This is a genomic window from Bradyrhizobium sp. AZCC 1577 (assembly GCF_036924575.1).
GTDB lineage: Bacteria > Pseudomonadota > Alphaproteobacteria > Rhizobiales > Xanthobacteraceae > Bradyrhizobium.
Genome location: NZ_JAZHRQ010000001.1, coordinates 2,399,065 through 2,626,075, shown reverse-complemented (window position 1 = coordinate 2,626,075; position 227,011 = coordinate 2,399,065). Strand labels below are relative to the sequence as shown.

General features: G+C 61.9%; 218 protein-coding genes, 1 tRNA gene and 4 pseudogenes (2 of these 223 running past the window's edge). 108 read left to right on the top strand and 115 right to left on the bottom strand.

Annotated elements, in window-relative coordinates; all coding sequences use genetic code 11:
• Both V1278_RS12280 and V1278_RS12275 read left to right on the top strand, forming a co-directional pair.
• Positions 1-120: the 3' portion of a hypothetical protein gene (locus V1278_RS12280; RefSeq protein ID WP_334380884.1), read on the top strand. Its footprint begins 45 nt before the window's first position; only the last 120 of its 165 coding nucleotides appear in the window; its start codon lies off the left edge, out of view; its stop codon occupies positions 118-120.
• Positions 121-607: 487 nt separating this feature from the next.
• Complete coding sequence (locus V1278_RS12275; protein WP_334380883.1) at positions 608-793, top strand: hypothetical protein; 186 nt, start codon at positions 608-610, stop codon at positions 791-793.
• Between the two features lie 9 nt (positions 794-802).
• On the opposite strand, the gene V1278_RS12270 is transcribed toward V1278_RS12275, so the two are convergent.
• The gene (locus V1278_RS12270; RefSeq protein ID WP_334380882.1) at positions 803-988 is read right to left on the bottom strand and encodes a hypothetical protein; all 186 of its coding nucleotides are present in this window, start codon (positions 986-988) and stop codon (positions 803-805) included.
• Positions 989-1,189: 201 nt separating this feature from the next.
• Here V1278_RS12270 and V1278_RS12265 point away from each other — a divergent pair, with 201 nt between their 5' ends.
• Entirely contained in the window at positions 1,190-1,603 is a 414-nt protein-coding gene (locus V1278_RS12265; RefSeq protein WP_334380881.1) for a hypothetical protein, read from the top strand.
• A 199-nt stretch (positions 1,604-1,802) separates the two neighbouring features.
• On the opposite strand, the gene V1278_RS12260 is transcribed toward V1278_RS12265, so the two are convergent.
• Positions 1,803-2,555, bottom strand: coding sequence for a hypothetical protein (locus V1278_RS12260; RefSeq protein WP_334380880.1), 753 nt, complete (start codon positions 2,553-2,555; stop codon positions 1,803-1,805).
• A 600-nt stretch (positions 2,556-3,155) separates the two neighbouring features.
• Here V1278_RS12260 and V1278_RS12255 point away from each other — a divergent pair.
• Positions 3,156-3,392, top strand: a complete 237-nt coding sequence (locus V1278_RS12255; RefSeq protein ID WP_334380879.1) for a PilZ domain-containing protein — start codon at positions 3,156-3,158, stop codon at positions 3,390-3,392.
• 220 nt (positions 3,393-3,612) lie between these two features.
• Positions 3,613-5,397 (top strand): PHA/PHB synthase family protein, encoded by a 1,785-nt coding sequence (locus V1278_RS12250; RefSeq protein ID WP_334380878.1) that lies wholly within the window; start codon positions 3,613-3,615, stop codon positions 5,395-5,397.
• A gap of 957 nt (positions 5,398-6,354) precedes the next feature.
• Here V1278_RS12250 and V1278_RS12245 read toward each other — a convergent pair.
• The 6 genes from V1278_RS12245 to V1278_RS12220 form a co-directional block, all read right to left on the bottom strand.
• Positions 6,355-7,821: an exopolysaccharide biosynthesis polyprenyl glycosylphosphotransferase gene (locus V1278_RS12245; RefSeq protein ID WP_334380876.1), complete on the bottom strand. Its 1,467-nt coding sequence runs from the start codon at positions 7,819-7,821 to the stop codon at positions 6,355-6,357.
• Positions 7,822-7,907: 86 nt separating this feature from the next.
• On the bottom strand, positions 7,908-8,903 hold the full coding sequence (locus V1278_RS12240) for an NAD-dependent epimerase/dehydratase family protein (RefSeq protein ID WP_334366963.1): 996 nt from the start codon (positions 8,901-8,903) through the stop codon (positions 7,908-7,910).
• Positions 8,904-9,215: 312 nt separating this feature from the next.
• Positions 9,216-10,700 (bottom strand): right-handed parallel beta-helix repeat-containing protein, encoded by a 1,485-nt coding sequence (locus V1278_RS12235; protein ID WP_334380875.1) that lies wholly within the window; start codon positions 10,698-10,700, stop codon positions 9,216-9,218.
• A gap of 146 nt (positions 10,701-10,846) precedes the next feature.
• Positions 10,847-11,881 (bottom strand): glycosyltransferase, encoded by a 1,035-nt coding sequence (locus V1278_RS12230; RefSeq protein ID WP_334366961.1) that lies wholly within the window; start codon positions 11,879-11,881, stop codon positions 10,847-10,849.
• Between the two features lie 297 nt (positions 11,882-12,178).
• Positions 12,179-13,561 carry an O-antigen ligase family protein gene (locus V1278_RS12225; RefSeq protein ID WP_334380874.1) on the bottom strand — a complete coding sequence of 461 codons (1,383 nt, stop codon included), beginning with the start codon at positions 13,559-13,561 and terminating at the stop codon, positions 12,179-12,181.
• Between the two features lie 68 nt (positions 13,562-13,629).
• On the bottom strand, positions 13,630-14,892 hold the full coding sequence (locus tag V1278_RS12220) for a polysaccharide biosynthesis/export family protein (RefSeq protein ID WP_334384160.1): 1,263 nt from the start codon (positions 14,890-14,892) through the stop codon (positions 13,630-13,632).
• 423 nt (positions 14,893-15,315) lie between these two features.
• Here V1278_RS12220 and V1278_RS12215 point away from each other — a divergent pair, with 423 nt between their 5' ends.
• The 7 genes from V1278_RS12215 (at position 15,316) to V1278_RS12185 (ending at position 24,450) form a co-directional block, all read left to right on the top strand.
• Positions 15,316-16,296, top strand: coding sequence for a UDP-glucuronic acid decarboxylase family protein (locus tag V1278_RS12215; RefSeq protein ID WP_334366958.1), 981 nt, complete (start codon positions 15,316-15,318; stop codon positions 16,294-16,296).
• A complete protein-coding gene (locus V1278_RS12210) occupies positions 16,278-17,108 on the top strand; it encodes a WecB/TagA/CpsF family glycosyltransferase (RefSeq protein ID WP_334380873.1) in 831 nt (276 codons plus the stop codon). Before V1278_RS12215 ends, V1278_RS12210 begins: the two co-directional genes overlap by 19 nt.
• Before the next feature lie 40 nt (positions 17,109-17,148).
• On the top strand, positions 17,149-19,578 hold the full coding sequence (locus V1278_RS12205) for a polysaccharide biosynthesis C-terminal domain-containing protein (RefSeq protein WP_334380872.1): 2,430 nt from the start codon (positions 17,149-17,151) through the stop codon (positions 19,576-19,578).
• Positions 19,520-20,962 carry a hypothetical protein gene (locus tag V1278_RS12200; protein WP_334380871.1) on the top strand — a complete coding sequence of 481 codons (1,443 nt, stop codon included), beginning with the start codon at positions 19,520-19,522 and terminating at the stop codon, positions 20,960-20,962. Before V1278_RS12205 ends, V1278_RS12200 begins: the two co-directional genes overlap by 59 nt.
• 19 nt (positions 20,963-20,981) lie before the next feature.
• Positions 20,982-21,767, top strand: coding sequence for a polysaccharide deacetylase family protein (locus tag V1278_RS12195; protein ID WP_334380870.1), 786 nt, complete (start codon positions 20,982-20,984; stop codon positions 21,765-21,767).
• 91 nt (positions 21,768-21,858) lie between these two features.
• Positions 21,859-23,034, top strand: coding sequence for a glycosyltransferase (locus V1278_RS12190; RefSeq protein WP_334380869.1), 1,176 nt, complete (start codon positions 21,859-21,861; stop codon positions 23,032-23,034).
• A gap of 456 nt (positions 23,035-23,490) precedes the next feature.
• The gene (locus tag V1278_RS12185; protein WP_334380867.1) at positions 23,491-24,450 is read left to right on the top strand and encodes a Wzz/FepE/Etk N-terminal domain-containing protein; all 960 of its coding nucleotides are present in this window, start codon (positions 23,491-23,493) and stop codon (positions 24,448-24,450) included.
• 198 nt (positions 24,451-24,648) lie between these two features.
• Here the strand turns inward: V1278_RS12185 and galE are convergent.
• From galE to V1278_RS12165, 4 genes and pseudogenes are all read right to left on the bottom strand, one after another.
• Positions 24,649-25,647 (bottom strand): annotated as a pseudogene (gene galE / locus V1278_RS12180) (UDP-glucose 4-epimerase GalE).
• Between the two features lie 481 nt (positions 25,648-26,128).
• Positions 26,129-27,271: a hypothetical protein gene (locus V1278_RS12175; RefSeq protein ID WP_334380866.1), complete on the bottom strand. Its 1,143-nt coding sequence runs from the start codon at positions 27,269-27,271 to the stop codon at positions 26,129-26,131.
• Positions 27,272-27,735: 464 nt separating this feature from the next.
• Positions 27,736-28,077 carry a hypothetical protein gene (locus V1278_RS12170; protein ID WP_334366949.1) on the bottom strand — a complete coding sequence of 114 codons (342 nt, stop codon included), beginning with the start codon at positions 28,075-28,077 and terminating at the stop codon, positions 27,736-27,738.
• A 582-nt stretch (positions 28,078-28,659) separates the two neighbouring features.
• Entirely contained in the window at positions 28,660-29,331 is a 672-nt protein-coding gene (locus V1278_RS12165) for a response regulator transcription factor (RefSeq protein WP_334380865.1), read from the bottom strand.
• 478 nt (positions 29,332-29,809) lie between these two features.
• Here V1278_RS12165 and V1278_RS12160 point away from each other — a divergent pair, with 478 nt between their 5' ends.
• Both V1278_RS12160 and V1278_RS12155 read left to right on the top strand, forming a co-directional pair.
• Positions 29,810-30,592 (top strand): response regulator transcription factor, encoded by a 783-nt coding sequence (locus tag V1278_RS12160; protein WP_334380864.1) that lies wholly within the window; start codon positions 29,810-29,812, stop codon positions 30,590-30,592.
• A gap of 431 nt (positions 30,593-31,023) precedes the next feature.
• Positions 31,024-31,197 (top strand): hypothetical protein, encoded by a 174-nt coding sequence (locus V1278_RS12155; RefSeq protein ID WP_334366946.1) that lies wholly within the window; start codon positions 31,024-31,026, stop codon positions 31,195-31,197.
• A gap of 270 nt (positions 31,198-31,467) precedes the next feature.
• Here the strand turns inward: V1278_RS12155 and V1278_RS12150 are convergent, their stop codons facing one another.
• Positions 31,468-31,761, bottom strand: coding sequence for a hypothetical protein (locus tag V1278_RS12150; protein WP_334380863.1), 294 nt, complete (start codon positions 31,759-31,761; stop codon positions 31,468-31,470).
• A gap of 770 nt (positions 31,762-32,531) precedes the next feature.
• On the opposite strand from V1278_RS12150, the gene V1278_RS12145 reads away from it, so the two are divergent.
• The 6 genes from V1278_RS12145 (at position 32,532) to V1278_RS12120 (ending at position 39,259) form a co-directional block, all read left to right on the top strand.
• Complete coding sequence (locus V1278_RS12145; RefSeq protein WP_334380862.1) at positions 32,532-33,497, top strand: hypothetical protein; 966 nt, start codon at positions 32,532-32,534, stop codon at positions 33,495-33,497.
• A 117-nt stretch (positions 33,498-33,614) separates the two neighbouring features.
• The gene (locus tag V1278_RS12140) at positions 33,615-33,956 is read left to right on the top strand and encodes a hypothetical protein (protein WP_334380861.1); all 342 of its coding nucleotides are present in this window, start codon (positions 33,615-33,617) and stop codon (positions 33,954-33,956) included.
• A gap of 17 nt (positions 33,957-33,973) precedes the next feature.
• Complete coding sequence (locus V1278_RS12135; protein ID WP_334380860.1) at positions 33,974-34,645, top strand: hypothetical protein; 672 nt, start codon at positions 33,974-33,976, stop codon at positions 34,643-34,645.
• Positions 34,646-35,156: 511 nt separating this feature from the next.
• Positions 35,157-35,573, top strand: a complete 417-nt coding sequence (locus V1278_RS12130) for a hypothetical protein (RefSeq protein WP_334380859.1) — start codon at positions 35,157-35,159, stop codon at positions 35,571-35,573.
• 181 nt (positions 35,574-35,754) lie between these two features.
• Positions 35,755-38,754 carry a galactose oxidase-like domain-containing protein gene (locus tag V1278_RS12125; protein ID WP_334380857.1) on the top strand — a complete coding sequence of 1,000 codons (3,000 nt, stop codon included), beginning with the start codon at positions 35,755-35,757 and terminating at the stop codon, positions 38,752-38,754.
• Between the two features lie 25 nt (positions 38,755-38,779).
• Positions 38,780-39,259: a kelch repeat-containing protein gene (locus tag V1278_RS12120; protein WP_334380856.1), complete on the top strand. Its 480-nt coding sequence runs from the start codon at positions 38,780-38,782 to the stop codon at positions 39,257-39,259.
• Positions 39,260-39,670: 411 nt separating this feature from the next.
• On the opposite strand, the gene V1278_RS12115 is transcribed toward V1278_RS12120, so the two are convergent.
• The 3 genes from V1278_RS12115 to V1278_RS12105 form a co-directional block, all read right to left on the bottom strand.
• The gene (locus V1278_RS12115; RefSeq protein WP_334380855.1) at positions 39,671-40,093 is read right to left on the bottom strand and encodes a hypothetical protein; all 423 of its coding nucleotides are present in this window, start codon (positions 40,091-40,093) and stop codon (positions 39,671-39,673) included.
• Between the two features lie 198 nt (positions 40,094-40,291).
• Positions 40,292-41,746: a hypothetical protein gene (locus V1278_RS12110; protein WP_334380854.1), complete on the bottom strand. Its 1,455-nt coding sequence runs from the start codon at positions 41,744-41,746 to the stop codon at positions 40,292-40,294.
• A gap of 309 nt (positions 41,747-42,055) precedes the next feature.
• A complete protein-coding gene (locus tag V1278_RS12105) occupies positions 42,056-42,181 on the bottom strand; it encodes a hypothetical protein (protein ID WP_334380853.1) in 126 nt (41 codons plus the stop codon).
• A 1,090-nt stretch (positions 42,182-43,271) separates the two neighbouring features.
• Here V1278_RS12105 and V1278_RS12100 point away from each other — a divergent pair.
• The 3 genes from V1278_RS12100 to V1278_RS12090 all read left to right on the top strand — a co-directional run bounded on the left by V1278_RS12100 (position 43,272) and on the right by V1278_RS12090 (position 45,153).
• Positions 43,272-43,898: a hypothetical protein gene (locus V1278_RS12100; RefSeq protein ID WP_334380852.1), complete on the top strand. Its 627-nt coding sequence runs from the start codon at positions 43,272-43,274 to the stop codon at positions 43,896-43,898.
• A 76-nt stretch (positions 43,899-43,974) separates the two neighbouring features.
• A complete protein-coding gene (locus V1278_RS12095) occupies positions 43,975-44,976 on the top strand; it encodes a hypothetical protein (RefSeq protein ID WP_334380851.1) in 1,002 nt (333 codons plus the stop codon).
• Between the two features lie 15 nt (positions 44,977-44,991).
• On the top strand, positions 44,992-45,153 hold the full coding sequence (locus V1278_RS12090) for a formylglycine-generating enzyme family protein (protein WP_334384159.1): 162 nt from the start codon (positions 44,992-44,994) through the stop codon (positions 45,151-45,153).
• 258 nt (positions 45,154-45,411) lie between these two features.
• Here the strand turns inward: V1278_RS12090 and V1278_RS12085 are convergent, their stop codons facing one another.
• Both V1278_RS12085 and V1278_RS12080 read right to left on the bottom strand, forming a co-directional pair.
• Entirely contained in the window at positions 45,412-49,089 is a 3,678-nt protein-coding gene (locus V1278_RS12085; protein WP_334380850.1) for a DEAD/DEAH box helicase, read from the bottom strand.
• 352 nt (positions 49,090-49,441) lie between these two features.
• On the bottom strand, positions 49,442-52,855 hold the full coding sequence (locus V1278_RS12080; RefSeq protein ID WP_334380849.1) for a TM0106 family RecB-like putative nuclease: 3,414 nt from the start codon (positions 52,853-52,855) through the stop codon (positions 49,442-49,444).
• Between the two features lie 200 nt (positions 52,856-53,055).
• Between V1278_RS12080 and V1278_RS12075 the strand changes: the two genes are divergently transcribed.
• Together V1278_RS12075 and V1278_RS12070 are read left to right on the top strand one after the other, a co-directional pair.
• Positions 53,056-53,328: a hypothetical protein gene (locus tag V1278_RS12075; protein WP_334380848.1), complete on the top strand. Its 273-nt coding sequence runs from the start codon at positions 53,056-53,058 to the stop codon at positions 53,326-53,328.
• A gap of 815 nt (positions 53,329-54,143) precedes the next feature.
• Complete coding sequence (locus V1278_RS12070) at positions 54,144-55,418, top strand: hypothetical protein (protein ID WP_334380847.1); 1,275 nt, start codon at positions 54,144-54,146, stop codon at positions 55,416-55,418.
• A 680-nt stretch (positions 55,419-56,098) separates the two neighbouring features.
• On the opposite strand, the gene V1278_RS12065 is transcribed toward V1278_RS12070, so the two are convergent.
• Positions 56,099-56,175, bottom strand: a tRNA-Pro gene (locus tag V1278_RS12065).
• Between the two features lie 69 nt (positions 56,176-56,244).
• Here V1278_RS12065 and V1278_RS12060 point away from each other — a divergent pair.
• From V1278_RS12060 to V1278_RS12045, 4 genes are read left to right on the top strand one after another with little or no spacing between them, the layout of a single operon-like run.
• Complete coding sequence (locus V1278_RS12060; RefSeq protein WP_334380846.1) at positions 56,245-57,237, top strand: L-threonylcarbamoyladenylate synthase; 993 nt, start codon at positions 56,245-56,247, stop codon at positions 57,235-57,237.
• Between the two features lie 11 nt (positions 57,238-57,248).
• Complete coding sequence (locus tag V1278_RS12055) at positions 57,249-58,676, top strand: FAD-binding oxidoreductase (protein ID WP_334380845.1); 1,428 nt, start codon at positions 57,249-57,251, stop codon at positions 58,674-58,676.
• Positions 58,677-58,696: 20 nt separating this feature from the next.
• Entirely contained in the window at positions 58,697-59,134 is a 438-nt protein-coding gene (locus V1278_RS12050; RefSeq protein ID WP_334384158.1) for a GNAT family acetyltransferase, read from the top strand.
• A 14-nt stretch (positions 59,135-59,148) separates the two neighbouring features.
• Positions 59,149-59,730, top strand: a complete 582-nt coding sequence (locus tag V1278_RS12045) for an NUDIX domain-containing protein (RefSeq protein ID WP_334380844.1) — start codon at positions 59,149-59,151, stop codon at positions 59,728-59,730.
• Between the two features lie 152 nt (positions 59,731-59,882).
• Here V1278_RS12045 and V1278_RS12040 read toward each other — a convergent pair whose 3' ends face one another.
• Entirely contained in the window at positions 59,883-60,650 is a 768-nt protein-coding gene (locus tag V1278_RS12040; RefSeq protein ID WP_334380843.1) for an SOS response-associated peptidase, read from the bottom strand.
• A 62-nt stretch (positions 60,651-60,712) separates the two neighbouring features.
• Between V1278_RS12040 and V1278_RS12035 the strand changes: the two genes are divergently transcribed.
• The 5 genes from V1278_RS12035 to V1278_RS12015 all read left to right on the top strand — a co-directional run bounded on the left by V1278_RS12035 (position 60,713) and on the right by V1278_RS12015 (position 63,238).
• A complete protein-coding gene (locus tag V1278_RS12035) occupies positions 60,713-61,225 on the top strand; it encodes a hypothetical protein (RefSeq protein WP_442893665.1) in 513 nt (170 codons plus the stop codon).
• A gap of 92 nt (positions 61,226-61,317) precedes the next feature.
• Positions 61,318-61,737, top strand: a complete 420-nt coding sequence (locus V1278_RS12030) for an NUDIX hydrolase (protein WP_334380841.1) — start codon at positions 61,318-61,320, stop codon at positions 61,735-61,737.
• 62 nt (positions 61,738-61,799) lie between these two features.
• The gene (locus tag V1278_RS12025) at positions 61,800-62,177 is read left to right on the top strand and encodes a TIGR02301 family protein (protein ID WP_028346913.1); all 378 of its coding nucleotides are present in this window, start codon (positions 61,800-61,802) and stop codon (positions 62,175-62,177) included.
• Between the two features lie 4 nt (positions 62,178-62,181).
• Positions 62,182-62,817 carry an HAD family hydrolase gene (locus tag V1278_RS12020; RefSeq protein WP_334368992.1) on the top strand — a complete coding sequence of 212 codons (636 nt, stop codon included), beginning with the start codon at positions 62,182-62,184 and terminating at the stop codon, positions 62,815-62,817.
• A gap of 154 nt (positions 62,818-62,971) precedes the next feature.
• Positions 62,972-63,238: a hypothetical protein gene (locus V1278_RS12015; protein WP_334364416.1), complete on the top strand. Its 267-nt coding sequence runs from the start codon at positions 62,972-62,974 to the stop codon at positions 63,236-63,238.
• Between the two features lie 108 nt (positions 63,239-63,346).
• On the opposite strand, the gene V1278_RS12010 is transcribed toward V1278_RS12015, so the two are convergent.
• Complete coding sequence (locus V1278_RS12010; protein WP_334364417.1) at positions 63,347-64,681, bottom strand: dihydroorotase; 1,335 nt, start codon at positions 64,679-64,681, stop codon at positions 63,347-63,349.
• 149 nt (positions 64,682-64,830) lie between these two features.
• On the opposite strand from V1278_RS12010, the gene ygfZ reads away from it, so the two are divergent.
• The 6 genes from ygfZ (at position 64,831) to V1278_RS11980 (ending at position 71,626) form a co-directional block, all read left to right on the top strand.
• A complete protein-coding gene (gene ygfZ, locus V1278_RS12005) occupies positions 64,831-65,712 on the top strand; it encodes a CAF17-like 4Fe-4S cluster assembly/insertion protein YgfZ (RefSeq protein WP_334364418.1) in 882 nt (293 codons plus the stop codon).
• Positions 65,709-66,335, top strand: coding sequence for a DNA-3-methyladenine glycosylase I (locus V1278_RS12000; RefSeq protein ID WP_334380840.1), 627 nt, complete (start codon positions 65,709-65,711; stop codon positions 66,333-66,335). Before ygfZ ends, V1278_RS12000 begins: the two co-directional genes overlap by 4 nt.
• Positions 66,332-66,943 carry an HD family hydrolase gene (locus V1278_RS11995; RefSeq protein WP_334364419.1) on the top strand — a complete coding sequence of 204 codons (612 nt, stop codon included), beginning with the start codon at positions 66,332-66,334 and terminating at the stop codon, positions 66,941-66,943. Before V1278_RS12000 ends, V1278_RS11995 begins: the two co-directional genes overlap by 4 nt.
• Before the next feature lie 132 nt (positions 66,944-67,075).
• Positions 67,076-67,582, top strand: a complete 507-nt coding sequence (locus V1278_RS11990; protein WP_334380839.1) for a tyrosine phosphatase family protein — start codon at positions 67,076-67,078, stop codon at positions 67,580-67,582.
• 133 nt (positions 67,583-67,715) lie between these two features.
• The gene (locus V1278_RS11985) at positions 67,716-70,418 is read left to right on the top strand and encodes a DUF2339 domain-containing protein (RefSeq protein ID WP_334380837.1); all 2,703 of its coding nucleotides are present in this window, start codon (positions 67,716-67,718) and stop codon (positions 70,416-70,418) included.
• A gap of 89 nt (positions 70,419-70,507) precedes the next feature.
• Positions 70,508-71,626 (top strand): IS630 family transposase, encoded by a 1,119-nt coding sequence (locus V1278_RS11980; RefSeq protein ID WP_334380836.1) that lies wholly within the window; start codon positions 70,508-70,510, stop codon positions 71,624-71,626.
• Positions 71,627-71,637: 11 nt separating this feature from the next.
• On the opposite strand, the gene V1278_RS11975 is transcribed toward V1278_RS11980, so the two are convergent.
• The 7 genes from V1278_RS11975 to V1278_RS11945 all read right to left on the bottom strand — a co-directional run bounded on the left by V1278_RS11975 (position 71,638) and on the right by V1278_RS11945 (position 80,341).
• The gene (locus tag V1278_RS11975) at positions 71,638-71,871 is read right to left on the bottom strand and encodes a DUF6894 family protein (RefSeq protein WP_334364422.1); all 234 of its coding nucleotides are present in this window, start codon (positions 71,869-71,871) and stop codon (positions 71,638-71,640) included.
• A gap of 156 nt (positions 71,872-72,027) precedes the next feature.
• Positions 72,028-72,645 carry a hypothetical protein gene (locus tag V1278_RS11970; RefSeq protein ID WP_334364423.1) on the bottom strand — a complete coding sequence of 206 codons (618 nt, stop codon included), beginning with the start codon at positions 72,643-72,645 and terminating at the stop codon, positions 72,028-72,030.
• Positions 72,646-72,755: 110 nt separating this feature from the next.
• Complete coding sequence (acuI, locus tag V1278_RS11965) at positions 72,756-73,742, bottom strand: acrylyl-CoA reductase (NADPH) (RefSeq protein WP_334364424.1); 987 nt, start codon at positions 73,740-73,742, stop codon at positions 72,756-72,758.
• Positions 73,743-73,785: 43 nt separating this feature from the next.
• Complete coding sequence (locus V1278_RS11960) at positions 73,786-75,036, bottom strand: MFS transporter (RefSeq protein ID WP_334364425.1); 1,251 nt, start codon at positions 75,034-75,036, stop codon at positions 73,786-73,788.
• A gap of 356 nt (positions 75,037-75,392) precedes the next feature.
• Positions 75,393-76,820 carry a cell wall hydrolase gene (locus V1278_RS11955; RefSeq protein ID WP_334364426.1) on the bottom strand — a complete coding sequence of 476 codons (1,428 nt, stop codon included), beginning with the start codon at positions 76,818-76,820 and terminating at the stop codon, positions 75,393-75,395.
• Between the two features lie 402 nt (positions 76,821-77,222).
• Positions 77,223-80,093 (bottom strand): pyruvate, phosphate dikinase, encoded by a 2,871-nt coding sequence (gene ppdK / locus V1278_RS11950; protein ID WP_334380835.1) that lies wholly within the window; start codon positions 80,091-80,093, stop codon positions 77,223-77,225.
• A gap of 92 nt (positions 80,094-80,185) precedes the next feature.
• Positions 80,186-80,341: a DUF3096 domain-containing protein gene (locus V1278_RS11945; protein ID WP_082637306.1), complete on the bottom strand. Its 156-nt coding sequence runs from the start codon at positions 80,339-80,341 to the stop codon at positions 80,186-80,188.
• 239 nt (positions 80,342-80,580) lie between these two features.
• On the opposite strand from V1278_RS11945, the gene V1278_RS11940 reads away from it, so the two are divergent.
• Positions 80,581-80,940, top strand: a complete 360-nt coding sequence (locus tag V1278_RS11940; RefSeq protein WP_334364428.1) for a DUF1236 domain-containing protein — start codon at positions 80,581-80,583, stop codon at positions 80,938-80,940.
• A gap of 261 nt (positions 80,941-81,201) precedes the next feature.
• Here the strand turns inward: V1278_RS11940 and V1278_RS11935 are convergent, their stop codons facing one another.
• The 7 genes and pseudogenes from V1278_RS11935 to V1278_RS11905 all read right to left on the bottom strand — a co-directional run bounded on the left by V1278_RS11935 (position 81,202) and on the right by V1278_RS11905 (position 87,498).
• Positions 81,202-81,804: a class I SAM-dependent methyltransferase gene (locus V1278_RS11935; protein ID WP_334380834.1), complete on the bottom strand. Its 603-nt coding sequence runs from the start codon at positions 81,802-81,804 to the stop codon at positions 81,202-81,204.
• Positions 81,805-81,807: 3 nt separating this feature from the next.
• Positions 81,808-83,907, bottom strand: coding sequence for a glycine--tRNA ligase subunit beta (gene glyS, locus V1278_RS11930; protein ID WP_334380833.1), 2,100 nt, complete (start codon positions 83,905-83,907; stop codon positions 81,808-81,810).
• A complete protein-coding gene (locus V1278_RS11925; RefSeq protein WP_334380832.1) occupies positions 83,907-84,842 on the bottom strand; it encodes a glycine--tRNA ligase subunit alpha in 936 nt (311 codons plus the stop codon). Before V1278_RS11925 ends, glyS begins: the two co-directional genes overlap by 1 nt.
• A gap of 217 nt (positions 84,843-85,059) precedes the next feature.
• A complete protein-coding gene (locus V1278_RS11920) occupies positions 85,060-85,251 on the bottom strand; it encodes a hypothetical protein (protein ID WP_028346932.1) in 192 nt (63 codons plus the stop codon).
• Positions 85,252-85,361: 110 nt separating this feature from the next.
• A pseudogene (locus V1278_RS11915) lies at positions 85,362-86,268 on the bottom strand (S49 family peptidase).
• A gap of 248 nt (positions 86,269-86,516) precedes the next feature.
• Complete coding sequence (locus V1278_RS11910) at positions 86,517-87,278, bottom strand: tRNA1(Val) (adenine(37)-N6)-methyltransferase (RefSeq protein ID WP_334380831.1); 762 nt, start codon at positions 87,276-87,278, stop codon at positions 86,517-86,519.
• The gene (locus V1278_RS11905) at positions 87,271-87,498 is read right to left on the bottom strand and encodes a putative signal transducing protein (protein WP_028346935.1); all 228 of its coding nucleotides are present in this window, start codon (positions 87,496-87,498) and stop codon (positions 87,271-87,273) included. The genes V1278_RS11910 and V1278_RS11905 overlap by 8 nt, the downstream gene beginning before the upstream one ends.
• A 132-nt stretch (positions 87,499-87,630) precedes the next feature.
• Here V1278_RS11905 and V1278_RS11900 point away from each other — a divergent pair, with 132 nt between their 5' ends.
• Positions 87,631-88,641: a polyprenyl synthetase family protein gene (locus tag V1278_RS11900; protein WP_334364434.1), complete on the top strand. Its 1,011-nt coding sequence runs from the start codon at positions 87,631-87,633 to the stop codon at positions 88,639-88,641.
• 149 nt (positions 88,642-88,790) lie between these two features.
• Positions 88,791-89,420 (top strand): LysE family translocator, encoded by a 630-nt coding sequence (locus V1278_RS11895; protein ID WP_334380830.1) that lies wholly within the window; start codon positions 88,791-88,793, stop codon positions 89,418-89,420.
• Here the strand turns inward: V1278_RS11895 and V1278_RS11890 are convergent.
• The 3 genes from V1278_RS11890 to V1278_RS11880 all read right to left on the bottom strand — a co-directional run bounded on the left by V1278_RS11890 (position 89,417) and on the right by V1278_RS11880 (position 94,034).
• Positions 89,417-90,301: a 4-(cytidine 5'-diphospho)-2-C-methyl-D-erythritol kinase gene (locus V1278_RS11890; RefSeq protein ID WP_334380829.1), complete on the bottom strand. Its 885-nt coding sequence runs from the start codon at positions 90,299-90,301 to the stop codon at positions 89,417-89,419. The genes V1278_RS11895 and V1278_RS11890 overlap by 4 nt on opposite strands.
• A gap of 27 nt (positions 90,302-90,328) precedes the next feature.
• Positions 90,329-92,110, bottom strand: coding sequence for a tetratricopeptide repeat protein (locus V1278_RS11885; RefSeq protein ID WP_334364437.1), 1,782 nt, complete (start codon positions 92,108-92,110; stop codon positions 90,329-90,331).
• Between the two features lie 265 nt (positions 92,111-92,375).
• Positions 92,376-94,034: an electron transfer flavoprotein-ubiquinone oxidoreductase gene (locus tag V1278_RS11880; RefSeq protein WP_334380828.1), complete on the bottom strand. Its 1,659-nt coding sequence runs from the start codon at positions 94,032-94,034 to the stop codon at positions 92,376-92,378.
• 133 nt (positions 94,035-94,167) lie between these two features.
• Here V1278_RS11880 and V1278_RS11875 point away from each other — a divergent pair, with 133 nt between their 5' ends.
• The gene (locus V1278_RS11875; RefSeq protein ID WP_334384157.1) at positions 94,168-94,992 is read left to right on the top strand and encodes a uracil-DNA glycosylase; all 825 of its coding nucleotides are present in this window, start codon (positions 94,168-94,170) and stop codon (positions 94,990-94,992) included.
• 28 nt (positions 94,993-95,020) lie between these two features.
• On the opposite strand, the gene V1278_RS11870 is transcribed toward V1278_RS11875, so the two are convergent.
• The 5 genes from V1278_RS11870 to V1278_RS11850 form a co-directional block, all read right to left on the bottom strand.
• Complete coding sequence (locus V1278_RS11870; protein WP_334380827.1) at positions 95,021-96,526, bottom strand: glycosyltransferase family 39 protein; 1,506 nt, start codon at positions 96,524-96,526, stop codon at positions 95,021-95,023.
• 132 nt (positions 96,527-96,658) lie between these two features.
• Positions 96,659-97,450 carry a ribonuclease HII gene (locus V1278_RS11865; protein ID WP_334380826.1) on the bottom strand — a complete coding sequence of 264 codons (792 nt, stop codon included), beginning with the start codon at positions 97,448-97,450 and terminating at the stop codon, positions 96,659-96,661.
• A 60-nt stretch (positions 97,451-97,510) separates the two neighbouring features.
• A complete protein-coding gene (locus V1278_RS11860; RefSeq protein ID WP_334380824.1) occupies positions 97,511-98,086 on the bottom strand; it encodes a GNAT family N-acetyltransferase in 576 nt (191 codons plus the stop codon).
• 60 nt (positions 98,087-98,146) lie between these two features.
• Positions 98,147-98,596: a VOC family protein gene (locus tag V1278_RS11855; protein WP_334380823.1), complete on the bottom strand. Its 450-nt coding sequence runs from the start codon at positions 98,594-98,596 to the stop codon at positions 98,147-98,149.
• A gap of 174 nt (positions 98,597-98,770) precedes the next feature.
• Complete coding sequence (locus V1278_RS11850; protein ID WP_334380822.1) at positions 98,771-99,931, bottom strand: PA0069 family radical SAM protein; 1,161 nt, start codon at positions 99,929-99,931, stop codon at positions 98,771-98,773.
• A 190-nt stretch (positions 99,932-100,121) separates the two neighbouring features.
• On the opposite strand from V1278_RS11850, the gene V1278_RS11845 reads away from it, so the two are divergent.
• Complete coding sequence (locus V1278_RS11845; protein WP_334380821.1) at positions 100,122-100,694, top strand: glycosyl transferase; 573 nt, start codon at positions 100,122-100,124, stop codon at positions 100,692-100,694.
• Between the two features lie 153 nt (positions 100,695-100,847).
• On the top strand, positions 100,848-101,768 hold the full coding sequence (locus V1278_RS11840) for a bifunctional helix-turn-helix transcriptional regulator/GNAT family N-acetyltransferase (RefSeq protein WP_334364445.1): 921 nt from the start codon (positions 100,848-100,850) through the stop codon (positions 101,766-101,768).
• A 126-nt stretch (positions 101,769-101,894) separates the two neighbouring features.
• Here the strand turns inward: V1278_RS11840 and moaB are convergent, their stop codons facing one another.
• Together moaB and ypfJ are read right to left on the bottom strand one after the other, a co-directional pair.
• Positions 101,895-102,458 (bottom strand): molybdenum cofactor biosynthesis protein B, encoded by a 564-nt coding sequence (gene moaB / locus V1278_RS11835; protein ID WP_334364446.1) that lies wholly within the window; start codon positions 102,456-102,458, stop codon positions 101,895-101,897.
• Between the two features lie 165 nt (positions 102,459-102,623).
• A complete protein-coding gene (gene ypfJ / locus V1278_RS11830; RefSeq protein ID WP_334364447.1) occupies positions 102,624-103,559 on the bottom strand; it encodes a KPN_02809 family neutral zinc metallopeptidase in 936 nt (311 codons plus the stop codon).
• Between the two features lie 278 nt (positions 103,560-103,837).
• On the opposite strand from ypfJ, the gene V1278_RS11825 reads away from it, so the two are divergent.
• The 3 genes from V1278_RS11825 (at position 103,838) to V1278_RS11815 (ending at position 106,362) form a co-directional block, all read left to right on the top strand.
• The gene (locus tag V1278_RS11825; protein WP_334364448.1) at positions 103,838-104,971 is read left to right on the top strand and encodes a site-specific DNA-methyltransferase; all 1,134 of its coding nucleotides are present in this window, start codon (positions 103,838-103,840) and stop codon (positions 104,969-104,971) included.
• Positions 104,972-105,211: 240 nt separating this feature from the next.
• On the top strand, positions 105,212-105,538 hold the full coding sequence (locus tag V1278_RS11820; RefSeq protein WP_334364449.1) for a hypothetical protein: 327 nt from the start codon (positions 105,212-105,214) through the stop codon (positions 105,536-105,538).
• A gap of 137 nt (positions 105,539-105,675) precedes the next feature.
• Positions 105,676-106,362 carry a glutathione S-transferase family protein gene (locus tag V1278_RS11815; RefSeq protein WP_334364450.1) on the top strand — a complete coding sequence of 229 codons (687 nt, stop codon included), beginning with the start codon at positions 105,676-105,678 and terminating at the stop codon, positions 106,360-106,362.
• A 55-nt stretch (positions 106,363-106,417) separates the two neighbouring features.
• Here the strand turns inward: V1278_RS11815 and V1278_RS11810 are convergent, their stop codons facing one another.
• Positions 106,418-106,549, bottom strand: a complete 132-nt coding sequence (locus V1278_RS11810) for a DUF1127 domain-containing protein (protein WP_334380820.1) — start codon at positions 106,547-106,549, stop codon at positions 106,418-106,420.
• Between the two features lie 91 nt (positions 106,550-106,640).
• The gene (locus V1278_RS11805; RefSeq protein WP_334380819.1) at positions 106,641-107,075 is read right to left on the bottom strand and encodes a nuclear transport factor 2 family protein; all 435 of its coding nucleotides are present in this window, start codon (positions 107,073-107,075) and stop codon (positions 106,641-106,643) included.
• A gap of 89 nt (positions 107,076-107,164) precedes the next feature.
• Here V1278_RS11805 and V1278_RS11800 point away from each other — a divergent pair, with 89 nt between their 5' ends.
• Positions 107,165-108,088, top strand: coding sequence for a LysR family transcriptional regulator (locus V1278_RS11800; RefSeq protein WP_334384156.1), 924 nt, complete (start codon positions 107,165-107,167; stop codon positions 108,086-108,088).
• A 137-nt stretch (positions 108,089-108,225) separates the two neighbouring features.
• Here V1278_RS11800 and V1278_RS11795 read toward each other — a convergent pair whose 3' ends face one another.
• The 3 genes from V1278_RS11795 to V1278_RS11785 all read right to left on the bottom strand — a co-directional run bounded on the left by V1278_RS11795 (position 108,226) and on the right by V1278_RS11785 (position 110,243).
• Complete coding sequence (locus tag V1278_RS11795) at positions 108,226-108,843, bottom strand: glutathione S-transferase family protein (protein WP_334380818.1); 618 nt, start codon at positions 108,841-108,843, stop codon at positions 108,226-108,228.
• An 82-nt stretch (positions 108,844-108,925) separates the two neighbouring features.
• The gene (locus V1278_RS11790) at positions 108,926-109,402 is read right to left on the bottom strand and encodes a nuclear transport factor 2 family protein (RefSeq protein ID WP_334380816.1); all 477 of its coding nucleotides are present in this window, start codon (positions 109,400-109,402) and stop codon (positions 108,926-108,928) included.
• Positions 109,383-110,243, bottom strand: a complete 861-nt coding sequence (locus tag V1278_RS11785; protein WP_334380815.1) for a helix-turn-helix domain-containing protein — start codon at positions 110,241-110,243, stop codon at positions 109,383-109,385. The genes V1278_RS11790 and V1278_RS11785 overlap by 20 nt, the downstream gene beginning before the upstream one ends.
• Positions 110,244-110,358: 115 nt before the next feature.
• On the opposite strand from V1278_RS11785, the gene V1278_RS11780 reads away from it, so the two are divergent.
• From V1278_RS11780 to V1278_RS11770, 3 genes are all read left to right on the top strand, one after another.
• Positions 110,359-110,733: a nuclear transport factor 2 family protein gene (locus V1278_RS11780; RefSeq protein WP_334380814.1), complete on the top strand. Its 375-nt coding sequence runs from the start codon at positions 110,359-110,361 to the stop codon at positions 110,731-110,733.
• Positions 110,734-110,826: 93 nt separating this feature from the next.
• Positions 110,827-112,116 carry a flavin-dependent oxidoreductase gene (locus V1278_RS11775; protein ID WP_334380813.1) on the top strand — a complete coding sequence of 430 codons (1,290 nt, stop codon included), beginning with the start codon at positions 110,827-110,829 and terminating at the stop codon, positions 112,114-112,116.
• Between the two features lie 17 nt (positions 112,117-112,133).
• Entirely contained in the window at positions 112,134-112,922 is a 789-nt protein-coding gene (locus tag V1278_RS11770; RefSeq protein ID WP_334380812.1) for a bestrophin-like domain, read from the top strand.
• Between the two features lie 30 nt (positions 112,923-112,952).
• On the opposite strand, the gene V1278_RS11765 is transcribed toward V1278_RS11770, so the two are convergent.
• Complete coding sequence (locus tag V1278_RS11765) at positions 112,953-113,372, bottom strand: PaaI family thioesterase (RefSeq protein ID WP_334364460.1); 420 nt, start codon at positions 113,370-113,372, stop codon at positions 112,953-112,955.
• A gap of 75 nt (positions 113,373-113,447) precedes the next feature.
• Positions 113,448-114,548 (bottom strand): A/G-specific adenine glycosylase, encoded by a 1,101-nt coding sequence (gene mutY, locus V1278_RS11760; protein WP_334380811.1) that lies wholly within the window; start codon positions 114,546-114,548, stop codon positions 113,448-113,450.
• 171 nt (positions 114,549-114,719) lie between these two features.
• Here mutY and V1278_RS11755 point away from each other — a divergent pair, with 171 nt between their 5' ends.
• The 9 genes from V1278_RS11755 (at position 114,720) to V1278_RS11715 (ending at position 125,093) form a co-directional block, all read left to right on the top strand.
• Complete coding sequence (locus tag V1278_RS11755) at positions 114,720-115,199, top strand: DUF721 domain-containing protein (RefSeq protein ID WP_334380810.1); 480 nt, start codon at positions 114,720-114,722, stop codon at positions 115,197-115,199.
• Between the two features lie 117 nt (positions 115,200-115,316).
• Complete coding sequence (locus V1278_RS11750) at positions 115,317-115,973, top strand: DsbA family protein (protein WP_334380809.1); 657 nt, start codon at positions 115,317-115,319, stop codon at positions 115,971-115,973.
• A gap of 226 nt (positions 115,974-116,199) precedes the next feature.
• Positions 116,200-119,664: a chromosome segregation protein SMC gene (gene smc, locus V1278_RS11745; RefSeq protein ID WP_334380808.1), complete on the top strand. Its 3,465-nt coding sequence runs from the start codon at positions 116,200-116,202 to the stop codon at positions 119,662-119,664.
• Between the two features lie 164 nt (positions 119,665-119,828).
• Positions 119,829-120,806 (top strand): small ribosomal subunit Rsm22 family protein, encoded by a 978-nt coding sequence (locus V1278_RS11740; RefSeq protein WP_334380807.1) that lies wholly within the window; start codon positions 119,829-119,831, stop codon positions 120,804-120,806.
• A gap of 288 nt (positions 120,807-121,094) precedes the next feature.
• The gene (locus V1278_RS11735) at positions 121,095-121,655 is read left to right on the top strand and encodes a LemA family protein (protein WP_028346966.1); all 561 of its coding nucleotides are present in this window, start codon (positions 121,095-121,097) and stop codon (positions 121,653-121,655) included.
• Between the two features lie 166 nt (positions 121,656-121,821).
• On the top strand, positions 121,822-123,018 hold the full coding sequence (locus tag V1278_RS11730; RefSeq protein WP_334380806.1) for a M48 family metallopeptidase: 1,197 nt from the start codon (positions 121,822-121,824) through the stop codon (positions 123,016-123,018).
• A 164-nt stretch (positions 123,019-123,182) separates the two neighbouring features.
• On the top strand, positions 123,183-123,932 hold the full coding sequence (locus tag V1278_RS11725) for a hypothetical protein (protein WP_213290309.1): 750 nt from the start codon (positions 123,183-123,185) through the stop codon (positions 123,930-123,932).
• Between the two features lie 59 nt (positions 123,933-123,991).
• A complete protein-coding gene (locus V1278_RS11720) occupies positions 123,992-124,660 on the top strand; it encodes a hypothetical protein (RefSeq protein ID WP_334364469.1) in 669 nt (222 codons plus the stop codon).
• A gap of 100 nt (positions 124,661-124,760) precedes the next feature.
• Positions 124,761-125,093, top strand: a complete 333-nt coding sequence (locus V1278_RS11715) for a GIY-YIG nuclease family protein (RefSeq protein ID WP_334380805.1) — start codon at positions 124,761-124,763, stop codon at positions 125,091-125,093.
• Between the two features lie 146 nt (positions 125,094-125,239).
• Here the strand turns inward: V1278_RS11715 and V1278_RS11710 are convergent, their stop codons facing one another.
• From V1278_RS11710 to V1278_RS11695, 4 genes are all read right to left on the bottom strand, one after another.
• Positions 125,240-125,779 carry an adenine phosphoribosyltransferase gene (locus tag V1278_RS11710; RefSeq protein ID WP_057841738.1) on the bottom strand — a complete coding sequence of 180 codons (540 nt, stop codon included), beginning with the start codon at positions 125,777-125,779 and terminating at the stop codon, positions 125,240-125,242.
• A gap of 153 nt (positions 125,780-125,932) precedes the next feature.
• On the bottom strand, positions 125,933-128,098 hold the full coding sequence (locus tag V1278_RS11705) for an anthranilate synthase component I (RefSeq protein WP_334380804.1): 2,166 nt from the start codon (positions 128,096-128,098) through the stop codon (positions 125,933-125,935).
• Positions 128,099-128,509: 411 nt separating this feature from the next.
• Positions 128,510-129,412 carry an NAD-dependent epimerase/dehydratase family protein gene (locus V1278_RS11700; protein WP_334380803.1) on the bottom strand — a complete coding sequence of 301 codons (903 nt, stop codon included), beginning with the start codon at positions 129,410-129,412 and terminating at the stop codon, positions 128,510-128,512.
• A 34-nt stretch (positions 129,413-129,446) separates the two neighbouring features.
• Complete coding sequence (locus tag V1278_RS11695; protein WP_334364472.1) at positions 129,447-130,121, bottom strand: dienelactone hydrolase family protein; 675 nt, start codon at positions 130,119-130,121, stop codon at positions 129,447-129,449.
• A 21-nt stretch (positions 130,122-130,142) separates the two neighbouring features.
• Between V1278_RS11695 and V1278_RS11690 the strand changes: the two genes are divergently transcribed.
• Positions 130,143-130,271 (top strand): hypothetical protein, encoded by a 129-nt coding sequence (locus V1278_RS11690; protein WP_334380802.1) that lies wholly within the window; start codon positions 130,143-130,145, stop codon positions 130,269-130,271.
• On the opposite strand, the gene V1278_RS11685 is transcribed toward V1278_RS11690, so the two are convergent.
• Together V1278_RS11685 and petA are read right to left on the bottom strand one after the other, a co-directional pair.
• The gene (locus V1278_RS11685) at positions 130,272-132,344 is read right to left on the bottom strand and encodes a cytochrome c1 (protein ID WP_334364473.1); all 2,073 of its coding nucleotides are present in this window, start codon (positions 132,342-132,344) and stop codon (positions 130,272-130,274) included.
• Between the two features lie 68 nt (positions 132,345-132,412).
• Positions 132,413-132,943, bottom strand: coding sequence for a ubiquinol-cytochrome c reductase iron-sulfur subunit (petA, locus tag V1278_RS11680; protein ID WP_334380801.1), 531 nt, complete (start codon positions 132,941-132,943; stop codon positions 132,413-132,415).
• Positions 132,944-133,224: 281 nt separating this feature from the next.
• On the opposite strand from petA, the gene V1278_RS11675 reads away from it, so the two are divergent.
• From V1278_RS11675 to V1278_RS11645, 7 genes are all read left to right on the top strand, one after another.
• Positions 133,225-133,710, top strand: coding sequence for a tRNA (cytidine(34)-2'-O)-methyltransferase (locus tag V1278_RS11675; protein ID WP_028346976.1), 486 nt, complete (start codon positions 133,225-133,227; stop codon positions 133,708-133,710).
• Complete coding sequence (queE, locus tag V1278_RS11670; RefSeq protein ID WP_334364475.1) at positions 133,707-134,339, top strand: 7-carboxy-7-deazaguanine synthase; 633 nt, start codon at positions 133,707-133,709, stop codon at positions 134,337-134,339. Before V1278_RS11675 ends, queE begins: the two co-directional genes overlap by 4 nt.
• Positions 134,340-134,370: 31 nt before the next feature.
• A complete protein-coding gene (locus tag V1278_RS11665; protein WP_334364476.1) occupies positions 134,371-134,736 on the top strand; it encodes a 6-pyruvoyl trahydropterin synthase family protein in 366 nt (121 codons plus the stop codon).
• Positions 134,737-134,849: 113 nt separating this feature from the next.
• Positions 134,850-135,737, top strand: a complete 888-nt coding sequence (gene hemF, locus V1278_RS11660; RefSeq protein ID WP_334364477.1) for an oxygen-dependent coproporphyrinogen oxidase — start codon at positions 134,850-134,852, stop codon at positions 135,735-135,737.
• Positions 135,738-135,806: 69 nt separating this feature from the next.
• On the top strand, positions 135,807-136,070 hold the full coding sequence (locus V1278_RS11655) for a YodC family protein (protein WP_065745887.1): 264 nt from the start codon (positions 135,807-135,809) through the stop codon (positions 136,068-136,070).
• 145 nt (positions 136,071-136,215) lie between these two features.
• Entirely contained in the window at positions 136,216-136,944 is a 729-nt protein-coding gene (locus tag V1278_RS11650) for an HAD family hydrolase (RefSeq protein ID WP_334380800.1), read from the top strand.
• Positions 136,945-137,116: 172 nt separating this feature from the next.
• On the top strand, positions 137,117-138,157 hold the full coding sequence (locus V1278_RS11645; RefSeq protein ID WP_334380799.1) for a hypothetical protein: 1,041 nt from the start codon (positions 137,117-137,119) through the stop codon (positions 138,155-138,157).
• A 5-nt stretch (positions 138,158-138,162) separates the two neighbouring features.
• Here the strand turns inward: V1278_RS11645 and V1278_RS11640 are convergent, their stop codons facing one another.
• From V1278_RS11640 to V1278_RS11620, 5 genes are read right to left on the bottom strand one after another with little or no spacing between them, the layout of a single operon-like run.
• Complete coding sequence (locus V1278_RS11640; RefSeq protein ID WP_334380798.1) at positions 138,163-138,924, bottom strand: sulfite exporter TauE/SafE family protein; 762 nt, start codon at positions 138,922-138,924, stop codon at positions 138,163-138,165.
• Positions 138,921-140,180, bottom strand: a complete 1,260-nt coding sequence (locus V1278_RS11635) for a CCA tRNA nucleotidyltransferase (protein WP_334380797.1) — start codon at positions 140,178-140,180, stop codon at positions 138,921-138,923. Before V1278_RS11635 ends, V1278_RS11640 begins: the two co-directional genes overlap by 4 nt.
• Positions 140,177-140,440, bottom strand: coding sequence for a DUF6111 family protein (locus tag V1278_RS11630; RefSeq protein ID WP_334364482.1), 264 nt, complete (start codon positions 140,438-140,440; stop codon positions 140,177-140,179). Before V1278_RS11630 ends, V1278_RS11635 begins: the two co-directional genes overlap by 4 nt.
• Entirely contained in the window at positions 140,437-141,099 is a 663-nt protein-coding gene (locus V1278_RS11625) for a CoA pyrophosphatase (RefSeq protein ID WP_442893666.1), read from the bottom strand. Before V1278_RS11625 ends, V1278_RS11630 begins: the two co-directional genes overlap by 4 nt.
• An 8-nt stretch (positions 141,100-141,107) precedes the next feature.
• Entirely contained in the window at positions 141,108-141,749 is a 642-nt protein-coding gene (locus tag V1278_RS11620; RefSeq protein ID WP_334380796.1) for a DUF1285 domain-containing protein, read from the bottom strand.
• A gap of 260 nt (positions 141,750-142,009) precedes the next feature.
• Here V1278_RS11620 and V1278_RS11615 point away from each other — a divergent pair, with 260 nt between their 5' ends.
• From V1278_RS11615 to V1278_RS11600, 4 genes are read left to right on the top strand one after another with little or no spacing between them, the layout of a single operon-like run.
• The gene (locus V1278_RS11615; RefSeq protein WP_334364485.1) at positions 142,010-143,011 is read left to right on the top strand and encodes an AAA family ATPase; all 1,002 of its coding nucleotides are present in this window, start codon (positions 142,010-142,012) and stop codon (positions 143,009-143,011) included.
• A complete protein-coding gene (locus V1278_RS11610; RefSeq protein ID WP_334380795.1) occupies positions 143,011-143,955 on the top strand; it encodes a DUF58 domain-containing protein in 945 nt (314 codons plus the stop codon). Before V1278_RS11615 ends, V1278_RS11610 begins: the two co-directional genes overlap by 1 nt.
• Positions 143,955-146,765: a DUF4159 domain-containing protein gene (locus V1278_RS11605; RefSeq protein ID WP_334384155.1), complete on the top strand. Its 2,811-nt coding sequence runs from the start codon at positions 143,955-143,957 to the stop codon at positions 146,763-146,765. The genes V1278_RS11610 and V1278_RS11605 overlap by 1 nt, the downstream gene beginning before the upstream one ends.
• Positions 146,766-146,768: 3 nt before the next feature.
• Positions 146,769-148,832 (top strand): hypothetical protein, encoded by a 2,064-nt coding sequence (locus V1278_RS11600; RefSeq protein ID WP_334380794.1) that lies wholly within the window; start codon positions 146,769-146,771, stop codon positions 148,830-148,832.
• 127 nt (positions 148,833-148,959) lie between these two features.
• On the opposite strand, the gene zigA is transcribed toward V1278_RS11600, so the two are convergent.
• Positions 148,960-150,168, bottom strand: a complete 1,209-nt coding sequence (gene zigA / locus V1278_RS11595) for a zinc metallochaperone GTPase ZigA (RefSeq protein WP_334380793.1) — start codon at positions 150,166-150,168, stop codon at positions 148,960-148,962.
• A 318-nt stretch (positions 150,169-150,486) separates the two neighbouring features.
• On the opposite strand from zigA, the gene V1278_RS11590 reads away from it, so the two are divergent.
• From V1278_RS11590 to V1278_RS11580, 3 genes are all read left to right on the top strand, one after another.
• On the top strand, positions 150,487-150,909 hold the full coding sequence (locus tag V1278_RS11590) for a DUF2946 family protein (RefSeq protein ID WP_334380792.1): 423 nt from the start codon (positions 150,487-150,489) through the stop codon (positions 150,907-150,909).
• Between the two features lie 106 nt (positions 150,910-151,015).
• The gene (locus V1278_RS11585; protein ID WP_334380791.1) at positions 151,016-153,403 is read left to right on the top strand and encodes a TonB-dependent receptor; all 2,388 of its coding nucleotides are present in this window, start codon (positions 151,016-151,018) and stop codon (positions 153,401-153,403) included.
• Between the two features lie 129 nt (positions 153,404-153,532).
• Positions 153,533-155,329, top strand: coding sequence for a cation:proton antiporter domain-containing protein (locus V1278_RS11580; RefSeq protein WP_334364491.1), 1,797 nt, complete (start codon positions 153,533-153,535; stop codon positions 155,327-155,329).
• Positions 155,330-155,358: 29 nt separating this feature from the next.
• Here V1278_RS11580 and V1278_RS11575 read toward each other — a convergent pair whose 3' ends face one another.
• The 4 genes from V1278_RS11575 to V1278_RS11560 all read right to left on the bottom strand — a co-directional run bounded on the left by V1278_RS11575 (position 155,359) and on the right by V1278_RS11560 (position 158,618).
• A complete protein-coding gene (locus V1278_RS11575; protein ID WP_334364492.1) occupies positions 155,359-155,871 on the bottom strand; it encodes a GNAT family N-acetyltransferase in 513 nt (170 codons plus the stop codon).
• A 69-nt stretch (positions 155,872-155,940) separates the two neighbouring features.
• A complete protein-coding gene (locus tag V1278_RS11570) occupies positions 155,941-156,876 on the bottom strand; it encodes a glycosyltransferase family 2 protein (protein ID WP_334380790.1) in 936 nt (311 codons plus the stop codon).
• Positions 156,877-156,923: 47 nt separating this feature from the next.
• Positions 156,924-158,063 (bottom strand): hypothetical protein, encoded by a 1,140-nt coding sequence (locus V1278_RS11565; RefSeq protein ID WP_334380789.1) that lies wholly within the window; start codon positions 158,061-158,063, stop codon positions 156,924-156,926.
• A 66-nt stretch (positions 158,064-158,129) separates the two neighbouring features.
• Positions 158,130-158,618: an NUDIX domain-containing protein gene (locus V1278_RS11560; protein ID WP_334380788.1), complete on the bottom strand. Its 489-nt coding sequence runs from the start codon at positions 158,616-158,618 to the stop codon at positions 158,130-158,132.
• A 95-nt stretch (positions 158,619-158,713) separates the two neighbouring features.
• On the opposite strand from V1278_RS11560, the gene V1278_RS11555 reads away from it, so the two are divergent.
• On the top strand, positions 158,714-159,604 hold the full coding sequence (locus tag V1278_RS11555; RefSeq protein WP_334380787.1) for a metallophosphoesterase family protein: 891 nt from the start codon (positions 158,714-158,716) through the stop codon (positions 159,602-159,604).
• Here V1278_RS11555 and V1278_RS11550 read toward each other — a convergent pair.
• The 3 genes from V1278_RS11550 to V1278_RS11540 form a co-directional block, all read right to left on the bottom strand.
• A complete protein-coding gene (locus tag V1278_RS11550) occupies positions 159,601-160,155 on the bottom strand; it encodes a hypothetical protein (protein ID WP_334380786.1) in 555 nt (184 codons plus the stop codon). The two genes, V1278_RS11555 and V1278_RS11550, sit on opposite strands and share 4 nt — an antisense overlap.
• Before the next feature lie 253 nt (positions 160,156-160,408).
• Positions 160,409-160,618: a DUF4170 domain-containing protein gene (locus V1278_RS11545; RefSeq protein ID WP_036013800.1), complete on the bottom strand. Its 210-nt coding sequence runs from the start codon at positions 160,616-160,618 to the stop codon at positions 160,409-160,411.
• 74 nt (positions 160,619-160,692) lie between these two features.
• Positions 160,693-162,330 carry an isocitrate lyase gene (locus V1278_RS11540; protein ID WP_334380785.1) on the bottom strand — a complete coding sequence of 546 codons (1,638 nt, stop codon included), beginning with the start codon at positions 162,328-162,330 and terminating at the stop codon, positions 160,693-160,695.
• 196 nt (positions 162,331-162,526) lie between these two features.
• Between V1278_RS11540 and V1278_RS11535 the strand changes: the two genes are divergently transcribed.
• From V1278_RS11535 to V1278_RS11525, 3 genes are all read left to right on the top strand, one after another.
• Complete coding sequence (locus V1278_RS11535; protein WP_334380784.1) at positions 162,527-163,972, top strand: helix-turn-helix domain-containing protein; 1,446 nt, start codon at positions 162,527-162,529, stop codon at positions 163,970-163,972.
• Between the two features lie 1,045 nt (positions 163,973-165,017).
• Positions 165,018-165,245 (top strand): hypothetical protein, encoded by a 228-nt coding sequence (locus tag V1278_RS11530; protein WP_334364500.1) that lies wholly within the window; start codon positions 165,018-165,020, stop codon positions 165,243-165,245.
• Between the two features lie 269 nt (positions 165,246-165,514).
• On the top strand, positions 165,515-165,790 hold the full coding sequence (locus V1278_RS11525; RefSeq protein ID WP_334364501.1) for a hypothetical protein: 276 nt from the start codon (positions 165,515-165,517) through the stop codon (positions 165,788-165,790).
• Positions 165,791-165,915: 125 nt separating this feature from the next.
• On the opposite strand, the gene V1278_RS11520 is transcribed toward V1278_RS11525, so the two are convergent.
• The 6 genes from V1278_RS11520 to V1278_RS11495 form a co-directional block, all read right to left on the bottom strand.
• A complete protein-coding gene (locus V1278_RS11520) occupies positions 165,916-166,329 on the bottom strand; it encodes a VOC family protein (RefSeq protein ID WP_334380783.1) in 414 nt (137 codons plus the stop codon).
• A gap of 43 nt (positions 166,330-166,372) precedes the next feature.
• Positions 166,373-166,834, bottom strand: coding sequence for a hypothetical protein (locus tag V1278_RS11515; protein ID WP_334364503.1), 462 nt, complete (start codon positions 166,832-166,834; stop codon positions 166,373-166,375).
• Entirely contained in the window at positions 166,827-167,423 is a 597-nt protein-coding gene (locus V1278_RS11510; protein ID WP_334364504.1) for a DinB family protein, read from the bottom strand. The genes V1278_RS11515 and V1278_RS11510 overlap by 8 nt, the downstream gene beginning before the upstream one ends.
• Before the next feature lie 204 nt (positions 167,424-167,627).
• Entirely contained in the window at positions 167,628-169,913 is a 2,286-nt protein-coding gene (locus V1278_RS11505; RefSeq protein WP_334380782.1) for a xanthine dehydrogenase family protein molybdopterin-binding subunit, read from the bottom strand.
• Between the two features lie 18 nt (positions 169,914-169,931).
• Positions 169,932-170,408 (bottom strand): (2Fe-2S)-binding protein, encoded by a 477-nt coding sequence (locus V1278_RS11500; protein ID WP_334380781.1) that lies wholly within the window; start codon positions 170,406-170,408, stop codon positions 169,932-169,934.
• Between the two features lie 3 nt (positions 170,409-170,411).
• Positions 170,412-171,281 (bottom strand): FAD binding domain-containing protein, encoded by an 870-nt coding sequence (locus V1278_RS11495; protein WP_334380780.1) that lies wholly within the window; start codon positions 171,279-171,281, stop codon positions 170,412-170,414.
• Between the two features lie 285 nt (positions 171,282-171,566).
• Here V1278_RS11495 and V1278_RS11490 point away from each other — a divergent pair, with 285 nt between their 5' ends.
• Together V1278_RS11490 and V1278_RS11485 are read left to right on the top strand one after the other, a co-directional pair.
• Complete coding sequence (locus V1278_RS11490; RefSeq protein ID WP_334380779.1) at positions 171,567-172,916, top strand: lytic murein transglycosylase; 1,350 nt, start codon at positions 171,567-171,569, stop codon at positions 172,914-172,916.
• Positions 172,917-173,200: 284 nt separating this feature from the next.
• A complete protein-coding gene (locus tag V1278_RS11485; protein WP_334364509.1) occupies positions 173,201-173,704 on the top strand; it encodes a DUF1993 domain-containing protein in 504 nt (167 codons plus the stop codon).
• Positions 173,705-173,707: 3 nt separating this feature from the next.
• Here the strand turns inward: V1278_RS11485 and V1278_RS11480 are convergent, their stop codons facing one another.
• Both V1278_RS11480 and V1278_RS11475 read right to left on the bottom strand, forming a co-directional pair.
• On the bottom strand, positions 173,708-174,253 hold the full coding sequence (locus tag V1278_RS11480; protein ID WP_334380778.1) for an HD domain-containing protein: 546 nt from the start codon (positions 174,251-174,253) through the stop codon (positions 173,708-173,710).
• 46 nt (positions 174,254-174,299) lie between these two features.
• Positions 174,300-174,740, bottom strand: a complete 441-nt coding sequence (locus V1278_RS11475; protein ID WP_334380777.1) for a hypothetical protein — start codon at positions 174,738-174,740, stop codon at positions 174,300-174,302.
• A gap of 378 nt (positions 174,741-175,118) precedes the next feature.
• Here V1278_RS11475 and V1278_RS11470 point away from each other — a divergent pair, with 378 nt between their 5' ends.
• Complete coding sequence (locus tag V1278_RS11470) at positions 175,119-175,508, top strand: RidA family protein (protein ID WP_213288421.1); 390 nt, start codon at positions 175,119-175,121, stop codon at positions 175,506-175,508.
• Positions 175,509-175,596: 88 nt separating this feature from the next.
• On the opposite strand, the gene V1278_RS11465 is transcribed toward V1278_RS11470, so the two are convergent.
• Positions 175,597-176,142, bottom strand: a complete 546-nt coding sequence (locus V1278_RS11465) for a DUF2380 domain-containing protein (RefSeq protein WP_334380776.1) — start codon at positions 176,140-176,142, stop codon at positions 175,597-175,599.
• A gap of 230 nt (positions 176,143-176,372) precedes the next feature.
• On the opposite strand from V1278_RS11465, the gene V1278_RS11460 reads away from it, so the two are divergent.
• Entirely contained in the window at positions 176,373-177,140 is a 768-nt protein-coding gene (locus V1278_RS11460; protein ID WP_334380775.1) for an SDR family NAD(P)-dependent oxidoreductase, read from the top strand.
• 7 nt (positions 177,141-177,147) lie between these two features.
• Positions 177,148-178,320: a cytochrome P450 gene (locus V1278_RS11455; protein ID WP_334380774.1), complete on the top strand. Its 1,173-nt coding sequence runs from the start codon at positions 177,148-177,150 to the stop codon at positions 178,318-178,320.
• 21 nt (positions 178,321-178,341) lie between these two features.
• Here the strand turns inward: V1278_RS11455 and V1278_RS11450 are convergent, their stop codons facing one another.
• Positions 178,342-178,539, bottom strand: coding sequence for a hypothetical protein (locus V1278_RS11450; protein ID WP_334364514.1), 198 nt, complete (start codon positions 178,537-178,539; stop codon positions 178,342-178,344).
• 251 nt (positions 178,540-178,790) lie between these two features.
• Between V1278_RS11450 and V1278_RS11445 the strand changes: the two genes are divergently transcribed.
• Entirely contained in the window at positions 178,791-178,943 is a 153-nt protein-coding gene (locus V1278_RS11445) for a hypothetical protein (RefSeq protein WP_156438217.1), read from the top strand.
• 206 nt (positions 178,944-179,149) lie between these two features.
• Here the strand turns inward: V1278_RS11445 and V1278_RS11440 are convergent, their stop codons facing one another.
• On the bottom strand, positions 179,150-180,205 hold the full coding sequence (locus tag V1278_RS11440) for a medium chain dehydrogenase/reductase family protein (RefSeq protein ID WP_334380773.1): 1,056 nt from the start codon (positions 180,203-180,205) through the stop codon (positions 179,150-179,152).
• A gap of 267 nt (positions 180,206-180,472) precedes the next feature.
• Here V1278_RS11440 and V1278_RS11435 point away from each other — a divergent pair, with 267 nt between their 5' ends.
• Positions 180,473-180,787: a hypothetical protein gene (locus V1278_RS11435; protein ID WP_334380772.1), complete on the top strand. Its 315-nt coding sequence runs from the start codon at positions 180,473-180,475 to the stop codon at positions 180,785-180,787.
• Between the two features lie 10 nt (positions 180,788-180,797).
• Here V1278_RS11435 and V1278_RS11430 read toward each other — a convergent pair whose 3' ends face one another.
• A complete protein-coding gene (locus V1278_RS11430; RefSeq protein WP_028347019.1) occupies positions 180,798-181,064 on the bottom strand; it encodes a DUF2277 domain-containing protein in 267 nt (88 codons plus the stop codon).
• A 130-nt stretch (positions 181,065-181,194) separates the two neighbouring features.
• On the opposite strand from V1278_RS11430, the gene V1278_RS11425 reads away from it, so the two are divergent.
• The 4 genes from V1278_RS11425 to V1278_RS11410 all read left to right on the top strand — a co-directional run bounded on the left by V1278_RS11425 (position 181,195) and on the right by V1278_RS11410 (position 183,792).
• Positions 181,195-181,434, top strand: coding sequence for a DUF2188 domain-containing protein (locus V1278_RS11425; protein WP_065744474.1), 240 nt, complete (start codon positions 181,195-181,197; stop codon positions 181,432-181,434).
• Positions 181,435-181,514: 80 nt separating this feature from the next.
• Positions 181,515-182,579, top strand: coding sequence for an alpha/beta fold hydrolase (locus V1278_RS11420; RefSeq protein WP_334380771.1), 1,065 nt, complete (start codon positions 181,515-181,517; stop codon positions 182,577-182,579).
• A 196-nt stretch (positions 182,580-182,775) separates the two neighbouring features.
• Complete coding sequence (locus tag V1278_RS11415; RefSeq protein ID WP_334380770.1) at positions 182,776-183,129, top strand: hypothetical protein; 354 nt, start codon at positions 182,776-182,778, stop codon at positions 183,127-183,129.
• 60 nt (positions 183,130-183,189) lie between these two features.
• Positions 183,190-183,792, top strand: coding sequence for an MSMEG_1061 family FMN-dependent PPOX-type flavoprotein (locus tag V1278_RS11410; protein ID WP_334364520.1), 603 nt, complete (start codon positions 183,190-183,192; stop codon positions 183,790-183,792).
• 211 nt (positions 183,793-184,003) lie between these two features.
• Here the strand turns inward: V1278_RS11410 and bfr are convergent, their stop codons facing one another.
• The 3 genes from bfr to V1278_RS11395 form a co-directional block, all read right to left on the bottom strand.
• Positions 184,004-184,489, bottom strand: coding sequence for a bacterioferritin (gene bfr, locus V1278_RS11405; RefSeq protein ID WP_334364521.1), 486 nt, complete (start codon positions 184,487-184,489; stop codon positions 184,004-184,006).
• Positions 184,490-184,639: 150 nt separating this feature from the next.
• Entirely contained in the window at positions 184,640-184,915 is a 276-nt protein-coding gene (locus V1278_RS11400) for a (2Fe-2S)-binding protein (protein ID WP_334364522.1), read from the bottom strand.
• Between the two features lie 30 nt (positions 184,916-184,945).
• Positions 184,946-185,155 (bottom strand): hypothetical protein, encoded by a 210-nt coding sequence (locus V1278_RS11395; protein ID WP_334380769.1) that lies wholly within the window; start codon positions 185,153-185,155, stop codon positions 184,946-184,948.
• Between the two features lie 192 nt (positions 185,156-185,347).
• Here V1278_RS11395 and V1278_RS11390 point away from each other — a divergent pair, with 192 nt between their 5' ends.
• Positions 185,348-185,659, top strand: a complete 312-nt coding sequence (locus tag V1278_RS11390) for a hypothetical protein (RefSeq protein WP_057841790.1) — start codon at positions 185,348-185,350, stop codon at positions 185,657-185,659.
• Between the two features lie 256 nt (positions 185,660-185,915).
• Positions 185,916-186,188, top strand: a complete 273-nt coding sequence (locus tag V1278_RS11385) for a hypothetical protein (protein WP_057841791.1) — start codon at positions 185,916-185,918, stop codon at positions 186,186-186,188.
• 290 nt (positions 186,189-186,478) lie between these two features.
• Here the strand turns inward: V1278_RS11385 and V1278_RS11380 are convergent.
• The 3 genes and pseudogenes from V1278_RS11380 to ettA form a co-directional block, all read right to left on the bottom strand.
• A pseudogene (locus V1278_RS11380) lies at positions 186,479-187,748 on the bottom strand (lytic murein transglycosylase).
• Entirely contained in the window at positions 187,748-188,338 is a 591-nt protein-coding gene (locus V1278_RS11375; RefSeq protein ID WP_028347030.1) for a TIGR00645 family protein, read from the bottom strand. Before V1278_RS11375 ends, V1278_RS11380 begins: the two are co-directional and overlap by 1 nt.
• A gap of 127 nt (positions 188,339-188,465) precedes the next feature.
• Positions 188,466-190,115 (bottom strand): energy-dependent translational throttle protein EttA, encoded by a 1,650-nt coding sequence (gene ettA / locus V1278_RS11370; protein WP_334364524.1) that lies wholly within the window; start codon positions 190,113-190,115, stop codon positions 188,466-188,468.
• A 229-nt stretch (positions 190,116-190,344) separates the two neighbouring features.
• On the opposite strand from ettA, the gene V1278_RS11365 reads away from it, so the two are divergent.
• Together V1278_RS11365 and V1278_RS11360 are read left to right on the top strand one after the other, a co-directional pair.
• On the top strand, positions 190,345-190,539 hold the full coding sequence (locus V1278_RS11365; protein ID WP_334364525.1) for a hypothetical protein: 195 nt from the start codon (positions 190,345-190,347) through the stop codon (positions 190,537-190,539).
• A 142-nt stretch (positions 190,540-190,681) separates the two neighbouring features.
• Positions 190,682-191,641 (top strand): D-2-hydroxyacid dehydrogenase family protein, encoded by a 960-nt coding sequence (locus V1278_RS11360; RefSeq protein ID WP_334364526.1) that lies wholly within the window; start codon positions 190,682-190,684, stop codon positions 191,639-191,641.
• A gap of 255 nt (positions 191,642-191,896) precedes the next feature.
• Here V1278_RS11360 and V1278_RS11355 read toward each other — a convergent pair whose 3' ends face one another.
• Both V1278_RS11355 and V1278_RS11350 read right to left on the bottom strand, forming a co-directional pair.
• Positions 191,897-192,862 (bottom strand): NAD-dependent epimerase/dehydratase family protein, encoded by a 966-nt coding sequence (locus V1278_RS11355; RefSeq protein ID WP_334380767.1) that lies wholly within the window; start codon positions 192,860-192,862, stop codon positions 191,897-191,899.
• Positions 192,863-193,054: 192 nt separating this feature from the next.
• Positions 193,055-194,407, bottom strand: a complete 1,353-nt coding sequence (locus V1278_RS11350; protein WP_334368996.1) for a L,D-transpeptidase — start codon at positions 194,405-194,407, stop codon at positions 193,055-193,057.
• Positions 194,408-194,753: 346 nt separating this feature from the next.
• Between V1278_RS11350 and V1278_RS11345 the strand changes: the two genes are divergently transcribed.
• The gene (locus V1278_RS11345) at positions 194,754-195,563 is read left to right on the top strand and encodes a hypothetical protein (protein ID WP_334364528.1); all 810 of its coding nucleotides are present in this window, start codon (positions 194,754-194,756) and stop codon (positions 195,561-195,563) included.
• A gap of 17 nt (positions 195,564-195,580) precedes the next feature.
• Here V1278_RS11345 and sseA read toward each other — a convergent pair whose 3' ends face one another.
• The 3 genes from sseA to V1278_RS11330 all read right to left on the bottom strand — a co-directional run bounded on the left by sseA (position 195,581) and on the right by V1278_RS11330 (position 198,310).
• Entirely contained in the window at positions 195,581-196,435 is an 855-nt protein-coding gene (sseA, locus tag V1278_RS11340) for a 3-mercaptopyruvate sulfurtransferase (protein WP_334380766.1), read from the bottom strand.
• A gap of 126 nt (positions 196,436-196,561) precedes the next feature.
• A complete protein-coding gene (locus tag V1278_RS11335) occupies positions 196,562-196,972 on the bottom strand; it encodes a rhodanese-like domain-containing protein (protein ID WP_334364530.1) in 411 nt (136 codons plus the stop codon).
• A gap of 162 nt (positions 196,973-197,134) precedes the next feature.
• Positions 197,135-198,310 carry a vWA domain-containing protein gene (locus V1278_RS11330; protein ID WP_065744441.1) on the bottom strand — a complete coding sequence of 392 codons (1,176 nt, stop codon included), beginning with the start codon at positions 198,308-198,310 and terminating at the stop codon, positions 197,135-197,137.
• A 141-nt stretch (positions 198,311-198,451) separates the two neighbouring features.
• Here V1278_RS11330 and V1278_RS11325 point away from each other — a divergent pair, with 141 nt between their 5' ends.
• From V1278_RS11325 to V1278_RS11315, 3 genes are all read left to right on the top strand, one after another.
• The gene (locus V1278_RS11325) at positions 198,452-198,694 is read left to right on the top strand and encodes a GlsB/YeaQ/YmgE family stress response membrane protein (RefSeq protein ID WP_028347039.1); all 243 of its coding nucleotides are present in this window, start codon (positions 198,452-198,454) and stop codon (positions 198,692-198,694) included.
• A 98-nt stretch (positions 198,695-198,792) separates the two neighbouring features.
• Positions 198,793-199,635 (top strand): AAA family ATPase, encoded by an 843-nt coding sequence (locus tag V1278_RS11320; protein WP_057850028.1) that lies wholly within the window; start codon positions 198,793-198,795, stop codon positions 199,633-199,635.
• Between the two features lie 81 nt (positions 199,636-199,716).
• Positions 199,717-201,219 (top strand): flavin-containing monooxygenase, encoded by a 1,503-nt coding sequence (locus V1278_RS11315; protein WP_334380764.1) that lies wholly within the window; start codon positions 199,717-199,719, stop codon positions 201,217-201,219.
• On the opposite strand, the gene V1278_RS11310 is transcribed toward V1278_RS11315, so the two are convergent.
• The 3 genes from V1278_RS11310 to V1278_RS11300 all read right to left on the bottom strand — a co-directional run bounded on the left by V1278_RS11310 (position 201,210) and on the right by V1278_RS11300 (position 202,583).
• Positions 201,210-201,341, bottom strand: coding sequence for a hypothetical protein (locus V1278_RS11310; RefSeq protein ID WP_334380763.1), 132 nt, complete (start codon positions 201,339-201,341; stop codon positions 201,210-201,212). The two genes, V1278_RS11315 and V1278_RS11310, sit on opposite strands and share 10 nt — an antisense overlap.
• A gap of 13 nt (positions 201,342-201,354) precedes the next feature.
• Positions 201,355-202,149 (bottom strand): hypothetical protein, encoded by a 795-nt coding sequence (locus V1278_RS11305; RefSeq protein ID WP_334380762.1) that lies wholly within the window; start codon positions 202,147-202,149, stop codon positions 201,355-201,357.
• A gap of 116 nt (positions 202,150-202,265) precedes the next feature.
• Positions 202,266-202,583: a hypothetical protein gene (locus tag V1278_RS11300; protein WP_334380761.1), complete on the bottom strand. Its 318-nt coding sequence runs from the start codon at positions 202,581-202,583 to the stop codon at positions 202,266-202,268.
• A gap of 374 nt (positions 202,584-202,957) precedes the next feature.
• Here V1278_RS11300 and V1278_RS11295 point away from each other — a divergent pair.
• Positions 202,958-203,184: pseudogene (locus V1278_RS11295) on the top strand (FAD-containing monooxygenase EthA); the annotation flags it as partial.
• Between the two features lie 43 nt (positions 203,185-203,227).
• Here V1278_RS11295 and V1278_RS11290 read toward each other — a convergent pair.
• A complete protein-coding gene (locus V1278_RS11290) occupies positions 203,228-204,301 on the bottom strand; it encodes a methyltransferase (protein ID WP_334380760.1) in 1,074 nt (357 codons plus the stop codon).
• A gap of 154 nt (positions 204,302-204,455) precedes the next feature.
• On the opposite strand from V1278_RS11290, the gene V1278_RS11285 reads away from it, so the two are divergent.
• The 3 genes from V1278_RS11285 to V1278_RS11275 are packed head-to-tail and all read left to right on the top strand — an operon-like array spanning position 204,456 to position 207,252.
• Positions 204,456-205,505: an aromatic ring-hydroxylating dioxygenase subunit alpha gene (locus V1278_RS11285; protein ID WP_334380759.1), complete on the top strand. Its 1,050-nt coding sequence runs from the start codon at positions 204,456-204,458 to the stop codon at positions 205,503-205,505.
• 4 nt (positions 205,506-205,509) lie between these two features.
• Positions 205,510-206,262 (top strand): GntR family transcriptional regulator, encoded by a 753-nt coding sequence (locus V1278_RS11280; RefSeq protein WP_247513277.1) that lies wholly within the window; start codon positions 205,510-205,512, stop codon positions 206,260-206,262.
• 9 nt (positions 206,263-206,271) lie between these two features.
• Positions 206,272-207,252: a PDR/VanB family oxidoreductase gene (locus tag V1278_RS11275; protein ID WP_334380758.1), complete on the top strand. Its 981-nt coding sequence runs from the start codon at positions 206,272-206,274 to the stop codon at positions 207,250-207,252.
• A 1-nt stretch (position 207,253) separates the two neighbouring features.
• On the opposite strand, the gene V1278_RS11270 is transcribed toward V1278_RS11275, so the two are convergent.
• The 8 genes from V1278_RS11270 to V1278_RS11235 form a co-directional block, all read right to left on the bottom strand.
• Positions 207,254-207,961 carry a hypothetical protein gene (locus V1278_RS11270; RefSeq protein ID WP_334380757.1) on the bottom strand — a complete coding sequence of 236 codons (708 nt, stop codon included), beginning with the start codon at positions 207,959-207,961 and terminating at the stop codon, positions 207,254-207,256.
• A 52-nt stretch (positions 207,962-208,013) separates the two neighbouring features.
• Positions 208,014-208,205 carry a hypothetical protein gene (locus V1278_RS11265; RefSeq protein WP_334380756.1) on the bottom strand — a complete coding sequence of 64 codons (192 nt, stop codon included), beginning with the start codon at positions 208,203-208,205 and terminating at the stop codon, positions 208,014-208,016.
• A 1,254-nt stretch (positions 208,206-209,459) separates the two neighbouring features.
• Complete coding sequence (locus tag V1278_RS11260) at positions 209,460-210,365, bottom strand: EamA family transporter (RefSeq protein ID WP_334380755.1); 906 nt, start codon at positions 210,363-210,365, stop codon at positions 209,460-209,462.
• Between the two features lie 197 nt (positions 210,366-210,562).
• Positions 210,563-210,973: a hypothetical protein gene (locus V1278_RS11255; RefSeq protein WP_334364538.1), complete on the bottom strand. Its 411-nt coding sequence runs from the start codon at positions 210,971-210,973 to the stop codon at positions 210,563-210,565.
• Positions 210,974-210,989: 16 nt separating this feature from the next.
• A complete protein-coding gene (locus V1278_RS11250) occupies positions 210,990-212,633 on the bottom strand; it encodes a GMC family oxidoreductase (protein WP_334380753.1) in 1,644 nt (547 codons plus the stop codon).
• Positions 212,634-212,657: 24 nt separating this feature from the next.
• The gene (locus V1278_RS11245) at positions 212,658-213,251 is read right to left on the bottom strand and encodes a GNAT family N-acetyltransferase (RefSeq protein ID WP_334380752.1); all 594 of its coding nucleotides are present in this window, start codon (positions 213,249-213,251) and stop codon (positions 212,658-212,660) included.
• Positions 213,252-213,392: 141 nt separating this feature from the next.
• The gene (locus V1278_RS11240; protein ID WP_334380751.1) at positions 213,393-214,319 is read right to left on the bottom strand and encodes an SMP-30/gluconolactonase/LRE family protein; all 927 of its coding nucleotides are present in this window, start codon (positions 214,317-214,319) and stop codon (positions 213,393-213,395) included.
• Positions 214,320-214,468: 149 nt separating this feature from the next.
• Positions 214,469-215,302, bottom strand: coding sequence for an AraC family transcriptional regulator (locus tag V1278_RS11235; protein WP_334380750.1), 834 nt, complete (start codon positions 215,300-215,302; stop codon positions 214,469-214,471).
• 117 nt (positions 215,303-215,419) lie between these two features.
• Here V1278_RS11235 and V1278_RS11230 point away from each other — a divergent pair, with 117 nt between their 5' ends.
• On the top strand, positions 215,420-216,526 hold the full coding sequence (locus V1278_RS11230) for a mandelate racemase/muconate lactonizing enzyme family protein (protein WP_334380749.1): 1,107 nt from the start codon (positions 215,420-215,422) through the stop codon (positions 216,524-216,526).
• Positions 216,527-216,541: 15 nt separating this feature from the next.
• On the opposite strand, the gene V1278_RS11225 is transcribed toward V1278_RS11230, so the two are convergent.
• Positions 216,542-216,925: a hypothetical protein gene (locus V1278_RS11225; RefSeq protein ID WP_442893770.1), complete on the bottom strand. Its 384-nt coding sequence runs from the start codon at positions 216,923-216,925 to the stop codon at positions 216,542-216,544.
• A 206-nt stretch (positions 216,926-217,131) separates the two neighbouring features.
• On the opposite strand from V1278_RS11225, the gene V1278_RS11220 reads away from it, so the two are divergent.
• Positions 217,132-217,365: a hypothetical protein gene (locus V1278_RS11220; protein WP_334364544.1), complete on the top strand. Its 234-nt coding sequence runs from the start codon at positions 217,132-217,134 to the stop codon at positions 217,363-217,365.
• A gap of 226 nt (positions 217,366-217,591) precedes the next feature.
• On the opposite strand, the gene V1278_RS11215 is transcribed toward V1278_RS11220, so the two are convergent.
• Positions 217,592-218,026, bottom strand: a complete 435-nt coding sequence (locus V1278_RS11215; RefSeq protein WP_334380748.1) for a cupin domain-containing protein — start codon at positions 218,024-218,026, stop codon at positions 217,592-217,594.
• A gap of 308 nt (positions 218,027-218,334) precedes the next feature.
• Positions 218,335-218,988: a glutathione S-transferase family protein gene (locus V1278_RS11210; protein ID WP_334380746.1), complete on the bottom strand. Its 654-nt coding sequence runs from the start codon at positions 218,986-218,988 to the stop codon at positions 218,335-218,337.
• A 175-nt stretch (positions 218,989-219,163) separates the two neighbouring features.
• On the opposite strand from V1278_RS11210, the gene V1278_RS11205 reads away from it, so the two are divergent.
• Positions 219,164-220,387: a polyhydroxyalkanoate depolymerase gene (locus tag V1278_RS11205; protein WP_334380745.1), complete on the top strand. Its 1,224-nt coding sequence runs from the start codon at positions 219,164-219,166 to the stop codon at positions 220,385-220,387.
• Between the two features lie 196 nt (positions 220,388-220,583).
• Positions 220,584-221,378, top strand: coding sequence for a substrate-binding domain-containing protein (locus tag V1278_RS11200; protein ID WP_334384153.1), 795 nt, complete (start codon positions 220,584-220,586; stop codon positions 221,376-221,378).
• A 92-nt stretch (positions 221,379-221,470) separates the two neighbouring features.
• Here the strand turns inward: V1278_RS11200 and V1278_RS11195 are convergent, their stop codons facing one another.
• The 6 genes from V1278_RS11195 to V1278_RS11170 all read right to left on the bottom strand — a co-directional run.
• Positions 221,471-223,207 carry a bifunctional protein-serine/threonine kinase/phosphatase gene (locus V1278_RS11195; RefSeq protein ID WP_334380744.1) on the bottom strand — a complete coding sequence of 579 codons (1,737 nt, stop codon included), beginning with the start codon at positions 223,205-223,207 and terminating at the stop codon, positions 221,471-221,473.
• Between the two features lie 62 nt (positions 223,208-223,269).
• Positions 223,270-224,121 (bottom strand): formate/nitrite transporter family protein, encoded by an 852-nt coding sequence (locus V1278_RS11190; protein WP_065744419.1) that lies wholly within the window; start codon positions 224,119-224,121, stop codon positions 223,270-223,272.
• 535 nt (positions 224,122-224,656) lie between these two features.
• Complete coding sequence (locus V1278_RS11185) at positions 224,657-225,403, bottom strand: transporter substrate-binding domain-containing protein (RefSeq protein ID WP_334384152.1); 747 nt, start codon at positions 225,401-225,403, stop codon at positions 224,657-224,659.
• 111 nt (positions 225,404-225,514) lie between these two features.
• Positions 225,515-226,177, bottom strand: coding sequence for an OmpA family protein (locus V1278_RS11180; protein ID WP_334380743.1), 663 nt, complete (start codon positions 226,175-226,177; stop codon positions 225,515-225,517).
• Positions 226,177-226,593: a hypothetical protein gene (locus tag V1278_RS11175; protein WP_334380742.1), complete on the bottom strand. Its 417-nt coding sequence runs from the start codon at positions 226,591-226,593 to the stop codon at positions 226,177-226,179. Before V1278_RS11175 ends, V1278_RS11180 begins: the two co-directional genes overlap by 1 nt.
• Before the next feature lie 186 nt (positions 226,594-226,779).
• On the bottom strand, positions 226,780-227,011 hold the final stretch of the coding sequence (locus V1278_RS11170; protein ID WP_334380741.1) for an MFS transporter. The gene runs 962 nt beyond the window's last position; only the last 232 of its 1,194 coding nucleotides appear in the window; its start codon lies beyond the right edge, outside the window — the gene reads right to left on this strand; it ends in the stop codon at positions 226,780-226,782.

The following is a 227,011-nucleotide window of genomic DNA, read 5'->3' as shown; positions in this document are numbered from 1 at the left end:
GCCTACTCCATCCTTCTGACGCAGCGCGCCGAATTGGAGTTGTTGCGCGAATTGGTCAGGCAAGCGCAGGTAGCGCTGCGGTCCGTCGATCGAAGGAAAAAAGAAGCCCGCCTAGCGTGAGTAAGCGGGCGGCCTCAGTCCTCATGGCCTAAAGAGCCCGCGCCCCATCTTGGCGAGACACATGCCAACCCGGATGGTGTGTCTCGGGCGAGATCCCGCCCAAGCCCTTGGGCCGTTTAGCGACTCGCTGGATCGTGGCGATGGCCCTGCACTTCAGCCGCGCTTTCATCCGGCGTCGACCGGGCTGCAAGCGCCGGCCCGCCAAGGTTGGCGCTCGATCCTTGAGATAGGTTGTGCCAGTGAACTAGGCAATGTGCAGTGGGGCTCGCCTAGCCCTCACAATGCGCCAGCTTGCGCTTCGACAGTTGCAGGGCAGTTCGGAACGTGTGCCCGGCCATATCCCAGCCATCTCCTCCTTGCGGCCCACCGAAGCTGACGAAACGCGTCCAAGCATTTTTCAGCCCTATGTGCTTTTTCGTACAGACTGTCACGACCGGAGAGGATTAGCCTGGTCGATCCAAGTGTTGTAAGGCTTTTGAGGGCCAACATGGAACAGTCGCTTGAAGTCCGCACGCAGCGCCTTCTGCAGATCTCGATCGATCTTCACAACCGAATGGCGGAAATCCAGAAACTGAGAGAGATGGTGCGATCAGCGGAGGCTGCACAGCGCAGCCAAGAGCCGGTCCATCCTGCGATCATCGGGCAGCCCGTCGGCAATGAGCTGCACGTCTAAGTAAGCGGACTAGCGACTGCGAGACTTCGTCGGCCCGACATCGCTCGACGGCTGATCGAGCATTTGCAATCTATGCTCGATCTCGGCCTTCTTGGCCTTCAGTCTCTCGCTAAGGACATCCTGCATCATTTCGCGGAGCTCAAACAGCTCATCGATCGTCATGGATTCCCACTGAGATTCCCATTCGCTCTTCATGATGCGCTGCCACGATCATGAATCTTATCGGATCAAGGAACAAGCAATTCAAAGAGCCAACGCACGGAATCCGGCAAATCCCGATAGATTGTTGAACTGTATTTGCCGAGAACACCTGAACCGTATTCGATGAGAACAGTTCCGCGGCTAATGTGACTTTCTCAACAGAATTGCGGGTGCGATGAGGCGCGAACAGGCGAAATGCGTGAAAGCGGCGCCACGAAAATCCTCCTTGTGCATTGCGTCCGCGGTCGCGCGATCGAACTGGACGCGGCTTACTGGCCTGCGTTTGTCCGATATCGAGCCGCGATTTACCTGCCAAGTGTGCGGCCATCGTGGCGCGGAAGTCCGGCCAAAATTCGAGCCGGCAAGAATGGGTACTCGATGATGTACGCCTCCCCTCGCCCATTTGCCGATCCGGAAAAGGCCGCGCGCCTGCTCCTCGCGATAGCCAAAGGCGGTCGATCCACATTGAGAAGGTCAACGGGCCGTTTCTGTTACAAGGCATGGCGGAATATCGGAGCCGGCATCAATCTCGCGATCGAGCGCGGTTGGCTGGTGATGCACGAATCTGGGACGTTCGTTACCTTGGCGGCCGGTTCCGATCTTCGATAAGCCGAGCTAGCTGATCCTCAAAGATCGCTTGCGATCGCTCGAAATGCTTGATGCCATACGCTGCCGTTGTCGCTCGACTATCCTGCGATGTTCTTCTTACATGCCAACCCGCCTCGACATCCAGTAAGGATAGCGCCCCTAACCGATTTAGACCAGTTCCCCTCGGCCCCGATGCGCTGCGCTAGCGTCAAGCGGGTGGCTACCTCAAAGCGGACGCATTACCCACAGTTTCGCCGAGGTACTTTGATTGGGGGTCGTTTCGCAAAATAGCGGGTCGGCGCGTATGCTGTGGCCGTCGTGAAGGCATCGCTATAGATGGTCTGAACAGCCAACAGGTGAGCCAGTCGTTTGTTGTCGGCAAGCGCGATAGCGCCAATGTCCGATGGCATCCGTAGCGCCCGCGCGGTTCGTGCTCAACGCGAGCTGGTTCAACCGGTTTCATTGCCGATTTGCTGATCCCCGTGGCGGCGTCCGGCTGCAAAGCGGTCTGATCGGGCTTCAGGAAGGCGTTGCTGTTTGTCCGGGCGGTCAAGGAGACACCGGGCTTCTCTTCCACAGCGGCAGGTTTCCGTTCCATGATGCGCCGCGCGTTCGCCAGTTCGGTTGCCAACGCCTCGGCCCTGTCGCGCTCCTGCCGCAGAGACTGACGCAGGTCCGCCGTCGCGCTGTCCACCGCCTGCTTAAGCCGCTCCGCCTCGTTGATCTTGTGCGCCGATAGCAGCTTCTCGACGTCCCCTAATAGCATGTCGACGTCCCGCCGCTGGTTCACCAGTTCGGTCTCCAGCGCCTTGGCCCAGTCGCGCTCCTGCTGCAGAGACTGCTGCAGGTCCGCCGCGCCACTGCTTGAATGGCGCCGAATTGGCCAGTCCCTGCGGGCAGCGTGGCATCCCGAAATCAATAAATCCTGTGATGTTGCTGCCGGGCCGCGGTCCGCTTTTCTGCCAGTCCGCACCGGACCAGTCGTAAAGGCGGTGCAGGATTCGCCGTTCCCCACCAGATGGTGTTGGTTTCAGGATTGTAGCGTTTAGCTTTGCGCGACTGCCGAGAATAATAAGGCACCAACTGTTGGGGCGCTGTCGTTCACGATCTGGCGCAAGCGCATAGAGTAGCGCGGTGTCAGCAATCGGCATCGACCCCGTCGGTCCGGTCCCCGTCGGCGGCCGCCGAGACTAACAAGTGCGACGCGGCCCCGCGGGATCGAAATAAATAACCGACGGCTGTATGAGCGATTTAAAGGTCGCTTGGATCAAATGCCAATGGTGCAGCCATTTTTGAGGAGGATCGAATGCAATCGGCGCTAAAATTGCAGGAAAGGCAAGCCTTTGCAGAACTTCGGCTCAGACCCCCGACCGCTCATTTAATTTTAATTTAATTTTTATATTTCAGTTTAATTCGCAACTTTAATGTGGTATTTTAATGGCATTTATTTAATTCAAGGCTCTGAGATCGGATCGGCTTCCGAGATTTTGACGAGCTTGTTTTGAGGGCAGGAGGTGCCCGACGACAATCGATTTGCGCTCGGCGGGGTGAACTCTTTACTCGGAGAAAAACTATGGAGCAGAAAAGTTCCCATTCGACACGCATCCCAAAGTCCGGCTCAATCAGCTTCGGCCGTTCGAAAGCAGATTGCTTGATTCGCAGCATCTCCGCATACGGTGCCGCCCTTGATATCGCTGGAGATGAAAAGATTCCCGACGAATTCGCGCTGACTGTCATTCCGGACGGTGGCCCGCGCCGCTGTTCAGTCGTCTGGCGTAAAGAAAAACGTATCGCCGTCGCATTCTATTGATACGCCACCAACTCATGCGGATGCAGGTGGAAGACTAGGGCCATAAGCGCGCCGGGGGCTTTCTCGAACAGGAGCTGCGTACACGGAAGACCGGTTTTACATAACTAATCAACCCTATCTGCCGACCGTGCGTGTATCCAACCGCATCCGGCGAGATGTTAGTTTTCTTGGAAGTTACCCAAACGGCTTTGGTCAGGCCTGTCAACAGCAGGAGAGAGCTTTGGCCGACAAACGGATGCAGCCCACCTGGGATCCGATTGCCCTTGCGGCGCAACTGCGGAATATCGCGGAACAAAACCAGCTACTGATGCAGCGCTTCGCGTCTCATCAGCCGGGCGCGATCAATTTCGAGATGGGCGGCACGTCAACGCTCAGGTTCGATTTTTTCGAGCTCATGACCAGGATGATGACCGACCCGGTGGCTGTCGCCCGCGCCCAGATCGACCTATTCTACAACTCTCTAGGTATCTGGCAGAAAATGGCGGAACGCATGCTTATGCTGCGTGCACGCGAAGCCGATGCCCCGAAAGACAAACGGTTCAGGCATCCGGACTGGAGCGAGAATGCTATCTTCGACTTTGTGAAGGACAGTTATCTCGTTGCTGCCAAGTCGATTCTTTCTGCTATCCGCGAAGTCAAAGGCATGGACGAGGCCTCTGCTCGCAGGGTCGATTTCTACACGCGCCAGTTCGTTGATGCCTTGTCGCCTTCCAATTTCGTCACCACCAATCCGGAGGTCCTCAGCGCAACCCTGGAATCCGGCGGACAGAACCTACTGCGTGGTTTGCAGAACCTTCTTGCCGATCTGGAGCGCGGCAATGGCCGGCTTGCGATTACAATGACCGACATGAATGCTTTCCGCCTCGGCGAAGACATCGCAACGACCCCAGGAAAAATCGTCTACCAGAACGAGCTCATGCAATTGATCCAGTATACGCAGTCGACAAGAGAAGTCCGGAGGCGGCCACTGCTGATCATCCCGCCATGGATCAACAAGTTCTATGTTCTCGATCTACAGCCAAAGAACTCCTTCATCAAATGGGCCGTCGATCAGGGACATACGGTGTTCGCCATCTCCTGGGTGAATCCCGATGAGAAGCTCGCTGAAAAGGGCTTTGAAAATTACATGCTCGAGGGACCTTTGGCGGCATTGGACGCGATCGAGTCCGCGACCGGTGAGCATAACGTCAACGCAATTGGCTATTGCCTCGGCGGAACCCTGCTCGCCTCGACGGCGGCATATTCGGCCGCGAAGGGCGACGACCGGATTGCAAGCGCCACCTACTTCGCGACGCTTGTCGATTTTACCGAAGTCGGGGATATGGCCGTCTTCATCGACGAAGGGCAGCTGGCGTCTCTCGAAAGACGAATGCGCGAGCGCGGCTATCTGGAAGCGCAGGATATGGCGGCGGCGTTCAATATGTTGCGCGCCAATGACCTGATCTGGTCCTTCGTCGTCAGCAATTACCTGCTCGGCAAGGAGCAAATTCCCGTTGATCTTTTGTTCTGGAATTCCGATTCGACGCGCATGCCAGCGGCGATGCATTCGTTTTATTTGCGTAAGATGTATCAGCAAAATCTCCTGGCAAAACCCGGCGGCATCACGTTGGCGGATGCGCCGATCGATCTATCGAAAATCAGGACTCCGACCTTCATTCTGGCTACGCGCGAAGACCACATTGCGCCGTGGAAATCGACCTATGCCGCGACACGCTTGTACTCCGGGCCGATCAAATTCGTTCTAACCGATGCGGGCCATATGGCTGGCGTGATCAGCCCACCGGGCAGCAAATATGGACACTGGGCGAACGACAATTTGCCGCTCAGTCCCGACGAATGGTTCGCCGGCGCGACGTCTCATCAAGGGTCGTGGTGGCCGGTCTGGGACGAATGGGTAACGCAACTCGATTCGGACCGCGTTCCTGCGCGTGAACCTGGCGGTGGCAAGCTCACGATTATAGAAGACGCGCCGGGCTCTTACGGGCGGGTGAGATGGGCAGCGTAGAAAACAAAGTAGCGGCTTACCGATTTCTCAGACGGGTCATGAACTGAACCAGAAACGACGTCCGTGCCGAGCCGTGTAGCCCTTATTCATCAGCGGACATGCGTTGGACGGGACGGCAGGTCAAGTTTGTGCCCATTAGCGGAAGTGGCCAGGCTCACTCAATCAACCTCCTTCATCCAACGCGCAATCCTCGGCCAATACTCGTCGAGCGTCCGCTTTCCCATGAGTAGACCCAGATAATTACACGGCGCGACCTCGTGGCGGACATATTCCGGCTGCGTTCCTACCAGCCGCTCCACTGCAAGAAATTGTTCCGGGGCGACCACATTGTCGGCGCTCCCAGCAAGAAGATACATCGGAAGCCGAAGACGCGAGAGGTCGATCGTGCCCCAGGGCGATGAAGCTTCCGCTGGCGAGTTGCAATTGCGGCGCCGAGTACAGACGCACCGAAGAGAAGTTCTTGGTGCCGCATACTGGTGACGCGATCTGCGCGGTCTGCGGAGCTGCGCTATAATCGTGGTCGGAAAGCACGTACGTTCCCATATATGAACTTGTTGAACGTCCAGACAGAAAGCCGGAATGACTAGCGTGACGGGCGAAATCCTCTCCTCATGTCCGTTCAGGGTCGATCGAGCCGGTTTGACGATGTCCGAGCCACTTCCGCTTTACCCCTCATAGCCGGGCCTGCGCGTCAAGATAGGCAGTGCGGCGGTCCTACTGGATTTCCATTAGCGTCGGACAGTTGATCCTTCCTCCGACCAAACGGCGCGACGTGAGCCCGCAGCGAGCGGTCGCGCAGTAAACAACGACGCCGGAATCGTCACGCCGTACGGGATGCCACTCGTCAGGTTTGCTCCGCTGTTCGGCAACTCTCGCACTCTGACCTCTGCTTTGACCACGACGACGCGGAGTGCACATCGTGACGACGTTCACGCGATGAGGCCCGGGAAGCCGCATTCACTTGGCGCCTCTACCGTTTAGAACAACAATCACTGTCTGCAGCAGAATGTAGATATCAAGCCAGATGGACCAGTTTCGAATATAGAAGAGATCTTGCGCCTTCTGAACCTGCAAATCGCCGTTGCTCCGGGATGAGATCTGCCACATGCCGGTGATGCCGGGCTGAACGCTGACACGAATGATTCGGAATTCGTGATCAAAGCTATTCATATGATACGCGGGAAACGGCCTCGGACCGACGAGACTCATATCGCCACGAATTACGTTCCAGAGTTGCGGCAGTTCATCAAGACTGGTGCGCCGCATGAAACTTCCGATGATCGGCAGTATCCGAGGGTCGTGCGTGAGCTTGAAAAAGCGCTGCCATTCCGCGCGCGCCCGCGGATCGCGGCGCAGATGCTCCTCCAGCCGTTGTTCGGCGTCAGTATACATCGTGCGAAGCTTCAAAGTTCGCAACGTCTTCGACTTGCGCCCGATCCGCTCCTGAACGTAGAACGCGGGGCCCGGATCGACAAGCTTAACGGCAAACGCAAGAACGACGATGATCGGCCACGCCAGTAGCGCAATGGGAATCGCGAGAAGAATATCGATGACTCGCTTAAGTACCTGATTGTGCCACAAACAGAGGTCGCGCCTGATCTCAATTCCGATTGCCCCACCGAGCATCTGCGTACGCAGCCACAAGCTCTGTACATCTCGCACATCCTCGACCAGCAGGAAGCGACAAGATGACATCCATCGCTGCGGGTCAGACGTGAGCGCGGAGAGTTCATCCGCAGAAACGAAAATCGCGAATTCGACATGAGGACTTATTCGGCCCAGCTCCGCTATCCGCCCAATCAGCGGGAACGGAAGCGCCGCGTTGCACAAATCTGTGTCGCGAGAAGTCTCGATGAATCCGATCGGCCTTAAGCCGAGGGAAGGCTGATCCACGAGCAACTGGGCCACTTTTCGACTGTTATCACCACAGCCGACTAAGGCGACCGAAGCTCCCCACAGATCGAGATGGATCAATAGGGTCCGTATCATCGTCTCGACGTAGTGACCGAAGACCAGCAGACAAAGTGCTTCACTAAATCCCACAAGGAGCAGGCCCCACTGTCCATCCGGAAGTCCGATCAGCAATTCGATCGCCATCAGGCCCATGATACCGATGGCGCGCAGCCGGAGACGCTCATAGGGACTAGGCCCACATCCGGTGTATAGGCGAACGCAAGAAAACACCAAAATGAGGAGGGGTATCAGGAGGTGTTGGGGGCCGGGCGGTTGCGTACCAGTCATCTCAATCAACGCTCGACTGAGGGACATGGCGGCAATGGCGGCAACTACATCGCCGAACACCAACGTCGCGACGACAACGGGCTTTCGAAATCGATTGGCAAATCCCTCATCGCCCCTACGCCAGCCACGATAACGGCTCTTCGGCGCATCGCTCCCCGGAAGAATCGCCCCAACTTCTGCCATTCGCACCTCTTCCCGATTTTGGGTATCTCTGCGACAGGTGTTTTGCGGACCACATCCTGCTTGATCGGCAAACGCGATTCCGGCTCCTACTCGGCCGCAGTCACCATAGGCTGACCCAGTTGACCTCGTATGCACGCTTCGATCCATCGATAAGTCGGGATGAGCCCTACTCGCAACGGCGTCTTCGGCTCCCAGCCGAGAACACTTCTCAGCCGCGAGTTGTCACTGTTGCGACCGCGTACGCCTTGTGGACGTGAGGTGTCGTACCGCTTCACTAGCGTCTTGCCCGCGATTTCGCAGACGATGTCGACGAGATCGTCGACGCTGACCAATTCATCGGTTCCCAGATTGAGCGGCGCGCTATAGTCGGACTGCATGATGCGGTAAATGCCTTCGACGCAATCATCGATGTACATGAACGATCGCGTCTGCTTCCCGTCGCCCCAGACCTCGATCTCGCTGTGATCCGCGAGTAACGAGACTTTCCGGCAAATTGCGGCCGGAGCTTTCTCACGGCCTCCCTCATAGGTGCCGAGCGGCCCATAGACATTATGGAAGCGGAGGACTCGTGTCGAGAAGCCCCAGTCCTCTGTGAAGTACTGACAGAGCTTCTCCATGTAGAGTTTTTCGAGCCCATAGCCCTCCTCGGGCTGCGCGGGAAAGGCGTCTTCCTCGCGCAAGGGCACGACATCGGGCTTATTCTGAAGGTATTGAGGATAAATGCACGCTGATGACGAGAATAGGAACCGCTTCACTCCGTTCTCGCGGGCTGCGCGGAGCGTATGCGCATTGATCAGCGTATTGTTGACAGCAATTTCCGCATGAGACGAGCTGATGTAGCCGATACCACCCATGTCGGCGGCAAGGTGGTAGACCTCATCGATGTCTTTGGTCGCTCTCATGCAGTCGGCAGGCTTCCGAAGGTCTGCGATCACAAACTCGTCAGCCTCCGTTCTTTCGTATTCCGGACCCTTAATGTCGACACCGCGCACGACGTATCCACGCTTGGCGAGGTACTTGACGAGATGGTGCCCAATAAATCCGCCCGCTCCAGTCACCAGCACGGTCGCTTGTTTACGCATTGCACTCGCTCCCTACAGTTTCCTGCCATGGGCCGATTTTTCCTGCCATGGGCCGATTTATTGATGATACTCGTTATTGATGATACTCGGGATCGAGGCAGATCGATCACTGCAACAATGGAGTAATCCGGTTGGGCCTCTGCTCTGGAACGCGCTCTCGAACACATCGCCGCGGCGATCCGAGTGAGATCGCTCAACATGCGTGCTGCGGGCCGATTTCTGTTTCATGGCTTCCCGCGGCCGATTACAGTCTCCATGTCGTATGACAGCCGAGGCGAACCGATGACCTGAGAGTTTCAGGCAGACCGGCAATCAATAGACCACCAGCCGCCCCTTCGGCTCCAGGCCTTTCCCGCGGAACGTCTCCCAGTCGAGAACCTCATGTCCCCACACAAAGCGCGCCGGCCCGCCCGTTTGCGGAACACGATAGACATTCCCGTCAAACAGGTTGTCGCCGTCCATGATGATGGAGAAGTTTTCATGGCCCGGCTCGACGTCGGACGCGCCTCCAGCACAGGCGGCGCCCTCAAAAGTCATCTCGTTGTCGCGGACTGAGTTGTTGCGCGTCTTGTATATCGGACCGCTGCGAGTCCGAGCTTGGTCATCGCGGCCTTGGTCTATCAGCATGACTCCGCATCTGCCTGGGCTGACAGCCAGTGTGTTGCCATATACCTCCACGTCCTGCGATGCAGCAACGAGAATGCCGCTGCCCCCGAACCAGCCATTGTTAGCGATGCCGTTATGGCGGACGATGTTGTTGCGAATGACTGCGTTGAACGAGATTTCGTGAAAAATACCGGCGCCGTGGTTGCGCTCGACGATATTATTCTCGTAAACTACGTTGCGGCAGTTGATATCACACCACAAGCCGGGACCGAAGTTGTCATGGATGTGATTGCCACGAAACACGACACCATCACCCAAGGCGATCTTCACGCCACCAGCTTCCCACGAAGACGAAAATCCGCGGATATTGTTTGCCCAAACCTGATTGCCCTCGATCAGGACGTCTCGGCCTGCGCCGGTGATACCGATCTGGCCATTGTGATGAATGTTGGAGCCGCGTACGCGACTGCCAGTACCGACCGCGATTCCAGCCCCGCTGTTCAGCCGCACGTCGCAGTTCTCGACGATCCATTCAACGGCTTCTTGGGCTTGAATCGCGCCCTTCTCAGCAACGCTCGCATATTTCTCGATGATGACGTTCCTGATCACCACGTTGGACGCCCTGCTCTCGAACGCGAACGCGGCCACCGTGGCCTCGACCTTGCGGCCCGTCGGGTCATCGGCGAAATAGATGCGGGACCTAGCGTGATCGAAATAGAACCGGCCTGGCTCGACGCTCTCCCTAGTTAGCACCTGGACGAGAGGCTGGTCATCGATGAACAAACCTTCAGGCAAGTTACAAGCCGGAACCGTTTTCGTGCATTCCCCATGTTTTCGTCCAACCTGTACTTGCCCACTCGCCACCCAGTACCCTTCCTCGAGGCTGAAGGTTGTGAGCAAGCGGCTGCCGTTGAGAACCGTTTGGCCCTCGCCCTGGAAGCTCTGCCCCGGCTTGGGGCGAATAGCTTGCATCCGGTGAATACCATTCTTGAGGCAGAATGTTGCGCCACGGTCGGCGCGGTCGACCGCGGCCTGGATCGACGCACCGGGCTCCACGGCAAACGCATTTCGGGGGCAGGGCGCGTTGCTGACCCCCTGTGCGGTGGCTGTCGCGACCAGTTGTAGAGCCACGGCAAGCAGGATGCAGACCATCACCCGGCAAATTGCGGCCTCGGCCGCAATCAACCGCATCAGTGCCCGCCACAGCGGTCGACCAGGGTGTTGGGCATCATTCACCCATCGCCAAAAAGCATCATTCGGTCGATCGCAGCAGATCATCACTGACTCCTAGCCGACCACGCACCTGCACCATGAGTCCGACTTTCGACCTAGCGGCTTCAAAGGGACCTTCGTTCGAGGCGAGGTGTTGACTGGGAATTCTCGGAGAGCAGGTCAGCCATCGCCGGGCTTCCTCCAAAGATCTCTTTCAACATGTAGTTGGCCACCGCCGAACGCGTATGGTTGGCGAGTACATGCCGCCGGCCGGCCTCGGCCATACGCAAAAGCCGGTCCTTGTCCACGAGAAGTGCCAGCAACTGGTCGGCGAGCGAACCCCGGTCGGCGTCGTAGTAGAAGCAGTGCACGCCGTCCTCGAGATAAAGACGGCGACGGTACCTCGGGCTGCTGATCACCGGAACGGAGCCGGCGAGGCAGGCCTCGTAGTGACGATAGCAATCCCACCCATAGCCTTCCGGTGAGAGCACCAGCCATGACCGGGCAAGCGCCGTCATAAACTCAGGATAAGGCAAAGGCGTGCACGGCGTGACGACAGGGAGACCGCGAGCAGCCAAGCTGTGAGCCGCATCGAGGGCTTCCGTTCTTATCCCGTTGCAGAGAGCACCGGCGAAAAAGATGTCGATATCCTTTCCGCGCGGGGAAGGCACGTAGCGCTCGTCCGGAACGAACAGGGACAGGGGGCGAACTCTGTCAGGCGCTTGCAGATCTAGGATCCGATCGAGGTCCAATTCTCTCTTGAAATAGAGTGTGTTTCGCGGAAACAGCCGGATCGTCGTCTCGCAGAGATCGCGTTCGTCCCTGACGTCGACGATAGCATGGCGGTTGGCGCCGATGATGAGACGATTGAGCAGCCTTGAAAATGCTGGCGAACGACCAAACGCCTGCAGCATGCTTTTAGCCAGCAATTTGTGCAGAGGTTGATCGAACCTGTGGTCGGGATGGATTGCCGGAAGCACGATGAGATCGTAGGTCTTGTTGCAAGCATGCCGAAGCGCGCTCGCAACGGTCGACGAACCGAATGCTTCAGGCCGATGAGGTTCGTCGGCGGTCAAAGGTGAGCCCCATCGGATCCAGACCGTGCTGTCGGGTTGCAGCGCCTTGAAAAAGCCGGAGCGAGAGATCTCGAGTATCCTCATCGGTACGCTACCTGCACACGATTTGCTTCCCGCATCCAGCTTGAATGCGGCGATGGCTCCGACCTATGCGCGAAAGAGGGGAAAGCTCCGTTGTCGCAGTATTTGGCGCTCCGCTCGAACCCTTGCGCGATTGTAGGCGGAGCGACGATCGTTTCTGTCGATCATTATATGTTAGATGTGCGCCGACCATTCTGTTCCTAGCCTCTCGCGCTGAAACCCTAGCATTAGGAATGCTAGTACCGAGTAACGCCGCGGCTAGCGCAGTCGACTGTAACGGCCCCATTGCGCCGGGCGCGCTCATGGCGCCTCCTTGGCGGGCACTGCCTTGGAGCCAAACAAGACTGCGTGGTGCGGCAAGACGCTGAGCGCCTGCGCACGATAGACCATCACCGACCCGATACCGAAGCCGATCAGACACCAAAACCAAATGCCCTGCATGGGCCCTTCGAGCGCGACGTCGAACGTGGCATTGATGATCATGGACATGACGTAACAGCCGATGAATAGGAAGAGGCCGGCCCACTCGGCCTGCCGGCAGCGCCGAGCGGTCAGCAAGGCGTTCATCAGCATTGCAAGCCAGGAGGCGAGGAAGAGGATCCACAGTGCCACGCCCGGAACCCCGGCGCGCGCCAGCAGTGTCATGTGGACATTGTGGGGACTTCGCAGCGCCGGTACATTGTGATCGGTGCGAAAGCGATCCGCGTCGGCCAGATTCAATCCGAAGCCTCGTCCGGTCCAGAAATTCGGCCCATAGAGCGTATCGTTGACAATAATGCTCCACCATTCCAGGCGCCATTCCTTCGTGCCTTCGGTCTGCTCTCCGGCCCGGCCGCCGATGCTCACAACATTATCGATGAGCTGACGTGTACTGATGGAGCGCTCTTCGCTGGAGCGCGCCTCGCTATACTCAGTGAAAGTCGGCTCAACGGTGTAGGCTGCGGCAAGGATCACCAGCCCGGTCAGGAGAACGGCTGCCATCTCGCGTATCTTCCCGAGCGTGAGCATCGCAAACGTGACGGGAACGGCAAAAGCAAGCATGCCGCCGCGGCTCAAGGCGCTAACCGTTGCCAGCGCAGCGGCGAGAAGGACGATCCAGAGCAGCGTCACCTTGCGAAATCGCACAAGGGCGAACACGGCAGCTCCGGCCAAATGCACCGCGACCTCGCCGGGCCCAATCCAAATCAGCCGGACAGTTGTTCCGGGCACATACGGAATGGAATCCGCCAAATGATGATTGAACGCAAAAAGGAAAGGGATTGCCGGGATATAGATTTTCAAGAAGGCACCATAGTAGCGAACTATCGTATTGATGCGGCGAGCGTCTTCCAGCAGCAGTGCAATGACGATGAAGGCGAAGGCCCCATACATGATTAAGACGCTGTCGCGCAGCGCATCGACGCCATATACCCCAACGAAGGGCAGCGTGCGTAACAGTACCCAGATCATCAGAACAGACAGGAGAGGGCTCGGTAGCTTCGCCAGTGCAGCGATAAGGCAGCCTGTCCGCAGGAAGACGACAATGCCAGCGAAGAGGGCTACCTCGCCCATGTAGATGGGTGGGAAACCGAGGTAGGCGAACCCTTTACCCATCATCGCATATCCCAGCAGCACGCCGCCGAGCAGCGCCAGATAATGATCGCCCAAGCTCATTGGTCGTGAAGCACTTGAAATGTAAGCCATAGGCTTTCCAAACGCGGAAACAGGGGCCACCGCGGGTCTGCCCTCACGGCGGTTACCCATGCCGGCTACTACCGGGAAACCGAAGCGACCGGCCCTTCAGACTCTGGTGGTTCCATTTGATATGGACGCAGACTAGATTGGCTGGCCGGAGCGCTCCGAGGCGATTCACGGGGAAGCGACTTCTTGACATCGATGATGTCGCCGGGCTCCAGGGCTGTTGTCTCGGTTGCCTGGAAGATGGTGGCCTTGCCGTTTTGAGTGCGCGCGACGCTGATGGAGCGAGAGGCTTCGGCTCCGGCCATGCTGCCAGCCTGCTCTAGCTTTACGTCGCGGATTTCGCGCGCCGACGGCAGCGCAACATCAAGCTCCCTGAGGCGCTCGCGCACTTCCCGCAATTCGGTAATGACCTGTCTCTTGAAGGACGCCTCGGCCTCATGAATCTTGATGTCGAGCTCACTGGCCTCCATCTGCAGGCGCAAGACCTGAGTCGTTAGCCTCCAAAGCTCGCTTTCCTGGTTCGCCTCTGTAATCCTGAACTGCAGTTCCGCATTGACGACGCCGAGGCCCTGTTTGACCAGCCGGCTATATTGATCGGCATGCTGCTTGACGATTTCAAGCTGCTTCTTCGCCGCCGTAATCTGCCCGTTGAAGGCCTCGATCTCTTTTTCTAATCGCGGCTTTTGCGAGTGCAGCAAGTCCAGTTGACGTTGCAGGATGGCCGACTGCCTTTCGAACGTGTCCGTCTCGTCCGCTACTATGCTCGACGCTTGCGGCTGCGCGGTCGCGCGTCCACCTGACATAGGAGCTCCCTCGGTCATGCCCTGCGGAGGAGAGAAGGTCTTCATGCCGTCGCGTTGCGCTTCGAGACGCGCACGACGAACGAGCATAGCCTGCTTCTGGAAGCTCAGCTGGCGCACACGCTCGTCGGCCAGAAGGAACTCGGAAACGGCCGTCCCGTGAGCCAATTGGGGAAGCGCGAAACCGCCAGCAACAGCTACGGCGCTCTGCACGGTGCTGCCGTAACGGAAGGGATAGGCACCCGGCGCGCGCACGTCGCCCAGAATATATAGCGGCCGGAGCTCGCTAATGCGTACGCTGACTGAAGGTTGCTGGAGAATTCCATCGCCAAGCCGGTCTCGAATAAGGTTCTGGCACTCGAGCGTCGTCAGGTCCTTGACTTCGATTGGGCCTATGAGCGGCAGGACAATATTGCCAACCCCGTCGACGAGCACCTCGCCCGATAACTCTGCCTGCCCGAACACGGTCACAGTGATCCGGTCGCCTGGCCCGAGCTTATAGACGCGACTGTCCCCCGGGGAATCCGCAAGCATAGGGGAGGAGAATGCGAGTACGCCGAGCAGAGCTGCCGCTCTTGTACATTGATACACTGCAGTCGCACAGCGGTGCCCGAGCGTGCCGGCCGTTGCCCTCCGACCAGGAGTCATGGCGTTCTCCTCGCGCTCCTCGCGACTTTGCACTTAAACCGAATAGCGCTACATCGATTTTGATACAGTCTAGCGGCCGCCCAAGGGCCGTCGGGCACGAACAGTGGCTATGGGTTAAGGTCTTCGTGAGTACCCCATAGGTATGCGCGGGATACCCCGCCTTTGCTGGCCTATGTTCTGTCCTGCCCCCAATGAGCAATTCTCAACTTTCGTCCTGCCGATCACACTCCGAGGGCCGGCAGCATCAGCTTGCAGGCAGATCAGCTTGGACGAGAGAGATCTTGTCGCGATCGCAACGGGAGGTGTGTGGTGAAAAAGCGGGTGCTTGTGACGGGGGGTGCGGGCTTTCTGGGCTCGCATCTATGTGCACGGCTGCTCGAGCAGGAGTGCCAGGTTCTCTGTGTCGACAACTACTTCACAGGCTCGCGCCGCAACATCGAACCACTGCTCCTCGAGCCGGCTTTCGAGGTCATGCGTCACGACGTGACGTTTGCTCTCTATGTGGAGGTGGACGAGATCTATAATCTCGCCTGCCCGGCCTCGCCGGTCCACTATCAGCATGATCCAGTTCAAACGACTAAGACGAGCGTCATTGGAACGATCAACATGTTGGGTCTCGCCAAACGCTTGCACGCGCGCATTTTGCAGGCGTCCACCAGCGAGGTGTACGGCGATCCCGACGTCCATCCGCAGAGCGAAGAGTACCGCGGTCGAGTTAATTTAGCAGGCCCGCGCGCCTGTTACGACGAGGGCAAAAGATGCGCCGAGACGCTGTTCTACGATTACAAACGTCAGCACCGGCTCTCCATAAGGGTCGCGCGCATCTTCAATACATATGGGCCGAACATGCACCCGCAGGACGGGCGCGTCGTTTCCAGCTTCATAATCCAGGCTCTGAAGAACGAGCCGATCACCATATTTGGCTCGGGGTTGCAAACGAGGTCGTTCTGTTATGTCGATGATCTCATCGACGGCCTCACGCGTCTGATGAATGTCGAGGGCGACGTCGACGGGCCCGTCAATCTCGGAAACCCCTCAGAAACCACCATTTCGGAGCTGGCCGAGCTTATCATCTCCCTCGTCGGCTCGCGCTCGAGGTTAGAGTTCCGAGCGCTGCCACAGGACGACCCCCGGCAGCGCTGCCCGAACATCACCCGCGCCACGCAACTCCTACATTGGCAGCCGGCGGTGCCGCTCAGGGAAGGCCTGAGCCGAACCATCCGCTATTTCGATAGGCTGCTTTCGAGTCCCGACGAAGCAAAGAAGATCGTATGGAAAATCGCCAGCTAAATTCCGCCGGCCCCATTCGCGACGACCGTGTCGACATTCTTGGCGTCGGTGTCAGTGCAATCGATCTGGACGACGCTATCGCAACGATTGAGCGCTGGATCAGCAGTCGCAGCTGCAACTACGTCTGCGTTACCGGCGTTCACGGCGTTTTGGAGAGCCGCCGCGACGAGCGCCTGCGCCGCATTCACAATGATGCCGGCATGGTAACGCCCGACGGCATGCCGCTGGTGTGGCTTTCGCGCCTCTATGGCAAGAGTCGCATGGACCGAGTCTATGGTCCGGATTTGATGCGGAAAATGACGGCCGTTTCAAGCCGGCGCGGCTACCGCCAGTTCTATTACGGCGGCGCCGAAGGAGTGGCCGACAAGCTCAAACAAGTCCTGATCACAGCGCACCCAAAGCTCGACGTGGCGGGCTTGCTTTGTCCCCCTTTTCGCGAGTTGACGCAGGAGGAGGATGAGGCCGCGGTTGTCGCGATCAACGCGACGCGACCAGACATCGTATGGGTGGGACTGAGCACGCCGAAACAGGAGTTCTGGATGGCGAACCACATCGGGCGCATTGAGGCACCGGTCATGATCGGTGTAGGGGCCGCGTTCGACTTCCTGGCGGGCGCCAAACGTCAGGCTCCGCTGTGGATGCAGCGAAACGGGCTGGAGTGGCTGTTTCGGTTGTGCTCGGAACCGCGCCGCTTATGGCGCCGCTATGCCTACATCGTGCCCGCCTTCCTGTTACTTGTCGCCGGAGCGGTCGTCCGCCAAGCCATCCTATACTCTGTGAATGCACCTTCGCGACTGCGGTCTCAGAGGTAACTGGCTCCGCAGCAGATCCCACTAGAGACCCCGTGGCCTGATGCTTTTGTCCCTCTCCTGCTTGCGTGTCCTCGTGGGTGAAAGGCTAGCCCATGCCGACCCGGCGGCCTACGAGGCTGACGCGAGCAAGGCGCAGGGACAACAAGCAAGTGTGTGGGCTAAGGTACAGGGCACATTGTCATGGAGCCAGGCATTAGCGCTGACAGACCAGGCGGTGGTCAGCGCTGCTAGTTTTCTGACCACGATTTTAATCGGTCGCTTCGCCCAGCCGAGTGAACTGGGACTTTACTCAATGGGCTTCTCCCTGCTTGTAACATGCCTCTGCATCCTGGAATCGCTGATCTCAACTCCCTACACAATCCACCAGCATCGTTCCTTTGGGATGGCAGCCGAACATGCAGGCGCCTCGCTGGGACAGGCTGGCCTGCTTTCCGCCCTGGTTGCCGTCGCACTGGCTGCCACCGCCTGGGGGCTGTCCGCCCGCGGCACATGGCCTGAGCTCGGGACATTGCTCTGGGTGCTGGCGGCGGTCGCACCGCTTGTGATGCTGCGAGAATTCTGTCGCCGGTTAGCTTTCGCGCATCTTCGCATGGCCCAAGCTCTAATACTCGATACGGCGGTGGCGGCCATTCAGCTTGCGGCACTCGGCTGGATGGGATGGACCGGGCACCTGTCTGCTGTCTCCGCGTACGCCGCGCTCGGCGGCGCCTGCGCCGTGGCCTGTATCGTGGGGTTGTACGTCGTCCACGCCAGCTTCATGGTCCGCATCGACCAGATTTGGGCCGCGACGAAGGAGAATTGGGGTCTGGGAAAATGGCTTCTTGCCGTGCACCTGACCTCGGCGGTTCAAGGTTCGCTTGTCTATTGGTTGCTGGCATGGCTCGCTGGCACGACGGCGACGGGTATCTTCGCCGCGTGCATGAGCATTGCGTTGCTCTCAAATCCTTTGATCCTTGGGGCCGGCAATCTCCTCACTCCGAAACTTGCCTTGGCCTGGAATGAGGGTGGTGGCGAGCGACTGCGGCGCGAGAGCATCCGGAACGCAATGTGGCTCGGCGCCGCAATGGTCTTGTTCTGCGTGGCGGCGTTGCTCGTTGGTGAAGTCGTGATGCAGTTCCTCTACGAGGACACCAATTATGCCGACCAAGGCCACACCATCACGGTGCTGATGGTAGCGATGCTGGTGATGGCCATAGGCATGCCGGCAAACGACGCGCTGACAAGCATGAAGCATCCTCGTGTGATCTTCTGGACCGCTCTATGGGCGGCTGTTGTCACCGGTAGCCTCGTCTGGTGCCTAGTGGTGACTTGGGGTTCGGTGGGCGCCGCTTACGGAATCCTCGCAGGAAACCTGGTCAAATCGACGGCACGTTGGATCGCGCTCTTGTCGCTCGTCCCACGGACCGGCACGCGGACAAATTCCGGAAGGATAAGCGCGACGCCCATCCCCTCGAAAGTGCTCCCGGTGCTCCAGCAACTAGCCCCGGGTTGCAAAACAAACGACTGGATAATTGAAAAACTTGCCGAAGGGGTCGAGGCCAGCATTTATCACGTACAATGCTCGGACCACCACCTGCCGGTCTGGCAAGACTACTGTAGCGTTGTAATTAAGCTGTACAAACCGTGGCTATCACCGGATGTCAAACTGGTGCGCTGCCAGTTTGAACTACTGTCACGGCTGCATACCGCCCTGGACGGCAGCGCCATTAACGGCTGGAAGATCTCTATCCCGACGCCAGTCTATATTTGCGAGTCTCCCCTGGCCTTGGTCACCTCCAGGGTCACGGGTAAGCCGCTTGGCTCTTGGCTGGATCATGGCAACATGCCCCCCGAAGTGTTTCAATCGCTTCCGCACGCGATCATCGCTGCGATGAATAGGTTATGGTCGAACGGTCTACTCCACGGAGACCTGACGCTCGATAACATCCTTTGCGACGTCGGAGCACGGAGTCTCTCATTTGTGGACGCCGGCAGGCGAAGAACTTGCTCTTTTGACGATGACCTCAGCAGCCGTTGGGAGCCGGCCTCGCACGATCTGGCGCACATGCTCTATGATGCAGCAGTATCTGTGTTGAACACGATCGTCAGCCCCGTCGCCTGCGCTCGCAAGCGAAGGTTCGCCGAGGGTGTCGTACTAGCATTCGTCGAGACGATCGGTTCGCTAGAAGCACGAGGGTCGCAGTTAGAGGAGATCCGGGCCTGCGTACGGCTGCATTTGATGGCCCTGGATAGTGTTTCATGGTCGCCGCGCGGGCTGTACCAAATGCTCCAAAGACAAATCGGCCGTTTACGACTAAAGAAAACCATTGGCAGAGTGCAAGCCGATGCAGGGCTGGGCACCGCTCAGCTGTCGGAATTTCTGAGTCCGCCAGGGCCGCCCATTCGTGAACGGGATTTGAGGAGCAACGCCAATGCGAAGCATGAAAATTGTACATCAGGAAAAATCGTCGGCGCTAGCCGACGGCGTTGACCAGAGCGGCCCAGGCCGGATCCTGCTTGGTGTATTTGAGACGCTGGACCGCGCCGAGATACCCTATTGCGTTCTGCACGGGTATGAACGCTATCCCCAGCGGATCACGTCCGATGTGGACTGCATGATCTCCGCTAGCGTTCATCCAGGCCAGCTAGCAGCCTTATTTCATGAAAGTAGGGGAATCAGCATTGATGCCGACCTGGTGTGTTTCAGGGAGTACTACTTCGTGCTCGCTGGCAGGAATGCGGACCTCTCGCCAAGCTATCTCGTGCTAGACTTAAGCATTGATTATGAGCTTGGCGGGCTCAGGTTCTACAACGGCAGGGAGGTTATAGAGAGCCGTCGCAGGCACAGTCGTTTCTGGATTCCGGCACCGCCTGTCGAGTTCGGCTGCTATCTGGTTAGGAAAATTGCGAAGGCGCAGCTAAACGACACGCAGGGGCGAAGGCTCAGTACCGTGTATGCGCAAGATCCGACCGGTTGCCAGCAGCATGCCGCTCGTTTCTGGGGCGCTAGGAACACGGCGCTGATCGTCTCCGCCGCTAGTTCCGGCGACTGGACCCCGGTGAGGCGTTGTCTGAGTTGGCTTGGTGCAGAGATGCGGATGCGTGCGATGTTGAGAGAGCCCCGGCGGTCGATTGGGAATTGGTCGCGCCGCATGGGACACCAAATTCGCTCAGGGTTGTGGCCCGAGGGGGGGCTCAGTGTCATCTTTCTCGGGCCAGACGGTGCCGGCAAGTCGTCTGTCATAAAGTTGGTGCGTCAAGATTTGGCCGGTGCCTTCGCTCGAACGACGTGCCACTACTTTGCGCCTGGCTTACTCAGTCTGTTCCGCCGCCCCTCGGGCCCAACTCTACCACACGCTGCAGCTCCGCGATCGCGCATGATATCGGTCATGCTGGCGCTGTGTTATTGGCTGGTGTACTACCTCGTTTACTACCGTCTGGCGATTCATTTTGCGTTGGCACGCTCTACCCTCGTCTTGCACGACCGCCATCTCGTCGATGCTCTCGTGGATCCCAAGCGCTATCACTATGGCGGCCCGACCTGGTTGCTGCGCCTGATTTGGCGTTTCACTCCCAAACCTGATTTGGTCATGCTCCTTGACGCACCGCCCGGGGTAATTCAGGCCCGCAAACAGGACGTTCCAATTGAAGAGACAGCCCGGCAGCGCGGGGCTTACCTGTCGCTGATGAAGACAATGAACAATGGACACGTCGTTGATGCTGCCCGGCCACTGGAGCACGTCGTCCGCGACGTAAGCGACATCATTCTGCGGCACCTTGCAATGCGCATTGCGCGCCGCCTTGGGCTAGAACAGAACAGGGATGCCGGGCACAACCCAGTGGTGCATTCACAACTGAGAAATGAGGCTCCCTGACCTCTGAGGGAGATCGAGAATGAAGCCGGCGACTTTCATCACAACCAGTTGGGACGACGGCCATCCGCTGGATTTGCGCGTGGCCGAGCTGCTCTCGAAGTATGGTTTGCGCGGCACATTTTACGTCCCGAGGATCGCCGAGCATGAGACGATGTCGGCAGCCCAGATCCGGGAGCTCAGTCTCGCCTTCGAGATTGGTGCACATACCCTACATCACGCTGTCCTGACCGAGGCCACCGAGCAAAAGGCGTGGCAGGAGATTGCCGGCTCCAAATCGTGGGTTGAAAGCAATACCGGCATCCGATGCCTGATGTTTTGTCCGCCGAAGGGAAAGTACAAAAATAGGCACTTGGAGATGGTCCGTAAGGCAGGGTACTTGGGTGCGCGCAATGTCGAATTATTGTCGCTCGACTTGCCCCGCAAGAATGCGGGGATCATGCTGCTGCCGACCACGATCCAAGCCTATCCGCACGGCTCCTTTGCGTTCGCGAAGAACGCGGTCAAGCGCATGGCCCTCACGAACCTCTTACGGCTGATAACTCATGGTCGTTCGATCGATTGGCCTGAGTTGACGCGATCCTTGCTGTACGAATCCCTCAGATGTGGCGGCATGCTGCACCTGTGGGGACATTCATGGGAGCTGCAGGAAACCGACCAGTGGCGACGCCTGGATGAGGTTTTGCGTTGCATGAGTGAGTTCGCAATCCAAGCCCCCTCGCTTACCAATGGACAGATCTGCCAACGCGCATTGTTGTCGAGCGCGTCAACTGACGAAGTAGCGCGGCGGGAAGAAATGGACCTGTGAAAAACATGAGGTGAGACTTCGGAAGAAATGGCGCATCTCGCGGACGGAGCTTGCGAACGATCGACGTTGTCCCTGTTGGGAATATTCTCCAATGAAAATTCTGGTAGCGCATAACTTCTACAAGCAGCCCGGCGGTGAAGATCAGTGCGTGACGGCCGAGGTCGCCATGCTCAGGGCGCACGGGCACGAGGTGACGAAGTACTGGCTGCACAACAAATCGATCGATGCGATGGGTCGCCTACAACTCGCGTCGCGCACGATCTGGAGCCGCACGGCGTTCCGCGAGCTGCGAGAACTGTTTCGAACGCATCGGCCGCAGATCGCACACTTCCACAACACGTTTCCCCTGATCTCACCGGCCGCCTACTATGCCGCACGGGCAGAAAACGTTCGTGTGGTCCAGACCGTGCATAACTTTCGCCTTCTTTGCGCTAATGCGCTTCTGTTTCGTAACGGAGACGTCTGCGAAAAGTGTCTCGGGAGATTGATCCCTTGGCCGGGCATCGTGCATAACTGTTACCGGGGCAGCCGAGCCGCCAGCACCACTGTCGCCACGATGCTTGCGACGCACCGAGTGCTGGGCACTTGGTGGAAGGCAGTGGACGTGTATATCGCTCTCACCGAATTCGGTCGGCGCAAACTCGTTGAAGGGGGTTTGCCCGCAGATAAGATCGCGATCAAATCCAACTTCGCCTACCCCGATCCAGGCCCCGGTGCAGGGACAGGTCATTATGCCGTGTTCGTCGGGCGATTGTCAGCGGAGAAGGGAGTGACGGCGCTCCTCCAGGCCTGGCGGCATCTCGGCGGTGAGCTGCCGCTGAAGCTCGTGGGCGACGGTCCTTTGGCAGCGGCAGTGCAGGAGGCCGCGGCGAAGGACACGTCTATCCAATGGATGCGAAATCAGTCACTTGAGGCCGTCTATAAGTTGGTTGGAGAAGCGACGTTTTTGGTGCTCCCATCCCAGTGCTACGAGAATTTTCCTCGAGTCGTCATCGAAGCCTTTGCCAAAGGCACGCCGTTGGTTGTCTCCAGGTTGGGGGCGATGGCCGCGATCGTCGACGATGGCCTCACCGGGCTGCACTTCCAGCCGGGAGACCCCGTCGATCTCGCCGCGACGGTGCGGCGAATCCTAGGAAGTTCACTGGAGCTCGCTCGGATGCGGCAGGCTGCTCGCCAGAAGTTCGAGCAGGATTACACCGCCGATTCCAACCACAAAACGCTTATGACTATCTATGAGAAGGCGCTCAGCAATGCTCGCGAGATATGAACTTCGAAATTGACGCGCTATCTACCAAGCGTCTCCGGCCAACCGGCAAGGACTCACGCATGCCCACGATGGTAATCAACACAGATGCAGCGAATCACGGGGATTTGCCGTCAACCCTGTTTCTGGACTTCTGAAAGCCGCGGACGAGAGCCGGGCCACAAATTTGTTCCGCGTTCTATTCGACCCCGCTGTCTTCAAGAATTTCTTGCGTTAGCAACCTAGGTTACCTGGAATCAAGGCGCGTGGGGCGCAGGGGCACTGGGCGCTACGGCATCCGGCATAACTCTTGCGGATTACCCCGACTGCAATCCTTTCCATCGTGCCTGATCCGGCGTTCACTCTGTTGCTGCTACGAGACGTTCACCCTGTTGCCGCTACGAGGCTTGCGATCAGCGCAGTCAGGAGCTGACCCAACCAACCGCAAGGTCCGCAACCTTGGAGCCTGGAACGCCTAGAATGACAGCGCAGCTAAAGATTAAGAAAAATGAGGGTATCCTTGCGCAAGCCTATTACGAGGAAGTCGCACGCAAAACGCTAGGAATTCTCTGGCATCAAAAACCACTGATTATAGGAATCCTTTTGCTGGCACTTTCGGCCGCATCAATCACGCTCGTGCTAATCGGACCACGCTATTCGAGCCAAGCCATGATCCAGCTCAACTTCATTCGTGATGAGCCAGCCACCGGCGTCAAAACCCAGTCGATCGCGACCGTGGATGCTGTCGCACTTGTAGACAGCGTAGCGCGCGCCATCCGCTCGCCGACGACGGCCAGCGCCGCAGTGGCTCGGCTTGGCCTTGACAAGGATCCTGACTTCGCACGCGAGTCGACCATGTGGCGCGTGCTCTTAGGCACGCGAGCAGCGCTCGGTATGAAGGCGGCGACGCCGACGCCCCGCGATCTTGCAGCGAACCGGCTGATGCGGATGGTCACGGTGACCAACCCGCCGCGCTCCTATTTGATATCGGTGGCGGTTACCGCAAGCGATCCGGAGCAGGCCACCACCCTCGCCAACACAGTTGCCTTGGAATACCTCCGCGCTCGGATGTTGCAGCAATTATCTGATTCCCAGGCCGCCGCTGAGCGCGAACTAAACCAGCTTTCCTCGATATACGGCGTACGTCACCCGAGCTACGCTCTCGCGCGCACGAGGCTGGAAACTCTGCAGAATCGCCTGATCGCCTTGCGTAATGCACCTGACGACGATGCCGCCAGTCTCGTCACAGGACAGTCATTTGTTGCGGCCGAGAGTACCTTTATCCCTTCCGGGCCTTCTATCACTTTGATACTTGGGCTTACCGCGGGCGCGGCGCTCGGTGTCGGGATATGCCTGGCTCTGTGGCTCACGCCGCGCAAACAGACCCGGGACAAAGTCGCCATCGTGGGAGGCTGCGCTGGCCAGAATGTCCGCGTGTAGCCGTCGCAATTTCGCAGGAAAGAATTTCGGATCAGTAGTTTGGCTGAGGGATGCGATCCCAGACGCACCCAGTAAACTGGCTAGATTACCGCGCAGACGACACCGCCGCGCGCCGAGTTTTGCAAAAGAGCGGTCTGCAGCAATCTCAACCGGTAAATTAATCTAGACATTTCCACCAGACGGACGGTTAACCCGCCACTATGTAACCGCGGTCAACTTTTTTTCCCATTGTGGGCATGCTCAATCATTGTTGGCAAATCATTTAATTCTGGCTTCCATCCCAGTTTCATGAGTTGCTCGCTGTTTGCCACAATTGAGGCGGGATCTCCCGCCCGACGGGGCGCTTGGCGAGTTTCGAAATCAATTTCCGCGACCCTCCTTACTGTGTCAACAACCTCTCTGACCGAATACCCGCGTCCATAGCCGCAATTGAGCGTTCGGGACACACCACCTTCCCGAAGACAATCGAGCGCCGCAAGGTGCGCACGAGCCAAATCGGAAACATGCACGTAATCTCGCACGCATGTCCCGTCGGGTGTCGGGTAATCGCTGCCATAAATACTCAAGTAAGGCCGCCGGTGAAGCGCTGTCTCCAGTGCCACTTTGATTAGGTGCGTCGCACCTTGTGTCGATTGACCAAGTCGTCCGGCCGGATCGGCTCCCGTCACGTTAAAGTAACGCAGGATCACATACCGCAGATCATGTGCTGCGCCTACATCAGCCAGCATATACTCTGACATTAGCTTTGATTTGGGACATTAGCTTTGACCTTCCATAAGGCGAAAGCGGCGCTGGATCAGCTGTCTCCTTTACGGGCGCAAAACCTGGGTTGCCATAGACTGCAGCCGTTGAAGAGAAAACAAAGTGCTTTACGTTTCCCCTCACCGCTGCTTGTAGCAGAGCATGTGTTTTGACCGTATTGTTGAGATAATAGTTGAGCGGATCGGCGACTGAATCCGGAACGACTATTTTGGCGGCCAAATGTAGAATAGCCTCAATCTTATGGTTTTGTACGAGACGCAGTACAAGCTCCGTATCTCCGACGTCGCCGGCAAAGAAAGGGACGCCTGGCGGAATTGCCGTTGTGTTACCAGTCGACAGATCATCCAGCACAATCGGAATTTCACCCCGATCGAGAAAAGCGAGAACTGTATGACCGCCAATGAACCCGGCACCCCCCGTGATCATTATCGTCATTCGGCACTCCTTTCGACGAGTCACAAGCGAGCGCCAACGTAGAAAACTCTGCGCAATGCGCATCGCCATCTCCAACTGACTACCGTGAGGCGGTCGGCGACAAGCCGATGCCTATTTCAAAGTTTCGATCCGCGTCTTCGCATCCTAAATGCCGCCTGCCCGAGCTCGTTCATATAGTTCGCGCGCCTTCGTAGGATCCCCCGAGATTCCGCCTGCGCCCCACGATTGCAGCACGCGCGCGTCATAAGTCTCGGCCAGCATAAAGGCGGCTCGCGGGCTGCCGCGCTCAAGAGCATGTTCGAGTAACAGGCGAGCGCCGCTAATGTCAGCTTGCCGGAGCAGTGTGTCTGCCCGAGCAAGCAGCCTCTGTTCGTCCACGTGGAAGCGAGAGGAAGCGGCGTCCGCCGGCGTAGATCGCTCTGTCTCCCTGGCCACTTCCGGATCAAAATCCGATGCGGCTTCGCGAGCGGTCGACTTTGGCTCAGCGGGCGACCGTCCTGGGGTCGAAGCGGCGGCCGCCGCAGAGATCTGCTCCGCTGAGCGCCTCTTCCTCAGTCGTGCTCGAAGGGGGCTCGCCCATCCGCTCGGGCGAGCTATTAACGGCCGGCTCGCGTGATTGCAGGGCATGCAGAGCGTTCAAGGCGGCGATCTGCCGGTTTGCGGCTTCGAGCTCGCTCCTGACAGAGGTAAGTTCGCGCGCAAGTGCCTCTGCTCTGTCTCGCTCCCGTTTCATCGTCTGCTTTTGCTGGACCTCTGCCGCGGCGGCTGGCGTAACTTCCTGGCCTATAATCCGCGCGGCATCGAGTTCTGCCCGGACCGAGGCAAGCTCACCCTCAAGCGCGTCTGCCCTGCCGCGCTCCTGTTCGAACGCCTGCCTCTGCTTTCTCTCCGCCTCGGTGGCTTGCACGGCGTCCGAGCCTGCGATCCGCGCGGCATCGAGTTCTGCCCGGACCGAGACAAGCTCACCCTCAAGCGCGTCTGCCCTGCCGCGCTCCTGTTCGAGCGCCTGCCTCTGCTTTCTCTCCGCCTCGGTGGCTTGCAGGTCTTCAAAGCCTGCGATCCGCGCGGCATCGAGTTCTGCCCGGACCGAGACAAGCTCACCCTCAAGCGCGTCTGCCCTGCCGCGCTCCTGTTCGAGCGCCTGCCTCTGCTTTCTCTCCGCCTCGGTGGCCTTCAGGTCTTCAAAGCCTGCGATCCGCGCGGCATCGAGTTCTGCCCAGAGGGAGGCAAGTTCACGCTCAAGCGCGTCTGCCCTGCCGCGCTCGTGATCAAGCGCCTGCTTTTGCTTGATCCTTGCCGCTTCAGTCGCGGATCGCATCGCATCGAGCTCTTCTCGGAGTGACGAGGTAAGTGCACGTGCAAGGACTTCAGCACTGTCGCACTTCTGTCCATGTTCAAGCGCGTGCCTTTGCTCGCAAGCCGGGGCGCATTGCGGCGCTTGCGCGGCTTCGCCCTGCGCTGCATCTAACTGTTGAATGGGTTTGAGCCGATCTGCGAGAACATCGCTTTTCTCACGGCCCGATTTGAGATTCTGCTTGTGCCCGACGAGCGTCGTTTCAACGACCCGCGGGACCACTAAGGATTTGTCGCGCAAGGCGTTAGACCGCGCGATCTTGGATTCCATTTCGGTTGGTGCAACGAACGAGAGGGCGCGGGTATCGCTTTCACCGCATAGCCCCTTGTCCGCCGCAGCTTCAATAAAAGCCCACAGAACACACACTGCTAAAGCAAAAGATGTGCGTGCAACGCCTCTGCTTGTTCGGCGTGAGCCCTCGAATGTTCTGAACCTAGGCAATTTGGACCTCGGCAGCCAATGGGTTGGCAAAAAAAGCAATCGACGCGCCCTCCTTTGAGATGAAACGCCCCGATGGGCTGTGGTCATGTCACCGGTGTGTTGGTCCACCAGGAAACTGGGTTTCCGTCCTTGGAGCCACCTCAATAGCCGGCCAGAGCCTGCAAGGCCATCAGTCTGAAAGACAATCGCGATAACTCAAGTTTGGTCCTAGGGCATAGTGATTTCTTATGACACAGCCTTCACCGGTCGTTTGTCGATCTCGCAGTAGAGGTAATCAAAAGGGAGTAGCAGGATCAGTCGCTGCAATTAAGTAGATGACCCGACCCGCTCACTCGCGCATCAAGTTCTGCAAAAATATCGAGCGCCTCTTGCGAATATGCCCAAGACCTCGTGCCAATTAACACGTTTGCAGGCGACAGATTCTCGGAGCCCTTTTGCAACGTCAAGGTAATGCTCTGGACGTGCTCAAGGACCAGAACGTAAGCCGCAAATTGCGCGCTATTGGCCGTCAGCACGAATTCCACGGCTCGCTTGATCAAATTGACTGGTGTCGTGAATGAATTCGTAAAGCGATGACGTTCGGATTGGTTGGCTGCGCCTAGAGCAAAAAACGATGGGAAGTCCGCGGTATTCAACGGCAGGTCGACGGTTCCCAGTACCGTCCTGCCACTTCCTCTCCTTTCTGCCGCTACACAAAGAACGCGAGGCATCCCCGGACCTGTTCGCCGAGCGAGGCCGCTGCAATGAATGCAGTGAACAAGCCGACCCGAACCGCTCCGCAAACCCGCATTGTTCAAACCTATTCCGTAGACCAGCCCTCCCTTAGGCGTCCCCTCCTCTCACCGTTAGGGAAAACACTTGAACCGACGAGTCCCACTTTGGAGTGATCTCAGAAAACCGCGCCGCATCTCGGCCTCAGTTGAAATGCCGGCCTTAGCGCAGCTGATCGGGATCCGGTCGTGACACCATGCGCAGTATGTCGTGCCCTTCCAGGTCGACACGCTCATTGCAGATTTCCCCAGGGTTGCCACTGCTTCTGCGGCACAATCGCGAAGGCACCGCGCCGTTTCGCAAAGGGCTTCGAAACTTCAGCGAAGTTGGTCGAGGCCATCATCATGATGTTGAGCGCAATCTTGCCAGCGCTGCTCACGCCCGCGGGGTGGGATTGAGCCGTCTGCGAAAGCGTCTTAATCGCCGCGAAGCTAGGGGACCTGATCTCAAGGGGGAGTACCTGATTTCAAAGGGGGAGTATTGTCGCTTCGCGATATGGCGAGCGCCGCGAGCACTGTCCGATTGCTGATTTCAAGCTTCTGAAAAATGTGATGGAGATGAACTTTGATAGTGCCGTCGGCAATGTTCAGGCGGCGCCCGATTTCCTTGTTCGACAATCCTTCGGACACCAACCGCATAATCTGGCGCTCGCGTTCTGTCAGCATAGCCAGCGCGTTTTCCGTAATCGCGATATTTCTTTGTTCTTCAGAAGCAGCCTGACTACAGGAGGGAAGCGGCAACAGCCTTTGGCCAGCCGCGACCTGCCGCAAGGACTGCACGAGAATTTCAGGCGCCACATCCTTCAGAATGACGCCGTAGGCGCCGGCCGCGGCTGACAAAACGAATTTGCGGTCGTCGACAGATGCGGTGAAAAAGATCACCCGCGTGGAAAGCCCCTCTGAGTTAGCGATGGTGAGGATCTCCAGCCCAGTCAAGTCAGGCATTGAGATGTCGAGAAGGGCGATGTCCGGAACCAAATTGCGGATCGCTTCCAAGCAGCTTTTTCCATCACTGCAACACGCAACAACTTCAAAGCCACTTTGCCCGCGGAGTACGCTCATCAAACCTTGAATAACCACTGGATGGCGATCGGCGAGCACCACACGCGTACACTGCATGGCTGCTCCTTAGCCTTGCCTTTGAGCCATTTAACGCCGGGCATCCGCGCATGTTTCCCGGAGCCGTCCTTTTTTGAAACATGCGCAGCATTGAATTTGCCGTGGCGCAATGCACATCACAGCGCATAGTATTTTGTCACGAGAGACCCGAGGCTGCTTGGCTGCTCACCGTCGCTTGCGACAACCACAACATCCATCACCACCTGCTCCTCCAGCCTATAACCAAAGATATATATGGATATCGGGAATTCACCTCTAGTATTCATAAAAGGTTCACTAAACCTGAAGCTGGGAACTCTTTAAACCTGAAGCTGGGAGCTCTTGAAATCTAACTGACACAACCTGCAACAAGACGTTCGACACCAGGATTTCCAACTGGGAGAGACACCTCGCCCGGTGACAAAAAAATGAGAGGGTCCGCTCGAGACCCCCAGATGTACGCTTTATTTTTTGAAAAAAGTGGTGGGGGAGGATTGCCATGCGGAGCCGCCGCCAATCTTTTGCAGCCATTCTTGTTGGAAAAAGCATATTATTCAGAGAAGGACTTGCTAGTATCCTGCGCTCCGTCAATTTCCGTATCATAGCCTCGGCATTATGCGCCGATGATTTGCCCGCAACCAAACTCCCACCACACCAGCTGTTGTTTCTCATTGTCCATACAGGAGATAACTTTGACTCCGCCGTTGAACAAATCGAACTTTTCAAAAATCAGTACCCGAGCGGGCGAATTGCGATCGTGGCCGATCAATATGGGGTAGGCGAGGTGGCTTCAGCATTTCGGGCAGGTGCTAACGGCTATTTCGTCGATGTGATGACGTGCGATGTTTTCATCAAATCCCTTGAACTGGTGATGATGGGTGAAAAAGTCTTTCCGCCCGCATTTCTGTCTTTCGTCCTCGATCCCGAGGGGGAACACTTGAGCGGGACGGCATCGAGCGACGAACGCAACGATCAGGCGATGCTCCTCGCAGCAGCGGATAGGATCGAGCCGCACCTTTCCCAACGCGAGAAATCGATCCTGCGCTGCCTGGTCGAAGGCCACTCCAACAAATGCATCGCGCGAAAAATGGATATTACAGAGGCCACCGTTAAGGTCCACGTCAAAGCGATCCTTCGCAAGATCCGGGTCCAGAACCGGACACAAGCGGCAATCTGGGGTATGAACAACGCGTTTCTGACACAATCGACAAACAACAACTCACCTGCCCTCGATCGCCGATGGGAGCCGATGACTTCTCAAGCCCGCCAGGCTGATCACTGAAATCGAGCGGGTCGGGGCATCGACACCGCTAACGCGGTGAACCACGAAAGAAATCGAAACAAATCACGGTAAGGCGCCAACTTGCTGGAGAAACAGCACCTACACTTCGGAGGGGCACGGAGGCGACCACAGTATGCATGAGAGCCGTGACGCCGGCTACTCGTCTGGTCAGGACACTCACCAAAGCGATCTAGGACGTTCCCGTTAGGAACGACTGAGCGGCTCTCGCAGAGCGGAAGCCCTCGCGGCTCTCTTGGGTTGTTGAGCCCGGAGGACGACCCTCGCATCATCCGTGCTCGTCCCTTGACAGCGGGCGCACTGACTGGGGCTGCCGTTGCCGGCGGGATCCCGGAAATCGCTTCTGCAAAGGTTGTGTGTACCGAAAACCCCATCCGAGTTGATGACGTGATAGAAACGCCTAAGCTGGTGGAATGATCGGGCTGCTGTGTTTCGTGCTAGCCGTCCTGGCCTCGCCCTTCAAGTCGAAGTTGCGGCTGGAAGCGGAGAACGCGGCGCTTCGACATCAGTTGATTGTCTTGCGGCGCAGGCTGCATGGTCGCGCCAGGCTGACGAACCAGGATCGCTGGTTCTTGATCCAGCTGTAGCGCTGGTTTCCCTCAATCCTGCAGGTCCTCACGATGATCCGGCCAGAGACGCTCGTGCGTTGGCACAGGGCCGGCTTTCGCGGCTACTGGCGTTGGAAGTCGCGCCCACAGGGAGGGCGACCGCAGATCGACATGGAGCTGCGCGGATTGATCCGGCGGATGAGCGTCGACAATCCGCTTTGGGGCGCGCCACGCATCCACGGCGAAATAGTCAAATCGATCACGCAAGCAGAATGTCTGTCTTGATTTAAATCAACGCCCCGAAATTGTTTATCGGCTGTCGATCATGGGCAAGCCTAAACGCTCGGCAAAGGTAGCTGTGTGCGCGTACAGCTTTGCGAATGCTTCGTCCTTTGCCAATGCCTCCCGTACCTTTCCGTACACTTCCCAACTGGAATAGCGCGTAGAGATAAGAAACTCCCCGGCCCACATACCCGTGTGAAACCGGGAAAGCCGAAGAAATTCAGCACCGTGCTTTTCGAAGATTGCCTTCGCCTGCTTGGCGGTCTTGATCATTTCCTCATGTTTGTCGCTCTTGAAGCGTGTAAATTGTACAATAGCCATGACCTAATCCCTCCGTAGAGCCCCCATGGGTAGCTCTAGGAGTGGCTGCAGAGGTTCACAGGAAATCCCTATGATGCAAGGTCCGGGTGTGTCAAAGGCGCCGTTTTGACCTTCCGCCGATCACTTCCGGTCTACCCCGATAAACAAATATTCTGAGAGACCGTCGGGCCGTCAGTGAGAGGGATCTTGAAGTCTCGGAATTCGCCCTGCGGGACGCATAATGCGTTGCACGATCACCGATCATGGTTGGGGACCCATTCCTCCGCGGTTGAGTCCCAATGATGGGTGTCGTCGAAGTGTTTCCAGAGTGGCCGCCCTGGTTTGCTTTCAACCCTTTTGTCGTTTTGCTTTCAGTGCGCTGAGTTGGACGACGAGCGCCCCAGCCATCATCACCCATTCGCGAGCGTTATATCGGGAGTTCCATTTAATTGTCGCGAACATCAGATGCCTCCTTCAAAGTAAGAAGCTTCGCCATCTTAGCCCGGACCAAGAACACAGGGATGTAAAGTACTTCAAATCTCCGGACCGCTTCCTCCTGCAGCCCCGCAACCTTGCGGTCTCACGCTTGACGAGTCTCTGTTCGTCGGAGCTCGCTAGCCAGCAAGCCGTCGTTCAAGTCGAGCCGCTCAGTCGCAGTCGAGCCGCGGAACGTCGAAGGCTCGCTACACGGCCCTTCCAGATTGAACCAACCGTGTGTGAAGTGGCTCACACGAGCCAACTCGCGGTGTCTCTATAATGTCAATGCAATGATCGCGACAGTGCAGGCTCTCATGGAGCTGGACGACGTGAAATCAGCTCTTGACCTCATCAACGCGCTTGCCTGGCCCCTCGTCGTTGTCCTGGCGCTGATCTTGTTTCGCGGGCCTCTCGTCGAGCTGCTGGGTGAAGTCATCCGGCGGGCCCGAAAGGTTTCTGTTTATCATGTTTCAGTAGAACTTGCGACCGTGCCCGTGCTAAGCCCGTCATGGTCTCCCCCAGAAATAGACGTGCGGCAGCTATCGTCCGCTCATCTCATCGACAGCTACACTGTAACCCTCTTCGACGAGCTTTCGAAGCCTGCCCCCGCAGATTGCGCGATCGTCGATCTGGGATCGGGCAAAGAGTGGTTGTCGTCCCGGCTATTTCTTTTCGCTCTTGTTCTGGGCGAGGTGACTGGGGTGCGGGCCTTCGTGTTCTTGGAGAAGTCGAGTTCAACCCGCAAAGCGTTTCTCGGTATTGCCTCGCCAAAAGCAGTGTGGAAAGCGTTGGCTGCCCGGCACCCTTGGTTTGAGGTGGAATTTGGAGGCGCGACTGCGAAGCTAGGAAATGCGATGTTTCCGACATCGAACTCCGCGACATTGCGCCACATAGCAAAGAATTATGTCGAGACACTGCAGCGCAAAACAGAGCCGCCTAAAGGCGAAGAGAGGGATTATCAGCAGTGGGAATCGACATCACCAACGAACCCAACGGTTTCGGAAAAAGTTTGGGAAAAAACGACGTGGATTACAGGTGAACTTCTTGAGCGGTGGCTTGGGCCTACACTGAGCGACGCATGGTGCACAGAAGAGCAGGACACGCCGAATAGTGCACTCGTCGAGGCCATCCTCAAGCGGAACGACGATTTTGTGGCTATCGTCGACCGTCACCACAAGTTTCGTGGATTGGTCGATCGCAAGGCCCTTGCGAGCCAAGCATGGAGAACTCGTGTGCAAGATAGGTCTGAAAGTACCAGGGCGTTCAGTTCGCCAGGCTGATCGCGCCCAGACCTTTTTGACCGCTCGCCACCCGGTTAACTACAACGAGAGGATGCAGGAGAAGGGGCAGCGCCGACGGCCGAGCAGACACCCACAGCGGACGTAAGGGGTGAGGCTATGAAGACCACGTTGGATATAGCCGCGGCGCTCAGCGCCGTTATATGGGCAATTATCGTCTTGGCCATTCTCCTCGCTTATCGATCCAAGATTCCGATCGTAGTTGAAGGCTTGGCCGGCCGGGTGAAGAAGCTCGAGTTTGCAGGCGTTTCTTTGGAACTCGCGCACGCAAAGCCCTTTGTTCCAAAGTGGTCGGGGTCTCCCAACGCCTTGGATCTCCGCCACAAGGCTACGGCGATTCAGGTCAACGACTCTACTGCGAGAACATTTCTCACCCAGTTGACGGACGAAGGTACCGGCGACTACGCCGAATCAACTTGGGTACCGGTGGGGAATGGCTAACTTCACGCCTGTTCATCATGGCCATCGTCTTTGCTCGAATGAAGGGCATCGAGTGCTTCGTATTCGTCGAAACGTCCGGAGCCGTGAGGAAGCGATTCGTCGGATGGGCGGAGCCGGCGAAAATTCGTTGGGCGTTCGCCCATCGCTATCCGTGGCTGGAGCGGGCGCATGCCGAAGCGTATGCCAACGTCACTTCGCAGCGCAATGCTGTTGTCGTCTCCCGCCACGGAAGGCTCGGCTACCCACATGCGCCTGGCGACCCCAACACGGGCATCGAACTGCTGAAGGAGTTTCTGCAGCGTGTCCAGCAGCCACCTGTTCCAGTGCCCACACCGGCGGAGCCGGAGGAATGGGTTGTGGTGGATCCTGCAACGAACACGCAGGAGCATGCGCGCTGGATCAATGCCGAAGAGCTCGAGTTGGTTCTTGGCGCCGATTGCAACGTCGTGGTCGTTCGGTCTAGCGAGCTGAGATCGAAGAACGCAGCGGGGCAGTTGAGGTCGTTTCTATCGATGCCTGCGCGTTTTGTTGCGGTGGTTGGCGACGACCAGCGGTTCGAATATCTTGTTCGGCGCGATGTGTTGGTCGAGCAGGTTGCCAAGACCATGGCCTCTGACCCAATGGGCGGAGCTGAACGAGCGATGGCGGGAAAAGAAAGATCGCAGTGCAACGCGGCGGCTTACTGTTGAGCATTAGGCGCACCGAATTCAGTAGTGCTCTTCAGTTGGCGGGAGCGCCCACGATCAAGACAGGATCAAGTGTTAGCGCGCGGCCGGAAGCCCGGATACAATCTATGCGTCATTTTTTGACGCAACCAAAAATCGCGATTGAAACTTACCACGACCCATGTTTCACTACTATTCGTGCTGACGGCACCGTCGAGTGAATGGATCTTTTATCCAGAGGGGAGGTGCGCGCTTGTTTGCGATGCAAGTTCCTCGGACGCCCCTGACCTCCATCAAGCGTTAGCTACGGCTCTTTGCGTTCAATTGTTCTGAGTGGCCTCCGAGCTCTCTTTCGCAGTGATCGAAAGGAACTCCTATGCCCGTCGCTGTAGCAGATTTCAAAGTTGAACTAGTTCAAAGTTACGCGCGTCGCGTTGCACAAGTAGCGTGTGCGCCTCAATCAAACCGCTATCGTTCACAACGATTTCCATAGAGTGAGCCGATCGTCGTCGAGGCAACTGGACAGGATAGGATCATGAACATTCAGGCCATCGTGGGACACGTGCGAGAGCAGGCCTCCGGAAAACCAATCGCGCGCGCCCAGGTTTGCGCCTACGATCGCGATGACTACGTCGACGATCTGATCGGCGAAGCGGCGACCGCAGACGATGGCCGATTCGAAATCGCCGGCGGTGACGACACGTTTGCCGACTTCGTCGAGGACAGCCCCGACGTCGTGATCGACGTCCGGCTGCCGAACGGCGCCGTTCACAGCGCGCGGCGCGATCTGCGCTGGAGCGCCGGGAAGCTGCTGCCTATCGCCGCCATCGACGTGCCGGGCGAGGTCCTCGAAGCACCAAAGGGATCCGGACACGGCACGGAAAAAAAAAAGACAAGAGCAAAAAGACGACCACGGCCACAGCCACGGAGAGGGCGACGATCACGACCATGATCATGATCACCCGCCGGTACGCTGCGGATGGTGCGGCCACGCCCACGGGCGGCACGATCGGTGCCACGTTCCGAAGCCTCCCGACCGGTGCCGCGACATCTACCTCAAGATTGAGAAGATCCCCGCGTACAGCCCCGTCGCGCCCGACGATGCGGAACACCACAAGCATCGCCGCGACTGCATGCGCAATCCCACGCATGAGGACACGCACATTCCGCATGCCGAGGTCGAGCAACGCAAGCTCGACGCCGTCGTCTATCGGGAATATCTTGATCCCGCGTTCACAATTCCGAACACCGACCCGATCGCGCCCGCCGACATCAACGAGCCGCGGTACGACCGCCGGGTGCCTGGCGCGGTCCTCTACGCCGAGCCTGGAGAGCGGCTGTTCATTCACGTGCTGAACGCGGACGACTTCCCGCACAGCTTCCACGTTCACGGCCTCGTCTACGGCATCGATTCCGACGGCTCGTGGCCGTTTGGGGTTGCCGACGCTGACGGACGCCGTAGCGACGTGATCTGCCCGGGCGATGAGTGGTGCTGCACGTTCGACGTGACGGAGGAGACGATCGGCGCGTGGCCCTTCCACGATCACTACACCGACATCTACGACCACGTGAACCTCGGGCTGTTCGGCGGCTTGATCGTTCGCGATCCACGGTGCTGCGAGCCCGACCTCGAGGTGCCGTTCTTCCTTCATCGTCTCTCGGGCGGAGCGCACGGACATGGCGCCGGACACGCCGACACCGGCTTCGACAGCGGCACGCTCTCGCCGGGCGGAACCTTCGCGCACGCCTTCCCCGACGAGGGAACGTTCGAGTACTTCTGCCGCTTCCACCCGATGCAGGGCATCGTGCGCGTCACCATGGGGGGACCCGCCGGCGCAAGCGTGTCGATCAAGGACGGCCCGGGACGGTTCGACGCCGACGACGTGACCGTGAGGCCAGGAGGCATCGTCACCTGGACGCATCAGGGCGCGGAACCGCATACTGTGAGTCAGGCCGCCGCGGCGGCAAAGGAGTCGCTGTGCATCAACGGGCGAAGCTTCATCGGCAACACGCCGACGATTCGCGCGAAGGTTGGACGCCGGATCCGCTGGTACGTCTTCAACCTCGACCTCGGGATGATGTGGCACAACTTTCACGTGCACGGCCAGCGGTTCCGGGTCGGCGACGAGACCATGGACACGAGAAGCCTCGGTCCGGCAGAGTCGTTCATCGCCGACACCGTGGTTCCGCCGGTCGTCCTGCTGCCGCTCAAGGGCGACTGCGCGGACCACGCATCGCATTGCTGCGGCAAGGAGGGCGAGATTCACCTGCGCGACGTCCCCGGGTTGCTGCCGAGGAACGCGGGGCGCGGACGCGCGGGCGGCGCGGCGGCGGCTGCCGGCGGGCACCCAGGCGGCGGCCACGCCGGCGGCGGACAGACGCCTCACGGCGGCACACATGGCGCCGCGGGCCATGCCCACACGGACTCACACACTCACGGGTCCGATTCCCATTCGCACGATCTCGAATCTCACTCGCATGATCACGGATCCGATTCGCACGGTCACGGCCACGGATCCGATCTCGAGCCCGGGAAGAAGGTGCGCCTCCGCGGCGACTTCCTTGTCCACTGCCACGTCGAGATGCACATGATGGAAGGGATGGCGGCGCTGGTGCGCAGCATCCAGACCATGAGGGTCACCAAGGAGCTCGCGAGTGCGTACTGCTTCGAGCTGCCGCTCCATCATCCCGACGAGTGTCCCGTCGTCGATCTCCACCCGTGCGGAGGCGGCGCCGGCACGTGGGAGCGGCTCCCCGACTCGTCGATCTTCATCGTGCATGCGGCAGTCATGCGGACCGGCAGAGTGCTTCTCTGGGCGGGGACGGCGGAAGTGGGCGATCCGCTCGAGTCCCGGGTGTGGGACCCGGTCACCGGCACGATGACGACGCAGCTGTTCGGCGAGGACCTGTTCTGCGCTGGCCAGACATTCCTGCGCGACGGACGCCTGCTCGTTGGCGGCGGCGCTCCGGCAGGTTCGCTCGACTCGACGCACATCTTCGACCCAGCGACCGAAACGTGGACCAAGGTGAACGACATGCTGCGCGCCCGCTGGTATCCAACCCTGGTACCGCTGGCGGACGGCCGCGTGATGGCGTTCTCCGGGTCGGGCGTATCGGACGTCGAGGTGTATACCACGGCGACGGGCAACTGGACGTTAGTCACCGGCGCCACGCGCAATTTCCCCGAGCTCTATCCCAGCCTCCACGTCGTGCCGAGCGGCCAGATCTTCTATTCGCGCGCCGGCTGGGCGATGGCGGCAACCGGCAACACGAACACCGCGTACCTCTCGCTCACCGGGCCGACGTCCGGGACCTGGAGCGATCTCGGCGCCCTGCAGTTCAACGACCGCCAGGAGGGCACGGCGGTGATCCAGGTCGACACCTCTGCGACGCCTCCTACGGCACGTGTGACGATCGTCGGTGGCGGCGTTTCGGGAGCGGCGACCGTCCGGAACCCGCAGACTGCCGAGACGATCGACCTTACCACACTCGCGCCGCCGCCGGCGTGGACGCGCACGGCAGACATGCACTACCCACGCGTCAACGTGAACGCCGTGCTCCTCCCGGACGGCACCATCTTCGTCGTTGGCGGGCAGCGCGCCGGCAAGTGGAACGCCGATCCGCAGGCGGTGCTTGAATCCGAGCTCTACGATCCTCGAAACGACACCTGGACGCCGATGGCTCCGATGGAACACCCGCGGCAGTACCATTCGATTGCCGTGCTTCTCCCCGACGGCCGCGTGCTTACGGCGGGCGGCGTCGATCCCCGGCCGGGCGTGGTGGAGCGCGACCAGCGCTCGATGGAGGTGTTCAGCCCGCCGTATCTCTTGATGGGTCCCCGCCCTGTGATCACGGCGGCGCCGGCGGCGGTCGCGTACGGCGCAGCCTTCGACATCGACACGCCCGACCCGAATGGCGTGGATTCCGTGGTGCTAATCCGGCCCGGCGCGGTGACCCATCACACCGACGCGGGACAGCGCTACGTGAAGCTGGCAATTACCGGGCGCACCGCCGCGCACGTGAGCGTGCGCGCGCCGGCGAACGGCAATCTTGCGCCGCCCGGGTTCTACATGCTGTTCATCGTGAAGGCGAACGGGGTGCCGTCGGAGGCGGCTTGGCAGCAGCTCGGGTGATCGTGCATGGAACGGCCCTGAAAGGGTGCGCTTCATCAACATCAAGATCGCATGTGGCGGCGTTTCGGGAGCGGCGACCGTCCGGAACCCGCAGACTGCCGAGACGATCGACCTTACCACACTCGCGCCGCCGCCGGCGTGGACGCGCACGGCAGACATGCACTACCCACGCGTCAACGTGAACGCCGTGCTCCTCCCGGACGGCACCATCTTCGTCGTTGGCGGGCAGCGCGCCGGCAAGTGGAACGCCGATCCGCAGACGGTGCTTGAACCCGAGCTCTACGATCCTCGAAATGACACCTGGACGCCGATGGCGCCGATGGAACACCCGCGGCAGTACCATTCGATTGCCGTGCTTCTCCCCGACGGCCGCGTGCTTACGGCGGGCGGCGTCGATCCCCGGCCGGGCGTGGTGGAGCGCGACCAGCGCTCGAGGGAGGTGTTCAGCCCGCCGTATCTCTCGATGGGCACATTCTCAAAAGCCACGGTAGCGCTAAGCCGTTGATGTTACTGAATTGCTTTGGAAATCAGGCGCTTAGAAGCGCCGTGGTGCCCAGGACGGGATCGAACCACCGACACTGCGGTTTTCAGGCTCATTTTTCATGAACATAATCAGACCGGTAGAAAATCAAAACTGTCTAATCAATGGGTATCAATCAGTTACAGTGGATTTGTCTAACCTTGTCCAGTTACTCGTGGATCGATCACCGGCTCGCTCTCAGCGCCTGAACAATGGCCGCAATCATCGTTTCGCATCCGCTTGCCTCGCTCCGCCAATTGCGATGGTGGTTATTGCAAAAGAAGTCCGGCTTATTATCCAAGGCCAATCCCAGCTTACCATTGCATTGCTTATGACCGCTGCTTTCGCGGAGCCACATGGGCCAAGGCCGAGACGATCAGGCTTTCGCGTATCCACTTAGCCATGCGCAGGAGTCTTAGGCAATTCCTCGCCGCCGGACGAAACGTACATGCGCCAAACATATGTCGATAATGCACCCACCGCGAACGCGCTAACAAACATCGCCAAGCGTCCAATTAGCAGCTCGTCTATGGCGCTTCCGTCCTTGAAATACAGGTCAAATAGCTTATCCGCCTTGGCCACCAGGTAGCCCGCCGCGAATGTTGAAATCGCCTTTCCATACTCAGGAAAATGCTTCGCCTCGCTCTTTGATACGGGAGCCATCAGCATTCCGACAACCCAACCGGTCAGTGCTCCTGTAATCACGAGCAAGAGGTTTAGGCTTCGCGAACTTCCGAGCGAAAATACACCTCCGGCGATTACAGGCACCACGACGAACAGCGCAAGCAGGTACCCTATCAACGGACCCCATTTCTTCATATCCGCCTCCCACACTGCCGCCGAACACATTCATTCAATGGTAAGTCGTCCGCGATTGAAACATGTGTTTCCTGAACTTACTGCAACCAAATTTGGCCAGCCGTGGCGCGAAGGCGAGCGGCATCCGGTCGCGTTCCCCTAGAAGGAGAGCTTGGCCAGAAGCCCCAGAGTGAGCGCCCAAGCGCGATGGCTGCGCTGCTACGGAAGTTTGGGCAGTGGGCATTCAGCTTCGCCTTTGCCTTCAAAATTCTCTTCATAGTTCTCAGAGAGACTCATAATCGCGCCGGAAACTTGCATAAGAGCCATGGTGAGCAGGCTCCCACGTTCGTTGAAGATGTCGTTGTGGCCCGCGCTGATATCGATGGGCATCTTGAAAAACCAGAACGGGTCGACTTCATAGTGCTGTAGCCGCGCCGCAAGGTGATAGCGCAGGTGGCAATGGGAACGTGGATCGTTCCTCTGCGGGAGGTCGATTGCGACACTGTTCATTCGCTTGTTGTCGGGCTTAATACTGGGCTCTCGTAAGCAGTGCCAAGGTTGTCCGAAATCGGTCCCTGGTTTCGGAGGACAGTAGGCCCCATTGGGCTCCCGCATGAGCTGGTGCGTCACGAGCGCATCGCTGTTGCCGTCGGTTACACGTCCCCACTTGCCAAGCCGATAGGCATACTTGGTGGCCCAATCCGCCTCTGAGGTGGCGGAAATGAACAGTGGTGCTTGGTAAGGTGTTTTACGGCGGTGAGGTGCTACCGGTCGCTTGCGAAGCTCAGCGCGAATAGCCTCCGCGATCTTGGAATCGGCCGCCAAGTTGAGCAGGAGGAACAAGTCAGGAAAGAGTATTCGCTGGCCCGCCCTATCTCCGCCCACAATGTAGACCTCAGGAAAACCGTCATCACGCAGCAGCTGGAGCAAGGCGACCTCGGTCATTAGGGCCCCCATTGAGTGCCCGACTACGACTAGCGGATTCATGCGGTCGTCAAGTGTCGGGCGTTTCGTGGATTCGACAATTCGGGAGATCGCTCTCTGAAACGCGCCGCCAAGGCCAATGTGTTCGGCAGCACGAAGACGATTGCCGAACGTGCTGAGATTGAGAAGGGGAATCTGGTGTACCAACCCAGTCCCACCCTTCCAGCCAAGATAGATACCTACCACTCTTCTTTTGGCGCCGGCACGTTCCTCCTCGCGCACTGCCAGGTGCATGAGGATTTGCCTGAAGGAGGCAAAATGACTATCGCTCCAGTCCTTGCCGTGGAACCATCCATGGGTGAAGACGACAACTACTGCGCCATTGGGGCTCTCACGCGCCTCATCGATTAGAGCGAGAGCAGTTTGCAGCTGTTCAGGATTCTTTGAAGAGCCATTATCCTCGAATTCGATGAACGCTACGTCGATGGACGCGTGGTCAGACGGGCGCTCTACTCTTTTGGACCATACCTCCTGCTTGTCGACAGGAAATTCCCATGGCAAATGAGGTGACGGACCAGCTGCCGGCGTTTCTTGAGGATATAATCTCGTGTAGAGTGTGAATGCGGAGGCCGCCTGTTCACTTGTCGTCAACACCCGATTTGTATCGGCCCAAACCTGAGGCACGCCCGTACTCAATACAGACAAGATGACACTAAAAATGAAACATCTCATTGTGCGACGATGTGACATATAGCACCTCGCTCGGTGAGCTACACACGACGGAGGTTCGCCTCTTAGCTGAAGCAATAATTGCCAAGGGTGGCGTGATCTGGATAGCGCCGATCTGCCAGCAAATCCGGTGGTTATCACCTCCAGGCTCGCTTAAACCAATGGGGTTGTTCAGCGGATGGCGACGCGAACAGTGGCACTAGCTTTGAGAATGACAACCTGGAGGCTTGGCATCTCGACCTACTCCTTCTCGAGACAATCGAAGGATGGAAGATGGATAGGTTCGAAGTAGACACCCGTGTTGATAGAAAGGCAATACAGATCGTGTCCTTAAGCGTGGTGTAGCTTCTGAATGGCCACCACGAACGCCGACCAGGGCCGGGCTTGCCAGGTTGCCATGGCAGGCAACCCGACGACAAGATTATCGCTGATAGGCGCAATGGTTTCCAGCGTCATGTAACGCGCTCCGCGGTCGCCAGACCCAACATGATCGGGCTGATGACTTGGGTCGCCGTGCTGAACGTCGTGATGCCGTCGGCGTGGGCGTGCAAAATCTACCTGACCGTCTTCTTCGGACCGACACGCTGAGGCTGACTTGGGAATTCCGCTGCCCCCGATGTATCGGATCGGTATCTTCAACGTCGCAATCTAAGGATCGGCGTACCACCAACGTTTTTATGGAGCAGTCGGAACAATCTTATCTTGATCCTTTTAGCAACGAATTTCCGGCGGACGCGGCGGCTTACTTTGACCATGCTCGTTGCTCGCTGGTCTTTCCGCTATTCTTCTTTTTACGAACTCGTTTATGAAGTTGCCATCGGTAAAAGATGGACGGCGGCAGCTCCTAACTGCTGCATCTTTTCGTCCTTTACGTAGACACCTGCCGCACGGTGGTATGCGACCGCCACTGTAGCGCAGGCGTCAATGACGAAGTCTCCAATCCGGTCGCCTTTCTAGCGATCTAACATCATTTGCGTCGCTGCCTGAGACGTCGCCTCCGCAATCCGACCATCATCCAAGTCAGGGCTGGGCTAAACCTAATTCGGCTGGCTGGCATTTTCTTGCAGGTCCTCAACGGCCGATAGAACTGAGGCTTTCGCATTTCATCTGCTTCAAGATAGCTTTTCAGGAAACGACGCGCCCTGGCTTCAAGGTGTTTGCGGTCCAGTCTGATTTTGCTTCTACGCTGACGATCCTCGGATTTGAACCAACCAAACATCACACTCTCCGTGCATCATGGCTTAAGGGACGAACCGATACTCGTGGTCATCCAAGACGATGAACGTCACTGGTCCGGTCGCATTCTCAGGCACGTAAATATCGGCCCACAACTCGCCGTCACCGGCTAATCGGCCGTCGGGTGGATGTCCGGCTCACCTATCGGGCGGTCGAGATCTTCCAGGATCACGATGGTGACAGCCACCGGATCCGCCACCAAGCACAAGTTTTGATTTGACAGCGGGGCACCAAAAAACCATGATTTCGTGTGCCGCCAACCTTATCTGAAGACTGCAGCTGAAAGCCGTCGCCACCACCGGGATTCCTGATGGGGGAGAGAATAATGGCAATCTGGTGTAGGTGCATCTTTATCCTTCTGGTTGCGCTCGCCACCACATCGGCCGCGACGGCGCTGGACGCGTCGCCCGTTCGGATGCGAGGCGAGATCGTCGGTGTCCATGGCCAGTCCCTGTCGATTCGGACGCGCGACGGAAGAACTGTACGGGTAGAATTAACCTCCGACGCCAAGGTCGTCTTCGTGGTCCCGGCTAAGTTGGAGACGGTTGCGCCGGGCACCTTCGTCAGCACCATCGCAATCCCTCGATCAGATAGCAGGCTGACCGCGCTCTCCGTAATAGTCCACCCGAAGGAGATGAGCGGCGCCGGCGAAGGGCAGCACCCTTGGGACCTAACGAAGGAGACCACCATAACGAATGGTACTGTGCGACGTGCCGAGGCTAACGCGGGTGGTTACGTCCTCACGCTTCGCTACCATGACCGCGAGAAGACAGTGGTAGCTCCATCCGACACGTCTGTCGTGATTTTGGAGTCCGGAGACACAGGAGGTCTACGACTTGGCCGCCATGTGTTCATGCCTGCTGCGTCGCAGCGGCCAGACGGCACCTTTTCGACCACGCTTATTGCTATCGGCAAGGACCTCGTGCCGCCGATGTAGAGCGATGATGTACAACACAACGTAGGCTTACCGTGGGTCGTTTCTATCGAAACCTCTCTCACAGGGGAGCGTCATCGTGGTTTCAAAAAGCACAGTGCGCAAAATCTCATGGCTGACTGGCGGCTTCATATTCGCAGGCGTTTTGTTGGCCATAATGGCGCCATCGGCCGCCGCTGACGAGTATAACATCTGCCATAAGTTGCTGGAGCCAATCTGGAAGCCGCCGACGCATCGTGAAGTTAGTAAATGTACCCAGACCTTGGCCAAGTGCGTTGTTGCACCTCATTGCTGCCTTCCCGCCTGTCAACTCTTTCCCGACTGCGTCATAATTGAAACAGTGATCGAGACCGGGGGCCGCTGGCAAGATGTTCAATGTGAGTTACTGCCGGTCAACAAAATCATTGACTTGGCCGTACGAGGAACGTTGCGGCTTCCGCTTCCAGTGCAAACAAAGGATGCCGCTTGGCTGCATATCCAGGTGCTCAAGGATCGGGCGGTCCCCATCCCACAAAGCGTGCGGAATCTTGCCAATGAAATAATGGCGTCCTCCCCGCTCATTGATGGGTTGCCTAGATTCGACCAATCGCACGTAGGAAAGGCAAAGCTATTGGCCGAGAGCAGCTCGACAGCTGGGATCTATTTGCCAGCTAGATACAATAAAGCTGCAATCACGCTCGACAATCTTATCATAATAAAGGATGACCGTCTAAACGCCTTGTTGACCGCACCAGCGTTCACAGTCGCCAATCTCACGAAAGGTGCATCAGGAGCTGCGCCTGAAGCATTCGTCCGCGCATTCTTACTTTTGCTACATGAACTGATTCATGTGCGCCAGTATGACCAATTGGGCATTGACACCTTCGTTGCGAACTATTTTCTGGAAACTCTCATGTTCGGTTACGGCGACGATAGCTTCGAGAGTGAAGCATACATGCTCAACGAAACTCTCTCGAAACGCCTTGGCTACGCTGCTACACCGGCACCACCACCACCACCACCACCACCACCACCGCCACCGCCACCGCCGGATCTTTCCCGTTTGTGCCGCAGTAAGCCTTGGATGCCGCAGTGCCCCTGATCGTCCAACGTACGCATCCGGCCAGCGCCCCAGACCGTTGCGATCCAGACCGCACCCGTCGGATCTTTTGCGCCAAACGCGTTTGGGCTCTACGATGTGCACGGCAACGTCTGGGAGTGGGTGGAAGATAGTTGGCACGAGAACTATAAAGGTGCACCAGCAGACGGGTCAGCATAGCTGCTTCAGGACGCCGATCCAACCTATCGCGTTATACGAGGCGGCTCCGGGCACAATGAGACCGAGCTCGTGCGCTCCGCCATCCGCTTCAAGCGCCACCGCAAAGTTCAGTTCGACACTCTAGGTTTCACAGTGGCCAGGACCATGAGATATTAAATTCCTGAAAGGCAACACTTCGCCCTTCTAAGGTCCGGCACGCAGGTTGGCCCAACGGGCCTCGAGCTCGGCAAGCGCCTCGGCATGACGTCGCTTGCTGCGTTAGCGAAAACCGCCACGCCCGTGTCGCTTCACGATCGCGATATTGCCGAGGATCGCATTGTCTCTGAGTGAGTAGAGCATCGCCGCATGTTGCGTTCTGAGCCCGAGCAAGGACTTGATCTCGACGGCGAGAGCGAGCTTTTGACCATCAGGCGAGAGTTGTCCGGACTCGATTTGGCACTTCTTCGTGTTTACCGCTGATGACACCGAAGGAAGGATGATGCCCCAACGATCTCGTGCATCCACGGTGCGACGCCTGCCGGCGAGAAGCTCTTCAATAGGCTGAAGACGACGTGTCTCGTCTGACAGGTACTGGAAATGAACAGAGAGACCCAAGAGGGCGCAGGTCTTGAGATCATCCGGATGGGTAGCGGCACCGCTCCACTGGCAGTACTTCGCCTCGATTGGCGCGCAGAACTTCCCGTAAGCGGAGCGGATGCCCTCATCTGCTAGGAAAATAGCGCCGGACAGATTGCTCGAGACCAAATGCTCCGCCAGCACGCGTTTGCCGCTGACGGACGATGTCCGAAGCTCGCTGGGCAGCACGCGCTTGCCTGTGACCGCGCAGGCTTGAAGGACGTCTGGTGCGACGATCCGTCCCGTCTTGGCGCAGCGTTCGGCCTCACGCGGCAGCAAGGTGCGTTTGGTTTCTTGGCAGCGGACAAATTCCCGGCCATGTCCGCGCTTGCCGGAGACTACGGAGGACGCCTCTTGATCAAGCCGATAGAGCTTGCCCGAAACCTCGCTTTCGCCAAGGTGCTCCGAGAGTACATCGGTGCTTGTGAAAGCGCATTGCCCAAAATGGGCAGGCTCTCCCTTCTTGTCGGTGATGGTGCAGGATTTGAGCAATGTCCGGTCAACGACAGCATTCGTGATGTCGGACATGCCAGCTTCGTCAACGAGGAGCGACTTCCCAGAAAGCGAACAGCGAAGGAGATGTTCAGGCAATCCATAACGTCCACTCACCTCCGAGCGCGCCAACCGGTGCTTTAGCGCGCGCACGCCCGACAGTTCACAGGCGGCGAGGCAGTCGGCAGGCACCTCTACACGCGTCAGCGCGCATGGCTCCAGCGCGGGCGCAGTGTCGATCCGATCGGCGGAAGGCGTGACGGCGAGGTCGCTCTCATATGATGCGCCATCCAGCTGGTATCGTACCTTTAGATTTACCCGCCGGCTCACCAGCCCGTCCAAGGCCACAAGTGTTGTGTCAATCTGCGGCGTGAATTCATCTTCCAGCTTCTTGCGCTTCCGAGCATCTTTACCGGCCGACCTCAGTTCAGTGTCGCGCCGCTCGAGATAGAAGCGGTTAAATTCAACGATGTTTGGGTCGCGATTGGCTTCATCCAGAACGAGATTTGAATTGAGACCAGCGACCGCGGGCTGCTGAAGTAGATCCGACATAGCGTCGAGCGTAGCGGCCGCCTGAGTGTGCTCGACTGGATTGCAGGTAATCGTCACGATGCGCTCGTAACTGTCATGGGCAGTTGTCGCGCGTACGCGGGCAATAGCATTACCTTCGAACCCGCGCTGCACGCTCTGGATTGTCACCTCCGGCTTCGTTCCCCTAAAGCCAGACACCCACTCGTCGACAAGCTCCTCTATCCGCTGCCGCGGCTCATGATCGGTATCCTGAACGTCATGAAGGCCGGAAGCCGTGACGCGATCAATAAGGCGAAGAAAGGCGGGACTCCCTGGCCTATAGAGCGGTGCCTTTGCGTAATCAGACCCGGCATCCTCTGTGAGGCGCGCCAATTCTGGCCCACCCTTGCCTGTGATGCGCAAAACACCAGGAGCGATATCGTTGACGGTTCCGCCGAGACTTGTGAAGGCCGCACGGACGAATGGCTCGAGATCCATGGAAGGCTTGATCTTTTCGAGCGTCGGCGTCTGGGGGCCGACATAGCCGTAGCCATCCTGCGACCCTAGCGTTTGTTCGATATTCTCTTTCTCTTCTTCGAGGGTCTTCTTGGCAGCTTCGATACTGCGGGCGATCCTCTCTGCGGCAGCTTTCATGTCGCGGCCAGCAAGTGCCGCAACCACAAGCTCGCGTATCTTTTCGTCGAAACCGGCACCCTCTTCCTCATCGGCAACGCCCGATGCCTCAAGCAAGGACTCGATATCGCCGATGGCATCGGTCGCCATCTGCAACTTGGTCATCAGACGGCCGACAATATATTCCTCGAAGGTGCCGGCGAGCATCACATTGTAGATGATTACGTTCTTATGCTGAGAGCCGAGGCGCTGAACGCGACCGATACGCTGCTCCACGATCATTGGATTCCAAGGCAGATCGAAATTGATCAACACGTTGGCAATCTGAAGATTGACGCCTTCCGAGCCAGCTTCGGTTGAAACAATCGCACGGATTTCAGGCGGATCGGCACGGAAACGAGCTATGGTCTCTTGGTTGCGTTGGCCGGATGATCCGTTGATGATGCCGACCTTGAGGCCGAGCTCCTCGAGAAACACTTGGATCGTGGTCTGAGTTTCACGGCGCCCAGTAAATACGACCATACGCCAGCCGGTCGGATTTTCCCGCTTGAGCAACGAAACGAGTTGACGCAGCCCTTCAAGCTTCGCGCTCGTCTTCATGGGTGTGACAATGGCTTTGACAGTCTCCGCAAGCTCCATCGGCACCGTCTCGTTGCGAGCCATAGTCTGAAGCTGGGCCATAAGCGCATGCGGGCTGCTGGTCAGCGCTTGGAGAATGCTTATCTGCGCTAGCCGATTTAGCTTCTGGATAGGCTTGGCGATGGCCTCGATAAGGGCAAGCTCCTCGGCAGAAGGTTCAACCTTGTGCAGCTGAATTTTCCGCTCGGGAAAATCCAGATTGGCATCGCCGCGCCGCACGCGCGACATATAACCATAAACGATCTTTCGAAACTCCTCCCGCGCTTCGGGTTTGAGGACGCGTGCATTCTCGCGCTTGTCGTCGATGAACCGGCGGGCGAACATACCTTCATTACCGAAGGGGTTTTCGTGACCGCGCGCAACTGTAAGCAGATCGACCAGTGAATAGAGGTCCCAGAGCCGATTTTGAATCGGCGTGGCCGTTAGCATCAGCACGTAGCGGAAGCGGCGCTGCTGAAGAGCTCGATGAAAGATTTTTGCGACCCGAGGTGTGGGATCGACACCGTAGAGATTGCGAAGCTTATGGGCTTCGTCCAGCACCAGCATGTCGAAGCGGTCGTCGGGAATCTTTTCCAAATGCGACCGCGCCGAATGATAGGTCGTGATGACGGCACCTACGTCGTCAGGTTCGGCGGAAACAAGTTTGCTTCCGGTGACAACCTCACCCAGGATATCGAACTTCGTCTCAAGCTCATCCTTCCACTGAGGGCCGAGTAATTTGGGAGCGACAATCAGGATCTTGGCAACGCGGTTTCGGGCGATAAGCTCGCTCGCAACAAGGCCCGCCGATACCGTTTTGCCGAGACCGACATCGTCCGCGAGAAGGGTAACCGGGAGGCGCCGGCAAAAGGTAATGAGGTTTTGGACCTGGTGGTGGAAGGGATCGAGGCGTTCCTTCCAGCGGAACTCCGATTTAAAATCGTCTCGGCTCTCAATCACGATCGGGTCGGTCAGCCCCCATTCCAGCGCGGCCCGATACACGACATAGTCTTCTGGCGATTTCGCTCGCCGCAAAATCTTGGTCTGTAGCCCCTGCGCCGACGCCATGGCACCCGCCCCTTTGCAACCAGAGTGACGCTAGGCGCGGGCCGCGGCAAGCCCTTCTTTGCTAAACTCCCCAAGGACTCAAATCAGCACGCCGTACGGCCTCGTCCACGGGGTGTCAGCGCGGTCCGGCTGTCCACTCGGTGACCCGCGGGCTACTCAGCTTCTGAGGCTCGGCGGCAGCTCGACCACGATGAGTGTCGAGTAGGTCGCGCACCCCGTATAGATGCCCACCGACCTTGAACAAGGCCGCACAGGAGTGCCTAAATGTCTCGAAATGAGCGCTTACAGCATTTTAGTATTTCGCATTGATTTCGATTGTGCGGAAAGATCGAGATGCAGCGCGTTATGCCGACTACAGCGTGATCGTCTGTGCCAGTTCAAGGTAACGACAGAACGCATTCGCCAGTTGCATCTGGCGCGGTGTTTTGCATTCGGCCTCAAAGATAGCCGGAGACGCGACCATGATCGCGAGACATTTGGCACGGGAAATCGCAACGTTCAGGCGATTGGCACTGTAGAGAAATTCCATTCCGCGCGGAGCATCGGCGTGGGATGATGTCGCAAGAGAATAAATCGCGATGGCGGCCTCTTGCCCCTGGAATTTGTCAACGGTGCCGACATGCGCACCGAGAATGCGCTGCTGAATTTCAAAAACCTGCGCGTTGTACGGAGCGATGATAATAATGTCGGAAAGCTCCAGCGCTTTCGTTTTGCTGTCCCTGTCTGTCCACTGCGTTCCTGAAGACAGCAAGGAGGTCACGATCCGCGCAATGGCTTCGGCCTCTTCAATCGAACTGGATTGATTGCCGGTGTGAGAAACCGGCACGTACCGAAGCCCAGTTCCGAGGAACACCCCGGTCGAGGTCACGTTCTGCTGCGCGCATTTTGGCACTGCGTGCAGTTTTCTGTCGTAAAACAGCTCCGAATTGAAGGCGGTAATCGCCGGATGCATCCGCCAGGTCTCTTCTAGAAAAAGACCCTGATCAGGAGCAATCGTCTGACGACCGGCGAGGATGTGATGAAGCGCGGATACGCCGGTCCCGTCCGGATGCGATCCCTGCATGGGCTGGTCCAACTGCTGGGGATCGCCCAACAGGATGACCTGGGGAGCGGCCTGCGAAACGGCCAGGACATTGGCCAGCGACATTTGCGCGGCTTCATCGACGAAGAGAACGTCAACGCTGTTCGCCACATCCTCGCGCGCCCAGAAGAATGACGTGCCGCCCAGGATAGCGATTTCGCCGGAGCTGATCGCCGCAACTGCCTTAGGATTATCAGGATAAATACGCACGTGAGCGGTTTCAGAGTCTTTGTCCGCGCATCGATGCCCGGCCTTGACGGCCTGTCCCGCTGCCAGTGCCACTTCGATCGCCTTGTTGATCAGATTGCGAATGACCTTGTGGCTATTGGCGGTGACGCCGATGCGCTTGCCGTCTTTGAGCAGGCGGCAAATCATGTGCGCACCGGTGAAGGACTTGCCGGTGCCGGGCGGCCCCTGGATCGGTAGTATACCGCCTGAAAGCGCAGGAGTGATCCGCAGCGCATCCTCCAGGGTCGTTTCACTTTCGATGTGCAGCAGCGCGGAACCAAGCCGCGGAGCCAATCGAAGCAGAAGGTCACGGGCCGCCTGATATTCCCCCACGCCCTCGATGCCGTGTTCAGCGACGTAGGTGCCAAGGCGCAGAAGCGATTCCTGCTGCTCCTTGGTTGGAATATGCGTGTGCTCGAAGACGGCGTCCGGATGGATATCCGCCGTCTTCTTGGACTTCTTGATATCGATAGTGAGGTCATCCTGTGAGATGGCGGCGGCTGACCCGAATTTCTCTCCTCCCAGGGCATGTAAGTCGGCTTCGGCGCGAATATCGGTATCCTGCGGAGCAAACCTATACCGATCTGTGGGTATGCCCTGTTTGCTTCGTTCTACCGTCCTCACGAATTCCAGCGCGCTGAGGCCCGCCTTTTCATCAAGCAGCTCTTCGGGTGTCAGCGCCGCCAACCGGAAATACTCCCACCAGATCGCTTTCTCCTCCCGCCGGTGCCAGTCGAGCGAATGCGCCAGAATAAAGCGACCATGCTGCTCCGGCGTGCGTTCGACAGGGTCGATCGGAACATCGTGCGTCAGCCGCTCGATCAGCTCGTTGATGCGCGCTTCATGCTCGGCAATATCGTCGCTTGGACCATCGCTGCCAGGTGCAGGCCGATCAATCGCGGCACCATCTGCAATCGCCTGCGCGCGCAAATGCTCCAGCCAATCCCGCAAAGCCGCCGTGGAATTGCAGTCGTCCTGATTGTACGCGGCCACGGCCTGGCGTGCCGCCTCATCGATCGACTGGGCGTCGGCCAGTTCCAGACCCGCCTGAATAGCCGCCAGCGCTACGTTTGCATCTTGGAGAGGCATCATGCGCGTAAAGGCGTAAAATGGCTCTAGTTTCTTGATCGAGTAGCTCTCGACGCTTGCCCTGATCGCATTGCGCACGACGGCATAGAGATCAACCATAACCTTGCGGCGCAGAAGATCATCCACCTCGGCTTGCCGCGTGGCATAGCGCCCCATAAGGCGCTTCAACGCGCCGGGTTCATAGGGCGCGTAGTGGTAGACGTGCATGTCCGGGAACTCGGAGCGTCTCGCCGAGAGAAAGTCCATAAAGGTCTCAAAGATCACTTTTTCGGATGCTCGGTCGAACGCCCACTGCGCTTCGTAATTGTCGCTGCCCGCCGCGTCGCGGTAGCGATAGCCGAACAGGTATTCGAAACCCCCATCGCCGATGAACGGGTCGCCCTCGATATCAAAGAAGACATCGCCCGGAGACGGTGGAGGCAAAAGGCAAAGGCCCGTTCCAGGGACAATATCGAGCAGTTCGTGGCGCAAAGTGCCGGTCTCGCGCGCTTCGACCTGAACACGCGCCTGGTCCCGCGCCTTGGCGTAGCTGGCAACAGAACCCCGCTTCGGCTTCCATGCCAGGGGCACCGGCATTTCAGAGAGCGCCTTGGTCGTCGCGATCCCATTGGTGCGCAGCTCATTCATCTGTAATGCGGTCACGTTGGCCACCAGACAGAGATGGTCATCGGCGCGCCTGCGCGCGTCGCATTGCGGCTCCCAGCGACACACGTCGCAATGGATCTTCGGATCAGGATAGACGATGTTGGCAGGGTCGGTGCCGCTGTCCACCGCCGTCTGGGCGGCGCACTGCGCCTTACGAAAGAACGCCATATAATCGGCAACACGGAATTGCTGCGGATGAAAGTCGGACCACGGCGCTACGACGTAGACGAACTCCGGCTCGACGCCCTGCATAGCAGCGAGGAGCTGCGCGTAGAGGCATAGCTGCAAGACGGTGCCGCCCTTAGTTTCGCGGGCAAGCTTGGTATCGATAATCTCGTAGGACCAGTCCCCGAAGTCACTCGGTGTTTCCACCCGCCGCAGAATGTCCGCGCGTCCCACCCAGTCCCCGTCACGCACGGCTGCCTGGACGATGATTGCGTGACCAGCCTGCATCGCCTCGCGCGTTTGGGCCACGGCCTCATCCGTAACATCGACGCCCTCGATCAGGAACGGCTCGAAGCCGTTAGCCCTCAGGTGACAGAGGAAGGCCTGTTCGTGCTTCTGGCCGCGCTCGCGCAATATGTCGAGGAGCGGGTCCCAGCGCGCGGGTTTAGGCAGCAAACCCTGTGCGACCTTGAGATCGACGCTGGTCAAATGCGCGCAATAGAGATTGCCCACGAGATCGTGGGCACTGAGCACTAAAGCGGTGCCGACTTTTTGCATGATCCAAGCCCCTCAAAGGCGCGAAGGCAATCGGACACGCGCCCACGCTTGGCCACGCCCGATTATACACTCAACCTACAGATGCCTCGCAACCCCCAGTCCATTGACGATTACGGAGGAGTATATTGGGGCTCCCTTGATTCGCTAGCGGACTCCCAGATGCGTTACGGCCAACCGAGCTGCTTTTCAATAAAATTGGCATGCACGACGTCATGTACCGCCAAGAGCAGAGTGCCACGGCAGCGCCCGCTGGTATCAACGATAACGTTCTTCTCAACACGCCCACCGAGGACCAAGTCGAAGAGTTAGCAGAGAGATACCGCCTCAACGTTCCGGTTCTCGATCGCGCCAACGCCGAGGCTGAGCACTCCGAAGGGCCTGTTACAGTCTACGACTACTTTTCGCGCGACTATGGTGGGAGAGGTGGGCGCCGCACGGTACCGGACAGCATCATTGAACTGACCGTTCCCTAGACGATGAGCGCCTTGCGAGGCGTCAGGGTGACGCCAGTGATGCGTGGACGCACGGACAGGCAATCTAGAAGGCCATCGAGGAAGCTGAGGCCAGGAGGAGGCGACGCCGGGTGGATCCTCTCTAAGAACATCCTGTTCATCAGTGCCTGGCTCTCTTGGTCTCCGCCCTGCGGAAGAAGAGGGATGCGAACTGGCAGTACACTCGCTGGGCGCGTGGTGACTCAGTAGCGGTCCCGAATAAACAAGAAGCCGCTTGTCGAACCGCTTTGTCTTACCGATCACATTGTCGGGAGTAGACGTCCAGGAGGACGGAAAAAACACCGTTTGAAAAACCGTCTTAGTTCGGCCTTCTCAAACGGTTTTTCTCGCTAAGTCCTTGCGAGGCTTGGTGGGCGCACCAGGGCTCGAACCTGGGACCCGCTGATTACAGAGTCCTCAGTCGTCCGATTTGCACTCCGAAGTCGCCGATTGCCGCACCGGTCAAGGCATCAAGCTTCCTGAAGAGCGGATTTCGCGTACACGTTGAACAGAACGATCGAGCCAAAGGTCTCGCGTATTCGAGAGTACCGCCTCCAACACATGCTCAAGCGTAACACCGACAAGCTCGCCCGCGCTAAAGCACGGCCCGATCCCGCCCAATGGGGCGAGGACGAAGTAATGACTCTGGTCGAGGCTGCTGTTGTGTTTTTTCCGGAAGGGCCATTGACGTTATCATCTTTGCGCAAGGCCGCGGCCGCTGGGATTCTTGAAATCGCCAAAGTGGCAGGTAAGCATTTGACCACGCCTCGTGCCATCCGCAAATTGGTCAAACCGTCATGCCGGGCCGCAAAGCCAAGCCGCCACGACTCTGGTTCCGAGAAGACGAAGGATGCTGGGTCATCCTCGATCGATCAGAGGGAAAGCGACGGCAAATCCGCACAGGTTGCAGCCGCGACGATGTTGATGGCGCTGCGAAAGCGCTCGAAACCTACATCGGCCGACGGCACACAACCACAGTCGGCGCAACTGACCCTAGCGTCCTCGCCATAGCCGACGTCCTTACAGCTTACGAGATATCCAAACGGCCCAAGGACAAGAATGACGAGCGAGCCTGGGCGCAGCACGATCTGCTGCTCATCCGGCTTCTCGATCTTAATGGCTTCTTCGGTGACAAGACGGTGAGCAAGCTCAAGGCCCAGCTGTGCCGCGACTTCGTGGACTGGTCCACCGGCGCGCCGAATGAAAACAACAGGCAGGCCGGGATTAAGCCACGTCAGGGCAAAGTTTCCGATCAAACCGCCAGGCGCCGGCTTGAGGATTTGCGGGCTGCCGTTAACGCGTACCATGCGGAGCACACGCTGAGCGTCGTTCCGAAGATTACGTTACCTCCTAAGGCGGAAGGCCGCCACCGCTGGCTGACGCGCAACGAAGCCGCGCGTCTGCTCGGTGCCGCGATTGGCTACGTATGGGATAACGAGCTAAACTCCTGGAAACGAAAGGAAGACGGCAAGCTATTGCGCCGCGAGCGCTGGATCATTCGGCGACGCTATCCGGCCGCCCGCTTCTGCCTGATTGGCGTTTACAGCGCGCGACGTGAGGAAACGATTCGGCGCACGCAATGGCTCCCCACCACCACGCATCCCTGGATGAACCTTGATGCCATGATCTATCAGGGCAAAGGCGCACTAGAGCGGTCAACCAAGAAGCGACGACCGCCAGCAAAGATCGCCAGCCGTCTGCGCCCTCACCTGGTCCGCTGGCGCAAATTAGATCAAACGCGATCGGCCGAGCTGCGCGCGGCCGGCATTTTCGAGAACGGCGAACAAATCCGGTTTGTGGTCAACCGCATCAACGACGGTCAGCCTCTTGCCGGCAAGATCAGGTCAGCCTGGGAAGGTATTCTGCAGGACGCGGGGCTTGGCGAAGATGTTGTCCGGCATTCGCTGCGCCACACAGCAGCAACATGGCTGATGCAGGCCGGCGTCGATATGTGGGAAGCTGCTGGCTGGCTTGGAATGACGGTAGAGCAGCTAGAGGCCAACTACGGCCATCACCATCCGGATTTCCAAGAAGAGGTGGCGGAAGCGTTTGGCAGTCGCGGCCGCGCCTAGAATGGCTTTGTGCCCACAACCAGCGACGCTGCTGGATGCGAATCTCGCTGCGCTCCAGTCTCATCGCCAATTTCGACTTCCAACTTTGCCGTCGATTCGGACGCGCGCCGTTCGGCCGAGTTACGCGCAGCAGGGTTGATCAAGGAAGGCAAGGAGATCCCTTTCGTCATCAATCGCATGTATGATGGCCAGCCTCTCGCCGGCAAGATTCGCTCCGCTGGGACGGCATCCTTGAGGATGCAGGTGAGGACGTGGTGCGGCACTCGCTCCGGCATACCGCGGCTACGCGGCAAGTGCAGGCAGGCACCGACCTGTGGGAAGCTGCTGGATGGCTCGGCGTGACCGTCGAGCAAGTCCGCGCAAAACTACGGCAACCTCCATCCCGACTTCCAAGAAGGAGGAGGCAGAGGCCTTCGGACGGCGCTAGACATCCCGCCAGTCGATGATCGTTGCTCCGCGCATAGTCGATACGCGGTCATTGCCCTGCGAGTTCGATTATCTCGACCGGCGTTCCCGGGCGTCGTCTTCGACATCCCACTGGACCTGTTTAGGGGATCTGGCTGCCAGCAGCAATAGAGAGGAATTGCCTCAATCGGGGCCGTATAAGCGTATAAGGAGTTCAATTCGTTGCGCATTTCGTTGCGCGGCCAGAACATCGAAATTATAAGTCATTGAATAAATGGTCGGAGTGGCAGGATTCGAACCTGCGACCCCTGCGTCCCGAACGCAGTGCTCTACCGGGCTGAGCCACACTCCGACTTGGAACGCGGCTTATAGCCTTGGGTTTCGGCGACCGCAAGCAGCCGAATTAAGGAAATTAATCACAGTGAATGTTGGCCTGAAAACCCAGATTCTGCCTGCCGGCGAGGCCGCCGTGGCGGCTGCCGCGCGTGCACTTTCAGAAGGCGGGCTGGTGGCGTTCCCGACCGAGACGGTCTACGGCCTCGGCGCCGATGCCACCAATCCGGCCGCGATCGCCCGCCTCTACCAGGCCAAGGGCCGGCCCGCCTTCAACCCGCTGATCGCCCATGTCGGCGATCTCGCCGCCGCGCGGCAGATCGCCCGGTTTGATGCGGCTGCGACGGCGCTTGCCGAAGCGTTCTGGCCCGGCCCGCTGACGCTGGTGCTGCCGAAGACGGAAGGTTGCGCAGTCGCCGATCTCGCCATGGCCGGCCTCGATACGGTCGCGGTCCGCATTCCGGCCCACAGGATCGCGCGCGACATCCTGCGTGAGTTCGGCGGCCCGGTGGTGGCGCCATCCGCGAACATCTCGGGCCATGTCTCGCCTACCACGGCCCTTCATGTGCAGAGCGACCTCGCGGGGCGGATCGACCTGATCGTCGATGCCGGCGCGGTCGAGGTCGGCGTCGAATCGACCATCGTCGGCTGCCTTGACGCGCCGATGCTGCTGCGCCCCGGCGGCCTGCCCCGCGCCGAGATCGAGCGCGTGCTGGGCCGCGCGCTGGTGCAGCCGCCGGCGGACACCGAGAGCGAAAGCGGCCAGCCGCTGGCGCCGGGCATGCTGGCCTCGCACTACGCGCCGCGCGCGCGTGTCCGGCTCAATGCTGTTGCGCTCGAGCCGGGCGAAGCATTGCTCGCGTTTGGCCTCGGAGCAATTTCGGGAATTGACGCCGCCTCTCACGTGATGAATCTGTCGGAGCGCGGCGATCTCGACGAGGCCGCCGCCAATTTGTTCGGCCATCTTCGCGCGCTCGACAGCAAAGGCGCGCGCACCATCGCGGTGATGCCAATTCCCGACGAAGGATTGGGCGAAGCCATCAACGACCGGCTGCGCCGCGCAGCGGTGGGGCGGGAATGAAAGAGAAGAAAATGAATATCGTTCAGGGTTCCATGCCACCGCTTCCCGCCGAGCTGATCGCAAAGTTTCGCGCCATCGTCGGCGACAAATATGCGGTGACCGATGCCGCCGATATTGCGCCCTACGTCACCGAGGAACGCGACCTGTTCCACGGCCGCTCGCCGCTGGTGCTGCGACCGGGCTCGACGGCAGAAGTGTCCGCGATCTGCAAGCTTGCCAGCGAACACAAAATCGCGCTGGTGCCGCAGGGTGGCAACACCGGGCTGGTCGGCGGGCAGACCCCGCACAATGGCGAGGTCGTCGTCTCGCTGCGGCGGCTGGACAAAATTCGCGAGATCGATCCCGCCTCCAACACCATGACGTGCGAGGCCGGCGTGGTGCTGCAGATCGCCCAAGCTCGCGCGGCCGAAGTCGATCGCCTGTTCCCGCTCTCGCTCGGTGCGGAAGGAAGCTGCACCATCGGCGGCAATCTCTCCACCAATGCCGGCGGCACGGCGGCGCTGGCGTATGGCGTGGCGCGCGAGATGGCGCTCGGGCTGGAAGTCGTGCTGGCGGACGGCCGGATCCTGAACGGATTGTCCAAACTGAAAAAGGACAATACCGGCTACGATTTGCGCAACCTCTTCATCGGCGCCGAGGGCACGCTCGGCATCATCACCGCGGCGACGCTAAAGCTGTTTCCGAAGCCGCACGCGGTGGAGACCGCCTATATCGGCCTCCAATCGCCGGCGCAGGCATTGAAGCTGTTATCGATCGCGCAGAATGAGGCCGCCGGCAGCCTGACCAGCTTCGAATTGCTGGCCGACATCGCCGTCGATTTCAGCCTGCGTCACGGCATCGACATCCGCGATCCGCTCTCGACCAAGCACCCCTGGTACGTGCTGATGGAATTGTCGTCCTCGCGCGACGACGCGCGTGACGCGCTGGAAGCGATCCTCGCCAAAGGCATGGAGGAAGGCATCGTCGATGATGCCGTGATCGCGGTGAATCTCTCGCAGCGCGCCGCGTTCTGGAAACTGCGCGATGAAATGTCGGCCGCGCAGAAGCCGGAAGGTGGCTCGATCAAGCACGACATCTCGGTGCCGGTCGCGGCGGTGCCCGCCTTCATCGAGGAAGCCAACGCGGCCGTTGTAAAACTCATTCCGGGCTCGCGGCCGGTGCCGTTCGGCCATCTCGGAGACGGCAACATCCACTACAATGTCAGCCAGCCGATCGGCGGCAACACCGCCGATTTCATGTCGCGCTGGCATGAGGTCAACGAGGTGGTATTCGAAATCGTGCTGCGGATGGGCGGATCGATTTCCGCCGAGCACGGCATCGGCGTGCTCAAGCGCGACGAACTGCCCGACGTCAAGGACAAGGTCGCGATCGAACTGATGCGCGGCATCAAGTCGATGCTCGACCCGCTCGGCATCATGAACCCGGGCAAGGTGCTGTGACAGTATCAGCGACGAAGCCCGTGCCTGCGCTCGCCATCACCGACATCGCGGATGCCGACGTCGCGGCCGTGATCGCGCTGTGGCAGGCCTGCGGCCTGACGCGGCCCTGGAACGACCCCGCCAGCGATATCGCGCTCGCTCGCCGCGGACCGCACTCCACGGTGCTGATCGGCCGCGACGGTGGCGCAATCGTTGCCACCGCCATGGTCGGCCATGACGGCCATCGCGGCTGGGTGTATTACGTTGCCGCCGATCCCAAGCTCCGCGCGCGAGGCTATGGCCGCGCCATCATGAATGGAGCCGAGGACTGGCTGCGCGCAGCCGGCATTCCGAAACTGCAATTGATGGTTCGGCGCGAAAACTTGGACGTCGCCGCATTCTACGAGTCGATCGGCTACGAAGAAGCCCAGACCGTCGTGTTCGCCAAATGGCTCGATGGCCGCGCGCCGACGCGGTGAGCTGAAGGATTGCCATGAGCCTCGCAGATCGTGTCCGCGTCAAGAACGTCCGCGTGCTCTCCGACCGGCACTATCGGTTGGAGGAAGTCGAGTTCGATTATCGACGCGGCAACGGCGAATGGCAGACGATGAAGCGGGAGGTTTTCGACCGCGGTCACGCCGCCACTCTGTTGGCGTACAATGTCGCAAGCCGCACCGTCGTGCTGACGCGGCAGTTCCGCCTGCCGCCCTATCGGGCCGGTCACGACGATCTCATGATCGAGGCCGCCGCCGGCATGCTCGACGACGAGACTCCCGAAAATCGGATTCGTGCGGAGGTGGAGGAGGAAATCGGCTATCGACTACACGATGTGCGCAAGGTGTTCGAGGCCTTCATGAGCCCGGGCTCGGTCACCGAGAAGCTGCACTTCTTCGTCGCCGAATACGAAGCTGCGATGCGGGTCGGCGACGGCGGCGGATTGGCCGACGAAGGCGAGGACATCGAGGTGCTGGAATTGCCGATCGACCAGGCACTCGCGATGATATCGGACGGCCGCATCGTCGACGCCAAGACCATCATGCTGCTGCAATACGCAGCGCTGAGTATTTTTCGGTGATTAGCTCTATCGTTTCGTCGTCCCTGCGAACGCAGGGACCCATAACCCCAAATGTCCATTGTGAGTGGGAGCGTGGCCCCGGCGTTGTTCAACATTCAGATCAGTGGTTATGGGTCCCCGCGTTCGCGGGGACGACGGAGAGAGCATCACGCTCAAAACAACGAGCCCTGCCCGTCATCCTCCGGCACCGCCGAAGCCACCTTGCGCGGCGCAGTGCGCCTCGCAGGCTTCGGCTCCTCCGCTGCGCGCTGCTCGTCCGTGATCGGCAGCAGCAATTGCGCGTCGTCATTGACCACGCGATTGACGCGCGTCGAAATCTCGTGCCAAGCGAATTCGCCCTCAACAGGCCCGCGCAGCAGCGGCATGACATCTTCTGCGTCGTGGATGCGGCCATCGAGCCAGCGCTCGAATTCGTCGGGCGCGATCGTCACGGGCACGCGGTGATGCAGCGTGGCGAGATCGCGGCTCGCGGGCGCTGTGACGATGGCGACGCCGTCAGTCTCCTCCCCGTTCGGCCCCATCCAGGTCTCCGCCAGCGCAGCAAAGCCAACGGGACGGCCGTCGCGGCGATGGATGAAGAACGGCCGCTTGCGGCCGCCGGCGTCCTGCCATTCGTAGTAGCCGTCCGCCGGGATCAGACAGCGCCGCCGCTTGATGGCGTTTTTGAACGCGGGCTTGTCGAGCACCGTCTCCGAGCGCGCGTTGATCAGGAGCGAAAATTTACGGGGATCCTTCACCCAAGCCGGCACCAGGCCCCAGCGCATCAGCCGGAAATGGCGGCCGCCGTTTTCCAGAATCACCACCGGAATCGGTTGAGTCGGCGCGATATTATACCGCGGCGGGAAATTGGGCTGCTCGATATAGCCGAAGATTTGCCGAAGCGCCTCCGGCGGCGAGGTGATGACGAAGCGTCCGCACATTATCTGACCAACATAAGCTTCCGTTTAATGGGTGTTAACCCCAGATGTTAACAGTGCGATGGATGACCTCCATGGCCGCCACAGAAGTGCGATCCGATCCGCCGATGCCGCCACCGACGGGCCGGATAGACGAGGCCCGCGCGGAGCAGCTGCGCGCCGCCAATATCAATCCTCGCACCGGGCTCGCCACCGACTATTTGAATCATTTCAACGAAGCCGTCATGCTGCTCGAAATGGTTCCGGACATGCCGGAATGCGCCGAGGATTTTCTCACCTGGACGCCGCTGTCCTACGCCGAGCATTTCTGGGCCTCCAACTTCAAGGCCCGCGACCTCGCGATCGAGGCCTATGAATGCGCCGACCCCAAGGTCCGTGCCGATTTCGACAAGCTCACGGCGACCATGACCTCGATTCTGACCGCGGTGGGCAAGGCGATGCGCGAGGCCCAGCAGGATAAAACCCGCGCCACGCTGGCCGAGCAGGCCACCGCCTGGGTCAAGCCGCTGGTGGCGCTGGCCGGCGGTGTCATCAATGGCAATGCAGAGGCCGACTTCGACGCGGTGATGTCGAACTAGCCGCCTCGTCCCCGGCCCACCACATTAGACCTGCGTGGCCCGATCGGGCATGATCGCTTGCGCAGCGAGTTCCTTGGCTACCGGATCACCCCTTGACCTCCCCCATTCAGTCGGACCGCCCCCAGCTCGCCGTCAGCGGCGCGATCTTCCGCGACGGCAAGGTCCTCTTGGTCCGCCGCGCCCGCTCGCCGGGCAAGGGCTTTTACTCGCTCCCCGGCGGCCGGGTCGAATTCGGCGAATCCCTGCACACCGCGCTCCACCGTGAAGTGGACGAGGAGACGGGCTTGCGAATCGAGATTCTGAGCCTGGCCGGCTGGCGCGAGGTGCTGCCTCAGGCCAGCGGCGGCGGGCATTACCTGATCATGTCGTTCGCGGCGCGCTGGACGGCCAGGGAGCCGGTCCTGAACGACGAGCACGACGATTTCAAATGGCTGGCGCCAGACAGGCTCGGCGATCTCAAGGTGACCGGCGGCCTCCTGGAGGTCATCGAGGCCGCCCGGAAGCTGGTCTAGGCCGTCCTACCGGCGCCTCATGCCTTGCCTCGGGCGTATTGAGGGGGCATATCGGCCCTCAAATGTTCAAGCACGCCCTCGCCGCCCTCATTCTCGTTTCGGCATGCCATTTGGCCCCCGCACGCGCCCAGGACGCGGCTGCGCCGTTCGACGGCGACCTGCAGCGGCTGGCCGAGATTCTCGGCACCCTGCATTACCTCCGGGGCATTTGCGGTGCCAATGAAGGGGCGAAATGGCGCAACGAAATGCAGGCGCTGATCGATGCCGAAACCCCTTCCGGGGACCGCCGCGCTCGCATGATCGCCGGCTTCAACCGCGGCTATAACGGCTTTCAGCAGACCTACCGGACCTGCACGCCGGCAGCCTCGGTCGCGATCCGCAGATATATCGAGGAAGGCTCCAAAATCTCGCGCGATCTTACCGCGCGCTATGCGAACTAAGGCCATGGACACGATCTATTTCGATCTCGACGGAACGCTGACGGACCCCAAGCCCGGCATCACCCGCTCGATCCAGTATGCGCTGCAAAGGCTCGATCATCCCACCATCCCGACCGAGGACGAACTGACCTGGTGCATCGGCCCGCCGCTGCGCTCAAGCTTTGTGAAGTTGCTCGGCGATCACTCCGCAGACCGCGCGGTGACGCTCTATCGCGAGCGATTTTCCGACATCGGCCTCTACGAAAACGGCGTGTACGACGGCATCGACGAAGTGCTGACGGCACTCCGCGCGTCCGGCCACCGGCTGTTCGTCGCTACCAGCAAGGCGCACGTGTTCGCCGAGCGCATCATCGACCATTTCGGCTTGCGCAAGCACTTCGAACGCGTGTTCGGCGCCGAGCTCGACGGCACCCGCGCGGACAAGTCGCATCTGCTGGAATATGCGTTGAAAGAAGTCGCCGTCGATCCGTCCAAAACCCTGATGATCGGCGACCGCAGCCACGACATGGTCGGCGCAAAAAACAACGGCATGAAGGGCATCGGCGTGTTGTACGGCTACGGCAGCCGGGCCGAGCTGATCGAGGCCGGCGCCCACCATGTCTGCGCCACGCCCGGAGCGATCCTCGGTTGCATTCCTTGACGATGGGAACCTCATGGAACCGCCGCCTGAAATTCGAGCAGTGCCGTTAACCTTTCCTAAAGATGTGGCCTAGGCGGGCGCGCACCGCGTGCTACAGCTTGTCGCGTTAGGATGCGAACCGCCCTGGTTCGCGCGCAGATTTTCGTTGAGCTTCATGAGCCGCCCAGTCTCCTTCTCGACCGCCCACGACCCGCTTCCGGATCTCGAACAGAAGCAGACTGCCCTTAGCTACCTGAGCGAGGCCTGGGCCGAAGCGCGGCACGATGGCGTCGACGGCGATTGCCTGGCGCAGGCGAGCCTGTTCACGGCGCTCGCCGAACTGGTCTCGACCTATGGCGAGGACGCGGTGGCGAAATTCGCCGAAGGTCTTTCGGCCCGCGTGCGCAACGGCGAATTTTCGCTGACGCTGGCGAAGCAGTAGCGGCTGCATCGTCATTGCGAGGAGCGCAGCAACGAAGCAATCCATCCATCCGTTATGCCGCGCGATGGATTGCTTCGCTGCGCTCGCAATGACGGGAGAGATTCTGCCCTACGCCTTCAACGTCTCCAGGAACCGCACCGGTTCGCCGGTGGACGGCGTCGTTACCTCGCCCTGCCACATCACGCGCCTGCCGCGCACGAACGTGCCGACCGGCCAGCCGGTGACGCGGACGCCGTCATAGGGCGTCCAGCCGGCGCGCGAGGCCACCCATTTGTTGGTGATGGTCTCAGAGCGCTTGAGATCGACGATGGTGAAGTCGGCATCGTAGCCCGCCGCAATGCGGCCTTTGCAGGCGATGTTGTACAGCCGCGCGGGACCTGCGCTCGTGAGATCGACGAAACGCTGTAGCGACAGCCGGCCCGCGTTGACGTGATCGAGCATCAAGGGCACCAGCGTCTGCACGCCGGTCATGCCGGAGGGCGAAGCCGGATAGGTCTTCGCCTTTTCCTCCAGCGTATGCGGCGCGTGGTCGGAGCCGAGCACGTCGATGATACCCTGCTCGATACCATACCAGATTCCCTCGCGGTGATCGGCCGAGCGCACCGGCGGGTTCATCTGTGCAAGCGTGCCGAGCCGCTCGTAGCATTCCGGTGCGGCCATGGTGAGATGATGCGGCGTCGCCTCGCAGGACGCGACATCCTTGTGGTCGCGCAGATAGTCGATCTCCTGCTTGGTCGAGATGTGCAGCACGTGGATGCGCTTGCCGGTCTCGCGCGCAAGATTGACCAGCCGCTGGGTTGCCATCAGCGCTGCAGTCTCGTCACGCCATACCGGATGCGAGCGCGGGTCGCCCTCGATGCGGAGCGACTTGCGGTCGTTGAGGCGATATTCGTCCTCGGCGTGAAAGGCGGCGCGGCGGCGGATTACCTGGAAGATGCGCCGCAGGCTTTCGTCGTCCTCGACCAACAGCGCGCCGGTGGAAGAGCCGATGAACACCTTTACGCCGGCACAACCGGGCGCGCGTTCCAGCTCCGGCAGATGGTTCACGTTCTCGCGGGTGCCGCCGATGAAGAAGGCAAAGTCGCAATGCATGCGGTGACGGCCGGCGTTGATCTTGGCGGTGAACGCCTCCTCGGTGACCGTGAGCGGATTGGTGTTCGGCATCTCGAACACCGCGGTGACGCCGCCCATCACGGCGCTGCGCGAGCCGGTCTCGAGGTCTTCCTTGTGCGTCAGCCCCGGCTCGCGGAAATGCACCTGCGTGTCGATCACGCCGGGCAGGACGTGCAGGCCCTTGCAGTCAATGGTCTCGCCGGCGGAGGCCTGTCCGAGCCCCCCGATCGCAGCGATCCGGCCATTGGAGATGCCGATGTCGCAGATGCCCTCACCGTCCTGATTGACCACGGTGCCGGATTTTAGAATGGTATCAAATCGCTGATTCATCGCTGCTTCATGGTCCTCTGGCGCTCGCTTTAAGGCCTTGTTGACAGCACCTTAGCGCCTTACGTTCTCATGTGATATCCGGCTCCTGCGTTTTCCCGGGAACTTGAAAGCTCACTGCAAGCCGCACTGCAAAAGAGGCCGTTTTACTAATGAAAGCAGCGTTTCTTCCGGACCGGGGCGTGGTCAAGGTCAGCGGCGAGGATGCCCGCAACTTCCTCAACGGCCTCGTCACCACAGACGTCACGCCGCTGCAGCCCGGTCTCGGCCGGTTCGGCGCGCTGCTGACGCCGCAGGGAAAAATCACGGCGGACTTCCTCATTACCGAAGCCCCTGCAGGTCACGGCGGCGCCTTCCTGATCGATGCGCCCCGCGTGCTGGCGCAGAACCTCGCTGACAAACTCGGCTTCTACAAGCTGCGCGCCAAAGTCGCCGTGGAGAACATCTCCGACAGCATGGGCGTGCTGGCCGCCTGGGACGGCGAGCCTTCGACGAAGCCTGATCTGGCCTTTGCCGATCCGCGGCATGAAGCTCTCGGCTGGCGCATTCTTGTCCCTGAAGATCTCAAGCAAAAGGTGGCCGAGCTGATCGGCGCCGACCTGGTGGACAGCGAGGACTACGAGGCGCATCGCATCGCCTTGGGCGTGCCGCGCGGCGGGCTCGACTTCACGTACAGCGACGCATTCCCGCACGAGACGAATATGGACCGCCTGCACGGCGTCGATTTCGACAAGGGCTGCTATGTCGGCCAGGAAGTGGTGTCGCGCATGCAGCATCGCGGCACCGCGCGCACGCGGATCGTGCGCGTCACGCTCGAAGACTTTTCGCCGGAAACCGGCGTCGCCGTTCTCGGTGGCGACAAGCAGGTCGGCACCATGGGATCGACCGCCGGCGGCCACGGCCTCGCACTGGTCCGGATCGACCGCGTTGCGGATGCGCTCGATGCAGGACTTTCGCTGACCGCCGGCGGCCTTGCGATCCGGCTGACCGATCCGAACGACGTCCGCGTCCCACCGAAGCAGACCGTCGCATGAGCAAATCTGCGCGCCTGCACGCCGACGGCAAGACGCGGTGCCCGTGGCCCGGCGAAGACCCGTTCTACATGGCCTATCACGACACAGAATGGGGTGTGCCTGAGTATGACGACCGGGCGCTGTACGAAAAGCTGATCCTCGACGGTTTTCAGGCCGGCCTGTCGTGGATCACGATTTTGCGCAAGCGCGAAAACTTCCGCAAAGCGTTCGACGATTTCCAGCCGGAAAAGATCGCGCGCTACAACGCCAAGAAAATCCACGCGCTGCTGAACGACGCCGGCATCGTTCGCAACCGCGCCAAGATCGAAGGCGCCGTCAACAGCGCCAAGGCCTATTTGAAGATCATGGAAGAAGGCGCGGGCTTCTCCAAATTCATGTGGGACTTCGTCGACGGCAAGCCCATCGTCAACCAGTTCAAGACCACGGCCAGCGTACCGGCCTCGACACCGGTCTCGGTCAAGATCTCAAAGGAACTCGGCGCACGCGGCTTCAAATTCGTCGGCCCAACCATCGTCTACGCCTTCATGCAGGCTACCGGCATGGTCAACGACCATCTTGTCACGTGCTTCTGCCACGAGGCCTGCAGCGGCAAACTGCGCAAGCCCCGGCTCAAGGCCAAATGACGGCGCGAAGATCGTCCGGCGTCGCCACGCGCGCCTGGCAGCGGATGCTGTCGGGGCGACGGCTCGATCTGCTCGATCCCTCCCCGCTCGATATCGAAATCGCCGACATCGCCCATGGCCTGGCGCGCGTGGCGCGCTGGAACGGGCAGACCAGCGGCGCGCACATCTTCTCGGTGGCGCAGCACACGCTATTGGTCGAAGCCGTGATGCGTGAGCAGATGCCGCGCGTCGACGCCCGCTTCCGCCTCGCGGCGATGCTGCACGACGCACCGGAATATGTCATCGGCGACATGATCTCGCCGTTCAAGGCAGTGCTCGGCGGCGATTACAAGGCGGTTGAGAAGCGCCTGCTGGCCGCGATCCATGTTCGCTTCGGCCTGCCGCCAAGTCTCGCCGATGAAATCACGAGCGCCATCAAAGCGGCCGACCGCGGTGCGGCCTATCTCGAAGCCACCCATCTGGCGGGATTTTCGGTAAGTGAAGCGAAGCGCCTGTTCGGCAGGGATCCCGGCCTCCCCGAGGCCACCGTGCGGGACTACCTGACGCCGTGGACTGCGGCCCGGGCCGAGAAGCAATTTTTGGCGCGATTCGAGCTATTGCTTGGTTGAATGGGGGCCGTTGTAGGGTGGGCGCCCACCATTATTGCCCCGGAACCAAGATGGTGGGCACGGCGCAAGGGCGCCTTTGCCCACCCTACGACACCGGTTATATTGCTGACCAAAGACTACCCAGGGAACGCCATGCTTCACGTCTGCTCGCTTGCCGCACTTCCCGACACCGTCAGGACGACCGGCGCCAGCCACATTCTCACCGTGATGGCCAATGTCGATCAGGTGCAGCGCCCGGCCTCGGTGCTCGAGGCCAACCATCTGAAAATCTCGATGGACGACATCATCGAGGAGATGGACGGCTTTGTCGCGCCGGCGGATCATCATATCGAAAGGGTGCTGAATTTCGTTCGAAGCTGGGACCGCAGCGCGCCGATGGTGGTGCATTGCTATGCCGGCATCAGCCGCTCGACGGCGAGCGCGTTTGCCGCCGCCTGCGCCCTCAATCCGCATCGCGCCGAGATCGAGATCGCCCGGCAAATTCGCGCCCGCTCCCCGATCGCGTCGCCGAACCGGTTGATCGTCAGCCTCGCCGACAAGGCGTTGGGCCGTGAGGGGCGAATGCTGCGCGCGCTGGACGAAATGGGTCCGGGCAGCATGATGGTCGAAGGCCGGCCATTCCGACTAGATCTGGAATGACGTGGCGTTCCCCGGATGCGCCAAATGACGCCCGGATCGGCGTGAACTTTTAGCGGACAAAAGCACACACAGGATTGCAACCTGGCTGCCGACATGGCCGGTTAACGCTCTGACGCGCCCGCCTGGAGGCCCGATGTTCGACGACCCCTTCGTTTTCTTTTCGCTTGCGATCGCGATCGTCGCCCTGATCTTGGCGCGGAAGGCCATGAATCAGGTGGCGGAGTTACGCCAGCGCCTGGAGGCGATGCAGGCCACGCCGGCGGCCGCTGCTGCAGCCGTGCCTCCGCCCCTCACGCCATTCGAAGCCTTCGAGCAAAGCCTGCCGCCAGCTCCGAGCGGGGCCACACCGACGCCTCCGCCGATCGTTCCCGAGGCGGAATCCATCGCGTCCGCCGCCAGCCCTGAGGCGGCTGGGCAAGCCGCCGGCGGGGCACCGCCGCCGCCTCCATTGCCGCCGGCCGATCGCGGTTTCGAGGAAACCGTCGGCACGCGCTGGGTGGTGTGGATCGGCGGTCTGACGCTGGCGCTCGGCGGATTCTTCATGGTGCGCTATTCGATCGAAGCCGGTTTGCTCGGCCCTGGCGTGCGCACCATCCTCGGCGGCCTGTTCGCTCTGGCCTTGCTGCTTGCGGGCGAATGGACGCGGCGCAAGGAAAGCATTTCCACGATCGACGCGCTACCGATCGCCAATATCCCGGCCATCCTGACCGCCGCCGGAACGGCGGTGGCATTTGCCACGGTTTACGCAGCCTATGCGCTGTACGGCTTCCTGGTGCCGGCGACCGCGTTCATCCTGCTCGGTCTGGTAGCGCTGGGCACGCTGGCCGCGGCGCTGCTGCATGGCCCGGCGCTGGCCGGCCTCGGCGTGGTCGGCGCCTTTGTGACGCCGGTCCTGGTCTCGTCCGACAAACCGGACTTCTGGGCGCTCTACATCTATCTCGCAATCGTCACTGCGGCAGCCTTCGGTCTGGCGCGCATCAGGCTGTGGCGCTGGCTCGCGGTCACCACGATCGCGTTTGCCCTGCTATGGACATTCCCCTGCCTGCAATGCGGCCCGTCGATGATCGGCCCGCATGCGTTCCACGTGCTCGCCGGATTCATTCTCGCCGCGCTACTCGTGGTGTGCGGCTTCATGTTCGGCCCGCCCGCGGACGAAGGCCAGGTTGAGCCGATCTCGTCCGGCTCGCTTGCGGCCTATCTGCTCGGCGCGACCTTGATCGTGCTGAACGGTTTTCATGCCGACGCCGCGATGATCGTATTCGGGCTGCTGGTGGCCGGCAGCATCGCGGTTGCCTGGCGCAGCGATGCCGCCGCGGGTGCCGTCGGCGCCGCTGCTGCGTTGGTCTTCGTCGTGTTCGCCGAATGGGCCATTCGGGCCAATCCCGACATGCTGGTGCTGCCCGGCGGGCCGCTGCAAGGCATCGGGCCGACCGCCACGGACGGATCAGTGTCGCTGCATCTGATCTCGGCCGCGATCTTCGCGGCGGGCTTTGGCGTGGCGGGATTTTTCGCGCAGGGCCGCTTCGCGGGGCCGGTGATACCGGTGATCTGGTCGGCCGCGGCGGTGTTCACGCCGCTGGCGCTGTTGGTCGCACTCTACGCCCGCATTGCGCATCTCGACCGCTCGATTCCGTTTGCGATTCTCGCGGTAATGCTCGCCGCGGCCTATGCCGCTGCGACCGAGATACTCAGCAGGCGCGAGGATCGTCCGGGACTACAAGCCTCGATCGCGCTGTTTGCGACCGGCACCCTCGCAGCGTTGGCGCTGGCGCTGACCTTTGCGCTGGAAAAAGGCTGGCTGACGATCGCCCTGGCGCTGATGTCGGCAGGCACCGCCTGGATATCCACGCAGCGGCCGATTCCGTTCCTGCGTGCCCTCGCTGCCATCCTCGCCGGCATCGTCGTGCTGCGCATCGGCTACGAGCCGCGCATCGTCGGCCAGGCCGTCGGTACCACGCCGATCTTCAACTGGCTGTTGTGGGGCTATGGCATTCCGGCGGCATCATTCTGGGCCGGCAGCATCTTCCTGCGCCGCGGCGGCGATGACGCACCACTGCGCACGGTGGAATCGGCGGCGATCCTGTTCACGGTGCTGCTGGCGTTCATGGAAATCCGCCATGCCGTGAACAATGGCGACGTCTACCATGCGAGCGCCGACCTCACCGAAGTCGCGCTGCAGGTCTGCGTTACGCTCGCGATGGCGATCGGGCTGGAGCGGCTGCGCATCCGCACCGGCAGCATCATTCACAATGCCGGCGCGATCCTGCTGACGGCGTTTGCCGGCCTCGCGACGGTGTTCGGGCTGTTGCTGCTGGAGAACCCGATGCTGCGATGGATCGATGTCGGCGGCATTGTCATCAACCTTTTGCTGCTCGGCTATGCCCTGCCCGCGGTGCTCGCGCTGCTATTGTCCTATGCCGTCGCGGGTCGGCGGCCGGTCGCCTATGGCAACACGATCGCGGCGGCAGCGCTCGTTCTCGCGCTTGCCTATGTGACGTTCGAGATCAGGCGAATCTATCACGGTCCGGCGATTGCGGCCGGCCCGACCAGCGGCGCCGAGCAATATACCTATTCGATCGCATATCTCGCCTTCGGCGTCGTCTTGCTCGGCATCGGTATTCTCTCCAACTCGCAGCGCGCGCGGCTGGCGTCCGCGGTGGTCATCGGACTGACGATCCTGAAAGCATTCCTGATCGACATGTCGGCACTGACCGGCGTCTATCGCGCGCTGTCCTTCATGTGCCTCGGCCTGGTGCTGGTGGCGATCGGGTGGCTGTACCAGCGGATCCTGTTCCGCAGGCAAGCGGCAGCGCCGGCCGCGCCGACGGGAAGCTAGTGTGCCGAGTCATAAGTCCGCAATCGTAGATTCGCAGTAGATTCGTGTCGCTGTGCCAAGAGTGGAGACAAACAGGGATGGAGTCTCCAATGGCGGTCCAGCGGCTTGCCCCCCTGATATTGAGCGATGAAGAGCGTGCCGAACTGAAGTCGCTGACGATGCGGCGGAAGACGGCGCAGGCGCTGGCTCTGAGAGCCCGGATCGTGCTGACCTGCGCGGAAGGTGGTCAGAACAAGGAAGTGGCGGCCCAGCTGGGCCTGGACCGGCAGACGGTAGGCAAGTGGCGGCGGCGTTTTGTGGAGCTGCGGGTGGCCGGGTTGCATGATGAGCCGCGCTCTGGAGCGCCGCGCACGATCGACGATGCTCGCATCGAAGCTGTGATCGTGCAGACGCTGGAGAACTGCCCGGAGAACGCCACCCACTGGAGTTCCCGCGGCATGGCGAAGGCCAGCGGCCTGTCGGTATCGACGGTGCAACGCATCTGGCGGGCCTTCGGGCTCCAGCCGCACCGGATGGAGACGTTCAAGCTCTCGACCGATCCGAACTTCGTGGCCAAGGTGCGCGATGTCGTAGGCCTCTACGTCTCGCCGCCGGAGCATGCCATCGTTCTGTGTGTGGATGAGAAGTCCCAAATCCAGGCGCTGGACCGCAGTCAGCCGATGCTGCCGATGCGTCCCGGCCAGCCGGCCCGAAGGAGCCATGACTACAGAAGGCACGGCACCACATCGCTGTTTGCTGCCCTCGACATCGCGACCGGACAGGTCATCGGCAGGTGCTATGGACGCCATCGCGCTGCCGAGTTCCGCAAGTTCCTCGACGAGATCGAGGCCGCCGTGCCGCGTGAACTCGATGTCCATCTCGTCATGGACAATTACGCCTCGCACAAGACCCCACTGATCCGCAGATGGCTGGTCAAAAGGCCACGTTGGCACGTGCACCTGACCCCGACCGGTTCGTCATGGCTCAACCAGGTCGAGCGCTTCTTCGCGCTCCTCACCGACAAGAAGATCAGGCGCGGCATCTATCGCAGCGTAGCCGCCCTCAGGGCGGACATCGCCTCGTTCATCGACAAACACAACGCCGATCCCAAACCGTTCCGATGGACCAAATCCGCCGATGACATCCTTGCTTCCATCGAGCGCTTCTGCCGATACAATGCTCCGGCAAAACACGACACGATATTGCGAACTTCTGGTTCAGGACACTAGAGGATGATCCTCTAACCGACGGATTCGGCGACGAGGCGAATCCTGAACACGGGCTTTTTGGCTTCGTCCAAAAGCTCCATCTGCCATTCGGCGTTCTGCTTCAGGCTGCGCGAAAGGCTGCCGAGAAGGTTACCGCAGACCTCGGTCATCTCGGCCCAGGCGGCCTCGCGGCTTTCGAATTCGGATCCCTGATCGGACGCGCCTGCGTAGCGACCGTGGCTAATCCGAAAAAAATACAGCGGCATGATTGATCTCATGTGTTGGGCCGCCTCCCGGCCTTCTCTGTCGGCCACTTGGAACGAGATTCGCTACCAGGACATGAATGCGCCAGCCCGTATGACTACGGGTTCCCGTTGGCTGACAATGTGGGATTTGGCGGCGGCCGCAGGCGAAGTTTACGATCAATCAGTCGAGCGGCGCAGCTCCGGGGCGCTCTCGGCCTTTGCGGGTTCGGGCTTCGCCTGCTCCACCTTCGGCTCGGATTTCACCGGCTCGAGTTTGGCGCTCTCGACCGCAGGCGTCTCGACCCGCGTCGTTACTTCGGCCCGTGCATCGACCGGCACACGCGACGGCTCCTCCCGACGATGCAGCGAGCGCGGTCGCGCCACGGAGCGCGCCATCAGCATCTGCGAGGCGCCCTGATGGCGGAAATCGCAATAGGCAAAGCCCATGCCCGAGACCGAGCCGCGGAACGAGCGATCATCACGCTTGTCGAGATTGAAGCACGGCTCGAACGGCAGTCCCTTGATCGAAGCGCAGACGGCCTGGCCGCGAATCTGCAGCGTGTTGCCGGGCAGGCGCACATGACGGATCGGGCCCGAGCCGCTGAATTGGACGGAGCCGGCTGCGCCGAGATCGTCAAGGATGCGTCCAGCGCCGCGAGTGCCGTCAAAGCAGGTAAAGGCGAAAACCTTACCGCTCACGAACCTGCGGGCCTCGTCGGCATTCATCATCCCGGCCAGCGCGGGAACGATCATCGCACTGGCCGTGACGGCCCCCAGAACCAAACGCGCAAGCATGCAGCTACTCCAACTTAACAAGAGCGCGGGCGCCCGCCTTTACCCGCTGCTTACCATACCAACCACCATGGCAACATTGGAGCAGGTTGGTTGGTAAAGTCTGAACACCGTTAGGGGATTTTTACCACGATTCGACCGCGGACCTTCCCTGCGAGGATTTCGGCGCCCGCGCCGATCACCTGGTCCAAACCGATTTCGTGAGTAATATCAGCTAGTTTTCCCTTATCCAGATCGCTGGCAAGGCGATTCCAGGCAAGCTTGCGCTGCTCGATCGGGCACATCACCGAGTCGATGCCGAGAAGGCACACTCCACGCAAAATAAACGGTGCGACCGAGGACGGCAAATCCATACCGGCGGCAAGGCCGCAGGCGGCAATGGCTCCGCCATATTTGGTCATCGACAGCAGGTTGGCGAGCGTGGTCGATCCGACGCTGTCGACGCCACCCGCCCAGCGCTCTTTTGCCAGCGGCTTGGCGGGACCTGCGAGCTCGGCCCGATCGATCACTTCGGCGGCGCCGAGGCCCTTCAGGTAGTCGGCCTCCGACATCCGCCCCGTGGACGCGATGACGTGATAGCCGAGTTTCGAGAGCACGGCTGACGCGACCGAGCCGACGCCGCCGGCGGCGCCGGTCACCACGATGGGACCGCTCTTCGGCGTCAATCCGTGTTTCTCCAGCGCCAGCACCGACAGCATCGCGGTGTAGCCGGCAGTGCCGATCGCCATCGCCTCACGCGTGGAGATGCCATCGGGCAGCCGCACCAGCCAGTCGCCCTTGACGCGCGCCTTTTCGGCATAGGCGCCAAGATGAGTCTCGCCCATGCCCCAGCCGTTGCAGACGACCTTGTCGCCGGTCTTCCACGCCGGATGCGAAGATTGTTCGACGGTGCCTGCGAAGTCGATGCCGGCGATCATCGGGAAACGCCGCACGACGGGAGCCTTGCCGGTGACGGCTAGACCATCCTTGTAGTTCAGCGTCGACCACTCGACGGCGACGGTGACGTCGCCTTCCATCAGCTCGGCTTCGTCGAACTGCGTCAGCGCGGCGGTGGTGCCTTTATCGGCCTTGTCGATCCTGATGGCCTTGAACGTACCCATGGCAAACTCCCCGGACTTTTCTGTGTCGGGAGTGTTTACCGCATCAGGCGGGTTGTGCAACCGGGCGCGCGACCGGCTGCTCGACGATCGGCAGGTTGATCAGCGCCGACAGCACACCGAACAGGATCGAGAGCCACCAGATCGGGGTGTAGGAGCCGAACTGCTCGAACACGATGCCGCCGAGCCAGACGCCGAGGAAACCGCCGACCTGATGGCTGACGAAGGCAAAGCCGTACAGCGTTGCGAACCACTTTGTGCCGAACATCAGCGCCACCAGCGCCGAGGTCGGCGGCACCGTCGAGAGCCAGGTCAGGCCGCTGATGGCACCGAACGCGATTGCCGAGAAGGTGGTGATCGGAAACGAGATGAAGGCGATGATCGAGAGCGCCCGCGTGAAATAGATCAGCGACAGGATATAGCGCTTCGGAAAATAGTTCTGTATCCAACCGACGCTGAGCGAGCCGATGATGTTGAACAGGCCGATCGCCGCAATCACCCAGCCGCCGGTGGATGCAGGAATGCCGCGATCGACGAGATAGGCCGGCAGATGTACGGTGATGAAGGCGAGCTGGAAGCCGCAAGTGAAGAAGCCGAGCACCAGCAGCACGTAGGAGCGATGACCGAACGCTTCCGCCAGCGCGGTCTTGAAGGATTGCTGCTCGGCGGGCGGCGCATCGGCCGCTGTTGCGGCCGGTGGCGTTGCCAGCGCCAGCGACAGCGGCACGATAAGGAGCATCAATGCCGCAAATACAATGAGCGCTGCTTGCCAGCCGAACTGATCGATCACGGCCACGCCGAAGGGAGCGAACAGGAACTGACCGAACGAACCAGCAGCCGTGCCGGCGCCGAGCGCGAAACCGCGCCGTTCCGGCGGCAACAGCTTGCTGAACGCTGACAGCACCAGGTTGAACGACGAGCCTGACAAGCCGAAGCCGATCAAGACACCGGCACTAAGATTGAGCGACAGCGGCGTCGACGAATAGCGCATCAATAGAAGACCGGCGGCATAAAGAAGCGCGCCGATGACAATGACGCGCAGGATGCCGAAGCGATCGGCGATGGCGCCTGCGATCGGCTGCCCTAGCCCCCACAGCAGGTTCTGCAATGCCAGCGCGAGGCCGAACACGTCGCGGCCCCAGGCAAATTCAGCGCTCATCGGTTGAACGAAAAAGCCGAGGCTGGAGCGCGGCCCGAAACTCAACAGCGCAATGATGCAGCCGCAGATCATGATCACCAGCGGCGTGCGCCAGGTGCCGAGGCCGGAGGATGGACGAAGGTCGGTCGTTACAGCCATTTGCTTCCCCCTGGACCAATCGGCGCCCGGGACGGCCCGAGCGAAACGTTACGGTGAGTTAATGCAGGTGCATGAAAACCCCAAGAGGGAGGGAGAGAAAAATTTTCCGCTGCAGGGCAGCTCTGCAAAATTGTCGAGGGCAATGAGTGCAATTTATTGAGCGGGGCACCTGGCAGAGATGCCGTCCCTGCGAACGCAGGGACCCATAACCACCAGCCTACATTGTTGAAGCGCAGCCGTCGCTCCGAGTGCCCATTCCGCCCGCCGCGGCGTATGGGCCCCTGCGTTTGCAGGGGCGACAAGTTGAGGGGTCTCGCCTCTATTCCGTCATCCTGCGTTCGCAGGGACGACATTTGTTACCGCTTCGCGCTCGCCTGCTCGGCCGAGCTTTGCGCGGCTTCCGCGAGCTTGGCGGAGATCGCCGCGGTCTCGGCAGGCGTGCCCCAGCTCGGCGCGTCGCTGCCATTGCCCCAGGCGCGTGGCCGGTAGAAGGTGTGCACGCCGAACTTGTGCATCTTCTTCATTTCATTGACCCAGGACGGCCGCACCCAATAGGCGTGGTAGTGCGTCGACTTGTCGACTTCCGGCAGCCAGAGCTGGCCATCGAGCATCGCCTTCGCGATCTTCTTCGCCCGCTCCCACATGTCGGGCTCGCGAATGACATCCTTGTTGTTATCGCAGGCGAAGGTGAACTGGCACGCCAGATGGCGATGCTTGTTCTGGTAGACCACGCCGCACACGGTTTCGGGATATTTGCCGGAGAAGGCGCGGTTCAAAACCACCTGCGCCACCGCGATCTGGCCTCGCACCGCTTCGCCGCGGGCCTCGAAGTAGATCGCTTCAGCCAGGCACTTTTCCGACTTGGCGCGCGACTTCTCGTCAAACAGGCCGAGACGTTCGGCCGGCGTCTTGGCGCGCTGGTTGTCGGCGTTGACCTCGCCCTTCGGCGCGACGCTTTCGCCCATCTCGCCGGCTCGCACCGGACCATCGGCATCGACCGGCAGCGAGGCCATCACCTTCATGTCGGAGTCCGGATGCGCTGGTGGCATGACAATGACAGGCTCTTCGCCGGGCTGCCAGCGTTCGATGCTTTCGGGCGAGCCGAGCGAGGAGCCAAAGAACAGGCTCGAGGTCTTGAAGGAGAAACCATCGCGCGGTGGCGTAGCCGCTTGCGGCGCGACCTTGAGATCGTCCTGCGGCTTGCTCTCGAGCGACAGCGACATATCCAGTGGCGGCGCGTTCAGCGCGGCCTGCAGCTCGGGATCGAGCGGTGCACGCTCGACGGGCGGCGGCGTCTCGGCAGTCTTGGCGCCCTTGACCGATGCATTTGATGTCGCCGGATCCTCGATCGCCGGCGCTCGATCGGCAGGGCCAGTGGTCTCCACTGCCGGCGACGGCGGCGCGATGATAAGGCGGTCGCCCTTCAATGTGCGGTCGACCTTGGGGAAATCGGCGGCGTGATAGCGCGGCGATGGAGCGACCAGCGGATTGCGCGTCACCGAACCCGTGATGTCGATGCCCTGAGTGTCGAGGCTTGCGAGACGGTAAGTCGCGGTCTGCGGCGACGAGGTTCCGATCGGGCGGCCGAAGGAGAACGTCGCGACCTGGATGCCGGCGGAGGAGAACACGCGCTTCTGCCAGCGCTCGGCGACGCCCGGCTGGCGCGCCAGCAGCGAGGCGATATCCTGATATCCGATCTCGGTCGGCATCAAAGCGAAGACGCAGAGACCGAGACCGAAGGACGCGAACCGCGCGCCCTTCGGCTGGTTACGCAACACAAACATCGATACGCTCACGCAACGCTTACACGGGTCGAACGTCAGTACATCCGTGCAATTCGACCTTTTTCGTTGGTATCGAATTTAGGTTGCCGGGGAGTTAATCGGCGTGGCGTGCGTGCTACCCGCAAGACATCGCGCAATTTTTCCGGATCGCATGAGAAGCGTTGGTAAATGGCCGCTCGATGAAAGTGGTAAACATCCCGTCAACGAAGATGATGAAGAGATTCTTGCGCGGCTCACTCACCTCGCAATGGCGCGGGTTCCAATTCACTGTGTCGCGCTGAAGCGTTTGAGTTCGTCATTGCTGTCGATGAATTGCGACGACCCTCACCTAGGCAGCAAGACGCAAATGCCCGGGACAAAGCCCGGGCATCACGTCGTGTTCGTCATCGTATCGAAGAAGCCCTACGCCTGGCTCTCAATCTTCTTGCCGAGCGCGGCCTGCGCGGCGGCGAGGCGCGCGATCGGCACGCGGTAGGGCGAGCACGAAACGTAGTCGAGCCCGATCTCGTGGCAGAACGCCACCGAGGCGGGATCACCGCCATGCTCACCGCAAATGCCGACCTTCAAATTGGGCCGTGTCTTGCGACCACGGGTGACGCCGATCTTCACCAGCTCGCCCACGCCATCGCGATCGACCGAGATGAACGGATCGATCTCGAGAATTCCCTTGCTGACATAGGTGCCGAGGAAACTCGCGGCGTCGTCGCGGCTGATGCCGTAGGTAGTCTGGGTCAGGTCGTTGGTGCCGAACGAGAAGAACTCCGCGGTCTGGGCGACATCGCCGGCCAGCAGGCACGCACGCGGCAGCTCGATCATCGTACCAACTTGATAAGCGAGCTTCTTGCCGGTCTCCTTCATCACCGCCTGCGCGGTGGCGTCGATCCGCGCCTTGACCAGGTCGAACTCGGCCTTGGTCGCGATCAGCGGCACCATCACCTCGAGGCCGACGGCCTCGCCGGTGCGCTTCTCGGCTTCTACCGCCGCTTCGAAGATCGCGCGCGCCTGCATTTCGGCGATCTCAGGATAGGCGATCGCAAGACGGCAGCCGCGGAAGCCCAGCATCGGGTTGAACTCGGCGAGATCACGGGCGCGATCGGCGAGCTTGCGCGGATCGGTGTTCATCGCGCGCGCGACTTCCTCGATCTCGGCCTGGGTGTGCGGCAGGAATTCATGCAGCGGCGGATCGAGCAGGCGGATCGTGACGGGCAGGCCCTTCATGATCTCGAACAACTCGACAAAATCGGCGCGCTGCATCGGCAACAGTTTTGACAGCGCCGCGCGGCGCGACTGTTCGTCCTCGGAAAGGATCATCTCGCGCACGGTGCGGATGCGGGTTTCCTCGAAGAACATGTGCTCGGTGCGGCACAGCCCGATGCCCTCGCCGCCGAATTTTATCGCGGTGCGCGCATCTTCCGGCGTGTCGGCGTTGACGCGAACTCCGAGCTTGCGAACCTGATCGGCCCAGCCCATCAGCGTGCCGAACTCGCCCGACAGTTTCGGCTCGATCATCGGCATCTTGCCGGCCAGCACCTGGCCGAGCGAGCCGTCGATGGTGATGACGTCGCCGGTCTTGAAGGTGCGCGAGCCGACGCTCATGGTGCCGCGGCCATAGTCGACGCGAATGGCACCGCAGCCGGAAACGCAGGGCTTGCCCATGCCGCGCGCCACCACCGCGGCGTGCGAAGTCATGCCGCCGCGGGTGGTCAAAATACCTTCGGCGGCGTGCATGCCGTGAATGTCTTCCGGACTGGTTTCGACGCGCACCAGAATGACGTTGCGGCCGTCGGCCTGAAGTTTCGCGGCTTCATCGGACGAAAACACGATCTCGCCGGATGCGGCGCCGGGCGAGGCCGGCAGGCCGGTCGCGATCACGTCGCGCTTGGCCTGGGGATCGATGGTGGGATGCAGCAATTGATCCAGCGAAGCCGGATCGATCCGCATCACCGCGTCCTTCTTCGAGATCAGGCCTTCATTGGCGAGCTCGACCGCGATGCGCAGCGCTGCCTTCGCGGTGCGCTTGCCACCGCGGGTCTGCAGCATCCACAACTTGCCCTGCTCGACCGTGAACTCCATGTCCTGCATGTCGCGATAGTGCTTTTCGAGCAGCGTGTAGAACCGCGTCAGTTCCTTGAAGGCCTCCGGCATCGCGCTTTCCATCGACGGCTTGTCGGAACCGGATTCCTGGCGCGCTTCCTCGGTGATGTCCTGCGGCGTGCGGATGCCCGCCACCACGTCCTCACCCTGCGCGTTGATCAGGAATTCGCCGTACAGCTTGCTCTCGCCGGTCGAAGGATTGCGCGTGAACGCGACGCCGGTCGCGGACGTTTCGCCCATGTTGCCGAACACCATGGCCTGCACGTTGACCGCGGTGCCCCAGGATTCCGGAATGTCGTGCAGGCGGCGGTAGGTCACCGCACGCGCATTCATCCAGGATGAGAACACCGCGCCGATCGCGCCCCACAATTGCTCGTGCGGATCCTGCGGGAAATCCCTGCCGGTCTCGCGCGCCACCGCTTCCTTGTACTTGCCGACCAGCTCGACCCAGTCATCGCCGGTCAGATCAGTGTCGAGCGTGTAGCCCTGGCTGTCCTTGAAGGTGTCGAGAATGTCCTCGAAGTGATGATGCTCGAAGCCGAGCACCACGTCCGAATACATCGTGATGAAGCGGCGATAGCTGTCATAGGCAAAGCGGCGATCGCCGGAGAGTTCGGCGAGCGCTTCGACCGTTTTGTCGTTGAGGCCGAGATTGAGCACGGTGTCCATCATGCCCGGCATCGACGCGCGGCCGCCGGAACGAACCGACACCAGCAGCGGATTTTTCGAGTCGCCGAATGCCTTGCCGGTCAGCTTGCCGACATACTCAAGCGCCTTCTCGACCTGCGCCTTCAGCGCGGGCGGATAGGTTTTGTCATGCGCGTAGAAATAGGTGCAGACCGAGGTAGGAATGGTGAAGCCCGGAGGCACCGGCAGGCCCAAATTGGCCATCTCGGCAAGGTTGGCGCCCTTGCCGCCGAGCAAGTCGCGCAGGCCCGCTTTGCCCTCTGCCTTGCCGTCCCCGAAGGTATAGACCCACTTGCCGGATTTTACCGCCTCGGCGGCAGGCTTGCGGACGGCAGCCTTCTTGGCCGCGGCCTTGGCGACCGGCTTGGCCGGGGCCTTCTTCAGCGCCTTGCGGGCCGAGGCCTGCGGCGCGGCCTTCGGCCGGGCGGATGGCTTTGATTTCGCTACAGATTTCACTGCAGCCTTCTTGGACTTCGCGACGGCTTTGGCCATGGATTCCAACTATCCGAAAAAGGGAAGAAGATTGCGCGCCTTACACCATTTTGAGGGGTTCCGCGCAAGCCGCGAAACCCCGCTTTTCAGTGCTAGAACTTGAACATCTTGAGCACGCCAAGACCCACCAGGCCGACGAAGATCAAGTAGATCGCGACGATGTAGTTGAGCAGCCGCGGCATGATCAGGATGAATATCCCGGCGAGCAGAGCAACGATCGCGGGAACATGCGTGGCGGTGATGGTCATTGAAATCTCCAGATGATCGGGGGCGGGAAATCGAATCGAGGGCGGCAACTTAACCGCTGGCGCGGTTCGGGAATAGCAAGACGCTTAACCGCTTCAATGGGTTCCAGCCTCCGCAACAATTCCCCAGAAATGTCGCGGATGAGGCCGCGCTTTTCCCGGAACAATGCTGCACGCGATGAATTGGCCCGCATTGTGTGTGCTGGCGAAAGCCGGCACCTCTTCTCGCGAAGGAGTTGACCATGCGGAACAGACTATTTGCCATTGCGGCGATCGCCGGCGCGATGGCCGTCCCGATCGCGGCTCAGGCGCAATCCACGATCGGCACAGGTGGCGGCAGCGCGGTCGTCATCGGTGAACATGTAGAAGGCATCGCGCCCGACGTGCGTCCGGCCTTCCGCGAATACATCGTGCGTGAACGCGTGCCGAATTACACTATTTCCGAGCGTGTGACGGTTGGCGCCGTGCTACCGGAAACCGGCGTGACCTACTACGACGTGCCGCAATCGTTCGGGGTGACGCCCTATCGCTACACCGTGGTGAACGGCCAGACGATATTGGTCGAACCGCGTTCGCGCCGCATCGTTCAGGTGGTCGATTGACCTTCAGTAGCCTGAACGATTGGTCCGGGCGCCGCGCAAGCGGATGTGCGCGAGATACGACCGGACAAGAAGCCCCGCCCGGCGTCCCCTCCGGGCGGGGTCTTCTTTGTGCGCTCGTTCACTGCCGTGTCCCGGACGCGGTGCAGCGCGGAGCGATGCACCGCAGAGCCGGGACCTATGTATGATTGAGGCGAGATGGGCCCCGGCTTAGCAGCGCATCACTTCGTGCTGCGCAGCATCCGGGGCACGGGCATCGGTCAGCTATTCCCTGATTTCCAATCCAGGCTTCTTCACCACCAGCCGGTGAATCTTCTTTCCCGATGAGGCGCTGACGATCTCTTCGTCGAGCAATACGGTCGCGGTCGTCAGCTCCGCCTGCACGACCGCCGGATCGAACGCGGCGTAAAGCCGTCCCTGCGCGTCGCGCTGATCGGCGCCCTCGGTGACGCGCCAGCTCAGATAGAGAATGCCGCTGGGCTTGACGATATCGAGCAGGCGGCGGACCGATGCCGCAATCTCCTTGCGGTCGAGATGCATGATCACGGTTTCGCACAGCACGTTATCGAACGTGCCGATACCGCGCAGCTCGGGCAATTCGGCATGCGCGAACTTGCACGACGGATAGCGCCGGCGCGCTTCATTGAGCAGGCCCTCCGAGGCGTCGAAGCCCATCGCCGAAAAGCCGTGGGTGTGAAGCCAGGCGACCTCGCGGCCGCAGCCGCAGCCGATATCGGCCGAGTTGCCGCCGCGCACGAAAAAGCGTTCGACGACTTCCTGCAGGTCGACGGGCGCCGGCTGACCGAGCCAGTCCTTCGCGCACGCCGCCGCATCCTGGTCATAAGCGGCGAGCGTCTGAGGATCCATGGTCTAGCCTTCGATCTTGGAAAAATCCGCAACCGCGCGGGTCGCCGCGCGGATTTCGTTCAGGAGTTTTAGTCGGTTCTCGCGCACATCAGGTTCATCGGCATTGACCTTGACCTTGTCGAAGAACGCATCGACGGCAGGCCGCAGCTTCGCCATTGCGCTCATCGCGGCGGCGAAATCTTCCTTCTGGACTGCGGCTCCGGCCTCGCTCTTGACCTGATCAATCGCCTTGGCGAGCGCCTTTTCTTCGGCAAGCGCGTAGAGCCCGGCATCCGGCGCACCATCGAACGTGCGTTTGTCCCGCTTCTCCTCGATCGAGAGGATGTTACTCGCACGCTTGGTCCCTGCAAGCAGGTTCTTGCCGTCGTCGGTGTCGAGGAACTTGCCGAGCGCCTCGACGCGGCGGACCACCAGCAGCAAATCATCCTGTCCGCCGAGCGAAAACACGGCGTCAACGAGATCGTGCTGCGCGCCCTGGTCGCGGAGCTGGACCTTCAGGCGGTCGGCGAAGAAGACAAGCAGGTCGCCCGGAAGCTTCTCGGCGTCGCCCTTTTCCGGCAAGCCAGCCAATGCTGACTTCGCCACGTTCAAGATCGGCAGCCGGAGTGTATTCTCAACGATCAGCCTGATGGCACCCAGCGCTGCGCGCCGCAATGCATAGGGGTCCTTGCTGCCGGTCGGCTTCTCGTCGATCGCCCAGAAACCCGCCAGAGTATCGAGCTTGTCGGCCAGTGCGACCGCCGCGCTTACCGGATCGCTCGGCACGCGATCAGTGGGGCCTTGCGGCTTGTAATGGTCCTCGCTCGCGGCGGCGACGGAGGCGTCTTCGCCTTGCGCCTGCGCATAGTACTTCCCCATCAGGCCCTGCAGCTCGGGGAATTCGCCGACGACTTCGGTCAACAGATCGGCTTTTGCCAGATGCGCCGCGCGCTTGGCCTTCGCGACGTCGGCGCCGACCAGCGGCGCGATCTCGGCCGCCAGCCGTTCGATCCGTTTGATCCGCTCCGCCTGCGTGCCAAGCTTCTCGTGAAACACGATCTGCTCGAATTTTGGCAGCCGGCTCTCCAGCTTCGTCTTCAGGTCGGTCTCGTAGAAGAATTTTGCATCGCTCAACCGCGCGCGGATCACGCGCTCGTTGCCGGCGACGATCACCTTGCCGCCGTCGGTCGCTTCAATGTTGGCAGTCAGAATAAATTTGTTGGCGAGCTTCCCGGTCTTGGGGTCGCGCACCACAAAGCATTTCTGGTTGTTGCGGATGGTGGCGCGGATCACTTCGCCCGGGATCGGCAGGAATTCCTCATCGAAGGAGCCCATCAGCGCGACCGGCCATTCGACGAGGCCGGCGACCTCGTCCAAGAGCCCCTGGTCCTCGACCAGCTCAAAGCCTTGCGCGAACGCCAATTGCTTGGCGTCGGCGAGGATGATGTCCTTGCGCGCCTGCGGATCGAGTACGACCTTCGCGGCCTTCAGCTTGGCTTCGTAATCCGCGAAGCGCCGCACCGGAATCGCCGACGGCGCCATGAAGCGGTGGCCGAACGTGGTCTGCCCGGCCTCGATGCCGTCGACGGAAAACTTTACCACATCGGGTTCTTCGGTCTCCGGACCGAAGGTCGCGATGATCGAGTGCAGCGGCCGCACCCAGGAGAGCGAACCCGATTTGGTCGAACGAGCGCCCCAGCGCATCGACTTCGGCCACGGGAAGGTTCGGATGATGACCGGCAGAATCTCGGCGAGCACATCGATGGTGGCGCGGCCCGGCTTTTCGATCAGGGCGATGTAGAAGTCGCCCTTCTTCGGGTCGGTCTGGATCTTGGCGTCTTCGATCCTGGCCAGACCGGTCGCCTTCAAGAATCCCTGGATCGCGGCATCGGGGCCGCCGACGCGCGGGCCGCGGCGCTCTTCCTTGAGGTCGGACTGCCGCTGGGGAATGCCGTGCACGGTCAGCGCCAGCCGCCGCGGCGTCGCGAACGCTTTCGCGCCTTCATAGACCAGGCCCTCCGCGACGAGCTTGTCGGTCACCATGCGGCGCAGATCGTCCGCCGCCTTCGCCTGCATGCGCGCGGGGATTTCCTCGGAAAACAATTCCAGCAGAAGATCAGGCATCAGACCGCCCTGCCCGCTTCGGTGTGAACCCAGGCCTCGCCGCAGGCCTTTGCCAATTCGCGCACGCGCATGATGTAGCTCTGCCGCTCCGTCACCGAGATCACGCCGCGCGCATCGAGCAGGTTGAAGACATGGCTCGCCTTGATGCACTGGTCATAGGCCGGCAGCGCCATCAGATGTTCTTTCTGATTACCGCCCTCCTTCCACCCGGCCGCGAGATATTTCTTGCAAGCGTCTTCGGCCATCTTGAACTGCTCGAACAGCATCGCCGTATCGGTGTGCTCGAAATTGTGCCGGGAATATTCCTGCTCGGCCTGCAGGAAGACGTCACCATAGGTGACCTTGTCGGCGCCGTCGCGGCCATTGAAGTTGAGATCGTAGACGCGGTCGACGCCCTGCACATACATCGCAAGACGCTCGAGTCCGTAGGTGAGCTCGCCGGAAACGGGTGCGCATTCGACGCCCGCGACCTGCTGGAAGTAAGTGAACTGGCTGACTTCCATGCCGTCGCACCAGCACTCCCAGCCCAGCCCCCATGCGCCAAGCGTCGGGCTTTCCCAATCGTCCTCGACGAAGCGGATGTCGTGCAGGCTCGAATCGATGCCGATCGCGGCCAGCGACTTCAGGTACAGATCCTGAAGGTTCGGCGGCGACGGCTTCATGATCACCTGAAACTGATAATAGTGCTGCAGCCGGTTGGGGTTCTCGCCGTAGCGTCCGTCCTTCGGCCGGCGCGAGGGCTGCACATAGGCCGCATTCCAGCGCTTCGGCCCCAACGCGCGCAGCGTCGTCGCCGGATGGAAGGTGCCTGCGCCCATTTCCATGTCGTAGGGCTGCAGGATCACGCAGCCCTGCTCCGCCCAGAACCGCTGGAGAGCAAGGATGAAGCCCTGGAACGAACGTTCCGGGCGCATATGGGCAGGCAAAGCGTCCATCGGCAGAATCGGTCTCGCGAAGGGGGTTTTAAAGTGCGCGGGACCGTATCGGCGTAGGGGCAGGGAATCAAGGCGATGGAGCCTTGTATTCCTCATGGTGAGCGCGGCGGGCCGCGCGTCTCAGGACGATGCCAGCATCGCCGAGCGAGCCATGAGGCCCCGAACGTGTGGGCCATCCTTCGAGACGCGGGCTGTCGCCCGCCCCTCAGGACGGAGGCTAGCCCGGCCGGTAAGCGCCGGTGACGGGGTCGCGGCGCAGCGTTGGGATGTCGGCCGTCTGTGTGGCCTCGGCGACGCGCGCCAGCCGTGCCTCTTCGAGTTCCCTGTTGATGCGGACGGCGGTCTTGTAGGCCCAGCGGACCACGGCGAGCCCTCCCAGGGCACCCGCGAATGCGATCAGCGGCGGCATCGGTCGATCCTTGTCGTTCACGTGTCAGCCCCCAATGGCTCGCATTCTCGCCGAAGCCGGCCTGCATCGCAATTACGCTTTTGGGACTAAATGGCGCGGGTACCCCCGGCCTAGAACCCGAATTTGGCCCAAATTGCCCGGGTCTCCAGCGCCGAAATCAGGTCATCCGGCAATCCCCCGATACCGTCGGCCAGCGAACCCGCGCCCGGTGATCTCCGGCCCAACAGCCCGGCCAGCATTCCGCTTGCCGGCGCGATAAGGGGCGTCAGCACTTTGTCACCATAGCGCTCGCGCAGCGTCGAGCGGAGATCGCCGATCTTGTCCGCAAGGCCGAGCGACACCGATCTCTCGCCCGCCCAGTATTCGCCGGTGAACAGGACGTCGTCGGCCCCCTTGAGGCGCGCACCGCGGCTGCCTTTGACCAGCGCGATGAAGATGGCGTGGATCTCGCGCTGAAGCGTCTTCAGGCGGGCGACGTCATCCGGGTCTTCGGGCAAGAAGGGGTCCAGCATCGCCTTGTGCTCGCCTGCCGTGTAAAGCCGCCGCTCGACACCAATCCTCTTGATCAAGTCCTGAAAGCCGAAACTGCCGCCGACCACGCCGATCGAGCCCAGGATCGAGGACGGATCGCAGAATATCTCGTCGCCCGCGCAGGCGATCATGTAGCCGCCGGATGCGGCGACGTCCTCGACGAACACCAGCACCGGCAGTTTCTTTTCCGCAGCAAGCTGCCTGATCCGCAAATAGATTTGCCGCGATTGCACCGGCGAGCCGCCGGGCGAATTGATCACCAGCGCCACCGCCTTGGCGTGTCGGGTGGCGAAAGCGCGTTCGAGCGTTGTTGGCGATGCCGGCCAGCGTCAGGCCCGGCCGCAATGGCGTCACCGCACCGATGACGCCCGACAGGCGAACCACCGGAACGACCGGGACGTCGCGCCGGAATTTTGCCGGAATGAATCGTTTCATCCTGTCAATGAGGCCCGGCAATCCCGTGCGATCACTTAATTGTTCACTCATGCCGTTACCTCGAATTAACCATTTTTTATCACGCCAATGTCATTGGAAAGGCCGGAACGCCTTTTGGCAGGATGCCTTTTGCATCGCAGACGAGAGACTGCAATGGCGCAGCGGAGACTGACATGAAAATCTACCTGCTGATAATGCTCATCGGCAGCCTTCTGACCGCGATTCACTTTACGTCGGCGCCCAAACAACAGTCCGAGACGCTTCCGCAATAGCGAGTAATTGGGAGTTGCGGGCCGACTTTACAGGTTCGCCAGCGGCAAGGTTCCCTTCCCGGCCAGAATCTCCTGGCCCCTTTTATGGGGCTGACCTTGCTCGTCATTGAGCATCAGGGCGGGATGGATTTGCGTCGGCGCCCGCCCACCCTTGATGGCGCGAACCAGGATGCGATTGGCAGGCCCCCGTGCGTCACCGTGAACCGGCAGCACCTGCAGGCTCCCGAAACCGTGATCGAGCGCCGAGAGCACTTCGGCGATTCCATCGGCACGCCAGATCAGCGTCAGCGCTCCCTTCGATTTGAGAATGCGCCGCGCCGCGTGAATCCATTTCGAGAGCGTCGTTGCGGTCGCCATATGCGCGGTCCCGCGTGCCGTGTCCGGCGAGACGCGATGCCGCGCCGGGTCGTTGAAGGGCGGATTCATCAGCACCGCATCGACCCTGTCAGGAAGGAGTCCGGCAGCGGCAAAGGCCGTGGCATCGGCCTCCACGTCAAGCACGATCACGTCGGCTCGAATCGCATTCGCCTCCGCATTGGCGCGCGCAAGGCCCGCCAGCACAGCATCGATCTCGACCAGAACCAGATCGATGCCGGCCACGCGCCTGGCGACCGAAAGCCCCGCGACGCCGACGCCGGCGCCGAGATCGGCCACGCGGTCACCCGGACGGGCTGCCGTCGCTGCCGCCAGCAGCACTGCATCGTGACCGGCGCGATGTCCCGATTTCAGTTGCTTCAAACGCAATTGCCCGCCGAGAAACGCATCCTCGGTGAGTTCGAGGTCAGTCATCGGGGCGCAATTCGTGAGCCAGACCCGCCTCGGCCAGCAACTGGCGGGCTGCGCGATTGTCGTCCTCATGAACCAGGATGCGGCGTGGCAGGATGCCGATCGATCCCTCGATGACGCTCATGTTCTGGTCCAGCACCAGATGATGGATATTGGCGCCGTCGAGCAGCGCGCCGATCGCAGAAACCAGCACGATATCGTTGGTCCTGACCAATTCCCGCAAGTGGTGTTCTCCTTTTCGCCCCGATGCGACGCGGCACCAGGTCTGTCAACTGCTACGTGCCCTTGCCGCGATTGCCGGCACTTTCTATTGTAGAATAAGGATAGTGCGAATTGGCCAAAATTGGAGACCCGTGTGGCGGTTATTGTACCCTTCGAAAGCCCGTCGAACGCTTCGATAGATGCGCTGGTCGGGCTGGTCGCCGCCGACATGGAGCGGGTCAACGCCACGATCCTGTCGCGCACGGGATCGGAAGTCACCATGATTCCGGAGGTCGCCAACCACCTGATCTCATCCGGCGGCAAACGTCTGCGCCCGATGCTGACGCTGGCGATGGCCCAGCTCTCCAACTATTCCGGGGACGGCCATATCAAGCTCGCCGCCGCGGTCGAGTTCATGCACACGGCAACCCTGCTGCACGACGACGTAGTCGACGAGAGCGAACTGCGCCGCGGCAAGCTGTCGGCGCGGATGCTGTGGGGCAATGAGGCCAGCGTGCTGGTCGGCGACTTCCTGCTCGGCCAGGCCTTTCGCATGATGGTCGAGGTCGGCTCGCTGCGTGCGCTCGACATTCTCTCCTCGGCTGCGGCCACCATCGCCGAAGGCGAAGTGATGCAGCTTGCGGCGGCCAAGAACACCGCGACCACCGAGGACGAATACCTCGCCGTGATCAGGGGCAAGACCGCCGAATTGTTCGCCGCCGCCTGCGAAGTCGGACCCGTGATCGCCAACCGCCCGAAGGCCGAGCAGACCGCATGCCGCTCGGTCGGCATGAATCTCGGCATCGCATTCCAGCTCGTCGACGACGTGCTGGACTATGGCGGCAAGGCCGCGAAACTCGGCAAGAACATCGGCGACGATTTCCGCGAAGGCAAGATCACGCTGCCGGTGGTGCTGGCGTTCCGCCGCGGCAATGACAGCGAGCGGAAATTCTGGATCAAGGCATTGGAGCGTGGCGAGATCGGCGACAGCGACCTCGATCACGCCATCGGCCTGATGACCAAGCACCGCGCGCTGGAGGATACGATCAGCCGCGCCCAGCACTACGGCGCAATGGCCGTCGACGCGCTCGCGCTATTCCCGGCCTCGCCGATGAAAACCGCACTCGAACAGGTCGTGGCGTTTTGCCTGGCGAGGTCACATTGATTCCGCTTCCGTCATACCCCGCGAAGGCGGGGTATCCAGTACGCCGCGGCCTATCGATTCAATCACTGATGTCTCTGGAATACTGGATCACCCGCCTTCGCCTTCGCGGGTGATGACAGCGCTCTGCCCATCCTACGAGAGAGATCGCATTGAACTGCACCAATTTCACGTTGTTCCTCTTGGCCGCGCTCGTCATCGCCGCCGTCCCCGGTCCAGGAATCTTTTACGTCGCCGCACGGACGCTGTCGGGCGGCAAGAGCGCCGGTATCGCTTCGACGTTCGGGACTGCGCTCGGCGGCTTGGTGCATGTGGTCGCGGGCGGGCTTGGGGTCTCGGCGCTCATCCTGGCCAGCGCTGAGCTGTTCACCGCGCTCAAATTCGCCGGCGCAATCTATCTCGTGTGGCTCGGCATCAAGACGTTTCGCGAAGCGCGCGATCTGCTGCCGCAACAAGCCGTCGCGGTCGGTACAGAGCGGGCGTTTCGGGAAGGCGTGCTGGTCGAAGCCTTGAACCCGAAGACCGCGGCGTTCTTCCTGGCCTTCATTCCGCAATTCCTCGACCCGGCCGGCAGCTATCCGGCGCTCCAGTTCATGGCGCTGGGCCTGATCTCGGTCGCGCTGAACACGCTTGTCGATATCATCGTGGTAATGATGGCCGCGACGGCGCGCAGTGGTCTCACGCGCAGGCCGAACTTGCTTCAACGATTGCGACAGGGCTCGGGGCTGTTCATCGCGGGCCTCGGTGTTTCGCTGGCGCTGGCGCGGCGGCCTGCGAGCTAACTCAGCGTTCCCGCATACACCCACCATCCGGGGTGATCGCGCCGGATCTGCTCTGCCGCGCGTCCGGCTTCGACGGTGTTCTCGTAGATCGCAAAGCAGGTGGCGCCGGAGCCGGACATCCGCGCCAGCCAGGCGCCGTTGGTCGCGTTGAGCGCTGCGATGACCTCGCCGATCACGGGCTGGACACGCATGGCGGGCGCTTCCAGATCGTTGGAGCTGGCGGCGAGCGCTTCGACCCAATCTTCCAGCGATGCCTTCTCGTCCGGCCAGCGGTCCCGCAGCAGCACGTCGGTGACACCGACAAGCAATTCGCCGCTGCGGAGGCCCAGCGCATTGAAAACGTCGCGGGTCGCGACGGCAACGCCGGGGTTGACCATCACGCACGGCATTTTCGGCAGACTGAGCGGCTGCAGCGTTTCGCCGACGCCGGTCATGACGCAGCCGCGTGAGTTAACGCAGACCGGCACGTCGGCGCCGGTCAGTTGCGCGACCTCGACGATACGGGGATCGTCGAGCGCGAGCCCGTTCAACTGTGCAAGCAACCGCAGCGCCGCCGCGGCATCGGCCGAACCGCCGCCGATTCCGGCCGCGACCGGCAAGACCTTGTCGAGCGTAAAGCTGCCGGCTTTCATATCCGGTACGCGCTCGGCCAAGAGGCGCGCGGCCTTGAGCACCAGATTGTCCGAGGTCTCGCCGCAGGCTTGCGCCAGCGGTCCCGACATCTTCAAATCCAGATCCGCACCCGGCGTCAGCGTCAGCCGGTCGGCGCAGTCGGCGAACGCCACCACGCTTTCGAGATCATGGTAGCCGTCGGCACGGCGGCCATTCACCCGCAAGGTCAGGTTGACCTTGGCGCGCGCCTTGTCGTTCAACAGCGGCATTGCCAAACAGCCCCCAAAGTCCTTGCCTCAGCCACCCCTGCCGTCTTCTTTCTTCTTGTCGGCGGAAGCCGCGGAGGAAGTGTCTTCGGGCAGGCCGTTGGCAATCTTGGCTTCGATCTTCGGCAATTCCTCCGCCTCGGGCTTGAGGTCGCGGGCATGGGCCCACTGGAATTTGGCTTCCAGCGTCCGCCCGACGCGCCAATAGGCGTCGCCGAGATGGTCATTGATGGTCGGATCCTCCGGCTTGAGGTCGATCGCACGCTCGAGATGCTTTACCGCGTCTTCAAAATTGCCGATCCGGTAAAACGCCCAGCCCAGCGAATCCACGATGTAGCCGTCATCGGGGCGCTGGTCGACGGCGCGCCGGATCATCTTCATGCCTTCGTCGAGGTTGATGCCCTGGTCGATCCAGGAATAGCCGAGATAGTTCAGGACATGCGGTTGCTCGGGCTGCAGCTCCAGCGCCTTGCGCATGTCGGCCTCGGCCTTGCTCCACTGCTTGGAACGTTCCTCGCAAATGCCGCGATAGTAATAAGTGACCCAGGTGTTCTTGTCCGTCACCCCGGGCATCGCGTCGATCGCCAGCGTATAGGTATTGGCGCAATCGCTGAACTTCTTGCGGCCGCGCTCGATGTTGCCGAGCGCCATGATGGCTTCGATGTCCTTCGGCGCGTCCGCGGTGACGCCCTTCAGGATCTTGATCGCCTCTTCGCTGCGGTCGGCGGCGTCGAGATTGGTGGCGAGCTGGATCTGCGCATTGCGCTTGAGCGGCGAACTGGCCGGCATGCGCTCGTAGACCTTGATCGCCATCTGCGGCTTCTTCACGGACTCGTAGAGATCGGCGAGCGACAACAGCGCCAGCGGATGATTGGGCTGCAGATAGAGCGCGAGCTGCAGATAGACCAGCGCCAGATCCTCGCCGCCGCGGCGTGTCAGCGTGGCGCCGATTCCGTACAGCGCCTCGGCCGCGCCGGCCTGCGCCGAATCGACCAGCGCCGACATCTTCTTGCCGGCCCGGGTCTCGCGCAGGCCTTCCTGCACCAGCGGATGCCGCGGCAACTTCTTGTCGAACGCTTCGTAAATGCCGGCCGCCGCCGCGCCATCCTTGTTGCGAGACAGCCAGCGCGCATAGGCGTCGGACACGCGCAGCATTGAATCGTCGAGTTTGTAGGCGCGCTCGAACCGCGTGCCGGCGTCCTTGTCCTTGCCCGAGATCTCCAGGATCATGCCGGTGTGGAGATCCTTGAAGATCGGATACCATTCAGGTCCAGTCAGCTTGTCGATATTGGCAACCGCGGTCTTGGCATCGCCCGCGCCGTAGCTCGCCCATCCCGACAACAGCGTCGCCACCAGGTCGGTGATCGGTCCGCGGATCGACTGGTTGATGTTGAGCTGCGCGGCCGCATATTTCTTCTGCTTGAGGTCGCGGACGCCGACCACCAGCCGCGCGACGCGGTTCGCCTTGTCCATCGTCAGGATGCGATCGGCGAGCTTGACCGCTTCATCGATGTCGCCATCGGCGAGCGAAGAGATGAAGGCGCGATCCAGGAGTTCGTTGTTCTTCGGATCGGTGCGCAGCGCGGAGCGATAGAATGCCGCAGCCGAGGCCGCATCGCGCTCGACGCTGGCATGGCGCGCGGCGAGATAGCTGCCTGCCGTCGTCAGCGACTTCAGATCGGATTTGGTGGGGAATTGCGCGGCGTTGTCGGCCGTATGTTCGGGCGTCTGGGCCCAGGCCACGCCAGGCGCGGCCAGGCTGGCAACAGTAATTGCGGCGATGGTCCAACGATTCATACGAGTGGAAAGCATCACAGTTCGCCTAGCTCCAGGATGTATGGCGGGATCGTTACGATCGGTCTCGAATGCAAACCCAAGCGGCGGCATCTCAGCCTGCGACAATGCCGCTTTTGGCCTTCAACCGCAAGGATACGGGTTGGCGAATCGATTGGCAGATAGGCCCTTAGGGCTCCGATTTAGCCAGCCTAACCCGGAAACGCTTTTACTGTGGCGGTATCGTGGCCGGAGGCGGTATCACCCTCCTCCAACTCACGCAATCGTGGTCTATACGGCCTCTCTACATGCCCTGGTAATTCGGCCCACCGCCGCCTTCCGGCGGAACCCAGGTGATATTGCCGTTGGGGTCCTTCACGTCGCAGGTTTTGCAATGGACGCAGTTCTGGGCGTTGATCTGGAAGCGCGGACCTGAAGCCTCCTCGACCCATTCATAGACGCCGGCCGGGCAATAGCGGTTCGACGGACCGGCATAGACATCGTGCTCGGATGCCTTCTGCAGGTTCATGTCGGCGACCTTGAGATGAACCGGCTGGTCCTCCTCATGGTTGGTGTTGGAGAGGAACACCGAGGACAACTTGTCGAAGGTGAGCTTGCCATCCGGCTTGGGGTAGGCGATCGGCACATGCGCCTTGGCCGGATCCAGCGTCTTGCGGTCGGACTTGGCGTGCGACTGGGTTCCGAACAGCGAGAAGCCCAGCGTGTTGCACCACATGTCGAAGCCGCCGAGCGCCACGCCGATGATGGTGCCGAATTTCGACCATAGCGGCTTGACGTTGCGGACCCGGTGCAGGTCTCGACCTACGGCGGAATCGCGCCAGGCGTTTTCGTATTCCACCAGTTCGTCATTGGCGCGGCCGGCGCCGAGCGCCGCCGCAACATGTTCGGCCGCGAGCATGCCGCTGCCCATCGCGTTGTGCACGCCCTTGATGCGCGGCACGTTGACAAAGCCTGCCGCGCAGCCGATCAGCGCGCCGCCCGGGAAACTTAAACGCGGCACCGACTGATAGCCGCCTTCGGTGATGGCGCGCGCGCCGTAGGAGATACGCTTGCCGCCTTCGAACACGGTTCGGATGGCGGGATGCGTCTTAAAGCGCTGGAATTCGTCGAATGGCGAGAGATACGGATCGTCGTAATTGAGATGCACGACGAAACCGACCGCCACCTTGTTGTCGTCGTAATGGTAGAGGAACGAGCCGCCGCCGGTCTTGTTGTTCAGCGGCCAGCCGAACGAATGCTGGATCAGGCCCTTCTGGTGCTTGGCGGGATCGATCTCCCAGACTTCCTTCAGCCCAATGCCGAATTTCGGCGGCTCGCTTTTCGCGTCGAGCGAGAATTTCGCGATCAGTTCCTTGCTCAGGCTGCCGCGCGCGCCTTCGGCGAACAGCGTGTATTTGCCTAGCAGTTCCATGCCGCGGGTATATGAATCCTTGTGGCTGCCGTCCCTGGCGATGCCCATGTCGCCGGTCGCGATGCCGCGCACCGCGCCGTTATCGTCATACAGCACCTCGGCCGCGGCAAAGCCGGGATAGATTTCGACGCCGAGCGCCTCGGCCTTTGGCGCCAGCCAGCGGCAGACATTGCCGAGCGAGCCGATATAGCAGTGATGATTGTTCATCAGCGGCGGCATTGCGAAGTTCGGCAGCCGGATCGCGCTGGTCGCGGTGGTCCAGTAGAAGCGGTCGTCCTTGACCTCCGTCTTCAGCGGGCAATCGGCGTCCTCACGCCAATCGGGAATCAGCTTGTCGAGCGACACCGGATCGATCACCGCGCCCGACAGGATGTGCGCGCCGACCTCGGAACCCTTCTCCACCACGACGATGCTGAGATCGGCATTGAGCTGCTTCAGCCGGATCGCCGCAGCGAGGCCAGACGGCCCGGCGCCGACGATCACGACGTCGAATTCCATGGATTCGCGGGGAGAAAGCTCTTCTGCACTCATGATCTGATCTCAGCCCAATTGAGAACGGCTCTAAAGGCTCGTTGTTTCCGATTTTTGCGGGGAGGACAACCATGGAAATGCAATGCGAGGCGTTTCACGCCGGCGCGATCCATACTAGATTGGCATCATGGATTTGATCTCAGAACCCGCGCCTAATGTCAGGCAATTGCTGGCTTTTTATCTGGAGGCCGGGGTCGATTGCGCGTTGATGGAGGAACCAGTCGATCGGCTGACCGAGCCCGACCCCCCTGCTGCCCCCATCGCTGTCCGCGAGACTGCGCCACCCCGCCCCGTCAGGGAAATGCCCGCCGCGATGCCGGCGGTTCCGCGCAGCGAAATAGCGCCCGCGCCTGAAGCCGCCATCGCGCTTGCGCGCGAGGCGGCGCGAACGGCGCCGACGCTGGAAGCGCTGCGTGCGCTCCTGGAAACTTTCGACGGCTGCGCGCTCCGAAACACCGCAACGCGGCTGGTGTTTGCCGACGGCAACCCGCAGGCGCGCGTCATGTTCGTCGGCGAAGCACCTGGACGCGACGAGGACATCGAGGGCCTGCCCTTCGTCGGCCGTTCCGGCAAGTTGCTGGACCGGATGATCGCGGCAATCGGACTGGACCGCAGCAAGGCCTACATCGCCAACGTGATTCCCTGGCGGCCGCCCGGCAACCGAACGCCAACGCCGCAGGAGACGCAAATCTGCCTGCCCTTCATCCAGCGGCAGATCGAACTCGTGAACCCCGACATACTGGTGACGCTCGGCAACCCCTCGACGCAAACGCTGCTGTCGACCCGCGATGGCATCATGAAGACCCGCGGCAGGTGGTTCGACTACGACACCGGCACCCGCACGATCCGCGCCATGGCGACGTTCCACCCGGCCTATTTGTTGCGCTCGCCGTCCTACAAGCGGATGTCCTGGCAGGACCTGCGCGCGATCGCAACGGCGCTGGAGCAAGCGAATTAGCTCGTGTCCCGGACGCGGTGCAGCGCCTCTACTGCGCCTTCGGCCGGACGATCGCCCAGCCGATCCGCAGCAATGGCTGGCGGCCGTTCACCATCCATTCGAAGGCGCGCGGCACTTCCGGCACCAGGCCGGGAAAGCGTTGCGCGATATCGGGCGGCGGCGCGCCCGAGGTATCGGAAGCGCGCCAGACCACGACACCGCCGGTCTCGTTGAATTTCGCGACCGACAGCCATGGGGTTCGCTCCGGCGTGGCATCGAGCAACAGATGCGGACGTCCGCTGTTCATGGCGATGAAGCTTGCCAATTGCGGATCGCCAGCGACCGCACGCAGGCGCTGGTTGGTCCGGCGCTCAAAGCTGTCGCCGAAGAAATGCGCGATCGCCTTTGCCGGCAGCGAGGTCGACACTTCGTTCGCGGTCCACGGCAAAAACAGCGTGGCCGCGATCGTCACCAAGGCAGGCGCGACGACCGCCGCCGCCCATGCCGTCCGCAACAGGCGCTGGCGCCGCAGATGGATCAGATCGCCGCTCGCCACGATTACGGCGAGCCCCGACATCAACAAGGCGACGCCCTCCCCGCCGACGACATGATCGAGGTTGAAGATGCCCGCGATCAGGCTTCCGAGCAGCGCCGGCGCAAGCGCAAAGAAATAGACGAAGTCGCGCGCCAGCGGATCGACCGGCGGCCGGTAGATAATCGGCGCCTCCCCGGCATGGCGGGCGAACCGGCCGGAGTTGAGGATCGCCAGCAGCACGATGGCGGACATTGCGAGCACGAGGCCAACGAGTAGCCAGCCCCATTGCAGGACGCGCCCGCCCAGATCGTAGATCGCGGGCCACGGCGGCATCGCGAGCGCATCGGCGCGGAGCAACCAAATCAGATAGGGCAAGACCAGGACGGCGATCACGAGCAGCGCATAGAGCGGATCGAGCGACATCAGCACGCGCCGCCCCCGCGCGGTGGCAACGGCAAATCCGGCGAGCAGCAGCAGCAATCCGAGCGCAGCCGGCGTCGTCAGCAGCAAAAGCCCCGCCTCGATCGACCAGGCGAACCAGGCGTTGCGCCGGTTCTGGCCGATCAATTGCCAGGAATGCAGCAAAAGCAGCGCCCATAACGGGCGCGCCAGCACCAGCGGGCCGAACTCGACGCCGGGCGAAGAGAAGGCCACCACCGTCATCGACAGCAGCACCGCGAGCACCGCCTGCTGCCCGCCGATAATCGCGCGGCCCAGTTGATAGTAGATCCAGAAAGTGACGACGGCGCAGACCTGCGCCAACAGATAGACGCCGAACATATGGTTGCCGGCGGCACGAAACGCGATATCGGCGAGCCAGAACGCCAACGGCGGACCGAGCCAGGTTCCGACCTGGTATTCCCGGCCGAAGGCCAGCGCGGTCGCAAGATCACCGGGCGGGCTGCGGTACAGCAGCATCGGCAGGATCAGCCAAATTGCGGCCTGGACCAACACCACGAGCCAGACCACCAGCCGCGGCCGGGCGCGGATCAGTTCGACAACGAGCGAGGTGAAGCGCATGAAACGTCCGAATGCCGGGCCGGGCAGCCCTGTCCCCGGCACTTTTGATAGAGCGCACGAGCCGCCGAGGCAACTGCAGCGTTTCAGGCGAACGGGTTACCGGTTTTGCGTCAGGAAAAAATCACGGCCGAGTCAAATCGCCGCCGAAATCTCAGACTCGATTTCCGTCTCCGCCGTGATATCCACCGTGAACAGGTCGCGCTCGATGCTCTCCGGGTCATGTTTCAGCCGCGCGGCAATCACCGGCGCGAAAAATCTGCGGTGGTGGATGCTCGGGCCTAATCGGTCCAGCGCCTCGCGATGTTCCGGCACGGCGTAGCCCTTGTGATTTTCAAAGCCGTAGCCCGGACAATCCAGCGCCAATGCGCTCATCAGGCGGTCGCGCGTCACCTTGGCGATGATCGAGGCTGCGGCGATCGACATGACGATGCCGTCGCCGCCGATCACGGCGTCGCAGTCGCAGGGCGCATCGATCTTGTCGCGGCCGTCGACGAATACATGCTTCGGCATTTCGGGCAGCGCGCGCACGGAACGCGCCAGCGCCCAGAGCGAAGCGCGCAAGATATTGTCGCGGTCGATCCGGGCGGGCGAGGCAAAGGCGACCGCAAACGACGAGGTGGCGCAGATCTCCTCGAACAGTTCCTCGCGACGTTCGGGCGTCAGCCGCTTGGAATCGTCGATGCCTTTGGGGATTCGCTTGGGATCGAGGATGACCGCGGCCGCCACCACCGGACCCGCCAGCGGGCCGCGCCCGGCCTCGTCGCAGCCGGCAACCGGCCAGACGCCGCGCTTGATCAGCGCCCGCTCGCGGCGAAAGCTCGGCGGGGCAAGCGTGATCACGCCCTTGAGCAGCTCGGCCTCTTCCTTGCCGGCTTTCTTGGCCGATTTCCCGTCAGATTTCTTGGCAGACTTGTCCCGAATCATGGTCGAGATTCGTGCGCCAGCGCGCGGCGGCGCGCAACCGGGAACCCGGCACAATTCCCGTTATTCAGCGTGACCTCGTCGCCATTCCCCGGCCTCGATCACATAAACGCCCCGGCTGCCGCGCTTGGGCTCCGCAATCGTCTGCCGGTAACGCATTCCGAGCTTCTCAAGCGCGTGAATTGACGGCACATTTCTCGGGTCGACCAGTCCGAGCAATCTTTCGCATTTGAGTTGGTCGAACCCGAAAGCGAGCTGCGCCTTCCCAATTTCGGTCGCGATCCCCCGGCCCCATACCCGGCGCGCAAGCACAAACCCGATCTCAAAATCGTTAGTTCCCAACGCATCGCATGGGGACAAGCCGGCAAAGCCGATGATTTCACCCGCAGGCTTTTCGGCCAAAACCGCCATCCCCGTGGGGCTGCCACCGAAGGTGAAGAATCGCCGAATGAAATCCTCGGCAGCCTCCCTTGCCAGCGGCGCTCCGGCGAATGCAAAGCGCATTACATCGCTATCGCCAAGAATCAGATCCTGCAGGACCGGTATGTCCCTTTCAGCCGCAGCGCGCAGAATCAGGCGCGGCGTTGTCAGAATGACGAGCGGCTGCTCTTCCGACGCTGGCGCGGGCTGCTGGTTCATCAAACCGCAATACGGCAATTCACCGGCCGGGAGAAGTGGCGCTGCCGCAACGTCGCGCGTTTAATCCGGCAGGTGCACCCGCCGGTCCTCGCCGACCTCGATACCGGGCGCCACCACGACTTCCCAAATGTGGTTGTCGGGATCGCCGAAATAGCCGGAATAACCGCCGTAATCGGTCTTGTGCGCCGGCTTCAACAGCGACGCGCCGCAGGAGATGGCGAAATCGAGTGCAGCATCCACCTCCTCGGTAGAACTGCAATTCCAGGCGAGCGTCGTGCCGCGAAACGTCTTCGGCCGCGGCTGATCCGGCAGCTTGGCGTCGCCGGCGAGTTGATCCCACGGGTAGAGCGCAATCACCGTGCCGCCGGTGTCGAAGAAAGCGACGGCCTCACCGGTTGCGTGCATTTTTCTTGCAAAACCGAGCGCTTCATAAAAGGCGATGCTGGCGCGGATATCGTTGACGCCGAGCGTGATGACCGTGAACCGGGGGACTGGCCTGCCAGTGCTCATGCAAATCTCCATCCGTCATTGCGAGAAGCGGAAGCGGCGACGTGTCCGCCGTAGCTCGTAGAGCGAAGGCGGAAGCAATCCATTCTTCCTTGCTTGGCGCGATGGATTGCGTCGCGGAGCCTGTCATCGGGCGCGCATTCGCGCGACCCGTTGGCTCACAATGACGACAACGACCTAGAACAAACTAAGTTGCTGTCCGCTTCGCTTCGGCTTGACGAAATGATCGGTCGTCAGTTTCGAACGCCGCTTGTTGAGGCCGAGCTTCTCGCAGGCGATTTCGAACCGCCGCCCGATCATCCAGGCCATCGGGCCGGTGCCCTTCATCCGCGTACCCCATTGCGAGTCGTAGTCGCGCCCGCCGCGCATGTCGCGGATCAGGGTGAAGACGTGACGGTAGCGGTCGGGATAATTCGCCATCAGCCATTCGCGAAAGAGGTCGCGCACCTCAAGCGGCAGCCGGAGCAGCACGTAGCTCGCCTCCTTGACGCCGGCGTGAGCCGCAGCATCGAGAATCCGTTCGATCTCGGAATCGTTCAGCGCGGGAATAACGGGTGCGACCATCACGGTGGCAGGGATGCCGGCCTGCGACAATTGCCGCAGCGCCTCCAGCCGCTTCGGCGGCGTCGAGGCGCGCGGCTCCATCGTGCGGGCGAGCTTGGGGTCGAGCGTGGTCACGGAAATCGCAACCTTTGCCAAATTACGCTTTGCCATTCGCTGCAGAATATCGATGTCGCGCGTCACCAGCGCCGATTTGGTGACGATGCCGACGGGATGACCGGCCCGATCGAGGACTTCGAGAATGCCGCGCATGATCTTGTGCTCGCGCTCGATCGGCTGATAGGGATCGGTGTTGGTGCCGATCGCGATCATGCGCGGCTCGTAACCGGGCGCCGCCAATTCTTTCTCGAGCAATTCTGGCGCATCCGGCTTGGCGAGCAGTTTGGATTCGAAATCGAGCCCGGGCGACAGGCCGAGAAAGGCGTGGGTCGGCCGCGCGAAGCAGTAGACGCAACCGTGCTCGCAGCCGCGGTACGGATTGATCGAGCGGTCGAAACCGATGTCGGGCGAGTCGTTGCGGGTGATGACCTTGCGCGAGGTATCGAGCGATACCGTGGTCTTGAACGGCGGCAGCTCGTCCAGACTCTGCCAGCCATCGTCGAAGGCGACCCGCGCCTCGGCTTCGAACCGGCCGCTGTCGTTGGACTGCGCGCCGCGGCCGCGCCGCCGCTGGCGTTCGATGGCGACCGCGAGTTCGGGAAAAGGTGTCGCACCCGCCGGTTCGGCGGGCGGCTTGACCGGCGGGTGCTTGAGGGCATGAGAGGATGCTCGGCTCATGAAGCGAACATAGCACGCACCAAGAACAAATCAAGAACATAACCGACAACAATTCACCGGAAGCGCAGACACCGGCGACGGAGCCGGCGCCCGATGCCGCAAAAATCTGCACGCAAGCGGCTGTTTTGATTGTGACAAGATGATAACTGTGCAGCGTTTTTCACTGCTCGAGCCATCGAAAACCTCACTCATGTTGAGCGTGATCATTCCGACCGAAGGAATAGAACAGCCCGCCGTCGCCACGCTGGCAGCGTTGGTGCCGGGAGCCGCAGCCGGCGTCATCCGCGAGGTCCTGCTGGTCGACCGGGCCGGCAACGGCGTGATCGAACGGGTGGCCGACGTGGCCGGTTGCCGCTTTCTTAAGTTCGAGGGAACACGCGCCGCGGCATTGGCCGCCGGGGCGCGGGTGGCGCGCTCGCCATGGCTGATGTTCCTGCACGCCGGCGCGGTGCTCGACAGCGGCTGGATCGACGAGACCACACAGTTCATCCAGAACGTATCGCTCAGCGGCCGGCCGCGCGCCGGCGTCTTTCGCTATGCCCGATCGCCCTATGCCGATACGAGCCTGCGCGACGGCTTGAAGTTCATGGCCCGCATGATTGTCGGACCGTCGGCGGAACAGGGGCTGTTGATTGCCCGCGATCATTATGAGCGGCTTGGCGGCCATGGCGTGGATTCCCGCCGTCCCGAGACGCGGCTTTTGCGCCAGCTCGGCCGCGCCTCACGCACCCAGTTGCGCAGCCGGATCATGGTCGTCGCCTAAAGCGATACACCGCAGGCCCGGACACAAAATATCGAAAACAACCCCATGCAAAGTAGAAGCGGGACGAGCCGGGCGCCTCCCTCATCAGAATATACTTGCCAAAGTCAAATATCTATTTGACAATGACAAATATCGAGATGCCCGAGGTCCCAGATGAATTCCGAACAAGAAGTCGCGGCCGTTCGCGCCTTCAACCGCTTCTATACCCGCAAGCTCGGCATCATCGAGCCGAAGCTGCTGCACAGCCCCTTCACGCTGCAGGAAGCGCGCATCATCTACGAGATCGCGCATCGCCCGGCCTGCACCGCCACCGACCTCACCCGCGACCTCGGGCTCGATCCCGGCTTCCTGAGCCGCACCCTGCAGGCGCTGCAGCGCCGCCAGATCGTGACGCGAAAGCCCTCAAAGGATGACGGCCGCGTCAACGAACTCTCGCTGACCGCCAAAGGCCGCGCCGCCTCTGCCGAGCTCGAGCGCCGCTCGCGCGAGGAGGTCGGAAGCCTGCTCGCTTCGCTCGAAGACAGTCAGCGCGCCGCTGTCGTGCAAGCGATGACGACCATCGAGCAGGCGCTGGAACGGCCCACGGCGAAGCCAGCCGCCTTTCTCCTGCGCAGCCACCGGCCCGGCGACATCGGCTGGGTGATCTCGAGCCAGGCAAAGGCCTATGCCGAGGAGTATGGCTGGGACATCAGCTACGAGGCACTGGTCGCCGAGATCTGCGCGCAATTCATCAAGACCTATGACGCTTCGCGCGAGCATTGCTGGATCGCCGAAGCTGGCGGCGAGCCGGTCGGCTCGATCTTTCTGGTGAAGGGCAGTGATGACGTCGCCAAGCTGCGGCTGTTGCTGGTGGAGAAAAAAGCGCGCGGGCTCGGCGTCGGCCGCGCGCTCGTCGAGCAATGCGTCCGCGCGGCGCGCGAGAAAGGCTACAAGAAAATGACGCTGTGGACCCAAAGCATCCTTGTCGCCGCGCGAGGTATCTATCAGGCCGCGGGCTTCCGTCGCGTCAACGAAGAGCCGCACCACAGCTTCGGCGTCGATCTCGTCGGCGAAACCTGGGAGCTGGAACTGTGAAGCCCGGGCGCCGCGATACCTCGCGGCGCGTCACGCCGGAATTGCTCGCGTTCCATACCAGGCACGCGCATCAATTGCGCGTCGAGGCCTGGCATAACATGTGGCGTGCGTTATGGGCGTTGCTGGTCAGGCTGAAGCGCCTTGGGCTTTAGGCCGCCGCAGGTGCTCATCCAGCCGCGGCATGATCTCGACGAAATTGCACGGGCGCGTGCGGTAGTCGAGCTGGGCGGCGAGAATGCCGTCCCATGCATCGCGGCAAGCGCCCGGCGATCCTGGCAGGCAGAAGATGAAGGTCGCCCCCGCCACGCCGGCGGTGGCGCGGCTCTGCACCGTCGACGTGCCGATCTTGGCATGGCTCAGCATGTGGAAGGCGATGGAAAATCCATCCATCCGCTTTTCGAACAGCGGCTCGACCGCCTCCGGCGTCACGTCACGGCCGGTGAAACCAGTGCCGCCGGTGGTAATGATCGCATCGACGCCAGGATCGGCGATCCAGCGCTTGACGATGACGCGGATCGCATCGACGTCGTCGACAATGATCTCGCGCGCGGCAAGGTGATGGCCGGCCGCCGTCAGCCGGTCGGCCAGCGTGGCGCCGGATTTGTCATCGGCTAGCGAACGCGTATCCGAAATGGTCAGCACCGCGATGTTGAGCGGCACGAATTGTTTTGATTCATCGATGGAGGACATGTCGCTTTCCCCGTGTCCCGGACGCGGTGCAGCGCGAAGCGGTGCGCCGCAGAGCCGGGACCTATGTGTGTCCAAGTGGTTTGGGCCCCGGATCAGCAGCGCATCGCCGGAGGCGCGCGGAGCGCGATCCCGGACGCGCTGCGCAGCATCCGGGGCACGAGACCATCACAACGCTCCCGCCGCAAACGTGTTGCAGGCCTGCACCGTGCCCTGCTGGTAGCCGGTCATGAACCACTGCTTGCGCTGCGCTGCCGAGCCGTGGGTGAAGCTGTCGGGCACCACCCTGCCCGTCGACTGCCGCTGCAGCGTGTCGTCGCCGATCGCGGTTGCCGTCTTCAGTGCCGCATCGATATCGCCGGGCTCGATGAAGCCCGGACGCTTCTTCTCTTCGCGATTGACCCAGACGCCGGAAAGACAATCCGCCTGCAGCTCGACCTTGACCTGCAGCGCATTGGCTTCCGCCTTGCTGCCGGCCTGTTGCTGCAGCCGTGTCACGCGCGGCAGGATGCCAAGCAGGTTCTGGATGTGATGTCCCGCTTCATGCGCGATGATGTAGGCGGCCGTGAACTTGCAGGCACTGCCCGAACAGCCGCGGAAGCGCGTTTCGACTTCGCGGAAGAAACTGGTGTCGAGGAAGATCTGCTTGTCCGGCGGGCAGTAGAACGGCCCCATCGCCGACTGCGCCATGCCGCAGCGGCCGCCATTGGTGGCGTTGCGAAACAGCACGATGCGGGGACCGGTGTAATTCTGGCCGCTGGACTGGAAGATCTCGCTCCAGCGGTCGTCGATCTCGCCGAGAATGCCTGCTATCATGCTGCCGACTTCATCCTTCGGCGCGCCGGTCTTGGCCGGCCCGGACCGGCGATCGGTCTGGTAGGTCGGCGCCTGACCGCCGCCGGTCAGGATTTCGGCGCCGCCGATCAGGATACGTGGATCGATGCCGAAGGCGTAGCCGACGAGGCCGAGCACGATGATGGTGCCGATGCCGAGCCCGCCGCCACCCATCGGCAGGCCAAAGCCGCCGCCGCCACCCATTCCGCCGCCGCCCTGGTCGCGACGGTCTTCGATGTCGTCGCTGCGGCGGAAATCATCGTAACGCATGGCGCTATTTCCTCATCCCCGGCTGTCGGCCCGAATACTGAACGCGGCAATCACGTAAAATTTCCATTCCATTAATCAATAACCCGCCCGGCAAAAATTGCCTAGTGCGCAAGCCACCGCAATCTCTGCTGGCAATCTGGCCGATGATCTCTCTTCGCATTCTGCGTCGATAACTTTCTTGGTTAAGTCGATTTTTACTTTGCCCGGTCAATGTATCGCCAGTCGGTTGTTTAGTCCCGCGTCGCCGACAGCGTCGCCTGAGTCAGAGTAATTGAGTCATGGTTGTGTCGCGTCGCGGGGCGTCTGCAAGGGCGCCCCGCACCAAATTTGAGTCTGACTCAAGCGTGCGTATCGTCGTCGGCGATTGCGTCGCCGAGATGTCGAAGCTTCCGGCCGGTTCGGTCGATCTGGTGTTCGCAGATCCCCCGTACAACCTGCAGCTCAAGGGCGATCTGAAGCGTCCCGATGAATCCCATGTCGATGCCGTCAACGACGACTGGGACAAGTTTTCATCGTTCGCCGCTTACGATGATTTCACCCGCGCCTGGCTGCTCGCCTGCCGCCGCGTCATGAAACCGTCGGCAACGCTGTGGGTGATCGGCTCCTACCACAACATTTTCCGCGTCGGCGCGATCATGCAGGACCTCGGCTTCTGGGTCCTCAACGACATCGTCTGGCGCAAGACCAATCCGATGCCGAATTTCCGCGGCCGCCGCTTCACCAATGCCCATGAAACCATGATCTGGGCGGCGCGCGACGAGAAGGCCAAGGGCTATACGTTCAACTATGAGGCCCTGAAGGCCGCCAACGAGGACGTGCAGGCGCGTTCCGACTGGCTGATCCCGCTTTGCACCGGCGAAGAACGCCTCAAGGGCGCTGACGGCAAGAAAGTGCACCCGACCCAGAAGCCGGAAGGGTTGCTGGCGCGCGTGCTGCTGTCGTCGTCAAAGCCCGGCGATCTCGTGATCGATCCCTTCAACGGCACCGGCACGACAGGCGCCGTGGCAAAGCGTCTCGGCCGCCGCTACATCGGCTTCGAGCGCGAAAAGACCTATGCGGCTGCGGCCGAAGAACGGATCGCAGCGGTCGAACCGCTGCCCGAGGCGACGCTGGCGCCGTTCATGACGGCGCGCGACGCCCCGCGCGTGGCATTCTCCGAACTGATCGAGCGCGGCATGATTCCGCCCGGCACCAAACTGGTCGATTCCAAGAAACGCCACGGCGCGCTGGTCCGCGCCGACGGCGCCATCATGCTCGGCGACAAGGTCGGCTCCATTCACCGCATCGGCGCAGTGGCGCAGGGCTCCGGCGCCTGCAACGGCTGGACCTTCTGGCATGTCGAGACCAAGAACGGCCTCAAGCTGATCGACGAACTGCGCGCCGAAATCCGCTCCGAGATGGCGGCGGGGTAAGACCTGGTTCACCACATCGCGTCCCGTGCGCGGTCCGATGGCAGGGCCGCGCCAAAGCACCGTAACATGCGTACGGTTTGCGGGCCGACATGGCTCAAATGCGGCTTGCCCAGACCATGCGCAGCCGGCGTGATTGGCCGGCATGGCAGCCGTGCCACGCTTGCAGGTGGCGTTGTGCCTTTTCGCCCCTATTTGAAGGTAAATAAGCTATATTCATTTTCCCATTGCGAGATTACTCCCATGCGCACACGAGGCTCCGAGTCCTTCATTGTGCTGCCGCTGCTGCCGATCTTCCTGATCGGCCTGTTTCCGATGCTGCTGTTGAGCTTGCTGGGTCCGGCTGGGCTGATCATCCTCGGCATTCTGGTCGCCTGCGCAGGTCTAACCGACATTCTCGACGCTAGCGGCACTTTCAGCGAGCAGATCATCGTCCACGGCTATGCGCGAGGATCGGAACGCGCGGGACAACGAACGGCGCTGCGTTCGGAAGTGCGCTTCGCATCCGTCATGATCGCTGCCGGTGCGGGCCTGGCCGTCGCCGGCATAGGCGGTCTGGCGCTGTCGTAAGGGTCCGGCCCCGGCCGGTCACAAACTCGTCGCTTGCGCATCCCGCAAAAATTTGAGCATGGACGTGGCGCCCGGCGGTAATGCCGCCGCTTGCCACACAAGTTTTCCTTGCAAGAAGCAATGGAGGAGAATTCCAAATGCTCAAGTTCTACTTCAACGGGTCGCCGAACCCGACCAAGGTCGCGCTCTTTCTCGAGGAAGCCGGCATCGCGTATCAGCCGGTCGCCATCGACACCCGCAAGGGCGACCAGTTCAAGCCGGAATATCTCGCCATCAATCCGAACGCCAAGGTACCCGCCATCGACGACGACGGCGTCACGGTGTTCGACAGCAACGCAATCCTGCTTTATCTGGCGGAAAAGACCGGCAAGTTTCTGCCCGCGAACACGCCAGCCAACCGCGGTGAACTGCTGTCATGGCTGATGTTCGTCGCCACCGGCGTCGGGCCGTTCTCCGGCCAGGCCGTCCACTTCAAGCATTTTGCGCCGGAAAAGGTCGACTACGCCCACAACCGCTACCAGTTCGAGGCGCAGCGACATTTCGGCATTCTCAACGATCATCTGGCCAAGCGTCGCTACATGGTCGGCGACACCTACACCATCGTAGACATGGACGTGTGGGGCTGGGCACGCATGATCCCCTTCGTTCTCGGCGAAGAAGCGGCCGCAAAATATCCCAACGTCAAGCGGCTGGTCGACGAGATCTCGGCCCGTCCGGCAGCCGCCAAGGCGATCGCGCTGAAGGACAATTTCAAGTTCAAGGCCGAGATGGACGACGAGGCCCGCAGCAACATGTTCAGGCACCTGTCGGTGAAGGCCGCTTGAGCGCAGCACAATAGATGAAACGGCGCCCTCGCGGGCGCCGTTCTTGTTTCAGTCATCACTTTCGCCAGAACGGCTTGGCCGCCTCCGCCGCGACCTCCGACCAGCTCGTGCCGATATCCTGCAACTCGCGATCGCTCATCGCGGCCAATTGATGCCGGAGGCGAGCGCGCCTGCGCCAGATCCGCATAGCCGCAAGGGCTCTTGTCGCGAACGCTCCGGCCCCCTGCAAGTGCAGTTCGTCGCGCGGCCGACTCTCCGCGCAAACGCGGTTCAATGTCTTAAACCGCGGCAGCAAGCTTCCGCTCTGCCGGGAACGGCCCGAGCACACGCTCGACCAGCGCGGAGTCGCAATATTCCTTGATCTCCTTGATCTTGCCGTCCTCGATGCGCCAGACCATGCAATATTGATTGTCGTAGCGGACGCCGTCCTTGGTGATGTTGTCGCCGCGCGCTTCGACGACAACGTAATCGCCTTCCGCGATGAAGTTGAAGGCCACCGTGCGCGGGCGTGCGGTAGCGAGACGTGAGCGCAAATGGCCCATCAGCCCGTTATTGATCGCATCGCGCCCCCTAAATTCGTGCGACCACGAATACTGGCCGGTAACGATCCAGGTTGCGTCCTCGGCAAGGTTGTCGAGAAATGTCGTCCCGCTCCGGTTGGCGGAATCCGTGTAGACCTGCTGCACTAGTTTCTTGTTCGCTACTGCGCCCATGGCGGCTTCTCCTTTGATCCGGTGTCGACATCATCGCGCGTCGCACGCCATTCTTCCAATCAATAGGGAGTATGATATATATTCACTCCATGAATTTGAATTCGCTTGACCTCAATCTGCTGGTGGCGCTTGACGCGCTCTTGAGGGAAACCAGCGTCAGCCGCGCCGCGATGCGGATCGGGCTGTCGCAGCCGGCGGCGAGCCACGCGCTGCAGCGGCTGCGCGACCTGATCGGCGATCCGCTGCTGGTTCGAACCGGCGCGCGCATGGAATTGACGCCGCGGGCGCAAGCCCTGCGCGCGCCGCTGGCGCAGGCGCTCGACCAGGTACGCTCGCTGTTCATCGCCGACGAGTTCGACGCCGCACGGAGCGAGCGCCAGTTTCGCCTGATGATGCCGGATCTGGCGGTCGAACTTCTGATGCCGCCGCTGATGGAGAAGATCACCAAGGCTGCGCCGAACGTCCGGATCGACGTGGTACCATGGCGCGGGCCGGCGATCTTCACCGCGGAATTCGCTCGCACCATCGATCTCGTGATCTCGATCGGCAATGCCTTCACCGGATTTCATCGGCAACGTCTCTACACCGACAGCGACGCGCTTGCCGTCCGGCGCGGTCATCCCGCCGGCGCGCGGCTGAAGCGGATCGAAAGCTTTCTCGACGCGCGCCATGTCGCGGTCGTGATCCGCGGCCAGAGCGAGGACCTGATCGACATGTGGTTGCGCCCCAAGGGCATCGAGCGACGGATCGCGCTGGTCGTGCCGGGCTATCTCGAGGCGCTGCACGTCGCCGCGCGCACCGATCTCGTCGCCTTCGTGCCGCGCCGGCTGACCCGTGCGCTGGCGAGGCAATTGTCGCTTTCAACCGTCGCGCCGCCGCTTGACCCCGGGATCGACGAGCAGTTCATGTTCTACCCGACCCGCGCCCAGATGGACCCCGGCTCGATCTGGCTGCGCAACATCATGCTCGGCATCGGCCGCGAGATGGAGCGCGCCACGATTCGTGCGTCATAACAACTGTCGTCCCTGCGAACGCAGGGACCCATAACCACAGCGCGTTGTTGCTGAAACGAGCTGCGGTCCCAGCGAAGCACAACATTGGCGTTCGTGGTTGGGTCCCGGCTCGCGCTTCGCTTGGCCGGGACGACGGCTTAAGCCTTCTCCTCCGCCAGCACCTTCTGCACCGCCGGCCGGTCCGACATCCGCTTGCGGTGAGCGGCCACCTTCGGCAGCGTCGCGAGATCGACGCCGTCGCCTTCCAGCCAGCCCGCAATGGTGTAGAGATAGGGGTCGCAGATCGTGTACTGCTCGCCCATCACCCACGGCCCCTTCAGCATGTCGCGCTCGATCAGCGCAAAGCCGGCGGCCATGGTCTCCGGCACCTTGCGCTTCATATCGGCAAACGAGGACTCCTCGGCCGCCCAGCGATAGCCGCGCATTTTGTGGGCGTGGGACACATGCACGGTGGAACAGAGATAGCTGTTGAACGCCTGCGCCTGCGCGAAGGCGAAGGGATCTTCGGGCGCAAGCTGCGCCTTCGGAAAACTGCTCGCAATGAAGGCGAGGATCGCCGGCGTTTCGGTCAGCGTGCCGCGGTCCGTCACCAGCGCGGGCACGCGGCCCTTCGGGTTGATGGCAAGATATTGCGGGGTGGTCTGCTGGCTGTTCTTGAAGTCGAGCCGCTCTGCCGTGTAGGGGGCGCCGGCCTCTTCCAGAGCGATATGCGATGCGAGTGCGCAGGTGCCGGGGGCGTAGTAGAGCTTGAACATAGCTGTCCTCACGGGAAAGCCGGACGTTAACGGCATGCTCATCCGCCGTCCACACCCAAGTGTGTGGAGCGGCCTTCGCAGTTCAATTCGCCCGCGGCTGAAGCGTTCCCTCGATATAGACGCTGACGATCGTATCGTCGGGGGGATAGTGCTCGGGAGCCACCGCTGTTAGCTGGGCCTGGATGCACTTCCACGCGCCGTTCTCTAACAGATATGTGTCGGTGTACATGGTCATGCCGGTCACTTCGTTGCCGTCGCGGCGGCGGATGTGCTTGTTGGTCGAGCGCACCAGCGCAACGTCGCCGATGATGGTGATGAACTCGTCACGGACGTCCCAGTAGACGATAACGTTAGGATCGAAGGCGGTCGCCCAATAGTTCAAATAGGTCGCGCGATCCCACCGCTGGCCGGTCGGCCAGATATTGATGAAATCAGGGTGCAGTAGTGCATCGTGCGAGGCCACGTCGCGCGTTACGAAATTATGGATGAAGCGGGCGTTCAGGGCACGCAGTTCGTCCATCGTCGCGGCCGACTGATGATCACGCAGGGCATGTTGCATCTTGATCTCCCGGAGTTTGAAGGGCCATCCGGCGCGCCTTCTCGGCGGTCGCATTATCAGCCGGAAAGAAGCACTCGATCTTGATCTGCTGCAGAGCTGCGTCCATCGGCATCGCCAGCGTCGTGAAGGTGGAGAAGAAGGCGAGACGATAGTCGCTCTTGGCCAGGTGCATCGTCATGACCGGCGAAGACGCCTGCGGATGCCGCGGCAGCCGCCAATCGGCCGACAACCCCGGATAGGCCATGATTTCATCGAGCAATTGCGCCGCGGCCCGGCTGCCCTGCGCGACGTCGCGGTGCAGGATCTGGATCAACTGTCGCGCGAACTCATCCCAGTTCAACATGAACTGCCGCAGGCCCTTTGGATGAAAGACGACGTGCATGGCGTTGTCTGCAAGGCGATTTTCCATCTCATACGAATCGCGGAAAGGCTTTAGCAGGCGGGCCGACGCCTGATTACGGATGCGAACGTCCCAATGCCCGTCGATCACAATGGCAGGATACGGCTCTTGCTGCCGTAGAATGAAGTCCAGCGCCTGCCGCACCGGCTGCAAATTCTCGGCCGCCAGCCCCTTATCACCGTAAGGCGGCACGAAACCCGCAGCGACGTGCAAGGCATTCCTCTCCTCGAGCGGCAGATCGAGCGCGCTGCCGAGTAGCTGCACCATCTCGCGGCTCGGCTGCGACCGGCCGGTCTCCAGAAAACATAGATGCCGGGCCGACACGTTTGCGTCCGCCGCCAGTTCGATCTGGGTCAGCCGACGAACGCTGCGCCAGTGCTTCAGCAGGCGGCTGAAATGTCCAGCCGGGATTTCGTGCGAGTTCGTGTCTGAAGCAGCCATCCCGACAATCTAGAGCATCGCTTCGGAAGGGCAATTACCTCGGATGTAAGTGACGAGCTTCGGAATTCCTTGCAGAGTGAACCCTGTAGAGACCCGAAGTTCAAGGACAGCACGGATGGACAAGAGCGCAATCGCGAAAACCGTAACGCAGTACATGGCGGCATGGAACGAGCCGGACGATGCGGCTAGACGCACCCTGCTCGCGCAATGCTGGAGCGACAACGGCGTTTATCTCGATCCGAACGTCTCGCTGGCCGGACGCGACGCGCTGGTGGAGAAGATCGGTGAGGTGCTGGCCAGCCGGCCCGGCGCGCGGCTGGAGTTCATGAGCGGCATCGATGTCCATCACAACATGGTCCGCTTCCTCTGGCGCCTGGTGCGTGCGGATGGAACCTGCGGCGACACCTCGATCGATTTCGGCGAGGTCGGTCCCGATGGCCGGCTAATCAGGATCGTCGGCTTCTTCGGCCCGGCCCCGCCGCTTCCGTAAATGACCGGGGCCGTGAGGGACTCTGCCGGCCCTTCGCAGTTGCCCCCTGCCCTCCCTCATGCCATGACGCCCGGGAAGCAACAGGGGCGTACCATGACTGTTCTCATCGCGGGCGGCGGCATCGGCGGGCTGACGCTAGCGCTCAGCCTGCATCAGATCGGCGTATCAGCTAAAGTTTTCGAAAGCGTGCCCGAACTGCGACCGCTCGGCGTCGGCATCAACGTGTTGCCGCATGCGGTGCGCGAGCTGATCGAGCTCGGCCTGCATGATGTGCTTGATGCGGCCGCCGTCCGCACCAAGGAGCTCGCGTATTTTTCCAAACACGGCAAGCCGATCTGGAGCGAGCCGCGCGGCATCGAGGCCGGTTACAAATGGCCGCAGTTCTCGATCCATCGCGGCGCGCTGCAGCAGATCCTGCTCGATGCCGCAATCGAGCGGTTGGGAAGAGAGAACATCCTGACCAGCCATCACCTCTCCGGCTGGACCGAAACGGAGAATGGCGTCCGCGCCGAATTCATCGACAAGGCGACTGGCAAGTCGAAAGGCGCTCACGATGGTGCGCTGCTGGTCGCGGCCGACGGCATCCATTCGGCGGTTCGGGAAAAGCTCTATCCCAACGAAGGCCCGCCGATCTGGAATGGACGCATCCTGTGGCGCGGCATCACCGACAGCGACGCCTTCCTGTCCGGCCGCACCATGATCATGGCCGGCCACGAGATCCTGAAATTCGTCTGCTATCCGATTTCGAAGCAGGCCGACAGCGCCGGCAAGTTCCGGATCAATTGGGTGGCCGAGCGGCACATGCCGCCGACCTATCAGTGGCGGCGCGAGGACTACAACCGCACCGCAAAGCTCGAAGAGTTTCTGCCCTGGTTCAAGGACTGGAAGTTCGACTGGCTCGACGTGCCCGGCCTGATCGAGAACTGCCCGCACGCCTACGAATATCCGCTGGTAGATCGCGATCCGATCCCGCAATGGACATTCGGCCGGGTCACACTGATGGGCGATGCCGCGCACCCGATGTACCCGATCGGCTCCAACGGTGCGTCGCAGGCAATTCTGGACGCCCGCGTCATCGCCCGCGAGATCCTCGCGAAAGGCACGACCAATGCCGCATTGTCGGCGTATGAAGCCGAGCGCCGGCCCGCCACGACCGACCTCGTGATGCTCAACCGCCGAAACGGCCCCGAGCAGGTGATGCAGATGGTCGAGGAACGCGCGCCTGATGGCTACAACGTCGTGACCGACGTGCTCTCGCTGCAAGAGCTGGAAGACATCGCCGCCAATTACAAGCGCGTCGCCGGCTTCCAGGTCGAAGGCCTCAACGCCAAGCCGCCGATTGTTCAGATTATGCGGGAAGCGTCGCGGGCTGGCGCCGGCTAAAAAACCAAGGCATCGGCATGAGCGACTGGCTGCATAATTTACCGGTGTGGGCCATGGCGCTGGTCGTCTTCGGCTTCACCTATCTGCTCGCCATCGCCGTTTTCCTGGGCGTGACCGCCCTCGCGACGGAGGAGCGGGCAAAGTCGTTCAAGACCATCTCTCCAGGCATGCTGCCGGTACTGGGCATCATGTTCGGCCTGTTCGTTGCATTCACCGCTGCGCAGGTCTGGAATGACGGTGACCGCGCCGCCGCGGCGGTGAGCCGAGAAGCAAGCGCGCTGCGAGCTGCGATGCTTCTCGCCGCCGGCTTGCCCGCGGAGAATGAGGCCAAGTTGCGCGGTCTCGTTCGCGACTATGTCGAACACTCCGCAACGGTGGAATGGCCGATGATGGCGCGCCAGACAGCCTCGCTGCGGGCCGCTCCGCCGGCGCTCGTCGAAGCCCTGCGACTCGTCGTCGCGATCGCGCCACAGGGAGAAGGTCAGCAGAACGCGCAGCGCGAAATCATCTCCGCACTTCAGTCCGCCCTGGATGCGCGAAGGCAACGCATCATTGTCAGCCAGGCTGAGGTGAACCGGGTCAAGTGGTGGTGCCTCTATCTGCAGGCGATATGTGAGCTGCTGGTGATCGCGATCGTTCACTGCGACAATCGGCTGGCGTCGGCCATTGCGTTGGCGCTGTTCGCGACCGGTGTTGCCGCGTCAGTGCTGCTGATCGCCGCACATGACCGACCGTTTACGGGCCAGATATCAATCGGTCCGGAGCCCCTGCTGCAAATCATGCCGAGCGATCTCACCAGCCGGTAAACGGCTTGCGGCCCGCCCGGCCTTATCAAGCTATCGAATTGCCTTTGTGCTCTCGACCAGCCGCGCGCTGGTCGTAGCCGTCGCCAGCAGCGTGCCATCCTCGGCCGTCAGCCGTCCCTCGACAAAGGCGACGGTCTTGCCGAGCTGGGTGACATTGGCCTCGCCCGTGATCGGCCCCGGCCTGGCGGGGCTGAGAAAATTCACCGTCATGGTGATGGTTGCGGTGTAGAGCCTTCCCTCGGTCATGGCGAACACCGCAGGCCCCATGGTGTCGTCGAGCATCGCCGAAAGAATGCCGCCCTGCACGAAGCCGGCCGGGTTACAGAACTCCCGCTTGCCGTCGAATCCGATACGGATCCAGCCGTCCTTGGGACGCGCGTCAAGCAGATGCCAGCCGAGCAATTTGGAAGATGGCGGGGCGGTGAAATTGTCGAAGACAGTGCTGATCATGGGAACCTCCGTGAGGCTCCCTCCTAACGCAGCCCTCCTGCCAGCATGGTGTCAGCAGCAAACAGTCTCGCATCTTCAAATGTCCAGCCCGTGGGCAATCGCCTTGCGCATCACATTGGGCAACGCCTCGTCGGCGAGCGTTGCAATCGGCACCCAGCGCATGCCCGCAGGTGGGCGCGTGCGCGCGGCGACATCGGCGGTGTAGATCACGAGCTCGAGCGGAAAATGCGTGAATACGTGAGTGACGACGCCGGTCTTGCGGTGCCAGCGCGTCACGCCGTTGACCTGAGGCGCCTGCTTCAGCGCCATCTTGTCGTCCTGCCCGGCGAGCCAGGCCGAGCCGGGTACTTCCGTCATACCGCCGAGCAGGCCTTTCTCCGCCCGGGTGCGAACGAGGAGTTCGTCGCCGCGGGTGACGATGAAGGCGGCTCCGTGGCGCAGCGTTCCCGCTTTCTTCGGCGCCTTGCGCGGAAAGGTCTCTTGATCGCCGCGCAGGCGAGCGGCGCAATCATCATTCAGCGGACACAGCGCGCAAGCCGGCTTCTTCGGAGTACAGATCGAGGAGCCCAAATCCATCAGCGCCTGCGCGCTATCGCCGGGGCGGGAAGGCCCCAGCAACGTCTCCGCCAATTCCCCGATCAGCGGCTTCGCCTGCGGCAATGGCTCCTCGACCGCGTAAAGCCGCGACACCACGCGCTCGATATTGCCGTCGACCGGCATGGTTCTGATATCGAAAGCGATCGCTGCGATGGCCTTTGCCGTGTAAGGCCCGATTCCCGGCAATCGGCGCAGGCCTTCCTCGGTATCGGGAAATATCCCGCCATGGTCACGCAGCACGGCGACCGCGCAGGCATGCAGATTGCGCGCGCGCGAATAGTAGCCGAGCCCGGCCCACATCCGCAGCACGTCATCCAGCGACGCGCGGCCGAGCGCAGCGACATCGGGCCAGCGCGCCAGAAATTTCTCGAAATACGGCCCGACCGTTTTGACGCCGGTCTGCTGCAGCATGATTTCCGACAGCCAGACCCGATACGGATCGGCCCGCTCGCCCGCTGCCGCCCGCCACGGCAAGCGACGGCGATGACGGTCGTACCAATCGAGCAGCAGCGCGGGGCGGGAACCGCTTCCGGCAGGTACTGCCTGTCGTTTGATTTTTGCGGCCGCGGACGACGTCATCCACCTACTTTAGTGCTGGAACGCAAATCTCTCCACGTCATGCCCGGGCTTGTCCCGGGCATCCACGTCTTTCTTGCGTTGATCGGATACGTGGACGGCTGGGTCAAGCCCGGCCATGACGAGGTTGCACTGGCGATTTCTACCGCAATTGGCGCCGTGTTATAGAGCCCCATGGCAAAACCCCTCCCGATCTCGGCGAAACCTCTCTCCGTCCTGCTCAGCGACGTCTTTTCCGACGCCTATGCCAAGCAGGGATTTGCCGCACGCGAACTGGTGACGCGCTGGGCCGAGATCGCCGGCTCCGAGATCGCCGCCCATTCCGAGCCGCTCAAGATGCAATGGCCACGGCCGGTGGAGGGGCAGCCGCAGGAACCGGCAACCCTGGTACTGCGGGTGGAGGGCCCGATGGCGCTGGAGATCCAGCATTCCTCCGACGTGATCCTGCAACGGGTCAACCGCTTTTTCGGCTGGAGCGCGGTCGGCCGGCTGGCGCTGCGGCAGGCGCCGCTGTCGCGGCGAAATCGCCCCGCGCCGCCCCGCGCGCCCGACCCGAAATCGGTCGCGAAGGTGGCCGAAACCCTGTCCGCCGTAGAGGATGAGGAACTGCGCGCTGCGCTGGCCCGGCTCGGCGCCTCGATCAAGCGAAATTGAGCCCACAGCGCGGCACGACCGCCACGACCCGCCATTGCCACAACTGGCGTTTCAAGCTAGCGAAGGCTTCTTTTTCGCAGTTCTTTCGGGCGTGAACGCGCCATTCGGGAGCAGACTTTGATGATCACGCGCCGCGCCTTCACCACCGCTCTCTCGCTGACCGGGCTTGGCCTGTTCGCCGGCTTCTCGCCGCTGCGACTGATCACCGATGCGATGGCGCAGAGCCCCGCTGACGTCGCCAAGCCGCAGTCGCTGCCCGACATGGCGCTCGGGCCCGCCAACGCGACCGTGACCATCACCGAATACGCCTCGATGACCTGCCCGCATTGCGCCGCGTTCGGCGAAAAAGTGTTCCCGAAGATCAAGTCGGAATTCATCGACAGCGGCAAGATCCGTTACGTGTTCCGCGAATTCCCGCTCGACATCAAGGCCGCCGCCGGATCGATGCTGGCCCGTTGCATCGCCAAGGATGACGCCCCGAAATATTTCACCGTCATCGATCTCCTGTTCAAGCAGCAGAACGACTGGGTGGCGAAGAATACCACGGAGACGCTGATCCGGATCGGCAAGCAGGCCGGGCTTACGCAAACGCAGGTCGAGGATTGCCTGAAGGATCAGGCGCTGCTCGACAAGATCGCGGCCGACCAGAAATATGCCGCCGAGGTGCTGAAGGTGCAGTCGACGCCTACCTTCTTCATCAACGGCGAGATGATCAAGGGCGAGCAGAGCTTCGAGGAGTTCGCAAAGCGCATCAATGCAATGCTGAAGAGCTGATTCGCGCGAACCGGATTCATTCGCGCTCGTAAGTCCAGCAAAAGGCGCCACACAAGCGCCTCAAATCCCTTGGGAAAAGCCCGCGGGGGCGTTGCTCTCCGGCCTCGGCCTCGCCATTGTCGCGGCTCATAAGCGCCGCAACGGGCGGCTCATCCACACTGACATTGCCTTCTATGGTATTGTCACGGCAGGGAGATTCGCGCCCGGCCAACAGAGAATTGTGTTCATGAAACTCACGCGCCTCCGCCTCCACGGTTTCAAGTCGTTCGTCGAACCCACTGATTTCATGATCGAACCCGGCCTCACCGGCGTGGTCGGACCGAACGGCTGCGGCAAATCGAATCTGGTCGAAGCCTTGCGCTGGGCGATGGGCGAAACTTCGCACAAATCGCTGCGCGCCGCGGACATGGATGCGGTGATCTTCGCCGGTTCCGGCAACCGTCCGGCGCGCAACCACGCCGAAGTGACGATGACGATCGACAATGCCGATCGCACGGCGCCGGCCGCCGTCAATGACAGCCAGGTGCTGGAAATCTCCCGCCGCATCGAGCGCGAGGCCGGCTCGGTCTATCGCATCAACGGCCGCGACGTACGCGCCCGCGACGTGCAGATCCTGTTTGCCGACGCCGCCACCGGCGCGCGGTCGCCGGCGCTGGTCCACCAGGGCAAGATCGGTGAGATCATTCAGGCCAAGCCCGAGCAGCGCCGCCGCGTGCTGGAAGATGCCGCCGGCGTCGCCGGCCTCCACGCCCGCCGCCACGAGGCCGAGCTGCGGCTGAGGGCTGCCGAAACCAACCTCACCCGCGTCGAGGACGTGATCGGGCAACTCTCCGGCCAGATCGACGGGCTGAAGAAGCAGGCGCGGCAAGCGATCCGGTTCCGCGAAGTTGCGGCCAAGGTGCGCAAGGCGGAGGCCACGCTGTTCCACCTGCGCTGGCTGGAGGCCAATGCCGACGTCGCGGAAGCCGCGCATACGCACGACGTCAACGTGCGCGAGATGGCCGAGCGCACCCGCGAGCAGGCCGAAGCGGCGCGTATCCAGGCGATCCGCGCTTCCGAATTGCCGGCCTTGCGCGAAGGCGAAGCTCGCGCCGCGGCGGGACTGCAGCGCCTCACCAACGCCCGCGAACAACTCGACCGCGAGGAAGAGCGCGCCAAGGAGCGTGTCGCCGAGCTCGACCGGCGGCTGAATCAGTTCACCGCCGACATCGCGCGCGAACAGCAGCAGACATCCGATGCCGAGATCGCTCTGCAGCGCCTCGACACCGAGGACGCCGAGCTGAAGGAAGAGATCAAGTCACGCGTCGAAAAGCGTTCTGGCGTCGACGAGCGCGTGTCGGAAGCGGAAGCGACACTGGCCGCGGCCGAGCGCATGTTCGGCGAACTGACCACGGCGCTCGCCGACCTCACCGCCAAGCGCAACCAGTTAGAGGCCGGCGTGCGCACCCATCGCGACCGGCTGGCCCGGCTCGACCAGGAAATTGCCACCGTCCAGGCCGACGAAGAAAAGCTCGCGCAGGAGACCGGCAATCTCGGCGACCTCGACGCGCTCGCCGCCGCCATGGAGACCGCGCAGGAAACGCTGGCCGTATCCGAAGCGGCAGCGCAAGCCAACGAGACCGGCCACATCGCCGCACGGCAAAAGCTCGAAGCTTCCCGCGCCCCGCTCACCGAGGCCGAAAAGCGCGTGCAGCGGCTCGAGACCGAAGCGCGCACGATTTCAAAACTGGTCAATGTCGAGACCAAGAATCTGTGGCCGCCGATCATCGACGGCGTCACCGTCGCCAAGGGCTATGAGAAAGCGCTCGGCGCCGTCCTCGGCGACGATCTTGACGCGCCCGTCGATCCCTCCGCGCCAATGCGCTGGACCAATGCCGGTGCAAGCTTCGACGATCCGGCCCTGCCGGACGGCGTGGAGGCGCTGGCTGCGCATGTCGAGGCGCCGGCCGAACTGGCACGCCGTCTCGCGCAAATCGGCGTCGTGCCGAAGGAGCGTGGCGCGGAGTTCGTTTCGCAATTGAAGACCGGCCAGCGGCTGGTCTCGCTGGAAGGCGACGTCTGGCGCTGGGACGGCTTTGTCGCCGCCGCGCATGCGCCGACCGGTGCCGCTCGGCGTCTGGCCGAACGCGCCCGCCTGGTTGATATCGAACACGAGCTGGACCAGGCCCGCACTGACGCCGCTGCCAAGCGGCAGGCCCTGGATGACGCCGAGGCGGAACTGAAGATGGCATCCGCTGCCGAAACCGCCGCCCGCGAGGCCTGGCGGGCCGCGCAGCGCGAGGCCGATGCGGCGCGCGAGCGCCATGCCGCGACCGAGCGCGAGATCAATCGCCACGCCGCGCGCAAATCGGCGTTGACCGAAGCCCATACCCGTCTTGCCGCCGACCGCAGTGAAGCGGAGGCCGCGCATGAGAGCGCCACTGCCGCGCTGACCGAACTGCCGCCGACGGATGAGACGGAAGCGAAACTGAGCGCCGTTCGCACCGAGATCGACGGACACCGACGCTTTGCCGCGCAGGTGCGGGCCGAAGCCCAGGCGCTAGCGCGCGAAGCTGAATTGGCCGACAAGCGCGTACAGGCGATCACGGCCGAACGCACCGAATGGCAGAACCGCAAGCAAAGCTCGGCCTCACAGGTCGCCACCGTCGAGGCGCGCATCACCGAAGTAACGGCCGAGCGCGCCGAGCTTGAAAATGCACCGGCCGTGTTTGCCGAAAAGCGCCGCGCGCTGATCAACGAAATCGAGTCTGCCGAAGGCGCCCGCCGCGTCGCCGCCGACGCATTGGCCGCCGCCGAAAGCCTGATGGCGGAGACCGATCGCGCGGCCAAGGCATCGCTCGAAGCGCTCTCCTCTTCCCGCGAGGCCTGCGCCCGCGCCGAGGAACGCATGGAGGGCACCAAGCGCCGGCTTTCCGACATCGAGCGCGAAATCCACGACATGCTCGAAGTCGAGCCGCACGCCGTCGCCACGCTCGCCGAGATCGAGCCCGGTGCGGAATTGCCGCCGCTTTCCGAAATCGAGGAAAGCCTCGAAAAGCTGCGCCGCGACCGCGAGCGCCTTGGCGCTGTCAATCTGCGCGCCGAGGAAGAATTGCGCGAGGTCGAGACCCAGCACACGGCGCTGACCACCGAACGCGACGATCTGGTCGAAGCCATCAAGCGGCTGCGCCAGGGCATCCAGAGCCTCAACAAGGAAGCCCGCGAGCGGCTGTTGACCTCGTTCGAGACCGTCAACGAGCACTTCAAGCGGCTGTTCGTCGAACTGTTCGGCGGCGGCGAAGCGGCGCTTCATCTGATCGAGAGCGACGATCCGCTGGAAGCCGGCCTCGAAATCATCGCCAAACCACCCGGCAAGAAGCCGCAGACGCTGTCGCTGCTTTCGGGTGGCGAGCAGGCGCTGACCGCGCTGGCGCTGATCTTCGCGGTGTTCCTCACCAACCCGTCGCCGATTTGTGTGCTGGACGAAGTCGACGCGCCGCTCGACGACCACAATGTGGAGCGGTTCTGCAACCTGCTGCACGAGATGACCTCGTCGACGGAAACCCGCTTCATCATCATCACGCACAACCCGATCACGATGGCGCGGATGAACCGGCTGTTCGGCGTCACCATGGCCGAACGCGGCGTCTCGCAACTGGTCTCGGTCGGCCTCGACGACGCCGTGAAGATTTTGGATCAGAACGTGGCGTGAGGCAGTTCGCCTGCCCAGTTGACGTCATCATCCGCGAAGGCGGATGATCCAGTACACCGCGCTGTCCGTGATCGTCACAGCCGCCTCGGCGTACTGGATGCCCGCCTGAGCCTGTCATCGGGCTCGCCGAAGGTGAGACCCGGTGGCGAGCATGACAGGAAACGATGACCTCACCCGATCTCCCCGCCGAACTGAAAGCCGCGCTCGATGGCAAGCTGCGGGGTTTTTCGCGCAGCGACGCCGCCGGCCGCGCAGCCGTCATCTCGAAAAACTACCGTGAAGGACGCGGCTCCACGACCGTCCGCTCAGAGACGGACGCGCTCGCCTATGCGCTGGCGCGGATGCCTGCAACCTATGCCGCGGTCACGGCCAGCCTGAACGCATTCGTCGAGAACAGACCTGACTTCGCTCCAAAGACCCTGCTCGACGTCGGCGCCGGGCCGGGCACGGCCTCCTGGGCAGCCGCCGAAGCATTCCCGTCGCTAACAGGTTTCACGCTGCTGGATGCCAACGCGGCGTTGCGCACGCTGGCGCTGGATCTGGCGCACGACAGCACCCGGTTACGCGGCATCGGCTACCAGCTCGGCGAGGCCCGCGCCGCGCTTGCCAAAGCGGATACGGCAGACCTTGTCGTGGCGAGCTACATGATCGGCGAGATCGGCGAAGCGGAGCAACGCGCGCTCGCCGAACTGTTGTGGCAGAAGACCCACGACACGCTGCTCGTGGTCGAACCAGGCACGCCCGCCGGCTATGCCCGGATCATTGCGCTGCGCGCGCACCTGATCACGCTGGGCGCACATGTCGCCGCCCCCTGCCCGCACGACAGCCAATGCCCGCTACAAGCACCGGACTGGTGCCATTTCACCCAGCGCCTGCAGCGCTCACGCGCGCACAAGCAGGTCAAGGGCGCAGAGCTGCCATACGAGGACGAAAAATTCTCCTATGTCGCGTTGACGCGCGCGGCGGTGGAACGGCACCCCTCTCGCGTGCTGGCGCAACCGATCGTCACCAAGGTCGAAGTAACGGCGAAACTTTGCACGCCTGAAGGTCTCAGCTTCGCGAAAATGCCCCGCCGCGCCAAGGCGGATTATGCCCGTGCGCGCCGCTGGCGGTGGGGCGATGCGGTGATCGAGGAGAGCTGATCTATTACCGGTCGCGTGCCCGGACGCTGCGCAGCGCGCCGCGCTTGCGGCGTGATGCGCAGCAGAGCCGGGGCCCAGCTCTGCTGGCGACAGTGGGTCCCGGCTCTGCGGTGCACCGTCAAGAGACGCTGCACCGCGTCCGGGACACGCAAACCGACACAATCCGGTCTTGAACTTATCCCGCCCCACTTCCGACTAAAGCCATGCCCCACCTCACGGGCGGGCTGCCGCACGCCCCGGTTTTCGTCTAGGTTCGCTGTCTTTCGTCCCCCTTAGGAGCTCTCCATCATGTCGACCGGCTGGATCGTTCTCGGCGTCATCGTCATCATCGTGCTGTTTGCCTTCGCTGCGTATAACCGCCTGGTCGCGCTCAGCCAGCGTGTCGGCCAGGCCTTTGCCGATATCGACGTGCAGCTCAAGCAGCGCCACGACCTGATCCCGAACCTGGTCGAGACCGTGAAGGGCTACGCCTCGCACGAACGCGGCACGCTCGACGACGTCATCAAGGCGCGCAATTCCGCGATGTCGGCGCAGGGACCGGCCCAGGTATCGGCTGCGGAGAACCAGTTGAGCGGCGCGCTCGGCCGGCTGATCGCGCTGTCGGAGGCCTATCCGGACCTCAAGGCCAACGCCAATTTCCAGCAACTTGCCAGCGAGCTCTCCGACCTCGAAAACAAGATCGCGGCGAGCCGACGCTTCTTCAACAACGCCGTCCAGGAATACAACACCGGCATCCAGCAGCTTCCGGCAGCACTGTTTGCCGGCATGTTCGGCTTCACCCGCAAGGAATTCTTCGATCTCGGCACCAGCCGCACCGAAGTCGAGACAGTGCCGAGCGTGAAGTTCTGAACGGATGAGAACTCACTACCGCCGTCATTCCGGGGCACGCCAAAGGCGTGAACTATGGTGCGCAATTACGCACCTGAGAATCTCGAGATTCTCCGATGTGCAATTGCACATCGTAGTTCGCCGCTTCGCGACGCTCCGGAATGACCGTGGTTAGCGAAAGTCCATCATGGCCGCGTATGGTCTCTACACGCATATCGCATCGAACAAGTTTCGTTCGATGCTGCTGCTCGCCGGGCTATTTCTGCTGATCTACGTGCTGGTCTTCGCCGGCGCGCTGGTTGCGGAAGTGGTGCTCAATAGCGGTGCTTCACTCAACTATTATCTGACGCGCGCCTCGCGCGACCTGATCTCAGCCCTCCCCTATGCGACAATCATCGCCGCCTTGTGGATCGTGATCGCCTATTTCTTCCACCAGAACATGATCGACGCCGTGACCGGCGGCGAGAGCGTGACGCGGCAACAGCAGCCGCGGCTCTATAATCTCCTGGAAAACCTCTGCATCTCGCGCGGCATCACGATGCCGAAGCTGAAGGTGATGGACAGCCCGGCGCTGAACGCCTTCGCCACCGGGCTCAACCGGCGGCAATATTCCATCACGGTGACCTCGGGCCTTCTGCAGGCGCTCAACGACCAGGAGATCGAGGCCGTGCTCGGCCACGAGCTCACGCATATCCGCAACGGCGACGTGCAGTTGATGGTGATCGCCATGATCATCGCCGGCGTGGTGGGATTCTTCAGCGAACTGTTCTTTCGCACGTTCACCAACCTGTCGTGGAACTCGACCGGCAGCGATTGGTCTTCATCTTCATCCTCCTCCTCCTCATCATCATCGTCCTCTTCTTCGTCCGACCGCGGCAAGGGAGGCGGCGGCGCCATCATGGCGATCATTATTGCGGTGGTGCTGATCCTGCTGGCCTGGCTGCTGTCGCAAGTCGTCAAGCTGGCGCTGTCGCGGTCGCGCGAACTGTTGGCCGACGCCGGCTCGGTCGAACTGACCAAGAACCCCGACGCCATGATCACGGCGCTGCGCAAGATCGAAAATCGCGGCGAGCTGCCCGGCGCGACGTCTGCGGTCATGGAGCTCTGTGTCGACAATCCGCGCGAAGGCTTTGCCGACCTGTTCGCGACCCATCCGTCAGTCGACCGGCGCGTCAAGGCGCTGGTGCAGTTTGCCGGTGGCCGTGATCCCGGCCCGCTCGCCCTCCCGTCCGATACGGCGGATGAACCCAAGTCGGAGGAATCGGCCACGGAGCAACTCCAGCCGCCGGTTCCCCCCGGCCCGTGGAGCGACGCCAGCGAGCCTGCCGGCGTTCCGGGCGCCCGCTCCGGCCCCCTGGACGGCCCTTGGGGCCCGCATCGCTAAACAGCGCCCGCCGACGCGCGGGATTAACGAATTCCGTGCGGAATAATGGCGACGGCCGTCTAATGAATTGAATTCTCCCTTGTTTCTGCCATGTTCGCGCCCAAAGCAGGGAATGGGGCAAGCCGGCCGCTCCCGCGGTCGGAACTGCTGTTCAAGGGAATTCCATGGCAAAGCCAGTCGTGATTGTGGTGGGCGCGGACAAGGGCGGGGTCGGCAAGACGACCGTGTCGCGGACGCTCCTGGACTATTTTAGCGCCAATAACGTGCCGACCCGGGCATTCGATACCGAATCGCCGCGCGGTACCCTGAAGCGCTTCCACCCCGACATCACCGAGATCGTCGACATGACGACGACATCGGATCAGATGAAGATATTCGACACGCTGAGTGCCGGGCCTTCGGTGACCGTAATCGACGTCCGCGCCGGACTGCTGTCGCCGGCGCTGGCTTCGCTCCGCGACATCGGCTTTCTCGATGCCGCGAAGGCCGGGCAGATCACCTTTGCCGTGTTCCACATCCTGGGCCCCTCGATCGCCTCGCTGGACGAAATCGCCGAGACCGCGAACTTCATGCACGGTGCCAAATATTTCCTGGTGAAGAACTTCATCAACGACACCCAGTTCTTCCAGTGGGATCAGTCGACCTACAACTCCTACTTTCACCGCATCAAGGACGCCACCGACCTCACGATCCCCAAGCTCAATGAGATGGCCTATGAGCAGGTCGAGGTTTCCTCGGTGCCGTTCCTCAAATTCGTCGCCAACAAGGGCAAGGACGACGAGGCCGCGAACTATTCGTTCGTGCTGCGCGGCTATGTCCGGCACTGGCTCGCCAACGTCTGGAGCGAGTTCGACCGCATCAAGCTGACCGATCTCGTCGGTGCCAAGCCTGGCGTGCGCGGCGGCGAAAAATAGTCGGATAGCCGCCGCGACGGGGCTGGATTAGGCGAAAAATTCCTTTGATATAGCGGGTGATGAGCTCCACGCCTGTCTACATCATCTGCTCGCCCCGGCCGCTAGTCGGCAAGACGCTGCTCGCGCGCCTGTTGAGCGAGTTCCTGCTGCTGAAGGATGGGACGGTATCTTCCTTCGACATCAACCTGAAGGAACCATCACTGCTGGAATATCTGCCGCGCATCACCGAGACGGCCGACGTGATGGACACCTATGGCAAGATGCAGCTCATGGATCGCCTGATCGTCGACGACGGCGTCGCCAAGGTGATCGACCTCGGCTTTCATGCGTTCGACGAGTTCTTCAAGATGATCAACGAGATCGGTTTCCTCAAAGAGGCCGCACGGCGTGGCGTGGCGCCGATCATCCTGTTCGTGGCCGATACCGACCGCGTTTCCGCGCGCGCTTATTCGACGTTACGGGAGCAGATCCCGCTGAAAGCGCTGATTACGGTCGACAACGAGTATGTGGTGCGTGGCGAACTGCCCGAGGCGATGGGCCTGGGTCGCGTGCTGCGCATATCGGCGCTGCCCTCGTTCCTGAAAACCTATATCGACCGGCTGACCTTTTCCTTCACCAACTACCTGCGCAACGAGCGGGACTCGTCGACCGAGCTGCATCAGTGGATCCGCAGGAACTACACCTGTTTTCGCGAGCTCGAGTTCAGCCTGCTCCCGCAGCGGCCGTGAAGCCTCCACGACGGCAAATATTACCCGGGTAATATTGACGCTGGGCGGCCAGTCTGTTAGTGCCTCCTCCTACCCCTGACCATTTCCCGCGAGGCATCCCGTGACATCAGCCAGAAAGGCAGCCATTGCCGCCTACAAGGAGCGGAAGACCATCGCGGGGGTCTTCGTCATCCGCTACAAGGCGACCTCCGGGACATGGGTCGGCCAGACGCCCAATCTGGAGAAAATCCAGAACCGCATCTGGTTTTCGCTGCGCCAAGGGAGCCACCCCTGCCGCAGCCTGCAGGCAGCGTGGGCCGCGCACGGCCCCGACAGCCTGACGTTCGAGGAGTGCGAGCGGCTGGAAGAGGAAGAAGTGCCTTACATCCGCGACGCGCTTTTGAAGGAGCGCGCGCTGCATTGGCGGTCCCAGCTCGGCGCTGTGGCGGTCTGAAACCGCGCGGACACAATTAGCGGTCGTCGTCTCTGCGAACGCAGGTTGAGGCGAGATGGCTGACGTTCTTCTCACAACGAGCAAGGGTGGTTATGGATCCCTGCGTTCGCAGGGACGACGTGGGGAGAGTTCTTGCGAAGAAACCTCTAATGCCCCTCGAACGCCATCAGCGTGCGCACCGGCACTTCCATCGCGCGCAGCTTGGCGGCGCCGCCGAGATCGGGCAGATCGATGATGAAGCAGGCCGCGACCACGTTGGCGCCGATCTGGCGCAGCAATTTCACCGCGCCTTCCGCGGTGCCGCCGGTGGCGATGAGATCATCGACCAGGATGACGCGCTCGCCAGGATGGACGGCGTCGGCATGCATTTCCATTTCATCGAGGCCGTATTCCAGCGAATAGGCGATCCGCACGGTGGTATGCGGCAGCTTGCCTTTTTTCCGGATCGGAACAAAGCCGGCGGAAACCTGATGCGCGACCGCGCCGCCGAGGATGAATCCCCTCGCCTCGATGCCGGCGACCTTGTCGATCTTCAATCCCGCCCAGGGCTGCACCAGCTCATCGACCGCACGCCGAAAGGCACGCGCGTCCGCCAGCAGGGTCGTGATGTCGCGAAACAGGATACCCTTTTTCGGGTAGTCCGGAATGGTGCGGACGGTGGCCTTGATGTCGTGATCGAATGTCATTGGTGCTTATCTCGCTTTCAATTGTCCCCAATGTCATTGCGAGCCACCCGGTCGGCGCAAAGCGCCACCGGATGACAGGCTCCGCAAAGCAATCCACCGTACCACGAAAGGTATGGATTGCTTCGTCGCTTCGCTCCTCGCAATGACGGTCAATCAATTCGCCTCCGCGTTCAGCCGAAACGCATTCTCGACGATACGCAGACCCACCTCGCCGCCGAGCGACATCAGCGATTCCGGGTGAAACTGCACGCCGCCGACCGGCAAGGTCTTGTGTTCGATCGCCATCGCGACGCCGTCCTCGGTGGTCGCGGTGACTTCGAGAACATCGGGCACGCTGTCGCGCTCGACATAGAGCGAATGATAGCGGCCGATCACGATCTCATTCGGCAGGTTCTGCATCAGCCGTCCGCCGCGGACCTGAACCCGCGACGGCCGTCCATGCGCCGGCTGGGTGAGCTGACCGAGCTGGCCGCCAAAATACTCGCCGATCGCCTGCACGCCGAGGCAGACACCGAAGATCGGCAGTTTTCGGTCCAGCGCCGTTCCAATGGTCTTCGAGATTCCAAAATCTTCAGGACGACCCGGGCCCGGCGACAAGACCAGGAGATCCCAGCCCTTCCGCTTCAGCATCTCCTGTGCATGCACGTGCCGGACCACGGTTACGCTTGCGCCGACCTGCCGGAAATAATCCGCCAGCATATGAACAAAACTGTCGTCGTGGTCGATCAATAGCACCTTGCGGCCCGAGCCGGTCGCGTCGGGCGCAAAGGTCGAGAGCGGCTTCGGCGCGTCGCCCCGCAGCGCCTGGAACAGCGCAGCCGCCTTCACCTGGCACTCGCGGTCTTCGGCGGCCGGATCGGAATCGAACAGGCAGGTGGCGCCGACGCGCACTTCGGCCAGCCCATCCTTCATGCGGATGGTGCGGATGGTCAGCCCGGTGTTGATGCTGCCGTCGAAATTCACGGCGCCGATGGCGCCGGCGTACCAGCGCCGCGACGAACGCTCATTGTCCTCGACGAACTGCATGGCCCACAATTTCGGCGCACCGGTCACGGTAACCGCCCAGGCGTGCGTCAGGAAGGCATCCAGCGCATCGAAGCCCGGGCGCAGCATGCCTTCGACATGGTCGACGGTGTGGAACAGCTTCGAATAGGTTTCGATCTGCCGCCGCGCCAGCACCTTGATCGTGCCGGGGACGCAGACGCGCGCCTTGTCGTTGCGGTCGACGTCGGTGCACATGTTGAGCTCGAACTCATCCTTCTCCGAGTTCAGCAATTGCCTGATTTGCTCGGCATCGCCGATCGCATCGACGCCGCGCGCGATGGTGCCCGAAATCGGGCAGGTCTCGACCCGGCGGCCGTCGGAGCGCACGAACATTTCCGGCGAGGCCGACACCAAAAATTCGCCGTCCCCGAGATTCATCAGCGCGCCATAGGGCGACGGGTTGATGCGGCACAGCCGCTGGAACACCTCCGCCGGCGAACGCTCGCAGGGCTCGGCGAAGAGTTGCCCCGGCACCGCCTCGAACAGGTCGCCGCGCGCAAACGCCGCACGCGCGACTTCGACCGTTGCCTGATATTCGCCGGGCGCATGATCGGCAAATCCCTGCCGCGGCGTTTTGGCGTAAACGCTCTCGGCGGTGTCGCGCGGCAGGCCCTGGGTGGACCTTCCCTTCCAGGAGAAATCGTAGCTCAACACCACGCCACGGCCGGTGGCGCGGTCATAGGCCAGAAGGCGATCCGGCACGTAGAGCACAATATCACGCTGGTCAGCCTCGCGCGCCCGCTTCTGCACGAGGTCCTCGATCTGGAACACGAGGTCGTAGGCGAAGGCACCGAACAGGCCGAGCAGCGGATCGTCGTTTGCGGTGAAGGCGGCGACGAGATCGCGCACCAGCGACATCACGCTGGCACGGCGGGTGCGCTGATCTTCCTCGACCGGCGCGGCGCCGCGGACGATGTGGCCCGCCAATCGCCGCTCGCTCCGCTCCGAAATGACGACGCAGGGCTCGCGCAGCACATCGCCGAGGAAGGCGATCAGCACCTCGCCGCGCGCGTTCAGCGCTTGGAGCGAGAAATTCGAGCCGGCCGTTTCCAGCACCAGCGGTGGATCGGCAAAGCCGAGGTCAAAGCTTTCGTAGCGCCCCGGCACCGTGGTGCCGGAGGACAGCACCACGCCACGGCGGCGATCGAGCAGCTCGATCAGGTCGTCAAGGCGCTTGGCGTTGCCGGTGAACTGCTCGACGGCGCGCGAAATCGCCAGACCGCCGCTGGTCCGGTATTCGCTGTGCTCCGGCAGGGAGAAGGCTGTCCTGTTCATGTGATCCTCTTACGAAACCTCGGGAGGGCGCGCCACACAGGACAAACGAAGGAACCGTCGCACTGCGATGGCGACCTTCGACGATTGAAAAAATGAAATCGCACCGGCCACCTCTTAGGAGGTGCGCCACCAGAGACGGCAGGGGGCAACAACGGTGCTCATGGGAACCTAATCACCATCCGGCGGAGGCGATGTCAAGGGAGGGATGGGCCGGGACGCCCGCCCCAAGCCCAACTTTGGGTGGTTCGTGGTCAGAAGTATCGCCCAACAAACCGCGTCGTCCCTGCGAACGCAGGGACCCATAACCACAGGGAGCAGTCGTTGCGCGAAGTCGTCGAACAGCCTTGCTAAAATGAGAGGCCGCGGCGTATGGGTCCCTGCTTTCGCAGGGACGACAGTTGGGTTGCGGCGCTACTCCCGATAACACCCGCTCTCGATCTCCTCGATCAGTCCCCGCGCCTTCGGCTGCCAGCCAAGTTCCTGCCGCGCGCGTTTCGCCCGCACCCTGCCGTTCGACGCCATCGTGTCCTCGGCCGTACCCTCGCCCCATTCGGCGGCGGCTTCGGCCATCGACATCGCCGTCGGCGGGCCCGCAAAACCCAGCATGCGGTTGATGGCCTCGCACGCTTCACGCATCGAGCTCTCGCCGTTCTCGGCGAAATAGAAGCTACCCGCCGGCGCCTTCTCGATGGCAAGCGCGTAGAGCGTCACGAGATCGTCGATATGCACGTTCGACCAGACGTTCTCGCCGGGCCCGGCATGTGCCGCGTTGCCGCGCTTTTTTGCAAGATTGATCAGCAACGGCACCTGCACGCTGTCTCGCCCAGCGCCATGACCGAGGCCATAGATCAGGCTCGGACAGATGATGACCGGCCGACATCCCTTATTGCGATGGGACAGAATGAACTCGTTCAGCGCAACCCGCGCCGCGCGCGCGGGCGACGGCGTAATTGGCGTATCTTCGTCGAAGATCGCATCCGATCGCTGGCCCTTGGCGCGGGTGCCGACGATGCTCGATCCCGATGTGTGGATGAACGGCTTGCCGCTTCCCACGAGCGCGCCGAGCAGGCTCTCGACCGCGCCTCCGTGGTCGGCGCTCGCAGCATTGACGACAATTTCGGCGGCCTGCGCTGCTTGCGCCAGAAGGTCCCTGTCGTCGAGCGTTCCCAGCAAGGGCTGGACGCCTCGCGCACGAACCGCTTCGGCTTTTTCAGGCGAGCGAACCAATCCGGTCACCTGATGTCCGGCGGCAATGAGATGAACCGCAACCGACCCGCCGATATAGCCCGATGCGCCCGTGCAGAAGATTTTCATGCGCGGCCAACTCCTTCGCCGAGATACGCTCAACTTAGCCGAGATGCTTCCTGAAAAATTCCGTCGCCCGGCCCCAGGCAAGCTCGGCGGCCTGGCGGTCATGCACGGCCATGCGCTGCTCGTTCACGAAGGCATGTTCGGCATCGTAGCGGAACAGCTCGAGCGACTTGCCAGCATCCTTCATCGCCTTTTCGAAGGCGTCGACCGCGGCCGGCGTGCACCAGTCGTCCTTGTTGGCGAAATGCGCCTGCAGCGGGATTTTCACGTCGGCAGGTTTAGCGGCCTGCTCCGGCGGGATGCCGTAGAATATGACGCCCGCCGTGAGCTCCGGAATTTTGGTGGCGCCGATGATGGTCACGGCGCCGCCGAGGCAAAAGCCGGTGAGCCCCACCTTGGCGCCGTTGCGTGCGAGATATTGCGCGGCGCCACGTACATTTTGGGTAGTGGCGTCCATGAAATCGAGCGAGGTCATCTGCGCGTTGGCCGCGTCCGTATCGTGATACGGCACCACGACGCCCTTGTAGAGATCGGGCGCCAGCGCATCGAAACCGGCCGCCGCAAAGCGGTCGCACAGGCCCTTGATGTTCTCCGACAGGCCCCACCATTCCTGCACCACCACCACGCCCGGTGCGTTGCCGCGCGCGGCATTGGCGAGATAGCCGGCGGTTTCCTTGCCGTCCGGACGCTTGAAGGTGATGTGGGTGCCCATGGGTTCCTCCGGGACTGCTTCTTGAACGTGATGCTGGCGGCCATTTTGGCGGCTGCAAAAGCCGGACGCAATCGCCTGTCGGCGCATTGCTGCACCCAACAAAAAAGCCCCCGCAGGGGCTTTTCCGAAATCGCGTTAATGACGTCGTGATCAGTGGGCGTTGGCCCAGACCTTCTTCTTGGTGAAGTACAGCAAGACGGTGAGGAGGATCAGGAACACGAACACCTGCAGGCCGAGCTGCTTGCGCGCCTCCATGTGCGGCTCCGCAGCCCACATCAGGAACGTGGTGACGTCCTTGGCGTATTGCGCAACTGTGGCCGGCGAGCCGTCGTCGTAGGTGACCTGACCGTCGTTCAGCGGCTTCGGCATCTTGATGGCGTGGCCGGGAAAGTAGGTGTTGTAGTAGGATCCTTCCGGCAGATTGAAGCCAGCCGGCGGCTTGTCCTCATAGCCCTGCAACAGCGCCGTGACGTAATCCGGGCCCTGCTCCTGATACTGGGTGAAGAAATCGATCAGGAACATCGGGAAGCCACGGCCGTAGCTGCGCGCCTTGGTGATCAGCGATAGGTCCGGTGGATACGCGCCGCCATTGGCCGCGCGCGCCGCCTGCTCGTTGGGGAACGGCGACGGAAAATAATCGGCGGGCCGGCCCGGCCGCTCGAACATCTCGCCCTGGTCGTTCGGGCCGTCCTTGACCTTGTATTCGGAGGCGAACGCCTGGGCCTGCGCCACCGAGTAACCGGGACCGCCGGTTTCGGCGAGATTGCGGAAGGCGACGAACGACAGGCCATGGCAGGAGGCGCAGACCTCCTTATAGACCTTCAGACCGCGCTGCATGGCGCCGCGGTCGAACTTGCCGAACGGGCCCGAAAACGACCACTTCTGCGCCGGCGGCTTGGTGCTGCCTTCGGCGGCGCGCGCGCTCTCGGCGCCGCCCAGCAGCAGACCGCCGGCCACCATCAGCGCGATCACGGCCGAGACCATCGGCGCAGCCTTGCCGCCCGACTTAGCCAGCACGTCGTCCGCGATCGAGTTCGGCACCGGACGGGGCTTCTCGATCCGCGCCAGCAACGGCAGCAGGATCAGGAAATAGGCGAAGTAGAGGAAGGTCAGGATGCGGCCGACGATGACATAGATGCCCTCCGGCGGCTGCGCGCCGAGATAGCCGAGCCCGATGCAGACAGCGACAAAAACCCAGAAGAACTGCTTGGCCAGCGGACGATATTTCGACGAGCGCGTCTTGGCGCTGTCGAGCCAGGGCAGGAAGGCCAGGATGAGGATCGCACCGAACATTGCAATAACGCCGGCAAGCTTGTTCGGGATCGAGCGCAGGATCGCGTAGAACGGCAGGTAGTACCATTCCGGTACGATGTGCGCGGGCGTCACGGCCGGATTGGCCGGAATGTAGTTCTCGGGGTCGCCGAGATAATTCGGCATGTAGAAGATGAACCAGGCGAAGAACAGCAGGAAGCAGGAGACGCCGAACATATCCTTCATGGTAGCGTAAGGCGTGAACGGCACCGTGTCCTTTTCGGTCTTCGCTTCGACGCCGGCCGGATTGTTCTGGCCCGCGACATGCAGTGCCCAGATGTGCAGCACGACGACGCCGGCGATCACGAACGGCAGCAGGTAGTGCAGGGAGAAGAAGCGGTTGAGCGTCGGATTGCCGACGGAATAGCCGCCCCACAGCAGCGTCACGATGCTCTCGCCGAAATAGGGTACGGCCGAGAACAGATTGGTGATGACGGTAGCGCCCCAGAAGCTCATCTGGCCCCACGGCAGCACGTAACCCATGAAGCCCGTCGCCATCATCAGGAGATAGATGATGACGCCGAGGATCCACAGCACTTCACGCGGCTCCTTGTACGACCCGTAATAGAGGCCGCGGAACATGTGGATGTAGACCGCAAAGAAGAACATCGACGCGCCGGAGGCGTGGATGTTTCGCAGCAGCCAGCCGTAATTGACGTCGCGGACGATCAGTTCGACCGACTTGAAGGCCATATCGGCATGCGGCGTGTAGTGCATAGCCAGGATCACGCCGGTCAGGATCTGCACGCCCAGCATGAACGAGAGGATGGCGCCGAACGTCCACCAGTAGTTCAGGTTACGCGGCGTCGGATACGCCACGAACGAGGAATGCATGAGTCCCATGATCGGGAGGCGCCGTTCGATCCACTTCAAGGCGGGATTGGTCGGCTGGAAATCGGATGGTCCGCTCATTGATGCGATCCTGAGGAAGTAAAACGACGCAACGGCTTAAGGGAGGTCTCGGACTGGCGTCCGAGCCCTTAGCCGATCTGGATTTTGGTATCGGAAACGAAGGTATAGGGCGGCACGGCCAGGTTGGTCGGCGCGGGTCCCTGCCGAATCCGGCCCGACGTGTCGTACACCGAACCGTGGCACGGACAGAAGAAGCCGTCGTACTGGCCCTCATGGGCGATCGGGATGCAGCCGAGGTGGGTGCAGATGCCGACCACGACCAGCCACTGGTCATGGCCCGGCTTGACCCGCGCCTCGTCGCTCTGCGGATCGGGCAGGCTCGACACCGACACCGCGCGGGCCTCGTCGATCTGCTTTTTGGTCCGGTGGCTGATGTAGATCGGCTTGCCGCGCCAGAACACCTTGATGTCCTGCCCTTCGGCGATCGGGGTCAGGTCGACCTCGATCGGCGCACCGGCCGCGACCGTGGAGGCATCCGGATTCATCTGCGAAACCAGCGGCCACACCGTGGCAGCCGCGCCTACGGCGGCGACGGCTCCCGTTGCAACAAAAAGGAAATCACGGCGTGTCGGATGGTCCGCCGAAGACGCTGTCGTCACGATCTCAAGCCCTTTCTTATCTGCAGCCAGCGGAACCGCCCCGGACCCGCGCAAAAGCGCGCCCCGGAGGAGGCTGCCGGCGCCCGCGGCCCCCGCGGCGGCAGAAAAAACCGCTTTTCCTCCCCCATTCCGGCGGAACAAGCAGTCCAGAATCGTTCTATTGGCACCCTTGCCGTGAGAGCGCAAGCCCGCTATCGGCTCGATAGCGTGCAATGCACTAAATCGGCGCCCGGCCGTGATTTATTCGAAACATTTCATTCGCGCCACCAAAGCCTGACACCATGCAGATTGCGCTTTTCCAGCCCGACATCCCCCAGAACACCGGGACGATTCTGCGCCTGTGTGCCTGCCTGGGCGTGGCCGCCCATATCATTGAGCCGGCGGGATTCCCGACCTCTGATCGGCATTTCCGCCGCGCGGGAATGGACTATCTCGATCATGTCGTCCTTACCCGCCATGACTCATGGCCAAAATTCGAGCAATGGCGTAACGAGGCTGGTTCCCGGCTGGTGCTGTTTACGACCAAGGCGGCCGGTTCCTATCTGGATTTCCGCTATCGAAGTGACGACGTCCTATTATTCGGGCGGGAATCCGCAGGAGTTACCGACGAGGTCGTCTCCGCGGCCGACGCTCGGGTGACGATCCCGATAAGGCCGGGCTTGCGTTCGCTCAATGTGGCGATGGCGGCCGCCATGGCACTAGGCGAGGCGATGCGTCAGACGGGTCATCCGATTGCAGGCGAGATCGGGTCCAAGGAGAAGGTGTGAGCTACGCGGTCAAGGAAATATTTCTGACGTTGCAGGGCGAAGGCGCACATGCCGGCCGCGCGGCAGTGTTTTGCCGTTTTTCCGGCTGCAACCTCTGGAGCGGCCGCGAACAGGACCGCATGAGCGCCACCTGCCAGTTCTGCGATACCGACTTTGTCGGCACCGACGGCACGCTCGGCGGCCGCTATGCCACGGCGGACGAACTCGCCGACACCATCGCCGGGCAATGGACCGGCGAGAATACCAACCGCTACGTGGTCCTGACCGGCGGCGAGCCTCTGCTGCAGGTCGATCCCCCCTTCATCGATGCGCTGCATGCGCGCGGCTTCGCCGTTGGCATCGAGACCAACGGCACGATCGAACCGCCCGAAGGGATCGACTGGGTCTGCGTCAGTCCGAAAGCCGGCGCCGATCTCGTAGTGCACCGCGGCCACGAATTGAAGCTGGTCTATCCGCAAGCAGGCGCAGCGCCGGAAGATTTTGTGAGGCTCGATTTCGAGCGCTTTTCGCTGCAGCCGATGGATGGACCCGACGTGCTCGAAAACACCGCGCGTGCGGTCGACTACTGCCTGCGCCATCCGCAATGGCGGCTCAGCCTGCAGACGCACAAGACACTTGGCATCAGATAACTTGGCATCAGATAGGATTTAGATTTTCAAGATGTGGGAACTGACGAAATCGTTTCGCTTCGAAGCTGCGCATTCCCTGAAGGGAACGACCTTCGGCGCGGCCAGCGAGGAAATTCACGGCCACTCGTTTCGCGCCGAAGTGAGCGTGCGCGGCACGCCCGACCCGGAAACCGGCATGGTGCTCGATCTCGGCCTGCTCGAACGCAGCATGGAAGAAGTTCGCAAAGCACTCGACCACAAGCTCCTCAACAAGGTCGAGGCGCTGGGGACGCCGACGCTGGAAAACATTTCGCGCTACATCTTCGAGCGGGTCCAGCACGCAGGCCAAGTTACTCGCGTCAGCGTTCATCGCGACAGTTGTAACGAGAGCTGCACGTATTTCGGGCCGCAAGGCTAACTTTCACCGTCATTGCGAGGAGCGGAAGCGACGAAGCAATCCAGTACTTTCATGCCACGATGGATTGCTTCGCTTCGCTCGCAATGACGGAAAGGTAACGTTGGGAATTCCTAATGGACGTATCCGTCATCGAGGATCGCAAGACGCGCGCGAGAGCCTGGTTCGAAGCGCTGCGCAACGACATCTGCGCGGCCTTCGAAAAGCTGGAAGACGACGCGCCGCCTGCCCTCTATCCCGGCGAGGCCGGTCGCTTCGTCCGCACGTCCTGGGACCGCACCGACCACACCGGCAAGCCCGGCGGCGGCGGGGTGATGTCGATGATGCGTGGGCGGCTGTTCGAGAAAGTCGGCGTGCACTGCTCGACCGTGCATGGCGAGTTCGCGCCGGAATTCCGCGCGCAGATACCCGGCGCGGCCGACGATCCCAGGTTCTGGGCGTCGGGCATTTCGCTGATCGCGCACATGCGCAACCCGCATGTGCCGGCGGTGCACATGAACACCCGCTTTGTGGTCACCACCAAGGCCTGGTTCGGCGGCGGGGCGGATCTGACGCCGGTGCTCGACCGCCGGCGGACCCAGGATGACCCCGACACGCTCGCTTTCCATCAGGCGATGAAAGAGGCCTGCGGGAGATCGAACGGCGTGGCCGATTACGACAAGTACAAAAAATGGTGCGACGAATATTTCTATCTGCCGCACCGCAAGGAAGCGCGCGGCATCGGCGGCATCTTCTACGACTGGCACGATTCAGGTGACTGGGACGCCGACCTCGCCTTTACGCAGGAGGTCGGCCGCGCCTTCCTGAAAATCTATCCTGAACTGGTCCGCCGCAATTTCGCCCTTCCCTGGAATGCCGCCGACCGCGAGGAACAGTTGATCCGGCGCGGGCGCTACGTCGAGTTCAACCTGCTCTACGACCGCGGCACGATCTTCGGGCTAAAGACTGGCGGCAATGTGGATTCCATCCTCTCGTCGATGCCGCCGGAGGTAAAGTGGCCATGATCGCATGATCGGGTTGTCATGACTGATCGCTATGGTGCGATTCGTGTCATGTCATCCGAGGAGTAGATCATGGATTTGAAACCAGGCGACGTCGTCATTCTGAAGTCCGGCGGCCATCCTCTCAGTGTGGTGGAGGTCAAGGACGGCAACGTTGCGTGCGTATGGATGGGCAATGAAGGCGATCTGTTCCGCGAGACGCTGCCGCTTGCCGTCCTAGAGCTCGCCGAAGCCGATACGTCAGAGGACGACGAAGACGAAGAAGACGACGAAGACGAGGACGAAGAGGAAGCCGAGGACGAGGAAGAGGACGACCGCGCCAACAAGGTTGCGTGAGGCACTTTTTGACGCCGCCGGGCTTCCATGGTCCGGCGGCGTGGTTTCCCGGGATTGGACCCGGTGCGGGTGATCTGATATTCGCGACAAGTGCGCCGCTGCTTCCCGCGGCCGATGACGCTTGAAGTGAGATGGCCGCGAAACAATGATCCACCTGCCCCGCGCGATGCTGATCGATATGGACGACACCATCCTGTCGGCCTATGGACGTCCGGAGATCGCCTGGCACAATGTCACGTCCGAGTTCGCCGCCGAGTTCGAGCCCCTGACCTCGCAGCAGGTTGCCGTCGCCGTTCTGGACTCCGCGCGCAAATTCTGGGCTGTTGCCGAAGCCGAATGGCGGCTGAAGCTCGATGAAGCACGGCGCATCACCGTCAGGAACGGATTTGCCGCGCTTGCCGAAGACGGCCACGTCCTGCCTGAAGACCTCGCGACACGGTTGGCCGACCGTTTTACCGCCTACCGCGAAGAGGAAATGTTCGTCTTCCCCGGCGCGCATGACGCCATCGACGAATTGAAGGCACGCGGCGTGAAGCTGGCGCTGGTCACGAACGGCGCCGCCGGCACCCAGCGCGCCAAGGTCGAACGCTTCGCGCTGTCGCACCGTTTCGATCACATCCAGATCGAGGGCGAGCACGGCTTCGGCAAACCGGACGAGCGCGCTTATCTGCACGCGATGCAGGCGCTTGGCGTCACCGCGCCCGAAACCTGGATGATCGGCGACAATCTCGAATGGGAGGTGGTGGCGCCGCAGCGGCTCGGCATCTATGCCATCTGGATCGACGTGCATGGCGACGGCCTGCCGCCGGATTCCACCGTAAAGCCCGACCGCATCATCCGCTCGCTGACGGAACTGCTGCCCCGCCAAGGCTGACGGCCCAAGAGCTGACGGCCCAAGAGCTGACGGCGCCCCTGAAGTCCCTGCCGCTCCCCGCCCATCACACGATCGCGTGTAGTGTGAGTTGTCTCACAGAGCCGAGGCCGACAATCCCAGATTGTGTCGAGATTGGTTCAAGGCTGAAGTCCAAGGGCTGGGGAGTTCACCGATGCCGAACGACGACACGCATGACATCGCACCGAAAGCCGCCCCGCTCAGGTGGCTCTGGAAGTTCAATCACGGGCTCGACATCGTCAAAGGCCTGTCGCTGGTTACGGTGCTGAGCAGTCTCTTGGTCGGCTACTTCCAATATCTCAACGCCTATCAGGAGAAGGTGAGCAGCCAGGCCAAGGAAGACATGAACTCGGCCGCCGCAACTTTCACCGAGATCTCACACGCATTCTCCAAAATGCAGGGGCTGCAGCAAACCCTTTACACCGACTTCGTGCGCGCCGTCGGCGAGAAATCCGATGCCAGCGACAAGGCGCTGGCCACCAGCAACGCGCGGGCGATTTCGGAAAGTTATGAGAAAGCACGGAACGAACTCCGTGAAAACATCGACCTCCTCACCCGAAAGGCCGAAATCTACATCGACTGGGCCAGCAATACATATCGCGATCCGGCCGAGAAGCGTAACGTCGACGAGGACCCGCTGTCACGACGGGTGTTGCGCGACTACGCCTTCGATTGTTCCGACAAGTTCAATTTTCCGGCCTTCGGAAACGTGCACGCGCCGGATGACGACACACCACCCAAGGAAGTTGCCGACGACAAATATTGCACGATGGCCGAAAAACGTGGCGTTGACGATACGACCAGACCGAAAGACGCGTTCATCCGAATCTGCGCCGGCCCTCAAGACAGGGCAGCAAAGCGAATCTACTGGTACAGCGCCAAGCACCATGTCCTGACGATGCATTACTGCTTTGAGGCCGCGCACAACAAGCTGGCGGCAGCGCGGCAATGGGCCGCCGGGAGCGTCGGCGACGCCGCGAAGGAAAGCGATATTCTGCAGGGAGAAAAGGAGATCAACGCCGAACTGGACGATCTGGCTGGCCGGATCAATGCGTTCAGCAGTCTGGCGCTGTATCAGTTGGAGCAAATTCGGGTGAAATATCGCCCGGCCGGCCTTTGGTGCAACGTGCCCTTTGTCTGGAACATATCAAGCTTGAACTGCTTCCCGATCCGCACGGCATCGCTCACGCGTTGATCCGATCAGTGCCGCAGCGCCGCGGTGATCATGACGAGGCCGCCGACAATCACGGCGGCGTCGAGGATCGCAGTATGGATATGCACCGGCATGCGTTCAACGAAGGCCTTGGCAAGGAACGCGCCGGGAATTGCGATGGCGCCGATCAGGAGCGCGAAGGCAAGCACCTGCGCGGTGACGACGCCGGCAAGGCCGAACACCAAAATCTTGATGAGACCGGTCACGACCGAGATCACCGCGTCGGTAGCGATCACGGCAGCTCCCTCGAGGCCGGACGCCATCAGCAGCGACAACAGGATCACGCCCGAACCCGATGTGCCGCCGACCACCACGCCATAACCCACCGCGCTCACGCCAAGGCCGGTATCGCCGATCTTGATATCGCGCTGCTTGGCCAGCCGGCGTAGCGGCACGCTTAGGATCAGCATGCCGCCGATCACGAACGCCGCGCCAGCGCTGGTCAGCCGCGTGTAGCCATAGGCGCCGAGCGCCGTCGTCAGCATGGCGGCGCCGATCACGATCAGGGCGCGACGCCGGTCGGCGTAGCGAAAATACGCCACGAAGCGGCTGATATTGGTGAAGATCGCTGAGATCGCGATGATCGGCACCACGGGCTCGGCGCCGACCAGCGGCACCAGCACCAGCGGCATCAAGGCGCCGGTACCATAGCCAGCAAGCCCGCCGATGACGGAGGCCAATAGCGCCATGCCTCCAACCAGCACGAGTTGACCGAGCGAAACGTCGGCAAACCCGGCCAGAATATTCACAGCCGGTGATCGCGGGTGAAACGGGCGGCGGCCTGGTCGGCGATCGCGGCAAGGGCGGATGGTTCAAGCGGAAAATCCGCGGCCAACCAGGCGTCTTCCGCAAGCGCCAGCACGTGACCGAGACCGGGACCTTCGGCAATGCCGCGGGAGATAAAATCGGCAGCCTTCAGCGGAAATTTCGGCGCGCTCCAGCGCTGCGGCAAGGTTGCAAGCTCATGCCAGCGCGCGTCGCCATTGCCGACGCCGCCTGCCCGCGCCCACGCCAGCATCAGCCGGTCTCGATACGGATCCTCGCCGAGCCGATAGAGAAGCTGTCGCGCACGCGCGTCGTCCTTGCTCGCGAGCCGCCACCAGCGATGGCCCATCGAATCCAGCGCTTTGGTTTCCGCGTTGGAAAGCCGAAGCCGTGCCGAGACGCGCCTGGCGTCCTCGGTGACGGCGACCGTGAGCGCGGCCAGCCGGCGCACGGCGCTTGGCGGCAGGCCCAGCGCCCGTTCGGCCGCGATCATCGCCGCGAATGTCCCCGTATAGGTGACGCCGCCGAAGATCGGTAGCAGCAGGCCGGCATCCGCCATCGCCTGCACCGCAACCGCGGCGCCTTCTGCGATCAACAGCTTCAACATCTCCATGCGCACGCGTTCGGCGGAAAGGCTCGAAAGCCCGGCGCGCCCGTCGATGCAGGCGAGATATCCGGCACGGTCGGGCTCGCCCGCCCCGTAGGCGGCATGCATGCGAAAGAAGCGCAGGATGCGCAAATAATCCTCAGCGATGCGCTGGCCGGCGTCGCCGATGAAACGCACGCGTTTGGCCTGGATATCGGCAAGCCCGCCGACGTGGTCGTGCACGACGCCCTCGGCATCAACCGAAAGCCCGTTGATGGTGAAATCGCGCCGTTCCGCATCGCGAACCCAGTCCCGCCCGAACGCAACCCTGGCCTTGCGGCCAAAGGTCTCGGTATCCTCACGCAAGGTCGTGACCTCGAATGGGTGCGATTCGACGACCAGCGTGACCGTGCCGTGGTCGATGCCGGTCGGGACGCATTTGATGCCGGCCGCCTTGGCGCGGCGGACGACCTCGTCGGGCAAGGCCGTCGTCGCGATATCGATGTCGCCGAGAGGAATTTTCAGAAGCGCATTGCGCACGGCACCACCGATCACGCGGGCTTCCTCGCCATCGCCATTAAGCAACGCGAGCACGCGCGCGGCCGGACCGGATCTGAGCCAGGGCGCTTCCGACAGCACGCGTGCCTCGCTCATTTCTCCCCCCCGTGAACCAGCTTGCCGTCTTCCAGATGCGCGGGAACGTAGGTCGAATTCGGCGGCGCGCCGGAGAATTGGGCGAGCAGCACGAAGCTGATCGCGACCAGCAGCAGCGATCCCAGCGCCAGTTTGGCGACAAGATGTGCCGGCCAGGAGGAGGACGCGAACACGCCGGAACGGGTGGCAATCAGAAACAACGCGTAGGCCACGAACGGGACCAGGAATATTGCGATCTCGGTCAGAACCGGACGGATCATGCGAGATAAATCCGCTCATACAGCACGCGCAGGATTCCCGCGGTCGCACCCCATATGTAACGCTCGGCGAACGGCATGGCGTAATAGGAGCGCTCCATGCCGCGGAATTCCTTGGAATGGATCTGATGGTTCTCGGGATTCATCAGGAACGCCAGCGGCACCTCGAAGGCGTCGACCACCTCGCCTTCGTTGATCGTCAGCTCAAAGCCGGGCTTCACACGCGCCACCGTCGGCAGGATGCGAAACCCGAAGGCGGTTCCATAAAGATCCAGATAGCCGATCGGCTCGATGAACTCGCGCTTGAGGCCGATTTCCTCCTCTGCCTCGCGCAAGGCGGCATCGAGCGGGGAAGCGTCGATTGCGTCGATCTTGCCGCCCGGAAAGGAAATCTGGCCGGCGTGGCTGGAGAGATGCGGCGAGCGCTGCGTCAGCAGCACCGTCGGCTCGCGGTGATCGACCACCGGGATCAGCACCGCCGCCGGGCGCACCGGCTGCTCGCGCGCCACGATCTCGAGCATGCGATCATTGCCCGCATCGCCCGTCTTCGGAATGACATTGGGATCGACCAGGCCGGGCGGCACGTCGAAGTTCAGCCGGGTCTTGCTTCGCGCGAAGAATTCCGTCGAGCTGATCGGAGCCGCCTCCATCTTCGTCAGCATCGGCTCGTTCAAACCGCATCCCTCACCTGCTTCGCGTCCGCCATGGCAAAGAACTCGCCGCCGGACTCGATGCCAAACATCGGCTGACCATCGACCATCCGCTCCTCCCCCATGTCAACCAGATCGTAATAGAGCGCGCGCGTCACCTTCGCCCACAGATCGGCGCGGACGTGCAGATAGGGCGTCAGCCCGCCGTCGGCGGCCATCTCGAAGCGCAGGCGATGGCTGGAATCGCATGGCACCCAGTCGTCAACGTTGGTGCGGAAGCGCAGCAGCCGGCCGCGATCGCCGGCCTCGTTTTGCATCTCCACTGCGAGGAACGGCGCATCGTCGACGCGGATGCCGACCTTCTCGACCGGGGTAACGAGAAAGTGCTTGCCGTCCTCGCGCTTGAGAATGGTCGAAAACAGCCGCACCAGCGCCGGCCGCCCGATTGGCGTCCCCATGTAGAACCACGTCCCATCGCCGGCGATTCGCATGTCGAGATCGCCGCAGAACGGTGGATTCCACAGATGAACCGGAGGCAGTCCCTTCCCGGTTGGGGCGCGATTGACGGCTTCGGTGGCAGCAACCGTCAGACCTTCAAGACCTTTGCTGTCGTGGCCCTTGCCTTCCTGACGCTGGCCGCTGGTTTGCCCTTGCTTCGCCATTGTTTGCCCTGAGTCTCGGCGCCTCGATTGGCACGATTGGTGCACATATACCGAGATATGTGTTCCCGACGATTTGTGTCCGTACTATTGCGGATCAAGTCGCCATATCGTGATGCCGTTCATACCCCGAAATACCGATAATGTGGGGATAGTTTAATTCAACGAATGCATGGCCTTTACACAGGCTTAGCATGAGGTTCGTGGCATGACGACGCAACCAACGGCGTCATGAAGCGGTTAGGTTGTTGAAGGAGAAAGACATGGCGAGCGCAGACGGTGTCGAGAAACTCGAGGACGCGATCGTCCGGTCGGCCGAGCAGGTCGCCGGCCAGATCCGCGCCGCGAAGGAAGCGATCTCCACCGTCATCTTCGGCCAGGTTCGGGTGATCGAAAATACCCTGGTGACGATCCTGTCCGGCGGCCACGCGCTCTTGATCGGCGTTCCCGGCCTCGCCAAGACCAAGCTTGTCGAAACCTTGGGCATCACGCTCGGGCTGGATGCCAAGCGCATCCAGTTTACGCCTGACCTGATGCCCTCGGACATTCTGGGCGCCGAGGTGCTGGACGAGAGCAATTCCGGCAGGCGGTCGTTCCGTTTCATCTCCGGACCGGTGTTTGCGCAGCTTCTGATGGCCGACGAAATCAACCGCGCCAGCCCGCGGACGCAATCGGCGCTGCTGCAAGCCATGCAGGAACAGCACATCACCGTTGCAGGCGCGCGGCATGATCTCCCCAAGCCCTTCCACGTGCTCGCCACCCAAAACCCGCTGGAGCAGGAGGGCACCTACCCGCTGCCCGAGGCGCAGCTCGACCGCTTCCTGATGGAAATCGACGTCGATTATCCCGATCGCGACGCCGAACGCCGCATCCTGTTCGAGACCACGGGCGCGGAAGAGACGCTTGCCAAGGCCTCGATGGACGCGGAAACCCTGATCGCGGCGCAGCGGCTGGTGCGGCGCCTGCCGGTCGGCGACAGCGTCGTCGAGGCGATCCTGTCGCTGGTGCGCGCCGCACGCCCCAACACCGAAGACGGCGGCGACAAGCTGATCGCCTGGGGGCCGGGCCCGCGCGCCAGCCAATCGTTGATGTTGGCGGTCCGTGCCCGCGCCTTGCTCGACGGCCGCCTTGCGCCCTCGATCGACGACGTGCTCGATCTCGCCGAACCCGTTCTCAAGCACCGCATGGCGCTGACCTTCTCGGCGCGCGCGGAAGGCCGCACCATTCCCGACGTAATCAGACAATTGAAGACGCGGATTGGTTGATGGCCGCAGAGACCAGCCACGAGAACAGGGAGATTGTTGCGATCCGACGTGCCGATGGCGAAAGCCGAACGCTCGCCGCATCGCTGCCCCGTCTCGTGCTCGATGCCCGCCGCATCGCCGCCAACGTCATCCATGGCCTGCACGGCAGGCGCCGCGCCGGCGCCGGCGAGAGCTTTTGGCAATATCGCCGCTTCGTCTCCGGCGAGCCGTCGCAGAACGTCGACTGGCGGCGCTCGGCGCGCGACGATCATCTCTATGTCCGCGAGCAGGAATGGGAGGCGGCGCATACGATCTGGCTGTGGCCCGACCGTTCGCCGTCGATGGCATTTGCTTCCAAGGGGGCCCGCGACTCCAAGCTGGAGCGTGGCCTGATCGTGACCTTTGCGCTCGCCGAACTCCTGGTTTCGGGCGGAGAGCGCGTCGGCATTCCCGGCCTGATGACCCCGACCGCAAGCCGCAACGTGATCGACAAGATGGCGCAGGCGATGCTGCATGACGATGCGGTGCGCGCCAGCCTGCCGCCCTCCTTCGTGCCGTCGGCCCTGGCCGAAATTGTCGTGCTGTCCGACTTCTGGTCGCCGATGAGCGAAATCAGGACGATGCTCGCCGGGCTTTCGGCCTCCGGCGCCCATGGCACGCTGATCCAGGTCGTCGATCCTGCCGAAGAGACCTTTCCTTACGCCGGCCGGATCGAGTTCGTCGAGCCGGAAGGTTTTGGCGTCATCACCGCCGGCCGCGCCGAGAGCTGGGCCAGCGACTATGTCGCCCGCGTCACGCTGCATCGCGATGAGATCCGTAGCGAAACCAACAGGCTCGACTGGCTGTTCTCGACCCACACCACCAGCCGGTCCGCCGCCGAACTGCTGCTGTTCCTGCATTCCGGCATGATGGCAGCCAAGGGAAGCGCGCGCGGCTCAACGGTCAAGGCGGGGCGCAGCGCATGATGGCGGGCATCCCCTTAAGCTTTGCGCAGCCGCTGCTTCTGCTGGGCCTGCTGAGCCTGCCGGTGCTGTGGTGGCTGTTGCGCGTGATGCCGCCGCGGCCGAGACGGATCGAATTTCCGCCGACGCGGCTGTTGTTCGACATCAGGCCCAGGGAAGAAACCCCGTCGCGGACGCCGTGGTGGCTGACGGCGCTGCGTCTCGCCGCCGCGGCGCTGGTCATCCTTGCCGCCGCAGGCCCGATCTGGAATCCGCAGACCGGGGTCGGCGGCAGCAATGCGCCGCTGGTGATTCTGCTCGACGACGGCTGGAGCGCGGCCGCAAGCTGGGACACCCGGATCAAGGCCGCGGACGAATTGATCGCCAACGCCGACAACGACCGCCGCGGGGTCGCGTTGGTTTCGCTTTCCGAACCCGCACGTGACATCACGCTGATGCTAGCCGGTACCGCACGCGTCGCGCTGCGCCAGATTGCACCAAAGCCGCATTCGATCGACCGCGTCGACACGCTAGGCGCGCTCGACCGCTTCCTGAAGGCCACCGGTGATGCCGAGATCGCGTGGCTGTCCGACGGTGTCGATACCGGGCGCGGCGCCGAATTCGTCGAGAATCTCGCCAAGACCATCGGCGACCGCAAGCTGACGGTGTTCGAGGGCGGCGCGGCGCCAGCGCAAGCCTTGGTCGCTGCCGAAAACGCCGCGGCGAAAATGACGGTCAAGGTGCTGCGCACCACCGGCGGCGTCGCAGCCGGCGTGGTCCGCGCGATCGACGCCAAGGGCTCGCCGATCGGCGAGGCGCGCTACGCGTTCGGCATGCAGGACCGCGAAAGCGAAGCGGCATTCGATCTGCCGGTCGAACTGCGCAATGACATTTCGCGGCTGGAAATCTCGGGTGAACGATCGGCCGGTGCGGTGCAATTGCTCGACAAACGATGGCGACGGCGCGCCGTTGGCGTCGTCACCGGCGCGACCAGCGATACCGCCCAACCGCTATTGGCATCGACTTTCTACCTTACCCGCGCCCTGTCGCCATTCGCCGACGTGCGGCTCGGCGACCGCGGCGCGCCGCAACAGGTGATCGCGCAGTTCCTCGATCAGCGGCTGCCGATGATCGTGCTCGCCGATGTCGGCACGCTGTCGCCGGAAATCCGCGAGCGGCTGAACGCATGGATCGATCAGGGCGGCGTGCTGGTGCGTTTCGCAGGTCCCCGCCTGGCGCAGGCCGATGACGATCTGGTGCCGGTGAAACTGCGTCGCGGCGGCCGCGTCCTCGGCGGCAGTCTGACCTGGGAAAAGCCGCAGCATCTGGCGTCCTTCGCCGCCGACGCTCCGTTCGCGGGCCTCGCAGTGCCCAAGGATGTCACCGTGAACCGGCAGGTGCTGGCCGAGCCCGATGCGGTGCTCGCGACCAAGACCTGGGCGTCGCTGGAAGACGGCACGCCGCTGGTGACCGGCGAGCATCGTGGCAGGGGCATTGTCAGCCTGTTCCATGTCGGCGCCGACTCGCGCTGGTCTGACTTGCCGATGTCCGGCAGCTTCGTCGAGATGCTGCGGCGGCTCGTTGACATGTCCGGCTACACCACGAAGCCCGGTGCTGGCGTTGCGAGCGAGGCGACCAACGTCGAGACGGTTGCGCCACTACGCACCCTCGATGGTTTCGGCGCATTCGGGCCGCCGCCCTCGACCGCCAAGCCGATGCCGGCGGATTATCGTGATCGCGGTACATCGGAACATCCCCCGGGCTTCTACGGCCCGGCCGATGGCCCGATCGCGGTCAATACGCTGGCTGCAGCCGATCGTATCGCGCCGCTCGAAACATCCTCGTTGCGCGCGCAGCGCGCCAGCTACACCAATGCCGAACCGCGCGATTTGCGCGGCATCCTGCTGTCGTCGTCGCTGGTGCTGTTCCTGCTCGACGCGATCGTGGTCGCGATGCTGGGCGCGGGCCTTGCCGCGCTGTGGCGGCGGCGCACGGCGACGGCCGCCGTTCTACTTGCCCTGATTCTGGTCGCGGCCTCGACTGCACCTTCGCCGACGCGCGCCCAGGGCAACGATGAATTCGCCATCAAGTCGGTGTCGCAGACGCGGCTTGCCTATGTCGTCACCGGAAATGCCGATGTCGATTCCATCGTCAAGGCGGGCATGGCCGGACTGACGCTGTTCCTGGCGCAGCGCACGGCGCTGGAGGCCGGCGATCCCGTCGGCATCGATCCCGCAAAGGACGAACTGGCATTTTTCCCGCTGATCTACTGGCCCGTTGTACCGGGCGCGCCGAAGCCGCCGCAGGACGCCATCAACCGCATCGACGCCTATATGAAACAGGGCGGCACGGTGCTGTTCGATACCCGCGACGCCGTCGAGGCGCCGCCGGGCGAGAACGGCGCGTCGCAGACGTCGGGCATGCGCACCTTGCGCGAGATTCTCTCCTCCCTCGACGTGCCTGAACTGGAGCCGGTGCCGCGCGAGCATGTGTTGACCAAGACGTTTTATCTGCTGCGCGATTTTCCCGGCCGCTTCACCTCGGGCCAGACCTGGGTTGAGACCCTGCCGCGCGAGGATGAAGACGATACGGCCTCGCGCCCGGCACGCGGCGGCGACGGCGTCTCGCCCATCATCATCACCTCGAACGATCTCGCCGGCGCCTGGGCGCATCGCCCGGACGGCCAGCCGATGCTGCCGCTGACGCCGAACGAGCCGCGCCAGCGCGAATTCGCCTTCCGCTCCGGCGTCAACATCGTGATGTATACATTGACCGGCAACTACAAGGCCGACCAGGTCCACGCGCCCGCCCTGATCGAACGGTTGGGGCAATAGGCCATGCAGTACGGCATCGCGTTTACTCCTCTCGTTCCGACACTCGTGCTGTGGATCGCGCTGGCCGCAATCGTCGTCATCGCGGCGCTGCTGCTGTTCAGCCGCGCGCGCGGTGCGGCCGTGCGGGTCGCGGCGCTGGCGCTGATCCTGCTGGCGCTCGCCAACCCCTCCTTCACCCGCGAGGACCGCGAGCCGTTATCATCGGTCGCCGCCGTCGTGATCGACAAGAGCCCGAGCCAGAATTTCGGCACCCGCAACCAGGAGACCGCGAAGGCGCAGGAAGCGCTGGTCGACACGCTCAAGAAGATCAAGGGACTGGAAGTCCGCGTCGTCGAGGCCGGACAGGCCGACGGCGAGACCGACGGCACCAAACTGTTCGGCGCGCTGTCCTCGGCGCTATCGGATGTTCCGGTTGACCGGGTCGCTGGCGCATTCCTGATCACGGACGGCCGGGTGCACGACATCCCCGCAAATGCCGCTGCGGTCGGCTTCCAGGCGCCGGTGCACGCGCTCGTCACCGGCCGGAAGGACGAGCGTGATCGCCGCATCGCAATCACGGCCGCGCCGCGTTTCGGCATCGTCGGGCAGCCGCAGACCATCACCTACCGGCTGGACGACCAGGGGGTCACCGGCCAGCGCGCCAAGATCGTGGTGCGCCGCGACGGCGAGGTGATCAGCGAGCGCAATCTGGTCAGCGGCCAGACCGCCAATGTCGACGTCGATATCAAGCATGCCGGCCCCAACATCGTCGAGATCGAGGCCTCGCCGCTCGAGAACGAATTGACGCCGGTCAACAACCGCGCCGTGGTCGCGATCGACGGCGTCCGCGACAGGCTGCGTGTGCTCCTGGTGTCGGGCGAGCCGCATTCCGGCGAGCGCACCTGGCGCAACCTGCTGAAATCGGACGCCAGCATCGACCTCGTGCATTTCACGATCCTGCGCCCGCCGGAGAAGCAGGACGGCACGCCGATCAACGAGCTATCGCTGATCGCGTTTCCGACCCGCGAACTGTTCCAGCAGAGGATCAACGATTTCCACCTGATCATTTTCGACCGCTACGCCCGCCAGGGGGTGCTGCCGATTGCCTATTTCGACAATATCGCGCGCTATGTCCGCGCCGGCGGCGCGGTGCTGGTGTCGGCTGGTCCCGATTACGCCTCCACCACCAGCATCTGGCGCACGCCGCTCGATACGGTGCTGCCGGCCGAGCCCGTCGGCGTCACCGAAAAGCCGTTCTATGCGCACTTGAGCGACGCCGGTAAGCGCCATCCGGTGACGCGCGGCCTCGAAGGTTCCGCCAGCGAACCGCCGCGCTGGAGCCGTTTCTTCCGCACCGTGGAAACGCGCAACGCCATCGGCGCGCCCGTGATGACCGGTCTCGACGGCAAGCCACTGCTGCTATTGTCGCGCTTTGGCGAAGGCCGCGTAGCGCTCCTGCTGTCGGACCACATCTGGCTGTGGGCGCGCGGCTATGAAGGCGGCGGGCCGCATCTGGATCTGCTGCGGCGGATGTCGCACTGGCTGATGAAGCAACCCGATCTCGACGAAGAGGCGCTGCGCCTGCAGATCCAGGGCAAGGACCTCGTGGTGCTGCGCCAGACCATGGCCGACAATGTGCCGCCAGTGACCGTGACCTCGCCGAGCGGCGCCACCAAGGAGCTCACGCTGACCGCGAGCGAGCCCGGCACCTGGCGCGCGACCATTCCCGCCAATGAGCTCGGGCTGTGGCAGGCGACCGATGGCGCGCTGAAAGCCCTGATCAATGTCGGGCCGACCAACCCGAAGGAATTTTCGGAAGTCACCTCCACCACCGAGATGCTGAAACCTCTGGCGCAGGCGACCGGCGGCGACGCGCGCCGCGTGGCCGAAGGCGGAAGCATCGACCTGCCCCGCGTGGTGCCGGTGCGCGCCTCCGGTATCTTCCACGGCGACGGCTGGATGGGCGTCAAGATGCGCGAGGCCAGCGTCGTCAAGGGCGTCGGCGTGCTGCCGATGTTTGCCGGCCTGGTCGGGCTGTTGCTGCTGCTCGGCGCCTTCGCCGCGACCTGGGTGCGCGAAGGGCGCTGACGGCACGCCCGCCTCGTCGATGCGCCCTCGATCATGATGCGATTTCGTAGAATCGCATCATGATCTCATCTCTTTGTCTGAGCATGATCTTTTCGGAAAACCGCTTCGCACTTTTCCGGATCATGCTCTAGGCAGCCTCGTCCGCGCGTCGCCACCTCGGAAATGGATCGGCAAGCCCGGACCATTCCGCAACGCGCATTCCCGGCTTTCCTGAAACAAGGCAAGCATCGAGACGCGCCGTGATCGCGTCCTGATCCATATTCGTGCCGATGAAGACGATCTCCTGCCGGCGATCACCGTACACCTCGCTCCAGTTCTTCTTGAGCGATTGTCGCCAGAACGGATCGTCCGGCCACCGATCGACCGGCACATTCGCCCACCAGAAGCCCAGCCCTTCGGTTCGGACGATCGCACCGGCCTGGCTCAATTCGCCAAGCCATTGCGGGCGAGTCGCTATCCAGAAATGTCCCTTGGCGCGGATGACGCCAGGCCAGCTTTCTTTCAGGAATTGATGAAATTTCGCAGGCTCGAACGGCCGTCGCGCGCGATAGACGAAGTTCTTGACGCCATATTCCTCGGTCTCGGGCGTATGACCTGCAAAGCCATAAAGCTCCTTGAACCACAGCGGGTGTTGCTGCGCGCGCTCGAAATCGAAGCGGCCGGTATTGAGAATGCGCTCCAGCGGCGCATTGGAGAAATTGGTCTCGATGATATCGGCCTCGGGATTCAGAGAGCGGATAATCATTCGGGCGGAGTCCCGTTCTCCCTGCGACGCCGCATCGATCTTGTTGAGCACGATCACATCGGCAAATTCGATCTGCTCGACCAAGAGATCCACCAGTGTGCGCTTGTCATCTTCACCGAGCGACTCGCCGCGATCCGCCAGAAAAACGGTAGAGGAATAGTTTTTCAGCAGATTGACGGCATCGACGACCGTGACCATCGTGTCGAGGCTTGCCACATCGGACAGACTTTCTCCGTCTTCGGACCGGAAATCGAAGGTTGCTGCGACCGGCAGCGGCTCCGAGATGCCTGTGGATTCGATCAGCAGGTAGTCGAACCGTTCGCTCTCGGCGAGCGCGCGCACTTCCTTCAACAAATCGTCGCGCAGCGTGCAGCAGATACAGCCGTTGGTCATCTCGACCAGCTTTTCGTCAGTCCGCGAGAGGTTCGCACCGCCATCGCGGACGAGGTCTGCGTCGATGTTGACTTCGCTCATGTCGTTCACAATCACCGCAACCTTCAGGCCCTGGCGATTGTTGAGCACGTGATTCATCAAAGTTGTCTTTCCAGCCCCGAGGAAGCCGGACAAGACGGTGACGGGGAGTTTTCGCATGGAGATCGAAAAGCCTCTTGAGCTCACGGGGCCCCAACCGGGGAGGACGACGCATGCGAGGGACCCCGTTGGTGACGGATCGTGTTATGTTATAACATAACAATGAAACATCGAGGGATTGTCAATTGGCAAAACAGGCGGGGCGCGCGGGACGAAAGCGCCGATGTTGCGCGAATCTCACACTTGGCGGAATTGTCAGGGCTCCGGAAAGACGGCAGCCCGGTGTCGATTGACACTCCGCGGGGTTCGCGACGTTATAATGTTACATTGGGGCGGCGAGATGCCCAGAGCCGCCCAGGGGACAAGGCGTCAATCGTCGTGAACTGGTTCCGAAAGCACCTCAAGCACGGCTCGCGGCTGGCGCTGTTTGCGCTCGCGATCCAGCTTGCGCTGTCGTGCGGGCATTTTCACGCGGCAGCCACGCAGGCCGCACCGGCCGTTCAAAGCGGGCTGACCGGCGTCAATCTTGCGATCGCCACGTCCGTCGCCGCACAAAATGCGCACCCCGAAGCCGCGCAGCCGCAGCAGCCTGCGGGCCACGATGACGACGACCAACACACGACCAATGTCTGCGCGGTCTGCGCCGTTCTCTCATTGGCCAACAATTTCCTGTTCATCACGCCGCCCGTACTGGAGTTGCCGGGGGCTGTCGAACTTCTGTACCTGACCACCGGCGCTGAATTCGCGCATCTCGGTTCGTCCCATCTCGCGTTCCAGTCTCGCGCACCGCCCGCCTCCTGACGCCGATTGAATCAATGCACTCCCCAAGGGATTGCCGCGTCAGGCGCGGTTCCTGAGGAGAAATCGGAATCGTCCGTCGCACCCCGGCGGAATCAGGATCGGGACAATGACATTCAAGAAGAAGCGTGCGTTCTACATCGGTGGGGCTAGTTGGCTATTGCTATGCGCGGCGGGCAACGGCGCAATGGCGCAGGGCGCGGCGACGCCTTCCTCGACGCAACTGCCTGAAATCACCGTGACGGCGCCGAGCCCGATCGTGCGGCGCAAACCCGTGGTCGTACGAACGCCGGCGCGCGTCACCCGCGCAGCGCCCGGCCAGACCCGCGAGCGCGCGCCAGAACCAGTGGCCGCGCCCGTCGTCGCCGCGCCCCAGCAGGGCGTGCTGCCGGTCGTAACCGACCAGTTCGCGACGGTTACCGTGGTGCCCAACGAGGAGATCCGCCGCCAAGGCACCGCCCAGCTTGGCGATCTCCTGTTCTCGAAGCCCGGCATTACCGGCTCCACCTTCGCGCCCGGTGCCGCGAGCCGGCCGATCATCCGGGGCCTCGACGTCAATCGCGTCGGCATCCTCGAGAACGGCACCAACGCTGGCGGCGCCTCCGATCTCGGCGAAGACCATTTCGTGCCGGTCGATCCACTGGCGACAAATCAAGTCGAAGTCATCCGTGGTCCGGCGGCGATGCGGTACGGATCAACATCGATCGGCGGCGTCGTCAGCGCAACCAACAATCGCATCCCTGACGCCTTGCCTTCATGCGCGGCGGCACCCTTCCAGACCTACGGACTGCCAGCGAAGGCGCCGCTTGCAAACGTGGGATCACCTTCCTGCGTCACGGTCGAAACCCGGACGGCTGTCAGTTCCGTCGACCGGGGTGTCGATGGCGGCATCCTGATTGATGCCGGCGGCGGCAATTTCGCGTTCCACGCCGACGCCTATGGCCGCAAGGCCAGCGATTACAGCATTCCGAGCTATCCGTACTTGTTCGACCAGACCCGCCCGGTCAACGGCCGGCAGCCCAATTCGGCGATGCAGGCGGCTGGTGCATCGATTGGCGGCTCCTACATCTTCGATGGCGGATTTATCGGCGCGGCGATCACGCAGAACGACACGCTCTATCGGATTCCGGGCATCGACGGCGCCGATCACCAGACCCGCATCGACGCGCGTCAGACCAAATTCACGGCCAAGGGCGAATACAGGCCGGACGCGGCGGCAATCGACGCAGTACGTTTCTGGGCGGGCGCGACCAATTACAAGCACGACGAGATCGGTCTTGCAGATCCCGCCGACTTGTCGTCCGCCGGGGTGCGGCAAACCTTTACCAACAAGGAGCAGGAAGGGCGCGTCGAGGTGCAGATGGCGCCGTTCAACGCGCGCTTTGCCGCTGTTACGACCGCCTTCGGTCTGCAGGCGGGGCATCAGGAACTGACGGCATCAAGCCCGGACGATCCGGGCAGCCCGCTCAACGGGTTGTTTGATCCCAACAAGAACAACAGGGCCGCCGGCTACGTCTTCAACGAGTTGAAGTTCACTGACTCAACCAAGGCGCAGATCGCGGGCCGTATCGAGCATGTCAGTCTCAGCGGAACGACGCCGGCATTTGTTCCGGAGCTGTTCGACCTCAACGTCGACCCTGCTGCCATTGGTCCTGCCACACCGCGCAACCTGAACTTCACGCCGAAAAGTGCGAGCGTCGGTCTGCTCCAGGATTTGCCAGGGGGTCTTGTCGCAAGCATTACCGCCCAATACGTCGAGCGCGCGCCCAAGCCGGCGGAATTGTTTTCGCGCGGACCGCACGATGCGACCGCCACGTTCGATATCGGCAATCCCAATCTCGGCATCGAAACCGCCAAATCGATCGAGATCGGATTACGACGCGCCACCGGCCCCTTCCGATTCGAAGCAACTGCGTACTACACCAAGTTCAATGGCTTCATTTTCCGTCGCCTCACCGGCAACACGTGCGAGGATGTCGCTTGCGTCGGTCCTGCGGACCCGGCTTTTCCCCTTGAACTCAACCAGGCGATCTATTCGCAGCGCGACGCCACCTTTCGTGGCGGCGAATTCCAAAGCCAGTTGGACGTCGGGCCGCTCTACGGCGGCATCTGGGGCATCGAGAACCAGTTCGATGTCGTGCGCGCGACCTTCAATGACGGCACCAATGTCCCGCGCATCCCACCCGTGCGCGTGGGTGGCGGCCTGTTCTGGCGCGATGCCAATTGGCTCACGCGGATCAACCTGCTGCACGCCTTCGCCCAGAACGATATCGCCCCGATCGGCGAGACGCCGACGGCGGGCTATAATCTGTTGAAGGCGGAGGTCAGCTACAGGACGAAGCTCGATCCAACCTGGTTCGGCGCGCGGGAAATGCTGGTTGGGCTCGTCGGCAACAACCTCTTGAACGAGAACATCCGCAATTCGGCGTCCTTCAACAAGGACGAGGTCTTGCTGCCGGGCATTGGCGTGCGGGCGTTTGCCAATCTGAAGTTTTAAGCCGCATGAGCAGACGGGTGGCGTTAGCTGGTGCTACCAGCTAACGTCCAGGTGGGATGACGGGGGACACCAGGCGCAATCCCGCGTCAGATGTCCCCTGCCCACCGAAAGCGGATGCTCGACGAATAGATGACCTCGTCCATCAATGTTCCCGTCTACAGCGACGCGCTCGTTCTGCTCGGCACCGCGGGCGTCGTCATTCCCTTGGTGCGGCGGTTCGGCCTCAATCCCGTTCTCGGCTATCTAGGCGCCGGCGCGATCCTGGGCCCTCTCGGCTTGGGATCGTTCATCGAGAGTTTTCCGCTTCTCTACTGGTTCACCGTTGTCGATCCCAAAAACGTCTCCGGCATTGCGAACCTCGGAGTTGTGTTCCTGCTCTTCCTCATCGGGATGGAGCTATCGTACGATCGACTGAAGGCAATGCGCCGCCTGATATTCGGGCTAGGCAGCTTGCAGATCGTACTCTCCACGGTGGCGATCGGCGTGGTCGTCGCCCTCCTGGGCAACAAAGCTCCGGTGGCCTTCATCCTCGGTGCCTGCCTTGCCTTGTCCTCGACGGCCATTGTCGTCGAGATGCTTTCCAGGCAGCGACGACTTAGTACAAACGCGGGCCGGGCAAGCTTCGCGACGTTGCTGGCGCAAGACCTGGCAGTCGCCCCTCTCCTGCTCTTTATCTCCATTTTTGGCGCAAGCGAGTCCGGTTCGGTCGTTGCGACGCTCCTTCTCGCGCTCACCAACGCAGCCATCGCGCTCGCGGTGATCGTCATCGTCGGCCGCGTCGTGATGCGACCGCTGTTCCGTCTGGTGGCATCAGTGGGCATGAGCGACCTGTTCGTCGCCACGACGCTGTTCGTGATCGTCGCAACCGGCGTGGCTGCCGCCGTGGCTGGCTTTTCCATGGCGCTCGGCGCCTTTGTCGCCGGACTGCTGCTTGCCGAGACGGAATTTCGCAAGGCGATCGAGACCGCCATCGATCCGTTCAAGGGCCTCCTGCTTGGTCTGTTCTTCTTCACGGTCGGCATGAATATCGATTTCCGCGAGCTCGCGCGTGACCCGGTCTGGCTGATCGCGGCTGCGGCCGGGCTGATCGCCGTAAAGTCCGTCATCCTCATCTTCCTGGCGCGGATGTTTCGCCTCTCATGGCCCGCTTCTATCGAAGTCGGGCTGCTGCTGGGTCCCGGCGGCGAGTTCGCTTTCGTCGGGATCGGAATGGCGACGACGCTTGGTCTGATCGATGCCAGCGTATCGAGCTTCACGGTCGCACTGACCTCGCTGACCATGATGCTCACCCCGGCGCTATCTCATGTCGCACGCCGACTGGCGCCGATGATGCGCGAAGACAAGCCGCCCGACCCTGAACTCGCCGTTGCGCCAAGCGGCGGGAGCGGCCATGCCATTGTCGTCGGACATGGCCGGGTGGGACAGGTCGTCTGTACGATGCTGGACCGGCACCAGTTCAAGTACATTGCGGTCGACAATGATGCCGCGGCCGTCCCCGAGCAGCGAAGACAGGGGCGTACCGTCTTTTACGGTGACGCAACAAACCCGGAGTTTCTGAAGAGCTGCGGCCTCATGGACGCCGCCGCTGTCGTCGTCACGATCAATCAACCTGAAAACATCGACGAAATTGTCGCGCAGGTCCGCGCGCTGAGGAAAGACATGCTGGTGGTTTCACGCGCCCGCGACGCCGACCACGCGCGGCATCTCTACCAAATCGGCGTTACCGACGCGGTGCCGGAGACCATCGAGGCTAGCTTGCTGTTATCGGAAGCCGCCCTGATCGGGCTCGGGGTGGCGATGGGTCATGTCGTCGCCAGCATCCACGAAAAGCGCGAGGAGTTCCGGCACGAATTGCAGAAGGCGGCGGGAAGCGCCGCGGTCACGCCGGTTCGGACGACCGGCACCAAAAAGCGGCGATTTTTCTGATGGACTGCGGCGGCGGCACGCCAACGGCCCTATCGCGCCTTGCTCCAGTCCGGCCGGATATTGCCGGACACGCCGTCGAACGCGCCCTCGACCAGTTCTGCCACCAACAGGCGGCTGTAGTCGACGGGTCCCGGCATGGTCACCCGTCCCTTCGGTATCACCCTGAAGCCGACGCGGCTGTAATAGGGTTCGTCGCCGACCAGAATGACCAAACGATGGCCTTTGGCCTTGGCGTCCTGCAGCGAACGATCGAGCAGCATGCGGCCGACGCCGCGCTTCCGGAACGGCGGCTCGACCGTCAACGGCCCGAGCATCAGGGCCGGCGTGTCGCCGATGCAAATCGGCAACTGGCGCACTGAGCCGACCAGCAATGTGCCGATCCGCGCCGTAAACGAGAGGTCGAGCAGGTGATCGACATGCTCGCGCAGGCGGTAGGCGCTCAGCACGAAACGGCCGGGACCGAACGTGCGCTCGTGCAGCCGTTCGATCGCCTGGGCGTCCTTCGGTGTTTCGGCCAGGATGGTGACGTCAAGTTCGCTCATGATGGAGCGCGGGATAGCATCTGGCGACGGCGCGGTCCATCGCTGGGAGACGGCAATCCCTGTATTGCCTCAATCCCTGACACGGGCGGGCTGGGACAAATAGGCCAGGAGCTTCATCTCGCGGCGGCCGCGTGTCACCGTATCCAGCACCAGCCCCGAACTGACCGACAGCACCGCCACGATCATCAGGCCCATCGATAGCACCGCAGTCGGTAGCCGCGGAACGATGCCTTCCTCGAGATAGGTGACGATTACGGGGATCGCGAGGCCGATCGAGACCAGCATCAGGAAGATGCCGATCACCGTGAAGAACCGCAGTGGCTTTTCCGACCGGTACAGCTTCAGGATGGTGCCGAGGATCCGGAAACCGTCGCGCCAGGTGTTGAGCTTGCTGAACGATCCCTCGGGCCGGGCGTAATATGGCGTCTCGACTTCCGTCACCGGCAGCGCCAGTTCGAGCGCGTGAACGCTGAGCTCGGTTTCGATCTCAAAACCGTCGGACAGCACCGGAAAGGATTTGACGAAGCGACGCGAGAACACGCGATAGCCCGAAAGGATGTCCTTGAACGCCTGACCGAACACCGCGGAGAGGAAGCTCGTCAGCATCCAGTTGCCGGTGCGGTGGCCGGGCCGGTACGCCGCGACCGATTGGTCGACGCGAAAGCCCACCACCATGTCGAGGTGGCCGCTGACCAGCGCGTCGATCATGCGCGGCGCGCTCGGCGCGTCATAGGTGGCGTCGCCATCGACCAGTACATAGATGTCGGCATCGATGTCGGCGAACATGCGCCGCACCACATGCCCCTTGCCCTGGCGGCGCTCGCTGCGCACGATGGCGCCAGCCGCGCGCGCGACCTCGATGGTGCGGTCCCTCGAATTATTGTCGTAGACGAAAATCTGAGCCGTCGGCAGCGCCTTGCGGAAGTCGGAGACCACGGTAGCGACCGAGGCCTCCTCGTTGAAGCACGGCACCAGAACCGCGATCCGTAGCGCTGGTGCCGTCATCGCGGGCACACAGAATCAAGTCTGTTCATGGAACATCTATACCGCAATCAGGCACTGGCCGGTTGAGGGAAGGCCGACTTATCCGCGGGCAAATCGAGCGTTGCGAACAGCAGGGTCCACAGCGATAGCATGTCGATCGGAATAATATAATAAGGCGTAAAGATCGGATGGGTCATGAAGAAAATCAGGTTCACGGCGATGTTTGCAGCGACCAGCAGGGCAACTCCTCTGGCTCGGCCCCGATCGGACCACCACAACCAAGCGGTCCAGCCGACCGATATCGCCAGCAAGGTGAATTGAACGTCAACAAGATAGCTCAAGAGTACGCCCGCATTCAGTTCAGGCGGCACGACATCGACGCTGCCGTAGGTGGTCGAGAACGGGCTCCCCGCATTGATCGCATTCGCGATCAGCGTCGGCACAATCCCGATCAGGAACGAAACACCAAACGCGAGCCCGTGCAGGAAAGTCTCCTTGCTGCGCGCCAGCAGGAACGCGCCGGCAAAACACAGGCAATAGCCTGCCGCCAGAAACAGGTTCGGCAAACGAAAGTTGACGGAAAGACCGATCAGCAGGCCCACCAGCGCAATGATAAGGAGCCGACGCTGTCGCCGGACCGCGAAGAGCTTCGCGGTCAGGAAGCCCGCGGCCGCGCATACCATCATGGTCGGCGCCACCGAATAGCTCGCCTTGCTCGGATTGATCATCAGGTAAAGCGCCGCAAAGCCGAACACCGCCGCCAGCGCGAGCGATACCGGTTCGCGTGCGCGGAACAGCGCAAGCAGCGCAAACGCGAAGATCGTGACATTCGTCAGCACGTAGAGCGGGATCGCCTGAAATCCAGTGGGAAACAGCGAGAGGACGAAGCCGGTCCCCGGCGGATACTGCAGCACATACTTGTCCACTGCGGGAATGAAGGGGTGGCAGGGCGCGCGCTTCACGTCATGCCATTCCGCGTAGCCGATCGCCTTCAGGCCGTTCTTGAGATAGTGGTCGTCGTCAAAGGTGACGTTGGTGTCGATGCCTCGGAGGCCGAACCTCTCGAACAGATGCGCCTGCCGCAGATAGCAGATGTCGTCATAGACACCGCGGCTTTCGCTCCAGCGCGAAATGCTCCAGACGTTGCTGGCCAGCACCGCCAGGAAGCCAATGGCGCAAAGTAGCCTCAGGACCCCCATCCTGCCCATGTCGATTCCCGCCCCCGTTTCCCCGCTTCTATGCATTGCGGGGCGGCGAAGCAACCGAGTCTTGCGTCAGCGCCAGGTCGCAGTCCGCGCGGCACCGTCGAGCACTTCGGCGATCCGGAGCCGTGTGCCCCTGGTCGTCTCCGCCGGCAGCGCGCCTGCCGCATAGAACCCGCACTCGACGATCTCGTGGTTGGGCTCGGGCAGGCGGTCCTGCCGAAACTGCCTGACGACATAGACCGCGACATGGTCGCGGCGGGAAACGTGGCCGTTGAAGAACAGGCCGTGCAGGACCGGCTCTCCGGTCAATTCGATCCGCCCCTCTTCCACCAGCTCCCTTCGCAAGGCTTCGAGAAAGGTTTCGCCGACCTCGACCCCGCCGCCCGGCAGGTGCCAGCCGGCGACATAGCTGTGCCTGACCAGGAACACCTTGTCATCGCCATCGAGCACGACGCCGCGAACCCCGAGCGTCATGCCGCGGGCCATCCGCCAATAGAGGTGAAATACGCGCCGCAACTGCCGTTCGAAACGTTTTCGCAAGTGCTGCAGCGCCGTCACGCAAACCTCGGATGGACAGTTATCACGTTTGATCCTTATATCGCCGACATGATGGTGCGACGGCTCTATATCACAGAGAATGCGGCGGAGCGCGGATGACCGATACCTTCACGCTGGCGCATCTGTCGGACCCGCATCTGCCACCGCTGCCCGCGGCGCGGCTGCGCGATCTCGCGGGCAAACGTGCGCTCGGCTATTTCAATTGGACCCGCAACCGCCATAAATATCACCGCCGCGAGGTGCTGGATGCACTGGTTGCCGATATGCAGGCGCAGCGGCCGGACCACATCGCGGTGACCGGCGATCTCGTCAACCTGGCGCTGGAGGCGGAATTCATCCCGGCCCAGGCGTGGCTCGAAAGCGTCGGCACGCCGCAACAGGTGACCGTCGTTCCCGGCAATCACGACGCCTATGTGCGGGCGACGCGGCATCATTTCGCTGGCCACTTCGAGCAATATCTGCGCGGCGATGCCGCGGCGGACGGAGCGTCGTTTCCGTTCGTGCGGCGGCGCGGTCCGCTGGTGCTGATCGGGGTCTCCTCGGCGGTGCCGACGCTGCCATTGATGGCAACCGGCCGGCTCGGCCGCGCGCAGCTCGATGCGCTCGACCGCCAGCTTGCCCAGTTGCCGCCGGACGAGGCATTCCGGGTGCTGCTGGTCCATCACCCCCTGCAATCGAGTTCGCGGATGAAGCGACTGACCGACTCGAAGGCGCTGCGCGCCGTGCTGAAGCGGCGCGGCGCGGAACTGGTCCTGCACGGCCATGACCACATCCATTCGACGATGTGGCTTGAAGGCGCCGGCCACCAGATCCCCGCGGTTGGCGTGCCCTCGGCATCGGCGCTGGCGCACCGGCATTATCCGGCCGCTGCCTACAACCTGTTTTCGATCACGCGCGACGGCGGCAAATGGCGCTGCGTACAGACCGTGCGCGCCGTGGATGCCGACTTCCGTGTCAAGCAAATCAAGCAGGCGACGCTGCTTTAAAAGTTCTTCAGGCTCGCATACAGCGCCAATCCGAACAGCGCCACCGCGCCCAGCACGAAGCCGAGCACGAACATGCCCAGGCCGCGGCGGCGCGGTTTCTTTTCCACAACATGTTCGGCCACGGGCATTGCCACCATCGCATGCTCGCGCTCGATCATGCGGCGCGCGACATAGCCGGTGACGGCATCGACGATGACGGGCACATCATGCGACTCGGCAAGCACGATGCGGCCGAAGCGCGTATCCTGCACGAAGCGGTAGATGCGCTTGTCGCGTCCCATCACGATATGCGCGACCACGTCGATCCACAGCCGCGGCGTTTCGCCCTGACTGACACCGCGATCGAACAAATCGATTTGCTCCGGCACCTCCGCGAACAGCGGATCGAGCGCCTCGTTCAGGATCTCGAGCCGCGCGACCTCGGCATCGCGCAGTTCGACCACGACGCCGGTCCGATCGGCGGCCTCGATCCGGGCCTGGCGGAGCGCATCGCGCAGCCGGGTCGGTCGCATGTCGCGGGCTTCGTTGCCGGTATTTTGCGCGTTTGACATCGGGAGCCGCCTTTATCCTGCAGGGGTTAGCCTGAGCTTAACCTAGCAGTAACCATGCCTTGCGCAATGGTTGTTTGTTTTCAATGAGTTATGCTTCCGGCCTTATCCCCCGTTGCGGCCCCTACCCCGGCCGTCCCTCGCAAGCGGGAGAGGGTGAAGGGTGCTCGCTGAAAAAAGCAAACGGCCCCAGCCGGAATTCCGGATGGGGCCGCCTGTCCTTGGACGTTTCTTCTGATAGGTCGGCAGCAGCCGGTCAGGCCGAGACGCGCGAGGGCTCTTCGACGATCGAGAAGCGTACGCCGGCTTTATGGCGGCTCTCTTCCGAGACCTCCTTCCAGCACTCTTCGGCTTCCTTGCGGGTCTTGAACGGGCCTTTGACCTGGGCCGAGCCTTCGACGAGCTTGTGAAAGTTCATCGAACCGAACTCGCCGCCGATCACCCAGAAATTGCTGCCTTTGGTCATTTTCAGTCTCCTGTTGTCCGAGTAGCGTGATCAGTCTGGAATCCGGCCAGGCCCCAGACTGATCAATTCCACCGTTAGCCGAACTGGTTCATCGTGTTGTGGACGCCGCCCGCCTTCAGAGCGGCTTCACCGGCGAAATACTCCTTGTGATCGTCGCCGATATCGGAGCCGGCCATGTTCTGATGCTTGGCGCAGGCGATGCCCTGACGGATCTCCTGACGCTGAACATTCTTCACATAGCCCAGCATGCCCTGCTCGCCGAAATAATCCTTCGCGAGATTGTCAGTCGACAGAGCTGCCGTGTGATAGGTCGGCAACGTAATCAGATGGTGGAAGATGCCAGCACGCATTGCTGAATCGGCCTGGAAGGTGCGGATGCGCTCGTCGGCTTCAATGGCCAGCGGCGTATCGTCGTATTCCGGCTTCATCAGCTCGGCCCGATTGTACTTGCTGACATCCTTGCCGGCTTCCTTCATCGCGTCGTACACCTGCCAACGGAAGTTGAGCGTCCAGTTGAACGACGGCGAGTTGTTGTAGGCCAGCTTTGCGTTCGGAATGACCTCGCGAATACGGTCTACCATCTTGGCGATCTGCTCGATATGCGGCTTCTCGGTCTCGATCCACAGCAGGTCGGCACCGTTCTGCAGCGAGGTGATGCAGTCGAGCACGCAGCGATCTTCGCCCGTGCCGGCACGGAACTGATAGAGGTTGCTGGCAAGCCGCTTCGGACGCATCATCTTGCCGTTGCGGTTGATGATGACATCGCCATTCCGGGCCGTGGCGGCTGTCACTTCCTCGCAATCCAGGAAGCTGTTGTACTGATCGCCGAGGTCGCCGGGCTTGTGGCTCACAGCGATCTGCTGCGTGAGACCGGCACCCAACGAGTCGGTGCGGGTCACGATGATGCCGTCTTCGACGCCCAGTTCGAGGAAGGCATGGCGGCAGGCCCGGATCTTCGCCAGGAACACCTCGTGGGGCACGGTCACCTTGCCGTCCTGGTGGCCGCACTGCTTTTCGTCGGAGACCTGATTCTCGATCTGCAGGGCGCACGCACCCGCCTCGATCATCTTCTTGGCGAGCAGGTAGGTTGCCTCGGCATTGCCGAAGCCGGCGTCGATGTCGGCGATGACGGGCACGACATGGGTCTGGAAGTTGTCGATCTTTTCGATCAGCGCCTTTTCCTTCGCCTTGTCGCCTTCCTTGCGGGCCGCGTCGAGCGCGCGGAAGATATCGTTGAGCTCACGGGAATCCGCCTGACGCAGGAAGGTGTAGAGCTCTTCGATCAGCGCCGGCACCGAGGTCTTCTCGTGCATCGACTGATCAGGAAGCGGTCCGAACTCGGAGCGAAGCGCGGCGATCATCCAGCCGGAGAGATACAGATAGCGGCGATCGGTCGTGCCGAAGTGCTTCTTGACCGAAATCAGCTTCTGCTGCGCGATGAAGCCATGCCAGCAACCGAGCGACTGGGTGTACTTGGTGGGATCGGCGTCATAGGCAGCCATATCACTGCGCATCAGCGCCGCGGTGTACCGGGCGACGTCCAGGCCGGTCTTGAAGCGGTTCTGCAGACGCATGCGCGCCACGGCTTCGGCGGTGACGCCATTCCAGGTCGGCTGGGCCTTCAGGAGTGCTTCAGCAGCTCCAATCTCGCTCAGATAGGAAGCCGGTCCCTGGATAGTCCGGTCACTGATTCCACGCGGCTGGTAGTTCATGTGCATGATCCTTGTCTTCCACTGTCTTCAATCGACATTCTTGACAGTGCATTGCGAAACGTCCTGAGAGCTAAACGCGGAAAAGAGAAATTCGTATAGATACCTTGCATTTTATTGGTGATGTCTTGTAACATATGAACTTGTAACAGATGTCATTTTGTAAATTTTATCACAATCTTAGGTCAGGAACCTTGCTATGGCCGCCGAATCCGGAAAGAAGCTTTTTGTCGGGCCGAGGTTCCGGCGGATCCGCCAGCAACTTGGGCTGTCGCAGACCCAGATCGCCGAGGGGCTCGGGATCTCGCCGAGCTACATCAACCTGATCGAGCGGAACCAGCGGCCGGTGACGGCGCAGATCCTGCTGCGGCTGGCCGAGACCTATGATCTCGACCTGCGGGACCTCGCCACCGCCGATGAGGACCGCTTTTTTGCCGAGCTGAACGAGATTTTTTCCGATCCGCTGTTCCGCCAGATCGACCTGCCGAAGCAGGAACTGCGCGACCTCGCCGAACTCTGCCCGGGCGTGACCCATTCGCTGCAGCGCCTCTACGCCGCCTATACCGAGGCCCGCCGCGGCGAGACGCTGGTGGCGGCGCAGATGGCCGACCGCGATGAGGGCGCCCGCTTCGAGGCCAACCCGATCGAGCGCGTGCGCGATCTGATCGAGGCCAACCGCAATTATTTTCCCGAGCTCGAACAGGCCGCGGAAAATTTGCGGGACGAGCTCCACGTCTCCGCCGAGGAACTGTTTGCCGCGCTCGCGGCGCGGCTGCGCGAAAAGCATTCGATCGTCACCCGCATCATGCCGGTCGACGTGATGCGTGAGACGCTGCGGCGGTTCGACCGCCATCGGCGCCAGCTTCTGATCTCCGAACTGGTCGACGGCTCGGGCCGGGCCTTCCAGCTCGCGCTGCAGATTGGCCTCGCCGAATGCGGCGCATCCATCGACGCCATCGTCAACCGCGCCGGTCCGCTCGACGACACGCCACGGCGGCTCTACCGGATCACGCTGGCGAACTATTTCGCCGCCGCCGTCATGATGCCCTATCAGCCATTCCATAGTGCTGCGGAAAACCTGAACTACGATGTGCACGTGCTGGCGCAGCGCTTCAACGCCGGCTTCGAGCAGGTCTGCCACCGCCTCACCACGCTGCAGCGGCCGAACGCGCGCGGCGTGCCGTTCTTTCTGCTGCGCGTCGACAATGCCGGCAACGTCTCCAAGCGATTCTCGTCTGGCACGTTTCCGTTCTCGAAGTTCGGCGGCACCTGCCCGCTTTGGAACGTGCATTCGACCTTCGACACGCCGGACCGCCTACTCAAGCAGGTGATCGAGCTGCCCGACGGCACGCGTTATTTTTCCATCGCGCAGATGGTGCGCCGGCCGGTCGCACCGCACCCGCAGCCGCAGCCGCGCTTTGCGATTGGTCTGGGCTGCGAAATCCGTCATGCCTCGAAGCTCGTCTACGCCGCCGGGATGGATCTGGAGAAGGCGGAGGGCACGCCGATCGGCGTCAACTGCCGGCTTTGCGAACGCGAAAACTGCAGCCAGCGCGCCGAGCCGCCGATCACGCGGACGCTGATCCTGGACGAGAACACGCGACGGGTGTCGTCGTTCGCATTTTCGAATGCACGGGAGTTGTGAAGCCCACACGCTCTCCCCACGTCGTCCCTGCGAACGCAGGGACCCATAGCCACCGGCGGACGTTGTGAGAGGCGCTGTAGCCACGGCCTGGCAGAACATGAACATTTGTGGTTATGGGTCCCCTGCGTTCGCAGGGACGACGGATAGATATGCGCTCGCATCCTCGCGGCGCGTTGCGCCCGAGTTGTGCTTGAATTCTTCACCCCCTAAAAATCAGAGGGTGCAGGGAAGGCCGGGTGCTGGCTGGCACCCGCGGTCTCGTGTGCAATAAGCGCTAAAGAAACGCACACGAGCATACAGGTATCAGCCGAAACAACCGGCCTTCCCTGCGCAATGGTTTGACGGCTTATGCCGAGCTCTCCCCGGAGACGAATTCCTCTTGCCTCCGTCGCCGGCGAATTGGCGGCTCGCATCGCCCGGTTGAGCTTTGCAAACCTCCGCCGGCTTGACACCAGCCACGGGTGCCAGGACCACACGGTTTCGCCGTACGCGACCCGCCTTCGCCGATGCTTCGCCAGGCCTGGTACTCGCCCGTCGAGCTCTTAAGCGAAGGCGAAGGAAACGCCGTTCGTCTGGCGCGCTGGCATCGCTCACGGGAAGCCCGCCCTGCGATTCCGATCACGCGCCCGGCGCTTTCGCGTCCAGCGCAGCCCGGCCCAACGTTCGTGACGATGGCCAACGCCCCTCTTGCGGGCCGGGATGGCGGGAGTTGTAGGACTGATTTGGGTCGCGCGAGAACAGGTTTCTTTTTTCGCGCAGGACTGGACCGGGCAAATCAGCTTGAAATGATTGAGAAACTTTTTGTTTGCGCGCAATGCCCGTGGGGTTGATTAGCGGCAGCGTAAGCCACCAAACTAGAAGGCATGCGGCGGATGATGCTGTCGCCAATCCGGCCTGCGACCTGGGCCACCTGAGCACGAAATTTCGGCGCGAAGATGAAGGACTGTTCATCAGCATTACATCGCGGGTCGGTCCATCGGGAAAAACCGGAACATCGCTGCATCCAGGACGTTGCATTTCGTCCAACGACACGAAGGAGAGACCAATGCTGAAACCATTGATTGCCGCGACCGCCGCCCTGCTGGTCGCAACCTCGGCGTTTGCGCAGAGCGACAAGATGAAATCCTCGGATTCCTCTGAGTACTCGTCGGCACAGAAGAAGATGCAGAAGACGTCGGAACAGAAGATGAAGAAGAGCAAGGCTTCGACCGCGAAGGGGGCACCGGAAAGCGCACCCGGCACGACCACCGGAGCGGGTGCGAAGAAGTACTAATTCTCCAACAGCGCGGCCCGGCATCGATGCCGGGCCGTTTCGCGTGCGCATGTCCACAGGTTCGATCTTTCTATAGGTCCTCTCGTGTCTTTGGCGCAGTGCGATACATCAATGGACCGCTTTCTCCCGCCGGCAAGCCGCTTCTGTGTCCCGCTGGTGACGATCACATTTAAAACGTGGGTATTCCGCAATTTTGCGATGGAACGGCCAAGCCGATTCGCTAGTTTAAAAGTAGCGATTCTCAGAACTCGCGGATGGATGCAGGGCCAATGTTGCGACGCGTCAAGCTGATGAACCCGTTCGAAATCGTCCAGGACCGGCTTGCGCCGGAGCGGCCGCAGCCGATCGAGCGTAAGGTCGTCAATCGCGCCGCCCGTTCCACGCCGGTCTGCGACGCCTGCGGTTCCGACGACATCATCTGCCACGCCACGGCGCAATGGAGCAACGAAGCGCAGGAATGGCAGCTCGCCAACACTTTTAACCAGCCGGCGCACTGCAACACCTGCCACCGCGACGTCAATTTGGTGTGGCTGACGCTGAATTAGAGCACTACGCCCTACTCTCTCCATCGTCATGCCCGGGCTTGTCCCGGGCATCCACGTCTTTGCTCGCGATCGAGATAGTCAAATCGTGGATGGCCGGGACAAGCCCGGCCATGACGGAGAGCGCATCAAATCTCCGCATACACCTCCAGCAGGTTTCCATCCGGGTCCCTGAAGAATAGCGTGCGATGGCCGAACGGCTGGTTGGTCGGCGGCTCGAGCAGATCGACGCCGTGCCGCACCAGCTCGTCGGCACAGCGATCGACGTCATCTGCGCCAACCTTGAAAGCGAGCTGCAGCGACGCGCTGCCTGTGGGCGTCGGCGCATCCTTCGCCGTCCGGCTCGGCCGGGCCAGAGCGAGCGTGTTGCCGCCGATCTGGTATTCGATCCAGCCCGCCGACAATTCGCGCGTCAGGGATAAGCGAAGGACGTCCTCATAGAAGCGGCGCATCGCCGCCATGTCGCGCACGAAGATCACGGTGTAGTCGATCGCGCGGATGGATTGGAAGGGAGAAGTGGTGGGTGCGTTCTGATCGGTCATGATGGCTTTCGAATTCGGCGCGCAGCCCGGATCGGTCCGCGACCTAAGCTTTCTCGAAGTGAAAAGCAACCACGCGACCGTTCTGCGGAGGCAGAGAAACATCGCCCGGCAGTTTCCAATTACCCGGTTCACCGCTGATCCAGGTAGTCCCGTCGATTCCCGACGTTACGACTACGTCGGCCAGCGCGGTTAGAAAGACCTCGGCCCGATCGTGGAACATTCCGCCACTTGGCATCGGCACCAAGCGGTGGAACGACTCGAACGACACAATACCGTCCTCGGACATCAGCCAGTCCCTTGCCGCGGATATCAAATACCACGAACCATTTCTCGCGATCTGGACCGGCCCGGAGTCCAGCAGAAGCAGATATTCGACGACACGCGCCGCAAGACGCGCGCCGGTTGGGTCACTGCCAACGAACATCTCTGGCCGTTCTCGGATGCAGGTGACGGCGTTAGCTACGATCTGGATATCCTTCTCGGAGTAGACTGGCTGCTTATCCATTCGCTGATTCTCCCCGATGGTCTGCCGGTCTGGGCCCGCCCCAGATCCGCTCCTCCGTCCAACCCAGCTCCGCGAATTCCGTCGCCCGCAACGGCGCTTCACCTGCCGAGAAGAACTCGTCGAGTTGCGGCGGGCTCACCGAGGTGCCCGAGAGCATGGCGTGGGCCTGGCCGCGATGATGCACCTGGTGCTGGAACAGATGCAGCAGCAAGCGGTCCATCCGTTCGCGCTGGATGGAGGTGCCGCGATGCACGGAGACGATACGCTGCAAGCCCGCGCCGTCCAGCGCTTCGACGACCGTGAGCAAACGTTGATCGACTGCGGCCTGCGCTTCCTTCAGCGTGGCGACCGTTGCGCAAGGTTCCTGATCCGCCCAGGCGGCCGGGCCGAGCGTGCCGCCTTCCATCGCATCGACGTAAAAATGGTCGATGATCAGGATGTGATTGAGCGTGGCGCGCAGGCTTGGGAAGAAGCCGGTTCGCTTCGCGGTGAATTCATCCTGCGACAGCCCGAGGCAGGCTGTGAGCAGCCGATGGTTTGCCCAGGCGTTGTTGTACGCCATGGCGCGATAGGGAAGTACGTCGCTCATTTGCGTTGCCAGCCAGTAGCCCGCATGAGCGCAGCGATATGCGGGGAACGATAGTGAAGGTCCCGGATATTGCTTCGCTCATCCGGGCATCTACGCACGCCCGTCATTGCGAGGAGCGAAGCGACGAAGCAATCCATATCTCCATTTGCCGCGCTATGGATTGCTTCGCTTCGCTCGCAATGACGGCTCGGCGATACGGCCTCCCTACTCCGCCGCCTGCTGCGTCGGCGCTTCCAGCACCTCCAGCACCTTCGGCGGCGACATCGGCAACGCGTAGAAGCGTTTGCCCAGCGCGTTGTAGATCGCGTTCGCCACCGCGGCCATCACAGGCACCAGCGGCACTTCGCCGACGCCCTTGACGCCTTGCGGGTGTTTCGGGTTCGGGATCTCGACCATGATGCAGTCGATCATCGGCAGGTCCGAGCAGACGGGCATACGGTAGTCGAGGAAGCCGGGGTTATCGACCTTGCCCTCCTTGGTATAGATGTATTCCTCGTTCAGCGCCCAGCCGATGCCTTGCGCGACGCCGCCCTGGAGCTGGCCTTCGACATAGCCGGGGTGGATGGCGCGGCCGACATCCTGGACGGCGGTGTAGCGGATCACCCGCGCAATCCCGAGATCGACGTCGACCTCGACGTCGCAGACATGCGTGCCGAAACCGCCGTCGGCGCCTTGGGTGTTGAGCTGCACGCCGGCCCCGATGGGGCCGCCCATCGCAGGTGCTTTCTCGGCGAGCTCTTCCAGCGTCAGCGGCTCGAACTGGCCGGCGTTCGGGCTCGCCGGATGCGCCGCGCCGTTCTCCCACTTCACCGCTTCGGGATCGATCTCCCAGATCTTGGCCGCGCGCTCGCGCAGCGTCTGGATGATCTTTTCGGTCGATTGCGTCACCACCATCGCCGACGCAAACAGCACGCGGCTGCCGCCGGTGAGGTTGGAGAAACCGACCGTCTGGGTGTCGCCGATGATGACGGAGACGCGGCGGTAGTCGATGCCGAGCAACTCGGCGCAGATGTTGGCGATGCCGGCGCGCGAGCCGCCGATATCGGGATGGCCAGTGGTGACGACGACGTTGCCATCCTCGGTGATGTTGACCTGCGCGGAAGATTCGCCGCCGGCGTTGAACCAGAAGCCGGAAGCAACGCCCCTTCCTCTTAGTTTTCCTTGCAGTTTGCCGTTGCCGTCGCCGAGCGGCGCGGCGTAATGCGGCGAGGCTTTAGCCGCTTCCACCGTCTCGACATAGCCGATGCGCGGGAACACCGGGCCGTGCGCGGCTTTGGTGCCTTCCTTGGCGGCGTTCTTCAGGCGGAAGTCGAGCGGGTCCATCTTCAAGGCTTCCGCGACTTCGTCGAGCACGCATTCGACCGCATAGGCGCCGATCGGCGCGCCCGGCGCGCGATAGGCCGCGACCTTCGAGCGGTTGGAGCAGACGTCATATCCTTCCGAGAGCAGGTTCGGAATGTCATAGGGCGTGAAGCTGCAGCCCGCGGCGCCGCGGATCGGCGAGCCCGGGAAGGCGCCGGCCTGCAGGTAGAAGGTGCCATGCGCGGCGACGATCCTGCCGTCCGTGGTCGCGCCGATCTTCACCGTGCTTTTCGAGCCTGAGGTCGGGCCGGTCGCGCGCATCACTTCCTCGCGCGTCATCACCATCTTCACCGGACGGCCGGATTTTTTCGCAAGCAAGGTTGCGAGCGGTTCGAGATAGACGATGGTCTTGCCGCCAAAGCCGCCGCCGATCTCGGCGGGGATGGCGCGGATGTCACTCTGCGGGATGCCGGTGAGATAGGCCGTCATCGCGCGCACCATGAACTGGCCCTGGCTGGAGCTCCAGATCGTGGTCTTGCCGTCTGGCGCCACCGAAATCAGGCAGGCATGCGGTTCGATATAGCCCTGGTGCACCGGGCGCGTGGTGAAGGTGCGCTCGATGACGATGTCGGCCTTCTTGAAGCCTTCCGCGATGTCGCCCTTCTTGTGCTCGAGGCGGCCGACGATGTTGGAGGGCTTGCCGTCGAACTTGTTGAACTCGTGCAGAACAGGCGCATCGGGCTTGAGCGCATCGTCAATCTCGATCGACCACGGCAACACCTCGTAATCGACCTCGATCAGCTTGCAGGCTTCCTCGGCGATCGCTTCCGTAGTCGCGGCGACGGCCGCGATGGGGTGCCCGGGGAATAGCGCCTTGTCGCGCGCCATCACGTTGCGGCACATCCAGCGCATGTCCTGGATGCCCAGCATGACAGCGCCCTTCTCGATCGGGAAATCGACGATGTCTTTCGAAGTGACGACGGCCTTCACCCCCGGCAGTTTCTCGGCCTTGGAGGTGTCGATCGATCTGATGCGCGCATGCGGATGCGGGCTGCGCAAAACCTTGCCCCAGATCATGCCGGGCATGGTGGTGTCGGCGGCGAACTGGGCGCGGCCGGTAACCTTGTCCATGCCATCAGGGCGAATGGTGCGCTGGCCGATCCATTTGTTGTTGGTGACGAGGTTCATGGGGCTATCTCCCGAAAATTAGTGCGCGCGCATTTCGGCAGCGGTTTCCATCACCGCGCGGACGATCTTGTCATAGCCGGTGCACCGGCAGAGGTTGCCGGCGAGCCAGAAGCGGACTTCCTCCTCGCTCGGGTCCGGGTTTTTCTTGAGGAGCGCGTCGGACGCGACCAGCATGCCCGAGGTGCAGATGCCGCACTGAAGCGCGGCCATTTCGAGAAACTTTTGCTGCAGCGGATGCAGACGCTCGCCCTGAGCCAGGCCCTCGATGGTCCTGATATCGTGACCCTCGGATTCCACGGCGAGCATCAGGCAGGAGCAGACCAGCCGATCGTCAATCGTGATCGAGCAGGCGCCGCAATCGCCGGAGGCGCAGCCTTCCTTGGAGCCGGTCAGGGCAAGCGGCCCGCGTAGCGCGTCGAGCATGGTATCGCTGGGCTCGCACAGAAATTCCATCGGCTCGCCGTTGATGGTGGTCGTGACGTGAACTTTAGCCATGAATTACTTTCCTTGCGCGCGTTGGGCGGCGATCGCGGCGGTACGCTTGAGCAGCACGCCGGCCACCTTGATGCGATAGGCGATGGTGCCGCGCTTGTCGTCGATCGGGCGGCAGGCGGCGGAGCAGGCGCTGGCTGCCTTCGCCAGCGCGGCGTCGTCGAGCTTTGAGCCGATCAGCGCTTTCGCAGCGTCTTCCACCAGCAGCACGGTCGGCGCCACCGCCCCCAAGCCGACGCGGGCGGCGGTGACGGTGCCGTCCTTCATGGTGAGGCTGACACCGCAGCCGACCACGGCGATGTCCATTTCGGTGCGCGGTATCATGCGCAAGTAAGCATCGCTCGATCCGGGCGGGCGCGGCGGCAGCGTGAAGCTGACGAGGATCTCGCCGGGCTTTAAGTTGGTGCGGCCGGGGCCGGCGGGGACGTCCTCCACCTTCATCTCGCGGCGGCCATCCGGGCCCTGCACGGTGACGGTGGCGCCGGCCGCGACCATCGCGGGCACGCTGTCGCCGGCGGGCGAGCCGTTGCAGAGATTGCCGCCGGCAGACGCGCGGCCCTGCACCTGCTTGGAACCGATCAGGTTGACCGCTTCGAGCACGCCAGGCCAAACCTTGCCAAAATTCCGGTGTTCGGCGAGCGCCATGCCGGAGACGGCGGCGCCAATGCGAAAGCCGCCGTCGGCGGTCTGTTCGATCGCGGTCATCTCGGGGATTTTCTTGATGTCGACGATCACGCCCGGCTTGAGCACGCCCGATCGCATTTGCACCAGAAGATCGGTGCCGCCGGCCAGGATGCGCGCGGCGCTGCCGGCTTTCGCAAATGCACCGACCGCTTCGTCAAGCGTATCAGGCGCCAAATATCGGAGTTCCGTCATGGTCTTCCGCCATCTCCCTCGTTCCGCCCGCCCCAGTGATTGTCGGCTCACCTTCAAAAGTCGGGCAGACGCCAAGCCTACACGGGGAAAAGCGGTTGGAACAGCCTGCGAGATCAGGTTGATACGGCAGGCTCCTATGCGCGTGACGGTGCTTGCGCGGCCGATTGAGCCGCGGCGGGGATCGCTTGGGCAGCGTCCCATCCGCCGTCATTGCAACACCGTTGGCTAATGCAGTCAGCCGGTCTAAAACCCGGGCTTCGGATTCACGATTTTTGTGGGGGATGGATGCCGCTTTTCAGATTCCTCGTTGCTGCCACGGCGTCCCTGACACTTTCATCCCCCGCCATCGCCCAAACGGCTCCCTCGCCTGTCCGTTCCGCACCGAGACCTGTGGTCGCACCGGCACCCGGTCAGCAGCCGCCGGCCGCCGCTCCGCGCGCACCCCGCGGCGCGGCTTGCCACAACGGCCTGTCGTTCGACCGCTTCCTGGCCGACCTCAAGCAGCAGGCCGCCGCGGAGGGCGTGTCGCAGCGCACGTTGGCCGAAGCGGCGCCCTACCTCGTCTATGACCAGGGCATCGTCAACCGCGACCGCGGCCAGCGCGTGTTTGGCCAAGTGTTCACCGAGTTCGCACGGAACAGGGCGTCCGATGGCGCGGCGAAAAATGCGCAGGCGCGAATCCGGATGCATGCGGCCGCGTTCAACCGCGCCGAGAAGGAATATGGCGTGCCGCCGGCCGTGATCGCCGCGTTCTGGGGGCTGGAGAGCAGTTTTGGCGCCGAGCTAGGCAATCTGCATACGCTGCGCTCGCTGGTGTCGCTGGCCTACGACTGCCGCCGCTCCGAGATGTTCAGCAAGGAAACCATCGCCGCGCTGAGGATCATCGAACGCGGCGATCTGACGGCAAGCGAGATGATCGGCGCATGGGCCGGCGAACTCGGGCAGACGCAGTTCCTGGCGACGCACTACTTCAACTACGCGGTGGACTATGACGGCGACGGCCGCCGCAACCTGTTGCGCAGCGCGTCCGACGTGATCGGCTCGACCGCGAACTATATCGCCAACGGTTTGAAATGGCGGCGCGGCGAGCCGTGGCTGCAGGAAGTGCGCGCGCCGCAAAATTTTCCGTGGGAGCAGGCTGACCTCACGACAAAGCTGCCGCGCGCAAAATTCGCGCAGCTCGGCGTGACCTATCCCGACGGCCGGCCGCTGCCGAACGACGACCTGCCGGCCTCGCTGCTCTTGCCGATGGGCTGCACCGGACCGGCGTTCCTGGCCTATGCGAATTTCGCCGCCTATACCGAGTGGAACAACTCGCTGATCTATTCGACCACCGCCGCCTATCTCGCCAGCCGCATCGCCGGCGCCCCGCCAATGCGGCAGCCATCGGCGCCGGTCGCACAACTGCCGCTCAACGAACTGAAGGAGCTGCAGCAGCTCCTGGTGCGCGCCGGCTACAATGTCGGCAAGGTCGACGGCGTGATGGGACAGTTGAGCCGCACGGCGGTGAAGGCGATGCAGATCAAATACGGCCTGCCGGCGGATTCCTGGCCGACGGCGGAGCTCTTGGCGCGGATGCGCGGCCCCAGCGTCCAGGCGCAGCCGGCCGGCCTGGTGATGCCGGCGGCGCGGTAGCTCTTCTCCCTCTCCCCGCTCTTCGCGGGGAGAGGGTTGGGGTGAGGGGCTCGATCCGCGAGCGAAATCTATCCGAGAGACCTGTACCCCCTCACCCGGATCGCATCTGACGATGCGATCCGACCTCTCTCCGCAAGCGGGGCGAGCTTCAGCAGCGTCACGCGCGTTCGGAATATTTCGCTGCATCAGCATCCTGCCCGAGTTGCATTTCCTAGGGCGCTTCCCATCTCGAGCAGCACCTCATCCTCTTGAGATGAATTTCCACATCACGAAAAGAGCATCGCATGTCTTTCCACGACCTAACCGTGCCCGCCTTCCTGCAGATTCTCGGCAGCCTTTCCGGCCTGCTCGGCAAGGCGGAAGCGCATTGCAAGGCAAAGAACATTCAGCCCGAAGTGCTGCTCAATGCCAGGCTTTACCCGGACATGTATCCGCTGACACGCCAGGTGCAGACTGCCTGCGATTTTGCCGCGAAGACCTGCGCCCGGCTGACCGGCAACGAAGTGCCATCCATACCCGACACCGAAAAGAGCTTTGAGGAATTGCAGCAGCGGATCGCGAAAACGACCGATTATGTGAAGGCATTCAAGCCGGCGCAGTTCGAGGGCGGCGAGACGCGCGAAGTGACCTTCCCGATCGGCCCCAGCAACACCATGACGATGAAGGGCCAGCAATATCTCGTCAATTTCGCATTCCCGAATTTTTACTTCCACGCCGCCACCGCGCACGGCATTTTGCGCCATAATGGCGTCGAGATCGGCAAGCGCGATTTTCTCGGGGTGAGGTAATCGTCAGCGCAAAGCGGCTAGCTCGCGCGCAAGGTTTCCGCGGGCTTGGCCGTCATATCCTGCGGCAAAGGCCGGATCGGGAAAGATCACTGGCCGCGCGGCGAACTGGCCGAGCACATGCGCGCGGCCGGCGCGATAGTCAGCGTCCGGCACGTGGATGAACTCCTGCCGGATCGCGGCGGCGTAAGCGTCGTAGCGCGCGGGCTCCGCGCCGAGAATGCTGAGGTCGATCGAGATCAAAATGGCGCCCAGGCGATCGTCGCCCTGGATGTCGTGTGTCTTTGTCAGGCGGATCAGGCGGGCTACTTCCGCTCCGATATCCTCGCGGACGTGCTGCTCGGCCAGCCGCGCGCTGAGCTCTTCATTGTCCGCGCGGGTCGGGTCGTAAACGACATCGTGCCACCAGATCGCCTCGGTCAGGATTTCGCGCTCGCGCTCCGCAAGATTGTCGACGCGCGCGAGCGCGGCGAGACAGTCTTCGACGTGCGTGAGGTTGTGATAGTGGCGGCCCGGCGCCGTGTAGGCGGTGACAAGCTGGTCGCGGTTCATCGCAAGGCTCCGCGGCGCGCATTCGCGCGCCCCATTCCAACAACCGCTACCGCATCGTGATCGCTAATCCGCTGAGATCGGCGTTCGCCATCAAGCCTACCTGGTGCCCGGTCAATTCCAGCACTGCGCCCTTCTGGTTGGTGAGCACGATCGCGCGGGCGCCGCGGCCGACCGCCAGGCCCGCGCCGGCTGCGCCGTAGACGCCGGCGACATCGGAAGGGCGATAGATGTTGCTGACGCGGCCGCGCAGCACGGTCTTCGATCCGCCGAACACCAGGCCGTAGTCGAGCCCGCCTGTCGACAGCGGATAGCGTCGCCCGTGAAAATTCAGAACGCCGCTGCCGCCGGAGCCGCCGATGATCCATCCCGCCTTGTAGATCGTGAGTTGCACGAAACCTTCGTCGGCATGCGCGGCGGACGACAGCGTGACGCCGGCGAAGGCCGCTAACGCGAGCACGGTAGCGCGAACGGCGGATGGCATGTTCATGGATCGTATCTCCGGAGGGCTTGCAAATCGGAAAAGTGTCGGGCGGGCTTTGCGGTGCAGATTGAGTCGCAACTATCGGATTGTAGCCGATCGGCGCAAGGGGCAAAGCATAATCACGCCCTGCGCGATGCTCTGTGTGCCGACCCGCGCCGTGCGCCCGACACAATTTCATCACGATTGCACGAACAAAAAATTGCGGCCCTGTGAACTGCATTACTGTCGCAGCAACCGTAACCCGCTATTTCGTGTCGGGTGAATTCCCTGACGGGCGGGACCTACAAACCAATCGGCGGGTCGTGAAGCGCGGGCGCCGCTGCCTTTCCAGCGAGGCAGCGGCGCGTTAGGCTTCAAGGCACCGAACCAGCCACGAGGTGTCCCATGCCCCCGATCCAGCATTTTGCGCCGCCCGCCGGCGTCAAGGCCCCGCCGCTATCCTTTGCCACGCGCACCGGCGACCTGTTGTTCATCTCGGGCATTCCGGGTTTTGACGACAAGGGCGCGCTGGCGGATGGTTTCGAGGCGCAGTTCGGCTTCGTTGTCGCCAACATCAAGCGCGTGCTCGACGAGGCCGGCGCGACGTTTCGCGATCTGGTCAAGGTCAACGTGCTGCTGACGCGCGCATCCGACGTCGCCACGATGAACGTGCTGTATGCGTCGGCGTTCGGGCCGGCGCCCTACCCCGCCCGCACCACCTGCGTGGTGCAGGCGCTGCCCGACCCGAAGATGCTGATCGAGATCGAAGCTGTTGCCTCACTGACGAAGGCGTAGAAAGCGTAGGGCGGATTAGCGAAGCGTAATCCGCCATTCACGGCAAGGTCGGCGGATTACGTTACGCTAATCCGCCCTACGGAACATCTCACGGCTTCGGCATGGTTTCCTTCAGTGTATTGCCGACGAAATCGGCGGCATGGCGATAGGCGGCATCGTTGTCGCCGCGGAACGTCACCGTTCGCCGCATCAACAGTTTCTCGGCTTCGAGGTCGAGCAACTGGATTTCGCCCCATTGTACCAGCGTGCTCATCTTGCGGATGCCGCCATAGACCACGAGTCGCGCGCCGGCCTTGCGCGCGGCGGCGATGAAGACGTCCTGCGACATGCTGGTGGCCGTGCAGGGATGATCGGGGCATTCGATCGGCACCACGCGATAACCGCCCTGCGCCGCGAGATTGTCGCGCAGCAACGCGGCAAACGACGCCACTCGCGCTTGATGCTCAACGCTCTGGTCCGTGACCTCGCCGGAAGTATCGAAATAATCGAAATCCGCAACCGCGACCGCGATCGGCGCGGCGGCCGGCGATCCGCTCGATGCAAGCGACAATGCGGCGAGCGCGCAGAGCATCGTCAGCACGGCGCTTGCGCCATTGCGCCGGCGTGAGACGCGCCATCCGGTTGCCGCTTGCATGATGCCTGGCTTCCTTCAACTCCGACGTCGGCATCGCCACGCTGCCGACCGGAGCAAATTGTAACCGACATGTGTAGGGTGGGCAAAGGCGCGCAGCGCCGTGCCCACCCTTCTTATGTCTTCGCGATGGTGGGCACGCTATCGCTTTGCCCACCCTACGAAATCGTCCCTCTTGTACAAGCGGGCGTGCTTGCTATCCTCTGGCAAAACCAAGCAAGAGGAAACGCGCCATGCCCCTTCTCCAAAATCACATCGCCGTCATCACCGGCGCAGGTTCCGGTATCGGGCGCGCGATTGCGAGCGGCTATGCACGGGAGGGCGCGCGGGTCGTGCTGCTCGACAGGGACGAGAACGCGGTAGCAGAAGCGGCAAGGGAAATCCGCGACGCCGGCGGCAATGCGGACAGCTTTGCGCTCGACGTCAGCAAACGCGAGGATTGCGTCGCGATGGCGAAGCAGATCGCCGATAAGGTCGGCCAGGTCTCGGTCCTCGTCAACAATGCCGGCATCGTCCGCCGCAACGGCATGCTGGGCGCGGCAGAGGCCGTGATCAGCGACTGGGAAGACATTATCGCGATCAACCTCACCGGCGTCTTCAACGTGACGCATGCCTTTCTCGATCCCTTGCGCGCGAGCAAGGGGCGCATCGTCAACATCGGCTCGATCCAGTCCTTTGTGCATGTGCGCACGCCGAGCTCGCCGGCCTACACCGCCTCCAAGCACGGCGTGCTCGGCTTCACCAAGGCGCTCGCCGCCGAACTCGGCAAGGAAGGCGTCCGCGTCAATGCAATCGGCCCCGGCTTCATCGCAACGCCACTGAACGCCAATGCCCGCGCCAACAATCCGGAACTGGTGAAGACCTTCATGGATCACACGCCGCTGGGACGTGCCGGCACCGCGGAGGACATCGTCGGCCCCGCGATCTTCCTGGCGTCCGATCTGTCGGCTTACGTCTCCGGATCGATCGTGATGGTCGACGGCGGCTATCGGGCGGTGTGAGGTCATCATGTCCAATGCCCCGCATTTCGACATCGACGTCCCCGCCTTCTGGGCCGATCCCTATCCCGCGCTGGCGAAGATGCGGAAAGAGACGCCGATCGCGTTCGTGCCGCAGCTCGGCTCGACCGTGTTCACCCGGCGCGACGACATCTTTACCCAGGAGAAGCGCATCGACGTGTTCTCCTCGCATCAGCCGAACGGGCTGATGAACGTGCTGATGGGCCACAACATGATGCGCAAGGACGGCGAAGCGCACATGACGGAGCGGCAGGCGATGTTTCCCGCCGTCTCGCCGCGCACGGTGCGCGATACCTGGATCCGGCAATTCCAAGCCCATGCCGACCGCATCCTTGATGAGCTCGTGCCGCAAGGCTCCGCCGATCTCTGCAAGGCGTTCGCGCTGCCGCTGTCGGCCGAATGCTTAAAAGACGTCACCGGGCTGACCAACATGCGCTACGAGGACATGGACGCATGGTCGCAGGCGATGATCGATGGCATCGCCAACTATACCGGCAACAAGGAGGTCGAGGCGCGCTGCCATGCCGCGACCGCCGGCATTGACGCCGCGATCGACGACATGATTCCGGTGGTGAAGAAACACCCCAACACCTCGATCCTGAGCGTGCTGCTGGTTTCAGGCCAGAACATGGAAAGCATCCGCGCCAACATCAAGCTTGCGATCTCCGGCGGCCAGAACGAGCCGCGCGATGCGATATCAGGCGCGACCTGGGCCTTGCTGACGCATCCCGATCAGCTCGCGCTGGTGCACGAGGGAAAAGCAAAGTGGATCGACGTGTTCGAGGAATATGCGCGCTGGATCGCGCCGATCCAGATGTCGCCGCGCCGCGTCGCAAAACCGTGGACGTATCACGGCGTCGACTTCGAACCGGAGGACCGCGTGTTCTTCATGTTCGGCTCGGCCAACCGCGACGAGGCCTGTTTCAACCATCCCGACCGTTTCGACATCACGCGCGATACGCAAAAAAGCATCGCCTTCGGCGCCGGCCCGCATTATTGCGCCGGCGCATTTGCCTCGCGCGCCATGGTGGCCAACGTCGCGTTGCCGAGCCTGTTCGCGCGGCTGCAGGGCCTGCGGCTGGACGAGCGCGAACCGGTGCGGATCGGCGGCTGGGCGTTTCGAGGATTGCTCAATCTTCCGGTGAACTGGGATGCGAACTAGCGTCTCTCTGCCGCGCAGGCATCAATCGTGCGGCAAGAGCCGCATGCGGCGGAACGACCAATGCATCGCGCGGTACCAGAAATAGCCGGCCAGCGCGCCGCAAACCGAGAGAATGATGATATTGGCGGGATGATACTCGCCGCTCCACCACAACATTCCGCCGACCCAGAAGATCGTGAAGAAGATGGCGCCGAGCTTCAACCGCGTTGCCTGATCCATGATACCCCTCCGATGGCTGGCGATGGATGGCACCATGAGCGCTGCGACCTCGCCGCACCGTGAGCAGCGTCACGCTGCGTCGAGGCTATGAACCCACAAAATCCAGAGTGGTTGGCGGACTTCCGCTTTGATGCGCGCTCCGGACTCACATCGGACATCGCGTGAGGTCCGAAAGGGCCAATAAGCGAACATGCAGTAACCGCATCTACAGGAGTCGGGTCTATAGACGTGCCGCTAAGTGAGGCGAGAGAATGAAAGCAGATAATCGGCTGGCGGTGTTTTGCCTAGTAGTGCTGTCCATCATCATTGCGGGCATCATGGTCGAGAAGTTTTGGGACTGTCGTCTCAAAGGAGGAGCGGAAGAGGCCTGCTTGTTCACGCCTGCTCCTTACACGCCACCATAGGGCGCCAACTGAGGCAGCCTAATCGTAGCCCTTGCCATTAGGTCTGCTGGAGCGAAGACCCCAATGGGTCAAAAGCGTCGTTTTCACCGTCTGACGAAGACTTCCGGTGTACCCCGGTGAACGGACATCGCCAGGGCCGGTCGGCATGTCTCAAAAGGGCCAATTCCAGACCTTGGCACTTGCAGACGAGAAAGTCTCAAAGGCGATCATCCTGAAATCACGCCTTGGGGCCAGGGTAGAAGCACGATCTTACCGCCGAGTCCGCCGGCATCGATGCGGGTGTGGGCCTCGCGCGCGGCCGCGAGGGGCAGACGGTCGATAACTACGGGATGGATAGCGCGGTCGCGAAGTAGGTCGAACAGCGTGACCATGTCAGCTTTGAAATCTTCTGGGTGCGCTGATCGGCGTGAGGTGATGTTGTAGAACACGGCGTGACGGCCGCCAAACAGACCGCTCAATGCGTTCCACAGTTTGAGCCGCGCCAAACCGAGTGCCGCTGACGCCAAGCCTGCGCCGCCAACTGCCATTGTCTGGGCACCGTAGCCGACGAGTAGGCCGCCGGGTGCGAGGCAAGCGAATGACCGCGCGAAATGCGCGCCGCCAATCGCATCGAAGGCTGCATCGACGCCGACCCCGCCCGCACGCCCTGCGGTGAGCCCGCGCACAGCCGCGACGAAGTCGCTGGCGCGATAGTCGATCGCCGTTGCGCCGAAGCGCTCTACCACAGCCATGTTGGTCGCCGAGCAAGTGCCAATCGCCTTCAGGCCGAGATGGCGCGCCAGATCGAGTAGCGCCGTGCCGACCATGCCAGAGGCACCAATTACGAGGATAGTTGCTCCGCGCGGTAGGCGACCGTATCGGGTGAGCATTTGGTAGGCGGTGAGATAGGCCAGCGGGATGCACACGGCTTCGGCGGGATCGACGCCATCGGGGACCGGCACGAGAAAGCGCGCGGGGCGGATCGCATACTGTGCGTACCCACCGACGACACAGAGATCAGCAACCAACTGTCCGGTGAGCTGGGCAGGCACGCCGGGTCCGGCCTCTTCGACGACGCCGACAAGGTCGTAACCCGGGGTGAACGGCAGTGGCCCCTTGAAGTCTGGGTAACGGCCGCGCCGGATGAAGGTATCGGTGAAGCCGGTGCCGGCAGCGAGCACCTTGATGCGGACCTCGCCATGGCCGGGTTGGGGAATTGTCGGCTGTTCCGCCAGTTCTAGGACCTCGGGGCCGCCGAACCGAGCGATACGAATGTATTGCAACGCCATGCGTCGAATATAGCGACGGGTTCACCGCTTGTCGAACATACATGTCCTTCATGGGTCAGTTGCGTCGTTCTGACGGCGCGCAGGCCACTTCCGGTCTACCTCAAAAAGCAGACATGTTTAGAGTCCGGAGGCACGTCTCAAAGGGGCCAATTCCAGACGCTCGGATTCAATGCAGGCACTACCGCTACCGCTTATACCGGTGATTAACCGGCGCAGGCCGAAAGTGCAGGTGATTGATTGCGATTCTTGAAAAGCAGAGCCTTGGCCGTGAAGAAAATCGGCGTCTTTCTTGTGTTCCTGCCTGCGGCAGTTGCGGCCGCCGCCTTGTTCGGCATGATACACGATCAGATTAGCTACTCCGTCTCGCCGGAATACTACACGAAGTTCAAGTTTATTCAGTTTCGAGTGATCGATCTTCACGTTCCTGATCGCATTCGCGTTGCAATCGTGGGTTTCCGCGCATCATGGTGGATGGGAATTCCATTGGGCATCCTCTGCGGCTGGCCGGCAAATGAGGCTGTCCGCGCGGCGTTCAGCAGGGCGACGCGACTTCCGAAATGTCATTCGCGTCGATGAGCCCACGCCCCTACCCGAACCGCGCCCGTGACCGCTCCCTCGCCTTCTCGGCCTCGACCTCGCGGTCGCGCGGCGGCGCGTTGGTCTGCAGCGAGGCGAGCAGACGCCGCGCGCTGTCGGAGACTTCGGAAACCGCGCGGTTGAACGCCTCGGCGTTCGCCTGCGAGGGCGAATTGAAGCCGGAGAGCTTGCGCACGAATTGCAGCGCGGAGGCATGGATTTCCGCGTGCGTGGCCGGGGGATCGAAATTGAACAGGGTCTTGATGTTACGGCACATGGTTCTCTCTTCTGCAGAGGTCTTCGATCAAGGACGAACGGCCGGTGCAAAATCCGACGGCGTGGCTTATTCTGTCATGAAACTAGCGGCGTGTTCACCCCTGTCGGCACCTGCAAGCAGCGAGTTCCCGATGCCCCACGTGACCTACAAGATCGTCGAACATGACGGCGGCTGGGCCTACACCGTCAACGGCGTGTTTTCCGAGCCGTTTCCGAACCGCGCCACGGCGCTGGCAGCCGCCCGGCGCGCGGCCGCCGAGCAGCGCGTGCCCGGGCGCACCGAGGTGATCGAATACGAAACCGATGATGGAAAATGGCGGTCGGAGACCGCCGCCGGCAATGACCGGCCGGAAACCGAAGTGGAAGGTTAGTGCATTGTTCGGCGGTCTGGTGTGCTAGGTTCCCCTGTCAAGCGGTCCGCAAAGACGGCCGCAGTTTTGGGGAGACCATGATGAATTTTTCGCACGCCGCCTTTTCGGCCGCCGCATTGGCCCTGACCTCCATCACCGCCTTCGCCGCCGATTATCCCGCACCCAAGCAGGGCGACTGGATCGCCAAGAATTTCAAATTCCACACCGGCGAGACGATGCCGGAATTGCGGTTGCACTACACCACGATCGGCGAGCCGACCGGTCAGCCCGTGCTGGTGTTGCACGGCTCGGGCGGCTCCGCGGCCAGCATGCTGACGGCCGGATTCGGCGGGGAGTTGTTCGGCCCCGGCCAGCCGCTCGATGCCGCGAAATATTACATCATCATTCCGGATAGCGTCGGCCATGGCAAATCGTCAAAGCCTTCCGACGGCCTGAAGACGGCGTTTCCGAAATACAATTACGAGGATATGGTCGATGCGCAGCACCGCCTGGTCACGGAAGGACTCGGCGTGAAACACGTGCGGCTCGTGATCGGCAATTCGATGGGCGGCATGCACACCTGGATCTGGGGCGGCAAATATCCTGACTTCATGGACGCGCTGGTGCCGATGGCCTCGCAGCCGACCGAGATGGCAGCACGCAACTGGATGCTGCGGCGGATGATGCTTGAGACCATCCGGAACGATCCCGATTACAATGGCGGCAACTACACCGTCCAGCCGCGCATGATGAAATACGCCATCAACGCCTTCGGCATCGCGACCGCCGGCGGCACGCTGGCCTATCAGGCGCTGGCGCCGACGGCGGCGAAGGCCGACAAGATGGTCGATGACCGGCTGGCAACCGCCATCAGCGCCGATGCCAACGACTTCATCTACCAGTGGGAAGCCTCGCGCGATTACAATCCGGCGCCGTCGCTGGAGAAGATCGAGGCCAGGCTGCTCTTGATCAATGCCGCCGACGACGAGCGCAATCCGCCGGAAACCGGCGTCACCGAGGCGGCGATGAAGCGCGTCAAGAACGGACGCCTGTTCCTGATCCCGGCCTCCAGCGAGACGCGCGGCCATCTCACCACCGGCAATGCGAAGTTCTACAAGAAGGAGCTGCAGGAGTCGCTGCAGAGCGCGCCGCAACGGGCGATGTAAGCCAGGGCCTTTGGAAAGGGCACAATCCGCGCGCCACAAGAAGCCATGATTTCGCACCGCATCAAGTCTGCTTCGCCCACATCGCTCATTATTTGAGCGTGCATCGACAAGCGGGCTCCGCTTGAATTGTCCTCAGATTACGAATCGTGAGCGGCATGCGCCGTCGCGAGGAAGAGGCGACGCAGCGGAGGATCGGATGCGAAGGCTTGCGCCATTCGGCTTGCTCGTCTGCCTTTCGGTGCTGGCCGGCGCAGCGCTCGCTGTCGACAGGGGCCAGTACGATCACGTGCCGCCGGATATCCGCGCCTGGTTCAAGAGCGTGATCGCGCCGAACGGCGTGCCGTGCTGCGATATTTCCGACGGGCACCGCACGAGCTACGATGTTCGCGGCGGCGCCTATTGGGTGCCGATCGAGGGCCAATGGATGCAGGTGCCCGAGCGCGCGGTCATTCGCGACCAGGGCAACCCGGTCGGCGAAGCCGTGGTGTGGTACGTGCACCACCGCGGCAGCATCATCATTAGCTGCTTCGTGCCGGCGGACGCGGTCTAGTTCAAGATGACGGTGGCACCGGCGGATGATAATCTGAAGGAAAATCGAAAGGAGCCGCCCTTGTCCGATCTTGCCCCTGGCGACCTCGCCACGATCTATCCCGCTCCCACGCCGCGCGTGGTCGCCAAGGCGCGGCCGGAGATCGACGCGCATGCGAAAAAATTCATCGGCATGTCGCCGTTCTGTGTGCTCGCCACCTCAGGTTCGGACGGCAGCGTCGATGCATCGCCGCGTGGCGGCAATCCCGGCTTCGTCCATGTCGCGGGACCGAACCTGCTCTTGATGCCGGATCGCTCGGGCAACAACCGCATCGACAGCTTCCGCAACATCGTCGAGGGCTCGGGCTTCGTACAGTTGATCTTCTTCGTGCCCGGGATCGACGAGACGCTGCGCGTCGGCGGCAAGGGCAAGCTATCCGTCGATCCGGAGCTGATGGCGTCGATGATCGAATTCGGCAAGCCGCCGCGCGCGGTGCTGCATATCGACGTCAGGGAAGCCTATTTCCACTGTGGCAAGGCGCTGATGCGCTCGAAACTGTGGGCGGCCACGCAGGTCGAACGCTCGGTGATGCCGAGCATCGGCGAAGTGATCCACGACCAGACCGGACTTGGCGAGCGCGAAAGCCAGGCGGAGATCTACGAGCGCTACAAGACGCAGTTGTAGGATTGTCTCGGCAAGATCCTGATCACCCCCCTGGAGGGGTCCGGACGAGCGAAGCTCGCTCGGGGGTCGACGCTCATGAAATGAGCAGCGGGGTGGAGTGAAGGTCTCTCCGCTCGATCAGTCCCCGAGTGGAGAGACCGTCACCCCGCCCCGTCTTGCATTCGCTTCGCTCATACGAGCCGACCCTCCCCTCCAGGGGAGGGTAAGAAAGTCAGTCCCCGTTCTCGAGGCCGCCGACGTGCTTCTGGGTGTAGAGCTCAAGCCCGATGCGCTGGATCAGGTCAAGCTGGGTTTCGAGGAAGTCGATGTGATGTTCCTCGTCCTTCATCACGGTCTCGAACAAGTCGCGCGAGACGTAATCCTTCACGCCATGGCAGTAGGTCGCCGCTTCCTGATAGAGCGTGCGCGCGGTCATCTCAGTTGCGAGATCGCATTCGATGATTTCCCTGACGTTCTGGCCGATCCGGAGCGGATCGAGCACCTGCATGTTGGGAAAGCCGTCGAGGAACAGGATCCGGTCGGTGAACTTGTCTGCGTGCTCCATCTCCTCGATGGATTCCTTGCGCCAGACCTTGGCAAAATCCAAAAGGCCCCAATTGTTCAGGAGCCGGTAGTGCAGCCAGTACTGGTTGATCGCGGTGAGCTCGCTGCGCAGGCCCTTGTTGAGATAGTCGATGACCTTGGGATCGCCCTGCATGGGTCCACTCCAATTTCCTCAGGCCGACACGGCCTGACACTGTATTTAGAACGCTTCTAAATCAGTTTGGAGCCAAGAGCAACTGTTCCGCGCAAAAATGCGGCGGGAACCGGGGAAATCGGGGAAATTCGAAGGGATTTCAGACGGATTTCAGCAGGCCGCGAGGGCGAAGGCCGGAGCGGTTTCCTGCGCCGGCTCGTCGTTGGCGGCCTGGCGCGTGTGTGGGCAACCGGAGCAGCACTCCTTGGCGCAGGCGCCGAGCGCTTCATCGATGATGGTCTTGATGGTGCGCGCGCAGCGGCCGCATTCGGCGCTGCAGCCGAGGCAACCGTAAATCTGCTTGGGATTTCGCGGCAGGTCCGAAGCTGCAGTCACAGCATTACGGACATCGTGGTCGCTCAGGACGTTGCAGGAACAGACGATCATGAAACCGGTAGAACCCTTGGTGATGCCTGCTCATCGATATGGAAGAGAGCTGCGAGATGCAAAAGGAAAAGCCGCATTTTCAAGTAATTCCAAACTGATGCCGGGGAAATACTGGAATGAATCTAAAAGGCGGTGTTGCGGTAGATCAAATGGGCGCTGATCTCCCGATGTTTCCGGCATCAGTCGCCGCCACTGCTGCCGCCGCCTCCGCTCAGCGCCCGCCAGCATGAATACCGCCATTCCGCCCCTCGTCGCCGTGTCCTGCGTTCAAGGAAAAAGAAGAACATTTCGGTGTCTTCGCACCGTGACTTGCCTCACTTCCCGTTTCGTCGCCCCCGCCCTGCGCGGCCGTTCATTGATCATTCAAGCGAAATGTGGAACTTTTGCCGGGACGGAACTTAACGTCGTTTGCTCCACGAGAAAGGTGAGGCCATGAAGAAGACATTGATGGCGCTCGGCGCCGCCGCCGCGTTGGCCGTTTCGGCCGTGGCTGTTCCCGCTCCCGCCCAGGCGCAGCGCGGCGTTGCGGCGGGCGTCGCCGCCGGATTGATCGGCGGCGCCATTGTCGGCGGCGCGATTGCTTCGCAGAACGGTTACTATTACGGCCCGGGCTATTATGAGCCCGGTTATGGCGGCCCGGCCTATGTCGTCGATCCCGGCTACGGCGAGTCCTGCATCTGGCAGCGACAGCGGTTCTGGGATGGCTATGGCTGGCGGGTCCGCAACGTCAGGGTCTGCGACTAGAGCCGCTTCGCTCGAAAACGCTCGAGCTGCCGTTCATCTTCATTAAATTGCACCCGACACCCCGGAAAAGGCAGTGCTTTTCCGGGGTGCATGCGATTTCCGGCCCGAAAAAGACCGCTTTTTTCGACGACCGTTTGAAGACGTTTACTTTCGATTGACCCATGTGCGCTTTTTTAGCGGAGCGGCAGTTCGAAACACGTGTGAGTCATCCCCTAAACCCGGCGCCCGAAGGCGTCACTCCAGGAGAGCCCAGGACATGAAGAAGACATTTGCTGCCTTCGTCGCGGTCGCAACGATTGCCGGTTCGCTTGCCTCGACGCCCGCGAGCGCACAGCGTGGCGTTGCCGCAGGTGTGGCGGCCGGCTTGCTCGGCGGCGCGATCATCGGTGGCGCGATCGCCTCCAGCCGCCCGGCTTACGGCGGTCCGGTGTATGTGGAAGAGGCGCCCTATCCGGCGTGCCGCATGGTTCGCGAGCGCTTCTGGGATGGCTACGACTGGCGCTATCGCCGCGTCGAGGTCTGCCACTGATCTGACATCAACGCGATCTGCGCGCGTTGATCAAGGCCCGGCCGATATCTCGGCCGGGCTTTTTGTTTTCGCCACAGAAATCCGGATGTTTGCTCACCCTCCCCTGGAGGGGTCCGAGACGAGCAAAGCTCGCTCGGGGGTCGACGCTCATGAAATGAGCGGCGGGGTGGGGTGACGGTCTCTCCGCGTCCAACAGTGCCCGAGTGGAGAGATCACCCCACCCCGTCTCGCATGTCGCTTCGCTCCACACGAGCCGACCCTCCCCCTCCGGGCCCTCCAGGGGAGGGTGACTATCGCCCCGCGCTCATCGAACGCAGCACCGCTTCGCTCGGCCAGCAATCGACCTTGAGGCCCGCCGACTTCTGATACGCGCCCAACGCCGCACGGGTCTGCATGCCCGCCCTTGCCGTCGAGCTTGTCCTTGTAGAGACCGATGCGCGTCAAATGACGCTGCATGGCCTCGACATCGGCGGAGCGCAACTGCGTCGAGGCCGACCACGGGGTTGCGAACGGTAGCGGGCTCGTCATGCGGTCAGCGAGATGGCCGACGAACAGCACATACAGATCGGAGAAATTGTATTCCTTGATGACGAAATAGTTCTTCGTCGTGAGGAACGACGGGCCGTAGATGCCCTCCACCTGTAATAGCGAGGCCGGCTGCGCCTGTTCGGCCGCACTCAGCCTTTGTCCGCGCACCGGCACAAAGCCGGCGCGCAGCCACTCGGCGATCGGCTTCGTCACCTCGGGCACGCCCATGGTGCAATCGGCATTGGCGGGCGCCTTGACCTCATAGGCCCAGCGCACGCCCGCCTGCCAGCCCTTGTTGACGAGCTGCTGCGCGGCGGACGCCAGCGCGTCCGGCACGGAATTCCAGATGTCGACACGACCGTCGCCGTCAAGATCGATGCCGTGCTTGTAGTATTCGGACGGCAGGAACTGGGTGAGGCCGGTGGCGCCGGCCCAGGACGAGCGGAAATCCTTGCGCGCCACCGCGCCCTCGCCGAGAAGTTTGAGCGCCTGAATGAACTCGGTGCGATACTGATCCTTGCGCCGGCCGAGATAAGCCTGCGTCGCGACCACGCGGAGCATATCGTGCGGCAACCGGTAGCGGCCGAAATCAGTCTCGCGGCCCCAGATCGCGAGCACGATGGATGCAGGAACGCCAAAACGCTTTTCGATCTCGGTGAGAGCGGCGCGATGCTTCTGCATCAGCTTCTGCCCTTCGGCCGCCAGCCGCGCGATCGAGGATTCCTTCACATAGTCGGCCGGCACCTGCACAAATTCGGCCTGCGACGGCGCGCCGGTGGGCGGCCGCCCGGGCAGCAAGAGATCGGGCAGTTTGTAGTCGGGCTCCAGTCCCTGCGTTTCGCGATCGAACGTCGCGCGCGACACGCCGGCCGCCTGCGCCTCAGGCCATAGCGAGGCGATGAACTGGGTGAAGGCGGCGTCGGCGGAGAACGCCGGTTGCGACGCGGCGAGCGTCACCGCAGCCACTATCAGAACTGCGGCAGCCGCCCTCGTTCGCAAAGCTGAAAATCCGATGATCGACAGGCCGCCCATCAATGCGAAGTGGCGCGCTTTGCTTCGTCGATAGCCATGTTCGACACCCGGTCGACATAGGCAATGCCGATGGCCGACAGAATGAAGACCGTGTGAATGATGGTCTGCCACATGACGCCGGTTTCGGTGTAGACGCTTTTTCCCGACGCCAGTGCACCGGCCTCGATGAAGGTCCGCAAGAGATGGATCGAGGAGATGCCGATGATCGCCATCGCCAGCTTGATCTTGAGCACGCTGGCGTTGACGTGACTGAGCCATTCCGGCTCATCGGGATGGCCCTGCAGGTTGAGACGGGAGACGAAGGTCTCATAACCGCCGACGATCACCATCACCAGCAGGTTCGAGATCATGACGACGTCGATCAGGCCCAGCACCGCCAGCATGATCTGCTGCTCGCTGAAATCGAAGGCATGGGCGAACAGATGCCACAGCTCCTTCAGAAACAGCACGACATAGACGCCTTGCGCCACGATCAGGCCGACGTAAAGCGGCAATTGCAGCCACCGCGAGCCGAAGATCAGCATCGGAACAGGGCGCAATGCCTTCCCCTTACCTTTCGGCGGCAAGGGTGTTTCGGGGGTAAGGGACATCAGAGGTGGCTCGCTGGAGGATTGGAACTGCGGAATGAAGCCTATATCTACGCACTGTCACCGCCGTGTGAAGCGACAACTGGCCGCAGCACAAGCGGGACACTAATCATGCAAACGCCCGATTGGTTCACCTCGTCAGCTTCTTGTACTTCACGCGGTGCGGAATGATGCTGTCCTGGCCGAGCCGGCGCATCTTGTCCTTTTCGTAATCCTGGAAGTTGCCTTCGAACCATTCGACATGGCTGTCGCCTTCGAAGGACAGGATGTGGGTGGCGATGCGGTCGAGGAACCAGCGATCGTGGCTGATGATGACGGCGCAGCCGGCGAAATCCTCCAGCGCCTCTTCCAGCGCGCGCAGCGTATCGACGTCGAGGTCGTTGGTCGGTTCGTCGAGCAGCAGCACGTTGGCGCCTGATTTGAGCATCTTGGCCAGATGCACGCGGTTACGCTCACCGCCCGACAGCGCGCCGACTTTCTTCTGCTGGTCGGCGCCCTTGAAATTGAACGACGAGCAATAGCCGCGCGAATTGACCTCGCGCTTGCCGAGCAGGATCAGTTCGTTGCCGCCGGAAATCTCTTCCCACACCGTCTTCTTGCCGTCGAGATCGTCGCGCGACTGGTCGACGTAGCCGAGGTGGACGCTCTCGCCGACGGTGATGGTGCCCTTGTCCGGCTCTTCCTGCCCGGTGATCATGCGGAACAGCGTGGTCTTGCCGGCGCCGTTGGGGCCGATCACGCCGACAATGCCGCCCGGCGGCAGCTTGAAGGTGAGATCGTCGATCAGCACGCGGTCGCCGAACCCCTTGGTGAGCCCTTCGAAATCGACCACGTTCTGGCCGAGGCGCTCGGCCACGGGAATGGTGATCTGCGCGGTCTGAGTCTGCTTCTCGCTCGCCTGCTTGAGCAACTCCTCATAGCGCTGATAGCGCGCCTTGGACTTGGCCTGGCGTGCCTTCGGTGAGGACGCGATCCATTCCTGCTCGCGGGCCAGCGTCTTCTGGTGCGCGGCCTCCTCGCGGCCCTCCTGCTCGAGGCGCTTCTGCTTCTGCACCAGCCAGGACGAATAATTGCCCTCGTAGGGAATGCCGCGGCCGCGGTCGAGCTCGAGGATCCAGCCCGTGACGTTGTCGAGGAAGTAGCGGTCGTGGGTCACGATCAGGATCGCGCCGGGATAATTGCGCAGGTGGCCTTCCAGCCACGACACCGACTCGGCATCGAGGTGGTTGGTCGGCTCGTCCAGCAGCAAGAGGTCCGGCTGATCGAGCAGCAATTTGCACAGCGCGACGCGGCGGCGCTCGCCGCCGGAGAGTTTTGTCACGTCGGAATCGTCGGGCGGGCAGCGCAGCGCGTCCATCGCCTGGTCGACCTTGCTGTCGAGATCCCAGAGACTCGCGGCCTCGATCTCGTCTTGCAATTTGGTCATCTCATCGGCGGTTTCGTCCGAATAGTTCATCGCCAGCTCGTTGTAGCGTTCGAGGATCGCCTTCTTCTTGGCGACGCCCAGCATGACGTTTTCGCGGACGGTAAGCGCAGGGTCCAGGTGCGGCTCCTGCTCGAGGTAGCCGACGCGGGCGCCCTCGGCGACCCAGGCCTCGCCGGTATATTCCTTGTCGAGACCAGCCATAATCTTGAGCAGGGTCGACTTACCGGAACCGTTGACGCCGAGCACGCCGATCTTGGCGTCCGGGTAGAAGCTCAGATGGATGTTATCGAGCACCTTTCGGGTCGGGTAGCTCTTGGTCAGACCCTGCATGAAATAGATGAATTGGCGAGCCATCGCGATCCTTGGAATCGTTGGATTTTACGGAAATTTGCTGCCGTGATGTAGCGGCGCGGCCCCCAAAGGGCAACCGCGGCGGGGCGTTTTCCATCCGTTCACCACGGATGAATACGGGATCGTCACCATGTCCGCCGAGATCCCGACAATTGAAACTATCTTTTAATAAATCAGGCGAAAACTCGTTTTCAGCGCCGAAAAAGGCGTCTTGAAAACAAGGGCCCGCGTCATGGCTACGATCGCTTCGGCATCCCTTTCCGCCCCGGCTCATGCAAGCGCCGGACTGGCAAAACCTTTGGCAGAACTCCGCGCTTTCTGGCGCCAGTTCGTGGCCAGGGCGTTCAACCCCTACCGCCCGGAACTGCACTATATGCGCGGCCCGGGACCGGCCTGGCGCGCCAAGCATCCCGGCCATTCGAACTGAGATTTCCTGGTTTTTGAGCCTGCCCTGCATTTGAGCCTGCCCTGCGTTTAGTCCGCTTGCGCCGCTACCGATTGCGCGCAACCATGGCGACCTTTCCGACGGCGTTTCCCGCCGTCATCCTCGCCATCAACGGACCTCTCAAATGACGCGGCTGCGCTGTGCAATCCTCGACGACTATCTCAATGTGGCGCTTAAGGTCGCCGACTGGTCCAAGGTCACCGACCGCGTCGACATCACGGTATTCAACCAGCCGTTTGCGAACGCGGAAGCCGCGGCCGCCGCGCTCAAGGATTTCGAGATCATCTGTGCGATGCGCGAGCGCACCCCGTTCCCGCGCACCATGTTTGCAGGCCTGCCCAACCTAAAACTCCTGATCACCTCGGGCTTGCGCAATGCCGCCATCGATATGGAGGCCGCCAAGGACCATAAGGTGGTGCTGTGCGGCACGAAATGGGGCCGCGACCCGACGGCGCCGCTGACCATGGGCCTGATCCTGGAGCTGACCCGCAATATCGGCCGCGAAAACGCCCGCATGCATGCCGGCGAGCCGTTGCAGGCACATGTCGGCATGGAGATCGAGGGTCGCACGCTCGGGGTGATCGGCCTCGGCAAGCTCGGCACCAAAGTATCGAAGCTGGCGCAGGCCTTCGGCATGAACGTTATCGCCTGGAGCCAGAACCTGACTGCTGAAAAGTGCAAGGAAGTCGGCGTCAGTTATGTGAGCAAGGAAGAGCTGTTCTCGACCGCCGACATCGTCACCATCCATGTGGTGCTGAGCCAGCGCACGCGCGGGCTAGTCGGACGCGATGACCTCGCGCGGATGAAACCGACCGCCTATCTCGTCAACACCGCGCGCGGGCCGATCGTCGACGAAGACGCGCTATTGGAAGCGCTGACGCAAAAGATGATCGCGGGCGCCGGCGTCGACGTGTTCTCGGTCGAGCCGCTGCCGGTCGACCATCCCTTCCGCAAGCTCGACAACATGGTGCTGACGCCGCATCTCGGCTACGTCACCGAGGACAGTTTTCGAAACCACTATCAGCAGATGGTGGAAGGCATCGACGCCTGGTTCAACGGCGAGCCGAAGCAGCGGCTCGCCTGAGAATGGCCGATCTCGCTCCCAACCAAAAACATCGAAAACAACCCCATGCAAAGTAGCAGGCAGCCGCTGGCATCGAGACTCCGAGCGTCCGCTTGCGGGGGAGGTCGGCGCGGAGCGCCGGGTGGGGGCTCTCTCCACTCGGGCAGTATCGCCCGCGGAGACACCCCCACCCGAGCCCTCCCCCGCAAGCGGGAGAGGGAGCGCACCTTCTGCGTGGTCGCAGTCAAATCTAATTTCACCAAGCTTTAGTCACGCTTACGCTGCGTGCTGCGTGGTTGCGCCGCTGGCGACCTCTGCAAATCCCTGACGCCACGACGGATGCGCCGGCTGCCAGCCTAGCTCCCGCCTGGCCTTGGCGTTGGAGCTTGCCTGCACCTCGGTCATCATGGAAACCAGGTGCTCGCCGGCGAACAACCGGCCGAGCCAAGCCGGCACGCGAATCGGCGGCCTGGCTCCGACCAGCGTAGCAAGAGCAGGCAGCCATTCGGCGACCGGCGCAGGGTCGTCGTCGACGATGCTGTAGATTTCGCCTGATATGCCGCGCTCGATGGCAGCGACGGTAGCGGACGCCGCATCATCGACATGGATGAACGACCACCTTCCGCCACCGCCGCCGATCAGCGGCACGCGGCGGCGCTGCACCTGTGCGATCATCGCGCGTGAGAGCATGCCGGTGTCGGGGCCATAGAACGATCCATATCGCAGGACGATCCCTTCGAGATTCGCCGAGCTGGTGACGGCGTCCTCCAGATACTGAATCGCGTCCAGCGTGCGGCGCAGTTGTTCCGGCGGATCGAAATCGAGCGGATCGGCCTCCGTCTTGATCGGTTCGCCGCTGCGACCGTAGGTCCAACCACAGAAGCTCTGGGCGATGAAGCGCTTCACGCCGGCCTCGCGCGCGGCTGCCAACAGAAAATCGGTGCCCTGCGTGCGCAATCGATTGGTGGTGGCGAACGCGCGATCGAAATGCCTGAGATCCGTGACCCCGGCAAGGTCGGTCATCTGGTCGATGATGACATCCGGCTTCGCTGCAAGCACTGCGGCGCGAATGGCCGACGCGTCGAGCCCATCGGCGATAGCAGGTTCCGCGCCCATCCGTCTGATGATCGCGGCCTTCGCCGCCGTTCGCGTCGTGCCAACGACGGAATGACCGGCCGCAATCAGGGCGGCAACGAGTGGACGGCCCACAGCGCCAGTGGCGCCTGCAACAAAGATCCGCATGGCAAATCCTCCTGCTGCTGCCCCACAATTATGGCCGGCAGGTAGTCGAAGGAAATGTGAATTCAAGCGCGCGAATGTGGCTGAAGGCCCACCCGGACTTGTTCCGCAAAGGCCAAGCCGCATCGCGCGCGGATCGACAACAAAAAGGCGCGCCGTGGGCGCGCCTTCGAAACGTCGTTGTGACTGAGACTCTTACCGAATCGTGACCGGCGCGGGCAGCGGCGGCACCACCGCCGGCTGCGCACTGGGAGCGGGCGCCAGTTGGGCCTGTGCCGGCCGGGGGGCTGCGGCAGCCGGGCCAGCGGCGGGCGGCGGAGCGGCTGACGCGCTTGCGGTATTGGCGGGCGGGGGGCCACCGGGCATCACCACCACGCGGGTACCGACCTTGGCGCGCTCGAACAGGTCGGAGACGTCCTCGTTCAGCATGCCGATACAGCCCGAGGAGACGAACTTGCCGATCGTCGAAGGTTGGTTGGTGCCGTGGATGCGGTAGATGGTCGAACCCAGATACATTGCACGTGCGCCGAGCGGATTGCCGGGGCCGCCGGCCATGAAGCGCGGCAGATAGGGCTGGCGCTCGATCATCTCGGTCGGCGGATGCCAGTCCGGCCACTCGGCCTTGCGGCTGATCTTCTGCACGCCGTTCCAGGTGAAGCCGTCGCGGCCGACGCGGACGCCGTAGCGAATCGCACGTCCGCCACCGAGCACGTAGTAGAGGTGGGTATTGGCGGTATCGACGACGATGGTGCCCGCGGGCTCCTTGGTCGTGAAGGCCACTTCCTGGCGGCGCAGATGCGGCGGAAGCTGCGCAGGGCCGACTTCCGGCTGCTCTTCCGGCGGCAGCGCGGCGAGTTGCACCGGCTTGCCATCAGCTCCAACGGCGGGTTGCTGCGACTGCGGGAGCGCGCCAGTGGCGGCGGGCGCGGCCGCCGGTGCAGCGCCGATGGCCCCCGGCGGGCGCAGGCCGGCGCGGTCGTCGTTCGGATAGACGATACCGGCGCCGGGAATGCGGCTATCGCCGCGGTCCGAATAGACCGGCTGCTGCGCACCGGGCGGGCGGTCCGCATAGATGACCGGCGGCGGACCGGCCGGGCGGCCGTAACGCGGATCGTCGGGCGAAAGGATCGGGCCCGTCGGCGTCGCGGCGCCACGGTCCGAATAGGCCGGGCCAGCGGCCGGCCGGCCATAGCGCGGGTCGTCCGGAGAAAGGATCGGGCCGGTGGGCACCGGGGCGCCGCGGTCCGAATAGACCGGGGCGGGCGCCGGGCGGCCATAACGGGGATCGCTGGGCGACAGCACCGGGCCGGGCGGCGGCAACGCAGCCGAACTCGGCGCGTTCGGCGCCTCGTCGTCTTCCAGTCCGTCGAAATCAGGGTCGCCGGGGCGGCGATCGTCAACCGCATAGCCACCGGGCACGTACGGTCCCGGAGCTGTCGAATAGGTCTGGCCGGGAGCTGACGGATAGCTCTGCGCATGGGCGAGCGAAGTTCCCGCCATGCCAGCGGCAATGGCGGCACAAATCGTCAAAATGCGGTTGTTCATCATCGCCTTTGTATAGACCCCAAGCCCCACCGGACGGTTAACGGCAGATGACGGAAGATCGCGGCGCATTCAAGACAAATCCACGAAATTCGGCCCAAGCCAGCCATTTGTGATCGCGGCCAAGCTGCGGCAAAGATGCCTCAGGACGGCGGAAATCGCCATCGGCGGGTGGTGCGCGACGTCGAACCGCAGATTTTGTAACGAAAAGCCGCCCGGCATTGAGATATTCTCAAATCGGCCTGATTCGCGTGCACCCCCCACCCCGCCGCATCCGGCCCGCACAGTGGTCACCGCGTTCCCTTGGCAAGCAATAACCCTTCAGAGATCAAGGAGGGTGGAACCCTGGTCCATGCTTCCCGGCTTTCGTTTTTTGTTCATCGCTATCGTGCTGTCGACGTCCATTCTGGTTTTTGGTCTTGGCGCTGCCGCCCTGTTGCGGGCCGCGCATGAGGAATTTGCCAATCTTCCCTCTCGACGGGCGGCGCCCGAGCCGATGTTCGCCCGCCAGATTGACGAGCAGCCGCCGACGCTGGCGCTGCTGCGCATCGACACGCCAGTCGTGCAGAACCCCACGGAGAGTGTTCCGGCCGCCACCGCTCCGGAAGCAACCGCGGACACCCCGGCACCGCCGACTGCGGACGCCAGTCCGGCTGAGCCCGAGAAACTGGCAGTGCTGAAGCCGGCAGAACCGATGCAAGTCGAAGTCGCCAAGGAAGTTGCAAAGGATGCCGCCAGGCCGGAACCTCTCGCGCGAGAGGCAAGCGCGGAGACCCCGCCCGCTCCGGCAGCCGAAGCTCCCGCTACCAATACGGAACTGAAGCTCGCCGCCATCCTGGAGACGCCCGGACCTTCAGCCGTGGCGACCCCGTCATCCCCGGCCGAGCCGGCGACGGAGGCAGCTTCACCTGAAGGCAGCCTCGCTGCGACCCGGATCGCGACGCTCGGCGGTCCCGCCGTCCTCATCGATGAAAAGACATCGGCCACGGAAGCGAAGCCGGATCGCAGCGCAATCAAGAAGCAGGCTGCACAGCGGGCCCGGGAAAAGCGGCGAATTGCGGCGGCGCGCCGCGCACGTCTGGCACGTGAGGCAGCGCTGACTCTGCAGCAGCAGCAACCCAATCCGTTCTTTCCGCTCCCGATGACGAGCGCGACGAGGTAACGTCCAAAATTTGAGGATCAGGCCGGGCCGGTCGCAACCGGGGGACCGTCGGCTGCGCCCCACTCCGTCCACGAGCCGTCATACAGCGCCGGGTTCTCGACGCCGAGACGATAAAGCGCCAGCGTCAGCACGGCGGCGCTGACGCCGGATCCGCAGCTCGTCACGATCGGTACATCGAGCTTCACGCCGGCGCCTGAGAACGCCGCCCGCAACTCATCGAGCGGCTTCATCGTCCCGGTCGCGGCATCGAACAAATTGTTGTAGGGCAGGCTGAGGCTACCCGGGATGTGCCCGGAGCGAAGTCCTGGCCGCGGCTCGGCAACCTTGCCCTGATAGCGTTCATTGGCGCGCGCATCGATCACCTGCTCGGCGCGGGTCGCGAGGTTTTCGACCAATTGCTGCATGCTGCGCGTGCGCCGCGCATCGAACGTCGCCTTGAACGTCGAAGGCTTCGGCGTCACCTGCCCGCTCTCGACCTTGCGGCCTTCCGCGACCCACTTCTTCAGGCCGCCATCGAGCACGCGCACGTCCTTGCCGAACGACAGAAACATCCACCACACCCGGGGTGCAGCGACCCAGCCGCCGGAATCATAGACCACGACGGTGTCGTCATTGCCGATCCCAAGCGCGCCGACGTCACGACCGAATTGCTCGGCGGGAGGAAACATGTGCGGCAGCGGATTGGAATGGTCGGACACCGCATCGACGTCAAAGAACACCGCGCCCGGAATATGCGCGGCGAGATAGTCGTCTTTCGGCAACGGCATCACGCCCGGCATCTTGAACGTGGCGTCGACGATTTTGACGTTGGGATCGTTCAGGTGCGCGGCGAGCCATTCGGTGGAGACGAGCGGGTCAGTGGTGGTGGGCATGGAATTGAAGTCTCCGGCATTTGCTGAGATCGTCATTGCCGGGCTTGACCCGGCAATCCATCGTTCTTCGGAACGATTCACTTCAGGGTGGACACGCGAGGTCAAGCCCGCGTGTGACGAGCTGCCCTATTTCTTCTTCGGCTCCCATTTCTCGACCGGACCGCCAGCGTCGCGCCAGGCGGCGAAGCCGCCACCCATATGCGCAACCGGCTTCAGGCCCATGTCCTGCGCGGTCTTGGCCGCGAGCGCCGAGCGCATGCCGCCGGCGCAATGGAAGATGAACTTCTTGTCCTCCTGGAAGATCGGCTTGGCATAGGGGCTTTGCGGATCGATCCAGAATTCCAGCATGCCGCGGGTGCAGGAGAACGCGCCGGGAATCTTGCCTTCGCGTTCGATCTCGCGGGGATCGCGGATATCGACGATCACGACGTTGGGATCCTGCGCCGCCTTGATGGCCTCAGTGGCGCTGACAGTCTCGATCTCGGCATTGGCTTCGTCGATCAGGGATTTGATACCGCGGTGAATGGTCTGGGGCATTTGTCACCTCTTTATGCTTGTGCCTGCCCTCGCGTGTCCCGGACGCGGCGCGGCACGGAGTGACGCGACGCAGAGCCGGGACCTACATCGCGGCCAACCGATGGGCCCCGGCTCTGCAGCGCACCGCTGGCGCGCTGCGCTACGTCCGGGGCGCGAAAGCCGTTACCGCACCAATTCCTTCATCGCGGCCTCTAAGCCTTCGATCGTGATCGGATACATCCGATCCGAAAGCAGCCGGCGGATGATGGTGGTGGATTCCGAATAGTCCCAGTGTTTCTGCGCCACCGGATTGAGCCACACCGTATGCGGATAGGTGCGCGTGATGCGCTCCAGCCAGACCGCCCCGGCTTCCTCGTTCACATGCTCGACCGAGCCGCCCGGCACCATGATCTCATACGGTGACATCGAGGCGTCGCCGACGAACACCACCTTGTAGTCGTGCGGATATTTGTGCAGCACGTCCCAGGTCGGCGTGCGGTCGGTGAAGCGACGCTTGTTCTGCTTCCACACGCCTTCATAGAGGCAGTTGTGGAAGTAAAAATATTCCATGTGCTTGAACTCGGATTTCGCGGCCGAGAACAACTCCTCGACCTGCTCGATATGGGAATCCATCGAGCCGCCGATGTCGAAGAACACCAAAACCTTCACCGCGTTGCGCCGCTCGGGGCGCATGTGCACGTCGAGATAGCCGTGGTTGGCGGTCTCCCTGATCGTGGTGTCCAAATCGAGTTCGTCGGGCGCGCCGGTACGGGCGAATTTGCGCAGACGGCGCAGCGCGATCTTGATGTTGCGGATGCCGAGCTCGACATTGCCGTCGAGGTCTTTGAACTCGCGCTTGTCCCACACCTTCACGGCGCGGTTGTTGCGGTTCTTCTCCTGCCCGATTCTGACGCCTTCGGGATTGTAGCCATGGGCGCCGAACGGCGAGGTGCCGGCGGTGCCGATCCACTTGTTGCCGCCCTGATGGCGGCCCTGCTGTTCCTTCAGGCGCTGGCGAAGCGTCTCCATGAGCTTGTCCCAGCCCATCGCCTCGATCTGCTTCTTCTCTTCCTCGGTGAGGTATTTTTCCGCGAGCTTCTTCAACCATTCGGCGGGAATGTCCGCCTTCTCCATGGCGTCCAGCAGGCTTTCCAGCCCTTTGAACACGGTGCCGAAGACGCGGTCGAACTTGTCGAGGTTGCGCTCGTCCTTCACCAAAGCGGCGCGGGAGAGATAGTAGAAATTCTCCACCGTCTGATCGGCAAGGTCGGCGTCGAGCGCCTCCATCAGCGTCAGATATTCGCGCAGCGTCACCGGGACCTGCGCGTCGCGCAACGATGTGAAGAATTGCAGAAACATAGGTTACAGATTGCCCGCCGGGCGGCACACGTCAAGGGCCAGAGCCTCTCAAAGGCCGGCGCATGGCTGTCAGGCCTAGACCGGGTGGGTTTTTCAATTACAATTGACCTGTAAAAGGCTTATTCCGGCAGGGGAAATTCAATGGGAATCGTAGCGGCGCTGGTCATTGGCGGTATTGCGGGCTGGCTTGCCGGGTTGATCGTGCGCGGCGCAGGCTTCGGGCTGATCGGCAATATCGTGATCGGCATCATCGGCGCGCTGCTGGCGAGCTGGTTGTTGCCGCAGCTCGGCGTCAGCCTCGGCGCAGGCTGGATCCGCGATATCGTCAACGCCACGATCGGCGCGGTGATCATCCTGGTGATCCTGTCACTGATCAGACGCTGACGAAGCCGCAGCAACTCCAATCGCGACCGCCGGACCGGCGGTCGTTTACTGTTCAGGCCGCGAGCGGCTGACGAACGAACCACAAGGCAAACGGATAGATGAAATTTACCGGCACCAAGGACTATGTCGCCACCGACGACCTCAAGGTCGCCGTCAACGCCTCGATCGTGCTCGAGCGCCCGCTGCTGATCAAGGGCGAGCCCGGCACCGGCAAGACCGTGCTGGCGGAAGAAGTCGCCAAGGCGCTCGGCGCGCCGCTTCTGACCTGGCACATCAAGTCGACCACCAAGGCGCAGCAGGGCCTTTACGAATACGACGCGGTGTCGCGGCTGCGCGACAGCCAACTCGGCGATAGCAGGGTTTCCGACATCTCCAACTACATCAAGCGCGGCAAATTGTGGGAAGCGTTCACCCACGACAAGCGCCCGGTGCTTTTGATCGACGAGATCGACAAGGCCGACATCGAGTTCCCGAATGACCTCCTGCTCGAACTCGATCGCATGGAGTTCTTCGTCTACGAGACCGGCGAGAACATCAAGGCGAGCCTGCGCCCGATCGTGATGATCACCTCGAACAACGAAAAGGAACTGCCGGACGCGTTCCTGCGCCGCTGCTTCTTCCACTACATCAAATTTCCGGACGCCGACACCATGGGCCGGATCGTCGACGTGCACTTCCCCGGCATCAAGAAGCGCCTGGTGGAGGAAGCCTTGCGCATCTTCTTCGAGGTGCGCGAGGTGCCGGGCCTGAAGAAGAAGCCCTCGACCTCGGAGCTGCTCGACTGGCTCAAGCTGCTGCTCAACGAAGACATTACGCCGGAAATGCTGCGGGAACGCGATCCGCGCAAGCTGATCCCGCCGCTGCACGGCGCGCTCTTGAAGAACGAACAGGACGTGCACCTGTTCGAGCGGCTGGCGTTCCTCAGCCGACGCGAAGTGTAATTCGCTGACGACTGCGACGCCAGAACCTGAGGTTCTGGCGTTTTGCTTTTCAGAACACGACCAAAAAAAAGAACAGGGAAGATGAACGTTCAAAGCCAGATCGACGCAACGTCGCCCCGCACGACGGAGCATTTCGACGTCCTGATCGCCGGTGCCGGCATCTCCGGCGTCGGCGCCGCCTATCACCTCACCACGCAATGCCCGGGAACGACGTTCGTGGCGCTCGAAGCGCAAAAGACCTTCGGCGGCACCTGGACCACCCACCGCTATCCCGGCATCCGCTCCGACAGCGACCTGCATACCTTCGGCTACCGCTTCAAGCCATGGACAACAGCTCCGATCGCAAGCGCTGCGGAAATCCTGAAATACATGGGCGAGGTGATCGAGGAAAACGATCTCGCCCGTCACATCCGCTACCGGCACACCATCACCTCGGCCAAATGGTCGAGCGAGGAAAACCTCTGGACCATCGAAGCCACGCGCACCGACACCGGCGAGAGGCTGCGCTTCACCACCAATTTCTTCTGGATGTGCCAGGGCTATTATCGTCACACCGAGGGCTATACGCCGGAGTGGAAGGACATGGCCAAGTTCAAGGGCCCGATCGTCCATCCACAGAAATGGCCTGACGACCTCGACTACAAGAACAAGCGCGTCGTCGTGATCGGCTCGGGCGCTACCGCAGCGACGCTGATCCCGGCGCTGGCTCCCGATTGCGCGCACGTCACCATGCTGCAGCGTTCGCCCACGTATTTTCGCACCGGGCGCAACGCGATCGAAATCGCCGAGGAGCTGCGGAAACTGCAGGTCGACGAGACCTGGATTCACGAAATCACACGACGGAAAATCCTGTTCGACCAGGACGCCTTCACCCGCAAGACGTTCAATGAGCCGGAAGCGGCTAAGAAGGATTTGTTGTCGGCGGTCGAAGCCTATCTCGGCAAGGACTACGACATTGCAACGCACTTCACGCCAAAATATCGGCCGTGGCGGCAGCGCATCGCCTTCATTCCTGATGGAGACCTGTTCCAGGGCATCAAGTCCGGCAAGGCTTCCGTCGTCACCGACGAGATCGAGAGCTTCACAGAGAAGGGAATCCTGCTGAAATCCGGCAAGGAGCTGGAGGCCGACATCATCATCACCGCGACCGGCTTCAATCTCTGCGCCACCGGCGACATCGAGTTTGCCATCGATGGCAAGCCGCTCGACTTCGCCGATACCGTGACCTATCGCGGCATGATGTTCACCGGCGTACCGAACCTCGTCTGGGTGTTCGGTTATTTCCGCGCGAGCTGGACCCTGCGCGTCGACCTCGTTGCCGACTTCGTCTGCCGGCTGCTCACGCACATGAAAGAAACCGGTGCGAAAAAGGTAACGCCGCAGCTTCGTCCCGAAGACCACAACATGCCGCTACTGCCGTGGATCGATCCGGAAAACTTCAATCCCGGCTACATGATGCGCGGCATGCACTTGCTGCCCAAGCGCGGCGACAAGCCGGAATGGCAGCACAACCAGGACTACTGGGCCGAGAAGGACGAATTCCCGGCGATCGACCTCAAGGACAAGGCGTTCGTTTACCGATAACCGTGGCTCGATACCGCCACGATCAGCGTCCCGAGCGGGACTGCGAGGCTATTGGTCGCATGGAAGTAGGTGTTGGCACGGCGCAAGAACTGGCCTGTCCAGTCCGCTGCGCGTGTTGACAACACGTACCTCAAGCTATTTGGGCCGGGGAAGAGTAATCAAGCCCATTTGTTCAAAATGCCTGAAAGCTTCAGTAAAGCTCTTTTTGATCTTAAGCCCGAGAGCTTCGTCCTTTATCCAAACCGTATAGTCGATGCACGACTGCATCGTTTGCGCAAACCGTTGTCCAGACGAAATGGAATCCGAGCCACCACGATTTAGCGAGTGAGCCGATGAAGGAACCAACGTGAAATATAATAGCTGTCGGCCCAAAACCTTGTTGTAATCCTGCTTCTGGGTATGCATCGAATGGATGGTAGCAAACGCATCAGCGTCAAGCTCCTGCTGCGGGTCAAACCTCTTTTCAAAGTGTCCTAGGACGATGTGGCCGATTTCGTGGAGCAAAATGAACCCGACCCAAGGTGCCATTTCTTCTCCGAGAGGCTCGAAGGGTCCGCTGCCAACGGGTCGAAGAGCTTGAGCTATTTCGGGACAAGTAGCTGTAAGATATTTGTCTATTCGAGGCATCAGCGCATTTGGCGGGAGTCCGGGAACAGGTCTTAGAAATTTTGACGAATCTGCAAAATAGCCACGAATGCACTGAGCGGTCTTAATTTTAATATCTAACTCGCTCAGCCGAACAATCGACAGGTTCATCATCAATCTATAGAGCCCGGTAGAGACTCTTATTACGTATTTTCCATTCTCTTTCGTCGAATAGACACTGTAGTCCGATGTGAAATCGACTTTAACTTCCGTCAACTCGACTGCTGTACGATAAGAGTCGTATCGCGCGATATAGTTTTTGTAGTAGCTGAACAGTGACTCCATCCACGATTGCGCGAAATCATTTTCATCCTTTCGAAACACAACAAACGATTCGCTCCGATCGTCCTCCTGAGATCGGGAGGAGGAAGAGCAAAAAATGAGAAGTACCGAGAAAGCTACTACTCGAAGACTTGAGCCCACGTCATATATTCCTCTAATTCAGCTTTCGTAAGGGCAGGAAATTTTGCCTTAAGCGCGGAATACCTCGCGATTTCAGGCTGATACTTCTGTTTCAAAAGTTCCTCGCGAAACTCAGAAATCCCAAAACATTCCTTCATTTCTTTTGGGTTGGTCGAGGACTTGCACGAGTTGGAGTAGGTCCTTGACGCGACAAGAAACGAATATTCATTTTGCTTATTGTCGATCCCAACCCGCGCCCCGGCGTTGAAAAAACGCTTGATCTTGCCATCGCTGTCGATCTCGATAGCGTTAAACATTGACAATGCTCCAAGCCCGATTCCCAATAGTAAGCAAAGCGCCCCGGGCCGAATCCAGAAAATTCAAATGTCCCCAGCGGCCCAACGCTTAACTTTGCTGTCTTGTTCTTTGAGATCTCGCCCGCCCTCCTTCGCAGCAGCAAAAAGCCCAGCCATATGGCAGTCGCAGCAATTGATAGGACAAAAACGCGCTCGAAAATCCTCATCGCAATTAGCATGTCACTTATCAGCATATGAACCTTCAAAGTTCAGACTCTTGGACAATCCTACCGCAAGGCATTCCAGACTTGCAACCTAGCGACGATCGCCATCACCTAGCAAAATGGGCGTCAAATTTGCGTTGCGTTACGTGCCTTTGGACCTCACCGTGCCTGTTGCTCGAGGCCGACATCATCATCGATGGCAAGCCGCTCGACTTCGCCGATACCGTGACCTATCGCGGCATGATGTTCACCGGCGTGCCGAACGTCGTTTGGGTGTTCGGCTATTTCCGCCCAAGCGCGGCGACAAGCCGGAATGGCAGCACAATCAGGACTACTGGGCGGAAAAGGACGAATTTCCGGCCATCGATCTGAAGGACAAGGCGTTCGTTTACGGCTGAAGCCGGTCACCGGGTGAAGGCTGCATCCCCTTACCCGGCGTCTTCAGGCAGGACGTGCCTCAATCAGATTGAAGCGGCCGGCCGGATAACTCGTGACCAGATCGAAGCCGCTCTGGTCGAGCAATTCGCGGTACTGTCGCTCGGTGCGCTCAAGTCCTCCGGGCCCGCGAAGCATGTTCAGATCGCTCAGCGCCTGCTCTCTGTCCTCGTCCACCATGGATGGCCTCTCCGGCATCAGCCGTTCCACCAGAAGCAGTTTGCCTTCGCCCGGGAGCGCCTTGCGACAGTTTTGCAGGATCGTGACACTGCGCGCATCATCCCAGTCGTGAATGATGCTCTTGAGGATGATCGCATCAGCGATCGCCGGCACGGTCTTGAAGAAATCGCCGGCCACAAATTCCACGCGGTCATCGACACCGATCTGTCTGAGATGCTTGCTCGCGGCCTCGGCACATCTCGGAAGATCGAAAACAGTTCCGCGCAGTTTGCTGTTTTGCTGCGCGATAACGCCGAGCAATTCGCCGGATCCGCCGCCGACGTCCATCAGGTGGCGTATCCCGCTGAAGTCATAGGACTGAAGGACATTCGGTGTGACAAGACGGGTAAGCTCCACCATCGCCACATTGAACTTGTCCACAATCTCAGGCGTCCGGCCCATCAGCTCGAAGCTGTCATCGACGCCTTGCAGTTGCGCTGCGGTCTTGCCGGTCATGATGGATTCAAGCATTCCGCTCCAGGATTTTGAAATCAGTTCGGTCTCAAGGATTGCCCAGCCCTTGACCGAATGTTTCGCGGAGCTATCGAGGCAGGCACCCATATCCGTCAACGCATAGCGATCTTCGCCGCTGCGCGAACAGATGCCGATGGTGGAAAGCGCGGTAAGCAGGCGTCCGAGCGAACGCTCATCCGCCCCGGTTGCCTTGGCGAGCTTGCCGACCGTCTGCGGTCCGTAGCTCAACAACTCGGCGAGCCCGAGTCTGGCCGCGACATAGATCACCGCCGTAACACGTTGCGACTGGATCAAATCGAAAAGCCTGAGGGCCGATACTTGAGATGACATCGCGCCTCCTGTTGTCGTGATTGTTGATCTCCCTGCGGACTTGCGCGCTTGACCCATCAAGCGTGGCGCCTAACCGGGATGAATGAAATGAACCAACTCACAAAACTCATGTATACTATAAAGGTATTTTGATACCTCAACTTGCGGTAAATTTGCCAGACGATCGCGATTATTGTATACAAACTGCACCCAAAACGAAGGAGGTGCAGCCATGCCGTCCTCATTCCCCCTCAATGCCTGGTACGCCGCTGCCTGGGACGTCGACATCAAGCATGCACTGTTTCCGCGCACGATCTGCGGCAAGCATGTCGTGATGTACCGCCAGTCCAACGGGCGGGTCTGCGCGCTGGAGGACGCCTGCTGGCACCGCCTGGTGCCGCTCTCGAAGGGACGGCTCGACGGCGATACCGTCGTCTGCGGCTATCACGGGCTGAAATTCAATGCGCAGGGCCGCTGCACCTACATGCCCTCGCAGGAGACCATCAACCCGTCCGCCTGCGTGCGTTCCTATCCCGTGGTTGAGCGCCATCGTTTCATCTGGCTGTGGATGGGCGATCCGGCGCTGGCCGATCCGGCGCTGGTGCCCGACATGCACTGGAACGACGACCCGGCCTGGGCGGGCGACGGCAAGACCATTCACGTCAAATGCGATTACCGCCTCGTCGTCGATAATCTGATGGACCTGACCCACGAAACCTTCGTGCATGGCTCCAGCATCGGCAATGATCACGTGGCCGAAGCCCCGTTCGACGTCACCCATGGCGACAAGACGGTCACCGTGACGCGCTGGATGAAGGGCATCGACGCGCCGCCGTTCTGGGCCGCGCAGTTGCAGAAGCCGGGCCCGGTCGACCGCTGGCAGATCATCCATTTCCAGGCGCCCGGCACCGTCAACATCGACGTCGGCGTGGCGCCCGTCGGCACCGGCGCGCCGGAAGGCGACCGCTCGCAGGGCGTCAACGGCTTTGTGCTCAACACCATGACGCCGGAGACCGACACCACCTGTCATTATTTCTGGGCCTTCGTCCGCAATTACCGGACGACCGAACAGAAACTGACCACCGAAATTCGCGAAGGCGTGTCGAACATCTTCCACGAGGATGAAATCATCCTCGAAGCGCAGCAGCGCGCGATGGACGAGAATCCAGACCGCACGTTCTACAATCTCAACATCGATGCGGGGGCGATGTGGGCGCGGCGCGTGATCGACCGGATGGTGGCGCGCGAGAGCGCACCGCAGGCCATGCAAGCTGCGGAGTGAGGAAATGAGCGAACGCGACGCCGAACGTTCCGTGTCGCAGACCGTGCGGGCGCAGCTCGCGCTGCGCGACATGATCCTGTCCGGGCGGCTGCGCCCGGGCGAACGCATCTCCGAATTGCAGGCGGTCGACATCACCGGCGTTTCGCGGACCCCGGTGCGGCTGGCGCTGGTCCGGCTGGAGGATGAAGGCCTGCTGCAGGCGATCCCGTCCGGCGGCTTCATGGTGAAAGCGTTCACCGAGCGCGACATTCTGGATTCGATCGAGCTGCGCGGCACGCTGGAGGGCCTCGCCGCGCGCTTTGCGGCCGAGCGCGGCGTCAGCGCGCGTAGCCTTGAGCCGCTCAAGGAGTGCCTTGCCGATCTCGACCAACTGGTTCGGCAGGATCCGATTTCGGTCGAAGCCTTTTCCGCCTATGTGACGATGAACGCGCGGTTTCACGCGCTGCTGAACGAATTGTCCGCCAGCGCGCCGCTGATCCGGGAAATCGACCGCGTCTCGGCGCTGCCGTTCGCTTCGCCAAGCGCGTTCGTGATGGCGCAGTCGGCGCTGCCGGAAGCGCACCAGATCCTGCTGATCGGGCAGGATCATCACCGCGTGGTGGTCGATGCGATCGAGAACCGCGAGGGCGCGCGGGCCGAAGCCGTGATGCGCGAACATTCCCGCCTCGCCGCGCGCAACCTGCGGCTCGCGATCCGGAACCGCACGCATCTCGATTTGCTGCCCGCGCTCGCCCTTTTGAAATCGCCAGTCGAATAGAGATAGCCCATGCGTTTTGCCGAGCAATGGAGCTGGTGCACCGTCGAATCGATCCGCGACGTGACGCCGACGATCCGCGAGTTCCGCCTGCGTCCTGAAAGCGGCCGACTAGCGCCCTACCCGGCAGGCAGCCATATCGGCGTCTCCGTGCTGATCGACGGACAGCCGGCGCGGCGCTCCTATTCGCTGGTGGAGAACGACGACGCCGGCACTTATCGCATCGCGGTGCGGCTGGCGCCGGATAGCCGCGGCGGCTCGCGCGGCATGTGGAATTTGCGGGCTGGCGCGCGGATCGAGATCTGCAACCCGAGCTCGCTGCTGGAGATCGATTGGACGCGGCGAAATTATTGCCTGATCGCCGGCGGCATCGGCATCACGCCGATGACAGGCATCGCAGCCGCACTCCGCCGCAGGCATATCGACGCCCCGCTGCATTATGCCGTGAAATCGCGCGGCGACGCGGCCTTCTTGGACGAACTGACGACGCTGCTCGGCGACCGGCTGAACGTCTACGCCTCCGATGTAGGCGCGCGGATCGATCTCGAAGCCACTTTCCGCGCCTTGGCGAGCGACGCCATCGCCGTCATTTGCGGGCCGATGCGGATGCTGGAGGCGGCGCGGCGCGCCTGGAACGAGGCAGGTAGAGCGCCCGCCGACCTCCGCTATGAGACCTTCGGCTCCAGCGGCTTGATGCCGACGGCGGAATTCCGGGTGCGGCTGAAGGATACGGACACCGAACTGGTGGTGCCGCAGAACAGCTCGATGCTCGACGCGCTGAACGGCGCCGGCTTCGAGGTGATATCGGACTGCCAGCGCGGGGAGTGCGGCGTCTGCGCCGTGGATGTCGTGGCCGTCGAGGGCGAGATCGATCATCGCGACGTGTTCTTCAGCGATCAGCAGAAGCAGGACAACCGCAAGATCTGCCCCTGCGTGTCGCGCGCGATCGGTGTCGTGACCATCGATACGCTGTACCGGGCTGAGGCTGTCTAGTTTAGCGCTCGGACAGGCGGATTATCTGGCGCCCGCTATTCATCGCCTTGAGATTGTTGACGTACTCTTCTGGGCGCTGCCAGCGGTGAGGAACTTTCAATCCCATGAAATCCGCGATGTCACCGATAAACGCAGTGCAATTGGTTGTTTCGGCGTTCCAGACCGGTGAACTCGCCTGTAATTTCTTGATGTAGGCGAAAACCCTTTTTGCGTCCGGCTCGTTCAAGTAAACTCGATAACTAGCGGTCAGGTACTGCGGATCAAGATCGCCATAGCTTGCCGTGGTCTCGGACGGCACCCACATCAAATGACCAAGGACATAAGCTGCGTTGTCTCCCGCAGGGGTAAGGCCTGCGACTTCAACTGCTCGCTCGCTTGTCTTCCCAAACCAGACGAAAGCGTGTCCCCAGCTCGCCGCCGTCCTGGCTCTGAAATCAACGTAGTACGGGCCCTTTGCTGATCCCGATCCCGGCTTTCGAGTCGACTGCGGCGCCGATTTGGATTCAATGGGCGCCGCCTCACTGGAAACAAGCGCGCTCGCAGCGGCGGCGCGCTTGTGGAGCTCCCGTTTCTGGGGAATGAAACGTTCCGAGCGGGCGCGAGTGTCAATCTCGCGTGCCGAAGCTGATTGGATGTTGCACTGGAGCAGGACAGCGAGTGCGAATCCCGCAAGCAAGCATATTCCCAACCTCTTCGGCCGATTTGCCACGCTTCGCCCTTCAACTGTCGACGATAAAGGTCAGATTCCGCGAGACCTTAAATCAATACCGCGCATAGGGCCGCGGCGGCGCGACAGGCGTCTTGCCGATTGGGGTCTTCCCGATTGGGGTCTTGCCAATCGGCATCTTGCCGATTTGGGCCGTCTGATAGACGGGCTGTCGGCGCGGAATGTCGGCAGCACCAGCGGCAGTCACCACGGCAAGCGTTGCACCGACAACAATCACAGTCTTCATCACGGTACTTTTCCTCCAGGTTAGAAGAAACAAGGCAGCAAACTGCTGCGGCGTTCTCCTCAGACCCGCCGTGAGCATGAGCGTCGGAATACGTCGACAGTGCGGCAGATCAGACACGTTCGAGGGATAGGTCTACAGTGCGGCATATATGAGACATGTTGGAACCTCGACCCTATTGGGTCGATGGTGCGATAGCCGAACGCCATTGTCGCGCCAATCCATCCGATGGCGACGCCAAGGCGATATTGACAACGGGCCTACGTTGTTCGGCTTTGGGCAAACTCGGAAGTCCGGAGGTGATCGGCAATAGAGTAACGGAGGCTGCCATGTGGGCAGCCTCTCTCCATGCCTTGAAGCTATCTCCACGTCGCCGCCTGCCCCCGTCATGGGGACTCATCCCAACGTGGAGATGAAACGACAGGGCTCACGCCCATCCCGAACTCACGTGTGGGCTTCCGATCGGTCCTCAACAACCGTTGTGCGGCCTCGGCGTTTGTGGCGCAGCGCTCGAGCCAGCGAGCCACGAGAAAATCAACCCGCGCGGCAAATCGCCGTTGAGCCGCTGCCAGCAAAGGCCTCGCTCCCAAGCTCTGATTGGATGGTCTTTTGACGTCGTTGCGGGCGTTCATCTTGCCCTCCTGCCGGTTCGGCGGAGGGAGCGGCCCTGCGCCGAGAGTTACACTCTTGCTTTGCGGATCAGCCCCGCTTCGAGCTGAAAGTTCGGGCCCCACGTCATCACGGACATGCACGACCAATCGGCCAGCCGAATAAGCGGCCGGACGCGGACGGCAGTCTCTGCGATGTGTGTGCGCGCGTTACGCATTGCGGTCCTCAAGAGTGCAGGCAATTTCACCCGCGACGAATGTCACGATCTAAACGCAGAGAAAATTCGGCGCGTCAATGTTTTATGCGCACGAGGTGCGGGATTTGTTGCGCGCTAGTAATTTTCGAACGCTAGCGGAGCCGACTGGGTTCGAAAATTTCAGGCTATTGTCCGTTGGGCGGAAGTGGCGGTTTACTTCGCCATGTCCGGTCTACCCCCGGGAAGCACACACCAATCGGACGGATCGGCGTGTCCAGTTGGGGGTCATTAGCTGAACCTACAGCCCATCTCCGGACTTCCGTTCTGCCCGCGAGAGCAGACGTTGCCCATCGTGATCGTCATGCCGGCGATGGGCCAGGAGCGGACAGTTAATGAGGCCTCAGCACCCCTTGTCGCGCCAAGTTTTGTCGTCGATCCGCAGTGGATCGCTGTCAAGTCCGCTCATCGGCACTAGAAAAGTAGAGAAGCGCCGCAACAGAGCTGATCACTAACGCCGCGCCCGTTAAGCTCAGCATCGTAATACGTTCGCCAAGGATCCATGCTCCTAGCATGAGCGCGACGACTGGATTGACGAAGGTGTAAGTGGCGACAACCGGGGCGGACATGCGATCGAGCAGCCACAGGTAGGCTGTGTTCCCGACGACGCTACCGAGGAGCGCCAGATAGAGCATACCGCCGAGTGATACGATTGAGACCTGGCGCGGCGAGAAGTCGATCCATTCGCCGACCAAATGACTCAGCATCAACAGGCCGACGCTACCGCAGATAAGCTGCATGCCAGCAAGATCATGGGGCGGAATATGGGCTGCGCGCCTTTGCACGTACACGCTGCCGAGTGCCCAGGACAGAGAGGATACCAGAAGCAAAAGAATCACACCGATCGGCAGCGAATTGTGCGTATTCGATGTTTCATTCCATGCGATTACTGCAACGCCGGCCAAGCCGGGCACAAGCGCTAAGAGTCTTCTTAAAGCTTCGCTTTGACCAGTTGATACGTTGACAAGCACGATCCAGAACGGAATCGTCGCCAAAAAGATGGCCGATAACCCCGAAGGGACATAACGCTGGGCATATGCGAGGGTCCCGTGACATCCGATGAAGAGGAGCGCGCCACTGATTGCAGCGTGCCACCAATCTTCCCGCGATCGTGGAGTCAATCTCCTCAATTGCGAGAAGCCAAGCAATACAGCGCCACCAAGAATGGAGCGCGCTCCAATCAGAAGCAAAGGAGGGATTGACTGCAAGCCTAGCGCGATTGCTAGATATGTTCCCCCCCATAATAGATAGATGGCGCCGAATGCGCCTATTAATTGGGCTCGGCGTGTGCCTATCGACATAGATGCCCTCTTGCTGTTGACAATCAAGACAACAGCATGCCAACACATCGACAAGCGACGAGGTTTCCGTTGCTGATAAAGGCTCGCCCCGAGGTGAAATGTCTTCTCCGGGTCACGAGCGGCAATCCTCTAACTGATCGTAGGATTTCCGCCTCTCCGTCCGAAGCGAAAATCTGCGCCTTTGTGAGTCCACGCCCCTAGAAGAATTCGTCGAGGAACGCCGCCGCTTCATCCGAGATGCCGGCGATCTTGTTCGTTGCCTGACGATAGAACTTGAAATTGAGCTCGGTCCCGGGTTGGCCGTCATTCCAGTCGGTGAAATGCTCGAGCTCGCTCCGCCCCAGCGGCCGCTTCGCGAGCGCGGTGCGTCGGATGGTGACGCTCACGCGCGGTGTTTGCCTGGTGATGCCGCGCTTCCTGGCGATCGCTTCAGCCGAAACCACAACGCCGCGCGCGATAAGGCCCTGCCCGCCCTCGTTCTCGCTCGCGAACACGAAAACCGTGTCGCCTTCGGCGATATGCTTGCCGCCATACATGGTCTTTTGCGCTGTCAACGCGAACGTCTTCGGCCGCAGATCGGAAACCTCGGCCTTGATCGCGAACGCCATGCTCCTCGTGCCAATGCTAGGCCGACACCGGGAATCTGACGGCTTCCAGCGCGGTTTTGCCGCGGATCATGTCGGAGGCCTTGTCGGCGATCATCAGCGTCGAGGCATTGAGATTGGCCGAGATCATGCGCGGCATGATCGAGGCATCGACCACGCGCAGGCCCTGCAGTCCGTGCACGCGCAACTGGTCGTCGACCACGGCCCATTTGGCATCCGCCGGTCCCATGCGGCAGGTGCAGCCGGGGTGGAATGTGGTCGTGCCGCGCTCGGTGGCGGCCGCCAGGAATTCGTCGTCGCTCTGCACCTTGGGTCCGGGGAAATCCTCATAGGCGTAGTATGGCGCGAGCGGCTTGGACGCGAGCAGCCGGCGCGCCAGTTTCATGCCGGCGACGACGACGCGGCGGTCGATCTCTTCCACCAGATAATTGGTCTGGATGATCGGCGGCGCGAACGGATCGGCGGAGCGGATGCGGACATAGCCGCGGCTCTCCGGGCGCTGCTGCCATGAGGCAACCGTCATGCCGGGCTCGTCCTCGAGCTGGCCCTGCACGCCTTCCTTGTAGCTCGCCGGCGTAAAGGTGAGCTGCAGGTCGGAGCTTTCGGTGGTCTCGCCCGAGTGCCAGAAGCAATAGACCATGGTCGGCGACAGCGACAGCAGGCCGCGCCGCGTCGTGGCCCATTTCAGCGCCTCGACCCAGAGGCTCAAGCCGCGCCGGAGTTCGTTGATGGTCCTGATGTTCTTGACGCGCGCGACCGAGCGCGGCGCGTAATGATCCTGCAGGCCTTCACCGACGCCCAGCAGCGCGTGACGAACCTCGATCCCGTGCGATTGCAGTAGTTCGGGCGAGCCGACGCCGGACAATTGCAGCACCTGCGGCGAGTTATAGGCGCCGCCGGAAAGAATGACTTCCTTGTTGGCGCGCACCTCGACGGGCGTGCCTCCCTTGCCGCCCCGGAGATAACGCACGCCGACCGCGCGCTTGCCCTCGAAAATGAGGTTGGTGACATGCGCATGCGTCCGCACATCGACATTCGGCCGCTTCCGCGCCGGATGCAAAAACGCCTTGGCGGCGCTCATGCGCAGACCGTTCTGGATGGTGCGCTGGCAGTAGGAGACGCCCTCCTGGATCGCGCCGTTGTAATCGGGATTTTTGGGGATCCCGAGGCTGACGGCACCTTCCATGAAGGCCTCGCACAGCGGATCCTGCCAATCCATGGTGGTGACGATAAGACTGCCTTCGCGGCCGCGATAGGTCTCGTCGCATTCGCCGACGCGGCACTCCAGCCGCTTGAAATAGGGCAGTATGTCCGGATAGCCCCAGCCGCGGTTGCCTAGCTGCGCCCAGGTATCGAAATCCTGGCGCTGGCCGCGGTTGTAGATGTGGCCGTTGATCGACGACGAGCCGCCCAGCGTCTTGCCGCGCGGCGCGTAGATGCTGCGCCCGCCGGTCCATGGGCCCGGTTCCTGCTGATAGGCCCAGTTGACGCTCTTCATGTGGAACGTCTTGATGAAGCCGGCGGGCAGATGGATGTAGGGATGCCAGTCCTTGCCACCCGCTTCTAGCACGCAGACGCGGCTGGAAGAATCTTCGCTGAGCCGGTTGGCGAGCACGCTTCCCGCGGAGCCCGCGCCGATAATCACATAATCGAACGTTTCCATCGTCTCTTTTCTGGCGCGGCTTAGTTACCGCGGCTTATCGTTGAGTTGATAATTGAGATGCGCCTTCACCGTCGGCCATTCGCTGGCAATGATGCTGTAAACCACGGTGTCGCGCAATGTCCCGTTCGGCGCGATCTGATGGCTGCGCAGGATGCCGTCCAGCTTGGCGCCCAGGCGCTCGATGCCGCGCCGGCTCTGGTGATTGAAGAAATGGGTACGGAACTCCACGGCAATGCAATTCAACTTCTCGAACGCGTGCGTCAGCAGCAGCAATTTGCACTGCGTATTGAGCGCGCTGCGCTGCACGCGCTTGGCGTACCAGGTCGAGCCGATCTCGACGCGGCGGTTGGCGGCATCGACGTTCATATAGGTCGTCATGCCTGCAATCTTGCCCTCGGCATCAAACACCGTGAACGGCAGCATCGATCCCGCCGCGAACAGGCCGAGCCGGCGATCGATTTCTTTTTTCATGTTTTCGGCGGTCGGAATGGCGGTGTACCAGAGCTTCCACAGCTCGCCGTCCCTCACCGCTTCCACCAGGCCGTCGATGTGATCGTGCGACAACGGCTCCAGCCGCGCGTGCTCGCCGCGAAGCGTTACCGGTTCAAGAAAGGCCATTCTCTAACTCCGCTCTTTCACCGTCATTGCCTGCGACAAACGCGAAGCGTTTGCGCAAGGGAGCAAAAGCGACGAAGCAATCCGTCTATCCCCTCGTGGCGCAATGGATTGCTTCGCTGCACTCGCAATGACGTGGATGGTTCACTTGTTCAAAAAATTCAGCGCCAGTCCCGGCCGCGCCCAGTCCATCGCAATCAACTCGCCCCTCCCCGACAGTGTGATGTACGCCGTCTTCAACTCCGGCCCGCCGAATGCGATATTGGTGGTGACGCGGTCGCCGGTCGGCACCTGCTCGACCAGCGTGCCGTCAGGCGCGATCACCGAGATGCAGCCCGACACCAGCGTCGCCACGCAGACATTGCCGCTCGCCTCCACCGCCATCGAGTCGAACATCTGGTAGCCACCCAGCCCCGCGATCGGCTTGCCGCGCTCGCCGCGGTAGATCACGTCGCGCGGCTTGATGGTGCCGGGCTCGGATATCTCATAGGCCCACAACCGCGCGGTCGGCGTCTCCGCGATGTACACTGTCTTCTCGTCCGGCGACAGGCCGATGCCGTTGGCGGGCAGCACGCCGTGCACGACCTCCACGACCTCCGTCATGCCCGGCTTGATGTAGTAGAACGCCCCGACATCCATCTCGCGGGCGCGGCGCTTGCCGAGGTCAGAGAACCAGAGGCCGCCGTGCTTGTCGAACACCAGGTCGTTGGGCCCCCGCAGCGCATGCTCGCCGCATTTGGTGACGACAGTCTCGATCTTGCCGCTCTGCAGATCCACGCGCTGGATCGAGCCGCCCTGATAATCATCGGGCTGCGGCCCCGGCATAATCATCTTGCCCGTGGGAATCCAGCTAAAGCCGCCATTGTTGCAGATGTACATCTTGCCGTCGGGGCCGAGCGCTGCGCCATTGGGGCCACCGGGAATTTGCGCGACGACCTCCTTGCGCCCATCAGGATAAACCCGCGTCAGCCGCTTGCCGCGGATTTCGACCAGCACCACCGATCCGTCCGGCATGACAACCGGGCCTTCCGGAAACTCCAGATCGGTGGCGAGAACGCGGATATCGGCCATGAATCCTCCCGGCTTGCTTTTGGCTGCAGGCGGATTTCTGGCTCGGCCCCGCACGCGCAACAATTCGTCGCGGCTGTTATGGCAAAGTCGGTTTGGCTTGCCAAGCAATCACGGGCAATGAAGCGGCGCAGGGCAGCATTGCGGAGACGCTACTCCTTGACCGGCACCCAGATCTCCAGCCCGCCATTGCCGGTGGCGGGATCGAAATTCTCGTCGTAGCGCTCGAAGCTCGGCGCATCTGCCGCCTTCATGCCGGATGCCGGCAGCCAGTGATTCCAGATCGTGTTGACGGTGCGGCGGATCGTCGAGATGTGCTCCGTGTGGGTAAACACCGCATACTTCTGCTCCGGAATCCGCACACGGGCGAACTCGCGCGGCAGATCGGAGAAGTCGGCGACTTCGACGCCGGCGATGTAGTCGAAGCCGGAATCATCGCCATTGCAGCAGACGCCGTAGGCCACCTTGCCGACCCGGTTCGGGATGTCGTCGACTTTCTGGTGAAATTGCTCCCACTGGTTCGGAATGCCGGCGCCGCCGTTCTCATGCGTGCAGCGTTCGCCGATGCCGGCGATGAGCAACGGCTTGGAAGTTTCGAAACACGGCGGCTTGAGAGTATCGAGCAGAGTTGAATCCATCATGATTGGCTCCTGAAGCTTGAGATGATCAAGGCACGTTGCGGCGCGGACCGCTTCGGGCGTGATGCCGAAATGGTCGCGGAACGCGCGGGTGAAAGCTTCGTGAGAGCTGTAGTCCGCATCCAGCGCGAGGCTTAGAATGTCGGGCGCGCCGGCGGCCAGCGCCTGCGCCGCCTTGGTCAGCCTGCGGGCACGCACATAACGCATCACCGAAAGGCCAGTCGCGGCGGCAAACGCCCGCACCAGATGGAAGCGCGAGACGCCAGCAATGCCCGCGATCTCATCGAGCGTCAGCGGCTCGGCGAGATGACTTTCGATGTACCAGAGCGCCTTCTGGGCTGGATTCATGACAGACAGCTCTCATGCGAAGCGTTGGCATTATCGGCGGTTCCGCCGCGCTTCATTTGACAGTCCTTGCTCTTCGATCGTGCCACTGACAAGGTAGGGAACGCTTTCGGAGGTACCATGCTGATCACCAATGTCCGGGCGCACCATATCCGTATTCCCTATGACGCCGGTGTCGCGAGCTTCAAGCAAGGCGCATCCGCCATCTCGGCGCTGGAAATCGTCATGGTGGAAGTTTCGACCGACGCCGGCATCACAGGCTGGGGCGATGCCTTTGCCTATGTCTGCCCGCGAACCAGCTACGCCGCCATCGAGGAAATGATTGCGCCGCAAGCACGGGGACAGGAAGTCCCAGATGCGGCCGGCATTCCCGCCTTCATGGAACAGATCCAGCGCAACCTGCATCTGTTCGGCCGCTATGGCATCACCATGTTTGCGATCTCAGCGTTGGATATTGCGCTGTGGGACCTCGCGGCAAAGGTCAAGGGCGTGCCGTTGTACCGCCTGATCGGCGAAGCCAAGCGCACGCGGATTCCTGCCTATGCGAGCCTGCTGCGGATCGGAAAGCCCGAGCTGATCGCAAGCGAATGCGAGACCGCGCTGCGGCAGGGCTACAAGGCGATCAAGCTGCATGAGACCACAACGCCTGCGGTATATGCCGCGCGGCAGGCGATCGGCGCCGGCATTCCGCTGATGGTCGACATGAACTGTCCGCTGAATGGCGAGGAGGCGATCGCCTTCGCGCATTCCTGCCGCGACGCCGCGCCGCTGTTCCTCGAGGAGCCGGTCTGGCCGCCGGAAGATTTTGCAACGCTGGCCGAGGTGCGAAGCAAGGGCGGGCTCAACGTTGCAGCCGGAGAGAATGCCTGCACGGTTCATCAGTTCAAGCAGATGCTGAAGGCGGGCGCGGTAAGCCATGCGCAACCCTCCGTCATCAAGGTCGGCGGCATCACCGAGTATCTGAAGGTCGTCGACCTCGCCGATGAATTCGGCGTCAGGCTTGCACCGCATTCGCCGTATTTCGGCCCGGGCTTCCTGGCGACGCTGCACTTGATGTCGCTGCGCCACGACGCGAGCTTTGTCGAGGTGTTCTCCATGAAACGCGCCGCCTGCTTGTGGCGCGGCCGCATCGACGTCGATGCCAATGGCAATGTGGAGGTGCCGCAGGGGCCGGGACTCGGTTACGAACCGGATAAGGCCATCATGGAGCAATACCGCGTGGCGTAATCCGCGGGGCAGCCCCTACTTGGTGCCGTCTTTCGGCGTCGCTGCATCCTTCGCAGCAGGCGCGGCATCCTTCGCCGTGGGCGCGGCGGTCTTCTTCGCGTCCTCCGCCACCTTGTTCTGCGCCGCCTGCAACTCGCCGACCAGCTTCTGCAAGCCAATGACCGCGTTCTTCAGCGCCTCGATCTGCCGGTTGGCGGCATCAATTTTCTGCTGATGGTCGGTGGTGAGTTTTGTGATCGTCTTCTGCAGGAAGTCGACATTGCTCTGCAGGCAAGAGGTGCGCCGCTCCATGGTTTTTTCGACGGTGCAGATCTCGATGCCGGGAACGTCCTGCGCGTGGACGCTCGCCGGCAACAAAGCCATCAGCAGCGCGATGGCGACGATCATGATCCTTGGCATCGGAGCAATCATCAAAATCCTCGTTCCACAAGCATCTCACGCGGGGGAACGTCTATCACGGCAATTTGCGCGAAGCAGGGCCCCGTCCCCAGAGATACCATACTGATACCTCATTCAGGCGTTGTGCTTCATCCCGTTAACAGTGGATGGATTTCGCCGCACCTCAGGCCGGTGTGTTTGCCGGTTGCGGCAGTGGAGATTGATTGATGGCAACGCGTGAAAAACGACTGGCGCAGTTCGACGGCAACGGGGAGCCGCCGCCGAACCTGCCGGTGGAAGTTCTTTGCGAGGATCACAGCGGAACCTATCAACTGCCGTTCGCCTGCCGATGGATCGACGGTCAATGGCGCAATGACAGGACCGGCGGCATGGTCGAGGCCACCGTGGTCGGTTGGCGACTGCCGCGGCCGAGATCCGAAAACGCCGCGGAGAGGCCCTGAGCCGTCGCAGATTGCGTCAAAATGCGACGGATGCGCGCGGAACTTTAAGGTTCGGAACAGCTACGGAACGAACCGCGCCCGAATCACTGATTTGGTGCCGTACGCTCCTGTTCACGGCTAGATGTCGGGCGCCATCCCAGCCGGCGCACCACATAAAGGACCACGGCAATCGGTCGCAGCCAGCGGCCGACGACAAAGGTTAATTCCTCGGCGGATGACATGGCGGTCAGCTCCACGGCGTGGGCGGCGGCACCTTGTCGATCGCAGGAGGGACGTCGACGGTCTTGAAGTCGGCGGGGCTGACGATCTCGAGGTACTCCATGTCCTTCGAGTAATCGTACAGGTAATGCGTGATGCCCGGCCGCTGATGCACGACATCGCCGGCCTGCACCAGGGTCGACTTGTCCTCATACATGAAGCGCGCCCAGCCCTTGGTCATGATCACGATCTGGAATTCGCATTCGTGCTTGTGCCAGCCGGTGCCCTCTTCAGGCGGCAAGTCGGGGTTGGCCTTGACCAGGTGGCAAATCACCTGCCCGCCGGTGGCATCGGCAATGCCGAGATCGCGGTACAGGAAGAAGTCGCGCAGACCTCCGCCCTTGAACTCGGTCTCGCCGGGTTTGACGTGAGAGAATTTACTGACGATGGCCTGCTGGTTCATGGAAACCTCCACGGTTCGCGTTTACGGGACCGCGACAGGCGAAGAGCGTCCAAATTTTCGGCAGCGTCGCATCGTCGCGTTCACGGCTGCATGTTGCTATGCGAAATCCACGCCAGTCGCGCTGCAATGCAGCGATTTGGCCGACATCGGTGCAGCGAACCGCTTGGCCGGAGGCAGAAATCCGGTTTCGGCAGCGTGCGAAAAATGGCGAAAGGGTCGGCCGCACACAGATCACGACCGATACCGGCTTGAGCAAGCCTGCCCGTTTCCTGAGCCCCCTCAGGCGGCCATGGCCGCGCCAGGCCTGCCTAATATTCGACCTCGAGTTCCTCGATATCAGCCGGCTCGGCCTTGGCGGCCTCGATCCATTCCTGCATCTCTGGCATCGCCATGATGGTACTGGCGTAGGCCGCGAGGACGGGCTCGAGCTGGACGTCATAGGTCATGAAACGGGTCACGACGGGCGCGTACATGGCGTCCGCCATGGTGCGCTCGCCGAACAGGAACGGCCCGCCTGATTCCGCAAGGCATTCGCGCCAGATGGTGCAGACCCGGTCGATATCGGCCTGCGCGCGCGACCAGATCTTGAAGCCGGGGAAATAGCCCTTCAGGTTGACCGGCAGCGAGGCACGCAGGGTGGTGAAGCCGGAATGGATTTCACCGCAGATCGAGCGGCAATGCGCGCGCCGGATCCGGTCGGCCGGCAGCAGGCCGGCGTCCGGCATGGTCTCGTTGAGATATTCCGCGATCGCCAGCGTATCCCAGATGGTGGCGCCCTCATGGCGCAGGCACGGCACCAGGATCGACGACGACAGCAGCAGGATTTCGGCCCGCGCCGAGGCATCGTCGGGAGCGGTGATGACCTCCTCGAATTCGAGACCTGAGAATTTCGCGAGCAGCCAGCCGCGCAGCGACCAGGACGAATAATTCTTGCTGGAGATGGTCAGTGTCGTCGTCGCCATATGGCCTTCCCTCGAATCCCCAAAACGCCTTTGCCGGGCAAGGGCGGCCGACCGCGGCGCCGCCCAATGCCTGTGCGCCGGGCATTTGCGCAGCAAACCACGTGCCAGTTTTAGAGGCGGCCGGGCCCGCTGTGGCGTCGATATTGCATGGCGTTATGGGACAGGGGCTGTGTGAATGATGTCAATGATGTACCAAGCCTATCAGAACCACATGGACCTGACGTCGCCATGGCGGACCGGGGCGGCAGCGGCGCTCAGATATCTCAACCTGGTGCCGCAGGGCGTCTCCGACAAATTGTTCGGCCGGCTGGCCGCTTCGCTCGAACTGATCTCGCGCTCCTCCCTCACCTATCACCGGCCAGCCTATGGCATCGACAGGGTACTGGTCGGCAATCAGGAGCTGGAGGTAACCGAGGAAGTCACCTTCGCCACCCCATTCGGCTCGCTGCTGCACTTCAAGAAGGAGCTTGCGCCGGAGCAGCCGCGGCTGTTGCTGGTGGCGCCGATGTCCGGCCATTTCGCGACGCTATTGCGCGGTACCGTGAAGACACTGCTGCAGGACCACGACGTCTACATCACCGACTGGCACAATCCGCGCGACATTCCGCTTCGTGCCGGCCGGTTCGGGCTCGAGGATTACACCGATCACCTGATCACCTTCCTGGACAAGATCGGTCCGCGTGCGCACATGGTGGCGATCTGCCAGCCGTCGGTCTCGGCGCTGGCTGCGGCTGCCGTGATGTCGGAGGATAATCACCCCGCCCGCCCGGCTACACTGACCCTGATGGCCGGGCCGATCGACACGCGGATCCAGCCGACCAAGGTCAATGAATTCGCCAAGAGCAAGCCGATCAACTGGTTTGAAAAGAACCTCATCAATTACGTGCCGGTGCAGTGCAAGGGCGCGTTCCGAAAAGTCTATCCCGGCTTCGTGCAGCTCACCGCCTTCGTATCGATGAATCTGGAGCGCCACATCAAGCAGCACATCGACCTCGCCAATCATCTCGCCAGGGGCGAAAAGGAAAAGGCCGCGATCATCAAGACCTTCTACGACGAATATTTTGCGGTCATGGACCTGCCCGCCGAATTCTATATCGAGACTGTTCGCGACGTGTTTCAGGAGCATCTGTTGCCGCAGGGCAAACTGATGCATCGCGGCCGGCCGGTCAGCCCGGCCGCGATCAGGCGCATGGGCCTGATGACGGTCGAGGGCGAAAAGGACGATATCTGTTCGATCGGCCAGACGCTGGCGGCACAAGACCTCTGCACCGGCGTGCGCGCCTATCGCAAGGTGCACCACATGCAGGCCGGCGTCGGCCACTACGGCGTGTTCTCCGGCAAGCGCTGGAACAACGAGATCTATCCGCTGCTGCGGGACTTTGTGCATCTGAATTCGTGAGGGCTGGCGCACCGCTCTCTCCACGTCATTGCGAGGAGCAAAGCGACGAAGCAATCCATTGGCTCCTCGTGCGCCGAGAGATGGATTGCTTCGGTTCGCTCGCAATGACGGAGTGGCGGGTCTAGCCGTCCTCCCTCTCGCGCGCTAGCATTTGCCAAGGTCGACCGCTCAAGAGTCGTCCCAGGAGGATTTCATGATGCGGCTTTCAAAAACACTTCGCACACTCGCGCTCGCCACTCTCAGCGCACTCCTGCTGTCCGTCACAGCCACGGCTGCCGAGGTGCACGTGATGATCTCGGGCGGACTGTCGGCCGCCTACAAGGCGCTAGTTCCGGAATTCGAGCGCAGCACCGGCCACAAGGTACTGACGGCCTACGGGCCATCGATGGGTACGACCACGAATGCTATCCCGGTACGGCTGGAGCGAGGCGAACCGGCGGACGTCCTCATCATGGTCGGTTATGCACTCGACGATCTCGCCAAGAAAGGCAAGGTGACTGCCGGCACCAAAGTCGATCTCGTCAAGTCGCCGATCGGGGTTGCCGTCAAGTCAGGCACGCCGAAGCCGGACATCTCTACGGCGGATGCGCTCAAGCGCGCGCTGCTTGCGGTGAAGACGGTCGCCTATTCCGACAGCGCCAGCGGCGTCTACGTCTCGACCGAGATGTTCGACAAGCTTGGCATCAAAGAAGCCATGCAGGGCAAGGCGCGAAAAATTCCGGCAACCCCGGTCGGTGAAATCGTCGCCCATGGCGAGGCTGAGATCGGCTTCCAACAGATGAGCGAATTGAAGCCCGTGGAAGGCATCGAGATCGTCGGCCCGCTGCCGGACGAGCTGCAGAAGATCACGGTGTTTTCCGCAGGGATCGCCAGCGTCTCGAAGGAGCCCGACGCTGGCAAGGCGCTGATCAAGTTCCTCGCCTCACCCGCCGCGCGCCCCGAGATCGTCAAGAGTGGCATGGACCCGATTCCGGCGGGCGCGACGAACTAAAGCCCCGCAGGGCCTGGACACAAAATCGCGAAAACAACCCCATGCAAAGTAGGTTTGCGCCCCCACGAAAAGCCAGACGCGGACGGGGCGCCCTACCGATGCCCACCGTGCTGCATGGCGAGCAGCACGATCACGGCGAGCGCCAGCACGACCGTCGTGCTCTTCCAGAACAAGAGCGGATTGCGCTCGATCAGCGGCGTCCGTGACGTCGAGAGATAGTTGGCATTGGGATGGCGCAGGTCGAACAAGAATTCCGAAAAACTGTCGTAACGCTTGTAGGGATTGGAGTGCACCGCCTTTTCCAGCGTGCCGTCGATCCATTGCGGCAACTCGCGGTCGCCATGCGACGCCGGGCGGTAGACCAGCTTGTTGAATTGCGACCTGGTCCGCGCCTTTGCGATCTGCGCGCCGTAGGGCAGTTTTCCGGTCAGCATCTGGTAGGTGATGACGCCGAGTGAAAACAGGTCCGAGCGCGTCGTCGCCGGCTCGCCGAGGAAATATTCGGGGGCGGTGTATTGCTGGGTGCCGAGAATGTCATTGCGGATGCCGGAGGGCTCGCCCTCGACGACGCCAGTGATTTTCGTCGAACCAAAATCTATGATCTTCACGGTGCCCGTAGCATCGATCATGATGTTGTCGGGCCTGACGTCCTGGTGCAGCATCTCCTTGCGGTGGAAGGCGCGCAAGCCTTTGGCGATCTGCTCGACGATGCCGCGCACGGTCTCCAGGCTCGGCTTCGGATTGTCGATCATCCATTGCGTCAGCGTCTGACCGTCGATGTACTCGGTCGCGACATACAGGAAATTGCGCTTGCGCTGCAGCAGGCAGGGTTTCAGCACGTGCGGGCTGTCGATCCGCCGCGCCACCCACTCCTCCATCATGAACCGCTTCAGGTAAGCGGGATCGTCGCGCAAGTCGATCGACGGAATCTTGATGGTGACCACCGCGTCGGTTTCAATGTCGACGGCGAGATAGATATGGCTGCGGCTGGAGCCGTGCAGTTCGCGGACGATCCGGTAGCCGTCGAACACGGTGCGCGCCTCCAGAAGCGGCGGCAGCGGCAGTTCATGCGGCTGCGCGAACACTTCGCTGGCGGCGCCGTCGGGCACCTCATCGACGCGGACGATCTGGACGGTGAGATTGTCCTTGCTGCCAGCTTCAAAAGCCTGGTCGACAATCCCCTTGGCGGCCGCATCGAGATCGGCGCCGCCTTCATTCACCGCCTTTGCCATGCGACGGGCGCTAAGATGCTCGTAGATGCCGTCGGTCACGAGCACAAAGACGTCGCTCGGCTCGAGCCGCAGCATCTGGTAGTCGATCTCGATTTGCGGATTTACGCCGAGCGCCCGGCCAAGATAGCTCTGCTGCGACGAAATGACGATGCGGTGGTCGTTGGTCAGTTGCTCCAGCGTGTTGCCGGAGAGGCGATAGATGCGGGAATCGCCGATATGAAAGAGATGCGCCGTGGTCGACTTGATGACCATGGCGGAGAGCGTACAGACGTAACCGCGGTCCTTGTCATAGGCATACTGGCTGCGCGTCTGCGAATGCAGCCAGGAATTGGTCGCCTCCAGCACGCGCTGCGCCGAGGTGCGCACCGACCAGGATTCCGAGGTGCAGTAATAGTCGGTCAAAAACCCCTTGACCGCCGATTCCGCGGCGACCCGGCTGACCTTGCTCGTGCTGATGCCGTCGGCCAGCACGATGGAAATGCCCTTGAGGCTGAGCAGCGGCTCGTCCGGGATCAGGACGCCATGGAAATCCTGGTTGGTTTCCTTGAGGCCCTTATCGGAAAATTGTCCGACCGATATTTTCAGCTCGCGCGGCATTCCCGGCTTTCACGACAATGGGCCTCTCCCCTGACGAGGAGAGGCCCATCCTCGTCTTAAGATCAAGCGGCAATGCGCGAGGACGGCCGCGAAGATGCCGCAGCCGACGCGCTGCGCGACGGACCGGTCTTCACGTGAGTGGCGTAAAGTGTCAGCCCGGTGAAAGCGAGACCACCAACGAGGTTGCCGACCACGGTCGGGATCTCGTTCCAGACGATGTAGTCCCACCAGGTGAACTTGCCGCCGAGCAGCAGGCCCGACGGGAACAGGAACATGTTCACGATGGAATGCTCGAAGGTCATGAAGAAGAACAGCATGATCGGCATCCACATCGCGATCACCTTGCCGCTGACGTGGGTGGATATCATCGCGCCGACGACACCGGCCGAGACCATCCAGTTGCAGAGCATGCCGCGGATGAACAACGTCAGCATGCCGGCCGCGCCATGGTTGGCATAGCCGACGGTGCGGCTCTCGCCGATCGTGCCGATCACCTGTCCGACCTTGTCCGGCGGCTGCGACCAGCCGAAGGTGAACACGATCGCCATCATCACGGCGACCGTGAAGGCGCCGGCGAAATTGCCGATGAAGACGAGGCCCCAGTTGCGCAGCACGCCGCCAAGCGTCACGCCAGGGCGCTTGTCGATCAGTGCCAACGGCGCCAGCACGAACACGCCGGTGAGCAGGTCGAAGCCGAGCAGATACAGCATGCAGAAGCCGACCGGAAACAGCGCGGCGCCGACGATCGGCACGCCGGTCTGCACGTTGATGGTGATCGCAAACGCCGCGGCAAGCGCAAGGATCGCTCCGGCCATGTAGGCGCGGATGACCGTATCGCGCGTCGACATGAAGATCTTGGATTCTCCGGCGTCGACCATCTTGGTCACGAATTCCGAAGGCGCGAGATAGGCCATTCCAGTTCCCCTTTCGAGACAACGTTGAAGCGCGCCGGATGCTGCGCAGCCGTGCACCGATTGAATGAAAAATCTTGCCGTCCTCGTGCGCGACAGATCCCGCGCCGCCTTTGAGCGGCACAGAACGACGCAGGTCACGCCCGATCAGGAACGGAGGATGCGCGAGCTATCGTGAGGTGGTCCCGAAGACTGCTCGAAGCGCCTCACATGAGGCCGCTTGATCCCAACGCCTTCGGCCAACGCTGGCCTTGGCAATCCGAACGGACGGCAGTCGTCATTGACTGAGACAGGATTAAGCAATCGATGTGCCAACCCGAAATCGGGCCGCAGGCTCAAAAAGGCGCGTATTTCTACGTGGTTATGGCCCTATCGCGCGGGATCCGGACGAGAACAGATGCCTTGTATTTGTGCAATTGCACAGATGTTAGCGCCTGCCGGCTGCTCTCTCTGTCATTGCGAGCGGAGCGAAGCAATCCATGGCACAGCATAACGGATGGATGGATTGCTTCGTCGCTTCGCTCCTCGCAATGACGAACTACTTCGTCTGCGTCCGGATCGGCCGATCTTGCAGGCCGTTATTGTCGTAGGCCTTGCGCAGCGTGCCGTTGGAGATCGCTTCGTTCAGGAACTCTACCGCAAACGCCAGCGACAGCGGATGATTGGGCGGCACCGCCACCGCCGTCACGGTCTGCTTGAAGGTTTCATCCAGCACGCGCGTGCCCGGAATCCTCTTTGCCATCGCGTTGAGCTGATCGCGCGACAGCGCGAACGCATCGATCTCGCCATTCTTGAGCAGGCCGAAGATTTCGTCATAGGTCTGGTAGCCCGTGACCTCAGCGTTCTTCAAATGCGCGATCGCGCCGCGCATCGTGGTCGTGTTGTTGACCGCCGCGACCTTGATCCCGGGTTGATCGAGTGTCGCGAAATTCGTGACTGTCGAGCCAGGCTTGACGATGTAGGTCGCATCCGACACCTCATAGATCGGTCCGAACGACATCCTGCCCTCACGTTCCGGATCCTTCGGCAGGAAGGTGATGTCCCAGGCGCCCTTCGACGCCGCATCGACGATCTGCCCGGAATTGTTGTGCGCGACATATTCGACGGGGACGCCGAGTTGCTCCGCCATCGCCTTGCCGAGATCGACCGGCACGCCGGCATAACCGGTCTCTGTCCTGGTCGACCAGAACGCGCCGCCGGCCGGACTGATCGCGATCGCCACCCGCAGCTTGCCGGTCGGCGCAATCTCATCCTTCAAGGCATCGGCTGTAGCGGGCATCGTCATCATCACCGTCAATCCCAGCAAGAGACCGGCCGTTGCCGGCGAGAGTTGATTGAACATCGGTGCTCCTTTCCCAGCCGGCGGCTGGCGTCGCGCTCACCCCTTCACCGATGATCAGCGCTTCTTTTTTGCCGCAGCCGCACCTTTTGGAGCCGCAGCCGGTGTTGCCGGCTCGGCCGTTTCGAACTTGCCGATCGCCATGATCTGGACGCGCGCATTGGCTGATGATGCCGGACGATTGACATCCTGCAACTGTTCCTCGCCTAAACCAAGCGCCTGAAGCCGTTTCGGCGACACCTTGAAGGTGTTCACCAGAACGTCGCGGATCGATTCGGCGCGCCGCTGGCTCAGGATCAGATTGTGGTCGCGCCTTCCGGCGGATTCGACGTGATCGACGATCAGATAGCGGTAGGGCCGCGTCTTCGGATCTGTGAGCGCGTCCGCGATGCTGCCGATGGTCTGATAGGAGGCCGGCCGGATCAGGGAGGAATCCTGGTCGAACACGACGTCGACACGGATTTGCGGCAGCTTCGTCAGTTGCGGCGCGATCGGCGGGCGCTTCTGCGGCTGCGCATCCGCTCTTGCCTTGATGCGGTCGGCAGCCTGCTGGCGCAAGGCAGCCAGGTCGATATCCGACTCGGCTTCGACGGCAAGCTTCTCAATGATGTCCCCGCTCGACATGGCGGTTTGCGCCCGCCCCGCCGTTATCGGCAGGGCAAAGGCGGCCATGGCGCCCAGCACGAGACCGATACCGCACAGCTTTTCTCCCCCAAGCATCAGCGATACCCCGCGGCGCTGATCGCCTTATTGCAGTTCGGGGTCGCCTTCTGGGTGGATTCCAGCAGGCATTGCAGACCCTTGACAGGATCGGTCCGAACCTCGCCGCAGAAGCGGTTCAATTCCCAATTGCACAGTCTCACAAGCGAGGTGCGCGCGGTAATGCGCTGCTGGATGGCGCCGAGGGCCTGGGGATAATCGGTCTTGCACTTCGCCGACACCACATCCTGATTGCGGCCCAGGCACTCCTTCAGGCGCGTCGCGTCGAGATTGACGCCGCGGCAATTGTCATCGATGTCCTTGCCGCAGCTCGCCGCCAACTTGGCCGCGGCCTCCTCGAATTTCATGGTCTGCGCCGTCGCCAGCGAAGGCATAATTATCGCAATGATGAACAGGAAAAGCCGGATTCGGGTCATGCACTCACCTCACACAAGGAGGGTGGCGATGGTCAAGTGTTCTGTTTGAGTTCACGGCCGCACAGCGGAGCTATTGCGCCGCAACAAATCGTCGCGGGTCGCAGGCGCCAGCACCTCCGTTCGTCATGCCGGCCTCGTGCCCGCCTTCCATGACGGAAAGGGTGCATGATCAATTGATTAGTGATGTCACGGCGCGGTTTGCGCGGCCGGTACCTTGATCTCCTGCGGCAGAATGATCGCCGCTACGATCACCAAAAGGCACAGCGCGCCGAATGTCTGCAGCATGGTGACGAAGCCGCCCTTTTCGTAGAGCCACGCCACCAGGCCGACCGAGGCGCCGGCCGCAGTGAAGCCGACGAAGTAGCGCACCGAGTAGGCGCGCGAGCGCCACTCCTCGGTGGTGTACTTGCCGACCATG

Excerpts from the sequence above, each read along its gene's own strand:
- V1278_RS11970 (WP_334364423.1), bottom strand. The coding sequence starts at position 72,645 with ATGCTTGCGCGTTTGGTTCTGGGGGCCGTCACGGCCAGTGCGATGATC.
- V1278_RS12150 (WP_334380863.1), bottom strand. The coding sequence starts at position 31,761 with ATGGCTATTGTACAATTTACACGCTTCAAGAGCGACAAACATGAGGAA.
- V1278_RS11175 (WP_334380742.1), bottom strand. The coding sequence starts at position 226,593 with ATGACCCGAATCCGGCTTTTCCTGTTCATCATTGCGATAATTATGCCT.
- V1278_RS11735 (WP_028346966.1), top strand. The coding sequence starts at position 121,095 with ATGTCGACCGGCTGGATCGTTCTCGGCGTCATCGTCATCATCGTGCTG.
- V1278_RS11780 (WP_334380814.1), top strand. The coding sequence starts at position 110,359 with ATGGACAAGAGCGCAATCGCGAAAACCGTAACGCAGTACATGGCGGCA.
- V1278_RS11265 (WP_334380756.1), bottom strand. The coding sequence starts at position 208,205 with ATGAAGACTGTGATTGTTGTCGGTGCAACGCTTGCCGTGGTGACTGCC.
- V1278_RS12185 (WP_334380867.1), top strand. The coding sequence starts at position 23,491 with ATGACAGCGCAGCTAAAGATTAAGAAAAATGAGGGTATCCTTGCGCAA.
- V1278_RS11885 (WP_334364437.1), bottom strand. The coding sequence starts at position 92,110 with ATGCTTTCCACTCGTATGAATCGTTGGACCATCGCCGCAATTACTGTT.
- V1278_RS12275 (WP_334380883.1), top strand. The coding sequence starts at position 608 with ATGGAACAGTCGCTTGAAGTCCGCACGCAGCGCCTTCTGCAGATCTCG.
- V1278_RS11855 (WP_334380823.1), bottom strand. The coding sequence starts at position 98,596 with ATGAGCACTGGCAGGCCAGTCCCCCGGTTCACGGTCATCACGCTCGGC.
- V1278_RS11850 (WP_334380822.1), bottom strand. The coding sequence starts at position 99,931 with ATGAGCCGAGCATCCTCTCATGCCCTCAAGCACCCGCCGGTCAAGCCG.
- V1278_RS11330 (WP_065744441.1), bottom strand. The coding sequence starts at position 198,310 with ATGTTTCTGCAATTCTTCACATCGTTGCGCGACGCGCAGGTCCCGGTG.
- V1278_RS12235 (WP_334380875.1), bottom strand. The coding sequence starts at position 10,700 with ATGCGGTTGATTGCGGCCGAGGCCGCAATTTGCCGGGTGATGGTCTGC.
- ppdK (WP_334380835.1), bottom strand. The coding sequence starts at position 80,093 with ATGGCCAAAGCCGTCGCGAAGTCCAAGAAGGCTGCAGTGAAATCTGTA.
- V1278_RS11650 (WP_334380800.1), top strand. The coding sequence starts at position 136,216 with ATGATCCACCTGCCCCGCGCGATGCTGATCGATATGGACGACACCATC.
- ettA (WP_334364524.1), bottom strand. The coding sequence starts at position 190,115 with ATGGCTCGCCAATTCATCTATTTCATGCAGGGTCTGACCAAGAGCTAC.
- V1278_RS11990 (WP_334380839.1), top strand. The coding sequence starts at position 67,076 with ATGCTTCACGTCTGCTCGCTTGCCGCACTTCCCGACACCGTCAGGACG.
- V1278_RS11570 (WP_334380790.1), bottom strand. The coding sequence starts at position 156,876 with ATGACGGCACCAGCGCTACGGATCGCGGTTCTGGTGCCGTGCTTCAAC.
- V1278_RS11205 (WP_334380745.1), top strand. The coding sequence starts at position 219,164 with ATGATGTCAATGATGTACCAAGCCTATCAGAACCACATGGACCTGACG.
- hemF (WP_334364477.1), top strand. The coding sequence starts at position 134,850 with ATGGACGTATCCGTCATCGAGGATCGCAAGACGCGCGCGAGAGCCTGG.
- V1278_RS11390 (WP_057841790.1), top strand. The coding sequence starts at position 185,348 with ATGAAGAAGACATTGATGGCGCTCGGCGCCGCCGCCGCGTTGGCCGTT.
- V1278_RS11355 (WP_334380767.1), bottom strand. The coding sequence starts at position 192,862 with ATGCGGATCTTTGTTGCAGGCGCCACTGGCGCTGTGGGCCGTCCACTC.
- V1278_RS12255 (WP_334380879.1), top strand. The coding sequence starts at position 3,156 with ATGGAGCAGAAAAGTTCCCATTCGACACGCATCCCAAAGTCCGGCTCA.
- V1278_RS11185 (WP_334384152.1), bottom strand. The coding sequence starts at position 225,403 with ATGACGATGCCCGCTACAGCCGATGCCTTGAAGGATGAGATTGCGCCG.
- V1278_RS11365 (WP_334364525.1), top strand. The coding sequence starts at position 190,345 with ATGGCTACGATCGCTTCGGCATCCCTTTCCGCCCCGGCTCATGCAAGC.
- V1278_RS11600 (WP_334380794.1), top strand. The coding sequence starts at position 146,769 with ATGCAGTACGGCATCGCGTTTACTCCTCTCGTTCCGACACTCGTGCTG.
- sseA (WP_334380766.1), bottom strand. The coding sequence starts at position 196,435 with ATGCCCACCACCACTGACCCGCTCGTCTCCACCGAATGGCTCGCCGCG.
- V1278_RS11730 (WP_334380806.1), top strand. The coding sequence starts at position 121,822 with ATGGCCGCGTATGGTCTCTACACGCATATCGCATCGAACAAGTTTCGT.
- V1278_RS11585 (WP_334380791.1), top strand. The coding sequence starts at position 151,016 with ATGACATTCAAGAAGAAGCGTGCGTTCTACATCGGTGGGGCTAGTTGG.
- V1278_RS12140 (WP_334380861.1), top strand. The coding sequence starts at position 33,615 with ATGAAGACCACGTTGGATATAGCCGCGGCGCTCAGCGCCGTTATATGG.
- V1278_RS11800 (WP_334384156.1), top strand. The coding sequence starts at position 107,165 with ATGAATTTGAATTCGCTTGACCTCAATCTGCTGGTGGCGCTTGACGCG.
- V1278_RS11655 (WP_065745887.1), top strand. The coding sequence starts at position 135,807 with ATGGATTTGAAACCAGGCGACGTCGTCATTCTGAAGTCCGGCGGCCAT.
- V1278_RS12205 (WP_334380872.1), top strand. The coding sequence starts at position 17,149 with ATGCTTTTGTCCCTCTCCTGCTTGCGTGTCCTCGTGGGTGAAAGGCTA.
- V1278_RS12080 (WP_334380849.1), bottom strand. The coding sequence starts at position 52,855 with ATGCAAAAAGTCGGCACCGCTTTAGTGCTCAGTGCCCACGATCTCGTG.
- V1278_RS11325 (WP_028347039.1), top strand. The coding sequence starts at position 198,452 with ATGGGAATCGTAGCGGCGCTGGTCATTGGCGGTATTGCGGGCTGGCTT.
- V1278_RS11775 (WP_334380813.1), top strand. The coding sequence starts at position 110,827 with ATGACTGTTCTCATCGCGGGCGGCGGCATCGGCGGGCTGACGCTAGCG.
- V1278_RS11580 (WP_334364491.1), top strand. The coding sequence starts at position 153,533 with ATGACCTCGTCCATCAATGTTCCCGTCTACAGCGACGCGCTCGTTCTG.
- V1278_RS11260 (WP_334380755.1), bottom strand. The coding sequence starts at position 210,365 with ATGTCGATAGGCACACGCCGAGCCCAATTAATAGGCGCATTCGGCGCC.
- V1278_RS12190 (WP_334380869.1), top strand. The coding sequence starts at position 21,859 with ATGAAAATTCTGGTAGCGCATAACTTCTACAAGCAGCCCGGCGGTGAA.
- V1278_RS11505 (WP_334380782.1), bottom strand. The coding sequence starts at position 169,913 with ATGAACCTCGTCACCAACAACAAATGGATCGGCCAGCGCACCATTCGC.
- V1278_RS11290 (WP_334380760.1), bottom strand. The coding sequence starts at position 204,301 with ATGGGTCAAGCGCGCAAGTCCGCAGGGAGATCAACAATCACGACAACA.
- V1278_RS12135 (WP_334380860.1), top strand. The coding sequence starts at position 33,974 with ATGGCCATCGTCTTTGCTCGAATGAAGGGCATCGAGTGCTTCGTATTC.
- V1278_RS11695 (WP_334364472.1), bottom strand. The coding sequence starts at position 130,121 with ATGGGCACCCACATCACCTTCAAGCGTCCGGACGGCAAGGAAACCGCC.
- V1278_RS11805 (WP_334380819.1), bottom strand. The coding sequence starts at position 107,075 with ATGGGCGCAGTAGCGAACAAGAAACTAGTGCAGCAGGTCTACACGGAT.
- V1278_RS11350 (WP_334368996.1), bottom strand. The coding sequence starts at position 194,407 with ATGATGAACAACCGCATTTTGACGATTTGTGCCGCCATTGCCGCTGGC.
- V1278_RS11195 (WP_334380744.1), bottom strand. The coding sequence starts at position 223,207 with ATGCCGCGCGAGCTGAAAATATCGGTCGGACAATTTTCCGATAAGGGC.
- V1278_RS12195 (WP_334380870.1), top strand. The coding sequence starts at position 20,982 with ATGAAGCCGGCGACTTTCATCACAACCAGTTGGGACGACGGCCATCCG.
- V1278_RS11540 (WP_334380785.1), bottom strand. The coding sequence starts at position 162,330 with ATGAACTACCAGCCGCGTGGAATCAGTGACCGGACTATCCAGGGACCG.
- V1278_RS12160 (WP_334380864.1), top strand. The coding sequence starts at position 29,810 with ATGCGGAGCCGCCGCCAATCTTTTGCAGCCATTCTTGTTGGAAAAAGC.
- V1278_RS11400 (WP_334364522.1), bottom strand. The coding sequence starts at position 184,915 with ATGATCGTCTGTTCCTGCAACGTCCTGAGCGACCACGATGTCCGTAAT.
- V1278_RS12110 (WP_334380854.1), bottom strand. The coding sequence starts at position 41,746 with ATGTCACATCGTCGCACAATGAGATGTTTCATTTTTAGTGTCATCTTG.
- V1278_RS11675 (WP_028346976.1), top strand. The coding sequence starts at position 133,225 with ATGCAGATTGCGCTTTTCCAGCCCGACATCCCCCAGAACACCGGGACG.
- V1278_RS11460 (WP_334380775.1), top strand. The coding sequence starts at position 176,373 with ATGCCCCTTCTCCAAAATCACATCGCCGTCATCACCGGCGCAGGTTCC.
- V1278_RS11545 (WP_036013800.1), bottom strand. The coding sequence starts at position 160,618 with ATGACCAAAGGCAGCAATTTCTGGGTGATCGGCGGCGAGTTCGGTTCG.
- V1278_RS12245 (WP_334380876.1), bottom strand. The coding sequence starts at position 7,821 with ATGGCAGAAGTTGGGGCGATTCTTCCGGGGAGCGATGCGCCGAAGAGC.
- V1278_RS12165 (WP_334380865.1), bottom strand. The coding sequence starts at position 29,331 with ATGCAGTGTACGCGTGTGGTGCTCGCCGATCGCCATCCAGTGGTTATT.
- V1278_RS11285 (WP_334380759.1), top strand. The coding sequence starts at position 204,456 with ATGCCGTCCTCATTCCCCCTCAATGCCTGGTACGCCGCTGCCTGGGAC.
- V1278_RS11430 (WP_028347019.1), bottom strand. The coding sequence starts at position 181,064 with ATGTGCCGTAACATCAAGACCCTGTTCAATTTCGATCCCCCGGCCACG.
- V1278_RS11530 (WP_334364500.1), top strand. The coding sequence starts at position 165,018 with ATGCTGAAACCATTGATTGCCGCGACCGCCGCCCTGCTGGTCGCAACC.
- V1278_RS11470 (WP_213288421.1), top strand. The coding sequence starts at position 175,119 with ATGCCCCCGATCCAGCATTTTGCGCCGCCCGCCGGCGTCAAGGCCCCG.
- V1278_RS11910 (WP_334380831.1), bottom strand. The coding sequence starts at position 87,278 with ATGACTGACCTCGAACTCACCGAGGATGCGTTTCTCGGCGGGCAATTG.
- V1278_RS12000 (WP_334380840.1), top strand. The coding sequence starts at position 65,709 with ATGAGCAAATCTGCGCGCCTGCACGCCGACGGCAAGACGCGGTGCCCG.
- V1278_RS11995 (WP_334364419.1), top strand. The coding sequence starts at position 66,332 with ATGACGGCGCGAAGATCGTCCGGCGTCGCCACGCGCGCCTGGCAGCGG.
- V1278_RS12025 (WP_028346913.1), top strand. The coding sequence starts at position 61,800 with ATGTTCAAGCACGCCCTCGCCGCCCTCATTCTCGTTTCGGCATGCCAT.
- V1278_RS11450 (WP_334364514.1), bottom strand. The coding sequence starts at position 178,539 with ATGGATCAGGCAACGCGGTTGAAGCTCGGCGCCATCTTCTTCACGATC.
- V1278_RS12015 (WP_334364416.1), top strand. The coding sequence starts at position 62,972 with ATGAGCCGCCCAGTCTCCTTCTCGACCGCCCACGACCCGCTTCCGGAT.
- V1278_RS12200 (WP_334380871.1), top strand. The coding sequence starts at position 19,520 with ATGCGAAGCATGAAAATTGTACATCAGGAAAAATCGTCGGCGCTAGCC.
- smc (WP_334380808.1), top strand. The coding sequence starts at position 116,200 with ATGAAACTCACGCGCCTCCGCCTCCACGGTTTCAAGTCGTTCGTCGAA.
- V1278_RS11395 (WP_334380769.1), bottom strand. The coding sequence starts at position 185,155 with ATGGCGGTATTCATGCTGGCGGGCGCTGAGCGGAGGCGGCGGCAGCAG.
- V1278_RS11500 (WP_334380781.1), bottom strand. The coding sequence starts at position 170,408 with ATGGCTAAAGTTCACGTCACGACCACCATCAACGGCGAGCCGATGGAA.
- moaB (WP_334364446.1), bottom strand. The coding sequence starts at position 102,458 with ATGTCCTCCATCGATGAATCAAAACAATTCGTGCCGCTCAACATCGCG.
- V1278_RS11235 (WP_334380750.1), bottom strand. The coding sequence starts at position 215,302 with ATGAATCCAGCCCAGAAGGCGCTCTGGTACATCGAAAGTCATCTCGCC.
- V1278_RS12075 (WP_334380848.1), top strand. The coding sequence starts at position 53,056 with ATGCACGACGTCATGTACCGCCAAGAGCAGAGTGCCACGGCAGCGCCC.
- V1278_RS11940 (WP_334364428.1), top strand. The coding sequence starts at position 80,581 with ATGCGGAACAGACTATTTGCCATTGCGGCGATCGCCGGCGCGATGGCC.
- V1278_RS11945 (WP_082637306.1), bottom strand. The coding sequence starts at position 80,341 with ATGACCATCACCGCCACGCATGTTCCCGCGATCGTTGCTCTGCTCGCC.
- V1278_RS11825 (WP_334364448.1), top strand. The coding sequence starts at position 103,838 with ATGGTTGTGTCGCGTCGCGGGGCGTCTGCAAGGGCGCCCCGCACCAAA.
- V1278_RS11490 (WP_334380779.1), top strand. The coding sequence starts at position 171,567 with ATGCCGCTTTTCAGATTCCTCGTTGCTGCCACGGCGTCCCTGACACTT.
- acuI (WP_334364424.1), bottom strand. The coding sequence starts at position 73,742 with ATGGGTACGTTCAAGGCCATCAGGATCGACAAGGCCGATAAAGGCACC.
- V1278_RS12220 (WP_334384160.1), bottom strand. The coding sequence starts at position 14,892 with ATGCTTGCGGATTCCCCGGGGGACAGTCGCGTCTATAAGCTCGGGCCA.
- V1278_RS11980 (WP_334380836.1), top strand. The coding sequence starts at position 70,508 with ATGGCGGTCCAGCGGCTTGCCCCCCTGATATTGAGCGATGAAGAGCGT.
- V1278_RS11755 (WP_334380810.1), top strand. The coding sequence starts at position 114,720 with ATGGCAAAACCCCTCCCGATCTCGGCGAAACCTCTCTCCGTCCTGCTC.
- V1278_RS12040 (WP_334380843.1), bottom strand. The coding sequence starts at position 60,650 with ATGTGCGGACGCTTCGTCATCACCTCGCCGCCGGAGGCGCTTCGGCAA.
- V1278_RS11810 (WP_334380820.1), bottom strand. The coding sequence starts at position 106,549 with ATGCGGATCTGGCGCAGGCGCGCTCGCCTCCGGCATCAATTGGCCGCG.
- V1278_RS11625 (WP_442893666.1), bottom strand. The coding sequence starts at position 141,099 with ATGCTGACGAAGATGGAGGCGGCTCCGATCAGCTCGACGGAATTCTTC.
- V1278_RS11815 (WP_334364450.1), top strand. The coding sequence starts at position 105,676 with ATGCTCAAGTTCTACTTCAACGGGTCGCCGAACCCGACCAAGGTCGCG.
- V1278_RS11485 (WP_334364509.1), top strand. The coding sequence starts at position 173,201 with ATGTCTTTCCACGACCTAACCGTGCCCGCCTTCCTGCAGATTCTCGGC.
- V1278_RS11555 (WP_334380787.1), top strand. The coding sequence starts at position 158,714 with ATGACCGATACCTTCACGCTGGCGCATCTGTCGGACCCGCATCTGCCA.
- V1278_RS11180 (WP_334380743.1), bottom strand. The coding sequence starts at position 226,177 with ATGCTTGGGGGAGAAAAGCTGTGCGGTATCGGTCTCGTGCTGGGCGCC.
- V1278_RS12230 (WP_334366961.1), bottom strand. The coding sequence starts at position 11,881 with ATGAGGATACTCGAGATCTCTCGCTCCGGCTTTTTCAAGGCGCTGCAA.
- V1278_RS11935 (WP_334380834.1), bottom strand. The coding sequence starts at position 81,804 with ATGGATCCTCAGACGCTCGCCGCTTATGACCAGGATGCGGCGGCGTGC.
- V1278_RS11315 (WP_334380764.1), top strand. The coding sequence starts at position 199,717 with ATGAACGTTCAAAGCCAGATCGACGCAACGTCGCCCCGCACGACGGAG.
- V1278_RS11515 (WP_334364503.1), bottom strand. The coding sequence starts at position 166,834 with ATGGATAAGCAGCCAGTCTACTCCGAGAAGGATATCCAGATCGTAGCT.
- V1278_RS11925 (WP_334380832.1), bottom strand. The coding sequence starts at position 84,842 with ATGGACGCTTTGCCTGCCCATATGCGCCCGGAACGTTCGTTCCAGGGC.
- V1278_RS11685 (WP_334364473.1), bottom strand. The coding sequence starts at position 132,344 with ATGAGCGGACCATCCGATTTCCAGCCGACCAATCCCGCCTTGAAGTGG.
- V1278_RS11535 (WP_334380784.1), top strand. The coding sequence starts at position 162,527 with ATGGCCGCCGAATCCGGAAAGAAGCTTTTTGTCGGGCCGAGGTTCCGG.
- mutY (WP_334380811.1), bottom strand. The coding sequence starts at position 114,548 with ATGACGTCGTCCGCGGCCGCAAAAATCAAACGACAGGCAGTACCTGCC.
- V1278_RS11795 (WP_334380818.1), bottom strand. The coding sequence starts at position 108,843 with ATGTTCAAGCTCTACTACGCCCCCGGCACCTGCGCACTCGCATCGCAT.
- V1278_RS11605 (WP_334384155.1), top strand. The coding sequence starts at position 143,955 with ATGGCGGGCATCCCCTTAAGCTTTGCGCAGCCGCTGCTTCTGCTGGGC.
- V1278_RS12270 (WP_334380882.1), bottom strand. The coding sequence starts at position 988 with ATGAAGAGCGAATGGGAATCTCAGTGGGAATCCATGACGATCGATGAG.
- V1278_RS11720 (WP_334364469.1), top strand. The coding sequence starts at position 123,992 with ATGAGCTCCACGCCTGTCTACATCATCTGCTCGCCCCGGCCGCTAGTC.
- V1278_RS11870 (WP_334380827.1), bottom strand. The coding sequence starts at position 96,526 with ATGCGCTTCACCTCGCTCGTTGTCGAACTGATCCGCGCCCGGCCGCGG.
- V1278_RS12020 (WP_334368992.1), top strand. The coding sequence starts at position 62,182 with ATGGACACGATCTATTTCGATCTCGACGGAACGCTGACGGACCCCAAG.
- V1278_RS11255 (WP_334364538.1), bottom strand. The coding sequence starts at position 210,973 with ATGGCGTTCGCGATCAAGGCCGAGGTTTCCGATCTGCGGCCGAAGACG.
- V1278_RS12225 (WP_334380874.1), bottom strand. The coding sequence starts at position 13,561 with ATGGCTTACATTTCAAGTGCTTCACGACCAATGAGCTTGGGCGATCAT.
- bfr (WP_334364521.1), bottom strand. The coding sequence starts at position 184,489 with ATGCAGGGCGATCCCAAGGTCATCGACTATCTCAACAAGGGCCTGCGC.
- V1278_RS11200 (WP_334384153.1), top strand. The coding sequence starts at position 220,584 with ATGCGGCTTTCAAAAACACTTCGCACACTCGCGCTCGCCACTCTCAGC.
- V1278_RS11960 (WP_334364425.1), bottom strand. The coding sequence starts at position 75,036 with ATGGCTGTAACGACCGACCTTCGTCCATCCTCCGGCCTCGGCACCTGG.
- V1278_RS11240 (WP_334380751.1), bottom strand. The coding sequence starts at position 214,319 with ATGGCCGATATCCGCGTTCTCGCCACCGATCTGGAGTTTCCGGAAGGC.
- V1278_RS11520 (WP_334380783.1), bottom strand. The coding sequence starts at position 166,329 with ATGACCGATCAGAACGCACCCACCACTTCTCCCTTCCAATCCATCCGC.
- V1278_RS11465 (WP_334380776.1), bottom strand. The coding sequence starts at position 176,142 with ATGCAAGCGGCAACCGGATGGCGCGTCTCACGCCGGCGCAATGGCGCA.
- V1278_RS11375 (WP_028347030.1), bottom strand. The coding sequence starts at position 188,338 with ATGTCCCTTACCCCCGAAACACCCTTGCCGCCGAAAGGTAAGGGGAAG.
- V1278_RS11480 (WP_334380778.1), bottom strand. The coding sequence starts at position 174,253 with ATGAACCGCGACCAGCTTGTCACCGCCTACACGGCGCCGGGCCGCCAC.
- V1278_RS11845 (WP_334380821.1), top strand. The coding sequence starts at position 100,122 with ATGTTGAGCGTGATCATTCCGACCGAAGGAATAGAACAGCCCGCCGTC.
- V1278_RS11620 (WP_334380796.1), bottom strand. The coding sequence starts at position 141,749 with ATGGCGAAGCAAGGGCAAACCAGCGGCCAGCGTCAGGAAGGCAAGGGC.
- V1278_RS11610 (WP_334380795.1), top strand. The coding sequence starts at position 143,011 with ATGGCCGCAGAGACCAGCCACGAGAACAGGGAGATTGTTGCGATCCGA.
- V1278_RS11635 (WP_334380797.1), bottom strand. The coding sequence starts at position 140,180 with ATGAGCGAGGCACGCGTGCTGTCGGAAGCGCCCTGGCTCAGATCCGGT.
- V1278_RS11705 (WP_334380804.1), bottom strand. The coding sequence starts at position 128,098 with ATGAACAGGACAGCCTTCTCCCTGCCGGAGCACAGCGAATACCGGACC.
- V1278_RS12130 (WP_334380859.1), top strand. The coding sequence starts at position 35,157 with ATGAACATTCAGGCCATCGTGGGACACGTGCGAGAGCAGGCCTCCGGA.
- V1278_RS11790 (WP_334380816.1), bottom strand. The coding sequence starts at position 109,402 with ATGCAACATGCCCTGCGTGATCATCAGTCGGCCGCGACGATGGACGAA.
- V1278_RS11860 (WP_334380824.1), bottom strand. The coding sequence starts at position 98,086 with ATGAACCAGCAGCCCGCGCCAGCGTCGGAAGAGCAGCCGCTCGTCATT.
- V1278_RS11495 (WP_334380780.1), bottom strand. The coding sequence starts at position 171,281 with ATGACGGAACTCCGATATTTGGCGCCTGATACGCTTGACGAAGCGGTC.
- V1278_RS12240 (WP_334366963.1), bottom strand. The coding sequence starts at position 8,903 with ATGCGTAAACAAGCGACCGTGCTGGTGACTGGAGCGGGCGGATTTATT.
- V1278_RS12055 (WP_334380845.1), top strand. The coding sequence starts at position 57,249 with ATGAATATCGTTCAGGGTTCCATGCCACCGCTTCCCGCCGAGCTGATC.
- V1278_RS11785 (WP_334380815.1), bottom strand. The coding sequence starts at position 110,243 with ATGGCTGCTTCAGACACGAACTCGCACGAAATCCCGGCTGGACATTTC.
- V1278_RS11250 (WP_334380753.1), bottom strand. The coding sequence starts at position 212,633 with ATGGAAACGTTCGATTATGTGATTATCGGCGCGGGCTCCGCGGGAAGC.
- V1278_RS11840 (WP_334364445.1), top strand. The coding sequence starts at position 100,848 with ATGAATTCCGAACAAGAAGTCGCGGCCGTTCGCGCCTTCAACCGCTTC.
- V1278_RS11820 (WP_334364449.1), top strand. The coding sequence starts at position 105,212 with ATGCGCACACGAGGCTCCGAGTCCTTCATTGTGCTGCCGCTGCTGCCG.
- V1278_RS11475 (WP_334380777.1), bottom strand. The coding sequence starts at position 174,740 with ATGAACATGCCATCCGCCGTTCGCGCTACCGTGCTCGCGTTAGCGGCC.
- V1278_RS11245 (WP_334380752.1), bottom strand. The coding sequence starts at position 213,251 with ATGGCCTTTCTTGAACCGGTAACGCTTCGCGGCGAGCACGCGCGGCTG.
- V1278_RS11275 (WP_334380758.1), top strand. The coding sequence starts at position 206,272 with ATGCGTTTTGCCGAGCAATGGAGCTGGTGCACCGTCGAATCGATCCGC.
- ygfZ (WP_334364418.1), top strand. The coding sequence starts at position 64,831 with ATGAAAGCAGCGTTTCTTCCGGACCGGGGCGTGGTCAAGGTCAGCGGC.
- V1278_RS11385 (WP_057841791.1), top strand. The coding sequence starts at position 185,916 with ATGAAGAAGACATTTGCTGCCTTCGTCGCGGTCGCAACGATTGCCGGT.
- V1278_RS11510 (WP_334364504.1), bottom strand. The coding sequence starts at position 167,423 with ATGAGCGACGTACTTCCCTATCGCGCCATGGCGTACAACAACGCCTGG.
- V1278_RS12010 (WP_334364417.1), bottom strand. The coding sequence starts at position 64,681 with ATGAATCAGCGATTTGATACCATTCTAAAATCCGGCACCGTGGTCAAT.
- V1278_RS11975 (WP_334364422.1), bottom strand. The coding sequence starts at position 71,871 with ATGCCGCTGTATTTTTTTCGGATTAGCCACGGTCGCTACGCAGGCGCG.
- V1278_RS12210 (WP_334380873.1), top strand. The coding sequence starts at position 16,278 with ATGGAAAATCGCCAGCTAAATTCCGCCGGCCCCATTCGCGACGACCGT.
- V1278_RS11920 (WP_028346932.1), bottom strand. The coding sequence starts at position 85,251 with ATGCCGCCGCTGATCGCATTCGCGGGTGCCCTGGGAGGGCTCGCCGTG.
- V1278_RS11740 (WP_334380807.1), top strand. The coding sequence starts at position 119,829 with ATGACCTCACCCGATCTCCCCGCCGAACTGAAAGCCGCGCTCGATGGC.
- V1278_RS11305 (WP_334380762.1), bottom strand. The coding sequence starts at position 202,149 with ATGGAGTCACTGTTCAGCTACTACAAAAACTATATCGCGCGATACGAC.
- V1278_RS11225 (WP_442893770.1), bottom strand. The coding sequence starts at position 216,925 with ATGCCAAGGATCATGATCGTCGCCATCGCGCTGCTGATGGCTTTGTTG.
- V1278_RS12125 (WP_334380857.1), top strand. The coding sequence starts at position 35,755 with ATGCGCAATCCCACGCATGAGGACACGCACATTCCGCATGCCGAGGTC.
- V1278_RS11220 (WP_334364544.1), top strand. The coding sequence starts at position 217,132 with ATGGCAACGCGTGAAAAACGACTGGCGCAGTTCGACGGCAACGGGGAG.
- V1278_RS11765 (WP_334364460.1), bottom strand. The coding sequence starts at position 113,372 with ATGATCAGCACTGTCTTCGACAATTTCACCGCCCCGCCATCTTCCAAA.
- V1278_RS11710 (WP_057841738.1), bottom strand. The coding sequence starts at position 125,779 with ATGACATTCGATCACGACATCAAGGCCACCGTCCGCACCATTCCGGAC.
- V1278_RS11700 (WP_334380803.1), bottom strand. The coding sequence starts at position 129,412 with ATGAAAATCTTCTGCACGGGCGCATCGGGCTATATCGGCGGGTCGGTT.
- V1278_RS11230 (WP_334380749.1), top strand. The coding sequence starts at position 215,420 with ATGCTGATCACCAATGTCCGGGCGCACCATATCCGTATTCCCTATGAC.
- V1278_RS12070 (WP_334380847.1), top strand. The coding sequence starts at position 54,144 with ATGCCGGGCCGCAAAGCCAAGCCGCCACGACTCTGGTTCCGAGAAGAC.
- V1278_RS12175 (WP_334380866.1), bottom strand. The coding sequence starts at position 27,271 with ATGGAATCCAAGATCGCGCGGTCTAACGCCTTGCGCGACAAATCCTTA.
- V1278_RS11300 (WP_334380761.1), bottom strand. The coding sequence starts at position 202,583 with ATGTTTAACGCTATCGAGATCGACAGCGATGGCAAGATCAAGCGTTTT.
- V1278_RS11890 (WP_334380829.1), bottom strand. The coding sequence starts at position 90,301 with ATGCCGCTGTTGAACGACAAGGCGCGCGCCAAGGTCAACCTGACCTTG.
- V1278_RS12045 (WP_334380844.1), top strand. The coding sequence starts at position 59,149 with ATGAGCCTCGCAGATCGTGTCCGCGTCAAGAACGTCCGCGTGCTCTCC.
- V1278_RS11420 (WP_334380771.1), top strand. The coding sequence starts at position 181,515 with ATGAATTTTTCGCACGCCGCCTTTTCGGCCGCCGCATTGGCCCTGACC.
- V1278_RS11645 (WP_334380799.1), top strand. The coding sequence starts at position 137,117 with ATGCCGAACGACGACACGCATGACATCGCACCGAAAGCCGCCCCGCTC.
- V1278_RS11210 (WP_334380746.1), bottom strand. The coding sequence starts at position 218,988 with ATGGCGACGACGACACTGACCATCTCCAGCAAGAATTATTCGTCCTGG.
- V1278_RS11425 (WP_065744474.1), top strand. The coding sequence starts at position 181,195 with ATGCCCCACGTGACCTACAAGATCGTCGAACATGACGGCGGCTGGGCC.
- V1278_RS11575 (WP_334364492.1), bottom strand. The coding sequence starts at position 155,871 with ATGAGCGAACTTGACGTCACCATCCTGGCCGAAACACCGAAGGACGCC.
- V1278_RS11565 (WP_334380789.1), bottom strand. The coding sequence starts at position 158,063 with ATGGGCAGGATGGGGGTCCTGAGGCTACTTTGCGCCATTGGCTTCCTG.
- V1278_RS12115 (WP_334380855.1), bottom strand. The coding sequence starts at position 40,093 with ATGAAGAAATGGGGTCCGTTGATAGGGTACCTGCTTGCGCTGTTCGTC.
- V1278_RS11320 (WP_057850028.1), top strand. The coding sequence starts at position 198,793 with ATGAAATTTACCGGCACCAAGGACTATGTCGCCACCGACGACCTCAAG.
- V1278_RS11955 (WP_334364426.1), bottom strand. The coding sequence starts at position 76,820 with ATGTTTGTGTTGCGTAACCAGCCGAAGGGCGCGCGGTTCGCGTCCTTC.
- V1278_RS12105 (WP_334380853.1), bottom strand. The coding sequence starts at position 42,181 with ATGACGCTGGAAACCATTGCGCCTATCAGCGATAATCTTGTCGTCGGG.
- V1278_RS11445 (WP_156438217.1), top strand. The coding sequence starts at position 178,791 with ATGAAAGCAGATAATCGGCTGGCGGTGTTTTGCCTAGTAGTGCTGTCC.
- V1278_RS12265 (WP_334380881.1), top strand. The coding sequence starts at position 1,190 with ATGCGTGAAAGCGGCGCCACGAAAATCCTCCTTGTGCATTGCGTCCGC.
- V1278_RS11880 (WP_334380828.1), bottom strand. The coding sequence starts at position 94,034 with ATGAGTGCAGAAGAGCTTTCTCCCCGCGAATCCATGGAATTCGACGTC.
- V1278_RS12145 (WP_334380862.1), top strand. The coding sequence starts at position 32,532 with ATGGAGCTGGACGACGTGAAATCAGCTCTTGACCTCATCAACGCGCTT.
- V1278_RS12035 (WP_442893665.1), top strand. The coding sequence starts at position 60,713 with ATGACCTCCATGGCCGCCACAGAAGTGCGATCCGATCCGCCGATGCCG.
- V1278_RS11455 (WP_334380774.1), top strand. The coding sequence starts at position 177,148 with ATGTCCAATGCCCCGCATTTCGACATCGACGTCCCCGCCTTCTGGGCC.
- V1278_RS12155 (WP_334366946.1), top strand. The coding sequence starts at position 31,024 with ATGATCGGGCTGCTGTGTTTCGTGCTAGCCGTCCTGGCCTCGCCCTTC.
- ypfJ (WP_334364447.1), bottom strand. The coding sequence starts at position 103,559 with ATGCGTTACGATGATTTCCGCCGCAGCGACGACATCGAAGACCGTCGC.
- V1278_RS11770 (WP_334380812.1), top strand. The coding sequence starts at position 112,134 with ATGAGCGACTGGCTGCATAATTTACCGGTGTGGGCCATGGCGCTGGTC.
- V1278_RS12085 (WP_334380850.1), bottom strand. The coding sequence starts at position 49,089 with ATGGCGTCGGCGCAGGGGCTACAGACCAAGATTTTGCGGCGAGCGAAA.
- V1278_RS11345 (WP_334364528.1), top strand. The coding sequence starts at position 194,754 with ATGCTTCCCGGCTTTCGTTTTTTGTTCATCGCTATCGTGCTGTCGACG.
- V1278_RS11190 (WP_065744419.1), bottom strand. The coding sequence starts at position 224,121 with ATGGCCTATCTCGCGCCTTCGGAATTCGTGACCAAGATGGTCGACGCC.
- V1278_RS11630 (WP_334364482.1), bottom strand. The coding sequence starts at position 140,440 with ATGATCCGTCCGGTTCTGACCGAGATCGCAATATTCCTGGTCCCGTTC.
- glyS (WP_334380833.1), bottom strand. The coding sequence starts at position 83,907 with ATGCCTGATCTTCTGCTGGAATTGTTTTCCGAGGAAATCCCCGCGCGC.
- V1278_RS11415 (WP_334380770.1), top strand. The coding sequence starts at position 182,776 with ATGCGAAGGCTTGCGCCATTCGGCTTGCTCGTCTGCCTTTCGGTGCTG.
- V1278_RS12100 (WP_334380852.1), top strand. The coding sequence starts at position 43,272 with ATGGGGGAGAGAATAATGGCAATCTGGTGTAGGTGCATCTTTATCCTT.
- V1278_RS11525 (WP_334364501.1), top strand. The coding sequence starts at position 165,515 with ATGTTGCGACGCGTCAAGCTGATGAACCCGTTCGAAATCGTCCAGGAC.
- V1278_RS11280 (WP_247513277.1), top strand. The coding sequence starts at position 205,510 with ATGAGCGAACGCGACGCCGAACGTTCCGTGTCGCAGACCGTGCGGGCG.
- V1278_RS11215 (WP_334380748.1), bottom strand. The coding sequence starts at position 218,026 with ATGAACCAGCAGGCCATCGTCAGTAAATTCTCTCACGTCAAACCCGGC.
- zigA (WP_334380793.1), bottom strand. The coding sequence starts at position 150,168 with ATGCGAAAACTCCCCGTCACCGTCTTGTCCGGCTTCCTCGGGGCTGGA.
- V1278_RS11335 (WP_334364530.1), bottom strand. The coding sequence starts at position 196,972 with ATGCCCCAGACCATTCACCGCGGTATCAAATCCCTGATCGACGAAGCC.
- V1278_RS11360 (WP_334364526.1), top strand. The coding sequence starts at position 190,682 with ATGACGCGGCTGCGCTGTGCAATCCTCGACGACTATCTCAATGTGGCG.
- V1278_RS11665 (WP_334364476.1), top strand. The coding sequence starts at position 134,371 with ATGTGGGAACTGACGAAATCGTTTCGCTTCGAAGCTGCGCATTCCCTG.
- V1278_RS11725 (WP_213290309.1), top strand. The coding sequence starts at position 123,183 with ATGGCAAAGCCAGTCGTGATTGTGGTGGGCGCGGACAAGGGCGGGGTC.
- V1278_RS11615 (WP_334364485.1), top strand. The coding sequence starts at position 142,010 with ATGGCGAGCGCAGACGGTGTCGAGAAACTCGAGGACGCGATCGTCCGG.
- V1278_RS11550 (WP_334380786.1), bottom strand. The coding sequence starts at position 160,155 with ATGTCAAACGCGCAAAATACCGGCAACGAAGCCCGCGACATGCGACCG.
- V1278_RS11865 (WP_334380826.1), bottom strand. The coding sequence starts at position 97,450 with ATGATTCGGGACAAGTCTGCCAAGAAATCTGACGGGAAATCGGCCAAG.
- V1278_RS11985 (WP_334380837.1), top strand. The coding sequence starts at position 67,716 with ATGTTCGACGACCCCTTCGTTTTCTTTTCGCTTGCGATCGCGATCGTC.